Origin of the sequence: Achromobacter pulmonis (assembly GCF_002885955.2) — a bacterium.
Classification (GTDB): Bacteria; Pseudomonadota; Gammaproteobacteria; order Burkholderiales; family Burkholderiaceae_B; genus Achromobacter; species Achromobacter pulmonis_A.
On the sequence record NZ_POQS01000003.1, the window covers coordinates 246,017 to 408,594 of the forward strand.

A 162,578-nucleotide genomic window follows, 5' to 3' on the forward strand; every position below is an offset into this window, starting at 1 on the left:
TGCGCGCCATCCAGGCGGGCGCTGCGCGCACCGTGCTGGTGGTGGGCGCCGAGAAAATGACCTCGCGCACCACGGCCGAGGTTACGCAAGCGCTGGCCGGCGCGGGCTACAAGAACGATGCCGCCGAGGCCGGGCTGAGCTTTCCGCAGCTGTTCGCCCTGGCGGCCGGCCAGTACGCCGAGCGATACGAAGATCCGCTGCCCGCCATGGCCCGGATTGCCGCCAAGAACCACGGCAACGCCATGGACAACCCGCTGGCGCAGATGCACCGGCCCATGGACGCGGACTTCTGCAATACCGTGTCCGACAAGAACCCCCTCATCGCGCCGCCCTTGCGCCTGACGGACTGCTCGCTGGTCACCGACGGCGCGGCGGCGGTCGTGCTGACCGCCGCCGAACATGCGGCGCCGTTCGCCCGCGAAGTGCGTATTCGCGCGGCCTGCCAGGTCAACGATTTCCTGCCGCTGCGCGGCCGCGACCTGCTGGCCTTCGAAGGTCCGCGCCGCGCGATTTCGCAGGCCTATGCCGACGCCGGAATCGGCGCGGGCGACCTGGATTTCGCCGAGGTGCACGACTGCTTCACGATCGCCGAGCTGCTGATCTACGAGGCGATGGGACTGGCCCCGGCGGGACAGGGGCGGCGGGCCCTGGACGACGGCACCGTGCTGCGCGACGGCAGCCTGCCGGTGAACCTGTCCGGCGGCCTGAAGGCCAAGGGGCATCCGGTCGGCGCGACCGGCGTGTCCATGCACGCGCTGGCGTTCCGCCAGCTCACCGGCCGCGCCGGCGGCATCCAGCGTCCCGGCGCCGAACTCGGCCTGGTGTTCAACATGGGCGGCGCGGCGGTGGCCAACTATGCCTCGATCCTGCAGGCAGCCCGGGCCTGAGTTTTCGCTCCCGCATCATGAATATTTCGAACTGGCTGCACGCCGCGGCCCTGCTGCATCCCGACAATCCGGCCCTGTTCCAGGGCGACCGCCTGCACGCCGACTACCGGTCCTTTGCGCTGCGCGCCGGCGGCCTGGCGCGCTGGCTGGCCGGACACGGCGTGACCGAGGGCGACCGCGTCGCGCTCTTCATGAAGAACCGGGTCGAGTACCTGGAGCTGTTCTACGCCTGCTGGTGGATCGGCGCCATGGTGGTGCCGGTCAATCCGAAACTGCATCCCAAGGAAGTGGCCTGGATTCTGGACGATTCGCAGGCCCGGGTCGTGCTGACCGACACCGCGCAGGATCTGCCGGGCGATTGCGTGCCCGCGGCGTGCCTGCATTTGGAACTCGACGGCCCTGCCTATGAAGAGGCGGCCCGCGCCGGGCTGGCCGACGGCCTGCGCGCGCCGCTCGCCCTGGCGCCCCAGGCGCTGGCGTGGCTGTTCTATACGTCCGGCACCACCGGCCGTCCCAAGGGGGTGATGCTGACGCATCGCAACCTGGTGGCCATGTCGCTGTGCTACGCCGCCGACGTCGAAACGGTGGCGGCCGGCGACAGCATGCTGTATGCCGCGCCCATGTCGCACGGCGCCGGGCTGTACCACTTCGTGTACGTGCGCCGCGCCGCGCGCCATATCGTGCCCGCCAGCCGCGGCTTCGATCCGGCCGAGATCCTCGACACGGCCGAGGCCTGCGGTTCGCTGTCCTTGTTCGCGGCGCCCACCATGGTCAAGCGGCTGGTCGAGCAGGCGCGCCGCGACGGGCGCGACGGACGCGGCCTGCACACCGTCATCTACGGCGGCGGCCCCATGTACCAGGCCGACATCCTCGACGCCCTGCAGGTGCTGGGGCCGCGCTTCGCCCAGATCTACGGCCAGGGCGAAAGCCCCATGACCATTACCGCGCTGGCGCGCGAGATCATCGCCGACCGCGCGCATCCGCGGTGGCAGGCGCGCCTGGCCTCGGTCGGCGTGGCGCAGAGCTGCATGGAAGTGCGCGTGGTCGATGCGTCCATGGCGAACGCGCCGGCCGGCGTCGAAGGCGAAGTGATCGTGCGCGGCGACGCCGTCATGGCGGGCTACTGGAACAACGAAGCGGCCACGCGCGCCACGCTGGTCGACGGCTGGCTGCGCACCGGCGATATCGGCCGGCTGGACCAGGAAGGTTTCCTGACGCTGACCGACCGCAGCAAGGACGTGATCATCTCGGGCGGCTCGAACATCTATCCGCGCGAAGTGGAGGAGGTGCTGGCCCGCCATCCGGCCGTGCTCGAAGTGGCGGTCGTGGGGGCGCCCAGCGCCCAGTGGGGCGAGGAAGTGGTCGCCTTCGTGGTGCTCAGGCCGGGCGCGGAGGCGCCGGCAGAGGAGCTGGACCGCTGGTGCCGCGCCGAGATCGCCGCGTTCAAGACCCCCAAGCGTTATTGCTTTCGCGCGGAGCTGCCCAAGAACAGCTACGGCAAGATTCCCAAGACGGAGTTGCGCGAAGCGCTGCAGGCCGAAACGGCAGCGCGCCCCGGCACGGCCTGACGCACAGGCCGGCCCAATCAACCACCAGGAGACAACAATGAGAAGACGCGATTTCATCAAGACCGCCGGCCTGCTGGCCGGCGTCTCGGCCCCCGCGGTCTGGCCGTCCCGGCTGCTGGCGGCGGACAAGCCCGTATCCATCAAGTTCGACAGCTACATCGCCGAGACGGCCGGGCCTTCGCGCCTGGACGACTGGTTCCTCAAGCAGCTGGAGACGCGCAGCAACGGCGCCGTCAAGGTGCGCCGCTACTGGGCGCAGTCGCTGAATAAAGTGGGCGAGCACCTGTCGGCGGTGCGCGACGGCACCTCCGAGATGTCGCTGATCTCGCCGGGCTACTACCAGGCGCAGCTGCCGGTCACGCGCGGCCTGGAGTGGTACTACCGCATGAACCGCGCCGACGCGCTGCACCTGGTGTGCCGCGACGTCTACGAGCAGTTCCAGCCGCTGCGCGATGAATGGGAAAAGCGCTACCGCGCCAAGGTCATGTACTGGACCAACTGGTATTACGCGCCGCTGGTCACGCGCGAGCCGATCAAGTCGGTGGAGGACATCCGCGGCAAGCGCATCCGCGGCTACGGCGTGGCCAATGACGTGATCCAGCGGCTGGGCGGCACCGCCGTGCCGATGGCCGCGCCCGAGGTCTACACCGCGCTCGAACGCGGCGTGCTGGACGGCGTGTACGGGTTCGACTTCATCACGGCGGTCGGCTACAAGCTGCACGAGATCGCGCCTTACTTCACCGATATCGGCGACGGTCCGCACGGGCCGTCCGCCACCATCATCAACATGCGCACCTGGGAAGCCTTCCCGGAGCCGGTCAAGGCGCTGTGCAACGACATCGTGGGTGAAATCTACGGCGGCAAGTACACCGAGATTTTCGACGCGGCCGCGCGCCAGTACGTCAAGACGGCGCTGGCCGAAGGCGCGAAGTTCTCCTCGCTGTCCGACGAGGAAAAGCGCAAGGCCAAGGCGCTGGTGCAGCCCGCCGAAGTCCAGGCCTGGCTCGACAACGTCGCCAAGCCCGCGCGCATCGACGGCGCGCGCATGCAATCGCTGATCGACGCCGCCATCGCCAAGTACGACCCGCAGGGCACGCTCAAGCGCTTCGACGAGCTGGCCGCCCAGGCATGACCCACGGCGGCCGCGGCCAGGCGCCTCCTGCGGGGCGCCGCCGCGCCGCCTTCTTCTTCGAACGGCCTCCACATGAATGAAGAAACCCCGCTCGGCAAGCTGCTGCTTGCCCTCTCCAATATCATGGGCGCGATCGCCCTGGCTTTCCTGCTGTTCATGATGCTCGGCACCACCATCGACGCAGCGTTTCGCACCATCGCCGGCAGTCCGCTGCCGGGCCTGTTCGAGATGTCCGAGCTCAGCATGGTGATGATCGTCTTCATGGGCCTGGGCTGGACGCAGCTCGATGACGCGCACATCCGCGTGACCATGGCCCGGAAATGGCTGCCGGAGGCGGCCGGGCGCGCGCTCGACTGTCTGGCCTGGTTGCTGGCGGCCGCGATGCTGGCCGTGCTGGCCTATCCGGCCACCGGCGAGGCGATCGAATCGGTGGCGATCCGCGAGTTCCGCTGGGGCTATGTCGAGGTCCCGATCTGGTGGGCCAAGGCGGCCGTCGCCATCGGCCTGTGGTTCGGCGCGCTGCAGATGCTCTTCTGCGCCGTCCGGGCGCTGTGCAGCCGCGCGCCCAGGCGCGCGGCCGACGCCGCGACCGCCGCAATGCACTGAGGAGCCGGCATGGACACCACTACCGCCACGCTGATCGCCACCGGCCTGATCTTCGTCCTGATGCTGCTGGGCACGCCGGTGTTCGCCGCGCTGGGCCTGGCCGGCGTCGCCGGCATCGTCATGGTCGAGGACTTCGGCTTCGTCCTCAACCGCCTGAAATCGTTTTCGTACGCGCAGTCGGCCTCGTACCTGCTGACCGTCATCCCGCTGTTCATCCTGATGGGCGCGTTTGCGCATCATGCGGGCGTGGGCGCGCGCCTGTTCAACGTGGCGCGCAAATGGGTGGGCCATTTCCCGGGCGGCCTGGCGATGTCGTCGGTGCTGACCTGCGCCGGCTTCGCCGCCACGTCCGGCTCCAGCGTGGCCACCGCCGCCACGGTCGGGGCGGTGGCCATTCCGGAGATGAAGCGCGCGGGCTACGACCCGCGGCTGTCGGCCGGCGCCGTGGCCGCCGGCGGCGTGCTGGGCGTGCTGATTCCGCCGAGCGTGCTGCTGATCTTCTACGCCGCGCTGACCGAAGTCTCGGCCGGCAAGATGCTGGTGGCCGGCGTGCTGCCGGGCCTGCTGTCCACGCTGGTGTTCGTGGCGGGCATCTGGGTCGTCGCGGCCAGCGGCCGCGTCGGCGCGGCCCCGCTGCCGCGCCATGGCTGGGGCGAACGCCTGGCCTCGCTCAAGGACGGCTGGCAGGTGGTGATGCTGTTCGTGATCGTGCTGGGCGGCATCTACCTGGGCATCGTGACGGCCACCGAGGCGGCCGCCGTGGGCGCGCTGGCCGCGCTGATCATGCTGCTGTGCGCGGCGCAGGCGCGCGGCTCGCTGCGCGGCAAGCTGTACGAGAGCTTCCGCAACGCCATCACCACCACCGTGATGATCCTCTTCACCATGCTGGGGGCGGGCATCTTCAGCTTCTTCCTGAGCCTGGTGCAGGTGCCGCAGCAGATCGCCGAAGTGATCGTCGCATCCGACGTCTCGCCCACCCTGATCGTGATCCTGCTGCTGCTGGCCTATGTGCCGATGGGCATGTTCCTGGACGCATTCTCGATGCTGGTGATCACCTTGCCGATCATGTTCCCCACCGTCGTGTCGCTGGGGTTCGACCCGATCTGGTTCGGCATCCTGGCGGTCAAGATGTGCGAAATCGGCCTGATCACGCCGCCGGTGGGCTTGAACGTCTTCGTCATCGCGGGCATAGACCGCAGCACGCCGCTGACCAAGATCTTCCAGGGCGCCTGGTGGTTCGTCATCATGGAATTCATCGCCACCGCCATCCTGTTCGCCTTCCCGGCCATTGTCACCCTATTGCCTGAAATGATGCTGGGCAAATGACGCCGCGCATCCGGCAAGGGAGCTTCCATGCAGCAAGAACGAACCCATGTCGCGCTGGTCACGGGCGGCGCCTCGGGCCTGGGCCGGGCCGCGGCCCAGGCGCTGGCCGCGCGCGGCGACAAGGTGGCGGTGGCCGACCTCCATCGCGACGGCGCGCTGGCATGCGCGCAGGAGATCGCCGGGGCCGGCGGCCAGGCCGTCGCGCTGGCCATCGACGTGACCGACGGCGCCTCGGTGGCGCAGGCCTTCCGGGAAGCCGAGGCCGCGCTCGGCCCGATTGACGTCCTGGTCAATAGCGCCGGCATCATGGGCGTGGCGCCGCTGCTGGACTACCCCATCGCCGACTGGGAGCGGATTCTCGCCGTCAACGTCACCGGCACCTTCCGCTGCGCGCAACGCGCGGCCGCCGGCATGGCCGCGCGCGGCTACGGCCGCATCGTCAACCTCGCCTCGATCAGCGGCGTGCGCGCCGGCATCGGCCGCGCCGCCTACGGCACCTCCAAGGCCGCGGTCATCGGCCTGACCCGGCAACTGGCCATGGAGCTGGGCCCGCTCGGCATCACCGCCAATGCGGTCGCGCCCGGGCCGGTGGTCACCGCCATGACGGCCGACGCCTATACGCCGGAAACCCGCGCCGCGTTCGAGGCCATGCTGCCGGTGGGCCGCCTGGGCACCGCGCAGGAGATCGCCGAGGCCATCGTCTTTCTGGCCTCGCCGGGCGCGGGCTACATCAACGGCCACATCCTGGCCGTCGACGGCGGCTACCTGGCGGCCGGCGTGAGCCGCACCGGCAGCGTCTCGCGCTGACGGCCGGCCGCAAGCCTCAGGCCTTGCGGTCGACCATGATGATGCGCGAGACCAGCTCGGCGGTGTTCTTGACCTCGAGCTTGCGCATGATGCGGCCGCGGTGCACCTCGACCGTGCGGTGCGAAATCTTCAGGCGCGCGGCGATCTCCTTGCAGCTCAGGCCGTTGACGACGTAGCCGGAAATCTCGCGCTCGCGGCGGGTCAGGTTGGCGGTCTTGACCGGATTGTCGGCGATCCGCTCGAAGCTCCAGATCATCAGGTCGAAAGGATCGTCGGAGGTCAGCGTGATGCCGCGCGCGCGGGCCCAGAAAATTTCGCGGTTGCGATGCTGCATGAAGCGTTCGTCTTCGTAGTAGCAATTGCTCTGCAGGTGATTCAGGCAGCGCTGGCCGATCTCGTGGTAGTCCGCCCGCGACGGATACAGCTTGAGGATCGATTCGCCGACCAGCTCTTCGCGCTTGTAGCCGAACAGGTGCGCGAACGCGTGATTGCACTCGGATATCTTGCGGGAACGACAGACGACCTGCGGAGCAGGCGATTCCGTGAATGCCAACAACGCCAGATTGTGGTCCCGCATGCCTGTCTCCGTTTATCGCTCTATCGAGGACATATATACCGCAGCCGCGGCCGGCCCGACAACGGCCAGGCCGCGGGGCTCGTGCACAATCTAGGCTTGTTCCAAGAGGAGACACATATGGAGACTCTCGATTCGATAGTGAACGGCGTCAACGGCCTGGTGTGGGGGCCGCTGATGCTGGTGCTGATTCTGGGCACGGGCCTGTTCCTCATGCTGCGGCTGGGCTTCATGCCGCTGACCAAGATCGCGGCGGGCTTTCGCCTGGCGTGGCGCAGCCGCGCCAAGGGCGACGAATCCACCGGGGAGATCAGCCCGTTCCAGGCGCTGATGACCAGCCTGGCCGCCACGGTGGGCACCGGCAATATCGCCGGCGTGGCCACCGCCATTTTCCTGGGCGGTCCGGGCGCGCTGTTCTGGATGTGGGCGACGGCCCTGGTGGGCATGGCCACCAAGTACAGCGAAGTGCTGCTGGCCGTGCACTTCCGCGAGAAGGACCCGCGCGGCGAATTCACCGGCGGGCCGATGTACGCGATCCGCAACGGCCTGGGCCCGAAATGGGCCTGGCTGGGCGCCTTGTTCGCGCTGTTCGGCGGCCTGGCCGGATTCGGCATCGGCAACATGGTGCAGGTCAACAGCATGGCCGACGCGCTGGGCGCGTCGTTCGGCGTGCCCGACTGGGTGACCGGCCTGGTCTCCATGGCGCTGATCGGGCTGGTGGTGCTGGGCGGTATCCGCCGCATCGGCGCGGTGGCCGAGGCGCTGGTGCCGTTCATGTGCGTGGCCTATATCGTGGCGTCGGTGATCGCGCTGATCGTCATGGCCGAGGCCATCCCGACCGCGCTGGCGCTGATCTTCACGCATGCGTTCTCGCCCGTCGCGGCCACCGGCGGCTTTGCCGGGGCGGCGGTGATGGCCGCCATGCGCTACGGCGTGGCGCGCGGCATTTTCTCGAACGAAGCCGGGCTGGGCACCGCCGGCATCGTGCAGGCCGCGGGCACCAGCAAGAGCCCGGTGCGCTCGGGCATGATCGGGATGATCGGCACCTTCATCGACACCATCGTCATCTGCACGATGACCGGCCTGGTCATCGTGTGCTCGGGCTTGTGGACCAGCGGCGCCAGCGGCGCGGTGCTGTCGGCCGCCGCGTTCGACGCGGCGCTGCCCGGCATCGGCCGCTACGTCATCGCGGTGGCGCTGGCGATCTTCGCCTTCACCACGATCCTGGGCTGGAGCTATCTCAGCGAGCGCTGCTGGGAGTTCCTGGTGGGCGTGCGCGCCATCCTGCCGTTCCGGATCGTCTGGGTGATCGCCGTGCCGTTCGGCGCCATCGCCCACCTCGATTTCGCCTGGTTGCTGGCCGATACGCTGAACGGGCTGATGGCGGTGCCCAACCTGATCGCGCTGGTGCTGTTGTCGCCGCTGGTGGTGAAGCTGACGCGCGAGCATTTCGCCGCGAACCGCGAATAGCCCGCCCGCGCCGGCCGTGCTACCGGCGCGTATACCGGTATCCCGGCGGGCAAGCGACATGCCCGGGCAAGAGGATGCGCTTGCAGCGCACAGGCCATGCTTGCCCGATTTTAGGGCGGCGGCGCCTTCAAGCCGGTTCGAGGCGCAGCGTCAACTGCGGCCTGACGCGGGCCGGGTCGCCGTCGATGGGCGCGGCCACCGCGCCCAGGCGGCGGGCGCCGCGCGACAGGTAGAACGGTTCGGCATGGGGCTCGGCGTCGATGTGCATTTCCGTCGCGCCCAGCGCGCGCGCCCGATCGGCCGCGTGGGCGAACAGGCGGCGGCCGAAGCCCTGTCCGATCAGGCCGGGGCGGATCCACAGATTGTCCAGCGCGCAGATGCCGTCGCCGCCAGGCTCCAGCGTGTAGAAACCTATCAGGCCGTCATCGTTTTCGGCCACCACGAACGGCCGCGCGCCGATCCACGACGCATGCGGCGTCAGGTCGTCGCGCCATTGCTCCAGTTGCCGGGCCGAATAACCCCAGTGAGCCTTGGAAGCCAGCGCAAGCGCGCCCAGCGCGGGCAGATCGGAAACGGTTGCGGAGCGAAAACGCATGAAGATTCTCGAAATCGGGTTGCAGGGACGCCAGCCGGGTTTATTTCCAGTTATTTCTGAATGGCTTCAGAACAACTGCGATCCGGCCTGGAATTCGTGGATCAGGATGGTATCCGAATATCGCCGCTTCGATAATAAAGATGGTATCCGCAGATGCACGCTGAACAAACCGGATGCCATCCATTTAGCCAATGAAATCATGCGGTTGGTATCCAATCGCACTATTTCAATTATCTAGCCCTTGTTTGACCGCTAATTCTTTTTATTGCCAAAAAAGCGGTATACATTGCGTCCTTTTTTCGCGGAAGCCCATTCAATTTCAGGCAGGCCGGATTGTTACGTAAAAACACTTTTACAGCAATTCGGTAATGCGGAATTAATGCGGCGATTAATCGAGATAGGGAGTATCTACGTTGATACAGGGCACGAAGAAATGGCTGACGGCGACGCTCGCGCTGAGCGCGTCCTACGGAGGTAGCGTCATCGCTGCGGACCTGACCGTGACGTCGGGCGATACGCGGGTGTTTGACGGTTCGGTCAATTTTCCCGGTGGGGTCGACGTCAGCGGCGGCACGCTGGTGATCGGCGGCAATGGCGGCGGGGCGGGCGTCACGCTGGGCGGCGGCGTCAACGCGACATCGAACGGCACCATCGCGGGCTTCGGTTCGATCAACGGCGATCTCAATGTGAGCAATGCGCGCGTGGCGCCCGGTTATTCCGTGGGCACGCCGACCGGGGTCTCCAACGGCAATCTGGTCGTCAACGGCAATGTGTCGATGAACAACGCGGTGTTCGACTTCGAGACCGGCTACGCGGGCCTGCCCATCACGCAGCCCGGCACCGGCGACAACATCACCGTGCGCGGCGACGTGGCGCTCAACAACACGACGCTGAACGTCTCGGTCAACACGCTGGGCGTGAACGCCGGCTACTACCGGATCATGTCGTACACCGGTTCCCTGAGCGGCAACGGCCTGACGCTGGGTCCGGTCACCGGCGACTCGACGCCCGGCGCGACCATCCAGACGCTGACCGGCGACAAGCAGATCAACCTGATCCTGGGCCCGAGCACGACCAACCTGTGGAACGGCGACGGCCTGGCCTCGGCCACCCGCGCCGGCGGCGGCAGCGGCACCTGGAACGCGGGCAGCGCGAACTGGAGCAGCCCGACCAACGCCACCGGCGCCTTGCCCGATGCGGGCTACGCCATCTTCGCCGGCCAGACCGGCGTGGTGAACGTCGAAGGCCCGGTGCGCGTGTCCGGCATCCAGTTCGCCACCGACCGCTATCGCCTGCAGGGCGCGCCCATCACCCTGGTGAGCAGCGGCGGCAATCCGCCGGCCATCGTCGTGGGCGACGGCACCTATGCTTCGGGCCAGTTCGTCGACATCATCGACAACCCGCTGCAAGGCACGCAGGGCTTCGTCAAGACCGGCCCGGGCTCGGTGATCCTGACCGCCGACAGCAGCGGCCTGACCGGCCCCATCCTGATCGCCGACGGCGCGCTGGAAATCGACGGCAAGCTCAACGGCCCGGTCGATATCGGCCGCGAAGTCGTGCTGGCCGGCGTTGGCCAGCTGGGCAGCACCACGCTGTATCCGACCGCGGTCGTGTCGCCCGGCAACGACGGCTCGCCCATCGGCACGCTGACCATCAACGGCAACCTCGACTTTGGCGAGAACACCATCTATCGCGTGCACGCCGATCCGGCCAGCAACGCCAGCGACCGCATCCACGTCACCGGCGTGGCCAGGCTGGACGGCTCCGTGGCGCACGTGGGACCCAATGGCAACTACGCGCCGCGCACCACCTACAACATCCTGACCGCCGACGGCGGCGTGCAGGGCCGCTTCACCGGCGCCACCAGCTCGTATGCGTTCCTGACGCCCACGCTCAGCTACGACGCCAACAATGCGTTCATGACGCTGGCGCGCAATGACGTGCCGATCGGCGACATTGGCGGCACCGACAACGAAAGCAGCGTGGGCGACGCGCTGGACAAGGAAGAACCGCCGGCGACGGGCGGCGACAAACCCGCGACCGGCGGCGACAAGCCTGCGACCGGCGGCGACAAGCCTGCGACGGGCGGCGACAAGCCTGCGACCGGCGGCGACCAGCCTGCGACCGGCGGCGACAAGCCCGCGACCGGCGGCGACAAGCCCGCGACGGGCGGTGACCAGCCCGCCACCGGCGGCGACAAGACCCCCGTGACGGGCAGCGGATCGTCCACGCCCACCGCCGGCGAATCGCAGCTGGTCGGCAGCGGCATCGCCGCGGACAAGACCACGGGCGCCAGCCAGGTGGCGACGGCCGTGCTCACCATGACGCCGGAGCAGGCGCGCTCGGCCCTGAAGCAGCTGTCGGGCGAAGCCTACGCCAGCACCGCCAGCGTGCTGCAAAGCCAGGCCGACACCGTGCGCTCGCTGCCGCTGGCGCATCTGCGCGGCAACCTCGACGCGCCGATGCTGGCGGGACGGCCCACGGCGCAGCTGGGCGCGTCGTCGTCCGACGCCATGCCGCAAAGCGGCGCATCGCCGATCTGGGCGCAGGCCTTCGGCAACTGGAGCCATTTCGGCGGCGACGGCAACGCCTCCAGCCTCAGCCAATCGGCCGGCGGCCTGTTCGTCGGCGGCGACGGCGAGGTGGGCGGCGGCTGGCGCCTGGGCGGCGCGGTCGGCTACACCGGCAGCCATGCCTCGATCGACGACGTGGCTTCGCGCACCAGCATCGACAGCTATACGGCGACGCTGTTCGGCGGCCGCAACTTCGCGGCCGGCCCCGGCCACATCCGCTTCATGGCGGGCGCGGCCTACACCTGGCACGACATCGACACCAAGCGCGACGTCGCGGCCGGCAGCCTGAACCAGCAGCTCAAATCGTCGTACAGCGCGTCCTCGACGCAGCTGTTCACCGAACTCGGCTACAAGCTGCCGCTGGGCGACGCCTACACCGTCGAGCCGTTCGCCGGCCTGGCCTGGAACCAGGTCCGCACGCGCGACTTCGAGGAATCGGGCGGCACCGCGGCGCTGCACGGCAAGGGCAGCACCGATGACGTGACCAGCACCACGCTGGGCCTGCGCGGCGCATGGAAGTTCGGTTCCGACCGCGCGCCGGGCCGCCTGACCGCGACCCTGGGCTGGCGCCACGCCATGGGCGACGTGAAGCCGCGCCAGGAACTGGCGTTCGACGGCGGCAGCACGTTCTCGGTGACGGGCGTGCCGATCGCGCGCGACGCCGCGGTGCTGGGTCTGGGCGCCGAAGTGGCGATCACGCGCAACACCACGGCCGGCTTCGCCTATGACGCCCAGTTCGGCGGCGGCAATCGCCAGCAGTCCGGCATCTTCAGGCTGGCCGTGCGTTTCTAAGGCCGTGCATTTCTAATGCCTGCGCGCCCGATCCGCGCGGGCGCCGCGAGCCGCGGCGGGCCGGTTTCGTCCGGTCCGTCGCGGCTCTTTTTTGTTCTATTAACAAAAAGAATCAATATCATTTAGAATTCGGAGCACTCTACTCACGCAGCCATCGCACAGTCCGTTCCATGTCTTTGCTCAAGCGTCGCAGCACTTTCGACCTGTTCTACAGCGAGCATCATGCGTGGCTTTTCGGCTGGGTCCGGCGCAAGCTGGGCTGCCGTTCGTCGGCGGAAGACCTGGCCCAGGACACCTTCCTGCGCCTGCTGCAGCGGGGCGGCGTCGAAGATGTGCTGCAACCGCGCGCCCTGCTGGCCACCATCGCAAGGCGCCTGATCATCGACGAAAGCCGCCGCCAGGACATCGAGCGCGCGTACCTCGACACTTACGCCGCCCTGCACGCCTCGGGCTGCGCGCCCTCCTCGGAAAGCGTGGCCGCGGCGGTGCAGGCCCTGACCGCGCTGAGCCTGGCCATCGACAGGCTGCCCGGGCAGGCTGGGCAGGCCTTCCTGATGAGCGTGTTCGACGGCATGCTGCACAAAGACATCGCGCTGGCGCTGAAAGTGTCGGAGGCCACGGTGCGCCGGCATATCGCGCTGGCCTTGCTTGCCTGCCGCGACGCATTCGTGCAGGCGGGCTGGAACCCGGGGCCGTGAACGACGACAGCCTCCAGCGCAAACTGCTCGAAGAGGCCGCCGACTGGCACGGCCTCATGAGTTCGGGCGAGGTCAGCGCGCAAGACCGCGAAGCCTGCCGCCAATGGCGCGAGCGCAGCGCCCGCCATACTTTCCGCTGGCCGGAAATCCCGCACCAAGGGCCGTCGGGCCCTGCTTGCGCTGGCGCTGCTGGCTCCCCTGACCGCCTTGTTGCTGCATTACGCGCCGCCGGCCTGGCTGCTGGCCGACCACCGCAGCCACGTGGGCGAACTGCGCGAACTCTGGCTGGCCGACGGCAGCACGCTGGTCCTGAACACCGACAGCGCGGTCGACGTGGTCTACACCGGTACTGAGCGCCGCATCATGCTGCGCCAGGGCGAAGTGCTGGTGAAAGTGGCCGCGGACCCGGCGCGCCGTCCTTTCGTGGTCCGCACCGAACAGGGCGAGGCCACGGCCCTGGGCACGCGCTATGTGGTCAGGCAACTGCGTGGCGCCACCGAAGTCCTGGTGACCGAATCGCAGGTCAAGGTCTGCCCGGCGCAGGCCGAACCGTGCGCCGCCGTGCCGGCGGGCCAGGCGGTGCGCATGACGCGCCAGGGCCTGGGGCCTTTGCGCGCGATCGACGCCGACGGCGCCGAGGCCTGGGCGCATGGGCGCATCTCGGTGCGCGATGCGCCGCTGCCCGACGTGCTGGACCAGCTGGCGCGCCATCGCCGCGCCTATTTCTGGTTCGACCGCCAGGCGTTGCAGGGCCTGCGCGTGTCGGGCGTCATGCCGCTGCAGGGCGACGAGGCGCTGCAGGCCCTGGAGGAGCTGCTGCCGATCCGCGTCGAGCGGGTGCTGCCCGGCGTGCTGCGCATTACGCTCCGCTGATTTGTAACGGCATTGCGCGCTTCTCGATGCCCGGCCGTCCTGTCCTTCAGTTCCACACCTGAAGGGTTCCACACCATGAAGCACCTACCTCGCCGACACGCGTTCCGCGGCATTCTGCATTGCGCGCTGACGCTGGGCGGCGCAGCGGCCGCCGCGCTGCCGGCCGCCGCCCTGGCGCAGGCCGCCGCGACGCTGGACGTTCCGGCCGGTCCGCTGGACGCGGCGCTCAACCGCTATGCGGCGCAGGCCGGCCTGGTGCTGGTCTACGACCCGGCCCTGATGCGTGGCCTGCGCAGCCCCGGGCTGCATGGCTCCTACCCGCCCGACGCCGCGCTGGCCGCGCTGTTGCGCGACACCGGCCTGATGGCGCGCCGAGGCGACGCCGGCCGCTACGCCATCGTGCGTGAGCCGGCGGGCGCGGCGCAGCTCGAAGCGGTCACCGTCGACGGCTACTCGCTGGGCGAAAGCAGCGAGGCGCTGGGCGGCTACGCCATACCGGCCAGCGCCACCGCCACCAAGCTCGACCTGTCGCTGCGCGAAACGCCGCAGACCGTCAGCGTCATGACGCGCCAGCGCATCGAGGACCAGAACCTCAACAGCGTCAGCGACGTGCTGCAGCAGGCGCCCGGCATCTCGGTGCAGAACATGGGCAGCGAGCGCTTCAACGTCTATTCGCGCGGCTATGCCATCGACCAGTACCAGCTCGACGGCGTGCCCACGGTGGTCGAGGTTGGCACGCAGGACGTCGCGCCCAGTTTGGCCGACACTGTGGTCTACGACCGCGTCGAGGTCCTGCGCGGCGCCGCCGGCCTGATGAGCGGCGTGGGCGAGCCGGCGGGCACGCTCAATTTCGTGCGCAAGCGCCCGACCACGCAGTTCCAGGGCCATGTCTCGGCGGGGGCCGGCTCCTGGGACCGGTTCCGGCTGGAGGCCGACGTGGCCGGCCCCTTGAACCCATCGGGCAGCGTGCGCGGTCGCGCCATNCTGGTCTACGACCCGGCCCTGATGCGTGGCCTGCGCAGCCCCGGGCTGCATGGCTCCTACCCGCCCGACGCCGCGCTGGCCGCGCTGTTGCGCGACACCGGCCTGATGGCGCGCCGAGGCGACGCCGGCCGCTACGCCATCGTGCGTGAGCCGGCGGGCGCGGCGCAGCTCGAAGCGGTCACCGTCGACGGCTACTCGCTGGGCGAAAGCAGCGAGGCGCTGGGCGGCTACGCCATACCGGCCAGCGCCACCGCCACCAAGCTCGACCTGTCGCTGCGCGAAACGCCGCAGACCGTCAGCGTCATGACGCGCCAGCGCATCGAGGACCAGAACCTCAACAGCGTCAGCGACGTGCTGCAGCAGGCGCCCGGCATCTCGGTGCAGAACATGGGCAGCGAGCGCTTCAACGTCTATTCGCGCGGCTATGCCATCGACCAGTACCAGCTCGACGGCGTGCCCACGGTGGTCGAGGTTGGCACGCAGGACGTCGCGCCCAGTTTGGCCGACACTGTGGTCTACGACCGCGTCGAGGTCCTGCGCGGCGCCGCCGGCCTGATGAGCGGCGTGGGCGAGCCGGCGGGCACGCTCAATTTCGTGCGCAAGCGCCCGACCACGCAGTTCCAGGGCCATGTCTCGGCGGGGGCCGGCTCCTGGGACCGGTTCCGGCTGGAGGCCGACGTGGCCGGCCCCTTGAACCCATCGGGCAGCGTGCGCGGTCGCGCCATCGCCGCGCAGCAGCGCGGCGGCAGCTTCATCGATTACTACCGCGAAAAAAAGGACGTGCTCTACGGTGTGATCGAGGCCGACCTGACCGCCACCACGCAACTGACCGCAGGCATCGACTACCAGCGCAAGCAGCCCACCGGCACGCTGGGCGGGCTGGGCACGCCGCTGTTCTACAGCACGGGAGAACAGGCGGACCTGCGCCGGTCGCGCAGCGTGGCGGCGCGCAACAACTTCTTCGACGTCGAAGCCGTGACGGTGTTCGGGTCGCTGCGCCAGGAACTGGGCGGCGGCTGGACCGGCAAGCTCTCCTTCAACCGGCTGGAAAGCCAGCGCGACTTCCAGACCGCGATGGCTTCCCTGACCGCCGGCTTCGCCAACCCCGTCACCGGCGCCGGCGTGCCGCTCTGGATTCAAGGCGGCAACAGCCGGCAGGTGCAGACCGGCCTGGACCTGCATCTCGAAGGGCCGTACACGCTGTTCGGGCGCGAACACCAACTGGTGGCCGGCGTGTCGTTCACCGAGTCGGACACCAAGTCGGACGTGATGCGCGACGTCAGCGGGGCGGCCGCGGCCAATCCGTTCAATCTCTACGGCTGGCGCAATCAGTCGGTGCATCCGGACCTGGTCAAGAACTACGACAACGACACCTATACGCGGGAAAGCGGCGCCTACCTGGCCACGCGGCTGCGTCCGACCGACAGGCTTTCGCTGATCGCCGGCGCCCGCGTCAGCAACTACAAATGGCACTACCAGCAGTTGTTCGCCGCGCCCGCCAGCCGGCCCTTCGACCAGGACATGCTGGCCGAGGAAAACGGCCGGGTCACGCCTTATGCCGGCGTGCTCTACGACCTGGACGACAGCTCCACGATCTACGCCAGCTATGCGTCGATCTACAAGCCGCAGTACTACCGCGACCGCAACGGCCGCATGCTGGACCCGCGCCAGGGCGAGAACATCGAACTGGGCTGGAAGGGCGAATTCGCCAATGGCCGGCTGGAGGCGTCGGCGGCCGTCTATGAAATCCGCCAGGACAACCTGGCGATCGCCGACGACGGCCAGATCGTGCCGGGCACCGACAACGTGGCGGCCTACCGCGCCGTGCCGGGCGCCAGGACCCGCGGCCTGGACCTGGAACTGACCGGTGAACTGAGTCCCGGCTGGCAGGTGTCCGCGTCCTATGCCTACAACCGCAGCGAGGATGCAGACGGCAAGCGCATCAAGACCGTCATGCCCGAACATCTGGTCAAGGTCTGGACCACGTACCGCCTGCCGGGCGACTGGAACCGCACGGTGGTGGGCGCCGGCGTGAACTGGCAGAGCAGGATCCATTACTCCGCCACGCCCTGGCAGCTCGGCCGCACGGTCACGGCGAGCCAGCCGGCCTACGCCGTGGTCAACTTGATGGCCAGCCACGAGTTCAGCCCATCGCTGACCGCGACGCTGAATCTGAACAACGTGTTCGACAAGAAGTATCTCGATAGCCTGGACACGACCTTCAACACCGGCTACTACGGCGCGCCGCGCAACGCCATGCTCAACCTGAAATACCGCTTCTAGGGAAGGTCTGAAGAACTCGATTTCAAACATCCAAAAATCGACCTCATGACCAAAGTATTCAAAAATGGTTAAAAACTGCTCAAATCATCGCCACTTTCGGGTTGTTTGCACCCCGATCAGGCCCGTTTTCGGGCCTGTTGGCGCTTTTTGGGCGCACTTACCCTGCCACCGCCGTCAACGGGCGGCGTGCCATCCAGATATTGGACAGCGTAAACAACATTTTCAAATGCGCAGTGTTCTTGGCCAGTCCACGGAATCTGACTTTACGAAACCCGAATTGGCATTTGATGACACGAAACGGATGCTCAACCTTGGCTCGAAGACTGGATTTGGCCCGCTCAATGTTTTGCGTCAAACGATCAATTGCGCTGTTACCCAAGGCGCGCCGTTTGCCGGGGCGCATGGCAATGTGCCAGGTTACGTCACGCCCTTGGTGCTCGGGTCGTTTGTCTACGCCTTGATAACCGGCATCGCCAAAAGCCAACGTTTCTTCACCATGCAGCAACGCAGCCGCCTGAGTAACATCATGCTCATTGGCAGCGGTGCCCACCACCGTGTGGACCAGCCCGCTGTGAAGATCAACCCCAATGTGGGCCTTCATCCCAAAGTGCCACTGGTTTCCCTTTTTGGTCTGATGCATCTCGGGGTCCCGCGTGCCGCTGGCGTTCTTGGTCGAGCTGGGTGCATCGATAATTGTGGCGTCCACAATGGTGCCTTTGCGCACCTGAATGCCTTGATCCTGCAACAGCAGGTTGACCGCCTCAAGCGCTTGGTCGGCAATGTTGTGCTGCTCGAGCAGATGACGGAAGTTCAAAATGGTGGTCTCGTCCGGCACACGACCTCCAGGCAGTTTGGCAAACTGGCGCATCGAAAAGCTGTCGTACAGCGTCTCTTCCATGGCCGGGTCCGACAGCGAAAACCACAGTTGCATGAAGTAGATGCGCAGCATCGTTTCCAGCGGATACGGTGGACGACCGATGCCCGGTTTGGGGTAATGCGGATCGACCAGATCGGCAAAGAGCTTCCACGGCACCGCACGCTCCATCTTGGCCAGAAACTTCTCACGGCGCGTTTTCTTGCGTTTGCCAACGTACTCGGCTTCGGAAAAACTCAACTGGCTCATCGGGTTCACTCGGATCGGACTGTTTTCAATAACTTATATTCTGACAGGTTCGTTGGACTTGTTCAGAGGTTCCCTAGGTCCTGCCGGATCCGCTTGCCCGAAGGCCCGCCTGCGCGCGGGCCTTTTTCATTCCGGCCGGCCCTGCGCGGCCGCGTCTTTATTTCTGAAATATTGCCGTGGTGGTGACTTGAATTTGAAGCGGTGACATTTCATTGGGTAATCAGCAAATAACCCCAGGTCAGCGCGCGCATGGTTTCAACCAGATTAATCAAAATCAACAAAAACCAATTTCAATATTTACTAACAATATCCGGGCGCGATTATGTTGCCATTTATGTAATGGATGTAATCGTTTGAGGGATTTCCCGGGGTTTATTGCGACCGATCCGATTTATTTCCACAGCAATATAAATTTTTAGAAAGAAATTTGCTGTTCGGCCCATCTACGATTCGTGGGCTCGTCGCTCGGCAAGCTCAGCCGGGTATCTGGATGTAAACAATCTACAAGCAATACGCCCGTCCAAACACGAACGTATTTCGATGTCATGTCGATTACTCGTCTTTGGATGTCAATTTCTAGTGTCGCACGACACGACGAAAACAGTGAGGTCCCCCGTGGTAAAGAGAATCGCAGTGTGTGGCCTTGGATATGTCGGCCTGCCGGTAGCAGTGGCATTTTCCAAGCGCTTTGATGTCATCGGTTTTGATGTGGACAAGCGGCGAATCGCGCGACTGAAAGAGGGTGATGACTGGACAGGCGAGATCGAACGCGATGCATTGCTTGCTTCCCCCATGCAGTTCACCCACCAGGTCTCGGAACTGGACGGCTGCGATTTTTTCGTGGTCGCCGTGCCGACGCCCGTCGACGAACGCAATAACCCCGATTTTTCGCTGCTGGTGCGCGCCTGCCAGTCCATAGGCCCGGTGCTGCGCCCCGGATGCATCGTGGTCTTCGAGTCCACCGTCCATCCCGGCGCCACCGAGGAAATCTGCGGTCCCGAGCTGGAACGCGCCTCGGGTCTGCGCTGCGGCGTCGATTTCAAGCTGGGCTACAGCCCCGAACGCATCAACCCGGGCGACCGCGAACATCCGCTGGAGAAGATCGTCAAGATCGTGTCCGGCCAGGACGAGGCCTCGCTGGAAGTCATCGCCGGGGTCTACGAACAGATCATCGACGCCGGCGTGCACCGCGCTTCTTCCATCAAGGTGGCCGAGGCCGCCAAGGTGCTGGAGAACACGCAGCGCGACATCAACATTGCGCTGATGAACGAGATGTCCAAGATCTGCGACCTGGTCGGCATCCGCACGTCGGAAGTCCTGGCCGCCGCCGGCACCAAGTGGAACTTCCTGAAGTTCACCCCCGGCCTGGTGGGCGGGCACTGCATCGGCGTGGACCCGTACTACCTGACCTCCAAGGCGCAGGAGATGGGCTACCACCCCGAGGTCATCCTGTCGGGCCGCCGGATCAACGACGGCATGGCCAGCCACGTCGCTTCGCGCGTGGTCCAGACCCTGGCGCGCAACGGCCGCCTCGACGCCTCCACCCGCGTCGGCATCCTGGGCATGACGTTCAAGGAAAACGTGCCGGACATCCGCAATTCGAAGGTGGTGGATCTGTACAACGCCCTGGGCGCCTACGGCATCACGCCGACGGCGTGCGACCCGATGGTCGACGTCGAGCAGATGGAGCACGAGTACGGCATCAAGCTCGTGCCGCGCGAGGAGTTCCGCGACATGGACGTGCTGATTCTGGCGGTGCCGCACCGCGAAACCATGGAAACCATCTGGGAAGACCTGCCGACCCTGGTCAAGCGCGGCGGCATGGTCTGCGACCTGCGCTCGGTGCTCGACAGCAAGCGCCTTTCCTCCGACCTCTTGTACTGGACTCTCTAAGTTCGGGCTCGTCATCCATCACTACAGGAGAGACCCTGAATGGCTGCATTTACCATTGCTCCGATAGGCACCTGCCGCATCCACACGCCGCTGCGCGATGCGGTGGGGCGTTACCCGATCAAGCTGCAACTGGGGCGCAACTACGGCTTCGTGCACACCAGTACCGAGGCGCTGCAGCAGGCGCGCTTCATGTTCGGCGAATGCGACATCCCCACCGACGTCCAGCGCCTGATCTTCCGCCCGTCCAACGGCGAGCAGGCCCGCTACGGAACGCACAAGCCGGCCGACCTCTACATGGTCGAGCTGTCCTCGCGCAAGCTGCTGACCATCGACGGCTATCCCATCCAGTCCAACTACCTGGTGCGCTACTTCAGCGAGTTCTTCGCCGACCGCACGCGCACCCGCATGTTCTGGTCGCTGGCCCATCCCGACCGGCTGGATGAGCGGCGCGCCCAGCTGGAGCAGGACGCGGTCTACAAGAGCCTGTCTGCCGAGGACGCCAGCCTGCTGGCCCGCATCGTCAAGCGCGACCTGCCCGACGAAGAGGTCGAGCAGGAAATGCAGCAGCTGGTCGACCTGCTGGGCAAGGACAAGGTGGTGTTCGTCACCCACGTCAACGCCCTGACGCCGGACAACGTGCCGATCGAACAGCGCCAGCAGCTGATCGCCGCGATGACCGCCGGCGCCGAACGCATCGGCGTGCCCTGCTACGATCCGACGCCGCTGATGAACAAGATCGGCCAGGCCGAGGCGATGGAGCACGGCGGGCTGGACCTGACGCACTACACCTCGGTCTTCGCCGAGCGCCTGGGCGCCGAGTGGTACAAGAACTACATGCGTCCGCGCATGGGCGCGTCCACCTCGCAGCCCACCGCGGCCAAGCTGAGCGCCGAGGACAGCGCCGAACGCATCGAGAAGCTGTGGGATTCGGGCGAGCTGCGCGAAGCCTCGCGCCGCTTGCGCGATGTGCTGCGCCGTCATCCCGGCCTGCCCGACCACGTGCTGCTGTCGGCCCGCATCCAGGAAGAGCTGGGCGATTACGAAGGCTCGCTGGCGCTGCTGGGCAGCGCCGACGGCTCGGTCGCTTCCGGCAGCAAGGCCGAGCAGATCCTGATGCGCAATCATTTCAAGCTGGGCCGCCACGACCTGGCCTACCCGCTGGCCGCCGGCCTGCTGGGCGATGAAATCGAAACCCCCGAGATCGTGCGCACCGCCGCCGTCTGCGCCGGCCAGCTGGGCTATGCGGACGAGGCCCTGAGCAACTGGAAGCGGCTGTTCCGCATCTCCGCGCCGCAGGACGCCTGGGCGCTGGAGGCGGCCGACACGGTGCTGTCGCTGCTGCAGGCCAGCGGCGACATGGAGGCCGCGATCCGCTGGGTGCACGAGGTGCGCGCAGCCAATCCGTCCTACGGCCGCGGTTTCGCGGTGCTGTGGCGCGACCGGCTGGTGGCCGGCGACCGCGCGGGCCTGCGCGCCCTGGCGTCCGAGACGCCCGCGCTGGAGCCGACGGAAGCGCTGGAGCTGGTCAAGGAAGCCTCGTGGCGCGGCAGCATCATGGCGGCGGCCACGCTGGCGGTCTCTTGCGGCTTGAACGACAGCGAGAATGAAGAGATCCAGTCCTGGCTGCAGTCGCAGTCGCCGGTCTGGGCGGAAGAAGGCGCCCGCGCGCTGGAAGAGGGACGCCTGCGCGACGCCGCCGAACGCATCTGCGCGCATCGCCTGCTCAATCCCGAGGCGCTGACCGGGGTGCGCGCCCAGCGCGCGTTCGAGCGCGCCATGCGGCTGGGCGTGCGCGCCGCGCTGCTGGCGGGCAACCACAAGGAAGTCATGGAACTCACGGACATCGCCCTGGACACCCAGGCCGATTTCCCCGAGCTCGACGCCATGCGCGGCCGCGCCGCCGACGCGCTGGGCGACAAGCAGACCGCCATGCGCCATCTCCAGCGCGCCGCGGCCGCCGAATCCGCGCCGTTCAGCGCCAAGCTGTTCTTCGCGCGGGCCGCGTTCAACGGCGGCTGGTTCGGCGAAGCCATCGACGCCTACAAGGCGGTGCAGGCCCATGCCTCGGCCGACCAGGGCGCGAAGGAAGAAGCGGAGCGCCAGCTCGGCCGCCTCGGGCCGCGCGCGATCCGCGGCGCCCGCGAAATGCTGTCTGCCGGCGACCACCAGGGCGCCTGGACCCTGCTGGACCGGGTCGGCCGCTCGTGGCCGGAGATGACGGAAATCGACCACGAAAAGCGCCGCGTGCTGGCCGTGCTGTACGCCGAGGCGCGGGCGCTGGATTCGTCCAGCACCAATGAGCGCCTGGCGCTGGGCGAACGCATCCTGCAACTGGTTCCGGACGATCCCGTCGGCCTGCGCCTGGCCGCCGTCGGCGCCATGCGCCTGCACCGCTTCGAACAGGCCCTGCCGTACTGGCGCCTGCTCAAGGAACGTTCCGACAACCCGGCGCAGTTCGACCACTATATCCAGCGTTGCCTGGTGTGGATCGAAAAGGCCAATCGCAGGAAGGCGGCATGAACCCACCATTGATGACCGAACAGGAGGACCAGGCCTCCCAGCTCCAGCACGTCCAGGCGCAGCTCGAGGAAATAGTCGCGGCGTCGGGGCGGGTTCAACTGGCGCAGGAAAACCTGGTGCGCGCCCACGCGCTGGCGCGCGGCCACATGGCCGACTCGAAGGTGCGCTATCTGCTCTTGCGCCTGAAAGAGGCGGCCGGCCTGAACGAGGGCATGTCCGAGCAGTGGTCCACGCTGCTGAACGAATGCCCGGACGACCTGGAGATCGTGCGCTATTGCGCGACCCGGCTGGTGAAGGAACGGCACCTGGACGACGCGCTGGCGCTGGTCGACCGCCATCTGCCCGAGACCTCGAAAAGCCCGGCCCGGCTGTTCGCGCGCGCCAAGCTGCTCAGCGACATCCGCGCCCATGAGCAGTCCGACGCGCTGTTCCGCCGGCTGATCGCGCACTACTCGGACCGCAACATGCGCATCGAGTTCGCCAAGCGCCTGCGCAAGCGCGGCCTGGTGGCCGACGCGTTCGAGGCCATCGCGCCTGTGGCCGACCAGCTCGCGCCCGGCAGCAAGGCCGAGGAGCTGGCCAGCGGACTGGCCAGCGACTACGCCTTCTACCAGGCCCTGGAGCCGGACCGCGAGCTCAGCGGCAAGGACGTCCGCATCATTTCGATGAAGCATGCGATCCTGCATTTCCGCGGCCGCGAGATTCCCGAGCAGTCGCCGGACAAGCCGGTGTCGGTCGCGCTGGTCACGGGCAGCCTGGGACCGGGCGGCGCCGAGCGGCAGCTGACGCGGCTGGCCAACGAGCTGACCCGCATGGCCGAATCGCCCGAGCGCCGGCCGTCCTCGGTCGTGATGCGGCCTGAGAAAGTCGAAGTGATGGTCAAGCAGCACACCGAGCCCGCGGGCTCGCCCAAGAAGCAGGGCCTGGACTTCTTCCTGCCGGTGCTGACCAAGGCGCAGATTCCGGTCACGGAAATCAACAAGCTGCCCGCCGTCTCGGTGTCGCACCAGCAGGTGCCGGACGCCGGCCTGGGCCGCCTGCTGGAGCAGCTGCCGCCGCCGGTGCACTACGGCGTGACGCGGCTTGCGCCGGTGCTGCGCACCAATCCTTTCGACGTGGTCAGCCTGTGGCAGGACGGCACCTGCCTGTTCGGGGCGCTGGCGGCGCTGCTGGCCGGCGCGCCCACCATCCACCTGGTGTTCCGCGGGCTGCCGCCCAACATCCGCAAGGACCGCTTCCGCGAAGAGTATCCCGAGCTGTACCAGGCCCTGGCCCAGGTGCCCGGCGTGTACTTCGTCAGCAACAGCCGCAAGGCCGCCGAGGCCTATGCGGAATGGCTGGGCATACCCATCGTGCGCTTTCACGTGCTGTACAACGGCGTGCCGGACCTGGCGACCGACGCTTCGGCGACGGACGAGGAAAAGTGGCGCGCCTTCCAGCAAAGCACGCCCGATGCCACCGAGACCATCGGCGGGGTGTTCCGGCTGGAGCCGGACAAGCGGCCGCAGCTCTGGATCAAGATGGCCGCGCAATACCTGAAGCGGCGGCCGCAGGCGCGCTTCGTCATCGTCGGCGACGGCCGCCTGCACGACAACATCGTGTCGCTGGCCGAGGAGCTGCGCGTGACCGACAGGCTGCTGCTGGTGGGCCTGTCCAACCACGTGGGCTACTGGTATTCGCAGATGGACACCAGCGTGCTGCTTTCGCGCTACGAGGGCCTGCCGAACGTGCTGATCGAGGCCCAGCTGCTGGGCGTGCCGGTGGTGTCGACGCCGGCCGGCGGCGCGGGCGAGTGCTTCGTGGAGAACGTCACGGGCCATCTGCTCAGCGACGTCGAGCATCCGGACATGCACGAGGCCTGCGACAAGGTCGCCTCCATGGTGGACCTGGCGCGCAGCGACGCAACCATCAAGGAACAGAGCCGCCATCGCGCGCAGAAAGTGTTTTCGCTGGATGCCATGCTGCGCAAGTTCCTGAGCCTGTGCGTGCCGGTCATGCCGGTGTCCGAGAACGACGAGCGCATCGATTTCCCGATGCAGCGGATGCTGGCCTGAGTCCGCACCGATCCAACCGATGTCCTGGAGATAAAGGTAGTTATGCAAATGAACGTCCCGGCCTGGGGTCCGCGTAGAAAGGCGGCCCTGGCCATGCTGCTGCTTGCCACCGCGACGCTTGCGGGGTGCCAGCTGCCGCGTTCCGGGCCGATGCTGAGCGAGATGACGGGCGCCCACGACGACAAAGACGTCGTGGTGATGCCCGTCTCGCGCGAGCTCGCGCAGGCCAGCAGGGTGCCCGACGTGGCCGATTTCCCGGTGAGCTACCGCGATCTCACGCAGGCCGGGTTCGACCGCCTGGTTCCCGGCGACGGCATCAACGTGAAAGTGTGGGAGCGCGGCGGGCTGGGCGTGTTCGCGGCCGACCCGTCCGGCGTGAGCGACCTGGGCAACCAGGAAATCAATCGGCAGGGCTATGTCCAGTTCCCCATCCTGGGCAAGTTCCAGGCCGCCGGCATGACGCTCGCGCAGCTGCACGACGCCATCGTGGCGCGCCTGAGCAAGCTGGTCATGGGGGCCGACGTCAGCGTGACGCGCGCGGCCGACGCGCGCGGCCAGATGGTCACCCTGCAGGGCAACATGACCAAGCCCGGCATGTATCCCATCACCCAGACGTCGCAGCGCCTGAGCAGCGCGCTGGCGCAGGGCGCGCCGGTGCAGACCAATCCGGAACAGCTGGTGATCAGCCTGCGCCGCGACAACCAGGTGGCCTCGGTGCGGCTGTCGGACATCTACCGCAACCAGAACAACGACATCCTGCTGCGTCCGGGCGACGTCATCACCGCCTACGACTCGCGCGAATACCTGACCGTGCTGGGCGCGGCCGGCAACCAGGGCCGCGTGGCCATCAGCAAGCGCAACTACAGCGTGCTGGACGCGCTGGCCGACGCCCGCGGCCTGGACGACAAGACGGCCGACCCGCGCTCGGTGTTCCTGTTCACGCCCGCCACGGCCGGCGTGGACGGCAAGCCGGACAAGCTGCCGGTGGTCTACCAGTTCGACATGACCCGGCCCGAGCAGGTGGCGCTGGCGCGCGAATTCACCGTGCACGAAGGCCAGGCCATCTATATTTCGGACGCGCCGTTCACGCAGGTGCAGAAGGTCCTGTCGGCATTCCGCGTCACCATGAGCGCCGGCTTCAGCGCCACGCGGGCGATCGACAGCGATTCGGGTTCCTCCAACTCGTCGGCCATCACCCAATAGCGTGTCGATGAGCAACGAGGACAGGATCAAGGGATGGCGCTCGCGCCGTAAAAGCAGCGACTACGCAGTAGGGTCCGGCGCCGCGGTCTGGCGCCTGGACCCGGCCGCGCTGTTCGAGGCCCAGGCCAAACCGGACGTGCTGCTCAAGCCGCTGCTGGCGCGGCTGCAGGGCGAGCCGCACGATTCGGTGGCGGCCCGGCGCGCGGTGTACGAGGCCGTGCAGGCCGAGCTGGACGCGGAGATCGGGCGCAGCAAGGTCGACGAGACGCTGGCCGACTTTTCGCGCCGCCGCCTGCGCATCATCGTGCGCCTGCTGGAGCAGGACATACGCGAGGGCGTGGAGGTGTTCGCGCCCGGCTACATGCCGGCCAGGCTGGTGGCCGAGGACGCGCGCCTGGCCGCGGCGCACGCGCGGCGCGTGGAGCGGCGCAAGCAGGACGAGGCGCGCGAGGCGCGCCGCCATGCCTCGCGCAACGACATCGCGATGGAGATCGAGCTGTCGCCCGACGAGGCCGGCGATCTCGCGACGCTGCGCGAGCGCCTGCAAGTGCTGCACGAAGCGCCGCAGCCGACGGCCGCGCGCGGCCGGCCGGTGGGACGCACGCTGCTGGCGATGGTCATCTACCAGCTGCACGTCATGCACGGCGAGAGCCGCATCGCGCTGCTGTGGGCGCTGGTCGGGCCCGTGGTGCTGCTGACGCTGATTTCGTCGCTGTACATCCTGATGGGCACGCACTTCATCATGGGCATGGACGTGCAGACCTTCTCGCTGCTGGGAGCCACCACCTGGATCATGTTCCGCCAGGTCATCTTCAGAAGCAGCGCGGCCTACGTGTCGGCCCGCGGGCTGCTGAATTTCCAGGGGGTGACGCCGCTGATGTGCGCGCTGGTGCAGGCGATGATCTATGTATCGGTGTACCTGGTGGTGTTCGCGGTGCTGATCAGCGCCGGCCATGCGCTGGAGCTGATCACGCTGCCGCAGAGCTGGGCGGGCTTCGTGCTGTACGTGGTGCTGATGGGATGCTGCGGCTCGGCCATGGGCCTGCTGTTCGGCTCGATCGCGACCTTCTGGCCGTTCTATCTGCGGCTGGCGCCGGTGATCGAGCGCTTCCTGCAGATCTTCGCGGCCGTGTTCTTCGTGTCGGAACAGCTGCCCGAGCAGTTGCGCCCGTGGATGCTGTGGTCTCCGTTCGCCCACGGCATGCAACTGCTGCGCTCGGTCTATTTCGACGCCTACGAATCGCAGGACGCGAGCCTGGGCTACTTCCTGACGGCGCTGGTGTTCCTGTTCGTGGTCGCCCTGGCGGGCGAACGGCTGGCCCGCCCCAATGTCCAGCCGATGTGAGGCAAGACGATGATCCATCTCAATGGCGTGACCGACGAGCCTTATGCCTACGGAAGCCGGCAGCCGCTGCTGTCGCGCGCCACGCTCGACATTCCGGTGGGCCGCTACGCCCTGCTGTCGCCGGCGCCGGAAATGCACCGCCAGCTCGTGGACCTGCTGTGCAATCTGCGGCCGCCGCGCCAGGGCTTCGTCAAGCACGACGGCAACGTCTCGTGGGCGATAGGCCGCCAGGGCTTCATCCGCGGCAAGGCCAGCGGCCTGAGCATGATCGACTTCGTGTGCGAGATGTACGAACTGGACGCCGACGCCACCTACGAACTGGTCGCCGACCTGGTCAGCGACCCGAAGTTCCTGGCCAGGCCCATGGAGCACTGGCCGCTCTACGCGCGGCAGGAGTTTTCGTTCGCGCTGGCGCTGGCGCCGGCGTTCGACGTCTACGTGATCGAGGGGTCCATTCCCTTCGAACCCTGCCGTTTCACCCGGCTGTGGCTGGCGCTGTTCGAAGAGCGGCTGGTCGGCCGGACACTCATTTTCTCCAGTTACCGCCAGAACCAGCTGGCGGACTACTGCTACAAAGGCTTGATTTATGAACGAAGCGCCCTCCGCATCGAAGACGACCTCGACCAATGCCTCCAGAAGTACCCGCCGAGGCGATCAAGAGGCGACTCCGGCGGCGCAGGCGATGAGCTCCTCGCAGGAAACTTCGAGGAAAGCCAGTTCGGCTTCTGAAGGCGGCTCGGAGATCGCGCGCCGCCGCCGCGAGCGCGAGTCCGCGCTGCGCGAGCGCCGCCGCCACCGCTGGATCAACGCGGCCATCGTGGTCGCGCCGGTGGCGCTGGCGCTGGCCTACGTGCTGTTCGTCGCCACGCCGCGCTACGAGGCGGAGTCGCGCTTCTTCGTGCAGTCCGCCTCCGGCCAGCAGGGCGGCGGCGGGGCCGCCAGCCTGATCACCACGGGCAATATGGGCGGCATGCTGGGCGGCTTCGTCGACGGCTGGGCGGTCAGCGAGTTCCTCAAGTCGCGCGACTGCATGCGCCAGCTCGACCGCAAGGTGGGGCTGCGCCAGTTCCTGGCCAATTCCGGCCTGGACCCGCTGAACCGCCTGGACGAGGACTCCAGCGAGGACGAGCTGTACCGCGCCTACCGGGCCGCGGTGCACGTCTCGTTCAACGCGCTGGAGCAGATCGACGTGCTGCGGGTGAGCGCGTTCTCGCCGCAGCACGCCGAAACCCTGTCCAAGGAACTCATCGTCCTGGCCGAGGAGTTCGTCAGCTCCATGAACGAGAAAGGCGTGGCCGACAAGCTGAAGGTCAGCGAAGAGTCGGTCAGGCTGGCCGAGAAAGAGGCGCTGGCCGCGCGCGAAGCCCTGACGGCCTGGCGCACCTCGCACGGCAACATCGACCCGACCGCCACCGTGTCGATGCTGCTTAACCTGTCCAGCCAGCTCGAAACCGAGCTGAGCAGCGCGCAGACCAATCTCGACAAGATCCGCGCGCTGGGCAACAAGGACCACTTCATGCTCAAGCCGGCCGAACTCCAGGTGGCGTCGCTGAAGAAGCGGCTGAAATCGGTGCGCCAGCGCCTGAGCGGCCAGGGCAATACCGAGGCGCAGCAGCTCAAGTCGTACGAGGCGCTGCGCAACACCCAGGCCTTCGCGGATTCGAACCTGACCCTGGCGCAGCAGTCTTACCAGCAGGCGATGACCGACACGCTGCGCCTGCAGCGCTATCTGTCCATCATCGCCCAGCCGGTGCCCACGGACCGGCCCAGCAGCCCGCGCACGGGGATTCTGCTGCTGCAGGCGCTGGCGCTGGGCTTCGTATTGATGTTCATCGCCCGTGTCGCGATGGCTTTGCTGAGGGGATTGCGTCATGGCTGAAGCGCTTATCGAACAACGCCGCGCGCAGGCCGACGCCACGGCGCGGCTGCGCGGCGTCATCCAGGAAATCCTCGGCGCGCCCGATCCGGCGCAGGAAATGGCCCGGCTCGATCCGGCGCTGGCGCAGACGGGCGAGGGCTGGCGCGACGTGCGCCGGCTGCTGGTCGCGCCGCTGGTGCGCGAGCGCCGGCTGGAACCGGCCATCGCCGCGCTGGAGCGGCTGGCGGCCGCCTATCCGGCGCGCGCCGACGACCGCCGCCTGCTGGCCAGCCTGCTGGCGCGCACCGAGCAATGGGACCGCGCCATCGCCGAGGCCGACGCGGCCGCCGCGATCGAGCCCGACACCGCGGCGCTGCATGCCGCCCGCATCCAGCTGCGCGTGCAGGCCGGCCGCAAGGCCGAGGCCGCCGAGGTCGCCCGCGCCACCGTGGGCCTGGCGCAGCGCGACGCCGACGAAACGTACTGGTGGCTGCTGGCTTTCGTGCGCAACGGCGACGCGGCCGAGGCCGCCCGCATCGCCGCGGCGCTGGACCCCGACCAGCTGCCGAACGAGCGCGTGGCCACCGTGGCCCTGCGCGCCCTGCTCGACGACGAACGGGTGGAAGCCGCCATCATGCTGGGCGAGGCGGCGCTGAAGGCGGGCCTCGACAGCGCGCCGCTGCGCACCTCGCTCGGGCTGGCGCTGCTGCGCCGCGGCGGCGAGGACGACCGCAAGACGCACGCGCCGGCGCATTTCGAGGCGGGCCTGCAGGCCGCGCCCGCCGACGTCAGGCTGCTGACGCTGTACGGAGAGACCCTGCTGCGCGCCGGGCGCTACAAGGAGGCCGTCGCGCCGCTCAAGCAGGCGCTGGACCTGGCGCCCGAGCTGGAGCAGACGCGCGCGCTGTACGCCCGCGCCCTGCGCTACACGCAGCAGTACGACGAGGCCGCCGACCAGATGCTGCATCTGGTGGAGAAATCGCCCGACAAGCAGATCTGGCAGCGCTCGGCCATCGGCGCGCTGTCGCAGGCGGGCCGCAAGCAGGAGGCCGAGGCGCTGTTCGAGCATTACGTCGCCCGCCGCAACCTGCAGCTGCCGCCCACCTTCGAGCAGGCCATGGCGCAGCTGGAGACGAAGCTCGACACCGCGCCGATTCCGCAGGCCCGGCTCGACTGGGCCTGGTCGCTGCGCGGCGACCAGAGCGTGGACCGCGCGCAATGGGAGCGCCGCGCGCGCTGGGGCCATCTGATGGACCATCTGCTGTTCGACTGGCTCGAATGCCGCGAGGACGACGTCGAGGACGCCATGCAGCTGCTGGGCGAACTCGACACCGGCGAGCGCTTTTTCGCGCCGCTGCTGGCGGCCGGCCGCGGCGTGGTGGTGGCCACCGCGCACGTGGGGCCGATGTACGCCGGTCTCATGGCGCTGGAGCTGCTGGGCATTCCGTCGCGCTGGCTGGCGACCGCGCCCAGCATCGCGCAGAGCAGCTATTCCGCGGCCCTGATCTCCACCGCCGACCAGACCGAGGCCCAGGTCGCCAAGGCCTGCATGCGCGCGCTCGGCTCGGGTTACGTGCTGTGCCTGGCGATAGACGGCGCGGCCAATCCGGCCGCCCCGCGCACCACCTTCGCGGGCCAGCAGGTCACCTACTCCGGTTTCGCCTCGCACCTCGCGCACCGCCTGGGCGTGCCTTCGGTGTTCTACGCGCCGCGCTGGGAGAACGGGCGCGTGGCCTATACGCTGGAGATGCTGCCTTCGGCCGCGCCCGGCGAGGACGCCGAGGCTTACGCGCAGCGCTGGCAGCAGGCCTATTTCGAACGGCTCAGGGAGCACCTGGCCGGCCCGCCGGAAGACCTGCGCCTGAGCGGCGGGATCTGGCGCCACGTCGCGGCCGCGGACCGATCGGCGCAACGATAGGGAGCGACACGCCATGAAGCCGATCTTGAGCGCAATGCGCGGCCTGCTGGTCCTGGCGCTGCTGTACGGCGGCACGGCCCAGGCCGCCGATTCCTGCGCGACGCCGGACGCAGACTGTCCGCTGGTCTCCGGGCTGCTGGCGCAGCGCGAAGGCTACGGCGCGCGCGCCACGGGCGGCCAGGGCGGACGCTGGATCGAGGTCACGTCGGACCGGGACGCCGGGCCGGGCACGCTGCGCGCGGCGCTCGCGCAGGCCAAGAAGGGACCGGCGTGGATACGCTTCGCGTCCGACATGAGCATCGTGCTGGAATCGCAGCTGCGCGTGCCGTCCGACGTCACCATAGACGGGCGCGGCAGGCGCGTGGCGCTGATCGACGACGGGCTGGGCGTGTACGGCAGCCGCAACGTCATCCTCACGCACCTGACCATAGACGGCCGCCTGAAGCGGCTGACGCAGGCGGTGAACGTGGCCAACGGTAGCCGCGACGTATGGGTCGACCATCTCGACCTGTCGCGCATGTCGGACCGGCTGCTGAACGTGAAGAACGGCTCGACCGACGTCACGATCTCGTGGACCAAGTTCCATGATTCCAACAAGGTCATGCTGCTCAACAACATCACCTCCAAGAACCTGTTCCAGAACTACGGCCGCGATTCGATCGCGCGGGTCACGCTGCACCACAACTACTTCTTCAACACCGTGCAGCGCAATCCGCGCGGGCAGTTCGGCACCTTCCACCTGTACAACAACCTGCTGGAGAACTGGGACTTCTATGGCATGAGCTTCAGCCTGGAGGCCAAGGCCCTGATCGAGGGCAACATCTTCAGCAACGATACGCGGCGCAAGTGCGTGGAGCCCGAGTTCTACCCCACGGTGGAAGGCGTCAACGTGAACTACTGCCGCTATATCCCCATCGCCTCCGAACGCAGCGCGCTGCCGAACGGCGAATCGGACCGCGGCGCGTACGAGCGGCGCAAGGCGCAACACGGCTACACGCAGGACCACAAGGCCTTTCTGCGGCTGAAGGACAATCTGTACCTGGGCGACGCCAAGCCGGTGCTGCAGGATTACCGCCCCGAGGCCGCGCCGACGCCGCCGTACTGCTACGGCTACGAGCGCGCCACGCCGGAGCTGGCAGAGAAGATCCGGCGCTACGCGGGCAATACCGGCGGCGACACGCCGTTGTCCGCTAGGCGCACCGGCGCGGATTGCCGCGCCGCGCAGCCCGCGGCCAGGCCCTGAAGCAAGGGGGAGTGTTCCTCGAATGGAACGCTCCGATGCACGTACGCGCCTATCCAAGGCCGCGACTATCCTCTAACTTGCCGACCTTCAGGCGCTGCGGCGCCCGCCCTGAGGAAAGATCGAAGGTATGTGCAAGAATTTCCGGCCCGCTTTCGTGCCCATCGTGCTGGCTGCGCTGGCTTTGTCCGAGCGGGCCGTGGCCGATGCGGTGGCCTTGCCGCCGCTGGCGCTGGGCAACACCAGCTTCATGGACGGCGTGGCCGGCCCGGGCAGGCTGTTCGAGCTGCCCATCCAGTTCAACCATGCCACCGAGGTCAAGGACGCCGGCGGACATTCGGTCGGCGGCCATCAGCGCATCAGCAGCCTGAGCGTCTTGCCGCACTTCGCGTACATCAGCCATACGAAGATCCTGGGCGCGTACTACGGCGCCGAAGTGCTGCTGCCGCTGGTGCGCCTGGATCTCGACATCGACAACGGCCCGCGGGGCACGCGCACGCGCCAGGGCGATCTGATCGTCAGCCCGCTGCTGCTGCAATGGGAGCCCGTGCAGCTGTTCGGCCGGCCGTTCTGGCAGCGCCTGAACTTCGTATTCAGCGCGCCCACCGGCGACTACAGCGACGACGCCGCGATCAACGTGGGCAGCAATGTGTGGACCTTCAACCCGCACTATGCCTTCACCTGGGAGCTGAGCAAGCGCGTGGAGTTCAGCGGCCGGCTGCACTACGCCTGGTCCAGCCGCAACAACAGCCCGTCGACCGCGCTGGGCGCCGACGACGTCCAGCCCGGCCAGGCGTTTCACGCCAACTACTCGCTGTCGTATGCGCTGGACGAATCCTGGCGCGTGGGGCTGGCCGGCTACTATCTGGCGCAGACCACCGACGACCGCATCGACGGCCGGCGCCAGCCGGGCTCGCGCGAGCGCGTCATGGGGTTCGGCCCGGGCGCCATGTACCGCAAAGGCCCGCAGACATTCTTCGCCAATCTCTACATGGAGAGCGGCGCGCGCAACCGCGCCCAGGGCACGCAGCTGACGCTGCGCTACCTGCATACTTTCTGAGCCTTGGAGGCTGCATCGATGAAAGCCGCAATCGTTCACGCTTTTGACCGTCCGCCACGCTACGGCAGCATGGATGCGCCGCAGCCCGCCGCGGGCGAAGTGCTGCTGCGGGTCCGGGCCGCCGCGCTCAGCCAGCTGGTGCGCGCCCAGGCCAACGGCACGCACTACAGCAGCGGCAAGAACCTGCCTGTGGTGCCCGGCGCCGACGGCGTGGGCCTGCTGGAAGACGGCAGGCGCGTGTATTTCGCGTTTCCGCGCGCGCCCATCGGCGCGATGGCCGAAACGGTGGCCGTGAACGCCGATTACTGCGTGGAGGTGCCCGACGGAATCGACGACGTCACCGCCGCCGCCCTGGCGCTGCCCGGCATGTCGTCGTGGGCCGCGCTGCAGGAGCGCGCGCAATTCCAGGCCGGCGAGCGGGTGCTGATCAATGGCGCGGCCGGCGCGTCCGGACGGCTGGCGATCCAGGTGGCCAGGCATCTGGGCGCTTCGCGCATCGTCGCCACCGCGCGCAATCCGGCGGTGGAAGACGAGTTGCGCGCATTGGGCGCGGACGGCTTCATCCGCCTGGACCAGCCGGCCGACGCGCTCACCGCGGCCTTGCGCGGCGAGATCCAGGACGGCGGCATCGACGTGGTGCTGGACTATCTGTGGGGACCGCCCGCGGCCTGCATACTCGACGCGGTGGTCAACCACGGCCACGGCGAGGCCGCGCCGCGCCTGCGCTTCGTCAATATCGGCATGCTGGCGGGGGCCACCATCGCGCTGAACCCGGGCGCGCTGCGCAGTTCCGGTCTAGAGCTGATGGGCAGCGGACTGGGCAGCGTGGCGAACCGGCGCATCGTGCAGGTGGTCGGAAAACTGTTGCAGGCCGCCGGGCCGGCCGGGTTCAAGGTGGACGCCGAGGCCGTGCCCCTGAGCGAGGCGGAGGCGGCCTGGACGCGGCCGTCGGCCGAGCGCATCGTCTTCACGATGTAGGCGCGGCGTTCAGCGCGCCGCTTCCAGGCGCGCCGCGATGGCGTTCATCTGCTCGATCTCGCGCCGCTGCCCGGCGGCGATGTTCCTGCACAGCTCGATCAGTTCGGCGTCGGTCAGCGACGCCTGCCGGCACATGAGGATGGCGCCCGAATGGTGCGGGACCATCGAGGCGATGAACTGCCGGTCGTCGATCGCGGCCTGGCGGCGCGTGGCGGCGAACGACACGGCCGTCAGCACGAAGAACAGGCAGCCCAGCACGAGGTTCAGCGTCTTGCGCGGAAACATGCCGGGCATGGTCGCCAGCATGAAGATGCCCATGGGCGCCCACATGGTCACGGCCATGTAGAACATGTTCAGGTTGTTGCGGAAGTCGCGGCTGCCGTCGATCATCGAAAACATCACGAAATACATGACGACCAAACCCAGCGCCATGTTGACCCAGAACCTCAGGTAGGGACGGCCGGCGCCGCTGTCGTGCTCGATCATGGGGCGGTTCTCCTACACCTGTGTCGATGCCGCGCAGCAAGCGGCGTGCCCGCATCCGGCGGGACGCGCGCTCGCTGCGGCGAAAGGGGCTAGGCGCCGCGCCGCCTGGCCGGCCGGCTGCGCGCCGGCGGCGGCCGGCGGATGCCGACCTCGGCTCTCCATCCGGCCTCCCAGGCTTCGACCTTGGCCCGCCATTTTTCGGGAGATTCGCCCGTGTGTCCGGGCATCGCATCCGCCCGGAAGTAGGGGCAGTCCCAGAGGGTCAGCCCCTCGCGGGCGGCCCGCGCCCCTTGCTTTCGGATGTCGTCATACACCGCAGCACCTCCGTGGAAGTACAGGCCCGGGCTGGAAGTATGAAATTGACGGATATAAACCGCAATAGTATTGCCGCACGGGTATGCCGGGCAGCGCGGCTATCGGGGACGCTTGCCCGCGGGACGGCGGATTCGGTAATCTGGCCTGCCGGTTCGGAGGATTCATCATGGCAGACACGCTTCCCGCCCTGCACGGCGGGTTCCTGGAAAAAGTCCGCGCGGCGGTGGCGGCGGACCCGCGCATGATCGCGCTGCTGATCGGAGGCTCGTATATCCACGGCGGCCTGGACCCGTATTCGGACCTGGACTTCGTCATCGTCTGCGACGACGCCAGCTATGACGACGTCATGGCCTCGCGCCTGGCGTTCGCCGAGCGCATCGGCGGGCTGCTGTCCGCGTTTACCGGCGAGCACGTGGGCGAGCCCAGGCTGCTGATCTGCCTGTATGGCCCGGAACTGCTGCACGTGGACCTGAAGTTCGTGACCGCGGCGGAGCTGCAGCGGCGGGTGGAGCGGCCGGCCGTGCTGTTCGCGCGCGACCGCCAGTGGATCGAGGCGCGGCTGGAGGCGGCGGCGATCGCATGGCCGGCCGCCACGCCCGAATGGTTCGAACGCAGAGCATGGATCTGGCTGCATTACGGCGCCGCCAAGCTGGCGCGCGGCGAATTGTTCGAAGCCATCGGCATCCTGGGCCTGCTGCGCGACCAGGTGCTGGGGCCCATGCTGCACCGCCGGGCCGGCGGGCCGCAGCGCGGCGTCAGGAAGATCGAGAGGCTGCCGCCGCCGGCCAGCGCGCGGCTGGCGGTCACCGTCGCCGCGCATGAGCGCGAGTCCGTGCGTGCGGCGCTGCTGGCCGCGATCGCGCTTTACGTCGACTTGCGAAGCGACGCGCCGCCGCGCGATCCCGTGCAGGCGATGCCGGACGCACTGCTCGATTACGTGAACCGGCACGCGCCGCCGGCGGCGCCATAGCCGCTATCGGTAGTGCTTGCGGCGCGCAGGCGGGCTGCGCATCAGCGCAAACAGCTCGCCCAGCGTGCCCACGCCCAGGTGCCGGAAAGCCCGGTAGCGGTACGTGGCCGCCGTGGTCTGCGCGATGCCGATGCGCGCGGCCGCCTCTTTGGTCGTCAGGCCGTCCAGGATGTGGGCGACCATCTGGCGCTCGCGATACGACAGCGTGGAAATGAGTTCCTGTTCCGAGGCGCGGGGCGTGAGCGATTGCGGAAACAGCGTCACGTGCCGCAGCACCGCGGCCGCCAGGATCGGCGCCTGCAGCGACAGCCAGTGCATGTCGGCCACGCTGTAGTCGGGATATGAATGGTTGCGGTACAGGCTGAGCGAGATCCGGTAGCCGTCGGGAAAGACCGACAGCAGCGACAGGCGCTCGCGGATGCCGGGCACGTCGTAGCAAAGCTGGCGGTAGCGCGCGTGGGTCACGTCGCTGGCGAACTGGTGCCCCATCCAGAACTGGCGTTCGCGGCCCGGCTTGCGCTTGGACAGCCACAGCGTGTTCGAGTCGAGCTGGTCGAAGCCCATCTGCATGTAGTCCACCGCCGTGATGGTGGCGATCTGGCCGATGGCGCTGGCGCTGGACAGCGCCTCCATGCGGCCGTTGCTCTTGAGCCCGAAGATGGTGCAGTGGCTGGCCGGCACGAAGTCTTCCAGGGATTCCAGCACCTGCGTGGCGAATGCGTGCGAGCCGATGGCTTCGATCAGGCGCAGGGCGAGCTGCGGACTGGCCGAAGCGGCGTTCGAGGACAGGCGGGTGACTTTCATGCTCGGGCTAGTACGTCGTATTTTTGTATGACATTTTAAGCGGCGGCAAGCCAGATAATTGTTCGACATCAATGTACGAAAAACCAGGGCTTGCCAATCGTGCCGCTTACACATATCGGACCTTTCACGTATCAACGCTATGCGCCGCGGATGCCTGCCGGCCTGGCCGGGCGCGAGGAGCCCGGCCGGCACCCGGTGCTGATCGCGGGCGGCGGCCCGGTGGGCATGGCCGTCGCCCTCGGGCTGGCCCGCCGGGGCGTGGGCAGCGTGGTGATCGAGGCCGACGATTCCGTCTGCGAGGGCAGCCGCGCCGCCTGTATCTCCCGGCGCAGCCTGGAGATCCTCGACCGGCTGGGCGTGGTCGCGCGCTTCATGGAGAAGGGCCTGGCCTGGACCCGCGGGCGCAGCTTCTATGGCGACCGGGAGGTCTTCCGCTTCGATATGCCCACGGGCGAGGCGGACAAGTTCCCGCCCATGATCAACCTGCAGCAGTACTACATCGAGCAGTACCTGCTGGACGAGATCGCCGCGGTGAACCGGAAGCGGCCGGGCACCATCGACTTCCGCTGGCAGAGCAGGATCACCGCGGTGCGGCAGGAGGCGGACGGGGTGGCCGTGACCGTCAGCAACCCCCTGGGCGACTACGACGCCCGGGCGGACTGGCTGGTGGCCTGCGACGGCGGCCAGAGCTTCGTGCGCAACAGCCTGGGCCTGGAACTCAAAGGCGTGGGATACCAGGGGCGCTACGCCATCGTCGACATCGAACTGCCCAGCAAGTCGCCCACCGAGCGCCGGGCCTGGTTCGATCCGCCCTGGGCGCGGGGCACCACGATACTGATGCACCGCCAGCCGGACGACATCTGGCGCGTCGATTACCAGCTGGCCGCCGGGCAGGACGCGGCCCAGGTGATGGAGCCCGCGCAGATCCGGGCGTTCGTGCAGAACCACCTGGACGCGATCGGCGAAGGCCACCTGCCGTGGACGCCGGTCTGGACCTCGATCTACCGCGCCGGCGCCATGACGCTGGACAGCTACCGCCACGGCAGCATCCTGTTCGCCGGCAACTCGGCCCACGCCATGCCGATCTTCGGCGTGCGCGGCCTGAATTCCGGCTTCGACGACGCCGACAACCTGGCCTGGAAACTGGCCGCGCGCATCCGCGGGCAGGCCGGCGACGCGCTGCTGGACAGCTATAGCCAGGAGCGCATCGAGGCGTTTCACGTCAACGCGGCCAGCGCCATGCGCAGCACCGAATTCATGTCGCCGCCGCACCGCGGCTTCGAGCTGATGCGCGAGGCCGCGCTGTCGCTGGCAGGCGCGCATCCGGGCATCGCGCGGCTGATCAATCCGCGCCAGACGCACGCCATCCACTACCAGTCCTCGGCGTTGTCGGCCGCGAGCGATGCGTTCGAGGCCGGTCCGCCGCCCGGCGCGCCGCTGGATGACGCGCCGGTGCGAGACGGGGTTTTCGTCACGGATCTGCTGGCCGGCGACGCGTTCACGCTGCTGTGCTTCGGGTCCGAGCCGATGGCGCTGGCGCGGGACGCCGGCGCCGTGCCCTGTCGCGCGGTGGCGGCGCCGGTCTCCAGCCCCGCCGCGCGCGCCTATGGCGCAACCGAAGGAACCGCCTATCTCGTCCGGCCCGACGGCCATGTCTGTGCGCGCTGGCGGCGCGCCGACGCCGCCAGGGTGCAGGCCGCCCTTGCCCAAGCATGCCAAATCCAGAGGAGTCCGTCGTGATGTTCGACGCCGCAGCGCAGGACCGCGTCTATACCTATTGCAGCAACGCGATCGGCCAGGCCGGCCGGGAGCGCGAGTCGCTGTTCCTGTCCAGGCTGGCCCTGCTGCTGTTCGAGCGGCTGGGCGACGAGGCGGCCTGCAAGGCCGCCATCGACGCCGCCTTGAAAGACCTGCCGCAGCCGTCGCTGTCGGCAGGCTGAGTCCAAGAAAAACACCGGGGGAGAACCATCCATGAATCGTCGTCACGTACTCAAGCTGCTCGTCGCCAGCGCCCTGGCGGGGCCGGCCTGCGCCGCCGCCCAGAGCGCCTATCCGGACCGCCTCATCAAGTGGGTGGTGCCTTATCCGGCCGGCGGCGGCACCGACAACCTGGCGCGCGCGCTGGCCGAAAGCATGCGGCCCAAGCTGGGCCAGCAGCTCATGATCGACAACCGGCCGGGCGCCTCGACCAATATCGGCGCCGACCTGGTGGCGCGGTCCAAGCCGGACGGCTACACCATCATGTCGGCCGACAACGCGCTGCTGTTCTTCAACGAGCACCTGTTCAAGAAGCTTGCGTTCAGCCCCGAGAACGACTTCACGTACGTCGGCGCCATTGGCCGCTTTCCGCTGCTGCTGGTGGTCCATCCCGACTTCCCGGCGCGCAGCCTGGCCGAATTCCTGGCCTACGTGCGCGCCAACCCGGGCAAGGTCGACTTCGCCTCGGTCAGCAACGGCTCGCCGCATCACCTGGCCATGGAACTGTTCAAGAGCCGCACCGGTACGGACCTGACGCACGTGGCCTTCGCCGGCGCCGCGCCCGCCATACAGAGCCTGCTGGGCAACCACGTGCCCGTCATGTTCCTGGATCTCGCGTCCGGCATTTCCTACATCAAGTCCGGACGGGTGCGCGCGCTGGCCATCGGCACCGCGCAGCGTTCGGCCGCCGTGCCGGACGTGCCTACGCTGGCGGAGCAGGGCGTCAGCGACGTCGAGGTCTTCGCCCTGCAAGGCGTGCTGGGTCCGGCCGGCATGCCGGCCGAGGTCGTCGCGCTGGTGAACCGGCAGCTCAACGCGGCGCTGGCCGATCCGAACGTGCTGCAGCGCTTCAGCGATTTCGGCTTCGAGCCGCTGCCCAGCACGCCCGAAAAATTCAAGGCCCTGGCCCGCGCGGAGTCCCTCAAATGGGGGGCGGTCATCCGCCAGGCCAACATCGTTCTGGACTGATCCAGAAAGGAGTACGACATGAACTCGCCCCGTCCCGTACACGGTCTGCACCACTTCGCCTGGCGCTGCAAGAACGCCGAGGAAACCCGCCACTTCTACGAAGACATCCTGGGCCTGCCGCTGGTGCACGTCATCAAGAAGGACCACGTGCCCAGCACGGGCGACTATTGCCCGTACGTCCACATCTTCTTCCGCATGGCCGACGGCTCGCACATCGCCTTCTTCGACCTGGGCGACGACACCGCCGCGCTGCCTTCGCCCAACACGCCGTCCTGGGTCAACCACATGGCGCTGCGCGTCGACAGCATGGAGGACCTGGTGGCGATGAAGGCCAGGCTGGAAGCGCACGGCATCGAGGTGCTGGGCGTGACCGACCACGACGGCTACATCGAATCCGTCTACTTCTTCGATCCCAACGGCTTCCGCCTGGAGCTGACGGTGGAGGTGGCGCCGGCCGAGGTCGTCGCCGGCTTCGCCAAGACCGCCCACCAGACGCTGCGCGCATGGACCGACACCCAATCCGGCCGGACCGCCGGCAAAGGAATGCAATGACGCTGCCCAACCTGCCTTTGCGTCTGGCGACGCGCAAGAACGGCGCCCGCGACGGCCAGCTGATGCTGGTCGACGCGGCCGGCCAGCGCTGGACGGCCGCGCAGGCCGCTCCGACGCTGCAAGCGCTGCTGGATGATTTCGACGCGCTCGCGCCGCGGCTGCTCGCGCAAAGCGAGGCGCTGGACGCGGCCGGCTGGGCCGGCGCGCCGGCCTTCGAGGCGGCCGCCTGCATGGCGCCGCTGCCGCGCGCCTACCAGTGGGCCGACGCGTCCGTCTACCGCAACCACGCGCGCCTGATCTATCAATGGCGCAAGGAGCCCATTCCGCCGCGCTATGAAACCGAGCCGCTGGTCTACCAGGGCGGCTCCGACGTCATGCTGGGCGCCCAGGACGACATCGAGGCCGTCGACGAGGCGCACCAGATCGACCTCGAAGCCGAGGTCGCCGTCATCACCAAGGACGTGCCCATGGGCGTCAGCGTCGAGCAGGCCGAGCAATGCATCGCGCTGGTGGTGCTGCTCAACGACGTGTCCCTGCGCGGCCTGATTCCCGACGAACTGTCCAAGGGTTTCGGCTTCTACCAGAGCAAGCCCGCCACCAGCTTCGCGCCCATCGCGCTCACGCCGGCGGCGCTGGGCGCGCTGTGGAAAGACAGCATGCCCAACTTCCGCGTCCACATCTCGATCAACGGCGTGGCTTTCGGCCAGCCCCATTCGAACGTGGAGACCATCTTCAACTTCTCGCAGGTCATCGCGCACCTGGCCCGCACGCGGGCGCTGGGCGCGGGCAGCATCATCGGCCTGGGCACCATCAGCAACGAGGACCCGGCCGCCGGCAGCGCCTGCATCACCGAGGCCCGCGTGCGCCAGATCCTGGACGGCGCGCCGGAACAAGACCTGCGCCCCTACCTGCGGCACGGGGACCGGGTCCGCATCGAGGCGCTGGACGGCAGGCAATCGCTGTTCGGCGCCATCGACCAGGCGGTGAAGGTGCGCGGCCGCTGAGGCCGGCGGCAGACGCGGCGCGGGGCAGGCCCCGCGCCGCTATATTTTCAGGCGCCGCGCGTTGAGTTCCTCGGCCGTGTGCTTCACGCCGCTCATGGCGGCATGTTCATTGGCGAACACGCGATCGCCCGTGCCGATCTGCGTCCAGCTGTTGTGGGGCGAGGTGCGCACCCACACGTTCCAGCCCGGCCGCAACGAGACTTCGCACAGCTTGTACTCGAGACGGTAACCGTTGAGACTGATGACTCCGGTTCTCATTGTTTTTCCTCCTGTACGGCGCCCCGCCCGTCACAGGCCGGCCCGCGCGCGGCGCGGACTGCGGGCCTCCAAAGGGCTGAGGTGCTTGCCACTGCTGCCGTGGACCCGGGTCACTTCATAGACCTCGAGCCCATCGTCCATCCACCTGCGGACTTCGCTGATCACATCGGTGAAGACGGGTCTGGGACCGTCCAGAATCCAGCCGATGATGAGCGCCTGCTTGTCGTGTTCCCGTTCACTGGCCCTGTGCATTTCTTCTTTCCTTTTTTGGCAGCTTCAGGGCCAGCCTAGTCAGGCAAATAACCAGGCGCTATTAGAAAATCGCTTCAAATCCGACATTGTGTATGGGCGGGCCTTGGGGCCTACGGCGATTGCGGGGAAAACGCTGAAAATTGTCCTCACATGATTTGGTGAAAGTTTCGGTTCCAGTACTTGGAACACGCCACAGATACGCCGATATCCGGCCCGCAGGGGCTTCGAATCAGTCGGAATACGAGGTAGCGCCGCGCGCGGCGACCTTGCGGCCGGCGGCCGGCTCGGCGGACACGTCTATCTCGGGTTCGACCGACATGCCCACGCGCAGGCGCGCGGCCTGCGGCTGGTCCGCGTCCAGGCGTATGCGGGCGGTCAGGCGCTGCACGATCTTGGTGAAGTTGCCGGTGGCGTTCTGCGGGCCCAGCGGGGCATAGCTGGCGTTGCTGGCCGGCGCGAGGCTGTCGACGGTGCCGCGCAGCGTGACGCCGGGCAACGCGTCCACGCGGATCTTCACCGGCTGGCCGGGGCGCACGCGCGCGAGCTGGGTTTCGCGGTAATTGGCTTCGATGTAGACCGCGTCCAGCGGCACGATCGCGGCCACGGGCTTGCCCGTGGCGATGAAGGCCCCCACGCGCAGCGCGCGCTGGCCCACGGTGCCCGCGATCGGGGCGGTGATGCGCGTATACGAGAGATTCAGTTCCGCGGCGGCCTGTTCGGCCTTCGTCTGCGCCAGCGCGGCCCGCGCCTTGCGCAGTTCGGCGCGCAGGATGTCGAGCTGGCGCAGCGCGGCCTGATGGGCGGCCCGGTCCTTTTCCAGATTGGCGCCGTGGATGGTGGCCTGGGCCTGCGCGCGCTGCAGCGCCTGCACGGTGCCGGCGCCGTCCGCCGCCAGATTACGGTAGCGCGCCAGATCGGCCCGGGCCAGGCGCAGGGATGCGCTGTCGGCCGTGACGGTGGCCTGCGCCCGCTCGATCTCGTTTTCCTGGCGGGCGATCTGGGCGTCCAGGCTGTCGATCACGGCCTGCGCGCTGGAGACCCTGGCGCGGGCATGTTCCAGCGCGATGGCGAAGTCGCGGTCATCGATCACCGCCAGCAGCTGTCCCGGCTCCACGCGCTGGTTGTCTTCGACCAGCACTTCGGCGACGCGGCCCGAAACCTGCGGCGCGACCTGGGTGAAGTCGGCGCGCACATAGGCGTAGTCGGTCGATTGCAGGTCCGACGCGCTTTCCGGACGGTTGATGTAGAAAAGCGCGGCGACGACGGTGACGGCGAGCAGGGCGCCGACGGCGGTCTTGCCGGTCTTGAGCTGAGGCATAGGTTCATCCATGAGAAGTAGTAGCGGGTTGCGGCGCCGGGATGTATTGCAGGCGCAGCACCAGGGGAATCATCAGAACGGCCAGCAGGCCCAGCGCCAGATAGGCGTCGGACGTGGCCAGCACGAAGGCCTGCTCGTGCAATGCGGAGGCGATGCGGGCCGGCTCGATCAGCTGCGTCCAGCCGCCATGCAGCAGGCCCGGGCTGTCGAGCAGGATGTCCGCGTGGAAGCGCTCGCGCACCACCGTGAGCTGGCCGATGGCCGCGCTGCCGGCCAGGGTGCCGAACACCCGCAGCGCATTGATGGTGCCCGACACGTAGGGGCCTTCGGGCGGCTGCACCACGCTGGTGGCCAGGAACAGCAGGGATACCACCGCCATGGGCTGGCCCAGCGCCTGCAGCGTCTGCACCACGATGAACTGCTGCCAGACCCAGTCCGCCGTCAGGCGCGATCCGAGCAGGCAGGCCGCGGCGATCAGCGCCAGTCCCAGCGCGAACACGACGCGCGCGTCGACCCACTTGCGGTACAGCAGCGCGGCCACGCAGGGGCCGAGCAGCAATTGCGGCAGGCCGATGATCAGGCCGATGGGCGCGCTTTGCAGCGCCCGGTAGCCCCAGACGCGGCCGAGATAGGCGGACGGCACCGACGAGCCGGACAGCATCACGATCAGCAGGCACACGAACACCGTGAATCCCAGGCCCAGGTTGCGCCGGCCCAGCAGCTGCAGCTTGACGAAGGGTTCGGGGTGGCGCCATTCGCTCACCAGATAGGCCGCGGTGAAGACCAGGCCCACGGCCAGCGCCGCCGTGATCAGGCGCGACTCGAACCAGTCCAGCCGCACGCCCTGGTCCAGCGCCACCGTGACCAGGATCAGCCCGATCACGCCCATGGCCATGCCGGGCCAGTTGGCGCGCTTGAAGCGCTCGGCCTGCGACGGGGCGTCCGGCAGGCCCCAGCCCACCAGCGCGCCGGCCAGCAGCAGCAGCGGGATCGCCTGCCAGTAGACCAGGCGCAGGTCCGTCAGGCTGTCGGTCCACAGGCCGGTGAGCCAGGTCGAGACATTGGGCGCGAAGGTGGCGGTCATGGCGTAAAGCGCAAGCCCGTGCAGCCGGATCGGCGCGGGCAGGAACTTCAGCGCGGCCATCATCAGCACGGGGACCAGCGCGCCGCCGGCCAGGCCCTGCAGCCCGCGCAGCGCCAGCAGCAGCGGCAGGCTGTGGACGAACGGCAGCACCAGCGCGATCAGCGCGCACAGGCCCACCATGCCCAGGTGGAAGCGGCGCAGCGACAGCGTGATGGCGAACCACGAGGCGAACGGCATGGCGACCAGCTCGCCCGCCGCATAGACCGTGTGGAGCCAGGAGGCGTCGTCCAGCCCCTGGCCCAGCGCGCCGCGGATGTCGGCCAGGGCCAGCGCGCCGACGCGGTTGTTCAGGCCGGCCGTCATCGCGGCCAGGAAGATGCCGGTCAGCGCGACCAGCGGGCGCGCGCGGCGTTCGGGGGCGGCCGGGGCGGCCGCTGCGTGCGCGCTCACCGGACCTCCCCGCCGTCTTGCGCGGCCGCGTCCCAGCCGCCGCCCAGCGCCTTGTACAGGGCCACCACCGTCAAGGTGGAACGGGTCGCGCTATGGGTCAGCGCCAGCTGGCTGTCGAGCAGGTTGCGCTGTCCGACCAGCACCGGCAGATAGTCCGCCGCGCCCTGTTTGTAGGCGGCCTCGGACGCGCGCAGGGCGCGCAGATTGTGTTCGTAGGCGTGCCGCAGTTCGACGTGGCGGCGCTGTTGCGCGGCCCAGGCGTTGAGCGCGTCGTCGACCTCGTGCCAGGCGCGCAGCACCGTGCGCTGGAAGTCGATGGCGGCTTCCTGCTGGCGCGCCTCGGTGAGCGCCAGGGTGCTGCGCAGCCTGCCGCCCTCGAAAATGGGCAGGTACAGCGTCGGCCCGACGGTGAACTGGCGCGAAGCCCAGTTGCCCAGGTCGCTGCCGTGGAAGGATTCGAGGCCCAGGCCGCCGCCCAGCGTCAGGCGCGGGTAGAAGTCCGCCGTGGCCACGCCGACCGCGGCCGTGGCCGCCTGCAGGCGCGCCTGGGCGCGCTGGATGTCGGGGCGGCGGCGCGCCAGTTCCGACGGCAGGCCCACCGGCACCGCCTGCGGCGGATCGGGCAGCTTGCGGGCCGGTCCGAGTTCGGCGTCGAGCTCGCGCGGCGCCAGCCCCAGCAGCAAGGCCAGCGCGTTCATGTGCGCGTCGCGCTGCTCGGCCAGCTCGGGCTGCAGCGCGCGCACCGTGGCCAGCTGGGCGCTGGCCGCGGCGGTGTCGAACTGCGTCGCCACGCCGTTGCGCGCGCGGCTTTCGGCCAGGCGCAGCGCGTGCTCGGCGATCTTCTCGTTCTGCCGTGCGATATCGATCTGCGCCTGGATGCCGCGCAGCTGCAGGTAATTGCGCGCGATCTCGGCGGCCATGGCCACGCGCACGGCTTCCTGGTCGTACCAGGCGGCGGCGCGCTCGGCGCCGGCCTGTTCGCGCAGCTTGCGCGCATGTCCCCACAGGTCGATTTCCCACGAGGCGTCGAAGCCGGCCTGCCAGTAATCGTAGGGCGCTGACGGCGCGCCCAGCGCCACCATCTTGCCGTTCTCGCTGTCGGCCTGCCGCGCATACGAGCCGCCGACGCCGAGCCGCGGCAATTGCGCCGCGCCCGCGATGCCGAGCTTGGCCCGGCTCTGGGCCACGCGCGCCGCGGCGGCCTGCAGATCCAGGTTGGCCTGCGCGGCGCGGCGCTGCAGGCTGGACAGGATGGGATCGTCGAGCAGGTCCCACCAGGCGGCCGGCACCGGTTCGCGCCGCAGGGCGGCGGCAAGCGAGCCGGCGTCGCGCGGCTGCAGGGTCGCGGCGGCGGCGGGATCGGGCGGGGGCTGGAAGGCCGGCCCGACGGAGCAGCCTGTCAGTACCAGGCCGAGGAAGACGGCGGGCGTCCGGGTGCGGGAAAAACGGATCATGGGGCGGACGTAGCGCGGCGGCCGATCGCGCAGGCGGGCCGCCTTGGGGTTGGGAGAATGCAAGTATTCTCATTCTCTTTTAGGCTGGCGTCATTCCACGAAATGGCCAATGTATTTATCAATCCGGCCATGTCGGCATGGCTGGATCGATAAACAAACTGGCCATCGATAGTGATGACGCCATCGGGCCGCTGCCGTATCGTGGCCGCTATCGCCACCTGTCCGCGCCCCATGCAACCGCAAGAACTTCCCCATTCCTACGCCGAGCCGCACCGGATCGACCGGCCCGTGGTCGCGGCCAGCATCTCGCTGGTCACCGAAGGCGGCGAGTACCCCTCGCACAGCCATCGCAAGGCGCAGCTGCTCTACACCGTTTCCGGCGTCATCACGTGCCAGACCGAGCGCGGGGTCTGGATGGTGCCGCCCGGCTGCGCGGTATGGATTCCGGGCGGCATGATCCATCGCGCCACGCCGTCGGGAAAAGTCCGCGGCTATGCGTTGTTCGTCGAACCCGACGCCGTCGCGGGCCTGCCGCAGACGTGCTGCAGCCTCGCGGTGTCGGTGCTGCTGCAGGCCCTGATAGACCGGGCCTGCGCGCTGCCGCGGCTGTACCTGCCGGAAGGCCCAGAAGGGCGCATCATGGCCGTGCTGCTGGACGAACTGGTAGCCGCGCCGCTGGAGCAGCTGCATTTGCCGCGGCCCTCGGATGCGCGGCTGGTGAAGCTGGCCGACGCCATACTGGCCGATCCCGCCGACGCCGCCACGCTGCCGCAATGGGCGGCGCGCATCGGCATGAGCGAACGCAACATGAGCCGGCTGTTCCGCCAGCAGACCGGCATGAGCGTGGGGCGCTGGCGCCATCAATGGCATGTGATCGCGGGACTGCAGCGCCTGACCTCGGGGCTGTCGGTGCAGGCCGTGGCCTATGAGCTGGGCTATGACAGCGCCAGCGCTTTCGTGACGATGTTCAAGAAGGCGGTGGGCAAGCCGCCGGGCCGCTTCCTGGCCGAGCGCACGGGGCCTGCGTGAACGCGAATCGTTGACATCCAAACGTCCCCTTTTTAATATAACAAGACAATTCTTGTTTTATTAATCATTGCCTGGGGAGGGCGCCATGCCTGAGCAAGCGGGAAGCTGGGGGGATGTGCTCTCCGGCAGGAATCTGGCGCGCTCCGTCGCCCTGTCGGGCGGCGTCGCGCTGCATGCCATCAACATCTACATCGCCACCACCGTGCTGCCGTCGGTGGTGCGTGAAATCGGCGGCCTGGACCTGTACGCGTGGAACACGACGCTGTTCGTGGTGGCCTCGATCCTCGGCTCGGCGCTGACGGCCAAGCTGCTGGCCGCGGCCGGTTCGCGCGGCGCCTATGCGATCGCCGCGCTGTGCTTCGTCGCGGGCAGCCTGGTCTGCGCGCTGGCGCCCAGCATGCCTTTGATGCTGTTCGGCCGCACGCTGCAAGGGCTGGGAGGCGGGTTCCTGTTCGCGCTCTGCTACGCCATGATCTACGCGGTGTTCGAGCCGCGGCTGTGGCCCAGGGCGATGGCGCTGATCTCGGGCATGTGGGGCGTGGCCACGCTGCTGGGGCCCGCGGTGGGCGGCGTGTTCGCGGAAATGGACGCCTGGCGGGCGGCGTTCGGCATGCTGGCGCCGGCCACGGTGCTGTACCTCCTGCTGGTCTGGCGCGTGATGCCGGCGCGCAACCGCGACGCCGCGGCCCGCGCCGGCAGGCTGCCGCTGGCGCAGTTGCTGTTGCTGACTGCGGCGGTGCTGGCTGTCAGCGTCGGCAGCGCCTCGCCGGACGCGCGCTGGAACTTCGCCGGCCTGGCGCTGGCGGCGGCGCTGGTCGCGCTGCTGGTGCGCAGGGAATTCACCAGCAAGACGCTGCTGCTGCCCAGGGGCGCGCTGCGCCTGGACTCGCCGCTGCTGGCCTTGTACCTGACCATCGGCCTGCTGGTGGTGGGCATGACCAGCGAAACCTTCGTGCCGTACTTCCTGCAGACCCTGCATGCGCAGACGCCGCTGGTGTCCGGCTACCTCGCCGCGCTGATGGCCGCGGGCTGGACCGTGTCGGAAATCTGGAGTTCGGGCTGGCAGGGCAGCGCCATCCGCCGCGCCATCGTCGCCGGCCCGGTATTGGTGCTGGCAGGCATGGTGGCGCTGGCGCTGAGCCTGCCGCTGCACGCGCAGGGCGATTGGCGGGTGCTGGGGTGGATCGGCCTGGGCCTGGCGCTGGTGGGTTTCGGCATCGGCCTGGGATGGCCGCACCTGCTGACGCGGATACTGCAGGTCTCACCCGCCGACGACCAGGACGCCGCCGCCACGTCGATCACCACGGTGCAGCTTTTCGCCACCGCGCTGGGCTCGGCGCTGGCCGGCATGCTGGCCAACCTGGGCGGCTTGAACTCGCCCGGCGGAATCGCGGGAACCTCGGGCGCGGCGTGGTGGCTGTTCGCGGTGCTGGCGGCGGCGCCGCTGTTGGCGGTGTTCAGCGCGGCGGCTGCCGCTAGACCCCTTCAGGCAGCAGCTGAGCCAGCGCCTCATGCATCGTCCTGACCAGGAACAGCTGGCGTTCGGCGCCCATGCGGCTCAGGGGCGCGGCCACGCTGATCGCGGCCAGCACGTCGCGGTCGGCGGCGGCGATGGCCACGCCGACGGCCAGGGTGTCGGTGGCGACGTGATTGCCCACCACCGACCAGCCGCGCTGGCGCGTGGCTTCCAGCAGCATGGCCAGGCGCTTGGGCGACATGCCGCCATAGCCGCCCAGCGCGGCCGCGTTCGAGGCGATGATCGCCGCCGCCTCGTCGCGCGGCAGCGAGGCCAGCAGGGCCAGGCCGGCCGCGCCCACGCCCAGCGGCTGGCGCCGGCCGACCTCGACCGCCAGCACCTGGATTGGAAAACTGCCGATGCGCCGCGCGATGCAGCGGGACTGCGTGCCTTCGCGCACGACGGCGAACGCGGTGTCGCCGGAGATATCGCTGATCCGCCGCAATAGCGGGTCCAGCCGCAGGGCGAGGTCATGGACGGGCGCGTCGTCGAGCATGCGCCGGATGGAAGGCCCGGGCACATACAGGTAGCGGCCGCGCCGGGCCGCGTAGCCTGCGGCCAGCAGCGTGCCCAGCAGCCGGTAGACGGTGGCCCGCTCCAGCGCGCAGGCCCGCATGATCTGCGCGACGCGCACGCCGTCGCGAGCGTTGCGCCATATGTATTCCAGCACGCGCAGGCCGCGCTGCAAGGAGCGGTTGCCCTCGTCCGGGAATGGCGGCCTGTCAGTCATCTGTGGGATTCATCGACTCAAATCGTCCGGTAGCCGGACATTGTAGCCCTGGGGCGCGCCCGATTCCGGGAAACTCGTGCCGCTTTTGCAAGAGGGCCGACAGGCCCCATCCAACGACAGGGAGACACATCATGCATAGTCGTAGTTCAAACGCTGCCGGGAGCCGTGGCCATGAATCGTAGAAGCTGGATGCACAGCGTGGGCGCGGCGACGCTCGCGACCGTCGCCGCCGGCAGCCAGGCGCAGACGCAAACCGCCGCGGCGGGCGCGGCCAAGCCGGCCACGTTCGTGCTGGTCCATGGCGCCTGGCATGGCGGCTGGTGCTGGCAGCGCGTGGCCGCGCTGCTGCAGGCGCAGGGACACCGCGTGTACGCGCCCACGCTGACTGGCCTGGCCGATCGTTCGCACCTGTTCAGCCCGGCGCTGAACCTGCGCACCCACATCGACGACGTGGCCAACCTGATCCGCTGGGACGACCTGGACCAAGTCGTGCTTTGCGGCCACTCGTATGGCGGCATGGTGATCAGCGGCGTCACGCAGGAACTGCAGCCGCGCATCAAGGCGCTGGTGTACCTGGACGCCTTCGTCGCGGAGCCGGGCGTCTCCCTGCTGGACCTGTCGGGCGCCGCCGTGCGCGAACGCATCGCCGGGCTGGTCGGGGCGGACAGACAGATCGCGCCGACGCCGTCGCGGCTCTTCATGGTCAACGAAGCGGACCAGGCCTGGGTGGACGCCAAGTGCACGCCCCAGCCCTACCAGACCTTCATCGACACCCTGCCGGCCACCGACGCCATCCTGCGCGTGCCCACGCGGCATTTCGTGCGCGCGGCCAAGTACGACTCCGAGTCGTTCCGCAAGCAGGCCGCCAAGCTGCGCGCGCAGCAGGGCTGGCATCTGACCGACCTGCCGCACGGCCATGACCTGATGCTGGACGCGCCGGCCGACGTAGCGCGCATTCTGCTGGCCGCATCGGCGCAGTCGTAGCGCCGGGCGACGGGCCCGGCGCGGCCGGGTCCGTTGTTTTGTTATCGAAAATAGAACAGTGAGATCATTTTTTAACGGCTAGCGCGTTATTGATGCATTTCTTATGCTTGTCGCATGTTTCAAGAGTGGGCTGATTGCTGCCCGCCCCATGACGAACCGAGGGCCCGCCGCGGGCCGCCAAGCACAGAGAGAACCGCATGAAGAAAACCTACGCCGCCTATCTTGCCGCCGCCGTCGTGGCGCTGGGCAGCCTGACCGCCCAGGCCGCCCCGGTCGACTACCAGATCGACCCGACCCACACCGAGGTCGTGGTGACCTGGGACCACCTGGGCTTTTCCAAGCCCACCGCCCATGCCGGCGGCATCACCGGCGTGGTCCGCTACGACGCGGCCCGGCCGTCGAATTCCTCGGTCGACCTGCGCGTGCCGGTGCCGCAGTTCACGTCGCATGTGGCCAAGCTGGACGAGATGTTCCAGAGCGCCGAATTCTTCGAGGCCGCCAAGTATCCCGACATCCAGTTCAAGAGCACCTCGGTGACCGACCAGGGCGACGGCAGGCTGCAGATCAAGGGCGTGCTGCGCGTGAAGGGCGTCGAGAAGCCCGTGGTGCTGCAGGCGCGCCAGAACAAGCAGGGCGTGCATCCGATGCTGGAGCGCCCCGCCATCGGCTTCGACGCCACCACGACCCTCAAGCGCAGCGATTTCGGCGTGGACGCGTTCGCGCCGGCCGTCAGCGACGAGGTCCAGCTGCGCATCACCATCGAGGCCGTCGCCGACGCGGCGCGCTGAGGCCCGGCGCGGGCTGCGCTCGCGGTCCGCGGTTTTCGAGGAAGCAAAAAAATGCAAACCACCAGACGTGAAATGATGATCGGCAGCCTGAGCATGATGGCGGGCGGCCTGCTGGCGGCGTCGGCCGTCCCGGCCGCCGCCGCCGCCGCGCCGGCCGGGGGCGCAGCCGGCGCCTACAAGGCCGGCAGCGCGGAAAAGAAGCTGGACATCATCAATCTCTACGACCTAGAGGAAGAGGCCCGCAAGATCATCCCGGTGCCGCAGTTCAGCTACATCAGCAGCGGTTCGGGCGATGAATGGACGCTGCGCGAGAACGTGCGCTCGTTCGACGACCACGCCATCATGCCGCGTTATCTGGCCGGCGTGAAGCAGCCCGACACGCGCACCACGCTGCTGGGCTCGCCGGTCGACATTCCCATTTTCGTGCCGCCGATGGCCGCGCACGGCCTGGCCCATGCGACGGCCGAGCTCGGCACGGCGAAGGGGGCGGCCGACGCCGGCGCGCTCTTCACCGCCCAGACGCTGGCCAACGTGCCGCTGGCGGAGATGGCCAGGGTCAGCAAGGGGCCGAAGTGGTTCCAGCTGTACTTCACCAAGGACATGGGCGTGAACCGCGAGCTGATCGCGCGCGCCAAGGCCATGGGCGCGACCGCCATCGTCTTCACCGTCGACCTGGAATGGTCGGGCAACCGCGAGTCGGATCGCCGCACCGGCTTCAAGTTTCCCGCCACGCTGCCGTTTCCCAACGTGCCGAACGCGCCCAAGGGCGCGACCCTGGCCGAGCTGTTCACCATCTTCAAGCGCGACCTGGATTTCGCCGACCTGGAGTTCATCGTCAAGGAGTCGGGCCTGCCGGTGGTGGTCAAGGGAATCCAGTCCCCCGCCAACGCCAAGGAGGCCGTCAGCGCCGGGGCCGCGGCGATCCAGGTGTCCAATCACGGAGGGCGCCAGCTGGACGCGGTGCCGGGCGCCTTCACCACGCTGCCCGGCGTGGTGGACGCAGTCGGGCACAAGGTGCCGGTGTACCTGGACGGCGGCGTCAGGCGCGGCGTGCACGTGTTCAAGGCGCTCGCCATGGGCGCCAGCGCCGTGGCGGTCGGCCGGCCCGTGCTCTACGGCCTGGCCATGGGCGGCGCGGCGGGCGTGACCTCGGTGCTGAACACCTTGAAGTACGAGCTGGAGCTGAGCATGAAGCTTGCCGGCACCGCGACCATCAAGGACATCAACCGCACGTACCTCGCCTGACCGTCCTGCCGGCGGCGAAAAAAAAGGGGCCCGCGGCCCCTTTGCTATTACCTTGCCATTGCTTCAGGCGGACTGTCGCGCCGCGGCGTCCTGGTGCTGTTCGAGCAGCAGGCTCAGCGTATTGAGGAACAGGTCCAGGCCGAGAATGCCCAGGCCGATGGTCGACAGCACCGTATTGCCGGCCGCGTCCTTGATGACGACCTTCTCGCTCCAGGCGTTGAGGTCGACGTTGCGCAGGCTGGACAGCGGCACCTTCCGGCCCTGCACTTCCAGCGCATCGCGCGTCATGACGATGGGCTGCGTGGTGATGTTCAGGAACTTGCCGCTCACGCGCTTGCGCCACACCTGTCCGGTGCTGATGTAGTTGAAGGTGACGGCGCCGCCGCGGGCCAGCGTCTCCAGCACGACGGGCTGGCGCTCGCGCAGGTAGAGTTCGCGGAACAGCTGCTGGAAGTCCATGTAGCCCGACAGGTGCTGGCTGATCCACTTGAAGGGTTCGCCCGCGTTGCGGCGATAGGCCAGGTTGGTGGCCATGCCGCTCATCACGGTCTGGCCGGAGCTGAACAGGTACAGGTCTTCGATTTCGGTAAACGGGGTGTACTGCCTCTGCGAGCCGACGATCTGCGCGACGCCGTTTTCATAGACCTCGTAGCTCGGCTGGCGCAGCTTCTTCTGCCACACGCTGGCGGCCAGTCCGCACACGCCGCAGAAGGCCAGGAAACCGGCGGTGCCGAAGAAAAGCGGGGGATTCTTCTGCGGAGCGATGGTGCTCAGGTAGACGACGAAGCCGGCCAATGCAAGGCACACGATGCCCAGCACCACCAGGAAATAAACGAAGAATTTTCCGTGGCGGAAAGTCTTGATCAGCTCGCCCGTCGCAGGCTGAGAGTGTTGTGTTGCCATTACTGCCATATCCTTGTTTTTAGAGAGCGGTACGTCCTTCGGCCTGGGCAGGAAGCCCGCCGCGGACTGCGCCGATTGTAGAGGAAGCGGCTGGCGCGCGTTTCACTCCAGGTCGGGATGGCGGTCGGCCAGGCGCTGGCGGCGCTGCCGCAGCGCGTCGAGCTTCTCTTCCAGCTCGGCGATCTCGGCTTCGATGTCCAACACGCTTTGCTCGATGTGCTCGTGGGCCTGCTGCAGCAGGGCGTGGGCCTCGTGCCGGCTGGCCGCATTGGGCGTGTCGCCGCGCAGCGGGCGGTTGGCGGTCTCGGGCAGGTAGAAGGACGTGACGATGCCGATCAGCGAGGCGGCCATCAGGTAATAGGCCGGCATCATCAGATTGCCGCTTTCCTCCACCAGCCAGGCCGCCACCGTGGGCGTGAGGCCGGCGGCGATGATGGCCACGTTGAACGAGCTGGCCAGCGCGCTGTAGCGGATGCGCGTCGGAAACAGCGCCGGCAGCGTGGAGGCCATGACCCCGGTCATGCAGTTGAGAAACACGGCGATGAACAGCAGGCCCAGGAAAATCAGGCCGGTGTTGTCGCTGCCCACCAGCGTGAAGGCCGGCAGCGCGATCACCAGTATGCCGATGTTGCCGGCGCGCAGGAACGGCTTGCGGCCGATCTTGTCGCTGAAGAAGCCGACCACCGGCTGCACGAACAGCATGCCTATCATGACCACCACGATGATCAGCACGCCATGCTCTTCGGAATAGCCCAGGCTGCTGGACAGATAGGTGGGCATGTAGGTCAGCAGCATGTAGTAGGTGATGTTCGTCACCAGCACCACGCCGATGCAGACCAGCAGCGCCTTGCGGTACTTGGAGAAGATCTCGCGAAACGACACGGTGGGCCGTTCCTGCACGGCGTCGCGGTCCTCCTGCTCCATCTGCTCCAGCTGCTGGGTGAAGGCCGGCGTTTCCTCGGCCGCATGGCGCAGATACAGGCCCAGCAGGCCCAGCGGGCCGGCCACGAAGAACGGCGCGCGCCAGCCCCATTCCAGGAAGGTCCGTTCGCCCAGCGTGGCCTGCAGCAGCACGACCAGGCCGGCGCCCAGCACGAAGCCGGCGATGGAGCCGAAATCGAGCCAGCTGCCCAGAAAGCCGCGGCGGCGGTCCGGCGCGTACTCGGCCACGAAGACGGCCGCGCCGGTGTACTCGCCGCCCACCGAGAAGCCCTGGGCCAGCTTGCACAGCAGCAGCAGGATGGGCGCCCACAGGCCGATGGACGCGTAGGAGGGGATCAGGCCGATGCAGAACGTGCTGATGGCCATGATGATGATGGTCAGCGACAGCACCTTCTGGCGGCCGTAGCGGTCGCCCATGACGCCGAAGAACACGCCGCCCAGCGGGCGCACCAGGAAAGGCACGGAGAAGGTTCCCAGCGCGGCGATGGTCTGCACCGCGGGCGAGGCCTCGGGAAAGAACACCTTGCCCAGCGCGAAGGCCACGAAGCCGTAGACGCCGAAGTCGAACCACTCCATGGCGTTGCCGAGGGCGGCGGCGGTGACGGCCTTTTTGAGCTTGGTGTTGTCGATGACGGTGATGTCGCCGATCTCCAGGGGCCGGACTTGCGGTGACGCTGGGGAACTCTCTGCCATGGTCAGTCTCCCGCGAAGGTGCAATACGAAAATTCTACCCCTGGCCCGCGCGGATTCGAAAAAACCTGACCATCGCTTCGCTTGGGCCGAATTGTTCGGCCGCTGGCGCCGCTCTAGACTGGATTCGTGCATACGCCTCGCAGCGGGAGGCCTCCATGAACCAGGTCGAAACCTTTGCCACCCCGGCGATGTGGGCCGGCTTCGTCGGCTTCGTGCTGGTCGTGCTGGCGCTGGACCTGTACGTGCTGGGCGGCAGGCGCGCGCATCGCGTCTCGGCGCGCGAAGCGCTATGCTGGGTGCTGGCCTGGGTGGCGCTGGCGACGCTCTTCGGCGCGCTGCTGTGGGGCTTCCTGGACGCCACGCTGGACCGCGCCACCGCGAACCGCAAGGCGCTGGAGTTCTACACCGGCTACCTGATCGAACTGTCCCTGTCCGTGGACAATATGTTCGTTTTTTCGCTGATATTCGGGTACTTCGCGGTGCCGCTCGAATTGCAGCGCCGCGTGCTGCTGTACGGGGTGCTGGGCGCCATCGTGATGCGCGTGTCCATGATCCTGGCCGGGGTCTGGCTGCTGGCGCAGTTTTCCTGGATGTTCTACCTGTTCGGCGCGCTGCTGGTGGTGACCGGCGCCAGGATGCTGGCGCACGCCGATCGCCAGCCCGACATCGCGCGCAATCCGCTGGTGCGCCTGCTGCGCTCGTCCATGCGCATCACGCCGGACTATCACGGCGAATCGTTTTTCGTACGGATAGGCGGCCTGCGCCACGCCACGCCGATGTTCGTGGTGCTGCTGATGATAGAGGCCAGCGACGCGGTCTTCGCCGTCGACAGCATTCCCGCCATCTTCGCCGTCACCACCGATCCCTTCCTGGTTTTTACGTCCAATATTTTCGCCATCATGGGCCTGCGGGCAATGTATTTCCTGCTGGCCGACATGCGGGAACGTTTCCGCTACCTCAAGCACGGCCTGGCCGCCGTGCTGATCGTGATCGGCGGCAAGATGCTGGCCGCGCCGTGGTTCCACGTGCCGGTACAGTGGTCGCTCGGGGCAGTTGGCCTTATCCTGTTGGCATCCGTGGGCGCCAGCGCGATACTGCCCGGACGGACTGCGGCAAACGCCGCGCGTTCCAAGGCCGATGCGTCCAGAACCGGAGATCCGCCATGAACACCATCATTCTCGCCACCGATGGGTCGAGCTACAGCGATGCCGCAGCGCGCTACCTGGTCGGAAGTTCCCTGCTCAACCGGGATTTCACCGTGCACGTGGTGCACTGCGCGCCCGACGTGACGGGCGACGTGCAGGCCTTCGTCGGCAAGGCCGAAATCGACGCCTGGCACCACGAGGAAAGCGGCAAGGCGATGCGGTCCGTCGTCGAGATCCTGACCGCGGGCAAGGTGGCCTTCGAATGCCACGAGCTGACCGGCCATGCGGCGGAGAAAATCATCGAGTATGCGGTCAAGTCCCGCGCCGAGGCCATCGTGATGGGTTCGCATCACCGCGGCCAGCTGCTGGACGCCGTGCTGCGCTCGGTGTGCGGGCGCATCATCGCCGACGCGCCGTGCCCGGTGCTGCTGGTCTAGCGCTCGACGCCGGCCCGCGGGACGCGGGCAAGCCTGGCCGGGGTGGTATCGTCTATCCCTTTTTCGGCATTGCGCAGCGTCCCATGTCTGACTCCAGCATTCCCGCCGGCCCGCCGGCGGGCGGCCCCAGGCCTTTTTTCCGGGATTCCGGCAGCACGCGGACCCTGCATTTCACGGACAAGGAAATCCAGAGCAGCATGTCCCTGCTCAATCCCGATGCGCTCGACCTCGAGTACACCCGGATGATGATGGGTTTCGTGCTGTTCAACCCGCAGCCCGGCCGCATCCTGATGGTCGGCCTGGGCGGCGGGTCGCTGCCCAAGTTCTGCCACCGCTACCTGGCCCGCACCGAGATCGAGGTGGTCGAGATCGACCCCGACGTCATCGCCTTGCGCGACGCTTTCATGGTGCCGCCCGACGACGCCCGCCTGCGCGTGATCCAGGCCGACGCCGCCGCGCACCTGGCGGGCCTGGAGCAGCACGCCGACGTGATCTTCCTGGACGGCTTCGGCGTGGGCGGCATCCCCGCCGCCCTGTGCTCGGCGGCGTTCTACGCCGACTGCCGCCGCGCGCTGCGCGACGACGGCATCCTGGTGATCAATTTCCACGTCAATCACCCCGACCACCACGAATACCTGGACCGCGTGCGCGCGGCGTTCGGCTCGTCGATGTTCGAAGTGGTGGACGACGACATGACCAACAGCATCGTGTTCGCCTGTAAAGGCGACCTGCTGGACGACCCGGCCGCCAGTTCCCTGGCGCGGCCGCCCGCCATCCCCAAGGACGCCTGGCGCCAGCTGATGCCGACGCTGCGGGTGATCGGGGCTACGCTGGTGCTAAGGTAGCGCCGGCGGCCAGGCCCTCGCGCTTTGCCCATCCCACGCCATCCATTCCTCTAGCACGCTTCGCGCGTCGCCTCATACACCAGCGTGGCCAGCGTCAGGTCTTCCAGCGCGCTGCCCACGGCCTTGAACACGGTGATTTCCCGGTCGTCGCGGCGGCCCGCGACCTGGCCGGCGGCAAGCTGATGCAGGTTGCCGCGGATGTCCTGGCGCGTGAGCGCGCCGGCGGCGAAGGCTTCGATCAGGTCGCCGGACTTGGTGGGGGCCTCGTCGGTGTCGACGTAGACGGCCGTGCCGTCGAAGCAGGCGGCGTCGGTTTCGCGCATTTCGGGCTTGAAGCTGCCGATCAGGTCCAGGTGCACGCCGGGGCGCAGCCAGGCGCCGCGGATCAGGGGCTGGGTCGACAGGGTGGCGCAGCTGATGATGTCGGCCTGGCGCGCGGCGCCTTCGAGGTCGGCCGTGGCCTGGGCGTCGTAGCCCTGTTCGCGCAGCTCCCGCGCCAGGCGCTCGGCGCCGGCCGGCCGGACGTTCCAGACCAGGATGCGGCGGATCGGCCGCACGGCGCGCATGGCCTGCGCGACCAGGGCGGCGATGCGCCCGGACCCGACGATCAGCAGCACGCCCGCGTCGGCGCGCGCCAGGTAGTCCGCGCCCAGCGCGGCCGCGCCCGCGGTGCGGTAGGCGGTGACGACGTCGCCGTCGACCTGGGCGATGGGCACGCCGGTGGTGGCGCTGTACAGGTTGTAGGTGGCGTGCAGGCCCGGCAGGCCCTGGTGGGTGTTTTCGGGGAAGATGTTGATGATCTTCACGCCGAAGTAGCCGCGTTCGTTCCAGGCCGGCATGATGAGCGAGGTGCCGTGGGCGTTGCCCGACTCGATGGCGTGGACGTGGCGCGGCGGCACCGTGGCGCCGTCGCGGAAGGCCTCGCGCAAGGCGGGGATGACGGCGTCGAAGGACAGGGCGCCGCGGGTCTGTTCGGTGTCGATGAAGCGCATGGAATCGGGATCGGGCTGAAGACTACGGCCAGTCTAGCAGCCCGGCCGGCCGCTACCCCTGCACTGGCGGCGTGGGCAGCGGATCGCCGGCGCCGGTGCGCTCGACGATCAGGCGGTAGTGCTGCGGGCTGCGGTGCCTGGCGAAATTGAAGACGTGTTCGCGGAACATGCGGCCCATGTCCAGGTCGATGCGCGCGACGATCACTTCGTCTTCCTCGCCGCTGGCGCGCGCCACGATCTCGCCCGAGGGCGCGACGATCATGGAGCTGCCTATCATGTGGTGGCCGTCCTCGTGGCCGCACTTGGCGGCCGCGCCTATCCACACGGCGTTCTGGTAGGCGCTGGCCTGCAGCACGATCTCGTGCGTGGTGGTGCGCAGGTGGGCCGGCTCGTTCCAATGAATGTTGAGCGAGGGCGTGTTGTAGCCCAGCACGATGAGTTCGGCGCTTTGCAGCGACATGACGCGGTAGGTCTCGGGCCAGCGGCGGTCGTTGCACAGGCACATGCCGATGTTGACGCCTTCCGTGTTCCAGACGCCGAAGCCCAGGTCGCCCACTTCGAAGAATTTCTTCTCCAGGTGCTGGAAGGGCGCTTCGGTCTTGTGGTCGGCGTGGCCGGGCAGGTGGATCTTGCGGTACTTGCCGACGATGTTCGCGCCGCGGTCCACCAGAATGGCGGTGTTGTAGCGGCGGCCCTCGGGCGTCAGTTCGGCGTAGCCCAGGTAGAAACCGACGCCGAGCTCGCGCGCCGCGTCGAACAGCGGCTGGACGTCGGCGTTGGGCATGCTTTTCTCGAAAAAGCGCGCCACGGCCTCGGCCTCGTCCATCCAGTAGCGCGGAAAGAACGTCGTCAGCGCGAGTTCGGGGAACACCACGAACTCCGCCTGGCGGGCGGCGGCCTCGCGCAGCATCTCGACCAGGCGGCGCACGACCGCCGCGCGGGTATCTGCAAGATTGACGGCGCCCATCTGGGCGACGGCCAGGCCCATTTTGCGGGCGGGGGCGGTTCGGCTCACGGTATTTGTCTCCTGGTCGGCCCGGACGGGCATGCAAAGACGCAAGCATGCATGCGGCGGCGAGAAACCGGAACCGGCGCGCCGGCCGATACCGCCCTGCGGCCTGCGGCCCCGTCGCGCCCGCAAGGCGCTGATTTCACGGGGGATTTGCCCTGCCGGACGGATGCAGCGCATAACGCCGCGACATGGCAGGCCTGCAAAGTTTTATAGGGGGCGGGGAAACGTATACTGGCCCCCTTTCTTTTCGCAAAGGCAGAGGCCAGATGAGATCCGCTTACCGCCGGCTGCGCGCCGGCCTGGTCCTGATGGCCGCGGCGCTGGCGGCGGCGCCGGCCGGCGCGCAGGACCCGGCCGCCGGCCAGTCGCCCTTCATGCGGCATATGGACGACGCCCGCCGGCAGATCCGCGCCGCCTCGTGGGACGACGCCACCGGCTCGGCGCGCCAGGCGCTGGCGGCGGCGAGCGCGAACGGCAACCGCTACGAGATCTACGACGCCGCGGTGCTGCTGATCGATCTGTTGCAGAAGCAGGGCCGCCATGCCGAAGCCCGCCGCGTGGCCGAAACCCAGGTGGGGGATTTCGAGCGCCTGGGCGACGAGGACGGCATGGCCATCATGCTGTCGCGCGCGATAGAGGCCGGCACGGCGGCGGCAGAGACGGCCGAGGTCGCCCGGCTGCAGGCCCGGCTGGTCGGGCAGGCCCGGCCGTATCCGCCGCTATGGACCCTGGAATCCGGCCAGCGCCTGCGCTACGTCCCGGCCGGGCTGTCGCTGCCGCTTGCGCAGGACGGCTGGACGCTGCTCAGGTTCGAACCCGCCGATGCGCGCGAGGACTCCGCGCGGCTGGAGTACATCCGCAGGCTGGACGGGCAGGGGCGCATGGTGGTGCAGCTGCGCATCGGCTACATGGAAGCGCTGCGCGGACAGGACGGCGCGGCGCGGCAGGCGCAGGAACTGCTGGGCGGACCGAGCGCGATGTCCCCGGCGGCGCTGCCGGACCTGCCCTTCGAGAATGTGGCGCAGGCCAAGGAGGTGCAGCGTTCCGAGGAGCACGGACGCGGCGTGATCGAGGCGCAATGGGCGGCGGTGCGCGGCGACTGGCGCTTGCAGGTGCAGGCCTCGTATCCGGAAACGGCTCAGGACGGAGCTGGCCGGCATCTGCAGTCGCTGCTGGGCGCCATCGCGTGGGAGGGCGAACGCCGGCTGTTCCGCGAACAGACCATGGCCGAGCAGGCCCGGGCCATCGAGGCCGCGTGGGTGATGGCGCAGGACTGGCCCGCGGCCGACGCGCTGGCGCGGGCGGCGTTGCCGGACGCGGTGTTTCCGCTGGAAATCGCGCGGCTCGATACCGTGATGGCCACCGCGGCCTACCGGCGCGGCGAGATGGACCAGGCCCGCCGCCAGTACGAGACGGCGCTGGCGGCCTGGGCATACGCGGGCAAGGCCTACCACGACGAAACCCTGTACCAGACCGCGCTGGACCACGCCGCCGACATCGCGCACCGCCAGGGCCGCAAGAACGAGGCGGCCGCGCTGAACCGCCAGTTCATCGAATGGGTGGGCGACCGCGACCAGGCCTGGCGGCCGGACGCGGCGGGTGTCGAACTCAAGAGCGCGCTAAGCGGCCAGGCCTTGCCGCTGCGCGCGGGCGACTTCCGCCTCAAGCCGATCGGTCCCAAGCGCTTCCAGTACGAGGACCTGCGCACGGGCGCGCAACTGGGGCTGTCGGTGGAGCAGCGCGCCGGCGCCGACGACCGGGCGCTGGAAGGCTCGATGCGCGCCTTCATGCGCGACAAGCTCGGGCTGGACGCGGGCGCCATGCAGGCGGCCGCCTTCACGCCGCGCGCGCGGCAAGGCGCGCAAGGGGAACTGCGCGGCAGGCAATGGATTTTCGAAGTGGCGCCGTTGCGGGATGCGGGCAGGACGCTGCGGCTGGACGTCGGGGCTGATGCGCCCGCACCGGTGCGCATGGCTTTCTGGATCGTGGACCGCGGCGACAGCCGCTCGATCCTGCGCGCGCCGCTGACGGCGGACGCCGCCGCCGACGCGCGCATCGAACAGGTGGCGCAGGCGCTGGCCTGGTGAGCGGCCGCGCGCCTGCGCCGGCAGGGTCAGGCGCGCGGCGGCATTTCGGCCGGCGGCGTGCCGTCATGGAACAGCGACTTCAGCTGCGTGCGCAGCGCCGGCGAGTCCTCATGCTTGTGCACCGCGACCGCGTGCTGCACGGCCGCTTCCAGCAGTTCGCTTTCGGAATCCGCCGCCAGGGCCACCGAGCAGTTCATTTCGCTGGGATACTCGCGGCAATCGATGTATTTGCGTGTCATGAAAGTCTCCCTGCGCGCAGGTCGCCAGGCCTGCGCAATGGGGTGTCCGGCGCGCGGGGCGGGACGTCCCCGCCGGTGGCGCGCCGCAGAGGCCGGGACGATGAAAAAAGTATAGATCCGCCGCGGGCGGTTCAGAGCCTGACGCGCTGTTTCAGGGCCGCCGCGATCATGGGGATGTCGATGTCCTTGCCCGGGTTCTTCTGGCAGAAGTCGTACAGCACCGCCACGTAGGCATTGCCCAGCAGCTTGGTGATGGCGCCTGCGGTGGTGGCGGCGATGGTGCCGCCGGCGGCGCTGCCCGCGCCCGGGATGAATTTCAGCAAGCCCGAGACGACCGAGCGTCCGACCAGGGTGGCCGCCGAGGCGCCCAGCGTGGAGGTCACCAGGGTGGTGATGGCGGCGGTATCCAGCTCCATGCCGAAGGTGATGCCGATCTTGGCGATCATGCCGACCTGGATCGGCACCAGCGCAAAGGCGTCCGAGAACGGGATGGGGGCGGCGGCGGCCGAGGCGGCCAGGCCCGCAGCCACGTTGACCTCTATCTCAGCCCGCTTTTTTTTGGTTCATCGAGTATTACCGGGGAAGGCTGCGCGGATTTTCAGGAAGAAGTACTCCTGATCGCGGTAGCCGTAAGCGCGGCGCTTGATGACCTTGATGGTGTTGTTGATACCCTCAACGATGCTGGTGTTCAAGGGATGGCGGCATCTGGCCAGGATGCCGTGCAGGTACGCTTTGAGACGCTGAGCAAAGGTACTGAGCGCGTCAATGCCGCTGCACTCGGCCTGCTCACACCACTGCTCCCAGGCCTGTTGAGCCCAGGCGGGCTTGCGATAGAACCACAGCCGCTTGAGCTCATCACGCAAGACATAGACGGTGAGTAACGGCTGATTGGCGTGCAGCAATTCATCGAGCCGCACGCGCTGCTGGCGATCCAGGTTGTCTCGGTTGCGTAGCAGCAGCCAGCGGCTGGACTTGATGACTTTGCGCGCCGGGCGATCCTGCCGGAGTCGATTGGCTTGATCAACGCGCACCCGATCGATGACCTCACGCCCGTACTTGGCCACGACATGGAACAGGTCGTAGACGATCTCGGCTTGCGGGCAGTGCGCGCGGATCTCCAGTTCGTAGGCGGTGGTCATGTCGATGGCCACCGCCTTGATGCGTTGGGCGGCACCTTCGGGCAGTTGCTCGAAGAAGGCCCGTGCCGTCTCGCGCGAGCGGCCCAGACCAAGCCACAGCACCTGGCGGCTGGTGGGGTCGACCACGACGGTGGCATACCGATGGCCCTTGTGCAGGGCAAACTCATCCATTGCCAGGTATTCGATACGCGACCAGTCCGGCTCCGGGATCGATGCACGCAGTCGCGCCTTATCCACCGTCTTGACCGTGTGCCAGCCCAGATCAAAGAACCTGGCCACCGCCTGCACGTTGCTCGATTGCAGCAGTTGGCTGCAGGCTTGTGCCAGCCGATCCGTGACACGCTGATAGCGTCCCAGCCAGCCGAGCCGCTCCAGACGCGGGCCGCCGCACCGCTCACACCAAAGCCGCCGTCGCGGCACATGCAGCACCACCCGATACTCGAACAAGGGCAGGTCGCGCACGCGTCGCACCGTCGTCTCGTGCACCTGGCGACACCGCGCGCCGCACTGCTCGCAATGCATGGCCTTGGCCGTGGGCTTGAGATACAGCGACACCGTGCGCCCATCGCCTTCAGGCCACACCACGCGATCCACCCGATAGCCGTCCCAGCCACCCAGGGACTCCAACAGCTTGCGATCCAGCATCGTCCGATCCTCCTGAACACCAGAAACTGGCCTCAAGAGTACGAAATCTGGCCAAATCGCTCCACGCTATTCTGCGATGAACCTTTTTTTTTACTTCCAGGGCCTGTTTGTTGCGCGTGGACAGGGCGTTGGCGTAGGCCCGCTGCTGCGCCTCGGGGATGTGCTGCGCGGTGACCTCGATCAGCCGGTCCAGGCCCATGGGCGGCAGTTCGGCGTCGAGTTCGTCTATCCATTCCGCCAGCGCGCGCACCGCCACCACCTGGCTGGCGCGCGGCAGCAGCTTGCGCGCCTCGTCGACGAAGGCGCTGTTCTTGCGCGCCTTGGTCAGCACCGCCACCACGGGGATGCCGGCGTCGGCCAGCATGCCGCACAGTTCGATCTCGGCGTCTTCCACGCGGTGGCTGCTGTCCTGGATGCAGAGCCAGGCGACGTGCAGGTGCCGGTCCTGGTCGGTGGAGGCGGAGCGCTCGCGGATCAGGTCGGCGAGCTCGCGGCGCGAGCGCTCGTAGTCGCCGACCTCCAGGCCGCGGGTGTCGATGATGGTGAGCGGATGGCCCGGCCGGGTGAATTCCTGGGTGGTCTGGGTGACCGGCTTGCCCGCCCCGGTCCGGGCCAGGTCGCCGCGGAACACCGCGTTGATGAGCGTGCTCTTGCCCACGCCGGTCTTTCCGGCGACCAGGATGTTCACGCGGCCGGCGCCGCGCGTCGCCGTGCTGATGGCGTCGGCGATGGCGTCCTGCAGCTGGGGAGGATCGTTCTGGGGCATGCTCATGCGGAATCGGCGTGGGAGGGCATGGAGGCGATTCTATCCACGATTGCGCTCAGGCGGCGCCCGGAACGCCGTACAGGTGGGCGGCCTCGGGAAAGCTGCGCGAGCGGACTTCGGCGGCGTAGGCCTGCGCGGCCTGCTGGATGCGGCCGGACAGGTCGTCGTAGCGCTTCACGAAGCGCGCCGTGCGGTCGAACATGCCCAGCATGTCGTCCACCACCAGCACCTGGCCGTCGCAACGCGGCGAGGCGCCGATGCCGATGGTCGGGCAGGCCACGGCGTCGGTGATGGAGGCGGCCAGGGGCTCGACCACGCCCTCGATCACCAGCGCGAAGGCGCCGGCCTCGGCCACCGCGGCGGCGTCGGCGGCGATGCGGGCGTATTCCGCCTCGCCGCGCCCGCGCGCGCCGTAGCCGCCCAGGATGTTCACGGCCTGCGGGGTCAGGCCCACGTGGCCCATGACCGGGATGCCGCGGGCCGACAGGTAGGCGACGGTGGGCGCCATGCCCGATCCGCCTTCGAGCTTGACCGCGGCCGCGCCGGTTTCCTTCATGACGCGGGCGGCCGAGCGGAAGGCCTGCTCGGGGCTTTCCTCATAGCTGCCGAACGGCATGTCCACCACGACCAGCGCGCGCCGCGCGCCGCGCACCACGGCGGCGCCGTGGGCGATCATCATGTCCAGCGTCACCGGCACGGTGGATGGCAGCCCGTAGATGGTCTGCGCCAGGCTGTCGCCCACCAGCAGGGCGTCGCAGTGCGGGTCCAGCAATTCGGCCATGCGCGCCGTGTAGGCCGTCAGCATGACCAGCGGCTCCTGGCCCTTGCGGGCGCGGAACGCGGGAACGCTCATGCGGGGCGTGTTGGCGGTTGCCGCGGCGGCTGCCAGGGTGGCGGTCGTAGACATCGAAATTCTTCCTATCCAGAGTTGCAGTAGGTGTGTCGCAGCCGGCGACCGGGGGGCGCCGGCCTCTCCATCGTAGCGGAAGCCGGGCGATGGCAGCCGGGCGCTAATCTTTGCGGCAAAACGTAAATGATGGTGTGGGGCCGGCGCGCCCCGCAGGGCGGACGGGTCCGCCGGGGCACGCCAAAGCGTTACATCTCGCCGGTTTCTTTCGCGTTTGCGCGGCCTTGCCTGCGTAGAATTCGCCACTCGTCAAGCTACTTGCGGCATGCACGCAACATTTTTTCATGGGTAGTTCCGGGTTCATTCCCCGCCTTTTGCGCTCGCGCCCGGTCACCAAGGGCTTGCGCTATCTGTATCGCTGCACGCAGCCCCGGGCCTGCCGGCACAATGCCGCGCTATGGCCTTTCGTGGCCGTGCAGCGCGCGGCCGACGGCAGGCTGAGCGGCTGCCGGCTGCGCGGCGTGCGAGGCCCGGCCACGATACCGCTGGAGCAGGCGGCGCGCGCCATCGACGGCGATGCGCACCTGATTCTGAGCGGTCCTTCGGTGGCCGACATCGATTACGCGCGCTGCAGCCTGGGCGCGGTCATGGGCGTGAACGGCTCGATCGCGCTGCGCCAGCGGCAGCCCGGACTGCGTTTCGATTATTACGCGATGCTGGACGCCGGCTTCGTGCGGCGCCGCCGCGAACTGGTGGCGCAGGTGCTGGCGCAGGACCTGACGCTGTTCGTCACGCCCGAGGTCTACCGCTGGATCGCGCTGCTGTTCGACCCGGCGACCGTGCGCTGCCGTATCGCGCTTTTCGAGGAAGTGCACCAGCGCGCCATGCAGCCGCGGGCGCGTCCCGAGGACCTGGAGGCCGGGCTGGCCGGCGATGCCGGCCTGCTGCTGTTCGACGCCCGCCATCCGGTGCACGCGCACGGATTCAGCCTGGACCCGCCGCGCGGCCTGTTCGGCGGCGGCACCGTGGCCTACACCGGGCTGCAGCTGCTGGCGTGGCTGGGCGCGAAAACCATATACCTGCACGGACTGGACCTGACGGCGGCGGCCGGCCCGCGCTTTTATGAAAGCGCCGCCACGCAACTGGCGACCGCGCTGGACCGCCAGTTCGACGGACACATCGAGCCCGCGTTCCGGCGCGCCGCCGGCGTGCTCGGCGCGCGCGGGATCAAGGTCTACAACCTGTCGCCCGCCAGCAGGCTGGGCGCGGACATATTCGAGAAACGCCACTGGAGCTGCCTGCTGCCCCGGGCGGCGCAAACGCAACCCCTTATGGACGTGCAGCCATGAAGATTCTCTACACCAACTTCCATCAGGGCGACGGCGGCGGGCATACGACCTACGTGATGTCGCTGGCGCGCATCCTGTGCCACAAGTCCCAGGTCGCCGTGGCCGCGCCGGCCAGCAGCCGCCTGCTGGCCGAGGCCGGCGCGCTGCCCGGCGTGCGCGCCATCGCGCTGGATTTCAAGGGCCGGCCGCTGGCGCTGCTCGGCGCGCTGCGCCGCCTGCGCGCGCTGCTGCGCGACGAGCGCTACGACGTGGTGCACGTCAACGGGTCGGCGGACCACCGGCTGTGCATGCTGGCGACCGTGGGCATGGGCGCGCGCCGCCCCTTCATCGTCTATACGCAGCACAACGACCGCAGCGCCAACAGCCTGGGCGCGCGCATCCGCGCCAAGTGGGGCACCAACCGCGTGATCTGCGTGTGCAGCCATACGTTTCGGCGCATGAAGCAGTCGGTGTTCCGCAACGAGGACCTGCGTGTGGTGCACAACGGCGTCGACACCGAAAAGTGCCGGCCCGCCACGCGCAACCAGGCGGCGCAGGCGCGCGACAGCCTGCTGCCCGCCAGCCTGCAGGGCAGGCTGGTGATAGGCAGCAACGCCGGCACCGCGTCCTACAAGAACTGGCTGGACATGGTGACCGCGGTTTCCATGCTGCCGGCCGCGCAGCGCGAGCAGGTGGCGATCCTGATCGCCGGCAAGCTGCCCGAAGCCGAGCAGATGCGGCGCGTCGAAGAGCTGGGCATGTCCGGGCAGGTGGTGTTCACCGGCCTGCTGGACGACGTGCGCCCGTTCCTGTCGGCGCTGGACGTGGGCTTCGTGCTGTCGTCGCGGCTGGAGACGATTTCGTTCGCCTGCCGCGAGATGATGGCCGCCGGCGTGCCGGTGATCGTCAGCGAGGTCGGCGGCCTGACCGAGAACGTCACCGACGGCCGCGACGGCTGGGTGGTGCCGCCGGCCGACGTGCCCAGCGTGGTCCAGGCCCTGTCGAGGATCCTGGCGAACCGGCAGCAGCTCGCCCGGATGGGCGAAGAGGCGCGCAGCACCGCCTTGAAGGAGTTTTCGCTGACGGCCTTCGTCGGCAAGACCGAGAGCGTCTACCGCGAAGGACGGACGCAGCAGGCCTACCGGCTGCGCCCGTCCTGAGGACCGCTACTCGCTGTACGTCTTGGTGCTGTAGAGCGCGGCCGGCAGCAGGTTCAGCACCGGCAGGCCGCTGACGGGGTCCTTGGCCTGGCGGTCGATGTAGGCCTGCAGCACGTCCGCGTCGAGCACGCCGATGTCCTGGCGGCGCTCGGCGGGCACGGCGGCCAGGGTCTTGTAGCCGTCGCCGCCGGTGGCGTTGAAACTCAGCACGAAGAGCTTGTAGCTGCGCCCGGCGTCCAGCGGCAGCCAGTTGCCGCTGGCCCGGTCCAGCACCTCGATGTTGGTCACGCGGCTGCCCTGGGCCTGGGCCGCGTTCACGTCCCAGCGCAGGCCGCCCGCGTACGGATACGGGCCGGTCGTTCCGCCCGGACCGAACACCGCCTGCATGCCGTCTTCCAGCATGCTCTTGACCTCGGCGCCGGTGACGTCCAGGCGCCACAGCATATTGCCGAACGGCACCACCTCGATCACGTTGGCCGCGGTCACGCTGCCCAGCAGCGGCACGCGCACGCCGCCGCCGCTTTGCAGCGTAATGTCGGCGCCGCCGTAATCGGCGTTGGCCACTTCCAGGTAGGCCTGCGCCACCAGCTGCTGGATGTCGCCGCCGCGCAGGCTGACGTTGCCCAGCGCGTTGCAGGCGGCGCTGGAACGGCTGTAGTCGCGCGAGCCCGGGCCGCCCGGCACGCGGCGCGAGCACAGCTCCTGCGGCACCGTGGCGACCACGCTGGCGCTGAAGGCGTCGACCTTGGCCTTGAAGGGCTGCAGCACGGCCGCGGCCTGCGCGTCCGGTTCCTGCACGCGCAGGAAGCCGCTGGCCCGCAGGTCCGCCTGGATGGCGGCCGCGTCGGCGGCGTCGGGCGTCGCGCCCGCCACCTTGAACTCGCCGCCGACCAGCACGTGCGGCGTGCCGGCGCAGGCGGTCACGTCGCCGTCGGCGTCGAAACTCACCTTCAGTTCGCCGACCACCTGCGAGTATTCCCAGGCCTGCACCAGGCACACGCGCTTGCCGTCGCGGTCCTGCAGCACGGTGGGGTAGGCGCCGGCGGGCGAGCCCACGCCGTAATCGGCCATGGCGTCGGGGCCCAGCAGGGTGTGGGAGTCGCCGCCCACCACCACGTCCACGCCGCTCAGGCGGGCGATGACCTGCCGGTCATAGGCGTAGCCGATATGGCTGAGCACCACGATCTTGTTCACGCCCTGCGCGCGCAAGGCGTCGATCTGCCGCTGCGCGGCGGCGGTCTCGTCGGAAAACAGCGTGCCGGGATCGGGGCTGGAGGATTGCTGGGTCTTGTTGGCGATGGTCAGGCCGACCAGCCCGATGGGCTGGCCGTCGCGCTGCAGCACGGCCGAAGGCTGCACCATGCCGGGCGCGCGCGAGGGATTGAGCGGCGAGTCCGCGCCGAAGGTGACGTTGGCGCTCAATACCGGCGTCTGGCAGGCGCCCGCGTGCAGCAGCTCGACGAAGCGCTTCAGGCCGGCGTCGCCCTTGTCGAATTCGTGGTTGCCCAGGCTCATCGCATCGAAGCACACCGTGTTCATCAGCGCGGCGTCGGCCTCGCCCGGCTCGCCGGCGCGGTTGAAGTAGAGGGTGCCGGTGGTGGCGTCGCCGGCGTGCAGCTTGAGCACGTTGGCCGACTGCGCGGCCAGCGCGTTCATGGCGCCGGTGACGCGGGCGAAGCCGCCGGCCTCGGCGCTTACCGACACCGGCGCGCCGTCGGCCGCCTTGAGCTTGAGCGTCTTGTTCCTGCCGTCCAGCGTGGAGTGATGGTCGTTGATGTGCAGGATGGTCAGTTCCAGCGGGCGGGCCGGGGCCGGCTGTTCCGGTGCGGGCTGTTCCGGCGCGGGCTGCTCGGGCGCGGGCTGCTCGGGCGCGGAGGTGTCATCGTCGTCGCCGCCGCAGCCGGCCAGCAGCGTCAGCGCGCTCAGCATGACGGCTCCGGCGTTCCTCTTCCATGTGCTCATTCGAGTGCATCCCTCTGTCGTTGTCGGAGGGCGCATGGTCGCGGCTCAAGATGACGCCGGAATGAATGACAGGCCTGTCATGAAACGCCACGGGCCCGGCGCGATGCGCGCCGGGCCCGTGGTGCCGCCGGGTTCGGCGGAAGGACGCGGATCAGTAGTGGATCACCGTGCGGATCGACTTGCCTTCATGCATCAGGTCGAAGGCCTCGTTGATGCGCTCCAGCGGCAGCGTGTGGGTGACGAACGGGTCCAGGTCGATCTTGCCGCTCATGGCGTCTTCCACCATGCCGGGCAGCTGCGTGCGGCCCTTGACGCCGCCGAAGGCCGAGCCGCGCCAGACGCGGCCGGTCACCAGCTGGAACGGGCGGGTGCTGATCTCCTGGCCCGCGCCGGCCACGCCGATGATGATGCTCTCGCCCCAGCCCTTGTGGCAGCATTCGAGCGCGGCGCGCATGACCTGCACGTTGCCGATGCACTCGAACGAGAAGTCCACGCCGCCGTCGGTCATCTCGACGATGACGTCCTGGATCGGCTTGTCGTGGTCCTTGGGGTTGACGCAGTCGGTCGCGCCCATGGCGCTGGCCAGGATGAACTTGTTCGGATTGGTGTCGACGGCGATGATGCGCCCGGCCTTGGCCTGCACCGCGCCCTGGATCACGGCCAGGCCGATGCCGCCCAGGCCGAACACGGCCACGGTGTCGCCTTCCTTGACCTTGGCGGTGTTGTGCACGGCGCCCAGGCCGGTGGTGACGCCGCAGCCCAGCAGGCACACCTTTTCGTGCGGGGCGGCCGGGTTGATCTTGGCCAGCGAGATCTCGTTGACCACGGTGTATTCGCTGAAGGTCGAGCAGCCCATGTAGTGGTACAGCGGCTTGCCTTCGTAGCTGAAGCGCGAGGTGCCGTCGGGCATCACGCCCTTGCCCTGGGTGGCGCGCACCTTCTGGCACAGATTGGTCTTGCCCGACAGGCAGAACTTGCACTCGCGGCATTCGGCCGTGTAGAGCGGGATGACGTGGTCGCCGGGCTTGAGCGACGTGACGCCTTCGCCCACCTCGACCACGACGCCGGCGCCTTCATGGCCCAGCACCGCCGGAAACAGGCCCTCGGGGTCGTCGCCGCTGAGCGTGAAGGCGTCGGTATGGCAGACGCCGGTGTGGGTGATCTGCACCAGCACCTCGCCGCGCTGCGGGGGCGCGACGTCGATTTCAACGATTTCCAGCGGCTTGCCGGGTCCGAATGCGACTGCTGCGCGTGATTTCATAGTTTGCTCCACGAGTGCCTGGCGGCGTTATTTCAAATACGAACGGACGAGCCGCATCAACAGGTCGATCTCCGCTTCGGGTTCGGCCTGGGCCTGGCGCGGGCCGCCCTGTGCGGACTGCAGGAAGGTTTCCCGGAGGTGGCTCTCCAGCACCTCGGCCATCAGGCCGGTGGCGGCGCCGCGCAGGGCGGCCAGCTGCTGCAGCAGCGCGCCGCATTCCGTGCCTTCGTTGACGGCGCGCTCGAGCGCCAGCGCCTGCCCCTGGATACGGCGCAGGCGGGTCACGACGCGTTTCTTTTCTTCCGGGGAATGGGGCACGGCGGGCTCCGATAAATACAGGGGGGGAGTATACGCAAGGCGCGCGCCGGCGTCCAGGCAAGCGGCATTTCATCTATACCTGTCTATACTTTATTCCCATCCGCAGAACAACCGCACAGGACGACTCTTGGCCTCCTTTCCCCCCAGCCTGCCGGCGCAGGCCGACGCCCCGCCCGCGCCGCTCTACGCCCAGGTCAAGCAGATGATCGCGCAGCAGATCCGCAGCGGCGCATGGCCGGCCCATCACCGCGTGCCGTCGGAGGCCGAGCTGGTGGACGAACTGGGCTACAGCCGCATGACTATCAACCGGGCGCTGCGCGAATTGACCGCGGAAGGCCTGCTGGTGCGCATGCAGGGCGTGGGGACTTTCGTGGCCCAGCCGAAGGCGCGCTCGGCGCTGTTCGCGGTCAACAACATCGCCGACGAGATCGCCGCCCGCAACCACCGGCACCACAGCCGGGTGCTGCGCCTGGCCGAAGAGCCGGCCGAGGGCGAGCAGGCGCTGGCGCTGGACATCCGTCCGGGACAGCCGGTGTTCCATTCCATCATCGTGCACTACGAGGACGACCTGCCGATCCAGCTGGAGGACCGCTACGTCAGCGTCAAGCTCGCGCCCGGCTACCTGCAGCAGGATTTCACGCAGAGCACGCCCTATGAATACCTGACCCGCGTGGCGCCGCTGACCGAAGGCGAGCACATCGTCGAGGCCATCCTGGCGCGGCCGCGCGAATGCCAGCTGCTGCAGATCGAGCGCGGCGAACCCTGCCTGCTGATCCGCCGCCGCACCTGGTCGGGCGAGCGCCCCGTGACCCTGGCGCGGCTGATCCATCCGGGGTCGCGCCATCGGCTGGAAGGGAAGTTCACGACCTGAGTGTTTGGGGGCAGATGGGTTACGCGCGTTCGACAGTCGCGTTCTTGTGATGATGGCGGCGCGCTGCACCCATCCTACGGGACATGACGAATGCCGTAGGATGGGTGCAGCGCGAGCGTCCTTGAGCAAGAACTCAAATATCCAGCGCGCGTAACCCATCTTGCAGCGCACCACGACATCTACCCAACTTGTATATACAATCATAGTCATCCCCACGACGCCAGGAGTTCATGCATGGACCTGCAAATCCCCCCCGGCTGCCTGACGCTTGCGGATCTGCGGCGCGTCTACCAGGAGCCGGTGCGCGTGGCGCTGCATCCCGAGGCCGACGCGCCCATCGAGGCCAGCGTCGCCTGCGTCGAGCGCATCGTGGCGCAGGGGCGCACGGCCTACGGCATCAACACCGGTTTCGGCCTGCTGGCCAGCACCCGCATCGCGCCCCACGACCTGGAGGCCTTGCAGCGTTCGCTGGTGCTGTCGCATGCGGCCGGCGTGGGCGAGGCGCTGGACGACGCCATGGTGCGGCTCATCATGGTGCTGAAGATCAACAGCCTGGCGCGGGGCTATTCCGGCATCCGGCGCAAGGTGATCGACCATCTGATCGCGCTGGTCAACGCCGGCGTCTATCCGCATATTCCGCTCAAGGGCTCGGTGGGCGCCTCGGGCGACCTGGCGCCGCTGGCGCATATGTCGCTGCTGCTGCTGGGCGAGAGCAAGGCGCGTTGCGACGGCGCGTGGCTGCCGGCGCGCCAGGCCCTGGCCCGCGCCGGGCTGGAGCCCCTGACGCTGGCGGCCAAGGAGGGGCTGGCGCTGCTCAACGGCACGCAGGTGTCGACGGCGTACGCCTTGCGCGGCCTGTTCGAGGCCGAAGACCTGCTCGCCGCGGCGCTGGTTTGCGGCAGCCTCAGCGTGGAGGCCATGCTGGGCTCGCGCGCGCCGTTCGACGCCCGCATCCACGACGCGCGCGGCCAGCCCGGCCAGATCGACGTGGCCGCCGTCTACCGCGAGCTGCTGACCGAGGACAGCGAGGTCGGCCATTCGCACGCCAATTGCGGCAAGGTGCAGGACCCTTATTCGCTGCGCTGCCAGCCGCAGGTCATGGGCGCCTGCCTGACGCAGATACGGCAGGTGGCGCAGGTGCTGGAGATCGAAGCCAACGCGGTGTCGGACAACCCGCTGGTGTTCGCGCAAGACGACGAGGTGATATCGGGCGGCAATTTTCACGCCGAGCCGGTGGCGCTGGCGGCCGACAATCTGGCGCTGGCGCTGGCCGAGATCGGCGCGCTGTCGGAGCGCCGCATTTCGCTGATGATGGACATGCACATGTCGCAGCTGCCGCCTTTCCTGGTGAGCAACGGCGGCGTCAATTCGGGCTTCATGATCGCCCAGGTGACGGCGGCCGCGCTGGCCAGCGACAACAAGGCATTGGCGCATCCGGCCAGCGTCGATAGCCTGCCCACCTCCGCCAACCAGGAGGACCATGTCTCGATGGCGCCCAACGCCGGCAAGCGCCTGTGGCCCATGGCCGAAAACGTGCGCGACATCCTGGCGATCGAATGGCTGGGCGCCTGCCAGGGCCTGGATTTCCGCGCGGGCCTGAAGACGTCGCCACGGCTGGAGCAGGCCCGCGCCTTGCTGCGCGGGCGCGTCGCCCACTACGAGCGCGACCGCTTTTTCGCGCCCGACATCGCCGCGGCCAGCGAACTCATCGCGGCGCGCGGCCTGACGGCGCTGATGCCGGCCGGGCTGCTGCCCAGCGTATGCGCGCAGGCATGAAAGAGGAGGACGCGATGAGACAGGTCTGGCGCAACTGCCACGCGGCGACGATGGCGGACGGCAGCTATTGCGCGATCGAGCGCGCCGCCATCGTGACCCGCGGCGAACGCATCGAATGGATCGGCCCCGAGGCCGCGCTGCCGCCGGCCGAAGGCGCCGCGGTCCACGATCTGCGCGGCGCCTGGGTCACGCCCGGGCTGATCGACTGCCATACGCATCTGGTGTTCGGCGGCGACCGCAGCCGCGAATTCGAGCAGCGCCTGCAGGGCGTGGACTACGCCAGCATCGCCGCGCAGGGCGGCGGCATCGCCAGCACCGTGCGCGCCACGCGCGCGGCCAGCGAGGACGAACTGTATGCCGGCGCGCGCCGGCGTGCGCTGCAGCTGCTGCGCGACGGCGTGACCACGCTGGAAATCAAATCGGGATACGGGCTGGACCTGCCCAACGAGCGTAAGATGCTCAGGGTCGCGCGGCGCCTGGGGCAGGCCCTGCCGCTCACCGTGCGCGCCACGCTGCTGGCCGCGCATGCGCTGCCGCCCGAATACGCCGGGCGCGCCGACGATTACATCGACGAGGTGTCGCGCCGCATGCTGCCGGCGCTGGCGGCCGAAGGGCTGGCCGACGCGGTGGACGCGTTCTGCGAGCACCTGGCTTTTTCGCCGGCGCAGGTCGAACGGGTGTTCCGGGCCGCGCGCGACCATGGCCTGCCGGTCAAGCTGCATGCCGAGCAGCTGTCGTCGCTGCATGGCGCCGCGCTGGCGGCGCGCTATGGCGCGTTGTCGGCCGACCATCTGGAATACCTGACCGAGAGCGACGTGCTGGCGATGGCGCAGGCCGGCACCGTGGCGGTGCTGCTGCCCGGCGCGTTCTATGCGCTGCGCGAAACGCAGGCGCCGCCGGTCGATCTGCTGCGCCGCCACGGCGTGCCCGTCGCGATCTCCAGCGACCTGAACCCCGGCACCTCGCCCGCGCTGTCGCTGCGGCTGATGCTGAGCATGGCCTGCACCCTGTTCCGTCTGACGCCCGAGGAGGCGCTGGCCGGCGCCACCGTGCACGCCGCCAGGGCGCTGGGCCTGCAGGACACGCATGGCGCGCTCCAGCCCGGCAAGATGGCGGACTTCGTCGCCTGGGAGGTGTCGCATCCGGCCGAGCTGGCCTACTGGATCGGCGGCGACCTGCCCAAGCGCATCGTCCGCCACGCCCGCGAGGTGGACGTGGCTCAGGCCGCCAACGCGGCGTAGGCCTGGCCGGCGGCCGGGACCTGCACGGGCAGCCGGAACGCGCTTACCGCGCTTTGCAGGCGTTGCGCCTGGGCCTCCAGCGAGGCTGCGGCGGCGGCCGCCTGTTCGACCAGCGCCGCGTTCTGCTGCGTCACGTGGTCCATCTGCGTCAGCGCGGTGTTCACCTGGCCGATGCCGGCCGCCTGTTCATGCGAGGCGCCGGCGATGTCGCTGACCAGCACGGTCAGGCGTTCGATGGTCCGCAGGATGTCTTCCATCGTGCGGCCCGCCGTTTCCACCTGGGCCGAGCCGGCCTGCACCGTGGCGCCGGAGGCGTCGAGCAGCTGCTTGATTTCCTTGGCCGCGCCCGCGCTGCGCTGCGCCAGCGAGCGGACTTCGGCCGCGACCACCGCGAAGCCCTTGCCCTCCGCGCCCGCGCGCGCCGCCTCCACCGCCGCGTTCAGCGCCAGGATGTTGGTCTGGAACGCGATGCCGTCGATGACGCCGACGATGTCCTCGATGCGCCCGGCGTCCTGGGAGATCTCGCGCATGGTCGCCACCGCCTGCCGCACCGCGTCCGCGCCGCGCCCGACCACCTCGCTGGCCTCGGCGGCCATGCGGTTGGCCTGCTGCGCGTTGTCGGCGTTGCTGGTGACGGTGGACAGCAGCTGCTCCATGCTGGCGGCGGTCTGCTCCAGCGAGGCCGCCTGCTGTTCGGTGCGGCTGGACAAGTGCTGGTTGCCGGCGGCGATTTCGCTGGAGCCCGTATTGATTTCGACCACGCCGTCGCGGACCGCGCGCACGGTGCGCGCCAGGCTGTCCTGCATGTCGCGGATGTACGGAATGATCTGGCCCACGCAATTGCCGCCGAACAGCGGTATGGGGGCGGTCAGGTCGCCGTCGGCGATGCGGCGGAAGTGCGCCCGGATGTCTTCCAGCGGCCGCTTGACGAAGGCCACCACATAACGGTCGCCGAGCACGAGCAGCAGCAGACAGACGCCCAGCACCGCGCCCATGCCGGTATAGGCCATCTGGCGCCTGGCCGCGGCTTCCTGCAGCAGTTGCGCCTCGTGCTCCCTGGCGTAGGCGCCATAGGTTTCGACGCTCTCGGCATAGGCCCGGCTGGCCGCGGCCACGTCGCCGTCGGCCTGGCGGCGGGCCTGCGCGACGTCGCCGGCGGCCAGCTGCTGGCGTTGTGCGGCGAGGGCGCGGCCGACCACGGCTTCGTAGCCGGCCTGCAGCGCGGTCAGCAGGGCGGCGGGCGTGTCTGTCCTGGCCTGATCCATGAACGCCGCCTGCTGCCTGCCGGCTTCGCCGAGCGCGGCGTCGACCAGGCGCGCGTCTTCGTCGGCGTGGGCGGACCCGCCTTCGCCCAGGTCCTGCAGCTGATGGGCCAGGCCCAGCCGCGCGGCCGCGATGCGGTCGTTGATGCGGGACAGCGCCGTGACGTCCTGCAGGAGCGCGTTGCTGGCGCCCAGCGCCTGTCCGGCGTGGCGCAGTCCGTTGATGCTGATGGCCGACAGGCCGGCGAGCAGGACGCTGATCGCGAGCAGGGCGCTCAGGATCATGCGGCGGATCGTGATATCTCTCAGAAACCTTTTCATGTGTCGTTCCCAGGTACGGCAAGGAGGCTGCTGACCCGGCAACGGCAAGGCGTCATCAGATATTTAGGCGCTGTTTCATAATTTACGTATGTGTCGATTTAATGCGCAAATAGCAGCAAGATCGCGAAACATTATTGCGAGTTAGCGTGTTTTGGCGCGGATTCGGCATCGAGGTCCGGCGCGCTGAACCGCAGCCGCGAGAAGCTGGCGATGCTGGCCAGCGCGGCGCACAAGGCGCCCAGCCAGAGCGCGATGACGGCGCCCCGCGCGCCCGAGATATTGAAACAGGCCGCCACCAGCGCCGCGCCCGAGGCCTGGCCCAGCAGGCGCACGGTGCCGATCATGCCGCTGGCGCCGCCGGCCCGCGACGCCGGCGCCGACATCATGATGGCGCGCAGGTTGGGCGACTGGAAGAAGCCGAATCCGGCGCCGCACAAGGCCATGCGCCAGGCGATGTCCCACACTGGCGGGTCGGGCGGCATCAGGGCCAGCAGCGCCAGGCCCGGCGCCATCAGCGCCAGCCCCACGCCGCCCAGCACGCCGGCGGGATAGCGGTCGGACAGCCGCCCCGCGATGGGCGCCATCAGGGCCACCACCACCGGCCAGGGCGTGATCAGGAAACCCGTCTCCACCTGGGTGTAGCCCAGCGTGGTCTGCAGCAGGAAGGGCAGGGACACGAAGGCCAGCGCCTGGGCCGCGAAGGCGCAGACGGCGGTGGCGGCCGACAGCGCGAACAGCGGCCGGCGCAGCAGGTCCACGGCCAGGATGGGAGCGGGGTGGCCCGCCTGCCGCCACATCAGCAGGGCCAGGCTGGCGGCCGAGACGCCCCATTCCAGCGCCACCCGCGCGGGCGCTGCGCCTTGCGCCAGTTCATTGACGCCCAGCACGAACAGGCCGAGCGTCAGCGCGCACAAGAGCGCGGCCAGGCCGTCGAAGCCGTGGCGCGCGCGGGTGGTGCCCGGCAGGCCGCGCAGGCCCAGCACCGTGCACAGGATGCCGACGGGCACGCTGATCAGGAACAGCCAGTGCCAGGAGCCCAGCAGCAGGATGGCCGAGGCCACCGTGGGGCCGGCCGCGAAGGACAGGCCCACCACCATGGCGTTCAGGCCCAGGCCGCGGCCCAGCAGGTGCGAGGGATAGATGAAGCGCAGCAGCGCGCCATTGACGCTCATCACGCCGGCCGCGCCCAGGCCCTGCAGCACGCGCGAGGCCACCAGGGCCGGCAGCGACGGCGCCAGCCCGCTGGTCAGCGCGGTCAGCGTGTAGACCGCCAGGCCCACCATGAAGACGCGGCGGTGGCCCAGGATCTCGCCCAGCGCCGCGGCGGGCAGCAGGCCCGCCACCATGGCCAGCTGATAGCCGCTGACCACCCAGATGGAGGCCGCGTCGCTGGCGCCCAGGTCGCGGGCGATGGTGGGCAGCGCGGTATTGGAGATGACGGTGTCCAGGCTGGTCATGCACAGCGCCAGCATGACGGCCAGCAGCGCGCCCAGGCGCTCCGAGGCCGGCAGGCCGACGCCGGCGGGATAGACGGTGTTGCGAGAGAAGGTGAGCATGTGCCGGCTACAGGGATTCGGGGTCGCGGCGCAGCGAGAAGCCCTGCGCCTCGTTCATGGCCAGATAGCTGATGCTGCGCGACACCACCGGCGGCTTGTCGCCGGCGTGCAGCGCGCGCACCTTGTCCAGCACCATCTTGTCGGCCAGCGTCATGCGGTCGGTCATGCGCAGGTACTGCATCCAGCTTTCCACCAGGAACGCCTCGCGCCAGACGCCGTCGCGCTCCAGGTCGCGAAACAGCTGCCATTGCTGCGCGCCGTTGCGCAGCCGCATGAGGCGCAAGGGGCGCGCGGCCTGGATGAGCTCCGACAGCCGCTCGCGCGGGATCTGGTATTCAACCGTGACCAGCACGGCGCCGTGCTGGGTGTTGAAGCCGGCCGCGGCCAGCGCCGGCTCGGTATTGTCGGCGCGCACCAGCGTCTGGGCGTCGACCTGCTCGGGCAGGCGCGACCGGTACAGCAGCGCCACGGTGATGCCCAGCATGATGCCGGCGGCCGCCAGCGCGCCCGAGACGCCCATGGTCTCGGCGAAGTGGCCCCACATGAACGACCCCGCGGCCAGCCCGCCGAAGATGGCCGTCTGGTACAGCGCCAGCGCGCGCGCCTTGACCCAGTCGGGCACCAGCATCTGCACGGTGGTGTTGTAGGTGGCCAGCACGCCGATCCAGCAGCTGCCCGACAGCAGCAGGGCCGGAAACGCGATCCACAGCGTATCGGCCAGCCCCAGCGCCAGCAGGCAGGCGGCCAGCAGCCCGGCGGCGACGCTGACCAGGCCGCTGGCGCCCCAGGCCGCCTGGATGCGCCGCACCACGGCGCTGCCGAGAATGGCGCCCAGCCCCAGCGCGCCCAGCATGTAGCCGTACAGCAGCGCGCTGCCGCCCTCGTGTTCGTGCGCCAGCAGCGGCAGCAGCGCCCACAGCGCGCTGGCCGACAGGCCGAACGCGAACGAGCGCAGCATCACCACGCGGGTCACGGTGGAGTGCTGGGTATAGCGCAGCGCCGCCACCACGCCTTCGAAGATGCCCTCGGGCGGCAGCCGGCGTTCGGGCAGGTCGCGCTTCCAGCGCCAGATCGCCCAGATCAGCCCGCCGAAACAGAAGCAGTTCAGCAGGAACACCCAGGGCGCGCCCAGCGCGCCCAGCAGCAGCCCGCCCACGGCGGGTCCGACCGCGCGCGCCACGTTGAAGTTGACGCTGTTGAGCAGTACGGCGCTGCCGACGTGGGCGCGCGGCACCTGTTCGCCCACGGCGGCCTGCCAGGCCGGGGTGATGATGGCGCTGCCGATGGCGATGCAGAAGACCGACGCGATCAGGGTGATGGGATGCAGCAGCCCGGCGAAGGCCAGCACGGTGATGAACACGCCGCCGGCCAGCTCCAGCAGCATGCCGGCCAGCATGACCTTGCGCCGGTCGTAGTTGTCGGCCAGCACGCCGGTCACGATGGACAGCGCCACCAGCGGAAAGGCGGCGGCCACCTGGATCATCGCCACCATCAGCGGGCTGCTCTGCTCGGTGGTGATGATCCAGGCCGCGGCGACGGACTGCGCCCAGGTGCCCAGGTTGGCGAAGAGGTTGGCGATCCAGATGATGCGGAACGCCGGAAAGGCGAAGGGGGAAAGCGTGCTGACTTTCAGTACGGGCGCGGGCGGCGCGTCAGCGGGCAGATCGTTCGTGGCTGAAACGGGTTGCAGCATGGGAATGGGGGCGGGGCGCCTTCAGGGCGCCCCGGCGAGCGGTCCGGGTCGGGTAATGGTACGCCGAAGCGGATGGCAGGTGGGCCGGCCCGCCCGTCCCTCAAGGTTTGGCCGCCGCGGGCGGATAAGCCTGATTCAGGTACTCCACGATCAACGGCACCTGGTCGGGCGGTATCGGGGCGCCGTAGGTGCCCACCATCTTCTTGACCTCGGCCTCCCAGAAGCCCAGCGGCATGGGCGGCTGCGAGGACACGTAGTCCACGGAATGGCACATCAGGCACAGCGACGCGGCCTGGGCGCCGGCGCCGGTGCCGGGATGCAGCTTGGCGGTTTCCTGGGGCAGCTTGATTTCCAGGGCCTGGGCGGCAGGGGCCAGGCAGGCGGCGGCCAGCGCAAGCGCCGGCGCGCAACGACGGAATTGGCGGATCATGGCGGGCTCCTCAGGCGGCGGTGACGCGTACGGTTTCGACCACGTTGCGCATGTAGCCGGCCGGGTTCCACAGCGCCTCCAGCGGCTGCGTGTCGCCGGCCATGTTGGTGGCGCGCACCTTCAGCTCGTAGTCGCCGGCGGCCTCGGGCGTGAAGTCGGCATGCCATTCGCGGAACGAATAGCGGCCCAGGTCCTTGCCCAGCGTGGCGGCGCGCCAGGTCTTGCCGCCGTCGGACGAGAACTGCACCTCGCGGATGCCTTTGCCGCCGTCGAAGGCGATGCCGCGCACCTGCACGCGCTTGCCGCGGGTGACGCGCGCGCCTTCGGACAGGCTGGTGATGAAGCTGCGCACGTTGTAGCGGCCGATGGGACGCGTTTTCTCCGGCGCCTTGCCCGGCGGCGTGCAGGCGCAATCGTTGTCGGGAATGCGGTAGGCCTTCTGCATCCAGAAGCCGTCGAACTCTTTGTCCAGCACCTTGATGTCGGCCAGGTGCTTGACCCAGTAGGTGCCGTAATACCCCGGCACCACCAGCCGCACCGGGTAGCCGTTGAGCATGGGCAGGTCGGCGCCGTTCATGGAGTAGGCCAGCATGACCTCGCCGTCCATCGCATGGGCGGTGTCCAGCGCCTTCACGAATTCCGGCGTGCCGGGCAGCACCGGGCGGTCCATGCCCTCGAACGTGACCTGGCGCGCTTCGGCGCGGATGCCGGCTTTTTCGAGCACGCGCTTGAGCGGGATGCCCAGCCAGCGGGCGTTGCCCATGGCGCCGTTGCCCGACTGCCCGCCGCCGACCCGCGGCGAGAAAAAGCCGCGGCTGTTGCCCGAGCACTGGGTCACGGCCACCAGCTCCACCGGCTTGCCGAAGTTCTGCTTCAGGTCGGACAGCGACAGCTCCAGCGGCTTGTCCACCAGCCCGCTGACCTTGATGCGGTAGGTGTTCAGGTCGATCGTGGTCGGGATGTTGCCCAGGTGGTAGCGCACGAAGAACGCATCGTTGGGCGTGAGGAGGTTCTCGTCGAAGACGGAGAACGGCGTTTCCAGTTGCGGCGGGCGCGAGGTCTGGCGGATCAGGGGGCGCTTTTGCGGGTAGGCGATCAAGTCGCGCTCGCCGTTGGCGAAGGGCAGCGTGACGGTGGCGGGCGCCGCCAGGCTGGTCAGCGTATGGCCGGCCAGCGTGCTGCTGGCGCCCAAAGTACAGGCCTGGCGCAGAAAGCGCCGGCGCGCATTCGGATCGAATGTGCTCATCTTCTGGTCTCCTCTTTCTTATTGGACGCCCTGCGCGGCGGCGTACAGGGATGAGACTACGCCCGGCGGGCTGACAAGTGCGTTAATTGTTGCATCGCCCGTTTCAAAATCCGGGATTTCCGCTCGGACGGCCCGCCAAACAAAAAGCCCCCGGCAAGGGGGCTCTGTGCGTGGGCTGCGGGAAGACGGATCAGCCGGCCTGGCAGACCGTCGCGTCGCCGCGGGCGGAACCGTCGCGCCGGCTTGCGGTTTCGCGCAGCGGCTGCAGGCGGGCGTTGCGAAACGGCGCGAAGCATTCGGCCCAGGACGAGGGCAACAGGGGCGTGGCATGGCGCACGGCGTCGCGGCGGGCGTAGTGGCTCAGCAGCTGCTGGCCGATGGGGGCGTCTCCCAGAGGATGGCGGGTGTTCATGGTATTTCCGTATTGCATTGAAAGTGTATTCAGTGTACCAGCATCGACCCCAATGCGCCAGCCCCGCCAAGCGTCCAAGTGCTTGATTTAAATAAGACTGTCCCTGTTTATCCCTGATAGACCTCGGGATTGCCCTAGGCCCTCAAAATAGTAGACGGTATACAATGTTCATCATGCCCAGGCCAGACCGGCCTGGAATCCTCCCTACTGGACCTTGGAGCGCGCCATGGCTGAACTGATGAACCGAGATGAATTCCGCACCGCGTTGGAAAACGCGATCAAGGGCAAGAGCGCCAACGCCTCGCCGTTTTCTATCGCCTGGGCCGAGGGCAAGCTCAGCCGCCAGCATCTGCAGCGCTGGGCCGAGAACCACTACCACTACGTGGGGCCGTTCGCCGACTACCTGGGCTATCTGTACGCGCGCACGCCGGACTCGTACACCGAGGCCAAGGACTTCCTGCTGGCCAATATGTATGAAGAGGAAATCGGCGGAGACCGCCACACGGACCTGCTGATCCGTTTCGCCGAAGCCTGCGGCACCACCCGCGAGCGCGTGGTCGACCCCGACAACATGTCGCCCACCACCCGCGCGCTGCAAAGCTGGTGCTACGCCGTGGCCATGCGCGAAGACCCCATCGTGGCGGTGGCCGGGCTGGTGGTCGGCCTCGAATCGCAGGTGCCCTCCATCTACCGCAAGCAGACGCCGACGCTGCGCGAGAAATACGGCTTTACCGACGAGGAAGTGGAGTTCTTCGACCTGCACATCGTGTCCGACGAAATCCACGGCGAGCGCGGCTACCAGATCGTGCTGGAGCACGCCAACACGGTGGAGCTGCAGCAGCGCTGCCTGAAGATCTGCGAGATCGGCGCGCAGATGCGGCTGCTCTACACCACGGCGCTCTACACGGACTACGTGCAGAACGACATCGCCCTGCCCGAACTGGGCCTGGCCGCCTGAGACAGCAACGCAGGCCGTCCGGCTTCGCGCCGGACGGCGAGAGAAGAGCGCAGGGGATCAGAGCACCATGCCTACAGTCGTGTTTCATAAAGGCGGCCAGACCTACACCGAGGTGGTGAAGGAAAACACCAACCTGGTGGTGCGGGCCGGCATCAAGCAGTTTCCGTATCCGCATCTGCGCTACGAATGCGGCATGGGCAAGTGCGCCAAGTGCGCCTGCCGCGTGCTGGCCGGGGCCGAGCAGCTGCCGCCGGTGAACTGGAAGGAAAAAAAGCAGCTCGGCGAGCGCGTCGAGCAGGGGTACCGGCTGGCCTGCCAGCTCTGGCTCAACAGCGACATCGAGCTGACCCAGGACGTGGAGGCGTAGCGGCGATGGAACCGGCATATGTCATCCTGACCTCCAAGCCCGGCGTGTTCCGTACCGAGGCCGGCGAGGACGTGGAGATCATCGAAACCTACGACTACCGGTTCTACGGCCGCGCGCTGGCCGAGTACCGCATCGCGCGGCTGCGCGGCGAGACCCGGCTGACCGTGACCGAAGAGACCCCGCCGTACATGGTCAACCGCGTGCCTTCCAAGTTCCTCGAAAAATTTGCGTCGGTGGAAGCGGCGCGCAAGGAGCTGTCGCACCTCACGCGCTTCGGCAGCATGCAATCGACCCTGACGCTGCGCAGCGGCGCCGTCCCTGCGGAGCAATGAAACCCATGGTCCAGATCACATTCATTTCCAATGGCGGCAAGGTCGCCACGGCGCCCGAAAACAGCAACCTGCTGCGGGTGTCGCTCAAGGAAAAAGGCGGCATCCCGTTCAAGTGCGGGGGCGGGCTGTGCGGCACCTGCAAGTGCCGGATCGAAGAGGGCCTGGAAAACACCGACGCCATCAAGCCCAAGGAGCGCAAGCACCTGCGGCCGGAGGATTTCGAGGCCGGCTACCGCATGGCCTGCCAGACCTTCGTCAACGGCGACATCAAGGTGTCCTGGGTGATCCAGAACGGCAAGGGCGTGGTGGTGGGCGCGCCCGCCGACCCGGTGCAGGCGCAGGCCTGAACGAACCCCCGAGGCCCGGCCTACGCCACCGAGGCGTGCTGGGCCTGCTGCGCTTCGGTGTAGGCGCGGGCGGCGTTGTGCACGTGCTGGCTGGCCAGCAGGGCGGCCAGGTCGCCGTTGCCGGCGATGACGGCGTTCAGGATCTGCGAGTGCTCGTCCCAGTTCTGCTTGGCGCGCAGCATGTTGCTGGGCGCGAACAGCAGCGCCGTGCGGTCGCGCAGTGAGCGCATCAGGTCGGTCAGCACCACGTTGCCGCCGATGGTGGCCAGCATTTCGTGGAACTGCGAATTCAGCGCCAGGAACTTGTCCAGCTGCTCGCTGCGCGCGGCCTCGGTGCCTTCGCGCAGAAAGGCCTGCAGGCGCTCGACGGTTTTTTCGTCGCGGCGCTGGGCCGCCAGCTTGGCGTTCAGCCCTTCCAGCGTGGCGCGCACTTCCACCATGTCGTAGGCGACGGCGTCGGACAGCACCGACACGGACGCGCCGCGGCGCGGTTCGATGGTGACCAGGCCTTCGGCGGCCAGCGCGCGCAGCGCCTCGCGCACCGGGATGCGCGAAACGCCCATTTCCTCGGACAGGCGTCCTTCGACCAGGCGGTCGCCCGGCGTGAATTCGCCGCTCAGGATGCGTTCGCGCAGTTTGTCGCGGATGACGGCGAACAATTGCGGGTGCTGCTCGCCGATCTTCAGCGAAGCGGAATGCTGCGTGGCGGGAGTAGTGGTCATGGCGAGCAGGTTTTGCGTAATGGATACAGTCTCCATTGTATTACCGGACGTGACGGGCGACAGGCCCTCAGCCGCCCCAGAAGGCCTTTACCAGCACCCCCAGCGCGCCGATGGCGCACACCGCCAGCAGCACGCCGCGCACCGCGCGCGGCGGCAGCCGGTTACGCAGCCGGTTGGAGACCGCAAACCCGGCCAGCAGAAACGGCGCCAGGCTGAGCGCCAGCCCGGCGTGGTAACCCGTATAGCGCTTGGCCAGCGCCAGCATGGCCAGCGAAAACAGCGATCCCAGGAACAGCACCATGCCCAGCGTGGCGCGCAGGCGCGGCGGCGCCGCGTGCTGCATGACGATGGCCAGCGGCGGCGCGCCGACCGAAGTCATGGTGCCCATCAGCCCCGAGGCGACGCCCGCGCCGGAGACGCGCCGCGGGGTCGCGCTGAAGCGCAGGCCGGCCGCGCTGAGCGCCACGGCGGCCAGGATCAGCACGGCGAACAGCACCCCCAGCGCCTGCGGGGCGAAGCGCGTCATGGCGTAGACGGCGATCAGCGTGCCCACCGCCCGCCCGGCCAGGGCATAGGAAACCGAGGGCCAGTCGATGGCCGCGCGTTCGCGCAGCGCGGTCAGCAGCGAGATGAAGCCGCCCAGGGTCAGCAGCGGACCGGGGGCGAGCTGGGGGAAGAACATGGCCGCCACGGGGGCGGCGAACATGGCGAAGCCCACGCCGCCCACGCCCTGCGCGATCGCGGCGCCGAATACGACGACGGCCATGGTGGCGTACTGCAGAAGGTCGGGATAGGGCAGGGAGGGGCTCATGCCGGGGATGGGGTATTTATGTATACGATAGTCTATCTGTGATTCGGCAGAATTTTCCGTCCAGGACCAAAATCCAGGGTAATCCCTTGGTTTCTGCTTGATATTCAACGATTTTTAAGAATTATCGCTTTTCCCAGGTCCTACATATTTTGATTGATATAGATCAAGGCGAAATATAGTATACCGTTGCTGCTCAACCGACAGTCATGCATACAAGGGGAAAAGCAATGCAACCGGACGTCGCGCTCAATGCCGCTCATTGGATGTACCTATTCAGCGTGGCCGCCATCATCCTGACGATGATCCTGCGGGCCAATGTGGTGGTGCCCTCTGTCATCGGTACTTTTCTGGTCGTGCTCGCCATCACCGGCAGCCCGGTCAGCGCACTGATAGGCATCTTCTCGGCCAGCTTCGTGGCCGCCAAGGAGCTGTTCAATATTTTCCTGGTGATCACCTTCATGACGGCGCTGCTCAACGCGCTCAAGACGCTGCAGGCCGACGTGCGCATGGTGCAGCCGTTCCGGCGCGTGATGCGGGGCGGACATTCCTCCTTCCTCATCATCGCGCTCTGTACTTATGTGATCTCGCTGTTCTTCTGGCCCACGCCCGCGGTGCCGCTGGTCTCGGCCATCCTGCTGCCGGCGGCCATCGCCGCCGGCCTGCCGCCGCTGGCCGGCGCCATGGCCATCGCCATCGCCGGGCAGGGCATGGCCCTGTCGTCGGACTACGTGATCGGGGTGGCGCCCAGCATCAGCGCCAAGGCCGCCGGCGCGGCGGTCAGCGCCGCCGTGGTGGCCGACCGCGCGCTGGTGCTGTCGCTGATCACCGGCGCGGTGGCGCTGACCGCCGCCTATCTGCTGGTGCGCAAGCACATCGTTCCCGCCGACGCCGCGCTGCTGACGGCCTGGCAGGCGCGCGCGCAGGACGGCAGCCTGGCGGAGATCGAGCACTCGGGCTCGTTCGACAAGGCCGAGCTGGCGCGCGGCACCATGGGCGCCGACCCGGCCCTGCCGCGCGGACCGGCCCTTAGCGACGAAGAGCGCCGCCGGGTGCGCTGGTCCAAGACCTTCGCGGTGGTCACGCCGCTGGCGTTCCTGGGCGTGATCGCCGTGATGGTGCTGCCGCGCCTGTTTCCGTCCTTGCCGGCGCTGCGCGGCGGCGATGCGGCGGCCCTGGTGGGCGGGGTGGCCGTGGTCGTGATGATGCTGGTCACGCTGGCGGCCGAAGGCCCGCGCCGGATGCTGGACGTCTGTCCGGAGCACGTCACCGACGGCTTCGTGTTCGCCTTCAAGGCCATGGGCTCGGTGCTGCCGATCGCGGGGTTCTTCTTCGTGGGCGCCAACGAGACCGCCGCGCAGATCCTGGGCGTGCCCCAGGCCCAGGCGCCGGGGCTGCTGTTCGAGGTGATTTCCGCCGGCCAGCACCTGATTCCGGAAAACCATTTCCTGGTGGCCTTCGGCGTGCTGCTGGTGGGCATGATCACCGGCATCGACGGCTCGGGCTTCGCCGGCCTGCCGCTGACCGGCACGCTGTCCGGCGCCCTGGGCCCGGTGGTGGGGGTGGACCCCGCCACGCTGGCCGCGGTGGGGCAGATGGGCGCGGTCTGGACCGGGGGCGGCACGCTGATCGCCTGGTCGTCGCTGATCGCGGTGGCGGGCTTCGCGCGGGTCAATGTGCTGTCGCTGGTGCGCGCGCTGCTGTTGCCGGTGTTGCTGGCGCTGTTCACCTCGACGATCTGCGCGGTGCTGATCTGGCGCTGATCCGCGCGGGGCGACCAGGGGTTTTCACGTATCGCCCCATATAGATTAAAGTATACAATGTTCAGAAAGCCGACCCGCCGCCGCCCGGCGGCTCCCCGGCACAGTCTTGAGGAAGCGCTCCCGTGGATGATCTCTCGCAGCAAACTTTCCTGAACCACATCGGCGGCAGCTGGACGCCCAGCGCCAGCGGCAAGACGGCGCCCAACATCAATCCGGCGGACACCGGCGACGTGGTGGGCCGCTTCCAGGTCTCGGACGCGGCCGACGCGCGCCGGGCCGTGGAGGCGGCGCAGGCCGCGTTCGCCGGCTGGCGCGATACGCCGATCTCCAAGCGCGCCGCGATCCTGACCAAGGCGGCCCAGCTGCTGGAAGAACGCGCCGCCGACATCGCCCGCGAACTGACGCGGGAAGAGGGCAAAAGCCTGTCCCTGGCCAAGGACGAGGTCCTGCGTTCGGCGCAGACCATCCGCTTCTACGCCGTGGAAGGCCAGTCCTACACCGGCGAAACCTATCCCAACGACGATCCGGACATGGTCGTCTACAGCCAGCGCGAGCCGCTGGGCGTGGTCACGGTGATCTCGCCGTGGAATTTCCCGATCTCGATTCCGGCCCGCAAGATCGCCCCGGCGCTGATCGCCGGCAACACGGTGGTGTTCAAGCCTTCGTCGGACGCGCCGCTGTCCGGCTACCGGCTGGCCGAGGCCCTGATCGACGCCGGGCTGCCGGCCGGCGCGCTGAATTTCCTGACCGGTCCGGCTGCCGCCGTGGGCGAGGCCATCACCGCCGCGCCCGAAGTCCGCGCGATTTCGTTCACCGGCTCGACCGCCGCGGGCGAGCAGATCCATCGAATGGCCGGCCTGACCACGCGCACCCAGATGGAACTGGGCGGCAAGAATCCGCTGATCGTGCTGGCCGACGCCGACCTGGACCGGGCCGTGGAACTGGCGGTCAAGGGCGGTTTTTCGCTCAGCGGCCAGGCCTGCACCGGCACCAGCCGGGTGCTGGTGGACAAGCGCGTGCGCCAGGAATTCACCGAGCGCCTGCTGGCCCGGATGAGGGCGCTGACCATCGGCAACGGCATGGACGGCAATTTCGACCTGGGCCCGCTGGCCACCTCCAGGCAGCTCGACAACGTGCTGGGCTACGTGGCGCTGGGCAAGCAGGAAGCCACCCACCTGTACGGCGGCGAGCGCCTGACCGGCGAGGGCTTCGACCGCGGCTATTTCGTGTCGCCGGCGCTGTTCACCGGGGTCACGCAGCAGATGCGCATCGCGCGCGAGGAAATCTTCGGCCCGGTGATCGCGCTGATCGAAGTCGACGGCTATGAAGACGCCATCGCCAAGGCCAACGACACCGAATACGGCCTGGCCGCGGCCATCGCCACCACCGACGCCCGCTACGCGCACCGCTTCGCCCGCGACATCCAGGCCGGCACCGTGAAGATCAACCGGACCACCACCGGCAACCTGATCAACGCGCCGTTCGGCGGGCTCAAGCATTCCAGCACCTCGACCTTCCGCGAATCGGGACGCGCGGGGCTGGAGTTCTATACGCAGATCAAGACCGTCTATCGCGCCGGCTGAGGCCGCGCTCCCTTTCCCCATACGCAACCGGAAAAAAGGATATCGCCATGAAGCAGGTCTATCGCCTGGAACTGGAAGAAGCGCGCGTCATGGTGCGCGCCGCCATCGCCAAATCGGAAGAGATCGGCGTGCTGGAAACCATCTGCATCGTCGACGACGGCGGCTACCCCATCGCGCTGGAGCGCATGGACGGCGCCCGCATCACCGGCCCGCAGATCGCCTGGAACAAGGCCTTCACCGCCGCCGGCCACAAGCGCTCCACGCACCTTTTCAATACGCCGCCCAACGGTCCGGCGCTGCCCGGCAACGAGGCCTTCGGCATCCAGTGGAGCTTCGACGGCAAGTTCGCGGTGTTCGTCGGCGGCTTTCCCATCGTGGTGGATAACGAGGTGATCGGCGGGGTCGGCCTGAGCGGCGGCAACGGCGAGCAGGACACCAAGGCCGGCGTGGCGGCGCTGGCGGCGCTGGCCGCGCTGCTGGAGCCGCGCGGCATGAAAGTGCTGGTCGAGGCGGACATCAAGAAATAGTCGAGGCCGGCCATGGCATATCGCGTGCACATCCTGGAAACGGACGAGGCGTTCCACGTCGAAGAGGGCGAATCGGTGCTGCAGGCCGCCGAGCGCTCGGCGGTCAAGCTGCCGCACGAATGCACGTTCGGCGGCTGCGGCACCTGCCGCATCCGGCTCGAGTCCGGCTCGGTCTCATACGACGAATTCCCGATGGCGCTGACGCCCGAAGAGGCGGCCGAGGGCTATGCCCTGGCCTGCCAGGCGCGACCGCTGGGCGACCTGTGCATCAGCGTGCCCGCCAGCCGGCAGTCGTTTCCCGAGCCGCGCCGCCTGCCGGCCACCATCCACCGCCTGGAACGCTACTGCGACGACGTCGTCCACCTGACGCTGGCGCTGCCGGAAGACGGGCTGGAGTACGTGCCGGGGCAGTACATGAACGTGCTGCTGCCCGACGGCGAGACGCGCAGCTTCTCCATGGCTTCCGCGCCCTCGGGCAACCTGGTCGATTTCCACGTGCGCCGCATTCCGGGCGGGCGCTACACCGACCATTGGCTGGGCCAGGCGCAGGCCGGCGCCCGCGTCGAGATCGAGGCGCCGCTGGGCGTGTTCAGCTATCACGAGGAAGACTGGCGGCCGCTCATCATGATGGCCACCGGCACCGGCATCGCGCCGATCAAGGCCATCCTGGAGTCGCTGCTGGACAACCCCGACTGCCCGCCCGTCACGCTGTACTGGGGCATGCGCACCGAGGCCGATCTCTATCTGCGCGAGCAGATCGAAAGCTGGGCCGCGCGCCTGTACGAGTTCAATTTCGTGCCGGTGCTCTCGCGCGCCGGGGCCGGCTGGCAGGGACGGCGCGGCCACGTGCAGGAGGCCGTCGTGGAGGACCATGACGACCTGTCGGAACACGCGATCTATCTGTGCGGCGCGCCGGAAATGATCCAGCAGGCCAGGCAGCTGCTGGCCACGCGCGGCGCCAGCCTCGATCATATGTATGCCGACAGCTTCACCTTCCAGCACGCCTTGGCGGCGGCGGGATAAACGCTACCGATACACCAGCACCGGCAGCCGCGTATGCGCCAGCACGCGCTGGGTTTCGCTGCCCAGCAGAAAGCCGGTCATTCCGTGGCGGCCGTGCGAACCCATGATGATGAGGTCGCAGCCCTGGCTTTGCGCGGTCTCGACGATCGCCTGGTGCGGGTGGTCGTTGACCGTGACGATGGCGTTGCAGGGCACCAGCGCGTGGCGGGCTTCGGTTTCCAGCCCGTCCAGATAGGCCTGCGCGTTCTTGCGCGCCTGGTCGGTGTGCTGGTTCTGCGTGGTGCCCAGCATCTCGGCCTGGTAGATCAGCAGATGGTCTTCCGGGATGGAGCGGATGAGCGTGATCGTGGCTCCCATTTCCTTGGCGAAAACAAGAGCGCGCTTGAATGCCGATTCGGACAGCAGCGAGCCGTCCACGGCGATGAGCAAGTGCTTGTACATGTTGCCTCTCCTTCAGGAAAGGGACTGAACAGCCGCGCAACCAGTATAGGCGCGCCGGGGGCGGGCGGCCAGTCCCGCCTAAGGACGAGGCGGCGGGCTTCCCCTGCGCCGCGGTTGAGCATATATTGTCAGCGCGATATCCGGCAGTTCCCTCCTGGCTTGTGGCGTCATGCTTTGCGATTCACGGAGAACGGAAAATGCGTCGATTGCAACAATGGTTCATCGGCTGGCTGTGCATGGGACTGGCGGCCTGCCTGCCCGCCGTGGCGCAGACCAAGCTGGACAACGCGCAACTGGACCAGCTCATGGCGCCGGTCGCGCTGTACCCGGATTCGCTGCTGTCCCAGATACTCATGGGCGCCACCTATCCCGACGACGTGGCGGCGGCCGCCAAATGGTCGGCCGCGCACACTTCCGAATCCGGCGACCAGGCCGTCAAGGCGGTCGAGGGCGAGGCCTGGGACCCCAGCGTCAAATCGCTGGTGGCGTTTCCCTCGGTCATGGACATGATGGGCCGGCAGCCGGAATGGGTGAAATCCGTGGGCGACGCCTTCCTGGCGCAGCCGGACGCGGTCATGGATTCCGTCCAGCGCCTGCGCGTGCAGGCCCAGAAGGCCGGCAACCTCAAGAGCACGCCGCAGCAGAAGGTCACTTCCAGCACCACCAATGACAAGACGGTGGTGGTGATCGAGCCGGCCGACCCGCAGGTGGTCTACGTGCCCAGCTACAACCCCAGCGTGGTCTACGGCACCTGGGCCTATCCCTCCTATCCTCCCTACTACTATCCGCCGCCGCCGGGGTCGGTGTTCGCCACCTCGCTGGTGGCCGGGCTCAGTTTCGGCCTGGGCGTGGCCGCCGTCAACTCGATGTGGGGCGGCTTCGACTGGGGCCACAACGACGTCGATATCGACATCAACCGCTACAACAACATCAACGTCAACCAGCGCATCGACCGCAGCAACTTCAACAACAACAGGGCCACCTGGCAGCACAATCCGGCCAACCGCGGCAGCGCGCCGTACGCCGACGCCGCCAGCCGCCAGCGCTTCGACGGCCAGCGCCAGGCCGGCCTGCAGAACCGCCCGCAGGCGCGCCAGGGCCAGGCTGCCCGGACGCCGGCGCCCGGTTCGCGCGACGCCGCCCGCGAGCGCGCGGCGCAGTCCTTCGAAGGCCGCACCGGCCAGCCCATCGCCGGGCACGCCCAGCCGGGCGGCGCGCGCGCCCAGGGCGGCGGCAGCCGCGGGGCGGGGCACCAGGCCGCGCCGGCCCAGCACAACCGGGCCTCCAGCGTGTCCACGCAGGATCGGCAGGCCGCCGCGCAGCGCCAGCGCGCCGACGAGTCCGCGGCGCGCAACCGCAGCCGCGCCTCCAATAGCGCCAATGCGCTTAGCGACGCCGGCAACGGCGAACGCATGCGCCAGCAAAGCCATCGCGGCGAGATGAGCCACGGCGGCGCAGGCATCCAGCGCGGCGGCGGGCATATGGGCGGCGGCGGCCACATGGGCGGCGGACGCGGCGGTGGCGGACATTTCGGCGGCCGGAGGTAAGCACCATGCAGAAAAGCGCTTTCCCGACTTTCTTTTCCCTGCGCGCGCTGGGCGCGCTCGCGCTGGCGCTGGGCCTGGCGGCGCCGGCCGCGGCCCAGAGCCTGTATCCCAGCCCGCAGGCGGCCGCCGACGCCTTCGTCGACGCCATCGCCACCGGCGACCTCGACGGCCTGGCCAAGGTGCTGGGCCCGAACCACCGGCGCATCGTGCCCGGCGGCGTGGCGCAGGAGGACATCTACCGCTTCCTGGCGGCCTGGTCGCGCAAGCACGAAATCGTCGCCGACGGCGGCCGTTCCTGGCTGGCGGTGGGCGATTCGGGCTGGACCCTGCCGGTGCCCATGGTGCGCGCCGGCAGCGGCTGGCGCTTCGACCCGGCGGCCGGCACGGCCGAGATCCGGCGCCGCGCCATCGGCCGCAACGAACTGGCCGCCATAGACACCCTGCGCCAGCTGCAGGCCGCCCAGGTCCGCTACCGCGACGGCGTCGGCCAGGGGCGCTACGCCGGCCGGCTGGTCAGCCGCGCCGGCGAGCGCGACGGGCTGTACTGGCCCGAACTGCCCGGCTCGCCGCCGCAGGCCTACGGACCGGACGCGCTGGCCATGGGGCCGGACGTGCCGCCGGAGGACGCCTATTACGGCTACCGTTACAAGGTGATTCCGGGCGCGCGCGCCGACTCCTACCGCATCGTGGCGTGGCCCGCCCGGTACGGGCAGACCGGCATCGATTCCTTCGTCGTCGGGCCGGAGGGCGGCGTGCTGGAGGCCGACCTGGGGCCGTCGTCGGCGGCGCGCGCGGCGGCGCTGCGCGAACGCGATATCGAGGCCGGCAACTGGGTTTCCGCCGACGCGCAACCCGTTGGCGCCAAATGACTTTATCGGTCTGAGGGGGAGCCGGCGGCCGGCTTGTTGCCGGACCGCAACAGGCGTGTGCGTTTGTGGCGAAACGGCGGGCTGATATGCATTTGTCAGGCCGCCGTGCCTACAATGGCGAGCAGTCGCGAGACTGACCGATTTCCCTTTGCCGGATCCAGAAATTGAACCCCATGCATTTTGTCCGCTACGCCCTGGTGGGCGTGGGGATGGCGCTTAGCGCCGCGGCGGCTTCCGCCCCGATCTTCGTCCTGAATTCTCTGGACGCCAACGTCAGCATCATCGACCCGGCCACCTACAAGGAATTGCGGCGCGTGCCCACGGGCAAGGAGCCGCACCACCTGTACCTGACGCCGGACGAAAAATCGCTCATGGTGGCCAACGCCACCGGCGACACCATCACGCTGATGGACCCGCGCACCGGCGACGTGCAGCGCACGCTGACCGGCATCGTCGATCCCTACCAGCTGCAGTTCTCGCCGGACATGAAGTGGTTCGTGACGGCGGCCAACCGCCTGGACCACATCGACATCTATGCCTGGAAGCCGCTGGAGCAGGGCTTCGACCTGACGCTGGTCAAGCGCATCCCGGCGGGCAAGACGCCCAGCCACATCATGATCGACAGGAACAGCACGACGGCCTACGTCACGCTGCAGGACAGCGACCAGCTCATCGCCATCGACCTGGCCACGCAGACGCCGAAGTGGACGGTGCCGGTCGGCAAGACGCCGGCCGACGTGTTCCTGACGCCCGACCAGAAGACGCTGCTGGTCGCGCTGACCGGCGATTCCTACGTGGAAGCCTACGACGTCAGTAACGGCCCGGCCAGGCTGGTGACGCGCATCAAGACCGCGACCGGCGCGCACGCCTTCCGCGCGCAGGGCGACCAGCGCCACCTGTTCGTCAGCAACCGCACGGCCAATTCCATCAGCCGCATCGACATGCAGACGCTGACGGTCACCGACACCTTCGCGGTGCCGGGCGGCCCCGACTGCATGGACGTCTTGGCCGACGGCAAGACGCTGTTGGTGACCTCGCGCTGGGCGCGCAAGCTTACCGTGGTGGACCTGGAGCAGAAGAAGGTTTCCAGCCAGGTGCCGGTGGGCAAGTCGCCGCATGGCGTCTGGACGCTCAACCATGCGCCTACGCGCTGACGCTTTCCGGGCGCGCCTGGCGGCCGCCGCCGCGCTGGCGCTGGCCGTGTCGAACGCCGGCGCCGCGGGGCCGGCCGCCTGCGACAAGCCCGTCTACCTGACCTTCGACACCGGCCACATGGGCGTGGCCCCGCTGGTGGCGGAGGTGCTGGCGCGCCACCAGGTCAAGGTCACGTTCTTTCTGGCCAACGAACGCACGCTGACCGGCGGCTCCAGCCTGGACGAAGTCTGGGCGCCCTGGTGGAAGGCGCGCGCCGCCGAAGGCCATGCCTTCGGCTCGCACACCTACGACCACGTCTACTGGCAGGGCGACCTGCCGGGCGGGCGCTTCCGCGTCAAGCCCAGCGCCGGCCCGGACGCCGGCAAGCGCGCCGAATGGACGTCGGCGCAATATTGCGCCGAGATCAAGCGTTCGGCCGCGCGCTTTCGCGAAATGACCGGGCAGGACATGCTGCCCCTGTATCGCGCGCCGGGCGGCAAGACCTCGCCGGCGCTGCTGCAGGCCGCGCGCGCCTGCGGCTACGAACAGGTGGGCTGGGCGCCTGCCGGTTTCCTGGGCGACGAACTGCCCAGCGACAAATATCCCAACGCCCGCCTGCTGGATCAGGCGCTGCGCAACATCAAGCCGGGCGACATCCTGCTGGCCCACCTGGGCATCTGGTCGCGCCAGGACCCGTGGGCGCCGGCCGTGCTGGAGCCGCTGATTGAAGGTTTGCAGCGCAAGGGCTATTGTTTCGCCACCCTGAACACGCATCCGGCCTATAGCGGCTGGATCGCCACGCATCATTGATCATGGAAACGCTTAGTCGACTTTTCGGAGAATGCCAGCAATGGATCTTCGAGACGGCGGTTCAGCCCGCGCTGTTTCACCTGGGCCTGAGCAACTTCATCGAGGACGGCTATGACGCCACGATGTGGCTGCTGGTCGGCCTGCTGCAGATCGCGGTGCTGGTGCTGGTGTTCGGTCCCTTGCAGCGCCTGCGCCCGGTCGAGCCCGTCACCGACCGCCGCCAGATCGGCGTGGACGTGCTGTACACGCTGATCCACCGGCTCGGCGCGTTCCGCCTGGTGCTGTTCTTCACCGTCGATCCGCTGTGGGACAGCGTGTTCGGCCAGCTTCACGTATGGGGCTTCGCCGCGTTCCAGCTCGACCAGTACTGGCCCGGCGTGACCGACCGCGCCTGGGTCAGCCTGATCATCTATCTGCTGCTGTTCGACGCGGTGGACTACTTCTACCACCGGGCCCAGCACCGTTTCGGCTGGCTCTGGGCGCTGCACGCCGTGCACCACAGCCAGCGCCAGATGACCATCTGGAGCGACGACCGCAACCATCTGCTCGACGACATGCTGCGCGACGTGCTGGTGGTGTTCGTGTCGCAGCTGGTGGGCGTGCCGCCGGCGCAGTTCGTGATGGTGGTGGCCATCACCCAGCTGGCGCAGAGCCTGTCGCACGCCAACCTGCGCATGCATTTCGGCGCGCTGGGCGACCGCCTGCTGGTCAGCCCGCGCTTTCACCGGCACCATCACTCCATCGCCTACGACGCCTCCTCGCCGGGGCCGGCGGGCGGCTACAACTTCGGCGCGCTGTTTCCGTTCTGGGACATGCTGTTTCGCACCGCGCGCTTCGGCGTGGGCTACGGCCCCACGGGCATCCATGACCAGCAGCCCGAAGCCGGCGGCCGCGACTACGGACGCGGCTTCTGGTCGCAGCAGTGGCTGGGCCTCAAGCGCCTGGCCGGCCGCCCCTGAGGGCGGATGCGGCGTTCTTCACGGCGCGGCGTGGCCGTCGTGCGTGGTTTCGCGCTTGATCTCGCCGTGCCGGCGTTCCATTTCCTGGCGCAGCTCGCGCCGCAGCCTGGCCGCCTCCATGCGCTGTTTTTCCTCCAGCGTGCGCGGCGCCAGCGGCGGCACCGCGGTGGGCGCGCCGCGCTCGTCGACCGCCACCATCGTGAAGTAACAGCTGTTGGTGTGGCGCACCAGCTTTCTGCGGATGTCTTCGGTGACGACCTTGATCCCGATTTCCATGGACGTGCGGCCGGTGTAGTTCACCGCCGCCAGGAAGGTCACGAGTTCGCCCACGTGGATGGGTTCGCGGAAGACGACCTGGTCGACCGACAGGGTCACGACGTACTGGCCGGCATAGCGGCTGGCGCAGGCGTAGGCCACCTGGTCCAGGTACTTGAGTATGGTTCCGCCGTGCACATTGCCCGAGAAATTCGCCATGTCCGGCGTCATCAGGATGGTCATCGACAATTGGTGGCTGAATGCGTCGTCCATGGCGGCATTGAATCTTGGATAAAACGCCTATGGTAGCGGCTGGCGCGTCCCGCGGTCGCGGGTTTTCTGCGTTTCCCGGATCGCCGCCGCGCCGGTGCTATCCTCTTCGCCGTATCGACCGGAGATAGAAATGACCCAGGATGTTGCGAGCGCGGCCGTGCCGCGGTTGACTTCGCTTTCGCACGGCGGCGGCTGCGGCTGCAAGATCGCGCCGGGCGTGCTGTCGGCGCTGCTGGCGCGCTTCGGCCCCGCCGCCAGTTTTCCGAACCTGATGGTCGGCACCGAGACCGCCGACGACGCGGCGGTCTACCGGCTCAACGACGAACAGGCGCTGATCGCCACCACGGACTTCTTCATGCCCATCGTGGACGATCCCTACGATTTCGGCCGCATCGCGGCCACCAACGCGCTGTCGGACGTGTACGCCATGGGCGGCACCCCGATCATGGCGCTGGCCATCGTCGGCATGCCGATCAACGTGCTGCCGCACAGCGTCATCGCCGACATCCTGCGCGGCGGCGAATCGGTATGCGCCGACGCCGGCATCCCGCTGGCCGGCGGCCATAGCATCGATTCGGTCGAACCCATATACGGCCTGGCCGCCATGGGCCTGGTGCATCCGGACCGGGTCAGGCGCAATGCCGACGCGCGCGCCGGCGACGTGCTGATCCTGGGCAAGGGGCTGGGCGTGGGCATTCTGTCGGCGGCGCTGAAAAAGAACCGGCTGGACGAAGCCGGCTACCGCGTGATGATAGACACCACCACCCGGCTGAACCGCCCCGGGCCGGCGCTGGCCGCGCTGGACGGCGTGCACGCGGTGACCGACGTGACCGGCTTCGGCCTGCTCGGCCACGCGCTGGAAATGGCGCGCGGCGCCGGCCTGACGGCGCGCCTGCGCCTGGACAGCCTGCCCTGGCTGCCGGGCGTGCAGGCCTATGCGGCCGACGGCGTGATCACCGGCGCGTCCGGCCGCAACTGGGCCTCCTACGGCGAATCCATCCGTCTGGGCGAGTCGGTCACCGACACGCAGCGCGCCCTGCTGACCGACCCCCAGACCTCGGGCGGCCTGCTGGTGTCCTGCGCGCCTGACACGGCCGACGCGGTGCTGGACCTGTTCCGCGGCCACGGCTTCGCCGATGCCGCCGTGATCGGCGAGATGAGCGCCGGCGAACCGCTGGTGCGGGTGGAGTAACGCGGGGCCGCTACGCGCCCAGGCCGCTGGCGGTGGCCGCGGCCTGTTCCGCCAGCCACTGCATGACCACCGCCGTGTCCGGCGAGCTGCGCCGCGGGTTGCACACCAGCCAGTAGGCCAGCTCGGTGGCGCTGGCGGCCTGCCCGCCCACCGCCTCCAGGCGCTTGTCCGCCAGCATCGGCGCGACCAGCGCCAGCCGTCCCAGCGCGATGCCGTGGCCGGCCAGCGCCGCGTGCACGATCTGGTCGTACTGGTTGAAGCGCAGCATGCCCTTGGCCTGGGCCCGGCCCAGGCCGCGCGCGTTCAGCCATTCCGACCATTGCAGCCAGGGGCGGCCGGGGTCGTCGAATTCCAGCAGCACGTGGCGCTGCAGTTCGCGGGCGTCCAGTTCGCGCGCGCCCAGGCTGGGATGCGCGACCGGCACCACCGATTCCCCGAACAGCCACCGCGCCGTGTCCGGCACGCCGTCGCGCAGGCTGTAGCGGATGGCGATGTCCACGTTCTCGCGGTCGATGTCGATGAGCCGGTTGTCGGCCGCCACGCGCACGTCGATCTGCGGGTGGGCCGCCTGGAAGTCGCCCAGGCGCGGCAGCAGCCACAGCGAGGCCACGCCGATGGTGGTGGTGATGGTGACGGGCGTGCGCCGCTCGGGCGCGCGCAGCTGCTCGGTGAGGTCGCCCAGCTGGCTCAGCCACACGTCGGCCATGCGGAACAGCTGCGCGCCTTCGGAGGTGAACGACACGCTGCGAAAGCCCCGCACCAGCAGCGCCACGCCCAGGTGCGCCTCCAGCGCCCGGATCTGGCGGCTGACGGCGGACTGCGTCACATGCAGGTCCTGCGCGGCCAGCGTGATGCTCATGCGGCGGCCCACGGCCACGAAGCCCCGGACGAGATCAAGCGGCGGAAGTTTGGCCAGCGGATATGGCATTCGTGAAACTCATGCGTACCGGACGGAAATGTTGCTTGAGCAATAGTACTCCGAGGGCGTTCAATAGGGATTCGGAGGCCTCCCTGACCCTTACGGAGTTCGTGATGACTGTATCCCTGCCCGATGCGCCGCGCATCGAGATGTGGTTCGATTTCGCCAGCCCGTACAGCTATCTGGCGATCGAGCGCATCGACGCCCTGGCCCGCGAGGCCGAAGTCCGGGTCGATCTCAAGCCTTTCCTGCTGGGCCCCATCTTCCAGGCCCAGGGCTGGAACGATTCGCCGTTCCGGCTGTTTCCCGGCAAGGGCGCCTACATGATGCGCGACATCGCCCGCCTGGCCGAGAAATACGGCCTGGTCTACCGCCGGCCGCGCCTGTTTCCGCGCATGAGCGTGCTGCCCGCGCGCATCGCCCTGCTGGGCCAGGACGAGCCCTGGGGCCGCGACTTCTGCCTGGCCGTTTTCCGCGCCAATTTCCAGCATGACCAGGACATCCAGGCCGAGGACGTGGTGCACGGGCTGCTGACCGGCATGGCGCTGGACGCCGACGCCCTGATCGCCCGCGCCAAGTCCGAGGCCGCCAAGGAGGCGCTGCGGCGCCAGGTCGACCGCGCCCGCAACCTGGGGCTGTTCGGCGCGCCCACGTTTTTCGTGGACGGCGAGATGTTCTGGGGCAACGACCGCCTGGAAGATGCGCTGGACTGGGCCCGCCGCGGCGCGCCCGTTGGCGCCTGGGCGCCGTCGGCGGCCCGCGCCTGAACCGCCGCCCGAGCAAGTTTTCCGTCAACCCTTCGTCACACAATGAAGAACGCCAGCAGTGCCTATCGCGGCGCGCCCATGCCGGGCGGCCGTTCGTTCACCCAGTTCCGCGCCGCCCGCATCCGGCGCGTATCCTTCCATTGGAAGCTGGCCGAGCGCGCCCAGCCTGACGGCAGGCGCGATCCGAAGAACGGGCCCTAGCGCACGGCTCATCCTCCGCGCGTCACGGGCGCTACGCGCGCCCATTCCTCGTCCGAATACAGCCGCGAGCGCAGCAGGAAACGCTTGCCCTCGGCGCTGTCGAGCGAAAAGGCGCCGCCCCGGCCCGGGACGGCGTCGATGATGAGCTGGGTGTGCTCCCAGTAGGCGAACTGGTCCTCGCCCATGTAGAACGGGCAGCCTTCCAGTTCGCCCAGCAGCACGTCCGAGCCGCCCACCATGAATTCCCCCAGCGCATAGCACATGGGCGAACTGCCGTCGCAGCAGCCGCCCGACTGGTGGAACATCAGCGGGCCGTGCTTGGCGCGCAGCGTGTCGATCAGGCGGCGCGCCTCGTCGGTCGCGACCACGCGCGGCGTATGCTCTGCCATGATGTCGTCCTCCCGGGCGCGCCCGGCCGCCGGGCCAGGCGCGCCCGCCGGTCGCGGGTCAGAAGAAGCCCAGCNTCGCGACCACGCGCGGCGTATGCTCTGCCATGATGTCGTCCTCCCGGGCGCGGGTCAGAAGAAGCCCAGCTTCTTGGGCGAGTAGCTCACCAGCAGGTTCTTGGTCTGCTGGTAGTGGTTGAGCATCATCTTGTGGTTCTCGCGCCCGATGCCGGATTGCTTGTAGCCGCCGAACGCGGCATGCGCCGGATAGGCGTGATAGCAATTGGTCCACACCCGCCCGGCCTTGATCGCGCGTCCCATGCGATAGCAGGTATTGGCGTCGCGCGACCAGACGCCGGCGCCCAGGCCGTAGAGCGTGTCGTTGGCCAGGGCCAGCGCGTCATCGGCGTCCTTGAAGGTGGTCACCGCCACCACCGGGCCGAAGATCTCCTCCTGGAACACGCGCATCTTGTTGTGGCCCTTGAACACCGTGGGCTGCACGTAATAGCCGCCTTCCAGCGCGCCCTGCATCTGCGCGCGCGCGCCGCCGGCCAGCACGTCGGCGCCTTCCTGCTTGCCGATGTCCAGGTACGACAGGATCTTTTCCAGCTGCTCGGTCGAGGCCTGCGCGCCCAGCATGGTGTCGCCGTCCAGCGGGTTGCCCTGCTTGATCTGGCCGACGCGCTTGAGGGCGCGCTCCATGAACCTGTCGTACAGCGACTCCTGGATCAGCGCGCGGCTGGGGCAGGTGCAGACCTCGCCCTGGTTCAGCGCGAACATCACGAAGCCTTCCACCGCCTTGTCCAGGAAATCGTCGTCCTGCGCGGCCACGTCGGCGAAGAAGATGTTGGGCGACTTGCCGCCCAGCTCCAGCGTAACCGGGATGATGTTCTGCGAGGCGTACTGCATGATCAGCCGCCCGGTGGTGGTTTCGCCGGTGAAGGCGATCTTGGCGATGCGCTTGCTGGAGGCCAGCGGCTTGCCGGCCTCCAGGCCGAAGCCGGTGACCACGTTCACCACGCCCGGGGGCAGGATGTCCGCGATCAGCTCCATCAGCAGCAGGATGCCCAGCGGCGTCTGTTCGGCGGGCTTGAGCACCACGCAGTTGCCGGCGGCCAGCGCGGGCGCCAGTTTCCACGCCGCCATCAGGATGGGGAAGTTCCACGGAATGATCTGGCCCACCACGCCCAGCGGCTCGTTGAAATGGTAGGCCACGGTGTCGTGGTCGATCTCGGACAGCCCGCCTTCCTGGCTGCGGATGCACGAGGCGAAATAGCGGAAGTGGTCGATGGCCAGCGGGATGTCGGCGGCGCGGGCCTCGCGGATGGGTTTGCCGTTGTCCCAGGTTTCGGCCGTGGCCAGGCGCTCCAGGTTGGCCTCCATGACGTCGGCGATGCGCATCAGCATGCGCGCGCGCTCGGCGGCCGACGTGGCGCCCCATTTGGGCGCGGCGCGATGCGCGGCGTCCAGCGCCAGCTCGATGTCGCGCTCCCTGGAGCGGGCGTTGCGGGTCAGCACCTGGCCGGTGACCGGAGTCAGGTTGTCGAAGTATTCGCCGTCCGCCGGCTTCTGCCACTTGCCGTCGATGAAGTTGTCGTACTGGGTTTTCAGGTCCAGGCGCGTGCCATAGGTGTCGGGGGTGACTCGGGTCGCGATGTCCATGCTTGTCTCCGGTATTGTGTGTCGGGGGCGGCAGTGGGCTGCCTGCTCCGTATCAAGCAAGGACCATGCCAGTAGGGGCCGGTCCGCTGGACAGCGGGGATTGCGCGTGCGAAAGTAGGATTCCACACGCCGGGGAGATCGCCCTCAGCCGTCTGGCGGCCCCCACCCGCTGTTGCGTTATGCGACAGTGTTGCGGAACAGGCGTCGCAGAATGCCTGTCCCAGGAGACACGCATGGCCACTCATTCCCGTCAGCACACGCTGACGCAAGCGCGCCTGCTGTTCAACCAGCAGGGCGCGGTGCCCGGCGGCATGGTCGCCGAGCCCATCCTGCGTTCATGGCGGCGCTGCGCCGACCTGGGCTTCGACATGCGCGGCGTGCGCCGCACCGAGCTGATGACCCAGGGCGAGCTGCGCGAGGCGCAGCAGCGCAACGAGGCGCTGCGGCGGATGTCCGAGCCGGCCATGTCCATGCTGCGCCGCCAGGCCGGCGGCAGCCTGGTGATTCTCTCCGACGCCCAGGGGCTGGTGCTCGACAGCGACGGCGACGTCGATTTCGCCCAGCGCGCCTCGCGCGTGGCGCTGATGCCCGGCGCCGCCTGGGACGAGGCCGCCGCGGGCACCAACGCCATCGGCACCGCGCTGGTGGAAGGCCGGTCCATCGCCGTGCACGGCGCGGAACATTACTTCGAACCCAACCGCATCCTGACCTGCGCGGCGGTTCCCATCACCGACAACGAAGGCCGCACCGTGGGCGTGCTGGACCTGTCCAGCCAGGCGCGCGAGATCCGGCCCGAGGTGCTGGCGCTGGTGCGCGCGGCGGTGGACCTGATCGAGCACCGGTTGTTCGAGCAGGCCTTCGATCCGCACACGGTGCTGCAACTGCACACCAGCCCGTCGGGCCTGGGCCTGCCGGGCGAGGGACTGCTGGCGTTCGAGGGCGACCTGCTGGTGGGCGCCAACCGCTGCGCCCTGCAGGCGCTGGGCCTGGCCGCGACCGCCCTGGGCGTGTACCGCTACGCCGACGTATTCGAAGGCGATATCGAACGCGGCCCGGACGCGGCGGGCCGGGTGCTGACGCGCGCCGGCGCGGCCTACCATGCGCGCCTGCGCCGCCCGCCGGTGCGCGCCCGCCAGGCCCCGGCCGCGCCGGTCGCGCCGCCGGCCGCCTCGCGCCCCGCCGCGCCGAACTTCGACGCCGCCACGCTGGGCGCGCTGGCGCGCGCCGTGCATCTGTCGGATGCGGGCGTGTCCATCCTGCTGCAAGGCGAAACCGGCGCGGGCAAGGAAGTGTTCGCGCGCGAACTGCATGCGCGCAGCAAACGGGCCGCCGGCCCGTTCGTGGCGGTCAATTGCGCCGCGCTGCCCGAAAGCCTGATCGAATCCGAACTGTTCGGCTATGAAGACGGCGCCTTCACCGGCGCGCGCCGCCAGGGCAGCAAGGGGCTGCTGCGGCAGGCGCATGGCGGCGTGCTGTTCCTGGACGAGATCGGCGACATGCCGCTGCTGCTGCAGTCGCGCCTGCTGCGCGTGCTGCAGACCCGCGAGGTCTCGCCGCTGGGCGCGGCGCGCCCGGTGCCGGTGGACTTCGCGCTGGTGTGCGCCACGCACCGCCCGCTGGCGCACGCGGACGCCGACACGCAGGGCGTCGACACGCCGGTGCGGCCCGACCTGTATTTCCGGATTGCCGAGTACACCGTCACGCTGGCCCCGCTGCGCGCCCGCGCCGACCGCCTGGAGCTGCTGCGCGGCCTGTGGGCGGCGCAAGGCGCGGGGCNCGACCGCCCTGGGCGTGTACCGCTACGCCGACGTATTCGAAGGCGATATCGAACGCGGCCCGGACGCGGCGGGCCGGGTGCTGACGCGCGCCGGCGCGGCCTACCATGCGCGCCTGCGCCGCCCGCCGGTGCGCGCCCGCCAGGCCCCGGCCGCGCCGGTCGCGCCGCCGGCCGCCTCGCGCCCCGCCGCGCCGAACTTCGACGCCGCCACGCTGGGCGCGCTGGCGCGCGCCGTGCATCTGTCGGATGCGGGCGTGTCCATCCTGCTGCAAGGCGAAACCGGCGCGGGCAAGGAAGTGTTCGCGCGCGAACTGCATGCGCGCAGCAAACGGGCCGCCGGCCCGTTCGTGGCGGTCAATTGCGCCGCGCTGCCCGAAAGCCTGATCGAATCCGAACTGTTCGGCTATGAAGACGGCGCCTTCACCGGCGCGCGCCGCCAGGGCAGCAAGGGGCTGCTGCGGCAGGCGCATGGCGGCGTGCTGTTCCTGGACGAGATCGGCGACATGCCGCTGCTGCTGCAGTCGCGCCTGCTGCGCGTGCTGCAGACCCGCGAGGTCTCGCCGCTGGGCGCGGCGCGCCCGGTGCCGGTGGACTTCGCGCTGGTGTGCGCCACGCACCGCCCGCTGGCGCACGCGGACGCCGACACGCAGGGCGTCGACACGCCGGTGCGGCCCGACCTGTATTTCCGGATTGCCGAGTACACCGTCACGCTGGCCCCGCTGCGCGCCCGCGCCGACCGCCTGGAGCTGCTGCGCGGCCTGTGGGCGGCGCAAGGCGCGGGGCCGCGCCTGCCGCCCGACATCGAAGCCGTCCTGCTTGCGTACTCATGGCCCGGCAACTACCGCCAGATGGCCGCCGTGCTGCGCACGCTGCACGTGCTGGCGGGGCCGGCGGGCCGGGTCGATGCCGACATGTTGCCCGCGGATATCCGCGCAACGCCGGCGCCCGCGCCTGGCGCCGCCGGCGATTCCGTCAACCTGCAAGCAATGACCGACGCCGCGATCCGCGACGCCCTGGCCGCGCATGGCGGCAACGTCAGCCGCGCGGCGCGCGCGCTGGGGGTGCACCGCAGCACGCTGTATCGGCGTATGAATGCCTAACCCACCAGCCGCGCCAGTTCCGCGCCCGGGTCCTTGGCGCGCATGAAGGCTTCGCCCACCAGGAAGGCGTCGACCTTGTTCTTGCGCATCAGCTTCACGTCTTCCGGCGTCAGGATGCCGCTCTCGGTCACGACGCGCTTGCCGGCGGGGATGCGCGGCAGCAGGTCCAGGGTGTTCGACAGACTGGTCTCGAAGGTACGCAGGTTGCGGTTGTTGATGCCCAACAGCGGCGTCTTCATTTCCAGCGCGATGTCCAGCTCCTTGGCGTCGTGCACTTCGACCAGCACGTCCATGCCCAGTTCGATCGCCAGGGTTTCGTACTCGCGCAGCTGCGCCGGGGTGAGGGCGGCCACGATGAGCAGCACGCAGTCGGCGCCCATCGCGCGCGCGGCGATGATCTGGTAGGGGTCGATCACGAAGTCCTTGCGCAGCACCGGCAGCGAGCAGGCCGCGCGGGCCTGGCGCAGGTGGTCGTGCGAGCCCTGGAAGAACTGCACGTCGGTTAGAACCGACAGGCAGGCCGCGCCGTGCACGGCGTAGGAGGCGGCGATTTCGGCGGGGGCGAAGCCCTCGCGCAGCACGCCCTTGGAAGGCGAGGCTTTCTTGATTTCGGCGATGACGCCGGCCTTGCCCTGCGCGATCTTGTCTTCGATGGCCTGGGCGAAGCCGCGCACGTCCTGGCGCGCCTGCGCTTCGCGCAGGACTTCGGCTTCGCTGCGCATCTGGCGGGCGGCGGCGACTTCCTCGACCTTGACGGCGAGGATCTTCGCGAGAATATCGTTCATTTCAGGAATTTCCGGGTATATGCGCAGAATTCTTCCAGCTTGGCTCGCGCCGCGCCGGTGGAAATCAGTTCGAATGCTAGCGCTAAGGCTGCGGGAATGGAATCGGCTTTATTGCCTGCATAAATCGCGAGCCCGGCATTGAGCGCGACAATGTCGCGGGCCGTGCCTTCGACATTCTCGAGCGCCTCTATGACCAGCTCGCGCGATTGTTCGCGATTGGACACCTTGATGCTGCGGTTGGACATCATGGATAGCCCGTAGTCCTCGGGATGAATTTCATATTCGAGGACCTTGCCGTCCTTGAGTTCCCCGACCATGGTGGCCCCGCCCAGCGAGGCTTCGTCCATGCCGTCCTTGCCGTGCACCACCAGCACGTGGCGCGAGCCCAGGCGTTCCAGCACGCGCACCTGGATTCCGACCAGGTCGGGGTGGAACACGCCCATCAGCTGGTTGGCGGCGTTGGCCGGGTTGGTCAGCGGGCCGAGGATGTTGAAAATGGTGCGCACGGCCAGTTCCTTGCGCACGGCGGCCACATTCTTCATGGCGCCGTGGTGGGCCGGCGCGAACATGAAGCCGATGCCGGTGGCCTGGATGCATTCGGCCACCTGCTCGGGCGTGAGCACCAGGTTGGCGCCCAGGGCTTCGAGCACGTCGGCGCTGCCGCTGGAGGACGAGGCGCTGCGGTTGCCGTGCTTGGCGATCGGCACGCCTGCGGCCGCCGCAACGAACATGGCCGTGGTGGAAATGTTGAAGGTATGGCTGCCGTCGCCGCCGGTGCCGCACATGTCCAGCAGGTCTTCCGGATTGGGCGTGACCACGGGCGTGGCGAATTCGCGCATGACCTGCGCGGCGGCGGTGATCTCGCCGATGGTTTCCTTTTTCACGCGCAGGCCCATCAGCAGGGCGCTGGCGATCTGGGGCGACATCTCGCCGCGCATCAGCATGCGCATCAGATGCAGCATTTCGTCGTGGAAAATTTCGCGGTGTTCGATACAGCGCGTCAGCGCTTCGGCGGGGGAAATGGTCACGATGCGTCCTTCTCAGGCGAGGTTCAGGAAATTGCGCAGCAGGGCATGGCCATGCTCGCTGAGCACGGACTCGGGATGGAACTGTACTCCGTATAGCGGCAGCGTCTTGTGGCGCACGCCCATGATGTCGCCGTCCGGCGCGGTGGCGGTGACCGCCAGGCAGTCGGGCAGCGTGGCCGGATCGATGGTGAGCGAGTTGTAACGGATGGCCGTGTACGGGGTGGGCAGGCCGGTGAAGATGTCGGTGCCGGTGTGCGAGATCTGCACGGTCTTGCCGTGCATGATCTGCTGGGCCCGCACGATCCTGCCGCCGTAGGCCGCGCCGATGGCCTGGTGGCCCAGGCACACGCCGAGTATGGGTTTCCTGCCGGCGAAGGCTTCGATGACGGGCACCGAGATGCCGGCCTCGGCGGGCGAGCAGGGGCCGGGCGACACGCAGATGCGGTCGGGGTTCATGGCGGCGATTTCGTCCAGCGTGATCTGGTCGTTGCGCGCGACGCGCACGTCCTCGCCCAGTTCGCCGAAGTATTGCACCAGGTTATAGGTAAACGAATCGTAATTGTCGATCATCAGCAGCATAGTTTTCTCCGTGCGGGCGGTATTCGGTAGGGGCGGGGCCTGGGGTCAGATGGGTTCGTCCAGGCCATGCTGCACCTGCTCGGCGGCGCGCAGCACCGCGCGGGCCTTGGCCTCGGTCTCGGCCCATTCGGCTTCGGGGCTGGAGTCGGCCACGATGCCGGCGGCGGCCTGCACGTACAGCGTGCCGTCCTTGATGACGCCGGTGCGGATCGCGATGGCCACGTCCATTTCGCCGCCATAGCTCAGGTAGCCGGCCGCGCCGCCGTAGATGCCGCGGCGCACGGGTTCGAGTTCGTCGATGATCTTCATGGCCTCGACCTTGGGTGCGCCGGTCAGGGTGCCGGCCGGGAACGAGGCGCGCAGCACGTCCATGCTGCTCATGCCGGGGTTCAGGTTGCCGGTTACGTTGGACACCAGGTGCATGACGTGCGAATAGCGTTCGATGACCATGGTGTCGCTGACCTTCACCGAGCCCACTTCGGCCACGCGGCCCACGTCGTTGCGCGCCAGGTCGATCAGCATCACGTGCTCGGCCACTTCCTTGGGGTCGGCCTTCAGTTCGGCGGCCAGCGCGGCGTCCTCCTCGGGCGTGGCGCCGCGCTTGCGGGTGCCGGCCAGCGGGCGGATGGTGATCTGCGACTTGGGCTCGCCGTTTTCGACCACGCGCTCCTGGCGCACCAGGATCTCGGGCGAGGCGCCCACGACCTGGAAGTCGCCGAAATTCCAGAAGTACATGTAGGGGGAGGGGTTGAGCGAGCGCAGGGCGCGGTAGAGGGAGAGGGGGGAGTCGCGGAAGGGCTTGGCGATGACCTGGCCGATCTGCACCTGCATCAGGTCGCCGGCGGCGATGTGTTCCTTGGCGCGGCGCACGGCCGCCAGATAGTCTTCCTTCTTGAAGTCGCGCCGCTCTTCGGTCTGCATGCTGGCGTGGCTGTACGGGATTTCGACCGGGCGGCGCAGGCGCACGCGCAGGTCGTGCAGGCGCTGCTGGGCGCGGCTGTAGGCCTCGGGCTGGGCCGGGTCCGCGTAGACCATCAGGTAGATGCGGCCGGCCAGGTTGTCGACGATGACCAGTTCGTCGACGTGCATCAGCATCAGGTCGGGCGTGCCGCCTTCCATGCCGGCCGGAAACGGCTTGACCGCCGGGCCCAGGCAGGGCTCGATGTGGCGCACCGTGTCGTAGCCGAAGTAGCCGGCCAGGCCGCCGCAGAAGCGCGGCATGCCCGGGCGCAGGGCCACCTTGAAGCGGCTCTGGTACTGCTCGATGAAGGCCAGCGGGTCGCCGTCGTGAGTCTCGGCGATCTTGCCGTCGTGCAGCACCTCGGTGCGCGTGCCGCTGGCGCGGATCACGGTGCGGGCCGGCAGGCCGATGAAGGAATAGCGGCCGAAGCGCTCGCCGCCCACCACCGATTCCATCAGGCAGGTCATGCGGCCGGCCTGCGGGCCGGCATGCGCCAGCTTCAGGTAGATGCCCAGGGGCGTGTCCAGGTCGGCGTAGGTTTCGGCCACCAGCGGGATGCGGTTGTAGCCTTGCGCGGCGAGGGCCTTGAATTCGATTTCGGTCATGTGGGTCTCGTAAGCGTTCGATTTGCTTGCGGACCGGGCACATAGCAAAAAGCCCGGTCCAGGTTACTGGTTCCGGGCTTGGCTCTGTGGTTACACAGCTACGGCACTAGGCGGCATACGCGTCCAGGGCCGGGAGGGATCATCGCCACCCGGAAGACAAACGCCACCAGCGCCACGAGGCGCCGAGCATTTGGTTCTGGATGGAAACGTTCATCGGGTGATTCTGCTATGGAAACTTGGTATGGAAACCTGCTGGTCAGGAACCGGTTTTTGCCGTGGCGTTCGCCGCGGTGTTTGCCGCAGTGTTTGCCGTATTGCGGCTCTGGTTCCAGAGCGCGACCCACTGGGCCGCGTCAACTAGCGTGTCAACTATACCATCGACATCGAGCTCGCGCACGTCCTTGCCTTCGTTGTAGCCATAAGGCACCACCAGCACCTGCGTGCCGGCGCTGCGTCCGGCCTGGGCGTCGTTCAGGGAGTCGCCGATGGTCACGGCCTGCGGCGCCGTGACGCCGAGCAGGTCGCAGGCATGCAGCACCTGGTCGGGATCGGGCTTGCGGCGCGCGCAGGTGTCGCCGCAGACCACGGCGTCGAAAAAGCCGGCCAGGCCGGTGCGCTGCAAAAGCGGCAGCGTGAACTCGGTGGGCTTGTTGGTGACCACCGCCAGCTTCAGGCCCTGTTCGCGCAGCTGCTTCAGGCCGTCGATGACGCCGGGGTACACCTGGGCCTTTTCGCCGTTGACCAGGTGGTAGTGGCGGTAGAAGGCGGCGCGGGCGCGGTCGAACTCGGCGGGCTCCGGGTCGGCGCCCTCCAGGCTGCCGGCCAGGCTGCGGCGCACCAGGTTGTCCACGCCCTTGCCGACGAAGGTCGCCACCACGTCCTCGCGCAGCGGGGACATGCCCAGCTCCACGCGCATGGCGTTGGCCGCGAAGGCCAGATCGGGGATGGAGTCCAGCAGGGTGCCGTCCAGGTCCAGCAGCGCGGCGCGAAAAGCGGTCATATCGATTCCCGGTATCAGATGGCGGTGGTTTCGCCGACGGCGATCTGCTCGCGCATCGACTTGATGATGCCGGCGTAGTCCGGCTTGCCGAAGATGGCCGAACCGGCCACGAAGGTGTCCGCGCCGGCGCGGCGGATCTCGGCGATGTTGTCGATCTTGACGCCGCCGTCGACCTGCAGGGCGATTTCCTGGCCGCCGGCGCGGGTCCAGGCGTCGATGCGGGCGCGCGCCTCGCGCAGCTTGTCCAGCGCGGCCGGAATGAAACTCTGGCCGCCGAAGCCGGGGTTGACCGACATGATCAGGACCAGGTCGATCTTGTCCATCACGTAGTCCAGGTAGGACAGCGGCGTGGCGGGGTTGAACACCAGGCCGGCCTTACAGCCGTTTTCGCGGATCAGCGTCAGCGTGCGGTCCACGTGGCGGCTGGCGTCGGGGTGGAAGCTGATGTAGTCGGCGCCGGCCTTGGCGAACATCGGCACCAGGTCGTCCACCGGTTCCACCATCAGGTGCACGTCGATCGGCACGGAAACATGGGGACGGATCGCCGCGCACACCATGGGGCCGATGGTCAGGTTGGGGACGTAGTGGTTGTCCATCACGTCCACGTGGATCCAGTCGGCGCCGGCGGCGACGACGTTGCGGACTTCCTCGCCCAGGCGGGCGAAGTCAGCCGACAGGATGCTGGGGGTGATGCGGGTGGAGGCCGAAAGGGTAGACATGATGTTCGGAGTCGGGGAGGGCATAATGTGCCATTATTGCAGTTTGAGGCGCGGTACCGGGAGTGGCCCGGTCCGGCGGGTCCGGCGGCCGCGCCTGCTACACAGGAAAGGACTGTGAAACCTTACGACCTGAGCGTCTCCGTCTCTCCACGCTTCGTGCCTGAACAGTCCGATCCCGGCGAACAGCAGTTCGTATTCGCCTATACCGTCCGCATCACCAACACGGGCGAACACCCCGCCCAGGTGATCAGCCGCCACTGGATCATCACCGACGGCAACCAGCGCGTGCAGGAAGTGCGCGGGCTGGGCATCGTGGGCCAGCAGCCGCTGCTGGCGCCCGGTGAAACCTTCGAATACACCAGCGGCTGTCCCCTGCCTACTCCGGTGGGCACGATGCGCGGCACCTATCACTGCGTCGGCGAGAACGGCATTCCGTTCGAAGTGCCGATCTCCGAATTCGTCCTGGCCATGCCGCGCACGCTGCACTGAATGGCCCGGTCCCCGTCGTACGTCCTGCCCTTGCTCATGAAGCGCATTTTCAGTTTGTCCGTGCTGTCGGTACTGCTGGCGGCCTGCTCCACGCCCTCCGACATTCCCCCCGATTCCGGCACGCTTCCCGGCGCGCGTCCGCCCGCGGCCGAAGGCCCCCTGGTGGTGCCGCCGCTGTCGGCGCTGCCCGATACGCCGCCGCGCGCGCTGGCGGGCAAGTTCAAGCCGGGCAACTGGTCGGAAATGCCCGGCTGGAGCAGCGACGACCTGTCGCGCGTGTGGCCGCTGTTCCTGCGCAACTGCCGCGGGCTGATGCGGCCCACTTCCGGCAACCTGGCCGCGCCGGCGCGCGCCACGCCGCGGGCCTGGCAGCCGGTCTGCGCGGCCGCCACCGACCCGGCGCGCGCGCCCGCCGCGGGCGACGGCGAGGCGGTGCGGCGCTTCTTCCAGACCTATCTGCAGCCGTGGCGCCTGAACGCGGCCGACGGCAAGCCGGCCNGGCCTGGCAGCCGGTCTGCGCGGCCGCCACCGACCCGGCGCGCGCGCCCGCCGCGGGCGACGGCGAGGCGGTGCGGCGCTTCTTCCAGACCTATCTGCAGCCGTGGCGCCTGAACGCGGCCGACGGCAAGCCGGCCACCAATACGGTCACCGGCTACTACGAGCCGCTGGTGCGCGGCTCGCGCCGCCAGGGCGGCAACTACCAGTGGCCGCTGTACGCCGTGCCCGCCGACCTGCTGACCATCGACCTGGGATCGGTCTATCCGGACCTGGCGGGCAAGCGCGTGCGCGGCAAGCTCGACGGCAAGCGCGTGGTGCCCTACGACACGCGCGCCGCCATCGAATCGACCGCCGGCCGCCGCCCGCCCGTGGTGGTGTGGGTGGACGATCCGGTGGACAACTTTTTCCTGCAGGTGCAGGGCTCGGGCCGGGTGCAGCTCACCGACGGCCCCGACGCCGGCAAGACCATACGCGTGGCCTATGCCGACCACAACGGCCAGCCCTACGTGTCCATCGGCCGCTGGCTGATCGACCGCGGCGAACTCGCGCCCGACCAGGCCTCGATGCAGAACATCCGCGCCTGGGCGCAGCGCAATCCCAAGCGCGTGCCGGAAATGCTGAACGCCAATCCGGCCGTCGTGTTCTTCCGCGAAGAGGCCGTGGTGGACCCCGAACTGGGTCCCAAGGGCGCCTACGCGATCCCGCTGGCGCCGATGCGCTCGGTGGCGGTGGACGCCAGCTTCGTGCCGCTGGGCACGCCGGTGTTCCTGTCGACCACCTATCCGGCGTCCGACCGGCCGCTGCAGCGCCTGGTGTTCGCCCAGGACACCGGCACGGCCATCCGCGGCGCGGCGCGCGCCGACTTCTACTGGGGCTACGGCGACGCGGCCGGGCAGCAGGCGGGGCGCATGAAGCAGCGCGGCCAGATGTGGGTGTTGTGGCCCAAGCAGGCCGGGGAGCCGACAGCAAGATGAGCCATCAGATCGTCGTTTGCGGAGCCGGCATCGTCGGCCTGTCCACCGCCCTGGCGCTGGCCCGCCGCGGCCAGCGCGTGGCCGTGCTGGCCCCGCGCGCCAGCGTGCCGGCGGCCGATCCCAACCACTACCATCCGCGCGTCTACGCCATTTCGCCGGCCAGCCAGCGTTTCCTGGCCGAGCTGGGCGTCTGGGACGCCATGCCCGCGGCCCGGCTCACGCCGGTGACCGCGATGGAGATCCACGGCGACGCCGACGGGCAGGTGAACCTCAATGCCTGGCAGGCGGCGCTGCCGCAGCTGGCGTGGATCGTCGAATCCGGCGAAATCGAGCGCGTGCTGATCCAGGCCGTGCGCATGTTCGGCATTGCCTGGCTGGAAGACCGCTGCACCGGCTATCGCAACGGCGCCATCGAGACGGAAGGCGGCGCGCGCATCGAGGCCGAACTGTTCGTGGGCGCCGATGGCGCGGCCTCGCCGCTGCGCACGGCGGCCGGCCTGAAGCACGAGTCCCAGTCCTATCACGACACCGGCCTGGTGGTGCACCTGGACGCGCAGCGTCCGCACCAGGGCACGGCCGTCCAGTGGTTCCGCGACGATGGCGTGCTGGCGCTGCTGCCGCTGCCCGACACGGCCGACGGCCCGCAGGTCTCGATGGTCTGGTCCATGCGCAGCGAGCAGGCCCGCGACTTGCTGGCCTTGCCGCCGGCCGAACAGACGGCGCGCCTGGAGGCCTTGCTGGCCGACGCCGCCGAAGGCCGGCTGGGAACCCTGAAGGTGCGCAGCAAGCTGCATGGCTTTCCCCTGACCCTGGAGCGCGCGCAGATGGTGGCGCCGGGCATCGCGCTGGCGGGCGACGCCGCGCACCGGCTGCACCCGCTGGCCGGGCAGGGCCTGAACCTGGGCCTGGGCGACGTCGAGGCGCTGGTGCGCACGGTCGCCGGGCGCGAGCCCTACCGCACGGCCGGCGACCTGCGCGTGCTGCACCGCTACCAGCGGGCGAGGGCCGAGCCGGTGCTGGCCATGCGCCTGGCCACCGACGGCCTGCACAAGCTGTTCGCCTCGCGCGCCACGCCGCTGGTCTGGCTGCGCAACGCCGGCATGCACTGGGTCGAGCGCGCGCCGCTGGTCAAGCGCCGCCTGATCGCCGGGGCCTCGACCAACTAGGTTACGCTAGGCCCTAGGCCGAACGACACGATATACGAGTACAGGAGCACAGATGAATTTCCGCATTTCCGCCGTCCTGGCCGCCGCGCTGCTGGCGGTGTCGGCCGGCGTGTCGGCCCAGGACGCCAAGTCCGTGTCCACGCAGTCCGCCGGCCAGGCCGGCAAGGACGCCAAAAGCTACGCCACGCCCCAGGCGGCGCCGGCCGATCCCGCGGCGGACGCGGTCAAGGAACGTTTCAAGCAGCGTTTCTCCGGCATGGACGTCACGGCCGTGCGGCGCACGCCCTACGGTTTGTTCGAAGTGCAGCTGGGCATGGACATGATCTACACGGACGAGAAAGTCACCTGGGTCATGGAAGGTCCGCTGATCGACGCCATGACGCGCCGCGACGTCACCCGCGAATCGCTGGAGCGGCTGAGCGCCGTGAAGTTCGACGATCTGCCGCTGGAACTGGCCATCAAGCAGGTCAAGGGCGACGGCTCGCGCAAGGTGGCGATTTTCGAAGACCCCAATTGCGGCTATTGCAAGCAGCTGCGCAAGACGCTGGAAGACGTGGACAACCTGACCGTCTACACCTTCCTCTATCCCATCCTGTCGGCCGATTCCAAGGACAAGGTGCGCGACGTCTGGTGCGCCAAGGACCCGGGCGCGGCCTGGGACGACTGGATGCTGCGCGGACGCAAGCCGGCCGCCGCCAGCTGCGACGTGCCCGAGGCCGAACTGCTGGCCCTGGGCCAGCGCCTGATGGTGCGCGGCACGCCCACTCTGTTCTTCGCCGACGGCACGCGCACCAGCGGCGCGCTGCCCCTGGAGCAGCTCAAGGCCCGACTGAACTGACCGGCGCGCGCCGCCGGCCGGGAGGCTGGCGCCGCAAGCGCCACGCCACCCGGAGACCGCATTGAAAATCGCAATACTCGACGATTATCACGACGTAGCCCGGCGCTACGCCGACTGGACCTCGCTGGGCGGCGACGCCGAGGTGCAGATCTTCAACAACTACATTCCGCCCGAGCAGGTCGAGGCCACGCTCGAGAGCTTCGACGTCATCGTCGCCATGCGCGAGCGCACGCCGTTCCCGGCCGAGCGCATCCGCGCGCTGCCCAGGCTGCGCCTGCTAATCACCACCGGCATGCGCAACAACGCCATCGACATGCAGGCCTGCGCCGCGCAGGGCATCGTGGTGTGCGGCGCGCCCGGCAGCCCCGAGGCCGCCACAGCCACCGCGGAGCTGGCCTGGGCGCACATCCTCGGACTGTTCAAGCACCTGCCGGCCGAAGACGCGGCCATGCGCCGCGGCATGTGGCAGACGGCCATGCCCGAGCCGCTGGCCGGCAAGCGGCTGGGCGTGCTGGGCCTGGGCAAGCTGGGCACGGCGGTGGCCAAGGTGGGCCAGGCCTTCGGCATGGACGTGGTGGCCTGGAGCCCCAACCTCACCGACGAACGCGCCGCGGCCGCCGGCGTGGCGCGGGTGGACAAGCACGAACTGTTCGCCACGTCCGACGTGGTCAGCCTGCACCTGATTCTTTCCGAGCGCACCCGCCACGTGGTCGACGCCGCGGCGCTGGCCGCCATGAAACCCACCGCCTATCTCGTCAACACCTCGCGCGCCGGCCTGGTGGACCAGGAAGCGCTGATGGACGCGCTGGTGAAATTCCGCATCGCCGGCGCGGGGCTGGACGTCTATCCCGAAGAGCCGCTGTCGCCCACCGACACGGTGCGCGACCTCGACAACGTGATCCTCACGCCGCACCTGGGCTACGTCAGCCGCGAGAATTTCGAGGCGTTCTACCAGAACGCGCTGGAAGCCGTGAAAGCCTGGCAGGCGGGGCGGCCGGTGCGGGTGCTGAATGCGTGAAATTTGCGGATGGTGGGGATGGGTAGGATGGGTGTAGCGCGAGATTTCCTGGGCAAGAATTCAATTGTCCGTCGCGCGTAACCCATCGGCCGGCGGCAGCCGGCTGTTTGTCTCTTGCCACGAAAACCGGCGGCTGGCGCCGCCTGATGGGTTACGCGCGCTCGATATTTGAGTTCTTGCCCAAGAAATCTCGCGCTGCACCCATCCTACGTCCGAATCCCAAACCTCGACCCCCCCGAATCACCCGGCGCCGCCCGGCCGCGAGAACGTCACCTTCTTCTCGACCATGCCCTGCGGCGCGGTATCGCCGCAGGCTTCGGCGCCGTCCGCTTCCGGGTCCACGGCGTCGAACGCGGTGTCGCCATTGGCGTCGGGCAGGCCGGTGGGCTTGAGGCCCACGAAATCGAACAGGTCGCGGTCCATCAGGTGCGAGGGCACCACGCGCGACAGCGCGTTGAACACGTTCCACGAGCGGCCCGGATGCTGCCGGTCCCATTCCTGGATCATGCGGCCGACCTCCTTGCGCTTGAGGTTCTCCTGCGAGCCGCACAGATTGCACGGGATGATGGGGAACTGCTTGAGTTCCGCATAGGCGATCAAGTCGGTCTCGGGCACGTAGGCCAGCGGACGGATCACCGTGTGGCGGCCGTCGTCGGACACCAGCTTGGGCGGCATGCCCTTGGCCTTGCCGCCGTAGAACAGGTTCAGGAAGAAGGTGCCCAGGATGTCGTCGCGGTGGTGGCCCAGCGCGATCTTGGTCGCGCCCAGTTCCGAGGCCACGCGGTACAGGATGCCGCGGCGCAGCCGCGAACAGAGCGAGCACATGGTCTTGCCTTCTTCCAGCACGCGCGTGACGATGGAGTAGGTGTCCTGCGTCTCGATGTGGAAGGGCACGCCCAGTTCGGTCAGGTAGCGCGGCAGGATGTCGGCCGGAAAGCCCGGTTGCTTCTGGTCCAGGTTGACCGCGACCAGCTCGAACGGAAACGGCGCGCGCTTTTGCAGCTGCATCAGGATGTCGAGCAGCGCGTAGGAGTCCTTGCCGCCGGACAGGCACACCATCACGCGGTCGCCGGCCTCGATCATGTTGTAGTCGGACAGGGCGCGCGTGGTTTCGCGGGCCAGCCGCTTGGTCAGCTTGTTGCCTTCGTGGCGGAGTTTCTTTTCTTCGGCCGCGGTGCGCAGGCCGGGGGAGGCGATATCGTTCATAGTCAGCGCGTGATCTGGATTTCCACGCCGACTGCGGCGCAGTCGGAGAACGCCATGGGCTTGCTGATGCGCAGGCGCAGCGCGCGGATTTCCTGGAAGTCGGCCAGCAGGCGGGCGGCCACCTGCTCGGACAGGGTTTCGATCAGGTTCACGTGGGCCTGGGTGCATTCCTCCACGATGGCCTCGCGCAGGCGGCGGTAGTCGAGCACGCTGTGGATGTCGTGGTCGTCGACCGCGCGCTGGATGTCCACGTCGAATTCGGCGTCGACATGCAGGGGCTGGGTGGCGCGGCGCTCGTGCTCGAGGATGCCGATGCGGGCGTCGAGCGCGAGCCCGGAAAGGATGATGCGGCGTGTGGGCATGATGAAAACCTGGATGGCGTAGCCGGGAATTGTAAGGCGGCGGCGGGAAGGGGGCAGCCCGCTGGCTACAATCCGGCCATGCGCGGGCGCGCCGCGGTCAACAAGGGGTGAAATGCAACAGATGCACGATACGGTGATTGTAGGCGGCGGCCCGGCCGGCGCCTCCTGCGCGCTGTGGCTGGCCAGGCTCGGCCTGTCCCCGTTACTGGTCGAGGCCGGCGCCCGCCTCGGCGGCCTGGGCAACGACAATCCGTTCCCCGACGACTGGATCGCCGTGCTGCCCGGCGTCACCGGCCAGCAGGTGGCCGCCAACATCGACGCCAGCGTGCGCGCCGCCGGCGTGCCGCTGCGCCTGGAGACCCGCGTCACCGCGGTGCGGCCGTGCAAGGGCGGCATCGAGGCCAGCCTGGCCGGCCCCGACGGCGCCGAAAGCCTGGCGCGGGCGCGCACCCTGGTCATCGCCTCGGGCGTGCGCGCCAAGGGGCTGCCGGACCACCCGCCCGGCGCGACCTGGCCGGGCGTGCTGATCGGGCCGGGTTCGCCCATCGTGGCGCAGGACTACTCGGACCTGTCGGTGGCGGTGCTGGGCGGGGGCGACAACGCTTTCGAGAATTTCGTCTACGTGCGCAACCGCGGCGCGCGCGCCGTGCACCTCTACGCCCGCAGCGTCCGCGCCCAGCAGCAATGGGTGACGCGCGCCGGCCGCGACGGCGTGCGCATCGGCCCGTACCGGGTCGATCCGGCCGCGCGCAGCGTCGACGGGCGCCGCTACGACCTGATCCTGGTGTTCTACGGCTGGGAGCCCCAGGCGGGCTTCGCCGACAGCCTGCAGCTGGCGCGCGACGCGCGCGGCTACATCCGCACCGATTTCGCCACCGCCGAGACCAGCGTGCCCGACATCTACGCCGTGGGCGAAGTGGCCAACCGCATGCATCCCTGCGTGGTCACGTCCCTGGCCGACGGCGTGGTCGCGGCCAAGGCCATCCAGCGGCGCTGGGAGCGCGCCTAGCCGGCGCGGTCAGGGCGCCGGCAGGAATTCCAGCACAGCGCGTTCGAACTCCTGCGGGAACTCGACGTTGGACAGGTGCACGGCCGGCAGCACCAGCAGCCTGGCGCCGGGGATCGCCGCGGCGATCCGTTCGCTGTGGCTGGCGGCCGTCACCGTATCGTGCTGGCCGGCGATGACCAGCGTGGGAGTCGGGATCAGCGCGATGGTGCGACGCAGGTCGTAGTCGCGCACCGCCGCGAACAGGCCGGCCAGCCCGTGCCTGTCGGTGGCCAGCAGCATGGCGCGGAATTTCTCCACGTTGGGCTCGCCGTCGCGCAGCATGGCGGGCGGAAACCAGTTGCGCAGAAAGCCTTCGGCGGTTTCCTTCATGTCGGGTGCCTGCAGCGTGGCGGCGATGCGCTCGTCCCACTGGGGTGCCGGCCCGAGATAGGCCGAGGTGTTGCTCAGCACCAGGCGGTCCAGGCGCTGCGGGGCATGCACGCCCAGCCATTGCCCGACGATGCCGCCCAGCGACAGGCCCAGGAAGTGGGCGCGCGCGATCCCCAGGCCGTCCATCAGCTCCAGCACGTCGCGGCCCAGGCGGTCCAGCGAATAGGGGCCGGCCGGCACGCTGGAGGCGCCGTGGCCGCGGAAGTCGTAGCGCAGCACGCGGAAACGGCGCGATAGCGCCGGGATCTGCGCGTCCCACATATGCAGCGTGGTGCCGATCGAGTTCGACAGGATAAGCGTCGGCTGGTCGGCGTCGCCGTCGTAGCGGTAGGCGATGCGGGCGCCGTCGCCCGTGGTGAAAAAGAATGCGTCTTGCATGATGGCCTCGCGGTGTTCGGGTGAGACAAAGATTAGTTGCGCGGCCATCAAGAAGAAATTACAAAGTTTCCACAGACATTGTCGGAAAAACTGACATGAGCGAATTCACGCTGCACGACCTGCAATGCTTCGACGCCGTGGTGCGCGAAGGCGGCTTCCAGGCCGCAGCCGCGTCGCTGCACCGCTCGCATCCGGCGGTGTTCGCCGCCGTGGCGAAACTGGAACGGCAGCTCGGCCTTGCCCTGCTGGACCGCGGCGGCTACCGCGTCGCGCTGACCGACGCCGGCCGCTCTTTCCACGAACGCGCCCAATCGCTGCTGGTCGAGCTTGCCGGCCTGCGCGCGCACGCCGAACAGCTGGCCGTGGGCGAGGAAACCGAGTTGCGCGTGGTGATCGGAGATTTCTGCCCGCGCCCATACGTGCTGGGGCTGCTGAGCCGGTTCTTCGCGGGCTGCCCCGCCACGCGGCTGGATCTGCACTTCGAGGCCGTGGCCGGCCCGATGGAACGCCTGGAAGACGGCGAGGCCGATCTCATCCTGCACCGCGTGGACAAGAGCGACGCCCGCATCGAATGGGTCGACCTGGCCAAGGTGGCTTTCGTGCCGGTGGCGGCGCCCGGCCTGCTGCGCGAACCAGCGCCGCGCACCCTCGGCCCGGCGCAGATGCGCGAGTACACGCAGTGCGTCATGCGCGATACCGCCAGGCATACGCCGCCGCGCGACTACTTCACCATCGCCGGCGCGCGCCGCTGCACGGTCGCGGACCAGCTCATGAAGAAAGAGATCATCCTGCAGGGCATGGGCTGGGGCCATCTGCCGCGCTTCCTGGTCGAAGAGGAATTGCGCGACGGCCGGCTGCTGTCCATCGCCAATCCGCATCTGCCGGGCAGCGTCGAGGAACTGGTGGCGGCGCGGCGCGCCGACCGGGCGCAGGGGCCGGTCTCGAACCGCCTGTGGCGCTATCTGCAGCAGGCCGCGCCGGCCCTGCGACGCGCGCTGCGCGGCGGGCCGCAGGCGTCCGGCCGCCAGGCCGTCAAGTCAGCACGCACTCCGAGGCGTCCGGCGCGGCCAGCCTGACGCGGAACGACCGCAGTTCGTCGCGGCGGAACACGTGCACCGTGACCCGCTCGCCCGGCCGGTACTGCGCCAGCAGCAGGTCCAGCCCGGCCGGCGCGTCCACGCGCAGCCCGTCGATGGCCACCAGCACGTCGCCGGCCGACAGGCCGCCCTTGTGCGCGGCGCCGCCTTCCAGCACCGTGGCCAGCGCCAGCGAGTCGCCCTGCTTGCGGGTGCGCGCGTCCAGCGACGGGATGTTGGCCGCCGCCTTCCATTGCAGCGTCACGCCCTGCGGCGCCAGCAGCTCGGCCAGCGGCACGTCGGCCGTGCCGTAGGCATGGCGCGCGATGAAGCGGCGCGCGTCGACGCCGGTGGCTTCTTCGATGAGCGCGGGCAGGCCGTCTTCGGGCAGGCCCTGAGGTTTGCCGCGGTAGAAGTCGCGGCCGTAGCGCTCCCATAGCAGGCGCATGACGTCGTCCAGCGAATGCGCGCCGGCGCTCTGGTTGCGGATCAGCAGGTCCAGCCCCAGCGCCACCAGCGCGCCCTTGGTGTAGTAGCTGACCAGCGCGTTGGGCGAGTTCTCGTCCTGCTTGTAATAGCGGGTCCAGGCGTCGAAGGAGCTTTCCGCCACCGACTGCTTGCCGCGGCCCGGCGTGCGCGCCACGCTGGAGATGGTCTTGGCCAGCAGCCGCAGGTAGTCGGGCCGGGTGATGGCGCCCGAGCGCAGCAGCAGCAGGTCGTCGTAGTAGGAAGTGAAGCCTTCGAACACCCACAGCAGGCGCGTCAGGTCGGGCTGCGACAGGTCGTAGGGCGCGAAGGCCTGCGGCTTGATGCGCTTGACGTTCCAGGTATGGAAGTACTCGTGGCTGACCAGGCCCAGGAAGCCGCGGTAGCCTTCGCCCTGGCCCTGCTGGCCCAGCACCGGCAGGTCCTTGCGCGAGGTCATCAGCGCGGTGCTGGCGCGGTGTTCCAGGCCGCCGTAGCCGTCGCCGGTGACCATGGTCATGAAGACGTAGCGCTCGGCGCTGTCCAGGAACGGCGCGCGGCGGGTGCGGGGTTCGAAGAACGCGATCTGGGTTTCGCAGATCTTGCGCACGTCCGCGACGATGCGGTCCAGGTCCAGGTTGGGGGCGACGCCGGTGAACACCAGTTCGTGCTCGGCGCCGTGCGCGGTGAAGCTGGCGACCTGCGGCGTGCCCATTTCCACCGGATGGTCGATCAGCGCGTCGTAGTCCGGCGCCAGGTACAGGCCGAAGCCGTGGCGGCGGGCCGCGCCGCGGTGCCCGCGGGCCTCGGGCAGGCTGGTGTAGACCTTCCAGCCTTCGATGCCGCGTGGCGGCGCCAGGTCGAGCAGGCAGGGCAGGTGCTCGTGTCCGTGGACGCGCAGGAACACGCTGGTGCCGTTGAAGAAACCGTGGGTTTCGTCCAGGTGCGCGCCGCGCACCGACAGGTCCCAGGCGTAGACCACGTACTCCACGCGCAGCGGGCCGTCGCAGGCCGCGGCCCGCCAGGTGTGGTTGTCCGTTTTCTCGACCGGCACCCGGCGCGCGCCGGCATAGGCCGTCAGCGATTCGATCTGGCGCGAGAAATCGCGGATCAGGTAGCTGCCCGGAATCCAGGCCGGCAGCGACAGGCGCTGGCCGTCCGGAGAGGGCGCGGGGATGGTTAGGGTTATCCGGTAGCGGTGTCCGGCGGGGTCGAAGGGCGCGAGGCGGTAAAGTAGCGGCGGAGCTTGGTCTTTTTCCATAGCCGCATCTTATTTCATAGCCTTACTTTCACACCATATCGGAGACATGTGATGAGCGAGTCGTTTGTACTGGTCGAAACCCGGGGCCGCGTCGGCCTGCTGACGCTTAACCGTCCCAAGGCGCTGAACGCGCTGAACGATCAACTGATGGACGAGCTCGGCGCCGCGCTGCTGGCCTTCGAGGCCGATCCCGGCATCGGCGCGGTGGTCATCACCGGCAGCGAAAAGGCCTTCGCCGCAGGCGCGGACATCGGCGCGATGAAAAGCTGGTCGTACATGGACGTCTACGGCAGCGAATACATCACCCGCAACTGGGAGACGCTCAAGCGCATCCGCAAGCCGGTGATCGCCGCGGTGGCCGGCTACGCCCTGGGCGGCGGCTGCGAACTGGCCATGATGTGCGACATCATCATCGCCGCCGACAGCGCCAAGTTCGGCCAGCCCGAAATCAAGCTGGGCGTGATCCCCGGCGCGGGCGGCACCCAGCGCCTGCCGCGCGCGGTGGGCAAGGCCAAGGCCATGGACCTGGCGCTGACCGCCCGCATGATGGGCGCCGAGGAAGCCGAGCGCGCCGGCCTGGTCTCGCGCGTGGTGCCGGCCGACAAGCTCATGGAAGAAGCCATGGACGCGGCCACCGTCATTGCCTCCATGTCGCTGCCGTCGGTGATGATGGCCAAGGAGTGCGTCAACCGCGCCTTCGAAGGCTCGCTCAACGAAGGGCTGCTGTTCGAGCGCCGCGTGTTCCATTCGCTGTTCTCGACCGAAGACCAGAAGGAAGGCATGGCCGCTTTCACCGAAAAGCGCAAGCCGGAATTCAAGCACCGTTAAGCCCCGTTACGCGCCGCGCCCCGCGGCGCGCACGAACGGCACGCAAAAACGCGCCCACCCGGGCGCGTTTTTGCATTTTGAACCACGCGTTTTCCGAGCGTTGCGCCTTGAAACGCTTGGTCAGCACCTGGGCCCCGGGTTCGGTCATATCCTGGATGGGCGTCATCTCGAGGTGCCGCGCCAGGGAGGCTGGACCGAACTGGCTCCCTGTCACGCGCGGCGGCTCGCCTTCAAACGAACAACACCAAGAAGGAGCCTTGCATGCGTACATTTATCGCTACCCGCCGGTGGTCCGCCGCAATTCTCGCCGGCGCGCTTAGCGCCGGCCTCGCCACCGCCGTCCAGGCTCAGGCGCCGCGCTCCACGCTGCGGCTGGTGTCCGAAACCCCGCAGGCCGCGCCCGCGCCGCAGATGAGCGAGCAGGAGCTGCGCGACACCGCCATCGACGCCTACGTCTACGCCTATCCCATGGTGCTGATGGAGCTGGCGCGCCGCCAGGCCACGGCGGTGCAGAGCCCGCTGGACGGCAAGGCGCCGATGAACCAGTTCGGCCACAAGGCCTCGTATCCCGACCCGCGCGCCGGGGACACGCCGTGGCCCAGCGCCGACGCGCTGTATTCCAGCCTGTGGTTCGACGTGTCGCGGGCGCCGCTGGTGGTGAACCTGCCGGCCACGGGCGAACGCTATTCGGTGCTGTCGGCGCTGGACATGTGGAGCGACGTGTTCGCCTCGCGCGGCTCGCGCACCAACGGCCGCGGCGCGCAATCGTTCGTCATCGTCGGCCCCGACTGGCAGGGCGCGACGCCGGCCGGCATGGACGTGATCCGCAGCCCGACGGCCACCGGCTGGCTGATCGGCTGGACCCAGGCGGCCGGCCCGCAGGACTACGCGGCGGTCAACCAGATCCAGGCCGGCATGACCGCCAATCCGCTGGCCGTGCCCATGACGCGCACTACCCGCGCGCGCGGCGACGGCAGCGTGTATCCGCAGACCGGTCCCGGCGTGGGCGCCGCGCCCATCGGCAGCGGGCTGCGTGCGCCCATGCCGGCGCTGCCGGCCGGCACGCCGGCCGAGCAGGCCGCGAGCATGGACGCCGCCGCCTTCTTCGGCCTGTTCTTCGACCTGCTGCGCAACAACCCGCCGCATGCCAACGACACGCCGATGCTGGACCGCATGCGCCGCATCGGGCTGGACAGCCGGCGGCCGTTCTCCTACGGCAGCCTGAGCCCGGCCGTGCAGCAGGCGCTGGCCGACGCCCAGCCGCTGGCGGGGCGCCGCATCGCCGACAACGTGTCGCGCCTGGCCACGCCGCTCAATGGCTGGAACACCGTGCTGTCGGGCATCGGCACCTACGGCACGGACTACACGCGCCGCGCCGCCATCGCCTACGCCGGCCTGGGCGCGCCCACGCCGGAAGACGTGCTGTATCCGGTGACGATGGTCGACTCCAAGGGCCGGCCGCTGAACTCCGACGAGGACTACGTGCTGCATTTCGACAAGGGGCAGCTGCCGCCGGCCAACGCGTACTGGTCGCTGCACGTCTACGACGACAAGCACGGCTTTGCCGACAACCCCGCCAACCGCTACGTGCTGCGCAGCACCGACGCCCTGAAGTACAACGCCGACGGCTCGCTGGACATCTACATCCAGCAGCGCGACCCCGGCGAGCGCAAGCGCTCCAACTGGCTCGCCAGCCCCGCGGCCGACGCGCCGTTCCTGCTCAGCATGCGCCTGTACTGGCCGCAGGACACCGCGCTGGACGGCCAGTGGGCGCCACCGCCGGTCAAGGAGGATTGAGCCCGTCCGCGCAGGGCCGCGAACAGCGCCCGGCGTCTCCTCTGGGGGGCGCCGGGCGCCCGCTTTTCACGGCGGCGCCGACCGTTGTTTACACCTTACAAACGGCCGAAAGTTCATTTGCTCGGGTAAAAAGAATCAAGCTATACTCTGCGAGTTTGACGCTTGCGGGGTAAGAACACTTGGCGGCTGGTTGAGAGGGTATTGGGCGTAAATACGCGTCGATATCCAAAAGCCGAATGCGCCGGTTCTGGCAAGAGCAAGATTGAGAGCAGGAAGGCTTACGGAGCAAGAAGGCTTACGGGGCTTTGCGGCTTACGCGGGGAAGTTTGATGCAACAGAACTCCATGCAGCAAAATATGCGGCAGGGTCCGGTTGGGAGCCACGGTATGGAAGTGTTGGACCAGGGCGCCACGGAAAAAGTTCTGGTACTTAGCGACGCGGACCGCGCGGCGCTGAATGCTCAAGCGAGCCGTGGGCTCTTGTTGGCACTGGCTGCGCAGGGCGCCATGGGGCTCGCAGCGGCGGTAATTGCGGGGGTTGTCGGAGGGGCGGCGGCAGGTTGGTCGGCGCTGGCGGGGGCGGGAGCGTATTTCATACCCAATGCGTTGTTCGCATTGCGCCTGGCGGTCAGCGTTCGGGCCGGTAAAGCCAGTCCCTTTACCTTTCTCTCTGGTGAGTTGATCAAGCTGTTCGCAACGGCGCTGCTGTTGTGGCTGCTTTCGCGTGTGGCGCAGGACAGCCTCGTATGGCCTGCCGCGCTGCTCGGTTTGATACTCACATTGAAGGGTTATCTCCTGCTTATGATGTTCCGCAAGTTGTCTTAGCGCCGAGCAGGTTTGCGGCAAACGAAATCGTGGAATCGTCCGGTTCGCAAGGGCCGGGCATACAGCAAATAGGGTAGGATTCAAATGGCTGCTGCCAGCGACGTGTCGCCTCAGTCTGCGTATATTCAGCACCACCTGGTGCATCTGAACAATACGGGCGAGAAACAGAGCGCTATCGCTCAGTTCGACATCATCAATTACGACTCGTTGTTCTGGTCCGGCCTGATGGGTCTGATCGTCGTCTTCTTCCTGTGGCGCGCCGCGCGCCGCGCCACCAGCGGCGTGCCGGGCCGTTTCCAGGCTTTCGTGGAAATGATCGTCGACATGGTCGACGACCAGGCCAAGGGCATCGTCCACAATGCCAAGAGCCGCCTGTTCATCGCCCCGCTGGCCCTGACCGTGTTCCTCTGGATCGTCCTGATGAACGCGCTGGACCTGCTGCCGGTCGACCTGCTGCCCTCGATCTGGCGCCTGACCGGCCTGGGCGCCGAGCACGGCGACCCGCTCTACTACCACCGCATTCTGCCGACCGCCGATCTGAACGTGCCGATGGGCATGTCGCTGGGCGTGCTGCTGCTGATGTTCTATTACGGCATCAAGATCAAGCACCCGGGCGGCTTCGTCAAGGAACTGTTCACCGCGCCGTTCCATGCGCACGGCATCGGCGCGCTGCTGCTGGCTCCGTTCAACCTGCTGCTGAACCTGATCGAATACGCCGCCAAGTCCGTGTCGCTGGGCATGCGGTTGTTCGGCAACATGTTCGCCGGCGAACTGATTTTCATGCTGATCGCCCTCCTGGGCGGCGCCTGGACCGGCTTCAACGGTGCCAGCATCGGCCTGGGCCTGGGCCATATCCTGGCCGGCTCGATCTGGGCGATCTTCCACATCCTGATCGTCCTGCTGCAGGCCTTCATCTTCATGATGCTGACGCTGGTTTACCTCGGCCAGGCTCACGAAGGCCACTGATCCCCCGGATTTCCCACGCTGGCCATCCGGCCAGCGTGGGATAGCAAGATTTTCTTGCATTGAGCTGTACCCCTTATTTTTCAATTTTTTGACTTCAGATTTCTAACCAAGGAGTTGTCATGACCAACGTCGCTTTCGTTGCCCTCGCTTGCGGTCTTATCATCGGTCTGGGCGCTATCGGCGCTTGCATCGGCATCGCACTGATGGGCGGCAAGTATCTGGAAGCCTCGGCTCGTCAGCCTGAGCTGATGAACGCTCTGCAAACGAAGATGTTCCTGCTGGCTGGCCTGATCGACGCGGCATTCCTGATCGGCGTGGGTATCGCCATGCTGTTCGCCTTCGCCAATCCGTTCGTCGGCTAAGGCACCGCCCGCCGGCGAAAAGGCGGGTCATGACGCTGGCGGCGGTGCAGGACTACCGCGCATCGCCGCCCAGCAAAGTATCGAGTGCTCCGTAAGCCCCGTCCCGGGCGCAGCCGGAGCCGAAAGGTGTTAAAGGAACGACCGTGAATCTGAACGCGACGATCATTTTCCAGATGCTCGTGTTCTTCGTTCTGGGCTGGTTCACGATGAAATTCGTGTGGCCTCCTCTGACGAAGGCGATGGACGAGCGCCGCCAAAAAATCGCCGACGGCCTGGCCGCCGCCGAGAAGGGCAAGGCCGATCTGGCCCAGGCCCAGGCGCGCGTCAGTCTGATCGAGGCTTCTGCCAAGTCCGAAAACCACGCCCGCATCATCGAGGCCGAAAAGCAAGCCGCCTCCCTGATCGAGCAGGCCCGCCGCGAAGCGGAAGCCGAACGCGCCCGCATCGTGGCCCAGGCTGCCCAGGACGCCGCGCAGGAAGTCCAGCGCGCCCGCGACCTGCTGCGCGACGACGTCGCAGCGCTGGCCGTGAAGGGTGCTGAACAGATCCTCAAGCGCGAGGTTGACGCCCGCGCGCACGCCGAGCTGCTCAACCAGCTTCGCGCGCAGCTTTAATCCGGGACCGCCATGGCTGAACTTTCCACTGTTGCCCGGCCCTACGCCGAGGCGCTCTTCAGCGCGGCGTGCGACGACAAGGCCGGCTTGCCGGCCTGGTCCGACCTGGTCGGTGAAATGTCGCAGGTTGCCTCCAACCCCGACGTGCGCGAGGCCATGGCCGATCCGCGTCTGGGCGACAAGCAGCGCGTCGAGCTGTTCACCGGCCTGATCAAGGCCGAACTGCCGCAAGCCGCCCGCAATTTCATCGCGCTGCTGGTCGAGAACGACCGGCTGTTGCTGCTGCCCGACATCGCCACGCAATTCGCGGCGCTGCGGAATCGTCACGACGGCACGGCGCAGGCGGAAATCACCAGCGCGTTCGAGCTGAGCGACGCCCAGGTCCAAGAACTGGTGGCCGCGCTCGAACAAAAATTTGGCCTCAAGCTCAAGCCCAGCGTCACTGTCGACCCGTCGTTGATTGGCGGCGTGCGCGTGGCCGTCGGGGACCAGGTGCTCGATACTTCCGTACAAGCCCAATTGGCCCGCATGCGCGACCAGCTCGCCGCTTAAGGCAACTAACAGGATTCCAGGAGTCAATATGCAACTCAATCCCTCCGAGATCAGCGAACTGCTCAAGAGCCGCATCGAGGGCCTGGGCGCTTCGACTGATGTTCGTACCCAAGGTACCGTCGTCTCCGTGACCGACGGTATTACCCGCATCCACGGCCTGTCCGACGTGATGCAGGGCGAAATGCTCGAGTTCCCCAACAACGTTTTCGGTCTGGCACTGAACCTTGAGCGCGACTCCGTCGGCGCCGTGATTCTGGGCGACTACACCGGCGTGTCCGAAGGCGACCAGGTCAAGACGACCGGCCGCATTCTGGAAGTGCCCGTCGGCCCCGAGCTGCGCGGCCGCGTGGTCAACACGCTGGGTCTGCCGATCGACGGCAAGGGCCCGATCAACGCCAAAGAAACCGACATCATCGAGAAAGTGGCCCCCGGCGTCATCGCCCGCCGCTCGGTGTCGCAGCCGCTGCAGACCGGCACCAAGGCTATCGACGCCATGGTGCCGATCGGCCGCGGCCAGCGCGAGCTGATCATCGGCGACCGCCAGACCGGCAAGACCGCCGTCGCCGTCGACACCATCATCAGCCAGAAGGGCAAGAACGTCACCTGCGTGTACGTCGCCATCGGCCAGAAGGCGTCGACCATCAACAACGTGGTGCGCAAGCTCGAAGAGCACGGCGCCATGGAATACACCATCGTCGTGGCCGCCTCGGCCTCCGACTCGGCCGCCATGCAGTACCTGGCCGCCTACGCCGGCTGCACGATGGGCGAATACTTCCGCGACCGCGGCGAAGACGCCCTGGTGATCTATGACGACCTGACCAAGCAGGCCTGGGCCTACCGCCAGGTGTCGCTGCTGCTGCGCCGTCCGCCGGGCCGCGAAGCCTACCCGGGCGACGTGTTCTACCTGCACTCGCGCCTGCTGGAGCGCGCCGCTCGCGTCAACGAAGAGTACGTCGAGAAGTTCACCAACGGCGCCGTCAAGGGCAAGACCGGCTCGCTGACCGCGCTGCCGATCATCGAAACGCAGGCCGGCGACGTGTCCGCCTTCGTTCCGACCAACGTGATCTCGATCACCGACGGCCAGATCTTCCTGGAAACCGACCTGTTCAACGCCGGTATCCGCCCCGCCATCAACGCCGGTATCTCGGTGTCGCGCGTCGGCGGCGCCGCCCAGACCAAGGTCATCAAGAAGCTGTCCGGCGGTATCCGTACCGACCTGGCGCAGTACCGTGAACTGGCCGCCTTCGCGCAGTTCGCCTCCGACCTGGACGACGCCACCCGTCGCCAGCTCGAGCGCGGCAAGCGCGTGGTCGAACTGCTCAAGCAGCCGCAATACCAGCCGCTGCAGGTGTGGGAACTGGCCGTGTCGCTGTACACCGTGAACAACGGCTACCTCGACGACGTGGACGTGGCCCAGGTGCTGTCCTTCGAGAAGTCCTTCAAGGACCACCTCAAGGCCAAGCATGCCGCCCTGATCCAGCGCATCGAAGACACCAAGGAACTGTCCAAGGACGACGACGCCGAACTGGCCGCCGCGCTCCAGGATTTCAAGAAGCACGGTGCTTTTTAAGGCAAGGTCTGGCGTAGTCGATGGGCGCGAGCCCATCCTACGGTAGGGCGGGAGCGGCGTGAAGCCGAGCCCGCCAGCCGTCTCAACAGGAAAGCGCAATGCCCGGAATCAAGGAAATCCGAACCAAGATCAAGAGCGTGCAGAACACGCGCAAGATCACCAAGGCGATGGAAATGGTCGCCGCATCCAAGATGCGCAAGGCGCAGGAGCGGATGCGCGCGGGCCGTCCGTACGCCACCAAGGTGCGCGAGATCGCCGCGCATCTGATGCAGGCCAACCCGGAATACAACCACCCCTACCTTCAGGAACGTGAAGTCAAGTCGGTGGGCGTGGTGCTGGTCACGACCGACAAGGGCCTGTGCGGCGGCCTGAACACCAACATCAGCCGTCTGACGCTGTCGCGCCTCAAGGAATTCGAGGCCAAGGGCATCAAGGCGCAGGCGACCGCATTCGGCAACAAGGGCCTCGGCCTGTTGACCCGTATCGGCGCCAAGCTGGTGTCGCAGGAAGTGCAGCTCGGCGACAAGCCCGACCTGGACCGCCTGCTGGGCGCCATCAAGGTCCAGCTGGACGACTACCTCGAAGGCCGCATCGACGCGCTCTACGTGGCGACCACGCGCTTCATCAACACGATGAAGCAGGAGCCGGTGTTCCTGCGCCTGCTGCCGCTGGCCTCCGGTTTGGACGACCCGTTCCAGTCGGGCGCGCAATCTCTGGAACCGACGGCCGAGATCAAGTCCGACTACAGCTGGGACTACATCTACGAACCGGACGCCAAGAGCGTGATCGACGATCTGCTGCAGCGCTACGTCGAAGGCCTTCTGTACCAGGCCGTGGCCGAGAACATGGCCTCGGAACAGTCCGCTCGTATGGTCGCCATGAAGGCGGCGTCGGACAACGCGAAGAAGGTCATCGGCGACCTGCAGCTGGTCTACAACAAGACCCGCCAGGCCGCGATCACCAAGGAAATTTCGGAAATCGTAGGGGGCGCTGCCGCGGTGTAAGCCGGGCAGTATCCCGTCAAAATATCAAGGAATCGACATGAGCAACGGAACCATCGTTCAGTGCATCGGCGCCGTGGTGGACATTCAGTTCCCCCGCGATGAAATGCCCAAGATCTACGAAGCGCTCACCCTGGCCGACGAGGGTTCCTCGTTCGCCGAAAAGGGTCTGACGCTGGAAGTGCAACAGCAGCTCGGCGACGGCGTGGTGCGCACCATCGCCCTGGGTTCGAGCGACGGCCTGCGCCGCGGCATGGCCGTGGCCCGCACCGGCGCGCCGATCTCGGTGCCCGTCGGTCACGGCACCCTGGGCCGCATCATGGACGTGCTGGGCCGTCCCATCGACGAAGCCGGTCCCATCCAGTCCGACGAAAAGCGCGCCATTCACCAGTCCGCCCCGAAGTTCGACGAACTGTCGCCCTCGGTGGAACTGCTGGAAACCGGCATCAAGGTTATCGACCTGGTCTGCCCGTTCGCCAAGGGCGGTAAGGTCGGCCTGTTCGGCGGCGCCGGCGTGGGCAAGACCGTCAACATGATGGAACTGATCAACAACATCGCCAAGCAGCACAGCGGCTTGTCGGTGTTCGCCGGCGTGGGCGAGCGTACCCGCGAAGGCAACGACTTCTACCACGAAATGGAAGAGTCGAACGTTCTGGACAAGGTGGCCATGGTGTTCGGTCAGATGAACGAACCCCCGGGCAACCGTCTGCGCGTGGCGCTGACCGGCCTGACGATGGCCGAGAAGTTCCGCGACGAAGGCCGCGACATCCTGTTCTTCGTCGACAACATCTACCGCTACACCCTGGCCGGCACCGAAGTGTCCGCGCTGCTGGGCCGTATGCCGTCGGCGGTGGGCTACCAGCCCACGCTGGCCGAGGAAATGGGCGTGCTGCAAGAGCGCATCACCTCGACCAAGACCGGCTCGATCACCTCGATCCAGGCCGTGTACGTGCCTGCCGACGACTTGACCGACCCGTCGCCCGCCACCACCTTCCAGCACTTGGACTCCACCGTCGTGCTGTCGCGTGACATCGCCGCCCTGGGTATCTACCCGGCCGTGGACCCGCTGGATTCGTCCAGCCGCCAGCTCGACCCGCAAGTCGTGGGCGAAGAGCACTACGCCGTGGCCCGCGGCGTGCAGCAGACGCTGCAGCGCTACAAGGAACTGCGCGACATCATCGCGATTCTGGGCATGGACGAACTGTCGCCGGAAGACAAGCAGGCCGTGGCCCGCGCCCGTAAGATCCAGCGTTTCCTGTCGCAGCCGTTCCACGTGGCCGAAGTGTTCACGGGTTCGCCGGGCAAGTACGTGCCGCTGGCCGAAACCATCCGCGGCTTCAAGATGATCGTCAACGGCGAATGCGATTCGCTGCCCGAGCAGGCCTTCTACATGGTCGGCACGATTGACGAGGCCTTCGAGAAGGCCAAGAAACTGCAATAAGGATCCACTATGGCTACCCTGCATGTCGATGTGGTCAGCGCAGAGGAAGCGATCTTCTCCGGTGAGGCGAAGTTCGTGGTCCTGCCTGGCGAGTCGGGTGAACTGGGCATTCTGCCCGGCCACACCCCGCTGATTTCGCGCATCCGCCCCGGCACGGTCAAGATCGTTCGTGCCGACCAGGGCGAGGAAAACGTCTTCGTCGCCGGGGGCATTCTGGAAGTGCAACCGGGCAGCGTGACGGTTCTGGCCGATACGGCCATCCGCGCCGCCGACCTGGACGAAGCCCGCGCCCTGGAAGCGCGCCAGAAGGCCGAAGAGGCCCTGGCCAACGCCAAGGACAAGGCGGACATCGCCGTCGTCGAAGCCGAGCTCGCCATGCTGGCTGCGCAAGCCATCGCGGCGCGCAAGCTGCGCCAAGGCGGCCGTTCGCACTAAGCGGCAGTAATGCTCCGCGCGTAAAAGGCGGCCCTTCGGGACCGCTTTTTTTATCCGACGCTCGGTTGGTTGTCGGTCGTTGAATGGGGCCTGTTGAACGGCGCGTGTTGGATGGCGCGTGTTGAATGTAGGATGGGTGTAGCGCGGCAAGCTCGCGGCAAGAACCGGTTGTTGAACGCGCGTAACCCATCAGACGGCGCAAGCCGGCATTTGGGCTTGCCACGAAAACCGGCGGCTCCCGCCGCCTGATGGGTTTCGCGCGTTCAGCATCAGGGTTCTTGCTTAAGAATTCTCGCGCTGCACCCATCCTACGCCCCAATCGTCCTCTCCCCAGCGTCCACCTCCCCCATTGCGTTCAATACGAATAGCCGCGCCCGGCCGGCTTCGGTAGCCTTCGGTCAAGTCGAATCAAACCAGGGAGGCGGCGTGCGGGACGTGCTGGATTGCGGGGTGCTGCTGGCCCCAGGCCACGAGGCTGCGATGCGCGGCTGGGTAGAGCGCCATCCGGTGCGCGCCACGCGCCTGCGGCTGCATCCGGTGTCGCTGACCGCGCTGCGCTACGCGCCCGTCGCGGCGCATCCTCATCCCCCGGCCCTGGCCGTGGCGGTTCCCGAAGGTCCCGACGTGCTTGCGCTGGCGCGCTTGGCGGTGGCGCTCACGCGCTACGACGTCTGCATCCTGCCGGTGGCGCCCGCGACGCTGGCCTGGACCCGCATGGCGCTGCAACAGGCGCGCGCGGCCTTGAATACGCCGCTGCTCCTGCTGGTCCACGAGGTCAAGGCGCCGGCCATCGAAGACCTGCTCAGCCTGGGCGCCTGGGATTTCATGACCCAGCCGGTGTGCCTGGAAAGCCTGCGGGTGCGCCTGGGCCGCCTGGCCAGGCCGGCGGCGGGGCGCGATGCGCTGCGCGAACCCGCCGCGGCCTATGGCGCGGCGTCTGCCGCCGCCGCGGGCCGCTGCCGGCCGGGCGCAGCCCGCCAGCGGCCGTCGGGCGCGCCGGCCGAGCACGGCTGGGCCGGGGCGCGCCATCACGCGCACCGCGGCGCGCTGGAACCGTTCCGCGCCGCCAAGGCGCGTGTGGTGGACGGCTTCGAGCGCGACTACATCCGCCACGCCCTGTCGCGCCACGGCGGCAACGTGGCGCAGGCGGCGCGCGCGTGCAGCAAGCACCGGCGCGCGTTCTGGGCCCTGATGCGCAAGCACGGCATCGAGGCCGCGCCCTACCGGCAGGCCGCGCAGGCGCATCGGGACTAGTTCCTGGCGCGTCATGCGCGCGCGCTTGCGCACGGGCAAGCCGGCCGCTGAAGGCGGCGGCGCCCGGCTGCCCGGGGGGAAGTAAAATCACGGCTTCCGATCATCGAGGATAGTCGTGTCTGCTCCCGTCTTGAAGAACGATGTGTTCTTGCGCTCGCTGCTGCGCGAGCCCGTGCCCTACACCCCGATCTGGCTGATGCGCCAGGCCGGACGCTACCTGCCCGAATACCGCGAGACCCGCGCGCGCGCAGGTTCCTTCATGGGCCTCGCTCAGAATCCGGACTATGCCGCCGAGGTCACGCTGCAGCCGCTGGCGCGTTTCGACCTGGACGCGGCCATCCTGTTCTCCGACATCCTGACGGTGCCGCACGCCATGGGCCTGGGCCTGGACTTCGCCGAAGGCGAGGGCCCGCGCTTTGCCCGCCCGGTGCGCACCGAGGAAGACGTGGCGCGCCTGGCCGTGCCCGACATGGAGCGGCTGCGCTACGTGTTCGACGCGGTCGGCGTGATCCGGCGCGAACTGGACGGCAAGGTGCCGCTGATCGGCTTTGCCGGCAGCCCCTGGACCATCGCCTGCTACATGGTCGAAGGCCAGGGCAGCGACGATTACCGCCTGATCAAGACCATGCTGTACGCGCGTCCCGACCTGCTGCACCGCATCCTCGAGATCAACGCCGAAGCCACGCTGCAATACCTGAACGCGCAGATCGCCGCCGGCGCGCAGGCCGTGATGCTGTTCGACAGCTGGGGCGGGGTGCTGGCCGACGGCCTGTTCCAGCAATTCTCGCTGGCCTACACGCGCAAGGTCGTGGCCGGCCTCAAGCGCGAAAACGAAGGCCGGCGGGTGCCGGTCATCGTCTTCACCAAGGGCGGCGGCCAGTGGCTGGAGGACATCGCGGCCTGTGGCTGCGACGCCGTGGGCCTGGACTGGACCGTCGACCTGGCGGCCGCCCGGCGCCGCACCGGCGACGCCGTCGCCTTCCAGGGCAACCTGGACCCGATGGCCCTGTTCGGCGGCGCGCAGGCCATCCGCGCCGAAGCGCGCCGCGTGCTGGACGCCTTCGGCCCGGTGGGCAAGGGCGGCCACGTCTTCAACCTGGGCCACGGCATTTCGCGCTTCACTCCGCCGGAAGCCGTAGCCGAATTGGTCGATGAAGTCCACAGCCACAGCCGCTCGCTGCGGGGGTAAGTGAGTGAACGCTTCGGCCCTCAGGGCCGGAGCAGCGCGCACTTGTGCACAGCAAGATTGCTCTCGGGGAAAACCCTTTAGAAGCTAGTTTACAATCTTGAAATATTGTACAAGTCATTGTTTTTTCAGGTGAATCGTGGATTTTTGACAGGAATTCACAGGTTCACGAAATCCAGGCTTTTTCCAATTTCCGACCTTGCTCCAGCCTTTTCCCCAAAGTTATCCACAGGCGGGGACAGGCCGGGAGCGCGTCGGGCGGGGTCATCCTCCCTTATGCACAGTCCGATCCTCCATGTCTGAAGCGCAGGCCACCTTGGTTTCCCCGCCTGCCTGGGTGCGGGTGGCGCTGGACGTGCCCCTGCCCGGTCCTTTCGACTACCGCAGCGACGCGCCGGTGACGGTGGGCCTGCGGGTGATCGTGCCGTTCGGCCGCCGCAAGCTCATCGGCGTGGTTGTGGACAACCCGGCCGAGCCGTCCTACGACCCCAAGCAGATACGGCCGATCGAGGCGGTCCTGGACGACCTGCCGCCGTTCGACGAGGCCTGGCTGCGGCTGGCGCGCTTCGCCGCGGATTATTACCAGCGGCCGCTGGGCGAAGTGATGCTGCCCACGTTGCCGCCGCCGCTGCGCAAGCCCACCGCGTACCAGGGCAAGCGCTCGGCCGGCGGGCCGGTGGCCAGGCTGGACGGGCGCAAGCGCAAGGCCGTGCGAGCCCCGGCCGCGGCCGACGAGCCGCCGGCGCTCAACGAGGCCCAGCAGGGCGCGGTCGAGGCCATTGCCGCGCTGGACGGATTCAAGCCGGTGCTGCTGCACGGCGTGACCGGCAGCGGCAAGACCGAGGTGTACCTGCGCGCCGCCGAGCACGTGCTGGCCGCCGGCCGCCAGGTGCTGCTGATGGTGCCCGAAATCAACCTGACCCCGCAGCTCGAGGGCGCGCTGCGCGCGCGCCTGGAGGCGCTGGTGGGGCCGGACGGGCTGGCCGTCATGCATAGCGGCCTGTCCGACGGCGAGCGCCTGCAGGCCTGGACCCGCGCCCAGCGCGGCCAGGCGCGCATGTTGCTGGGCACGCGCATGTCGGTCTTCGCGCCCATGGGCGAGCTGGGCCTGATCGTGGTGGACGAAGAGCACGACGCCTCCTACAAGCAGCAGGACGGCCTGCGCTATTCGGCGCGCGACCTGGCCGTGTGGCGCGCCCACGACCTCGGCATCCCGGTGGTGCTGGGCTCGGCCACGCCGTCGCTGGAGACCTGGCAGCACGCCGAGCGCGGCCGCTACCTGCGCCTGAGCCTGCCGGGCCGGGCGCGCGCCAGCAGCCTGCCGACGGTGCGGCTGGTGGACACGCGGCGGCTGCAGCTCAAGCAAGGCATGTCGCCGCAACTGCTCGACGCCATCGGCCAGCGCCTGGAGCGCAAAGAGCAGTCGCTGATCTTCCTGAACCGTCGAGGTTATTCGCCGGTGCTGCATTGCCAGTCCTGCGCCTGGGTCAGCAATTGCCCGCGCTGCACCGCGTTCACCGTGCTGCACCGCACCGAGGGCCGCGGCCACCGCCTGCAATGCCACCATTGCGGCTATCAGGCCCCGGTGCCGCGCGCCTGCCCCGAATGCGGCGACCAGGACCTGGCGCCGATGGGGCGCGGCACCCAGCGCGTGGAGGAACACCTGGCCGAGCTGTTCCCCGAGGCCCGCATCCTGCGCATCGACGCCGACAGCACGCGCAAGAAGGGTAGCGCCGAGGCGCTGTTCGCCTCGGTCCACGCCGGCGAGGTGGACATCCTGGTGGGCACGCAGATGGTGGCCAAGGGCCACGATTTCGCGCGGCTGGGGTTGGTGGGCGTGCTGAACGCCGACTCCATGCTGTTCGCGCACGATTTCCGCGCGCCGGAGCGCCTGTTCGCGCAGCTGATGCAGGTGGCCGGCCGGGCCGGGCGCCACCAGGGCAACGGCGAGGTGCTGATCCAGACCGGCTACCCCGAGCAGCCGGTCTACCAGGCGCTGCTGCGCCACGATTACGCGGGTTTCGCCCGCCACGCGCTGCGCGAGCGCGAAAGCACCGGCCTGCCGCCCTACGTCTACCAGGCGCTGCTGACCGCCGAGGCGCGCGAGCTGAAGGTGGCCAAGGATTTCCTGGAACGCGCGCGCGCCCTGCCCGAAGGCGAATGGGCGGCGGACTTTCCGGGCCTGGACGCCATCATGCTGTATGACCCCGTGCCGCTGCGGGTGGTGCGCGTGGCCAATATCGAACGCGCCCAGCTGCTGGTCGAAAGCAGCAGCCGTCCGGCCCTGCAGGCCTTCCTGGCGTCCTGGTCGCACCACCTGCCTTATCTCGCCAACGAGGCGCGCGTGCGCTGGCAGCTGGAAGTCGACCCCCTGGAGATCTGAGGGCCGGGCCATGCGCCCGCCGCCCGATTGTTCTATGATCTTTGTCCTCTTTCGCGCCGGCGTCGCCGCGCCGCGCCGCCCGACCCCACGATCCAAATGTCCGCAAGCGAACCCATAGGCCTAGGCATGAACCCCGCCCAGAGGGAGGCGGTGCTGTACCTGGACGGCCCCTGCCTGGTGCTGGCCGGCGCCGGCAGCGGCAAGACCCGGGTGATCACGCAGAAGATCGCCTACCTGCTGCGCGAATGCGGCTACATGGGCCGCAACGTGGTGGCGCTGACCTTCACCAACAAGGCCGCGCGCGAGATGGACGAGCGCGTCAAGACGCTGGTGGACCGCAAGCTTTCCAAGGGGCTGATCATCAGCACCTTCCACTCGCTGGGCGTGAAGATGCTGCGCGAGGAAGCGCGCAACGCCGGCCTGAAGCCCACGTTCTCCATCCTGGACGCCGACGACGCCATGGCCATCATCCAGGAGCTGCTGGGCACCACCGACAAGGCGCGGCTGCGCCACGTGCAGGGCATCATCTCGCTGTGGAAGAACGCGCTGATGGAGCCGGACGACGCCGCGCGCGAGGCCATCACGCCGGGCGACGTGGAGGCGGCCAACGTGTACCGCAGCTACGCGGCCACGCTGGCGGCCTACCAGGCGGTGGACTTCGACGACCTGATCCGCATTCCGGCCCAGCTGCTGGCCAATAACGAAGAGGTGCGCACCCGCTGGCAGAACCGCGTGCGCTACCTGTTGGTGGACGAATACCAGGACACCAACGTGTGCCAGTACCGCCTGGTGCAGCTGCTGACCGGGCCGCGCGCCATGTTCACGGCGGTGGGCGACGACGACCAGGCCATCTACGCCTGGCGCGGCGCCACCATCGAGAACCTGGCCAAGCTGACGACCGACTATCCCAACATCAAGCTCATCAAGCTGGAGCAGAACTACCGCTCGGTCCAGCGCATCCTGGCCGCCGCCAACCAGGTGATCGAAAAGAATCCCAAGCTGTTCGAAAAAAAGCTGTGGTCCGAGCTGGGCGTGGGCGAGCCGATCCTGGTGTCGGCCATGGACGGCGAGGAGCACGAGGCCGAATCGATCGCGATGAAGGTGTCGGCGGCGCGCTTCGAGCGCCAGGCGCAGTGGAAGGATTTCGCCATCCTGTATCGCAGCAACCACCAGTCGCGCATCCTGGAGCAGGCGCTGCGCAACCTGAAGATTCCGTACACCATCTCCGGCGGCCAGAGCTTTTTCGACAAGGCCGAAGTGCGCGACGTGCTGGCCTATCTGCGGCTGCTGGCCAACGACGACGACGATCCCGCCTTCATCCGCGCGGCCACCACGCCCAAGCGGGGCATCGGCCAGGCCACCTTGCAGGTGCTGGGCCAGTACGCCGCCAGCCGCGAACTGTCGCTGCTGGCGGCGGTGGCCGAGACCGGGCTGGAAAGCCTGCTGGCGCCGCGCCAGCTGGAGCCGCTGCGCACCTTCGCCGAATTCATCCGCCGCATGCAGTGGCGCGCCGGGCGCGGCGCGGCCACGGCTGGGGACGCCGCGCCGGCCGAGCCCGCCGGCGTGATCCTGGACGACCTGCTGGAGGCGATCCAGTACGAACGCCACCTGTACGAACTCTTCGAGGAACGGCCCGCGCAGACGCGCTGGCAGAACGTGCAGGAGCTGACCGGCTGGCTCAAGCGCAAGGCCGAGGAAGACGACATGACGCTGTTCGACCTGGTGCAGCACGTGGCGCTGGTCACCATGCTCGAGCGCGGCGAAGAGGAAGAGCCCGACGCGGTGAAGATGTCCACGCTGCACGCCTCCAAGGGGCTGGAGTATCCGCACGTATACCTGGCCGGCGTCGAAGAGGGCCTGCTGCCGCACCTGGGCAAGGACGACGAGGTCGGCGACCCGGCGCGCGCCGCCGAGAACCTGGCCACCCGCATCCAGGAAGAGCGGCGGCTGATGTACGTGGGCATCACGCGCGCGCAGCGCAGCCTGAACCTGAGCTGGTGCAAGCGCCGCCGCCGCGCGCGCGAGGACCTGGTGCGCGAGCCCTCGCGCTTCATCGAGGAGATGGGCCTGGGCGACGTGCGCATCCAGGAGGACGAGGCCACGGCCGCCATGAACCCGAAAGAGCGCATGGCCATGCTCAAGGCGCTGCTGAAGAAATAGGCCGTCCGGGCGCGCTTGGACAAGCGCGCCGGCTGCTCCTACACTGGACCGCGCGGGGTTGCCCGCCACAGACAAGGAGCGCGCCATGTGCCGTTGGCTAGCCTATACCGGTAGTCCCATCCAGATGGAGAGCGTGCTGTTCAAGGCCCGGCACTCCCTCATCGACCAGAGCCTGCATGCGCGCATGGGCGCGACCACCACCAATGGCGACGGATTCGGCCTGGGCTGGTACGGCCGCGCGCCGGAGCCGCCGTTCCGCTACCGCAGCGTGCATCCGGCCTGGAACGACCGCAACCTGCGCGAGGCGGCGCGCGCCATCCATGCGCCGCTGTTCGTCGCCCACATCCGCGCGGCCACCGACACGCCGGCCCAGGAAACCAACTGCCATCCGTTTCGCCACGGGCAGTGGCTGTTCGTGCACAACGGCGTCATCCGCGATTATCCGCTGCTGCGGCGTGACCTGATGCTGATGATCGCGCCGGCGTATTTCGGCTCGCTGGAAGGCTCCACCGATTCGGAAGTGATGTTCCTGCTGGCGCTCAGCTTCGGTCTGGAGGAAGACCCGGTGCTGGGCCTGGCGCGCATGGTGGGCGCGGTGGAAGAGACCGGCAGGCGGCATGGCGTGGCGCAGCCGATCAACATGACGGTCTGCGCGCTGGACGGCCAGCGCCTGATCGCGGTGCGCTATTCCAGCGAGGGCGATTCGCGCACGCTGTTCCACAACACCTGCGTGCGCCACCTGCGCGAGCTGTACCCCGACAACGCGCAGATCGCGGCCCTGGACGACGATGCCTTCCTGCTGCTGTCCGAGCCCCTGACCGAAATGCCCGGCGCCTGGGAAGAAGTGCCCGAGGCCACGGCCATCATCGCCGGCCGCGGCAGCGTGACCCATCATCCGTTCGCGCCGGTGCCGCCGGGGCGGTAGCGCTCAGTGCCCGCTATGCAGGGCCGGGTTCAGCGTGCCCCAGGCGGCGGTGCGCACCAGCGACTCGACCGCGCCGGTCTGCGAGTTGCGGCGAAACAGCAGGCCGTGCTGGCCCGCTAGCGACGTGGCCTTGACCACCGCGCCTTCCGGCGTCAGCACGCGGGTGCCGGCGGTGATGTAGCAGCCGGCCTCGACCACGCAGTCGTCGCCCAGCGAAATGCCGATGCCCGAATTCGCGCCCAGCAGGCAGCGCTTGCCGATGGACACCACCTGTTTGCCGCCGCCGGACATGGTGCCCATGATGGAAGCGCCGCCGCCGATATCGCTGCCGTCGTCGACGATGACGCCGGCGCTGATGCGGCCCTCGACCATCGAGGCGCCCAGCGTGCCGGCGTTGAAATTGCAGAAGCCTTCATGCAGCACCGTGGTGCCGGGCGACAGGTGCGCGCCCAGCCGCACGCGCGCGGTGTCGGCGATGCGCACGCCGCCGGGCACGACGTAGTCGGTCATGCGCGGAATTTTGTCCACGCCGCGGATCTCCAGCACCTGCCCCGAGGCGCGCAGGTGCCAGCGCAGCGCGTCGACCTGGTCGACCGCGCAGGGGCCGGCCGAGGTCCAGGCCACGTTGGACAGCACGTTGAACAGGCCGTCGAGGTTGGCGTCGTGCGGGCGGATCAGCCGGTGGCTGAGCAGGTGCAGGCGCAGATAGGCGTCGTGCGCGTCGACCGGCGGCTCGTCCAGCGAGGCGATGGCGGTGCGCACGGCCACGATGTCCACCTTGCGGCGGGTGTCGCGCACCAGCGCCGTGGGCACGTGTTCGCCAAGGGCGGCGCGCGCTTCTTCGGGGCTGAGGTGGCGGGTGCCGGTGGCGGGCGCGCCTTCGGCCAGCGAGGGGCGGGGATACCAGGTGTCCAGAATGCTGCCGTCGGCGGCCAGCGTGGCGACGCCATAGGCGATGGCGCTGAGGGGCGTGTGGGAGTCGGACATGATCAGCAGGGCGGGGCGCGGTCTCGGGGGGTAAATTCTAGGACAAAACGCCCGCGTCCCCCGAGGTCGCGCGCGCCCTCTCAGACCAGTTCTTTGAGCAGCAGCTGCCAGAACTTCTGGCGTTGTTCCAGCGTCGAGACCAGCACGTATTCGTTCAGGGTATGCGCGCCGTCGCCGTCGGCGCCCAGGCCGTCGAGCGTGGGGATGCCCATGGCGGAGGTGAAGTTGGCGTCGCTGCCGCCGCCGGTCATGGGGGCGTCTTCCAGCAGGAAGCCGGCGCGCTCGGCGTAGCCCTGCACCAGCGCCAGCAGCTGGGCCGCGGCCTCGGTCTTGACCATCGGCGGGCGGTTCAGCTCCACGTCGATGTCCAGCTCCACGTCCGGGCCCACCGCGCACAGTTCGCGCATGCGGCGCAGCACGTCCTCGGCGGCGCCCATGTCGGGCACGCGGAAGTCCACCACGCAGCGGCACTGCGCCGGCACGGTGTTGGTCACGGTGCCGCCGGCGATGGTGCCCACGCTGACGGTGATGCCGCGCTCATAATCGGTCATGGCTTCCAGCGCCAGCACCTGGTGCGCCATTTCGCGGATGGCGCTGCGGCCCTTGTCGTGGTTCATGCCGGCGTGCGCCGGACGGCCCTTGACGTTCAGGTTGAGCATGCCGGTGCCCTTGCGCGCCGTGACGCACTTGCCGCCGTTGGCGCGGGCCGGCTCGCACACCAGCGCGTACTTGGCGTTGGCGGCGAAGCGCTCGATGTGCGGGCGCGAGGCATGGCTGCCGGTTTCCTCGTCCGGCACCACCAGCATGTCCACGGGCAGCCGGGTCGCGTCGGGCTGCGCCAGGCCGGCCAGGGCCGACAGCGCCAGGTAGATGCCGGCCTTCATGTCGTAGCCGCCGGGGCCGTAGAGGCGGTCGCCCTCGATGCGCACCGGGTTCTCCAGCAGCGTGCCGACCGGGTGGACGGTGTCCATGTGGGCCAGGATCAGGATGCCGGGGCGGCTGTCGCCGGGGGCGCGGTTGGTGACGTACAGCAGCGGGCCGGTGGCCGGGCCCAGGGACGACAGCTCCACCGTCAGGCCGGCGGCCGCGGCGTAGTCGGCGATGATGCGCGCCATCGCGGCGATGCCTTCGGGAAAATTCGAGGGCGATTCGCATTGCAGCCAGCTCTGGATGCCGGCGACGATCTGTTCGGTGCTGGGGGGGGTGGACATGGCGGTATCGGATTCGGGCTAAGGGAAAGGGAAGGCGCTCAGGCGACCTGCTGGCCGGCCAGGCGGGCCAGTTCGGCGGCGTCGGGCATGCAGCCGTCGAACCACAGGCTGGCGCACACCGCGGACATGGCGCGGCCGTCGTGGCCGATGCCGGGCACGACCTGCAGCTTCCAGCCGAACGGCACGCCGCGGCGCTCGGCTTCCTTGCGGCCGAACTCGTAGTAGTTCTGCGCGCGCGCGAAACGGTGCGGTCCCTGGCGCATGGCGGCCGGCTCGGACGGCAGGTTGGGGTCGTCGGTGGCGATGTCCTGGTCGCCGGCCAGGATGGTCATGGGATAGGCCAGCAGCTTCACCAGGTGCGCTTCGGTCAGGCCGACGCCGTCCATGCCTTCGGGGAAGGGATGGTCGAAGGTGGGCAGGGTGTACCAGCCCGGGTTGCCGGCGGTCACGGCCTTGAACGGCGCGTGCGACTGGCTGCTCATCAGGCGGTGCACGAACTGGCCGCCCGCCGAATGGCCGAACAGGTGGACGTTCTGGCCGTCGGTGATCTCGGCGGCGATCAGGTCCTTGATGACGTTGCCGACCAGCGCATAGGTCCAGCCGTCGACGTGGCGCGGATTGCCGCCGGCCGAGAACACGCGGCCGTTGTTGTAGCTTTCCACGCCGGGCCAGATCTCGTTGGAGAAGGTCGGCGCCACGATCAGCAGCTTGTGCTTGTCGGCGGCGGGCACCCAGAAGTCGCGGTATTCGTCGCCGTTGCGCAGCACGCCGTGCTGCACGATGACCACCGGCCGGTCCGGCGTGTAGCCGTAGGGGCGGTAGGTCTGCAGCTTGAACGGACGGTCGGCGTTGCGGTCCTCGTCCACGTACTGGATGGCGTTGCGGCCGGCATGGCCCAGTTCGATGGCGATGCGGTCGACGTTGGACATTTCGGAAGGTTTCATCAGGCGTGCGCCTCATTCAGGTGGCAGGCCGACCAGTGGCCCGCCGAGATTTCTTTCAGTTCCGGCGCCTGTTCGCGGCAGCGCGGCATGGCGTGGGGGCAGCGGGGATTGAAGGTGCAGCCCGGCGGCGGATTCAGGGGCGAGGGGATCTCGCCCTTGATCGGGGTGAACTTGCGGCCGCGGCGGCCCACGTCCGGCACTTCGGCCATCAGGGCCTGAGTGTACGGGTGGTTGGCGCGCGCGAAGATCTCGGCCGAGGTGGAGATTTCCACGATCTTGCCCAGGTACATGATGGCCACGCGGTCGGAGATGTGCTTGACCACGCCCAGGTCATGGCTGATGAACAGGTACGTGAAACCGTGCTGTTCGCGCAGATCCATGAACAGGTTGATGACCTGGGCCTGGATGGACACGTCCAGCGCGGCCACCGGTTCGTCGCAGACCAGGAACTTGGGCGCCACCATCAGCGCGCGGGCGATGCCGATGCGCTGGCGCTGGCCGCCGGAGATTTGGTGCGGGAAGCGGTCGCGGTATTCGGCGTCCAGGCCCACTTCGGCGAGCGCGCGGTCGATGCGCGCCGGAATCTCGGCGGCCGGCGCCAGCTTGTGGACCTTGAGCGCTTCGCCCAGGATCTGGCGCAGGCGCTGGCGCGGATTGAGCGAGGCCTGCGGGTCCTGGAAGATCATCTGCACGCCCAGCGTATAGGCCAGCTTGTCCGCGCCGCGCAAGCGGTTGGCGTCGCGGCCCTGGTACAGCAGTTCGCCTTCGGTCTGGCGGTGCAGGCCGGCCACGACGCGGCCCAGCGTGGACTTGCCGCAACCGGATTCGCCGACCAGGCCCAGCACTTCGCCGCGCCTGATCGACAGGTCCACGCCGTTGACCGCGTAGACGGTGCGGCGGTCGATGGGGCGGCCGGCCACGGCCAGGATGCGCTGGGCCAGGTCGGGACGCTGCTCGAATCGCTTGTGGACGTTCTTGAGCTCGATGACGGGAGTATCGGCTTGGCTCATACGGACTGGGCCTCGCGGGCAATCGGCGCATAGCAGCGGTAGCTGCGCGGGCCTTCGGTGGTGACGGTGGGCGCTTGCTCGGTGCAGCGCGTGACGGCGCTGGTGCAGCGCGGACGGAACGGACAGCCCGAGGGGCGGCCGGCCAGGCTGGGGGCCATGCCGTCGATCTGGTGCAGGCGCGCGCCGGGCCGGGTGGCGCCGGGCATGGAGTCGAGCAGGCCCTTGGTATAGGGGTGGCGCGGGGCGTCCAGCACCTGCTCGACCGGGCCGCTTTCGACGATGCGGCCGGCATACATCACGGCCACGCGGTCGGCCAGCTCGGCCACCACGCCCAGGTCGTGGGTGATCCAGATCAGCGCCGTGTCGTGCTCGCGGCAGATCTCCTGCATGCGGTAGAGGATCTGGCCCTGGATGGTGACGTCCAGCGCCGTGGTTGGCTCGTCGCAGATGATCAGGTCGGGCTTGTTCAGCATCGCGATGGCGATCGCCACGCGCTGGCGCATGCCGCCCGAGAATTCGTGCGGATAGCTCTTCAGGCGCTTTTCCGGCGAGGGGATGCCCACCATCGCCAGCGCCTCGCGGCAGCGCTCCTCGGCCTCGGCGCGCGAGACGTTCTCGTGCGTGAGGATGGCCTCCATCATCTGCTCGCCGATGCGCAGCACCGGGTTGAGCGTCATCAGCGGGTCCTGGAAGATCATGGCGATGCGGTTGCCGCGCAACTGGCGCATCTGTTCTTCGGAGAGCTTGCGCAGGTCGGTGCCCTTGAATTTCACTTCGCCGTCCACCACTTCGCCGGGCGGGTCGATCAGGCCCAGCAGCGAAAAACCGGTGACGGATTTGCCGGAGCCGGACTCGCCGACCAGGCCGACGATCTCGCCGCGGCGCACGGTCAGGTCGACGCCGTCGACCGCCAGCCAGGCGCCGGCCTCGGTATGGAATGCGGTGCGCAGGCCGCGCACCTCCAGTAGGGTTTCGCTCATTTCAGATTTCCATTGCGCGGGCATTGCCCAGCGGGGCCGCGCGGAGCCGGCTTTGCCGGTCCGCAGCGGCGCCCCCTTGAGGGGGAAGCGCGCAGCGCTTCGGGGGTGGGCGGTTCATGCTCGTCGCGGGTCCAGGGCTTCGCGCAGGCGGTCGCCCACGATGTTGATGGAAAGAATCAGCAGCAGCAGGGCGATGCCCGGGAACAGGCTGATCCAGTAGTCGCCCGACAGCAGGTACTGGAAGCCGTTGGAGATCAACAGGCCCAGCGAGGGTTCGGTGATCGGCACGCCCACGCCCAGGAACGACAGCGTCGCTTCCAGCGCGATGGCGGTGGCGATCTGGATGGTGGCGAACACCATCACGGGGCCCAGGCAGTTGGGCAGCAGATGGAACAGCATGATGCGCCAGGCCGGAAAGCCCAGGTTGGCGGCCGCTTCCACGTATTCCTTGCGGCGTTCCTGCAGCGCGCGGCCGCGCATGATGCGCGCGTAGTGGCCCCACTGCACCAGCACCAGGGCGAGGATCACCTTGTCCACCCCGCGCCCCAGCACCACCAGCAGCACCAGCGCCACCAGGATGGTGGGAAAGCCCAGGATGAAGTCCACGATGCGCATCAGCACGGTGTCGACCAGGCCGCCGATGTAGGCGGCCACCAGGCCGACCGCGCCGCCGACCGCGGTGGCCAGCACCACGGCGGACAGGCCCACCATCAGGCTGATGCGCAGGCCATACAGGATGGCGCTGAGCATGTCGCGGCCCTGGTCGTCGGTGCCGAGCCAGGCGATGCTGCCGTCCATCAGCGCCTGGCGCGGCGCCAGGCGGCCGTCCATGAGCGACAGGTTGGCCAGGTCGTAAGGGTTCTGCGGCGCGAAGTAGGGCGCGAAGACCACCAGGACGATCAGGATGGCCAGCGCGATGACGGAGCCGCGCACCGTCGGGCGCGCGTGCAGTTTCTTGAGGATGGCGGCGCGCCGGGGCGTCTCGGCCAGGGGCTGGACGGTGCGGGTGCGGCCGGGATTGGGAATTTGAGCCATGGCGGATTATTGAGCGGGAGTCACGAGCTGCACGCGCGGGTCGAGCGTGGCGTACAGGATGTCCACAACCAGGTTGATGATCACGAAGATCAGGGTGACCAGCATCACGTAGGCCACCACGACCGGGCGGTCGAGCTGGTAGACGCTGTCGATGAGCAGCTTGCCCATGCCCGGCCATGCGAACACGGTCTCGGTGATGGTGGAGTAGGCGATGAGGGTGCCGAACTCCATGCCGATCACGGTGACCACGGGGATCAGGATGTTGCGCAGGATGTGGCGGCGCACGATGCGGCCGGGCTTGACGCCCTTGGCGCGGGCGAACTTCACGTAGTCCTGGCTGCGCGCCTCGACCACGCCGGAGGCCGTCAGGCGCAGCACCAGCGCGATGTTGGCCAGCGCCAGGTTGATGGCCGGCATGATCAGGTGCGACCAGCCGTCGGCGGTCAGGATCGACAGCGGCACGCCCAGCACGCTGACCGTGTCGCCGCGGCCCGTGGCCGGCAGCCAGCCCAGCCACACCGCGAACAGCAGGATCAGCATCATGCCCTGCCAGAAGTTGGGCAGCGAAAAGCCCAGCACCGACGAGGCCATGATGCCGCGGCCCAGCGGCTGGTCGCGGTACAGGCCCGCGACCAGGCCCAGCGGAATGCCGAACACGCAGGTCAGCAGGATGGCCACGACCACCAGTTCGAAGGTGGCAGGGATGCGCTGCACGATCAGCTCGATGGCGGGGATGCCGTGCACGAAGGACGTGCCCAGGTCGCCGTGCAGCGCGCGCCATAGAAAGCCCGTGTATTGCTGCCACACCGGCAGGTCCAGGCCGAGGCGGGCGATCATCGCCTCGCGCGCGGCCTGGCTGGCTTCGGGGCTGACCAGCAGCTCGATCGGATCGCCCACCGCGTAGACCGCGAAGAAGACCACGACCGACACGGCCAGCAGCACGAACAGACTCTGGATCAGTCTGCGTAGGATGAAGAGGGCCACTTGATGATTTCCTTGGTGGGCTCGGGGTTGGGGGTGTAGACCTTATTTGTTGGCGGGCCTGGCCGACATGGCCAGCGTGTACTGGTCGGCCCGGCCTTCGTAGGTCAGGCCCTTGCGGAACGCCCAGATGCTGCTTTCGAAATGCAGGGGGATGCTGGGCAGGTCGGCCAGCGCCAGGGTCAGCGACTGCTGCAGCAGTTTTTCGCGCACGGCCGGGTCCACGGTGACCAGGGCGCGCTTGAACACGCCGTCGAACTCGGGGTTGTCATAGCCGCCGTAGTTGCTGGTGCCCAGGCCGTGTTCCTTGTCGTACTTGCTGACCCAGTACTGCAGGAAGGACGAGGCTTCGCCGGTTTCGGACGACCAGCCGCCCATGGCGAAGCTGAACTCGCGCTTGGCGCGCTTGGGGAAGTAGACCGAGCGCGTCATGGTGTCCACGGTGGTCTTGATGCCCACGCGCGACAGGTATTGCGCCACCGCCTGCGTGACCTGCGCGTCGTTGATGTAGCGGTCGTTGGTGGACGAGACGGTCAGCTCGAAGCCGTCCGGGTAGCCGGCCTCGGCCAGCAGCTTCCTGGCGGCGGCCGGGTCGTACTTGAGCTCGGGCGGATTGGGCAGCGTGCCGAACATGCCGTCGGGCAGGAACTGGTTGGCCGGCGTGGCGGCGCCGTCCATGATGCGGGCGGCGATGGTCTTACGGTCGATGGCCAGCGAAATCGCGCGGCGCACGCGCACGTCCTGCAGGGGATTCTTGCCGTTGGCGGCCTTGACCAGCGGACTGGGATCGCGGCCCACGTCGGGCTGGAAGTACACCACGCGCACCGAGGGGGTGATGACGTGGCCGAAGCCCGGGGTCTCGGAGATGCGCTTCACGTCGCGCGCGGCGGGGTTTTCGATCAGGTCGAAGTCGCCCGCCAGCAGGCCGGTCAGGCGCGGGCCGGCGGCCGGCACCGGCACCAGCTTCACGTCCTTCCATGCCGGCTTGTCGCCCCAGTAGGCGTCGTTGCGCGTCAGCTCGATGCCGGTGCCCTTGACGTAGCTTTTCAGGGTGTACGGCCCGGTGCCGATCACCGAGCGGCCGGTATTGAAGTCGGCCACGGTGGGCCAGGCGCCGGTGACGCCGCACTTGTTCTTCAGGTCGAAGCTGATGGGGCCGTGTTCGGCGATGCCGTTCCACAGCATGCCCATGCGGGTCAGGTCGTTGGGCAGCAGCGGATAGGGCTGGCGCGTCCTGATCACCAGGGTATTGCCGTCGCGCACCTGCACGTCGGCGAACTTCTGCACGATGGACGGATACGAGCTGCTGATGGACTGCTCGTTGTTGACCACGCGGCAGAAGGTGAAGAGCACGTCCTGCGCCGTGAACGGCTGGCCGTTGGAGAACTTGACGCCCTCGCGCAGCGTGAATTCCCAGGTCGTGTCGTCCACCGGCTTCCAGGCCGTGGCCAGGCGCGGGATCAGGTTCATCTTGGCGTCCTGCCCCACCAGCGTCTCGAACATGTGCGAGGTCATCGCGTCGTTCGGCGTGGCCTGGTGATAGTGCGGGTCCATCGAGGTCGGCTCGGACGAAAGGCCGATCCTGAGGACGCCGGCGTCCTGGGCCAGCGCCGGCGCACAGGCGGCCAGCGTACAGGCGGCGATGAGGCTGCGGTAGTAGGTCTGGGCGGGCATGGTTTTTTTCCCCTTTGCTGTCTCGGATGTTATGTGGCGGCGCGGCGCGCCGGACGCGTCAGGCGATGGGCTGCGCCAGCCGCACCACGGTCACGCCGGGCCGCAGGTTGGCGGTCGAGGGCATGATCAGCACGCAATCGTCATAGGGCGTGACCACCGGCTCGCCTTCGGACCAGCCGATCAGCGTGCCGGCCTTGGCCAGCGTCTCCAGGCCCTTCCAGGGCTGGGCGAAGCGGAAATCCGCGCTCTTGGCGGCGATGGCGTGGGTGACGCGCAGCGCGCGCTGCGCCGGCGCGTCAGGGGCGAACCAGGAGGCGGGCAGGTCGCCGCGGTCCACGGCGCCGGCCGCCGCCAGGAAGCGCGCCATCTGGTCGACGGCCACGTCGCGCGCCTCGGGCGCGCCGTGAAAGCCGCATTCGATCAGCAGCGAGCGGGTGCCGTTCTCGCCAGCCGCACCGAAGCGGCCGTAGTCGCGCATGCGCACGCCGGCGGCGTGGCCGGCGTCGGCGATGATGGTGCCGGGATTGCCCAGTTCCAGCGCCAGGTCGATATTGCGCTGCTGCATGCCGGTCAGCTGCAGCGGCACGTCGGAATTGCTCATCGAGTGGAAGTCCAGCAGCCAGTCGGCCCGCTCCACCCAGGGCCGCAGTTCGGCGGCGCGGCGCCGTTCCTGGCTGCTGGGCGTGTCGAGCTTGTCGCCGCTCCAGACCCGGTTCATGTCTTCGTCGACGAAGCGGGCGGGGGCATAGTTGGCGGGATCGAAGCGGTCGAAGGCCGCCAGGTTGCAGAACGCCAGCGTCAGCGAGCCGCGGCGCGGCCGCAGGCCGGCGGCCAGCGCCTCTTTCAGCGCCCAGGCGCCGCACAGTTCGTTGCCGTGGATCAGCGCGCTGAGCATCACGCGCCGGCCCGGCGCGCCCGAATCGAAATGCCAGACGCCCGGCGTGTCCGTGTTGCCCGACCGCTCTGCGGACAGGTCCGGACAGGCAAGTAGAAATGGGCGCGGAACAGACGCGGCGGCGGGCGTAGGCATGGGGACTCCGATGAAGCGACGGGATTGTATAGGCGATGGCGCGGACGTTGACGGCTAGGCGCCGGAAATGGCCGCGCGGCGCACGGTCAGGTGCGCTGGAATGGCTGCAAACACGGGTTTTCCCTTATATATGGGGCGCGTCATGGGCGCGCCGCCTTCGAGTATTGGCCGAATTCTAGGAGCTTGGCTGCTTTCTCTACAATTAGAAAATTTATCGTGAGCTTTGCGGAAAAGGCAAAGCTCGCTCAACCATGCCCCGTGGGCCTGGAGGTCGGACGTGCACGGCATCGCCTTGAAGTACTTTCTGGAGGTCGCCCGGGCGGGCAGCCTGAGCGGCGCTTCCGAGCGCCTGCACGTGGCGGTGTCGGCCATCAGCCGGCAGATCGCCAAGCTGGAGGAGGAGGCGGGGGCGCCGCTGTTCGAGCGCGCGGCCCGCGGCATGGTGCTGAGCGAGGCGGGGCGACTGCTGCTGGCGCACGCGCGGCGCACCATGCTGGAAGCCGATTCGGTGCTGCAGGAGATCGCCGCGCTCAAGGGCGTGGCGCGCAACGAGATCCGCGTGGCCTCGGTCGAGGGCGTGGCGCGCATTTTCCTGCCCTCGGTGATGGCGCGGTTTCGCCGCGACTGGCCGGACATCCGCTTCGACCTGCACGTGGGCTCGCCCGCCGAGGTCAGCCGCCGGGTGGTCGAAGGCAGCGCCGAGCTGGGCATGGCCTTCATCGCCGAGCGCATCGGCGGGGTCAGCGCGCGCTACTCGCGGCGCGCGCCGGTGCACGCGGTCATGGCGGCCGACCATCCCCTGGCCGGCCGCGCCAGCGTCAGCCTGCAGGACCTCAGCAAATACCCGCTGGCGCTGACCGGGCCGGGCACCACCACCCGCCAGCTGTTCGAAATGGGCTGCGCGCTGGAGTCGGTGCAGCTGGAGCCGGCGCTGACCTGCAATGATTCTTCGCCGCTGCACGGCTTCGTGTTCGGCTCCGACGCCATCATGCTCAGCGGCTATATCTCGGTGGCCTGGAGCCTGCGGCGCGACGAATTGATCGCCGTGCCGATCTCCAACGCCGAACTGCAGTCGCGCACCCTGCAGATCCAGGTCATGCCGGGCCGGGTGCTGCCGCCGGCGGCCGAGGCCTTCGTGGCGCTGCTGTCGCAGGAACTGGACCGCGCGCTGCAAGGCAGCGCGGCCTAGCCAATAAAAAACGGCTGCCCGCGGGCAGCCGTTTTCAGGTTCGGACGGACCCGATTACTTCTTGTCGGGCGTGACCGAGGTGGCCAGCGTGTATTGGTCGCGGCGGCCTTCGTAGGTGATGCCCTTGCGGAAGGCCCAGATGCTGCTTTCGAAGTGCAGCGGGATCAGCGGCACGTTGTCCAGCGCGATCTGGGTGGACTGCTGCAGCAGCTGCTCGCGCTTGGGCGCGTCCACCGTCACGATGGCCTGCTTGTAGACCTTGTCGAACTCGGCGTTGCTGAAGCCGCCGTAGTTGCTGGTGCCCAGGCTCTTGGGCGAATCCAGCGAGGCCACCCACAGCTGGAACAGCGCCGAGGCCTCACCCGTTTCCGCCGGCCAGCCGCCCATCGAGAAGCTGAACTCGCGCTTGGCGCGCTTGGGGAAATAGATGGAAGCCGTCATGGCGTCCACGTTGGTCTTGATGCCGACGCGGGCCAGGTACTGGGCCACGGCCTGCGCCACCTGGCCGTCGTTGACGTAGCGGTCGTTGGTCGAGGACAGGGTCAGCTCGAAGCCGTTGGGGTAGCCGGCCTCGGCCAGCAGCTTCTTCGCGCCCTCGGGGTCGTACTTGATTTCCGGGGCCTTGGGCAGGGCGCCGAACATGCCGTCGGGCATGTACTGGTAGGCCGGGGTGGCCATGCCGTCCATGATGCGGGCGGTGATGGCCTTGCGGTNNTCCTGCAGCGGGTTCTTGCCGTCGGCGCTCTTGACGAAGGGGCTGGGGTTGCGGGCGACGTCCGGCTGGAAGAACACCAGGCGGGTCGACGGCGTGGCCACGAAGCCGAACTTCGGATTGTCCTTCAGGCGCGGCAGATCGCGCGCGGCCGGGTTTTCGATCATGTCGAAGTCGCCCGACAGCAGGCCGGTCAGGCGCGGGCCGGCCGAGGGCACCGGCACGAACTTCACTTCCTTCCAGTAGGGCTTGGGACCCCAGTAGTTCTCGTTGCGCACCAGCTCGATGCCGGTGCCCTTGACGTAGGACTTCAGGGTATACGGGCCGGTGCCGATGGCGTCCTTGCCGTTGTTGAAGTCGGCCACCGTGGGCCAGGCGCCGGTGACGCCGCAACCCTTCTTGGGATCGAACGTCAGCTTGCCGTGCTCGACGATGCCGTTCCAGATGATGGGCAGCGAGCGGGCCAGTTCGGCCGGCATCAGCGGGAACGGCTCGCCGGTCTTGATGATCACGGTGTGCGCGTCCGGCGTCTGCACGTCGGTGATGCGCTTGGTCATGTCCATGTAGGACTGCGACACGTTGGTTTCGTTGTTCAGCGTGCGGCAGATGGTGAACAGCACGTCCTCGGACGTGAACGGCTTGCCGTTGGAGAACTTGACGTCGTCGCGCAGCTTGAATTCCCAGGTATTGTCGTCCAGGGTCTTCCACGAGGTGGCCAGCGCCGGCACCAGCTTCATGTCGGCGCTGCGGCCCACCAGCGAACTGTAGACGTGCGCCGAGAACGCATCGTTCTGCGTCATCTTGTGATAGTGGGGGTCCGCCGAGGTGGGTTCGGCCGACAGGCCGATCTTCAGCGTCTGGGCCTGGGCGGCGGCCAAGGGAATGGCGGCGGCCGCAAGGGCCAGCGTGGTGCGCAACTTCATGGTGACAACTCCGGATGGGGAACGAACCGGATCGTGCTTGCGCGTAACCGCCTGCGCCGGCCGCGCAGGCGGGCCGCCCGCTGGGGAGCTCAGGGAGTTTTGGCGCCAGGCACGACGGCAAGGGGCCGATTATCGGTAGGGGCTTCGCGCGCTGTCAATCTGCAACGGCGATTGCGGCGCTAGGGAAAACGCCGAGAGGAAGGGGAGAGAGGGCGTCGCGGGGGCCCCGGAATACAGGGCCGGCGCGGCGCGAAGGCGCTGCGGTGAGGGTCGCGGCGCCGAAGGCCGCCTGCCGATGTCCCGGCAGGCGGGGCGCGCCAGACTGATCGCGGGAGATCGATCGCGATTCAGGCCGGCGCGGCAGGGCTTACCACTGCGAGCCGGAGAAACGCGAGCTGGCGGCGCGGGCCTTGTTCATCGAATCGTTCACTTCGTCGATGAAGGACAGCACGGCGGCAACGGCTCCGATCACGGCTTTGCCGGCCTTCTTCAGGCTGGTCAGCGGATGGGCATTCGGTTGGTTTTCGAGAGCGCCGCGGAGCAGGTCACGCTCCAGCGCGTCGGTCAGGCGGGCAGTGTGGTTCAGGGTCAGTTCGCTCATGGCTTTCTCCAGTCCGTTTCGTCATGGGGTAAACCATTATAGGGATAACCCTAGGATAAAAGCAACGAGTCTTTTAGGGTAAACCCCTAGTATGTTGTAAAAATGTTTATGCGGCAGGCACTTACGGGACATTTCCCCTGGGAAAGCGCCTTATCGGCCGCCGTTGCGCAGGCGGCGGGCGGCGTCGGCCAGCTCCCCCGCCGTCAGGCCGATGGGCCCGATGCCCGCGGCCACCAGGGCGTCGGCCGCCGCGCCGTGCAGCCAGACGGCGCCGGCCACGGCCTGCTCCAGCGGCAACTGCTGCGCGAGCAGCGCGCCCAGCATCCCGGCCAGCACGTCGCCGGTGCCGGCGGTGGCCAGCCCCGGATTGCCGCTGGGGTTGGTCCGCAGCGCGCCTTGCGGCGAGCACACCACGGTGCCCGCGCCCTTGAGCACGATCCACGCGCCGTAGCGCCGGGCCAGCTCGCGGGCCGCGCCCGGCCGGTCCGCCTGGACGTCGGCGGTGCCGGCGCCCAGCAGGCGCGCCGCCTCGGCCGGATGGGGGGTGAGCACCACCGGGCCGGCGCCCCAGCCGGGCTGGATCTCGCCGCGCGCCAGCAGGTTCAGGGCGTCGGCGTCCAGCACCAGCGGCGCCTCGCGCCGCAATACGAACAGTTCGGACAGGATATTGGCGGCCAGCAGGCCGGTGCCGATGCCGCAGCCGGCCACCCAGGCGGTGACGCCCAGGTCCGCTTCCAGCAGCGAGCGGGCGTCGCGCAGCATCAGCTCGGGCTGCAGCGGGTCGCAGGCCAGCGGTGCGGCCTCCTGGGCGAAGCCGACCAGCACCTTGCCGGCGCCGGTTTTCAGCGCGGCGCGCGCGGCCAGCAGCGCCGCGCCGGTCATGCCCGGCCCGCCGCCCACCACGCCGACGGTGCCGAAACTGCCTTTGTGCGTGTCCGGGCCGCGTGGGGCGAACAGGGCGGGCAGGGCGGCCGGGTCGATCATGCCGCCGGACGGCGGGGCGGAAGTGTTCATGGGCTGGGGCTCCGGACGGATTCGGCTTAAGGTAGATGCCGGTATCCACTATAGTGCGCCGCAACGGCCCGGCGCCCGGGAATAACGACATGGAGCAGACAATGACCGACATCACCCTCGAACACTATGCGGCCTACGAGGCCCTGAAGCTGCGTCGCCACCCGGGCGGCGTGCTGGAACTCATCATGGGCTCGCGCGGCGGCGTGCCGGGCAAGCTGTCCACGGCCGACGACCGCATGCACCGCGAACTGGCCGACATCTGGCGCGACATCGACGCCGATCCGGACACCCGCGTGGTGGTGATCCGCGGCGAAGGCAAGGGCTTCTCGGGCGGCGGCGACCTGGACCTGGTGCAGCAGATGGCCGACGACTTCGACGTGCGCGCCCGCGTCTGGCGCGAGGCGCGCGACCTGGTCTACAACATCATCAACTGCAACAAGCCCATCGTGTCCGCCATGCACGGCGCAGCGGTGGGCGCGGGCCTGGTGGCGGGGCTGCTGGCCGATATTTCCATCGCCGCGCGCGACGCGCGCATCATCGACGGGCATACCCGCCTGGGCGTGACGGCCGGCGACCACGCCGCCATCGTCTGGCCGCTGCTGTGCGGCATGGCGCGCGCCAAGTACTACCTGATGCTGTGCGAAACCGTCACCGGCGAAGAGGCCGAGCGCATCGGCCTGGTGTCGCTGTGCGTGGACGAGGCCGAACTCATCGGCCGCGCCTTCGAGATCGCCAACCGGCTGGCGGCCGGCTCCCAGACCGCCATCCGCTGGACCAAGTACTCGCTGAACAACTGGCTGCGCATGGCCGGCCCCAGCTTCGATACCTCGCTGGCCCTGGAGTTCATGGGCTTCGGCGGCCCGGACGTGCGCGAAGGCATCCAGTCCCTGCGCGAACGCCGGGCGCCGAACTTCCGGCCGGATTCGCCGTTCTGAGGGGGGATGCCGGCTGGCGCCGGCCGATGGGTTTCGCGCGTTCGGCGCTTGGTTGTTTGCGTAGACGGTCTCGCGCTGCACCCATCCTACGTCGCGATCCGCCCGTAGGATGGGTATAGCGCGCCGCCCTCATCACAAGAACACGACTGCCGAGCGCGCGAAACCCATCGGCCACCCCCAACCCCTATTTCTTGAAAAACCGCGCGAACGCGGCCTGCGCTTCTTCGGATTGCAGGCGCACGCGGAACTGCTGGGCTTCGTAATCCAGCGTTTCCTCGATGGCCTGGCGGTCCGGGCGGCGCAGCATGGCCTTGGTCAGGCGCAGGGCGGCCGGGGGCTGGCGCGCCAGGTCGGCGGCGGCGGCCTGGGCGGCCGCCAGCGCCTGTCCGGACGGGGTGACCGCGGTGGCCAGGCCGGCCTGGGCGGCGTCCTGCGCCGAGAACGCCTTGCCCTGTAGCAGCCATTCGGCGGCGCGGCGCGCGCCCGCCAGCCGCGGCAGCAGCAGGCTGGAGGCGCCTTCCGGGCACAGGCCCAGCGCCACGAACGGCATGCGCAGGCTGGCGCCTTCGCCGACGTAGACGAAATCGCAATGCTGCAGCAGCGTCACGCCGATGCCGACGGCATGGCCCTCGACCGCGGCGATGACCGGCACGTCGGTCCCGATCAGGGCCCGCAGGAAGGTCATGCCGGCGCTGTCGCCGGCGCCGCGTTCGACCTGGAAGTCGCGCAGGTCGTTGCCGGCCGTGAAGTTGCCCCCCGCGCCGGTCAGGATCACGGCGGCCAGCGTCTGGTCGCCGCCCGCCAGCGTCAGCTGCTCGCTGAGTGCCGCGTAGGTGGCGACGTCGAGCGCGTTGCGGCGGTCGGGACGGTCTATGGTCAGCGTAAGGACGGCGCCGTCGCGCGCCACGTTGAGTCCCGCGCTCATGCGAAATCCCCGCCCGCCAGGCGCGTCTTGGCCTCGGCGTACTCGCGGCGCAGCGTGTCGACGATCTCGCGCGTGGGCAGCACGCTGGCGATGCCGCCCACGCCCTGGCCGGCGCCCCAGATGTCCTTCCAGGGCTTGACCCGGGTGCTGCCGAAGTTGGAGGCGCCGCTTTCCGGCGCCGGCAGGTTGGCCGGGTCCAGGCCGGCGGCGGCGATGCTGGCCTTCAGGTAGTTGCCCGGGATGCCGGTGAAGAACGGCGTGTAGAGGATGTCCGAGGCGCTGGCCTCGACGATGGCGGATTTGTAGCCGTCGCTGGCGTTGGCCTCTGCGCTGGCGATGAAGCGCGTGCCCATGTAGGCGAAGTCCGCGCCCATGGCCTGCGCGGCCAGCACGTGCGCGCCCGAGGTGATGGCGCCCGACAGGATCAGCGGGCCGTCGTAGAAGCGGCGCACTTCCGACACCAGCGCGAAGGGGCTGAGCGTGCCGGCATGGCCGCCCGCGCCCGCGCACACCAGGATGAGGCCGTCCACGCCGGCCTCCAGCGCTTTTTCGGCATGGCGCAGCGTGGTCACGTCGTGGAACACCTTGCCGCCCCAGTCGTGTATGCCCTTGACCAGGTCGCCGGGGGCGCGCAGGCTGGTGATCACGAGCGGCACCCGGTGGCTGGCGCACACCGCCAGGTCCTGGTCCAGCCGGTCGTTGGACTGGTGGATGATCTGGTTGACCGCGAACGGCGCCACCTTGGCGTCCGGATTGGCTTCGCGGTACGAGGCCAGCCCGGCCTGGACTTCGTCCAGCCAGTCGGTCAGCAGGCTTTGCGGGCGCGCGTTGAGCGCCGGAAACGCGCCCACGATGCCGCTGGTGCACTGCGCCACCACCAGCTTCGGATTGGACACGATGAACATGGGGGCGCAGATCACCGGCAGGGACATCTGGCCATACAAATCAGTCACGAGAGAGTGGGGCATAAGCGTCGTCGCGAAAAGAATTCCGAGGGCTTGAGCATTGCAGGCGGGTGTGCCTATAATTATCTACCGACCGTCCGGTAATTAATTAATCTTTATTAAACGGCATGCGCCGAAGCGCTGTCAATGGAGCCCGGTCCGGGCTTCCGCCAGCGCCGGCGCGGCCCTGAAAAGGCTGCCATGGCGACCTCCGCCCCTCCCGCCCAGAAACGCGCCCGCGCCGGCCGTCCGCCGTCCCTGGCGGCGCCGCGCGAACGCATCCTGGAAGAAGCCGCCAAGCTCTTCGCCCGCAGCGGCTATGACGGCAGCTCCGTGTCCGACCTGGCCGCCGCGCTGGGCGTGTCCAAGGCGGCGATCTATCACTACTACACCACCAAGCAGGACATCTACGACGCCATCATCCTGGCCGCACTGAGCGGGCTGACGCAGGCCGTCGGCCAGGCGCTGGCCCGCGCCGACGGCGCCGGCGAGCGGCTGCGCGCCTTCATGCTGGCCCATGCGCGCTATTTCGAACAGCACCAGCCCGAATTCGTCACCATGCTGATCGGCTATTCCGGCATGGCGCTGGCCGAGCGCGAGGACGCCGCGCGCCTGCGCGACGGCTACGAGCAGCGCCTGCGCGAGGTCATCGCCCAGGGCGTGGCCGAAGGCGCGTTCCGGCCGCTGGACGTGCCCGCCGCCGGCCGCGCGGTGCTGTCGATGCTGAACTGGATGGTGCGCTGGTACAAGCCCGGCCAGGGCGAAACGGCGGAAGGCATCGCCGCCGGCTATTTCGATTTACTGATCGGCGGCATGCGCGCCTGAGCCCCGCCACACCTTTGAGACTTCCATCATGGCCCTCGACACCGAAACCCTGAACCTGCTGCTCGACGCGGTGCGCCGCTTCGTGCACGAACGCCTGATCCCCGCCGAAGAAGAACTGGCCGCCAGCGGCCAGGTGCCGCCCGACATCGTCGCGGAAATGCGCGACCTGGGCCTGTTCGGCCTGTCCATCTCGCCGGATTACGGCGGCCTGGGCCTGACCATGGAAGAGGAAGTGCGCGTGGTTTTCGAACTGGGCGAGACCTCGCCCGCGTTCCGCTCGCTGGCCGGCACCAATATCGGCATCGGCTCGCAGGCCATTGTGCTGGCCGGCACGGATGAACAGCGCCAGCGCTACCTGCCGCGGCTGGCCAGCGGCGAACTGATCGGCTCGTTCGCGCTGACCGAGCCGGACGCGGGCTCCGACGCGATGGCGCTGCGCCTGTCGGCGGTGCGCGACGGCGACGAGTACGTGCTCAACGGCACCAAGCGCTTCATCACCAACGCGCCCATCGCCGGCCTGTTCTCGGTCATGGCGCGCACCGCGCCCGAGCGCCGCGCCGGCTCGATCTCGTGCTTCCTGGTCGAGGCCGGGGCGCCGGGCCTGTCGATCGGCAAGCCCGACAAGAAAATGGGCCAGGCCGGCGCGCTGACCAGCGACGTGGTGTTCGACAACTGCCGCGTGCCGGCCAGCGCGCTGCTGGGCGGCGAGGAAGGCAACGGCTTTCGCACCTCGATGCGGGTGCTGGACAAGGGCCGCCTGCACATCTCGGCGCTGTGCGTGGGCATCGCCGAGCGGCTGCTGCGCGACGCCGTCAAGTACGCGCTGGAACGCAAGCAGTTCGGCCAGCCCATCGCCGAATTCCAGCTGATCCAGGCCATGATCGCCGACAGCCAGGCCGAGCTGTATGCCGCCCGCTGCATGGTGCTGGACGCCGCCCGCATGCGCGACCGCGGCGAGAACACCACCATGCAGGCCGCCTGCTGCAAGCTGTACGCCACCGAGATGGTGGGGCGCGTGGCCGACCGCGCGGTGCAGATCCACGGCGGCTCCGGCTACATGTCCGAATACGCGGTGGAGCGCTTCTACCGCGACGTGCGGCTGTTCCGCATCTTCGAGGGCACCTCGCAGATCCAGCAGCTGGTCATCGCCCGGGAAACGATCAAGGCGCATTCCTGAGCCTGCGTCCGGGCTAATATCCAGCTTGACCTACGTCGATCCGGCCCGGCTCGCGCGCCGCCGCGAGCCGGGCGTCCTCATTCTCTTCTAGCGAAAAGATTACCGATGTCGCAACGTCCCGCTCCCCTTACCGGCATACGTGTGCTCGACCTGACGCGCGTCCTGGCCGGCCCCTGGTGCACCCAGAATCTCGCCGACCTCGGCGCCGAGGTGATCAAGATCGAACGGCCCGGCTCGGGCGACGATACGCGCGCCTGGGGGCCTCCCTACCTGAAGGACGAGGCCGGCAACGACACCAGCGAGGCGGCCTACTACCTGTCGGCCAACCGCAACAAGCTGTCGGTGGCGCTGGACATCGCCTCGCCGCGCGGCGCCGAACTGGTGCGCGAACTGGCGCAGCAGTGCGACATCCTGGTGGAAAACTTCAAGGTCGGCGGCCTTTCCAAGTACGGCCTGGACTACGCCAGCCTCAAGGAAATCAATCCTCGCCTGATCTACTGCTCCATCACCGGCTTCGGCCAGAACGGCCCGTACGCCAGCCGTCCCGGCTACGACTTCATGATCCAGGGCATGGGCGGCCTGATGAGCATCACCGGCGAGCGCGACGACCTGCCCGGGGGCGGTCCGCAGAAGGCCGGCGTGGCCGTGGCCGACCTGATGACCGGCATGTATTCCACCGTGGGCATCCTGGCCGCGCTGCACGAACGCGCGCGCAGCGGCCTGGGCCAGCACATCGACATGGCGCTGCTGGACTGCCAGGTGGCGATGCTGGCCAACCAGAACCTCAACTACATGACCTCGGGCGTCGCGCCCCGGCGCGCCGGCAACGCGCACCAGAACCTGGTGCCGTACCAGGTGTTCGCGGCCAGCGACGGCCACCTCATCGTGGCGGTGGGCAACGACAGCCAGTTCCGCAACTACTGCGGCGTGATCGGCCTGCCCGAACTGTCGGCCGACCCGCGCTTCTCCACCAATCCGCAGCGCGTGAAGAACCGCGAGGAGCTGGTGCCGCTTCTGGCCGAGCGCATGGCCACCGGCGAACGCGACCACTGGCTCGCGGCCCTGGAAAGCGTGGGTGTGCCGGCCGGCCCGATCAACACGCTGGACCAGGTCTACGAAGATCCCCACGTGCTGGCGCGCGGCATGAAGCGCGAACTGCCCCATCCGGCCGCCGGCAAGGTGCCGATGGCGGCCAGCCCGCTGAAGTTCTCCGGCAGCCCGGTCGAATACCGCCGCCCGCCGCCCATGCTGGGCGAGCACACCGCGCAGGTGCTGTCCGAGCGGCTGGGGCTGTCGGCCGAAGAAATCGAGGCGCTGGCGCAGAGCCGGCCCTGAACCCAATTCCATATAGACCACAGGCAGGAGAGAGTTGATGACGGAGATTCAAACCATCGGCGTCGTGGGCGCCGGGGCCATGGGGCGCGGCATCGCGCAGATCGCGGCGCAGGCCGGCCTGCGCGTGCGCCTGTACGACACCAGCGCCGAGGCCGTGGCCAACGCGCGCGAGTCGCTGCGCCAGACCTGGGAAAAACTGGCCCAGAAGGGCAAGCTGAGCGCCGCCGACGCGCAGGCCGCGCTGGCGCGCGTGGAATCGGCCACCGCCCTGACCGACATGTCCAGCTGCCANGTGGCCGACCTGATGACCGGCATGTATTCCACCGTGGGCATCCTGGCCGCGCTGCACGAACGCGCGCGCAGCGGCCTGGGCCAGCACATCGACATGGCGCTGCTGGACTGCCAGGTGGCGATGCTGGCCAACCAGAACCTCAACTACATGACCTCGGGCGTCGCGCCCCGGCGCGCCGGCAACGCGCACCAGAACCTGGTGCCGTACCAGGTGTTCGCGGCCAGCGACGGCCACCTCATCGTGGCGGTGGGCAACGACAGCCAGTTCCGCAACTACTGCGGCGTGATCGGCCTGCCCGAACTGTCGGCCGACCCGCGCTTCTCCACCAATCCGCAGCGCGTGAAGAACCGCGAGGAGCTGGTGCCGCTTCTGGCCGAGCGCATGGCCACCGGCGAACGCGACCACTGGCTCGCGGCCCTGGAAAGCGTGGGTGTGCCGGCCGGCCCGATCAACACGCTGGACCAGGTCTACGAAGATCCCCACGTGCTGGCGCGCGGCATGAAGCGCGAACTGCCCCATCCGGCCGCCGGCAAGGTGCCGATGGCGGCCAGCCCGCTGAAGTTCTCCGGCAGCCCGGTCGAATACCGCCGCCCGCCGCCCATGCTGGGCGAGCACACCGCGCAGGTGCTGTCCGAGCGGCTGGGGCTGTCGGCCGAAGAAATCGAGGCGCTGGCGCAGAGCCGGCCCTGAACCCAATTCCATATAGACCACAGGCAGGAGAGAGTTGATGACGGAGATTCAAACCATCGGCGTCGTGGGCGCCGGGGCCATGGGGCGCGGCATCGCGCAGATCGCGGCGCAGGCCGGCCTGCGCGTGCGCCTGTACGACACCAGCGCCGAGGCCGTGGCCAACGCGCGCGAGTCGCTGCGCCAGACCTGGGAAAAACTGGCCCAGAAGGGCAAGCTGAGCGCCGCCGACGCGCAGGCCGCGCTGGCGCGCGTGGAATCGGCCACCGCCCTGACCGACATGTCCAGCTGCCAGGTGGTGGTGGAAGCCATCGTCGAGCGCCTGGACGTCAAGCGCGACCTGTTCGCCGCGCTCGAAGGCGTGGTTTCCGAAGACTGCATCCTGGCCTCGAACACCTCGTCGCTGTCCATCACCGCCATCGCGGCCGCCTGCAAGCATCCGCGGCGCGTGGCCGGCTACCACTTCTTCAACCCGGTGGCGCTGATGAAGGTGGTCGAAGTCATCGACGGCCTGCGCAGCGCGCCCGAAGTCGGCGACACGCTGGCCGAGCTGGCGCGCCGCATGGGCCACACGCCGGTGCGCGCCAAGGACATGCCCGGCTTCATCGTCAACCACGCCGGGCGCGGCATGAACACCGAAGGCCTGCGCGTGGCGCAGGAGGCGGTGGCGTCCTTCGCCCAGGTCGACGCCGTGATGCGCGAACAGGCCGGTTTCCGCATGGGCCCGTTCGAGCTGCTGGACCTGACGGCGCTGGACGTGTCGCATCCCGTCATGGAGTCGATCTACCGCCAGTTCTTCGACGAGCCGCGTTTCCGCCCGTCGCCCATCACCACCGTGCGCCTGGCCGGCGGCCTGATCGGCCGCAAGGCCGGCGAGGGCTTCTACGTCTACGCCGACGGCCAGAAGCAGGTGCCGGCCGAGCCGCCGGTGCCGGCGCTGCCCGCCGACCTCAAGGTCTGGGTCAGCCCCAAGCATCCCGAAGGCTACGCGCGCGCCATCGCGCTGCTGGAAAAACTGGACGCCCGCCTGCTGAGCGGCTCCACGCCCGACGCCGACGCGCTGATCGTCGTCACGCCGTTCGGCGAGGACGTCTCCACCACGGTCTCGGCCCAGGGCCTGGACCCCGCGCGCACCGTCGGCCTGGACACGCTATACGCCTTCGACAGCGCCAAGCGCCGCACCATCATGGCCTCGCCGGCCACCGAAGAAAAATGGCGCGACGCCGC

152 protein-coding genes and 3 pseudogenes (1 of these 155 cut by a window edge) are annotated in these 162,578 nt (G+C 68.5%); 93 read left to right on the top strand and 62 right to left on the bottom strand.

What is annotated here, in order from left to right; genetic code table 11:
• From C1I89_RS12425 to C1I89_RS12450, 6 genes are all read left to right on the top strand, one after another.
• On the top strand, window positions 1–887 hold the 3' portion of the coding sequence (locus C1I89_RS12425; protein WP_102773095.1) for an acetyl-CoA acetyltransferase. 292 nt of this gene lie to the left of the window's left edge; only the last 887 of its 1,179 coding nucleotides appear in the window; its start codon lies off the left edge, out of view; its stop codon occupies window positions 885–887.
• A 17-nt stretch (window positions 888–904) separates the two neighbouring features.
• The gene (locus C1I89_RS12430; RefSeq protein WP_102773096.1) at window positions 905–2,455 is read left to right on the top strand and encodes a class I adenylate-forming enzyme family protein; all 1,551 of its coding nucleotides are present in this window, start codon (window positions 905–907) and stop codon (window positions 2,453–2,455) included.
• Between the two features lie 37 nt (window positions 2,456–2,492).
• Window positions 2,493–3,587 carry a C4-dicarboxylate TRAP transporter substrate-binding protein gene (gene dctP / locus C1I89_RS12435; protein WP_102773097.1) on the top strand — a complete coding sequence of 365 codons (1,095 nt, stop codon included), beginning with the start codon at window positions 2,493–2,495 and terminating at the stop codon, window positions 3,585–3,587.
• Between the two features lie 72 nt (window positions 3,588–3,659).
• On the top strand, window positions 3,660–4,193 hold the full coding sequence (locus C1I89_RS12440; protein ID WP_102773098.1) for a TRAP transporter small permease: 534 nt from the start codon (window positions 3,660–3,662) through the stop codon (window positions 4,191–4,193).
• Window positions 4,194–4,202: 9 nt separating this feature from the next.
• Window positions 4,203–5,519 carry a TRAP transporter large permease gene (locus C1I89_RS12445; protein WP_102773099.1) on the top strand — a complete coding sequence of 439 codons (1,317 nt, stop codon included), beginning with the start codon at window positions 4,203–4,205 and terminating at the stop codon, window positions 5,517–5,519.
• A gap of 27 nt (window positions 5,520–5,546) precedes the next feature.
• A complete protein-coding gene (locus tag C1I89_RS12450; protein ID WP_102773100.1) occupies window positions 5,547–6,326 on the top strand; it encodes an SDR family NAD(P)-dependent oxidoreductase in 780 nt (259 codons plus the stop codon).
• A gap of 16 nt (window positions 6,327–6,342) precedes the next feature.
• Here the strand turns inward: C1I89_RS12450 and C1I89_RS12455 are convergent, their stop codons facing one another.
• Complete coding sequence (locus C1I89_RS12455; RefSeq protein WP_102773101.1) at window positions 6,343–6,903, bottom strand: LuxR family transcriptional regulator; 561 nt, start codon at window positions 6,901–6,903, stop codon at window positions 6,343–6,345.
• Window positions 6,904–7,020: 117 nt separating this feature from the next.
• Between C1I89_RS12455 and C1I89_RS12460 the strand changes: the two genes are divergently transcribed.
• Window positions 7,021–8,370: an alanine/glycine:cation symporter family protein gene (locus C1I89_RS12460; RefSeq protein ID WP_102773102.1), complete on the top strand. Its 1,350-nt coding sequence runs from the start codon at window positions 7,021–7,023 to the stop codon at window positions 8,368–8,370.
• A gap of 127 nt (window positions 8,371–8,497) precedes the next feature.
• Here C1I89_RS12460 and C1I89_RS12465 read toward each other — a convergent pair whose 3' ends face one another.
• Window positions 8,498–8,965, bottom strand: coding sequence for a GNAT family N-acetyltransferase (locus C1I89_RS12465; protein ID WP_102773103.1), 468 nt, complete (start codon window positions 8,963–8,965; stop codon window positions 8,498–8,500).
• Here C1I89_RS12465 and C1I89_RS34080 point away from each other — a divergent pair.
• The 6 genes and pseudogenes from C1I89_RS34080 (at window position 8,964) to C1I89_RS12490 (ending at window position 17,168) form a co-directional block, all read left to right on the top strand.
• Window positions 8,964–9,203: a hypothetical protein gene (locus tag C1I89_RS34080; RefSeq protein WP_146196900.1), complete on the top strand. Its 240-nt coding sequence runs from the start codon at window positions 8,964–8,966 to the stop codon at window positions 9,201–9,203. The two genes, C1I89_RS12465 and C1I89_RS34080, sit on opposite strands and share 2 nt — an antisense overlap.
• Before the next feature lie 175 nt (window positions 9,204–9,378).
• Entirely contained in the window at window positions 9,379–12,330 is a 2,952-nt protein-coding gene (locus tag C1I89_RS12470; protein ID WP_102773104.1) for an autotransporter family protein, read from the top strand.
• A 170-nt stretch (window positions 12,331–12,500) separates the two neighbouring features.
• Entirely contained in the window at window positions 12,501–13,028 is a 528-nt protein-coding gene (locus tag C1I89_RS12475) for a sigma-70 family RNA polymerase sigma factor (RefSeq protein ID WP_102773105.1), read from the top strand.
• A pseudogene (locus tag C1I89_RS35740) lies at window positions 13,025–13,144 on the top strand (FecR/PupR family sigma factor regulator); the annotation flags it as partial. The gene C1I89_RS12475 and the pseudogene C1I89_RS35740, both read left to right, overlap by 4 nt.
• A gap of 91 nt (window positions 13,145–13,235) precedes the next feature.
• Window positions 13,236–13,901, top strand: coding sequence for a FecR family protein (locus C1I89_RS12485; RefSeq protein WP_146196901.1), 666 nt, complete (start codon window positions 13,236–13,238; stop codon window positions 13,899–13,901).
• Window positions 13,902–13,976: 75 nt separating this feature from the next.
• Window positions 13,977–17,168, top strand: a complete 3,192-nt coding sequence (locus C1I89_RS12490) for a TonB-dependent siderophore receptor (RefSeq protein ID WP_102773108.1) — start codon at window positions 13,977–13,979, stop codon at window positions 17,166–17,168.
• A gap of 157 nt (window positions 17,169–17,325) precedes the next feature.
• On the opposite strand, the gene C1I89_RS12495 is transcribed toward C1I89_RS12490, so the two are convergent.
• On the bottom strand, window positions 17,326–18,291 hold the full coding sequence (locus C1I89_RS12495; protein ID WP_102770808.1) for an IS5 family transposase: 966 nt from the start codon (window positions 18,289–18,291) through the stop codon (window positions 17,326–17,328).
• A gap of 633 nt (window positions 18,292–18,924) precedes the next feature.
• On the opposite strand from C1I89_RS12495, the gene C1I89_RS12500 reads away from it, so the two are divergent.
• From C1I89_RS12500 to C1I89_RS12550, 11 genes are all read left to right on the top strand, one after another.
• The gene (locus C1I89_RS12500) at window positions 18,925–20,184 is read left to right on the top strand and encodes a nucleotide sugar dehydrogenase (RefSeq protein WP_102773109.1); all 1,260 of its coding nucleotides are present in this window, start codon (window positions 18,925–18,927) and stop codon (window positions 20,182–20,184) included.
• 39 nt (window positions 20,185–20,223) lie between these two features.
• The gene (locus C1I89_RS12505) at window positions 20,224–22,704 is read left to right on the top strand and encodes a hypothetical protein (RefSeq protein WP_102773110.1); all 2,481 of its coding nucleotides are present in this window, start codon (window positions 20,224–20,226) and stop codon (window positions 22,702–22,704) included.
• Complete coding sequence (locus C1I89_RS12510) at window positions 22,701–24,758, top strand: glycosyltransferase (protein WP_102773111.1); 2,058 nt, start codon at window positions 22,701–22,703, stop codon at window positions 24,756–24,758. Before C1I89_RS12505 ends, C1I89_RS12510 begins: the two co-directional genes overlap by 4 nt.
• Window positions 24,759–24,800: 42 nt before the next feature.
• The gene (locus C1I89_RS12515; protein ID WP_102773112.1) at window positions 24,801–25,961 is read left to right on the top strand and encodes a polysaccharide biosynthesis/export family protein; all 1,161 of its coding nucleotides are present in this window, start codon (window positions 24,801–24,803) and stop codon (window positions 25,959–25,961) included.
• 7 nt (window positions 25,962–25,968) lie between these two features.
• Window positions 25,969–27,306, top strand: a complete 1,338-nt coding sequence (locus C1I89_RS12520) for an ABC transporter permease (protein ID WP_102773113.1) — start codon at window positions 25,969–25,971, stop codon at window positions 27,304–27,306.
• Between the two features lie 9 nt (window positions 27,307–27,315).
• Window positions 27,316–28,035, top strand: a complete 720-nt coding sequence (locus C1I89_RS12525) for an ATPase (RefSeq protein ID WP_102773114.1) — start codon at window positions 27,316–27,318, stop codon at window positions 28,033–28,035.
• Window positions 28,036–28,156: 121 nt separating this feature from the next.
• Entirely contained in the window at window positions 28,157–29,185 is a 1,029-nt protein-coding gene (locus C1I89_RS12530) for a sugar ABC transporter (protein WP_168202219.1), read from the top strand.
• Complete coding sequence (locus tag C1I89_RS12535; RefSeq protein ID WP_102773116.1) at window positions 29,178–31,082, top strand: CDC27 family protein; 1,905 nt, start codon at window positions 29,178–29,180, stop codon at window positions 31,080–31,082. Before C1I89_RS12530 ends, C1I89_RS12535 begins: the two co-directional genes overlap by 8 nt.
• 13 nt (window positions 31,083–31,095) lie before the next feature.
• Complete coding sequence (locus tag C1I89_RS12540) at window positions 31,096–32,325, top strand: pectate lyase family protein (protein WP_102773117.1); 1,230 nt, start codon at window positions 31,096–31,098, stop codon at window positions 32,323–32,325.
• A gap of 127 nt (window positions 32,326–32,452) precedes the next feature.
• A complete protein-coding gene (locus C1I89_RS12545) occupies window positions 32,453–33,382 on the top strand; it encodes a SphA family protein (protein WP_102773118.1) in 930 nt (309 codons plus the stop codon).
• Window positions 33,383–33,400: 18 nt separating this feature from the next.
• Window positions 33,401–34,360: a quinone oxidoreductase family protein gene (locus C1I89_RS12550; protein WP_102773119.1), complete on the top strand. Its 960-nt coding sequence runs from the start codon at window positions 33,401–33,403 to the stop codon at window positions 34,358–34,360.
• Window positions 34,361–34,369: 9 nt separating this feature from the next.
• Here the strand turns inward: C1I89_RS12550 and C1I89_RS12555 are convergent, their stop codons facing one another.
• Window positions 34,370–34,846, bottom strand: a complete 477-nt coding sequence (locus C1I89_RS12555) for a DUF305 domain-containing protein (protein WP_102773120.1) — start codon at window positions 34,844–34,846, stop codon at window positions 34,370–34,372.
• Between the two features lie 89 nt (window positions 34,847–34,935).
• Complete coding sequence (locus C1I89_RS35585) at window positions 34,936–35,160, bottom strand: CrpP-related protein (RefSeq protein WP_102773121.1); 225 nt, start codon at window positions 35,158–35,160, stop codon at window positions 34,936–34,938.
• Window positions 35,161–35,327: 167 nt separating this feature from the next.
• On the opposite strand from C1I89_RS35585, the gene C1I89_RS12565 reads away from it, so the two are divergent.
• Entirely contained in the window at window positions 35,328–36,131 is an 804-nt protein-coding gene (locus C1I89_RS12565) for a nucleotidyltransferase domain-containing protein (RefSeq protein ID WP_102773122.1), read from the top strand.
• Between the two features lie 3 nt (window positions 36,132–36,134).
• Here the strand turns inward: C1I89_RS12565 and C1I89_RS12570 are convergent, their stop codons facing one another.
• Complete coding sequence (locus C1I89_RS12570) at window positions 36,135–36,935, bottom strand: LuxR C-terminal-related transcriptional regulator (RefSeq protein ID WP_102773123.1); 801 nt, start codon at window positions 36,933–36,935, stop codon at window positions 36,135–36,137.
• A gap of 150 nt (window positions 36,936–37,085) precedes the next feature.
• Here C1I89_RS12570 and C1I89_RS12575 point away from each other — a divergent pair, with 150 nt between their 5' ends.
• Genes C1I89_RS12575 through C1I89_RS12595 form a run of 5 tightly spaced genes read left to right on the top strand, consistent with a single transcriptional unit; the run spans window position 37,086 to window position 41,437 of the window.
• Entirely contained in the window at window positions 37,086–38,675 is a 1,590-nt protein-coding gene (locus C1I89_RS12575) for an FAD-dependent monooxygenase (protein ID WP_102773124.1), read from the top strand.
• A complete protein-coding gene (locus tag C1I89_RS12580) occupies window positions 38,675–38,875 on the top strand; it encodes a hypothetical protein (protein WP_102773125.1) in 201 nt (66 codons plus the stop codon). The genes C1I89_RS12575 and C1I89_RS12580 overlap by 1 nt, the downstream gene beginning before the upstream one ends.
• A gap of 31 nt (window positions 38,876–38,906) precedes the next feature.
• Entirely contained in the window at window positions 38,907–39,881 is a 975-nt protein-coding gene (locus tag C1I89_RS12585) for a Bug family tripartite tricarboxylate transporter substrate binding protein (RefSeq protein ID WP_102773126.1), read from the top strand.
• A gap of 18 nt (window positions 39,882–39,899) precedes the next feature.
• A complete protein-coding gene (locus tag C1I89_RS12590; RefSeq protein WP_102773127.1) occupies window positions 39,900–40,433 on the top strand; it encodes a VOC family protein in 534 nt (177 codons plus the stop codon).
• A gap of 17 nt (window positions 40,434–40,450) precedes the next feature.
• Window positions 40,451–41,437: a fumarylacetoacetate hydrolase family protein gene (locus C1I89_RS12595; protein ID WP_219929588.1), complete on the top strand. Its 987-nt coding sequence runs from the start codon at window positions 40,451–40,453 to the stop codon at window positions 41,435–41,437.
• A 39-nt stretch (window positions 41,438–41,476) separates the two neighbouring features.
• Here C1I89_RS12595 and C1I89_RS12600 read toward each other — a convergent pair whose 3' ends face one another.
• From C1I89_RS12600 to C1I89_RS12620, 5 genes are all read right to left on the bottom strand, one after another.
• The gene (locus tag C1I89_RS12600) at window positions 41,477–41,695 is read right to left on the bottom strand and encodes a hypothetical protein (RefSeq protein ID WP_102773129.1); all 219 of its coding nucleotides are present in this window, start codon (window positions 41,693–41,695) and stop codon (window positions 41,477–41,479) included.
• 30 nt (window positions 41,696–41,725) lie between these two features.
• Window positions 41,726–41,947 (bottom strand): hypothetical protein, encoded by a 222-nt coding sequence (locus tag C1I89_RS12605; RefSeq protein WP_102773130.1) that lies wholly within the window; start codon window positions 41,945–41,947, stop codon window positions 41,726–41,728.
• Between the two features lie 229 nt (window positions 41,948–42,176).
• The gene (locus C1I89_RS12610; RefSeq protein ID WP_102773131.1) at window positions 42,177–43,265 is read right to left on the bottom strand and encodes an HlyD family secretion protein; all 1,089 of its coding nucleotides are present in this window, start codon (window positions 43,263–43,265) and stop codon (window positions 42,177–42,179) included.
• 4 nt (window positions 43,266–43,269) lie between these two features.
• Window positions 43,270–44,799 carry an MFS transporter gene (locus C1I89_RS12615; protein ID WP_308810271.1) on the bottom strand — a complete coding sequence of 510 codons (1,530 nt, stop codon included), beginning with the start codon at window positions 44,797–44,799 and terminating at the stop codon, window positions 43,270–43,272.
• Window positions 44,796–46,316, bottom strand: coding sequence for an efflux transporter outer membrane subunit (locus C1I89_RS12620; RefSeq protein WP_308810272.1), 1,521 nt, complete (start codon window positions 46,314–46,316; stop codon window positions 44,796–44,798). The genes C1I89_RS12615 and C1I89_RS12620 overlap by 4 nt, the downstream gene beginning before the upstream one ends.
• A 168-nt stretch (window positions 46,317–46,484) precedes the next feature.
• On the opposite strand from C1I89_RS12620, the gene C1I89_RS12625 reads away from it, so the two are divergent.
• Together C1I89_RS12625 and C1I89_RS12630 are read left to right on the top strand one after the other, a co-directional pair.
• Window positions 46,485–47,282, top strand: coding sequence for an AraC family transcriptional regulator (locus C1I89_RS12625; protein ID WP_102773520.1), 798 nt, complete (start codon window positions 46,485–46,487; stop codon window positions 47,280–47,282).
• Between the two features lie 85 nt (window positions 47,283–47,367).
• On the top strand, window positions 47,368–48,807 hold the full coding sequence (locus C1I89_RS12630; protein WP_102773132.1) for an MFS transporter: 1,440 nt from the start codon (window positions 47,368–47,370) through the stop codon (window positions 48,805–48,807).
• Here C1I89_RS12630 and C1I89_RS12635 read toward each other — a convergent pair.
• Entirely contained in the window at window positions 48,758–49,528 is a 771-nt protein-coding gene (locus C1I89_RS12635) for an IclR family transcriptional regulator (protein ID WP_102773133.1), read from the bottom strand. The genes C1I89_RS12630 and C1I89_RS12635 overlap by 50 nt on opposite strands.
• A gap of 171 nt (window positions 49,529–49,699) precedes the next feature.
• Here C1I89_RS12635 and C1I89_RS12640 point away from each other — a divergent pair, with 171 nt between their 5' ends.
• The 3 genes from C1I89_RS12640 to C1I89_RS12650 all read left to right on the top strand — a co-directional run bounded on the left by C1I89_RS12640 (window position 49,700) and on the right by C1I89_RS12650 (window position 52,545).
• On the top strand, window positions 49,700–50,512 hold the full coding sequence (locus C1I89_RS12640; protein WP_102773134.1) for an alpha/beta fold hydrolase: 813 nt from the start codon (window positions 49,700–49,702) through the stop codon (window positions 50,510–50,512).
• Window positions 50,513–50,709: 197 nt separating this feature from the next.
• Complete coding sequence (locus C1I89_RS12645; protein ID WP_102773135.1) at window positions 50,710–51,300, top strand: YceI family protein; 591 nt, start codon at window positions 50,710–50,712, stop codon at window positions 51,298–51,300.
• Between the two features lie 51 nt (window positions 51,301–51,351).
• Window positions 51,352–52,545: a lactate oxidase gene (locus C1I89_RS12650; protein ID WP_102773136.1), complete on the top strand. Its 1,194-nt coding sequence runs from the start codon at window positions 51,352–51,354 to the stop codon at window positions 52,543–52,545.
• Between the two features lie 63 nt (window positions 52,546–52,608).
• On the opposite strand, the gene C1I89_RS12655 is transcribed toward C1I89_RS12650, so the two are convergent.
• Together C1I89_RS12655 and proP are read right to left on the bottom strand one after the other, a co-directional pair.
• On the bottom strand, window positions 52,609–53,448 hold the full coding sequence (locus C1I89_RS12655) for a hypothetical protein (RefSeq protein WP_102773137.1): 840 nt from the start codon (window positions 53,446–53,448) through the stop codon (window positions 52,609–52,611).
• 102 nt (window positions 53,449–53,550) lie between these two features.
• Window positions 53,551–55,083 (bottom strand): glycine betaine/L-proline transporter ProP, encoded by a 1,533-nt coding sequence (gene proP, locus C1I89_RS12660; RefSeq protein WP_102773138.1) that lies wholly within the window; start codon window positions 55,081–55,083, stop codon window positions 53,551–53,553.
• A 155-nt stretch (window positions 55,084–55,238) separates the two neighbouring features.
• Here proP and C1I89_RS12665 point away from each other — a divergent pair, with 155 nt between their 5' ends.
• The 3 genes from C1I89_RS12665 to C1I89_RS12675 all read left to right on the top strand — a co-directional run bounded on the left by C1I89_RS12665 (window position 55,239) and on the right by C1I89_RS12675 (window position 57,510).
• Window positions 55,239–56,249, top strand: coding sequence for a TerC family protein (locus C1I89_RS12665; protein WP_102773139.1), 1,011 nt, complete (start codon window positions 55,239–55,241; stop codon window positions 56,247–56,249).
• Window positions 56,246–56,665 carry a universal stress protein gene (locus C1I89_RS12670; protein WP_102773140.1) on the top strand — a complete coding sequence of 140 codons (420 nt, stop codon included), beginning with the start codon at window positions 56,246–56,248 and terminating at the stop codon, window positions 56,663–56,665. The genes C1I89_RS12665 and C1I89_RS12670 overlap by 4 nt, the downstream gene beginning before the upstream one ends.
• 83 nt (window positions 56,666–56,748) lie before the next feature.
• Entirely contained in the window at window positions 56,749–57,510 is a 762-nt protein-coding gene (locus C1I89_RS12675; RefSeq protein WP_102773141.1) for a fused MFS/spermidine synthase, read from the top strand.
• 50 nt (window positions 57,511–57,560) lie between these two features.
• Here the strand turns inward: C1I89_RS12675 and C1I89_RS12680 are convergent, their stop codons facing one another.
• Together C1I89_RS12680 and C1I89_RS12685 are read right to left on the bottom strand one after the other, a co-directional pair.
• Window positions 57,561–58,502 carry an ornithine cyclodeaminase family protein gene (locus tag C1I89_RS12680; protein ID WP_102773142.1) on the bottom strand — a complete coding sequence of 314 codons (942 nt, stop codon included), beginning with the start codon at window positions 58,500–58,502 and terminating at the stop codon, window positions 57,561–57,563.
• Window positions 58,503–58,554: 52 nt separating this feature from the next.
• Window positions 58,555–59,490, bottom strand: coding sequence for an N-carbamoyl-D-amino-acid hydrolase (locus C1I89_RS12685; RefSeq protein WP_102773143.1), 936 nt, complete (start codon window positions 59,488–59,490; stop codon window positions 58,555–58,557).
• 290 nt (window positions 59,491–59,780) lie between these two features.
• On the opposite strand from C1I89_RS12685, the gene C1I89_RS12690 reads away from it, so the two are divergent.
• On the top strand, window positions 59,781–61,601 hold the full coding sequence (locus C1I89_RS12690) for a tetratricopeptide repeat protein (protein WP_102773144.1): 1,821 nt from the start codon (window positions 59,781–59,783) through the stop codon (window positions 61,599–61,601).
• Window positions 61,602–61,627: 26 nt separating this feature from the next.
• Here C1I89_RS12690 and C1I89_RS12695 read toward each other — a convergent pair whose 3' ends face one another.
• The 5 genes from C1I89_RS12695 to panB form a co-directional block, all read right to left on the bottom strand.
• Window positions 61,628–61,840, bottom strand: coding sequence for a DUF1059 domain-containing protein (locus C1I89_RS12695; protein WP_102773145.1), 213 nt, complete (start codon window positions 61,838–61,840; stop codon window positions 61,628–61,630).
• Window positions 61,841–61,971: 131 nt separating this feature from the next.
• Window positions 61,972–62,370 carry a DUF697 domain-containing protein gene (locus C1I89_RS12700; RefSeq protein WP_258231406.1) on the bottom strand — a complete coding sequence of 133 codons (399 nt, stop codon included), beginning with the start codon at window positions 62,368–62,370 and terminating at the stop codon, window positions 61,972–61,974.
• Between the two features lie 33 nt (window positions 62,371–62,403).
• Window positions 62,404–63,624, bottom strand: a complete 1,221-nt coding sequence (locus C1I89_RS12705) for an ISL3 family transposase (RefSeq protein ID WP_102770835.1) — start codon at window positions 63,622–63,624, stop codon at window positions 62,404–62,406.
• The gene (locus tag C1I89_RS12710) at window positions 63,551–64,396 is read right to left on the bottom strand and encodes a GTPase family protein (protein WP_258231407.1); all 846 of its coding nucleotides are present in this window, start codon (window positions 64,394–64,396) and stop codon (window positions 63,551–63,553) included. The genes C1I89_RS12705 and C1I89_RS12710 overlap by 74 nt, the downstream gene beginning before the upstream one ends.
• 49 nt (window positions 64,397–64,445) lie before the next feature.
• Window positions 64,446–65,297: a 3-methyl-2-oxobutanoate hydroxymethyltransferase gene (gene panB, locus C1I89_RS12715; RefSeq protein ID WP_102773146.1), complete on the bottom strand. Its 852-nt coding sequence runs from the start codon at window positions 65,295–65,297 to the stop codon at window positions 64,446–64,448.
• A gap of 284 nt (window positions 65,298–65,581) precedes the next feature.
• Between panB and C1I89_RS12720 the strand changes: the two genes are divergently transcribed.
• On the top strand, window positions 65,582–66,586 hold the full coding sequence (locus C1I89_RS12720) for a hypothetical protein (protein WP_102773147.1): 1,005 nt from the start codon (window positions 65,582–65,584) through the stop codon (window positions 66,584–66,586).
• Window positions 66,583–67,725: a glycosyltransferase gene (locus C1I89_RS12725; protein WP_102773148.1), complete on the top strand. Its 1,143-nt coding sequence runs from the start codon at window positions 66,583–66,585 to the stop codon at window positions 67,723–67,725. Before C1I89_RS12720 ends, C1I89_RS12725 begins: the two co-directional genes overlap by 4 nt.
• A 6-nt stretch (window positions 67,726–67,731) precedes the next feature.
• On the opposite strand, the gene C1I89_RS12730 is transcribed toward C1I89_RS12725, so the two are convergent.
• From C1I89_RS12730 to C1I89_RS12740, 3 genes are all read right to left on the bottom strand, one after another.
• Window positions 67,732–69,687 (bottom strand): bifunctional metallophosphatase/5'-nucleotidase, encoded by a 1,956-nt coding sequence (locus tag C1I89_RS12730; RefSeq protein ID WP_102773149.1) that lies wholly within the window; start codon window positions 69,685–69,687, stop codon window positions 67,732–67,734.
• A 151-nt stretch (window positions 69,688–69,838) separates the two neighbouring features.
• On the bottom strand, window positions 69,839–70,948 hold the full coding sequence (locus tag C1I89_RS12735; protein ID WP_102773150.1) for an S-(hydroxymethyl)glutathione dehydrogenase/class III alcohol dehydrogenase: 1,110 nt from the start codon (window positions 70,946–70,948) through the stop codon (window positions 69,839–69,841).
• Window positions 70,949–70,975: 27 nt separating this feature from the next.
• Window positions 70,976–71,266 carry a metal/formaldehyde-sensitive transcriptional repressor gene (locus C1I89_RS12740; RefSeq protein ID WP_102773151.1) on the bottom strand — a complete coding sequence of 97 codons (291 nt, stop codon included), beginning with the start codon at window positions 71,264–71,266 and terminating at the stop codon, window positions 70,976–70,978.
• Between the two features lie 127 nt (window positions 71,267–71,393).
• Here C1I89_RS12740 and hutC point away from each other — a divergent pair, with 127 nt between their 5' ends.
• The 3 genes from hutC to hutI all read left to right on the top strand — a co-directional run bounded on the left by hutC (window position 71,394) and on the right by hutI (window position 75,154).
• Window positions 71,394–72,137, top strand: a complete 744-nt coding sequence (hutC, locus tag C1I89_RS12745; RefSeq protein WP_258231408.1) for a histidine utilization repressor — start codon at window positions 71,394–71,396, stop codon at window positions 72,135–72,137.
• Window positions 72,138–72,371: 234 nt separating this feature from the next.
• Window positions 72,372–73,913 carry a histidine ammonia-lyase gene (gene hutH / locus C1I89_RS12750; RefSeq protein WP_102773152.1) on the top strand — a complete coding sequence of 514 codons (1,542 nt, stop codon included), beginning with the start codon at window positions 72,372–72,374 and terminating at the stop codon, window positions 73,911–73,913.
• A gap of 14 nt (window positions 73,914–73,927) precedes the next feature.
• Window positions 73,928–75,154: an imidazolonepropionase gene (gene hutI, locus C1I89_RS12755; RefSeq protein ID WP_102773153.1), complete on the top strand. Its 1,227-nt coding sequence runs from the start codon at window positions 73,928–73,930 to the stop codon at window positions 75,152–75,154.
• On the opposite strand, the gene C1I89_RS12760 is transcribed toward hutI, so the two are convergent.
• The 6 genes from C1I89_RS12760 to C1I89_RS12785 form a co-directional block, all read right to left on the bottom strand.
• Window positions 75,133–76,737: a methyl-accepting chemotaxis protein gene (locus C1I89_RS12760; protein WP_102773154.1), complete on the bottom strand. Its 1,605-nt coding sequence runs from the start codon at window positions 76,735–76,737 to the stop codon at window positions 75,133–75,135. The genes hutI and C1I89_RS12760 overlap by 22 nt on opposite strands.
• A 131-nt stretch (window positions 76,738–76,868) precedes the next feature.
• The gene (locus tag C1I89_RS12765; RefSeq protein WP_102773155.1) at window positions 76,869–78,293 is read right to left on the bottom strand and encodes an MFS transporter; all 1,425 of its coding nucleotides are present in this window, start codon (window positions 78,291–78,293) and stop codon (window positions 76,869–76,871) included.
• Between the two features lie 7 nt (window positions 78,294–78,300).
• Window positions 78,301–79,986, bottom strand: a complete 1,686-nt coding sequence (locus C1I89_RS12770; RefSeq protein ID WP_102773156.1) for an MFS transporter — start codon at window positions 79,984–79,986, stop codon at window positions 78,301–78,303.
• A gap of 100 nt (window positions 79,987–80,086) precedes the next feature.
• The gene (gene sorB / locus C1I89_RS12775; protein ID WP_102773157.1) at window positions 80,087–80,416 is read right to left on the bottom strand and encodes a SorB family sulfite dehydrogenase c-type cytochrome subunit; all 330 of its coding nucleotides are present in this window, start codon (window positions 80,414–80,416) and stop codon (window positions 80,087–80,089) included.
• A 10-nt stretch (window positions 80,417–80,426) separates the two neighbouring features.
• A complete protein-coding gene (gene sorA / locus C1I89_RS12780; RefSeq protein WP_102773158.1) occupies window positions 80,427–81,662 on the bottom strand; it encodes a SorA family sulfite dehydrogenase catalytic subunit in 1,236 nt (411 codons plus the stop codon).
• Window positions 81,663–81,852: 190 nt separating this feature from the next.
• Window positions 81,853–82,074, bottom strand: coding sequence for a hypothetical protein (locus C1I89_RS12785; protein WP_102773159.1), 222 nt, complete (start codon window positions 82,072–82,074; stop codon window positions 81,853–81,855).
• Between the two features lie 226 nt (window positions 82,075–82,300).
• On the opposite strand from C1I89_RS12785, the gene C1I89_RS12790 reads away from it, so the two are divergent.
• The 4 genes from C1I89_RS12790 (at window position 82,301) to C1I89_RS12805 (ending at window position 84,078) form a co-directional block, all read left to right on the top strand.
• Complete coding sequence (locus C1I89_RS12790; RefSeq protein ID WP_102773160.1) at window positions 82,301–83,032, top strand: TenA family transcriptional regulator; 732 nt, start codon at window positions 82,301–82,303, stop codon at window positions 83,030–83,032.
• A gap of 67 nt (window positions 83,033–83,099) precedes the next feature.
• A complete protein-coding gene (locus C1I89_RS12795) occupies window positions 83,100–83,399 on the top strand; it encodes a 2Fe-2S iron-sulfur cluster-binding protein (RefSeq protein ID WP_102773161.1) in 300 nt (99 codons plus the stop codon).
• 5 nt (window positions 83,400–83,404) lie between these two features.
• The gene (locus tag C1I89_RS12800) at window positions 83,405–83,731 is read left to right on the top strand and encodes a ferredoxin (RefSeq protein WP_102773162.1); all 327 of its coding nucleotides are present in this window, start codon (window positions 83,405–83,407) and stop codon (window positions 83,729–83,731) included.
• Window positions 83,728–84,078, top strand: a complete 351-nt coding sequence (locus C1I89_RS12805; RefSeq protein ID WP_102773163.1) for a 2Fe-2S iron-sulfur cluster-binding protein — start codon at window positions 83,728–83,730, stop codon at window positions 84,076–84,078. Before C1I89_RS12800 ends, C1I89_RS12805 begins: the two co-directional genes overlap by 4 nt.
• 20 nt (window positions 84,079–84,098) lie before the next feature.
• Here C1I89_RS12805 and C1I89_RS12810 read toward each other — a convergent pair whose 3' ends face one another.
• Together C1I89_RS12810 and C1I89_RS12815 are read right to left on the bottom strand one after the other, a co-directional pair.
• On the bottom strand, window positions 84,099–84,800 hold the full coding sequence (locus tag C1I89_RS12810) for a GntR family transcriptional regulator (protein ID WP_102773164.1): 702 nt from the start codon (window positions 84,798–84,800) through the stop codon (window positions 84,099–84,101).
• 67 nt (window positions 84,801–84,867) lie between these two features.
• Window positions 84,868–85,611, bottom strand: a complete 744-nt coding sequence (locus C1I89_RS12815; protein ID WP_102773165.1) for a sulfite exporter TauE/SafE family protein — start codon at window positions 85,609–85,611, stop codon at window positions 84,868–84,870.
• A 227-nt stretch (window positions 85,612–85,838) separates the two neighbouring features.
• Between C1I89_RS12815 and C1I89_RS12820 the strand changes: the two genes are divergently transcribed.
• The 4 genes from C1I89_RS12820 (at window position 85,839) to C1I89_RS12835 (ending at window position 90,504) form a co-directional block, all read left to right on the top strand.
• On the top strand, window positions 85,839–87,371 hold the full coding sequence (locus C1I89_RS12820) for a hypothetical protein (protein ID WP_102773166.1): 1,533 nt from the start codon (window positions 85,839–85,841) through the stop codon (window positions 87,369–87,371).
• A 122-nt stretch (window positions 87,372–87,493) separates the two neighbouring features.
• Window positions 87,494–88,954 carry an aldehyde dehydrogenase family protein gene (locus C1I89_RS12825; protein WP_102773167.1) on the top strand — a complete coding sequence of 487 codons (1,461 nt, stop codon included), beginning with the start codon at window positions 87,494–87,496 and terminating at the stop codon, window positions 88,952–88,954.
• A 47-nt stretch (window positions 88,955–89,001) separates the two neighbouring features.
• On the top strand, window positions 89,002–89,481 hold the full coding sequence (locus tag C1I89_RS12830) for a GlcG/HbpS family heme-binding protein (protein WP_102773168.1): 480 nt from the start codon (window positions 89,002–89,004) through the stop codon (window positions 89,479–89,481).
• A gap of 12 nt (window positions 89,482–89,493) precedes the next feature.
• Window positions 89,494–90,504, top strand: coding sequence for a 2Fe-2S iron-sulfur cluster-binding protein (locus tag C1I89_RS12835; protein WP_102773169.1), 1,011 nt, complete (start codon window positions 89,494–89,496; stop codon window positions 90,502–90,504).
• A gap of 3 nt (window positions 90,505–90,507) precedes the next feature.
• Here the strand turns inward: C1I89_RS12835 and C1I89_RS12840 are convergent, their stop codons facing one another.
• On the bottom strand, window positions 90,508–90,945 hold the full coding sequence (locus C1I89_RS12840; protein ID WP_102773170.1) for a universal stress protein: 438 nt from the start codon (window positions 90,943–90,945) through the stop codon (window positions 90,508–90,510).
• 197 nt (window positions 90,946–91,142) lie between these two features.
• On the opposite strand from C1I89_RS12840, the gene C1I89_RS12845 reads away from it, so the two are divergent.
• The 5 genes from C1I89_RS12845 to C1I89_RS12865 all read left to right on the top strand — a co-directional run bounded on the left by C1I89_RS12845 (window position 91,143) and on the right by C1I89_RS12865 (window position 96,264).
• Window positions 91,143–92,492 carry a DUF3300 domain-containing protein gene (locus C1I89_RS12845; RefSeq protein WP_102773171.1) on the top strand — a complete coding sequence of 450 codons (1,350 nt, stop codon included), beginning with the start codon at window positions 91,143–91,145 and terminating at the stop codon, window positions 92,490–92,492.
• A gap of 5 nt (window positions 92,493–92,497) precedes the next feature.
• Window positions 92,498–93,361, top strand: coding sequence for a DUF2950 family protein (locus C1I89_RS12850; protein WP_102773172.1), 864 nt, complete (start codon window positions 92,498–92,500; stop codon window positions 93,359–93,361).
• A gap of 173 nt (window positions 93,362–93,534) precedes the next feature.
• Window positions 93,535–94,515, top strand: coding sequence for a YVTN family beta-propeller repeat protein (locus C1I89_RS12855; RefSeq protein ID WP_181390942.1), 981 nt, complete (start codon window positions 93,535–93,537; stop codon window positions 94,513–94,515).
• Window positions 94,499–95,305, top strand: a complete 807-nt coding sequence (locus C1I89_RS12860; protein ID WP_102773174.1) for a polysaccharide deacetylase family protein — start codon at window positions 94,499–94,501, stop codon at window positions 95,303–95,305. Before C1I89_RS12855 ends, C1I89_RS12860 begins: the two co-directional genes overlap by 17 nt.
• A gap of 2 nt (window positions 95,306–95,307) precedes the next feature.
• Entirely contained in the window at window positions 95,308–96,264 is a 957-nt protein-coding gene (locus C1I89_RS12865; protein ID WP_102773175.1) for a sterol desaturase family protein, read from the top strand.
• Between the two features lie 18 nt (window positions 96,265–96,282).
• Here the strand turns inward: C1I89_RS12865 and C1I89_RS12870 are convergent, their stop codons facing one another.
• The gene (locus C1I89_RS12870; RefSeq protein ID WP_102773176.1) at window positions 96,283–96,792 is read right to left on the bottom strand and encodes an acyl-CoA thioesterase; all 510 of its coding nucleotides are present in this window, start codon (window positions 96,790–96,792) and stop codon (window positions 96,283–96,285) included.
• A gap of 130 nt (window positions 96,793–96,922) precedes the next feature.
• Here C1I89_RS12870 and selD point away from each other — a divergent pair, with 130 nt between their 5' ends.
• The gene (gene selD, locus C1I89_RS12875; RefSeq protein WP_102773177.1) at window positions 96,923–97,984 is read left to right on the top strand and encodes a selenide, water dikinase SelD; all 1,062 of its coding nucleotides are present in this window, start codon (window positions 96,923–96,925) and stop codon (window positions 97,982–97,984) included.
• 10 nt (window positions 97,985–97,994) lie between these two features.
• On the opposite strand, the gene C1I89_RS12880 is transcribed toward selD, so the two are convergent.
• Window positions 97,995–98,912 (bottom strand): LysR substrate-binding domain-containing protein, encoded by a 918-nt coding sequence (locus C1I89_RS12880; RefSeq protein WP_102773178.1) that lies wholly within the window; start codon window positions 98,910–98,912, stop codon window positions 97,995–97,997.
• Window positions 98,913–99,016: 104 nt separating this feature from the next.
• Between C1I89_RS12880 and C1I89_RS12885 the strand changes: the two genes are divergently transcribed.
• Entirely contained in the window at window positions 99,017–99,670 is a 654-nt protein-coding gene (locus C1I89_RS12885; RefSeq protein WP_102773179.1) for a 2-hydroxychromene-2-carboxylate isomerase, read from the top strand.
• Window positions 99,671–99,712: 42 nt separating this feature from the next.
• Complete coding sequence (locus C1I89_RS34485) at window positions 99,713–99,871, top strand: hypothetical protein (RefSeq protein ID WP_168202195.1); 159 nt, start codon at window positions 99,713–99,715, stop codon at window positions 99,869–99,871.
• Window positions 99,872–99,879: 8 nt separating this feature from the next.
• Here C1I89_RS34485 and C1I89_RS12890 read toward each other — a convergent pair whose 3' ends face one another.
• Window positions 99,880–100,260: a DUF779 domain-containing protein gene (locus C1I89_RS12890; protein ID WP_102773180.1), complete on the bottom strand. Its 381-nt coding sequence runs from the start codon at window positions 100,258–100,260 to the stop codon at window positions 99,880–99,882.
• A gap of 129 nt (window positions 100,261–100,389) precedes the next feature.
• Window positions 100,390–101,919, bottom strand: a complete 1,530-nt coding sequence (gene adh, locus C1I89_RS12895) for an aldehyde dehydrogenase (RefSeq protein WP_102773181.1) — start codon at window positions 101,917–101,919, stop codon at window positions 100,390–100,392.
• A 233-nt stretch (window positions 101,920–102,152) separates the two neighbouring features.
• Here adh and C1I89_RS12900 point away from each other — a divergent pair.
• Both C1I89_RS12900 and C1I89_RS12905 read left to right on the top strand, forming a co-directional pair.
• A pseudogene (locus C1I89_RS12900) lies at window positions 102,153–103,694 on the top strand (sigma-54-dependent Fis family transcriptional regulator); the annotation flags it as partial.
• A gap of 256 nt (window positions 103,695–103,950) precedes the next feature.
• Window positions 103,951–104,796: a sigma-54-dependent Fis family transcriptional regulator gene (locus C1I89_RS12905; RefSeq protein WP_258231409.1), complete on the top strand. Its 846-nt coding sequence runs from the start codon at window positions 103,951–103,953 to the stop codon at window positions 104,794–104,796.
• Here C1I89_RS12905 and trpC read toward each other — a convergent pair.
• The 6 genes from trpC to rpe all read right to left on the bottom strand — a co-directional run bounded on the left by trpC (window position 104,793) and on the right by rpe (window position 110,497).
• Window positions 104,793–105,581: an indole-3-glycerol phosphate synthase TrpC gene (gene trpC / locus C1I89_RS12910; protein ID WP_102773182.1), complete on the bottom strand. Its 789-nt coding sequence runs from the start codon at window positions 105,579–105,581 to the stop codon at window positions 104,793–104,795. The two genes, C1I89_RS12905 and trpC, sit on opposite strands and share 4 nt — an antisense overlap.
• Window positions 105,578–106,609, bottom strand: coding sequence for an anthranilate phosphoribosyltransferase (gene trpD, locus C1I89_RS12915; protein ID WP_102773183.1), 1,032 nt, complete (start codon window positions 106,607–106,609; stop codon window positions 105,578–105,580). Before trpD ends, trpC begins: the two co-directional genes overlap by 4 nt.
• Before the next feature lie 12 nt (window positions 106,610–106,621).
• Entirely contained in the window at window positions 106,622–107,188 is a 567-nt protein-coding gene (locus C1I89_RS12920; RefSeq protein WP_102773184.1) for an anthranilate synthase component II, read from the bottom strand.
• Between the two features lie 45 nt (window positions 107,189–107,233).
• On the bottom strand, window positions 107,234–108,754 hold the full coding sequence (gene trpE, locus C1I89_RS12925) for an anthranilate synthase component I (protein WP_102773185.1): 1,521 nt from the start codon (window positions 108,752–108,754) through the stop codon (window positions 107,234–107,236).
• Between the two features lie 256 nt (window positions 108,755–109,010).
• Complete coding sequence (locus C1I89_RS12930) at window positions 109,011–109,754, bottom strand: phosphoglycolate phosphatase (protein WP_102773186.1); 744 nt, start codon at window positions 109,752–109,754, stop codon at window positions 109,011–109,013.
• A 14-nt stretch (window positions 109,755–109,768) separates the two neighbouring features.
• A complete protein-coding gene (gene rpe / locus C1I89_RS12935; RefSeq protein ID WP_102773187.1) occupies window positions 109,769–110,497 on the bottom strand; it encodes a ribulose-phosphate 3-epimerase in 729 nt (242 codons plus the stop codon).
• Window positions 110,498–110,587: 90 nt separating this feature from the next.
• On the opposite strand from rpe, the gene apaG reads away from it, so the two are divergent.
• The 5 genes from apaG to C1I89_RS12965 all read left to right on the top strand — a co-directional run bounded on the left by apaG (window position 110,588) and on the right by C1I89_RS12965 (window position 115,456).
• Window positions 110,588–110,962, top strand: coding sequence for a Co2+/Mg2+ efflux protein ApaG (gene apaG / locus C1I89_RS12940; RefSeq protein WP_039882644.1), 375 nt, complete (start codon window positions 110,588–110,590; stop codon window positions 110,960–110,962).
• 233 nt (window positions 110,963–111,195) lie between these two features.
• The gene (gene mltA / locus C1I89_RS12950; protein WP_440130636.1) at window positions 111,196–112,434 is read left to right on the top strand and encodes a murein transglycosylase A; all 1,239 of its coding nucleotides are present in this window, start codon (window positions 111,196–111,198) and stop codon (window positions 112,432–112,434) included.
• On the top strand, window positions 112,431–113,600 hold the full coding sequence (locus tag C1I89_RS12955; RefSeq protein WP_102773189.1) for a UbiH/UbiF family hydroxylase: 1,170 nt from the start codon (window positions 112,431–112,433) through the stop codon (window positions 113,598–113,600). Before mltA ends, C1I89_RS12955 begins: the two co-directional genes overlap by 4 nt.
• A gap of 52 nt (window positions 113,601–113,652) precedes the next feature.
• Window positions 113,653–114,438 (top strand): DsbC family protein, encoded by a 786-nt coding sequence (locus C1I89_RS12960; protein WP_102773190.1) that lies wholly within the window; start codon window positions 113,653–113,655, stop codon window positions 114,436–114,438.
• A 61-nt stretch (window positions 114,439–114,499) separates the two neighbouring features.
• Complete coding sequence (locus tag C1I89_RS12965) at window positions 114,500–115,456, top strand: D-2-hydroxyacid dehydrogenase family protein (RefSeq protein WP_102773191.1); 957 nt, start codon at window positions 114,500–114,502, stop codon at window positions 115,454–115,456.
• A gap of 240 nt (window positions 115,457–115,696) precedes the next feature.
• Here C1I89_RS12965 and ttcA read toward each other — a convergent pair whose 3' ends face one another.
• Both ttcA and folB read right to left on the bottom strand, forming a co-directional pair.
• Complete coding sequence (gene ttcA, locus C1I89_RS12970; protein WP_102773192.1) at window positions 115,697–116,662, bottom strand: tRNA 2-thiocytidine(32) synthetase TtcA; 966 nt, start codon at window positions 116,660–116,662, stop codon at window positions 115,697–115,699.
• A gap of 2 nt (window positions 116,663–116,664) precedes the next feature.
• Window positions 116,665–117,024 carry a dihydroneopterin aldolase gene (gene folB / locus C1I89_RS12975; protein WP_102773193.1) on the bottom strand — a complete coding sequence of 120 codons (360 nt, stop codon included), beginning with the start codon at window positions 117,022–117,024 and terminating at the stop codon, window positions 116,665–116,667.
• A gap of 112 nt (window positions 117,025–117,136) precedes the next feature.
• Here folB and C1I89_RS12980 point away from each other — a divergent pair, with 112 nt between their 5' ends.
• On the top strand, window positions 117,137–118,033 hold the full coding sequence (locus C1I89_RS12980; RefSeq protein ID WP_102773194.1) for an NAD(P)/FAD-dependent oxidoreductase: 897 nt from the start codon (window positions 117,137–117,139) through the stop codon (window positions 118,031–118,033).
• Window positions 118,034–118,042: 9 nt separating this feature from the next.
• Here the strand turns inward: C1I89_RS12980 and pcaD are convergent, their stop codons facing one another.
• Window positions 118,043–118,840 carry a 3-oxoadipate enol-lactonase gene (gene pcaD, locus C1I89_RS12985; protein WP_102773523.1) on the bottom strand — a complete coding sequence of 266 codons (798 nt, stop codon included), beginning with the start codon at window positions 118,838–118,840 and terminating at the stop codon, window positions 118,043–118,045.
• 95 nt (window positions 118,841–118,935) lie between these two features.
• Here pcaD and C1I89_RS12990 point away from each other — a divergent pair, with 95 nt between their 5' ends.
• The gene (locus C1I89_RS12990) at window positions 118,936–119,916 is read left to right on the top strand and encodes a LysR family transcriptional regulator (protein ID WP_102773195.1); all 981 of its coding nucleotides are present in this window, start codon (window positions 118,936–118,938) and stop codon (window positions 119,914–119,916) included.
• Here the strand turns inward: C1I89_RS12990 and C1I89_RS12995 are convergent.
• The gene (locus C1I89_RS12995) at window positions 119,873–121,642 is read right to left on the bottom strand and encodes a M61 family metallopeptidase (RefSeq protein ID WP_102773196.1); all 1,770 of its coding nucleotides are present in this window, start codon (window positions 121,640–121,642) and stop codon (window positions 119,873–119,875) included. The genes C1I89_RS12990 and C1I89_RS12995 overlap by 44 nt on opposite strands.
• Before the next feature lie 51 nt (window positions 121,643–121,693).
• Here C1I89_RS12995 and C1I89_RS13000 point away from each other — a divergent pair, with 51 nt between their 5' ends.
• Window positions 121,694–122,470 carry an enoyl-CoA hydratase gene (locus C1I89_RS13000; RefSeq protein ID WP_102773197.1) on the top strand — a complete coding sequence of 259 codons (777 nt, stop codon included), beginning with the start codon at window positions 121,694–121,696 and terminating at the stop codon, window positions 122,468–122,470.
• Here the strand turns inward: C1I89_RS13000 and C1I89_RS34085 are convergent.
• Window positions 122,457–122,636, bottom strand: a complete 180-nt coding sequence (locus C1I89_RS34085; RefSeq protein WP_146196902.1) for a hypothetical protein — start codon at window positions 122,634–122,636, stop codon at window positions 122,457–122,459. The two genes, C1I89_RS13000 and C1I89_RS34085, sit on opposite strands and share 14 nt — an antisense overlap.
• A gap of 95 nt (window positions 122,637–122,731) precedes the next feature.
• On the opposite strand from C1I89_RS34085, the gene C1I89_RS13005 reads away from it, so the two are divergent.
• The 15 genes from C1I89_RS13005 (at window position 122,732) to C1I89_RS13075 (ending at window position 139,940) form a co-directional block, all read left to right on the top strand.
• Window positions 122,732–124,267 (top strand): DUF1254 domain-containing protein, encoded by a 1,536-nt coding sequence (locus C1I89_RS13005; RefSeq protein ID WP_102773198.1) that lies wholly within the window; start codon window positions 122,732–122,734, stop codon window positions 124,265–124,267.
• Window positions 124,268–124,653: 386 nt separating this feature from the next.
• Window positions 124,654–125,091 (top strand): ATP synthase subunit I, encoded by a 438-nt coding sequence (locus C1I89_RS13010; protein ID WP_102773199.1) that lies wholly within the window; start codon window positions 124,654–124,656, stop codon window positions 125,089–125,091.
• 84 nt (window positions 125,092–125,175) lie between these two features.
• A complete protein-coding gene (gene atpB, locus C1I89_RS13015) occupies window positions 125,176–126,057 on the top strand; it encodes a F0F1 ATP synthase subunit A (protein WP_102773200.1) in 882 nt (293 codons plus the stop codon).
• Between the two features lie 119 nt (window positions 126,058–126,176).
• Window positions 126,177–126,419 carry a F0F1 ATP synthase subunit C gene (gene atpE / locus C1I89_RS13020; RefSeq protein WP_003815363.1) on the top strand — a complete coding sequence of 81 codons (243 nt, stop codon included), beginning with the start codon at window positions 126,177–126,179 and terminating at the stop codon, window positions 126,417–126,419.
• 143 nt (window positions 126,420–126,562) lie between these two features.
• On the top strand, window positions 126,563–127,033 hold the full coding sequence (locus C1I89_RS13025; protein ID WP_013391129.1) for a F0F1 ATP synthase subunit B: 471 nt from the start codon (window positions 126,563–126,565) through the stop codon (window positions 127,031–127,033).
• A 12-nt stretch (window positions 127,034–127,045) separates the two neighbouring features.
• Window positions 127,046–127,585 carry a F0F1 ATP synthase subunit delta gene (locus C1I89_RS13030; RefSeq protein WP_102773201.1) on the top strand — a complete coding sequence of 180 codons (540 nt, stop codon included), beginning with the start codon at window positions 127,046–127,048 and terminating at the stop codon, window positions 127,583–127,585.
• A 28-nt stretch (window positions 127,586–127,613) separates the two neighbouring features.
• Window positions 127,614–129,155 (top strand): F0F1 ATP synthase subunit alpha, encoded by a 1,542-nt coding sequence (gene atpA / locus C1I89_RS13035; protein ID WP_102773202.1) that lies wholly within the window; start codon window positions 127,614–127,616, stop codon window positions 129,153–129,155.
• A 98-nt stretch (window positions 129,156–129,253) separates the two neighbouring features.
• Entirely contained in the window at window positions 129,254–130,159 is a 906-nt protein-coding gene (gene atpG, locus C1I89_RS13040; protein WP_102773203.1) for a F0F1 ATP synthase subunit gamma, read from the top strand.
• A 37-nt stretch (window positions 130,160–130,196) separates the two neighbouring features.
• Window positions 130,197–131,597, top strand: coding sequence for a F0F1 ATP synthase subunit beta (atpD, locus tag C1I89_RS13045; protein WP_102773204.1), 1,401 nt, complete (start codon window positions 130,197–130,199; stop codon window positions 131,595–131,597).
• 9 nt (window positions 131,598–131,606) lie between these two features.
• Window positions 131,607–132,032: a F0F1 ATP synthase subunit epsilon gene (locus C1I89_RS13050; RefSeq protein WP_043543081.1), complete on the top strand. Its 426-nt coding sequence runs from the start codon at window positions 131,607–131,609 to the stop codon at window positions 132,030–132,032.
• Window positions 132,033–132,467: 435 nt separating this feature from the next.
• Window positions 132,468–133,286: a helix-turn-helix domain-containing protein gene (locus C1I89_RS13055; RefSeq protein WP_440130637.1), complete on the top strand. Its 819-nt coding sequence runs from the start codon at window positions 132,468–132,470 to the stop codon at window positions 133,284–133,286.
• Window positions 133,287–133,401: 115 nt separating this feature from the next.
• Entirely contained in the window at window positions 133,402–134,475 is a 1,074-nt protein-coding gene (gene hemE, locus C1I89_RS13060; RefSeq protein ID WP_102773205.1) for a uroporphyrinogen decarboxylase, read from the top strand.
• 292 nt (window positions 134,476–134,767) lie between these two features.
• Window positions 134,768–136,855 (top strand): primosomal protein N', encoded by a 2,088-nt coding sequence (locus C1I89_RS13065; RefSeq protein ID WP_102773206.1) that lies wholly within the window; start codon window positions 134,768–134,770, stop codon window positions 136,853–136,855.
• A 96-nt stretch (window positions 136,856–136,951) separates the two neighbouring features.
• Complete coding sequence (locus tag C1I89_RS13070; protein ID WP_102773207.1) at window positions 136,952–139,015, top strand: UvrD-helicase domain-containing protein; 2,064 nt, start codon at window positions 136,952–136,954, stop codon at window positions 139,013–139,015.
• Window positions 139,016–139,100: 85 nt separating this feature from the next.
• Window positions 139,101–139,940 (top strand): class II glutamine amidotransferase, encoded by an 840-nt coding sequence (locus C1I89_RS13075; RefSeq protein WP_102773208.1) that lies wholly within the window; start codon window positions 139,101–139,103, stop codon window positions 139,938–139,940.
• Between the two features lie 3 nt (window positions 139,941–139,943).
• On the opposite strand, the gene dapD is transcribed toward C1I89_RS13075, so the two are convergent.
• The 9 genes from dapD to C1I89_RS13120 form a co-directional block, all read right to left on the bottom strand.
• Entirely contained in the window at window positions 139,944–140,927 is a 984-nt protein-coding gene (dapD, locus tag C1I89_RS13080) for a 2,3,4,5-tetrahydropyridine-2,6-dicarboxylate N-succinyltransferase (RefSeq protein ID WP_102773209.1), read from the bottom strand.
• An 80-nt stretch (window positions 140,928–141,007) separates the two neighbouring features.
• On the bottom strand, window positions 141,008–142,138 hold the full coding sequence (locus C1I89_RS13085) for a M20 family metallopeptidase (RefSeq protein WP_102773210.1): 1,131 nt from the start codon (window positions 142,136–142,138) through the stop codon (window positions 141,008–141,010).
• A gap of 38 nt (window positions 142,139–142,176) precedes the next feature.
• Complete coding sequence (locus C1I89_RS13090) at window positions 142,177–143,082, bottom strand: alpha/beta hydrolase (RefSeq protein ID WP_102773211.1); 906 nt, start codon at window positions 143,080–143,082, stop codon at window positions 142,177–142,179.
• Complete coding sequence (locus C1I89_RS13095; RefSeq protein WP_102773212.1) at window positions 143,082–144,092, bottom strand: ABC transporter ATP-binding protein; 1,011 nt, start codon at window positions 144,090–144,092, stop codon at window positions 143,082–143,084. Before C1I89_RS13095 ends, C1I89_RS13090 begins: the two co-directional genes overlap by 1 nt.
• Window positions 144,089–145,072, bottom strand: coding sequence for an ABC transporter ATP-binding protein (locus tag C1I89_RS13100; protein WP_102773213.1), 984 nt, complete (start codon window positions 145,070–145,072; stop codon window positions 144,089–144,091). The genes C1I89_RS13095 and C1I89_RS13100 overlap by 4 nt, the downstream gene beginning before the upstream one ends.
• Before the next feature lie 114 nt (window positions 145,073–145,186).
• Window positions 145,187–146,107, bottom strand: coding sequence for an ABC transporter permease (locus C1I89_RS13105; protein WP_102773214.1), 921 nt, complete (start codon window positions 146,105–146,107; stop codon window positions 145,187–145,189).
• Between the two features lie 6 nt (window positions 146,108–146,113).
• Window positions 146,114–147,091, bottom strand: a complete 978-nt coding sequence (locus tag C1I89_RS13110; RefSeq protein ID WP_102773215.1) for an ABC transporter permease — start codon at window positions 147,089–147,091, stop codon at window positions 146,114–146,116.
• A gap of 42 nt (window positions 147,092–147,133) precedes the next feature.
• A complete protein-coding gene (locus C1I89_RS13115; RefSeq protein WP_102773216.1) occupies window positions 147,134–148,762 on the bottom strand; it encodes an ABC transporter substrate-binding protein in 1,629 nt (542 codons plus the stop codon).
• 58 nt (window positions 148,763–148,820) lie between these two features.
• Complete coding sequence (locus C1I89_RS13120) at window positions 148,821–149,792, bottom strand: succinylglutamate desuccinylase/aspartoacylase domain-containing protein (RefSeq protein WP_102773217.1); 972 nt, start codon at window positions 149,790–149,792, stop codon at window positions 148,821–148,823.
• Window positions 149,793–150,069: 277 nt separating this feature from the next.
• Here C1I89_RS13120 and C1I89_RS13125 point away from each other — a divergent pair, with 277 nt between their 5' ends.
• On the top strand, window positions 150,070–150,981 hold the full coding sequence (locus tag C1I89_RS13125) for a LysR family transcriptional regulator (protein WP_102773218.1): 912 nt from the start codon (window positions 150,070–150,072) through the stop codon (window positions 150,979–150,981).
• Between the two features lie 54 nt (window positions 150,982–151,035).
• Here C1I89_RS13125 and C1I89_RS13130 read toward each other — a convergent pair whose 3' ends face one another.
• The 3 genes from C1I89_RS13130 to C1I89_RS13140 form a co-directional block, all read right to left on the bottom strand.
• A complete protein-coding gene (locus C1I89_RS13130; RefSeq protein ID WP_102773219.1) occupies window positions 151,036–152,616 on the bottom strand; it encodes an ABC transporter substrate-binding protein in 1,581 nt (526 codons plus the stop codon).
• Window positions 152,617–152,983: 367 nt separating this feature from the next.
• Window positions 152,984–153,217 carry a hypothetical protein gene (locus C1I89_RS13135; protein ID WP_102773220.1) on the bottom strand — a complete coding sequence of 78 codons (234 nt, stop codon included), beginning with the start codon at window positions 153,215–153,217 and terminating at the stop codon, window positions 152,984–152,986.
• A 150-nt stretch (window positions 153,218–153,367) separates the two neighbouring features.
• Window positions 153,368–154,231 (bottom strand): NAD(P)H-hydrate dehydratase, encoded by an 864-nt coding sequence (locus C1I89_RS13140; RefSeq protein WP_102773221.1) that lies wholly within the window; start codon window positions 154,229–154,231, stop codon window positions 153,368–153,370.
• A gap of 101 nt (window positions 154,232–154,332) precedes the next feature.
• On the opposite strand from C1I89_RS13140, the gene C1I89_RS13145 reads away from it, so the two are divergent.
• Complete coding sequence (locus C1I89_RS13145; protein WP_102773222.1) at window positions 154,333–155,166, top strand: enoyl-CoA hydratase/isomerase family protein; 834 nt, start codon at window positions 154,333–154,335, stop codon at window positions 155,164–155,166.
• Window positions 155,167–155,350: 184 nt separating this feature from the next.
• Here C1I89_RS13145 and C1I89_RS13150 read toward each other — a convergent pair whose 3' ends face one another.
• Together C1I89_RS13150 and C1I89_RS13155 are read right to left on the bottom strand one after the other, a co-directional pair.
• The gene (locus C1I89_RS13150) at window positions 155,351–156,091 is read right to left on the bottom strand and encodes an enoyl-CoA hydratase-related protein (RefSeq protein WP_102773223.1); all 741 of its coding nucleotides are present in this window, start codon (window positions 156,089–156,091) and stop codon (window positions 155,351–155,353) included.
• Entirely contained in the window at window positions 156,088–157,059 is a 972-nt protein-coding gene (locus C1I89_RS13155; RefSeq protein ID WP_102773224.1) for an NAD(P)H-dependent flavin oxidoreductase, read from the bottom strand. Before C1I89_RS13155 ends, C1I89_RS13150 begins: the two co-directional genes overlap by 4 nt.
• 177 nt (window positions 157,060–157,236) lie before the next feature.
• On the opposite strand from C1I89_RS13155, the gene C1I89_RS13160 reads away from it, so the two are divergent.
• From C1I89_RS13160 to C1I89_RS13180, 6 genes and pseudogenes are all read left to right on the top strand, one after another.
• Window positions 157,237–157,860, top strand: coding sequence for a TetR/AcrR family transcriptional regulator (locus C1I89_RS13160; RefSeq protein WP_102773225.1), 624 nt, complete (start codon window positions 157,237–157,239; stop codon window positions 157,858–157,860).
• Between the two features lie 28 nt (window positions 157,861–157,888).
• The gene (locus C1I89_RS13165; protein ID WP_102773226.1) at window positions 157,889–159,037 is read left to right on the top strand and encodes an acyl-CoA dehydrogenase family protein; all 1,149 of its coding nucleotides are present in this window, start codon (window positions 157,889–157,891) and stop codon (window positions 159,035–159,037) included.
• A gap of 105 nt (window positions 159,038–159,142) precedes the next feature.
• Window positions 159,143–160,372: a CaiB/BaiF CoA transferase family protein gene (locus C1I89_RS13170; RefSeq protein WP_102773227.1), complete on the top strand. Its 1,230-nt coding sequence runs from the start codon at window positions 159,143–159,145 to the stop codon at window positions 160,370–160,372.
• Between the two features lie 37 nt (window positions 160,373–160,409).
• A pseudogene (locus C1I89_RS35205) lies at window positions 160,410–160,652 on the top strand (3-hydroxyacyl-CoA dehydrogenase NAD-binding domain-containing protein); the annotation flags it as partial.
• Entirely contained in the window at window positions 160,650–161,354 is a 705-nt protein-coding gene (locus C1I89_RS13175; RefSeq protein ID WP_369008017.1) for a CaiB/BaiF CoA transferase family protein, read from the top strand. The pseudogene C1I89_RS35205 and the gene C1I89_RS13175, both read left to right, overlap by 3 nt.
• Before the next feature lie 37 nt (window positions 161,355–161,391).
• Window positions 161,392–162,578: 3-hydroxyacyl-CoA dehydrogenase (locus tag C1I89_RS13180; RefSeq protein WP_102773526.1), on the top strand; the 1,187-nt coding region annotated here is incomplete at its 3' end.

Excerpts from the sequence above, each read along its gene's own strand:
- C1I89_RS12430 (WP_102773096.1), top strand. The coding sequence starts at position 905 with ATGAATATTTCGAACTGGCTGCACGCCGCGGCCCTGCTGCATCCCGAC.
- dctP (WP_102773097.1), top strand. The coding sequence starts at position 2,493 with ATGAGAAGACGCGATTTCATCAAGACCGCCGGCCTGCTGGCCGGCGTC.
- C1I89_RS12440 (WP_102773098.1), top strand. The coding sequence starts at position 3,660 with ATGAATGAAGAAACCCCGCTCGGCAAGCTGCTGCTTGCCCTCTCCAAT.
- C1I89_RS12445 (WP_102773099.1), top strand. The coding sequence starts at position 4,203 with ATGGACACCACTACCGCCACGCTGATCGCCACCGGCCTGATCTTCGTC.
- C1I89_RS12450 (WP_102773100.1), top strand. The coding sequence starts at position 5,547 with ATGCAGCAAGAACGAACCCATGTCGCGCTGGTCACGGGCGGCGCCTCG.
- C1I89_RS12455 (WP_102773101.1), bottom strand. The coding sequence starts at position 6,903 with ATGCGGGACCACAATCTGGCGTTGTTGGCATTCACGGAATCGCCTGCT.
- C1I89_RS12460 (WP_102773102.1), top strand. The coding sequence starts at position 7,021 with ATGGAGACTCTCGATTCGATAGTGAACGGCGTCAACGGCCTGGTGTGG.
- C1I89_RS34080 (WP_146196900.1), top strand. The coding sequence starts at position 8,964 with ATGAAGATTCTCGAAATCGGGTTGCAGGGACGCCAGCCGGGTTTATTT.
- C1I89_RS12465 (WP_102773103.1), bottom strand. The coding sequence starts at position 8,965 with ATGCGTTTTCGCTCCGCAACCGTTTCCGATCTGCCCGCGCTGGGCGCG.
- C1I89_RS12475 (WP_102773105.1), top strand. The coding sequence starts at position 12,501 with ATGTCTTTGCTCAAGCGTCGCAGCACTTTCGACCTGTTCTACAGCGAG.
- C1I89_RS12495 (WP_102770808.1), bottom strand. The coding sequence starts at position 18,291 with ATGAGCCAGTTGAGTTTTTCCGAAGCCGAGTACGTTGGCAAACGCAAG.
- C1I89_RS12505 (WP_102773110.1), top strand. The coding sequence starts at position 20,224 with ATGGCTGCATTTACCATTGCTCCGATAGGCACCTGCCGCATCCACACG.
- C1I89_RS12510 (WP_102773111.1), top strand. The coding sequence starts at position 22,701 with ATGAACCCACCATTGATGACCGAACAGGAGGACCAGGCCTCCCAGCTC.
- C1I89_RS12515 (WP_102773112.1), top strand. The coding sequence starts at position 24,801 with ATGCAAATGAACGTCCCGGCCTGGGGTCCGCGTAGAAAGGCGGCCCTG.
- C1I89_RS12520 (WP_102773113.1), top strand. The coding sequence starts at position 25,969 with ATGAGCAACGAGGACAGGATCAAGGGATGGCGCTCGCGCCGTAAAAGC.
- C1I89_RS12525 (WP_102773114.1), top strand. The coding sequence starts at position 27,316 with ATGATCCATCTCAATGGCGTGACCGACGAGCCTTATGCCTACGGAAGC.
- C1I89_RS12535 (WP_102773116.1), top strand. The coding sequence starts at position 29,178 with ATGGCTGAAGCGCTTATCGAACAACGCCGCGCGCAGGCCGACGCCACG.
- C1I89_RS12540 (WP_102773117.1), top strand. The coding sequence starts at position 31,096 with ATGAAGCCGATCTTGAGCGCAATGCGCGGCCTGCTGGTCCTGGCGCTG.
- C1I89_RS12545 (WP_102773118.1), top strand. The coding sequence starts at position 32,453 with ATGTGCAAGAATTTCCGGCCCGCTTTCGTGCCCATCGTGCTGGCTGCG.
- C1I89_RS12550 (WP_102773119.1), top strand. The coding sequence starts at position 33,401 with ATGAAAGCCGCAATCGTTCACGCTTTTGACCGTCCGCCACGCTACGGC.
- C1I89_RS12555 (WP_102773120.1), bottom strand. The coding sequence starts at position 34,846 with ATGATCGAGCACGACAGCGGCGCCGGCCGTCCCTACCTGAGGTTCTGG.
- C1I89_RS12565 (WP_102773122.1), top strand. The coding sequence starts at position 35,328 with ATGGCAGACACGCTTCCCGCCCTGCACGGCGGGTTCCTGGAAAAAGTC.
- C1I89_RS12570 (WP_102773123.1), bottom strand. The coding sequence starts at position 36,935 with ATGAAAGTCACCCGCCTGTCCTCGAACGCCGCTTCGGCCAGTCCGCAG.
- C1I89_RS12575 (WP_102773124.1), top strand. The coding sequence starts at position 37,086 with ATGCCTGCCGGCCTGGCCGGGCGCGAGGAGCCCGGCCGGCACCCGGTG.
- C1I89_RS12580 (WP_102773125.1), top strand. The coding sequence starts at position 38,675 with ATGTTCGACGCCGCAGCGCAGGACCGCGTCTATACCTATTGCAGCAAC.
- C1I89_RS12585 (WP_102773126.1), top strand. The coding sequence starts at position 38,907 with ATGAATCGTCGTCACGTACTCAAGCTGCTCGTCGCCAGCGCCCTGGCG.
- C1I89_RS12590 (WP_102773127.1), top strand. The coding sequence starts at position 39,900 with ATGAACTCGCCCCGTCCCGTACACGGTCTGCACCACTTCGCCTGGCGC.
- C1I89_RS12600 (WP_102773129.1), bottom strand. The coding sequence starts at position 41,695 with ATGAGAACCGGAGTCATCAGTCTCAACGGTTACCGTCTCGAGTACAAG.
- C1I89_RS12605 (WP_102773130.1), bottom strand. The coding sequence starts at position 41,947 with ATGCACAGGGCCAGTGAACGGGAACACGACAAGCAGGCGCTCATCATC.
- C1I89_RS12610 (WP_102773131.1), bottom strand. The coding sequence starts at position 43,265 with ATGCCTCAGCTCAAGACCGGCAAGACCGCCGTCGGCGCCCTGCTCGCC.
- C1I89_RS12625 (WP_102773520.1), top strand. The coding sequence starts at position 46,485 with ATGCAACCGCAAGAACTTCCCCATTCCTACGCCGAGCCGCACCGGATC.
- C1I89_RS12630 (WP_102773132.1), top strand. The coding sequence starts at position 47,368 with ATGCCTGAGCAAGCGGGAAGCTGGGGGGATGTGCTCTCCGGCAGGAAT.
- C1I89_RS12635 (WP_102773133.1), bottom strand. The coding sequence starts at position 49,528 with ATGACTGACAGGCCGCCATTCCCGGACGAGGGCAACCGCTCCTTGCAG.
- C1I89_RS12640 (WP_102773134.1), top strand. The coding sequence starts at position 49,700 with ATGAATCGTAGAAGCTGGATGCACAGCGTGGGCGCGGCGACGCTCGCG.
- C1I89_RS12645 (WP_102773135.1), top strand. The coding sequence starts at position 50,710 with ATGAAGAAAACCTACGCCGCCTATCTTGCCGCCGCCGTCGTGGCGCTG.
- C1I89_RS12650 (WP_102773136.1), top strand. The coding sequence starts at position 51,352 with ATGCAAACCACCAGACGTGAAATGATGATCGGCAGCCTGAGCATGATG.
- C1I89_RS12655 (WP_102773137.1), bottom strand. The coding sequence starts at position 53,448 with ATGGCAACACAACACTCTCAGCCTGCGACGGGCGAGCTGATCAAGACT.
- proP (WP_102773138.1), bottom strand. The coding sequence starts at position 55,083 with ATGGCAGAGAGTTCCCCAGCGTCACCGCAAGTCCGGCCCCTGGAGATC.
- C1I89_RS12665 (WP_102773139.1), top strand. The coding sequence starts at position 55,239 with ATGAACCAGGTCGAAACCTTTGCCACCCCGGCGATGTGGGCCGGCTTC.
- C1I89_RS12670 (WP_102773140.1), top strand. The coding sequence starts at position 56,246 with ATGAACACCATCATTCTCGCCACCGATGGGTCGAGCTACAGCGATGCC.
- C1I89_RS12675 (WP_102773141.1), top strand. The coding sequence starts at position 56,749 with ATGTCTGACTCCAGCATTCCCGCCGGCCCGCCGGCGGGCGGCCCCAGG.
- C1I89_RS12680 (WP_102773142.1), bottom strand. The coding sequence starts at position 58,502 with ATGCGCTTCATCGACACCGAACAGACCCGCGGCGCCCTGTCCTTCGAC.
- C1I89_RS12685 (WP_102773143.1), bottom strand. The coding sequence starts at position 59,490 with ATGGGCCTGGCCGTCGCCCAGATGGGCGCCGTCAATCTTGCAGATACC.
- C1I89_RS12690 (WP_102773144.1), top strand. The coding sequence starts at position 59,781 with ATGAGATCCGCTTACCGCCGGCTGCGCGCCGGCCTGGTCCTGATGGCC.
- C1I89_RS12695 (WP_102773145.1), bottom strand. The coding sequence starts at position 61,840 with ATGACACGCAAATACATCGATTGCCGCGAGTATCCCAGCGAAATGAAC.
- C1I89_RS12705 (WP_102770835.1), bottom strand. The coding sequence starts at position 63,624 with ATGCTGGATCGCAAGCTGTTGGAGTCCCTGGGTGGCTGGGACGGCTAT.
- C1I89_RS12710 (WP_258231407.1), bottom strand. The coding sequence starts at position 64,396 with ATGAGCATGCCCCAGAACGATCCTCCCCAGCTGCAGGACGCCATCGCC.
- panB (WP_102773146.1), bottom strand. The coding sequence starts at position 65,297 with ATGTCTACGACCGCCACCCTGGCAGCCGCCGCGGCAACCGCCAACACG.
- C1I89_RS12720 (WP_102773147.1), top strand. The coding sequence starts at position 65,582 with ATGGGTAGTTCCGGGTTCATTCCCCGCCTTTTGCGCTCGCGCCCGGTC.
- C1I89_RS12725 (WP_102773148.1), top strand. The coding sequence starts at position 66,583 with ATGAAGATTCTCTACACCAACTTCCATCAGGGCGACGGCGGCGGGCAT.
- C1I89_RS12730 (WP_102773149.1), bottom strand. The coding sequence starts at position 69,687 with ATGAGCACATGGAAGAGGAACGCCGGAGCCGTCATGCTGAGCGCGCTG.
- C1I89_RS12735 (WP_102773150.1), bottom strand. The coding sequence starts at position 70,948 with ATGAAATCACGCGCAGCAGTCGCATTCGGACCCGGCAAGCCGCTGGAA.
- hutH (WP_102773152.1), top strand. The coding sequence starts at position 72,372 with ATGGACCTGCAAATCCCCCCCGGCTGCCTGACGCTTGCGGATCTGCGG.
- hutI (WP_102773153.1), top strand. The coding sequence starts at position 73,928 with ATGAGACAGGTCTGGCGCAACTGCCACGCGGCGACGATGGCGGACGGC.
- C1I89_RS12760 (WP_102773154.1), bottom strand. The coding sequence starts at position 76,737 with ATGAAAAGGTTTCTGAGAGATATCACGATCCGCCGCATGATCCTGAGC.
- C1I89_RS12765 (WP_102773155.1), bottom strand. The coding sequence starts at position 78,293 with ATGCTCACCTTCTCTCGCAACACCGTCTATCCCGCCGGCGTCGGCCTG.
- C1I89_RS12770 (WP_102773156.1), bottom strand. The coding sequence starts at position 79,986 with ATGCTGCAACCCGTTTCAGCCACGAACGATCTGCCCGCTGACGCGCCG.
- sorB (WP_102773157.1), bottom strand. The coding sequence starts at position 80,416 with ATGATCCGCCAATTCCGTCGTTGCGCGCCGGCGCTTGCGCTGGCCGCC.
- sorA (WP_102773158.1), bottom strand. The coding sequence starts at position 81,662 with ATGAGCACATTCGATCCGAATGCGCGCCGGCGCTTTCTGCGCCAGGCC.
- C1I89_RS12785 (WP_102773159.1), bottom strand. The coding sequence starts at position 82,074 with ATGAACACCCGCCATCCTCTGGGAGACGCCCCCATCGGCCAGCAGCTG.
- C1I89_RS12790 (WP_102773160.1), top strand. The coding sequence starts at position 82,301 with ATGGCTGAACTGATGAACCGAGATGAATTCCGCACCGCGTTGGAAAAC.
- C1I89_RS12795 (WP_102773161.1), top strand. The coding sequence starts at position 83,100 with ATGCCTACAGTCGTGTTTCATAAAGGCGGCCAGACCTACACCGAGGTG.
- C1I89_RS12800 (WP_102773162.1), top strand. The coding sequence starts at position 83,405 with ATGGAACCGGCATATGTCATCCTGACCTCCAAGCCCGGCGTGTTCCGT.
- C1I89_RS12805 (WP_102773163.1), top strand. The coding sequence starts at position 83,728 with ATGAAACCCATGGTCCAGATCACATTCATTTCCAATGGCGGCAAGGTC.
- C1I89_RS12810 (WP_102773164.1), bottom strand. The coding sequence starts at position 84,800 with ATGACCACTACTCCCGCCACGCAGCATTCCGCTTCGCTGAAGATCGGC.
- C1I89_RS12815 (WP_102773165.1), bottom strand. The coding sequence starts at position 85,611 with ATGAGCCCCTCCCTGCCCTATCCCGACCTTCTGCAGTACGCCACCATG.
- C1I89_RS12820 (WP_102773166.1), top strand. The coding sequence starts at position 85,839 with ATGCAACCGGACGTCGCGCTCAATGCCGCTCATTGGATGTACCTATTC.
- C1I89_RS12830 (WP_102773168.1), top strand. The coding sequence starts at position 89,002 with ATGAAGCAGGTCTATCGCCTGGAACTGGAAGAAGCGCGCGTCATGGTG.
- C1I89_RS12835 (WP_102773169.1), top strand. The coding sequence starts at position 89,494 with ATGGCATATCGCGTGCACATCCTGGAAACGGACGAGGCGTTCCACGTC.
- C1I89_RS12840 (WP_102773170.1), bottom strand. The coding sequence starts at position 90,945 with ATGTACAAGCACTTGCTCATCGCCGTGGACGGCTCGCTGCTGTCCGAA.
- C1I89_RS12845 (WP_102773171.1), top strand. The coding sequence starts at position 91,143 with ATGCGTCGATTGCAACAATGGTTCATCGGCTGGCTGTGCATGGGACTG.
- C1I89_RS12850 (WP_102773172.1), top strand. The coding sequence starts at position 92,498 with ATGCAGAAAAGCGCTTTCCCGACTTTCTTTTCCCTGCGCGCGCTGGGC.
- C1I89_RS12855 (WP_181390942.1), top strand. The coding sequence starts at position 93,535 with ATGCATTTTGTCCGCTACGCCCTGGTGGGCGTGGGGATGGCGCTTAGC.
- C1I89_RS12860 (WP_102773174.1), top strand. The coding sequence starts at position 94,499 with ATGCGCCTACGCGCTGACGCTTTCCGGGCGCGCCTGGCGGCCGCCGCC.
- C1I89_RS12865 (WP_102773175.1), top strand. The coding sequence starts at position 95,308 with ATGGAAACGCTTAGTCGACTTTTCGGAGAATGCCAGCAATGGATCTTC.
- C1I89_RS12870 (WP_102773176.1), bottom strand. The coding sequence starts at position 96,792 with ATGGACGACGCATTCAGCCACCAATTGTCGATGACCATCCTGATGACG.
- selD (WP_102773177.1), top strand. The coding sequence starts at position 96,923 with ATGACCCAGGATGTTGCGAGCGCGGCCGTGCCGCGGTTGACTTCGCTT.
- C1I89_RS12880 (WP_102773178.1), bottom strand. The coding sequence starts at position 98,912 with ATGCCATATCCGCTGGCCAAACTTCCGCCGCTTGATCTCGTCCGGGGC.
- C1I89_RS12885 (WP_102773179.1), top strand. The coding sequence starts at position 99,017 with ATGACTGTATCCCTGCCCGATGCGCCGCGCATCGAGATGTGGTTCGAT.
- C1I89_RS34485 (WP_168202195.1), top strand. The coding sequence starts at position 99,713 with ATGAAGAACGCCAGCAGTGCCTATCGCGGCGCGCCCATGCCGGGCGGC.
- C1I89_RS12890 (WP_102773180.1), bottom strand. The coding sequence starts at position 100,260 with ATGGCAGAGCATACGCCGCGCGTGGTCGCGACCGACGAGGCGCGCCGC.
- adh (WP_102773181.1), bottom strand. The coding sequence starts at position 101,919 with ATGGACATCGCGACCCGAGTCACCCCCGACACCTATGGCACGCGCCTG.
- trpC (WP_102773182.1), bottom strand. The coding sequence starts at position 105,581 with ATGAACGATATTCTCGCGAAGATCCTCGCCGTCAAGGTCGAGGAAGTC.
- C1I89_RS12920 (WP_102773184.1), bottom strand. The coding sequence starts at position 107,188 with ATGCTGCTGATGATCGACAATTACGATTCGTTTACCTATAACCTGGTG.
- trpE (WP_102773185.1), bottom strand. The coding sequence starts at position 108,754 with ATGACCGAAATCGAATTCAAGGCCCTCGCCGCGCAAGGCTACAACCGC.
- C1I89_RS12930 (WP_102773186.1), bottom strand. The coding sequence starts at position 109,754 with ATGACCGCTTTTCGCGCCGCGCTGCTGGACCTGGACGGCACCCTGCTG.
- rpe (WP_102773187.1), bottom strand. The coding sequence starts at position 110,497 with ATGCCCTCCCCGACTCCGAACATCATGTCTACCCTTTCGGCCTCCACC.
- C1I89_RS12955 (WP_102773189.1), top strand. The coding sequence starts at position 112,431 with ATGAGCCATCAGATCGTCGTTTGCGGAGCCGGCATCGTCGGCCTGTCC.
- C1I89_RS12960 (WP_102773190.1), top strand. The coding sequence starts at position 113,653 with ATGAATTTCCGCATTTCCGCCGTCCTGGCCGCCGCGCTGCTGGCGGTG.
- ttcA (WP_102773192.1), bottom strand. The coding sequence starts at position 116,662 with ATGAACGATATCGCCTCCCCCGGCCTGCGCACCGCGGCCGAAGAAAAG.
- folB (WP_102773193.1), bottom strand. The coding sequence starts at position 117,024 with ATGCCCACACGCCGCATCATCCTTTCCGGGCTCGCGCTCGACGCCCGC.
- C1I89_RS12980 (WP_102773194.1), top strand. The coding sequence starts at position 117,137 with ATGCAACAGATGCACGATACGGTGATTGTAGGCGGCGGCCCGGCCGGC.
- pcaD (WP_102773523.1), bottom strand. The coding sequence starts at position 118,840 with ATGCAAGACGCATTCTTTTTCACCACGGGCGACGGCGCCCGCATCGCC.
- C1I89_RS12990 (WP_102773195.1), top strand. The coding sequence starts at position 118,936 with ATGAGCGAATTCACGCTGCACGACCTGCAATGCTTCGACGCCGTGGTG.
- C1I89_RS12995 (WP_102773196.1), bottom strand. The coding sequence starts at position 121,642 with ATGGAAAAAGACCAAGCTCCGCCGCTACTTTACCGCCTCGCGCCCTTC.
- C1I89_RS13000 (WP_102773197.1), top strand. The coding sequence starts at position 121,694 with ATGAGCGAGTCGTTTGTACTGGTCGAAACCCGGGGCCGCGTCGGCCTG.
- C1I89_RS34085 (WP_146196902.1), bottom strand. The coding sequence starts at position 122,636 with ATGACGCCCATCCAGGATATGACCGAACCCGGGGCCCAGGTGCTGACC.
- C1I89_RS13005 (WP_102773198.1), top strand. The coding sequence starts at position 122,732 with ATGCGTACATTTATCGCTACCCGCCGGTGGTCCGCCGCAATTCTCGCC.
- C1I89_RS13010 (WP_102773199.1), top strand. The coding sequence starts at position 124,654 with ATGGAAGTGTTGGACCAGGGCGCCACGGAAAAAGTTCTGGTACTTAGC.
- atpB (WP_102773200.1), top strand. The coding sequence starts at position 125,176 with ATGGCTGCTGCCAGCGACGTGTCGCCTCAGTCTGCGTATATTCAGCAC.
- atpE (WP_003815363.1), top strand. The coding sequence starts at position 126,177 with ATGACCAACGTCGCTTTCGTTGCCCTCGCTTGCGGTCTTATCATCGGT.
- C1I89_RS13030 (WP_102773201.1), top strand. The coding sequence starts at position 127,046 with ATGGCTGAACTTTCCACTGTTGCCCGGCCCTACGCCGAGGCGCTCTTC.
- atpA (WP_102773202.1), top strand. The coding sequence starts at position 127,614 with ATGCAACTCAATCCCTCCGAGATCAGCGAACTGCTCAAGAGCCGCATC.
- atpG (WP_102773203.1), top strand. The coding sequence starts at position 129,254 with ATGCCCGGAATCAAGGAAATCCGAACCAAGATCAAGAGCGTGCAGAAC.
- atpD (WP_102773204.1), top strand. The coding sequence starts at position 130,197 with ATGAGCAACGGAACCATCGTTCAGTGCATCGGCGCCGTGGTGGACATT.
- C1I89_RS13050 (WP_043543081.1), top strand. The coding sequence starts at position 131,607 with ATGGCTACCCTGCATGTCGATGTGGTCAGCGCAGAGGAAGCGATCTTC.
- C1I89_RS13065 (WP_102773206.1), top strand. The coding sequence starts at position 134,768 with ATGTCTGAAGCGCAGGCCACCTTGGTTTCCCCGCCTGCCTGGGTGCGG.
- C1I89_RS13070 (WP_102773207.1), top strand. The coding sequence starts at position 136,952 with ATGTCCGCAAGCGAACCCATAGGCCTAGGCATGAACCCCGCCCAGAGG.
- C1I89_RS13075 (WP_102773208.1), top strand. The coding sequence starts at position 139,101 with ATGTGCCGTTGGCTAGCCTATACCGGTAGTCCCATCCAGATGGAGAGC.
- dapD (WP_102773209.1), bottom strand. The coding sequence starts at position 140,927 with ATGTCCGACTCCCACACGCCCCTCAGCGCCATCGCCTATGGCGTCGCC.
- C1I89_RS13085 (WP_102773210.1), bottom strand. The coding sequence starts at position 142,138 with ATGTCCACCCCCCCCAGCACCGAACAGATCGTCGCCGGCATCCAGAGC.
- C1I89_RS13090 (WP_102773211.1), bottom strand. The coding sequence starts at position 143,082 with ATGAAACCTTCCGAAATGTCCAACGTCGACCGCATCGCCATCGAACTG.
- C1I89_RS13095 (WP_102773212.1), bottom strand. The coding sequence starts at position 144,092 with ATGAGCCAAGCCGATACTCCCGTCATCGAGCTCAAGAACGTCCACAAG.
- C1I89_RS13100 (WP_102773213.1), bottom strand. The coding sequence starts at position 145,072 with ATGAGCGAAACCCTACTGGAGGTGCGCGGCCTGCGCACCGCATTCCAT.
- C1I89_RS13105 (WP_102773214.1), bottom strand. The coding sequence starts at position 146,107 with ATGGCTCAAATTCCCAATCCCGGCCGCACCCGCACCGTCCAGCCCCTG.
- C1I89_RS13115 (WP_102773216.1), bottom strand. The coding sequence starts at position 148,762 with ATGCCCGCCCAGACCTACTACCGCAGCCTCATCGCCGCCTGTACGCTG.
- C1I89_RS13120 (WP_102773217.1), bottom strand. The coding sequence starts at position 149,792 with ATGCCTACGCCCGCCGCCGCGTCTGTTCCGCGCCCATTTCTACTTGCC.
- C1I89_RS13135 (WP_102773220.1), bottom strand. The coding sequence starts at position 153,217 with ATGAGCGAACTGACCCTGAACCACACTGCCCGCCTGACCGACGCGCTG.
- C1I89_RS13140 (WP_102773221.1), bottom strand. The coding sequence starts at position 154,231 with ATGAACACTTCCGCCCCGCCGTCCGGCGGCATGATCGACCCGGCCGCC.
- C1I89_RS13145 (WP_102773222.1), top strand. The coding sequence starts at position 154,333 with ATGACCGACATCACCCTCGAACACTATGCGGCCTACGAGGCCCTGAAG.
- C1I89_RS13150 (WP_102773223.1), bottom strand. The coding sequence starts at position 156,091 with ATGAGCGCGGGACTCAACGTGGCGCGCGACGGCGCCGTCCTTACGCTG.
- C1I89_RS13155 (WP_102773224.1), bottom strand. The coding sequence starts at position 157,059 with ATGCCCCACTCTCTCGTGACTGATTTGTATGGCCAGATGTCCCTGCCG.
- C1I89_RS13160 (WP_102773225.1), top strand. The coding sequence starts at position 157,237 with ATGGCGACCTCCGCCCCTCCCGCCCAGAAACGCGCCCGCGCCGGCCGT.
- C1I89_RS13165 (WP_102773226.1), top strand. The coding sequence starts at position 157,889 with ATGGCCCTCGACACCGAAACCCTGAACCTGCTGCTCGACGCGGTGCGC.
- C1I89_RS13170 (WP_102773227.1), top strand. The coding sequence starts at position 159,143 with ATGTCGCAACGTCCCGCTCCCCTTACCGGCATACGTGTGCTCGACCTG.